Here is a 186527-nt window from a genome sequence, read left to right as displayed (position 1 = left end):
TAATCCTCGACGGTCATGGTGTCCATGGGGCAAGAATGGGCGAACCGGTCCCGACCACTGCCCGGACGCCGTGATCACATCACCCGTTCAGCTCCACCCGCCCGGCCACCGTCAGGACAGCCGGACCCGGCAACGTCTCCCCCACTGGGGTTCCCGAACCCGTCATAAGGCCAACCCCACCGCCCCGGCCGCCCCTCCACACGAAGACCGGCAAACCCAACACAGCCGGACCGCGATCTGCTAGCCGCACCGTGACAGCCACCTGGTCACCCCATGACAGCAGCTGGTCTGCACGTCGTTGCCGATCCCAGACCGGAGCAGCTGCGCTGTCGGGCAGGATGGGCCGATGCCCGGTGAGCGCTTCTTCAACGATGACCCCATCGACGGGAGCGCCAGCGCTCCTGACCTGCTGGGGCGCCAGCAGTACGCCCGGCATGCCGTCGGACTTCTCCACCAGGTGCGCGAGCAGAGCGAGTCCGGAGTCCTCGCGCTCATCGGTCCCTGGGGTTCCGGCAAGTCATCCGTCCTGCAGATGGCGATCCAGCACCTCAAAAACACGGTCGCCGGCGCCGACACCAGCGTGTGGTCGGTCGCCGAGCTGAACCCGTGGATGTACTCGGACCTCGAATCACTGACGCTGGCGCTGTTCAGCGAGATCCGCGCCGCCCTCCCCAACGATGGCCAGTGGTCCGAACTACGCAGGAAGGTCGGAGCGTTCGGGCAGGCGGTCAGTCCGCTGGGAAAGCTCACAGGACTGCTCGGCCTGGACTCCTCGGAGCTGATCAAGCTCGTCGCCGAACGCGTAGCGGGGGACACCAGCGCCTCGGCCGCCAAACGCACCGCCGAGACGGCCCTGCGACAGGCGGGCCTGCCGGTTCTGGTGGTCATGGACGACCTTGACCGACTCGCCCCCGAGGAACTGCTGGTCGTCTTCAAGCTCATCCGACTGGTCGGCCACCTGCCGAACGTGTACTACCTGATCAGCTTCGACGAGCAGACTCTTCTGGACGTCCTGCGGCGAACCGACCTCGTCGGCTCGAACGACCAGCGCGCCCAGGAATTCCTGGAAAAGCTCATCCAGGTCCGGCTCGACCTACCGGCCTTCCGTGACCGCGACATCGCCGCCATGACCACGCGTCTCCTCAACGCACTGCTGGACTCCCACGGGATAACCATGACTCCGGACCAGGAGCGGCGCTTCTCCGAGGCGTATTTCCGCCACCTCCAGGACCGGCTGAGGACCCCGCGGGCCATCAAACGCTACTTCGGACAGGCCGGCGCGACGCTCGGCTCACTGGCCGGGGAGGTCGACATCGTCGACTTCCTGGTCGTCACCTTTCTGCGGACCAGCGAGCCAGGCGTCTACCGGATGCTGGGACAGCACCGCGCCGAACTGACCGGCACCAGCATCAACCCGGCGCTGCACCGCGACTCCAGACCCAGTGAACACGCCGAGCGATGGAAGGAACGCCTGCGCCAGGCCGGCGTTGCCCAGGAGAACCTCGACGGGGTGCTCGGGCTGCTTGGCCTGCTGTTCCCCGCAGTCCGGCAGGCCGTCGGCAACGGCGGCGACCCCCGCGCCGCGGCGCGCCGACGCGGGATCGGCAGCCAGGACTACTTTGACCGGTACGTCGTCTTCACCGTCCCCGCCGACGACCTCCCAGAAGCCGTCTTCGAGCAGGCTCTGGCCCAGCTCGCAGCAGGGACTGACGGCGATGAGGCCACACAGCTGCTGCTCCGGCTCAGAGACGACACCCACCGCATCGTCCGGCGCATCGACCAACTACGCGCCGACAACATCCCCGTACCCTCGGCCGCACTGCTCCGGGCCATGGCCGACAACTACGGCCAGCTGACCGCCGACCGGGAAGCCATGGGACTGCTGGGCGCCGACAGCAGAGTGCGCACCTTGGCCCCGAGCCTCCTCCTCGACCTGCCTCCCGACCAGCGTCCCGCCGTTGTGGCCGCCATGGCAGCCACACCCGATGGAGCAGTCCTGGCCGCCCGAACCCTCCACAGCGCTACCAACCCCGACGGCACCGCCTCCGAACACGTCACGACCACTGAACCGTGGGCCGCCCAGGCCCGCGACGCCCTCACCGGCCGCCTAGCCGAACACCTCACACCAGCCGCCGGGGGACCCTCCACAGACCTCACCGACCAGGACGACACCCTGATCTGGATGTGGCGCCACACCGACCCCGCCAGCCTCCGCACCTGGCTACGCGCCCGCCTCGACCAGGGATGGGAACTCCTGCCGCTCCTGGCCGCACTCATCACGCCCCAGCAGTTCCCGTTCCCCCTCCTCGACAACGACACCTGGGCCGGCCTCGACGCCATGTTCACCCACGACGACCTCTACAACCGCCTCACACCCCACCTCAACCACTCCCCCGACACCCCACCCCCACCGACCCACACCAGACCAACATCCTCCAAGCACTCCGCGACCGCCGACCCGCCCCACACCCAACAACCCCCGACACCCCATAGGAACAGCCACCCCCACAACAGCCGACCCACCCCACACAGATCAGAAAACAGCAGCCGCTTGGTCATCTCATGACAGCGAACCCATCCCCACACAAAACCCCGGACCAGGCACTCAGCGCCCCCACCCCGCTGACACCCACCCAATGCCACCCACACACCCACTCACAGTGCCGGACGGGGCGGTGCTCGTCGTGAGCTGCACGGCGTGGGCGGAGTTCATCGGCGCTGTGGGGAGCGCCAGGTGGGCCCGGCGCTCAATGCGGTCGGTATGCTGACCTCCTCCTGAAGCGTGGCCCGCCCATACGTCCGCTCCGCAGCGTAGCGGTTTGCCCGGCAGGAGGGACGAAGACCGGGAAAGCAGCGCACTCCCGCAGCGGTGCCGCCACACTGCTACCGTGACATCACGTTTACGCCGGGCAGGCGTCCTCTATCTCTTCGCCCAGGTGGCCTGCACGGCAGCGGCCTTCTGGCTGTCCAAACACTTCAACGTCGCGCGCATGGCCGCCACTGCCGTCGCCCTCCTGCCCACCGTGCCCGGCGCCTACCTGGCCTGGGTCGCCTACCGGGACGACCGGGCAGGTTCCGCCGCGGAGATCGCCGCGAAGGCGGCAGACCTGGCGGGCATGGTGCTCGCAACCGAGACGCAACAGATGAGCAGGTTGGCCGGTGAGGGCGGCAAGCGCATCGACCTGACCTTTCGCTACGTGCCGGAGCCCGCGAACAACGCCGCCGGCGCCGACCCCGACGGCCGCCTCTCCGACATCCTCCGCTACTACGAGAAGCTGCGTCCGACCCGACTCGTCATCACTGGTGACCCCGGCGCAGGAAAGACCGTACTCGCCCTGGAACTCCTGCTGGCGAACCTCGACCTCGACGCGACCGGCCCGGTGCCCGTGCGGTTCTCCCTGGCCGGCTGGGACGCCGTCTCTCCCTTGGAGGACTGGCTCGCCCAGCAGATCACCGCCCGTTTCGGCTTCACCGCGAGCCACGCCCGGGCCCTGGTGGGGCAGCGCCGGGTGCTCCCCGTCCTCGACGGCCTGGACGAGATGGACGCCCCCGGCACTCCCGTCGCGCGCCGCCGGGCCTCCCTCGCCGTGAAGCAGCTCAACAAGTACCAGGAGTACAAGGTCGCCAAAAACAGCGCTCCTGTGATCCTGACCTGCCGCACTGACCAGTACAAGGAACTGGCGCGCGCCGAAGTGCGAATGCGCGACGCGGCCCGCGTGGAGATCAGCCCCGTCGGCCAGGACCAGGCCATCGCCTATCTGACCGCCCGCATCACCAATCCGGACCGCTGGCGGCCAGTGCTCGACGCCCTGGCCGATCCCCGCAGTGGCCTGTCGCGCGCCCTGACCACTCCCTGGCGCCTCAACCTGGCCGCCACCGTGTACGAACCGGGCTCCCGCGTCCTCGAGGGCCCCGTCCCGGATCCGGGCGACTTGCTCACCCTGGCGTCGCCCACAGATGTCCAGGAGCATCTCCTCGCCCGCTATGTTCCCGCCGTACTCCGTCAGCATCCCGAAGGCGATCGGTACAGCCCACAGCAGACGCATCGCTGGCTCGCCGAAATAGCCACCCACCTCGCCTCTCCGGGAACCAGGGTCAGCGGTGGGACGGACATCGCGTTGCACGAGTTGTGGCCCCTGTCAGACCCCCGCCGCGTCCGCCTCATAGACGGGATCTTCGCCGCTTTCCTCTGGCTGGGCGCCCTGTGGACGATGCAGGGCATGCTCACTGCTTTCCCGCGGCCAGGAGTGATCACTCCTCCCCCTATCGAACTGTTCGGAGTACCGACCGTCTGGAAAGCCTTGGCCCCTTCCGTCCCAGCGCCGAGAGCAGCACAGCTGCACCGGTTACGCTGGCGGCGACAGCGCCGGAAGTTGTTGCGGGCCGTCTCACTCTTCCTAGTCGCCGGACTTGTTGCCGGTGTCGCCGGAGCTTTCGCAGTACGGCTCGCGTTCTCCTGTTCCTTGCAGCTCGCCCTTGGCTACGGCCTTGCGGGAGGGTTCGTGATCGGGCTCGCCCTGGGTCTTGCGGACGGGCTGACCGCTCCCCTGGCAGAACGGACGCCGACAAGGAACTACGTACCGTCCACAGATCCCCGTCATCCGGTCAGGGACGACCTGGTGTTCGGCTTGGCCGTCGCGATCATTTTCGGCGCCGCCCTGGGGCTGGCCCTCGCGCCCGCAGTCGGGCCCGCGGTGGGGTGTTCCTTCGGTGTCGCAGCAGGGCTGATGCTCGGGTGGTACTGGCTGGGAGGCGCGAGTCGCCGCTACCTGGTCTTCCTCGTCTGCTGCCGCGGCAGACTGCCCTGGAAGCTGGGCGCGTTCCTCCAGTGGGCCTACGAAGGAGGCCTTCTGCGGATGTCCGGCACGGCATACCAGTTCCGGCACCGAGAACTGCAGGACTGGCTCGTCAGTCATCCCGCACCGCACGGATACCCGGCAGACGAGGACTGATTCCCAGGTGCGGCGACGCGCGTGAGGCTGCCCGGTTGGCAGGGCTGTCGGCGCACTACATGTCGGTCCTCTTTCAGGAGGGGACGATCTGCCACTGCTGCTGGTCACACCGTCCTGACCTGCAATAACAGTCCGATCAGTCGCACGTCCCGCCACACGGGAGCAGGGCCCCAACAGTTTTCTCAGGTGCCCGCCAGGCGGGAAGCGGCTACGGCCGGCGAGCTGGTGTCATCGCTCTCCGGCAGCACCCAACAACCACCCGAACGACACCAACGAGGATCACACACCGTTCTGCACGGACGAGTTGACCCCTGACCGAAGGCCATCTTGCGGGGCAAGAGCGACGTCACGCTCAGGCTCGGCGCCGCGCTGGCGAAGCGGGGGAGGCGGGTCGGCCTCGTCGACTTCGACCCGCAGGGGAACCTGTCGCGCAGGGCAGGCTGGATCTACAACGAGGACCAGCCGCAGATCACGGTCAGCGAGGCGGTGCAGGCCGACTGAGTCGGCACCCTGCGCCAGGTATGGGCGCCGGTCGTATGGAACGTCGACTACGCGGAGCGCATGCGGCTGGCCCCGGCCTGGCTGGAGCTGGAGAACCGCTACGCCGAAGCCGGGTTGGCCGGCGCCCACCTCCGGCTGGCCATGGCCATGCAGGGAGCGGACGACGACCTGGACGACGTCCTCATCGACTGCCCACCGTCGCTGTTCCACCTGACCCAGATGGCGATGGCGGCGGGGGACGGCGTGCTGCTGGTGACCTGTGCGGAGATCGATTCCATCCTCGGCGCTCGGCGCGTGCGGGACTTCATCGTGGAGAAGCGCTCCGCCCTGCACGCGGACGACCTGACCATCGACGGCGTGGTGGTGAACGACTACGAGCAAGGCAAGCCCCGCCAGCGCCAGCAACTGGAGAGCATCCGCCGGATCTTCGGGAACCTGGTGTGGGACCCGATCATCGGCCGCCGCGAGGTCATCGCCAACGCCTCGAACGACCATGTCCCGCTGGAGCACGCCAAGGGCTCACAGCTCACCCAGGCCGTCGCGGGCTTTGAGCTCCTGGCCGACACGTACGAGAAGAGGATCGCCGCCTGATGGCCCGCCACACCTTCGAGACCCCCGAGACCGTCGCCGAGCCGCCGCTGACGCCGAACACCGGAGGCGTCAACGTCGGGGCCGACCTCGGCCGGCGCCCGAGGAAGCAGGGGGACGGCATCGCCTGGCGGTCGTTCTCCAGCTACCTGCCCGAGGACATCCAGCGGGCCTTCCGAGCCCAGTGCATACTCGCCGGGATCGAGGTCCGGCAGTACATCATGACCATTACTGCATCGGGATCGCTGCCCCCGTCGGCACCCGTCAGCGTCCAGATCCTCGACCTCCTGATGGGAGGCTGGCGCGCCGGTGTCGTCAGCACGTTCGCGGAACTCGGCGTGGCCGACGGCCTGGCTTCCGGGGGATTGACGCCGGCGCAACTGGCGGTTCGACTCGGACTGGAGCGAGACACCGCGGAGCGCTTCTTCCGCGCCGGGCGCCTCTGTGGGGCTGCTACGGAAGGGCGAGCACGACACGCTGGAGCTGACTCCCCTGGGCCGTTCCCTGGCCTCCGACGACGGTTCCATGCGCAACTTCGCGCGGTGGACGGGGTCAACCGCCGAGCGCGCGACCTGGGCCCACCTGGCCACCGCGGTGGGCACCGGCCGCTCTCCCTTCGCCGCGATGCACGGTGCGGGCGTGTGGGAGTTCATGGAGTCGGACCCGGACACCGCGGCCGTCTTCAACTCGGCCATGACCGAACTGTCCAAGAGAATCATCCAGCCCGTGATCGAGGCGTTCGACTTCTCCCGGTTCGGCAGTGTCACCGACGTGGGCGGGGGGGGAGAGGGGCACTGCTCTCCGCCGTGCTCCGCAAGTACCCCGACGTGACCGGCGTTCTCTTCGATCAGCCGGACGTGGTGTCGCGAGCCCTGCCGGAGCTGTCGGACGGGGCGGTCGCCAGCCGCGTGACGGTGAAGTCCGGCTCCTTCTTCGACGGCGTCCCGTCAGGGAGCGACCTGTACATGATCTCCAACGTTCTCCATGACTGGGACGACGGCCGTTCCCGTCTCATCCTCAGGAACCTCGCGTCAGCCATGCACGAGGGAGCGCACATCGCCGTCGTGGAGGCTGTGGCGGGCCTGGACGACACGGCCGACAAGGCGATCTCCCTCATGGACATGGACATGCTCCTCCTGTGCGAAGGCAAACAGCGCACCGTGGAGGAGTTCCAGTCCTTGATGTCCGAGGTCGGAATCGAGCTGGTCGGGGTCAGCCGCGCCGGGCTCCAGTCCGTCGTCGAAGGAAGGAAGGTCTCGCAGGAGGCCGATACGCCGGGCTCTTCTCGCAACCGGTGACCCCGGCCATCGGGCGGGGTGTGAGGCGCGCGTCCACATCGGCAGGCCGGTGCCCCCATGAGCCGGGCGGCCCCACGTCCTCGACGTCACCGAGTCACAACCCAGCAGACAGCCGGCCCTCCAGGGCCGTCCGACACTTTTGGAAGGGCCTCATGCCGATCATTGAGCCCGAGAACGGCTCCCTGACCGTGTTCAACCTGTTCAACACCACCGACTCGGAGAAACAGGCGACCCTCCTGGACGCCATGCGCGGCATCATCGCCAAGGCAAACTACCCGGGATGGCGGTCGTCCACCCTGCACGCGGGAGTGGCGAGGCCCTGTGCCGCCAACTACATACAGTGGCGGTCAATCGACGACCTGAGGGAGCGCTACGAGGGGGAGAACTTCAAGCACAACACGGTTCCCTACTTCACCGAACTCACCACGTCGGTGCACCTGCTGAAGACCGAGGTGGTGTCCGTCCAGACCAAGGACGGTGATACCCGCACGGAGATCGGCCCTGCTGGAGAAGCCGGACGACTGGATGCGGCAGGTGCCCGGGTACCGGTCCCACAGCATCCTCAGGGCGCTCGACGGCGACATGGTCATCAACTACGCCCAGTGCGACGACGTGGCCTCCTACGAGGCGTTCCACAACATGCCGGAGGAAGAGCGCCCCGCGGACGACCGGCACATGACTCCAACACCTACGAGACCGTGTTCACCCGGTCGGTCGAGGGATACGCGTCGTGACGGCGTCCGTGCCGCCGTTCACGGTGGGCCGCGAGGACCCGCGGTATATCGAGCTGTCGCACTCGGACAACCACCGGTTCCTCGTCGAGCCCGAAGAATTCTTCCTTCCCGCCACGCCGGACGAGGACCTCGGGCCTCGCCGCCATCGACTTCGAGACCGTGGGCCTGAAAGAGGCCTATTTCGCTGAACGCGACGATGGTCGACCCGCGCACCTTCGAGGTGGACGCCCCCACCGACAACCTTGCCGAGCAGATGGTCGACGAGGCCGGGAACGTCGCCGTTGGTTGCGCAGGTACACGGCCCACGGCCCGGGGAGGCTCCCTCGCGAAGCGCGCACCATGCGGAGACGGCGGGCGCCCGCATGGTGCGGTGTCGCTCAGTTCTGGGAGTGTTGCCGCAACCGCGAGGCAACCCTTTCGATGTCACCGCGGGCTGTCATCAGCAGCAGTTCGACAATGGCGTCCCAGGACGGAAGGGCCGCGTCCAGCGGTTCCGGCGAGGTGGACTCCACGTTCTGCCAGCGGACGAACCTGTCGGGGAAGACACTCAGCGACCAACCGGATTCATGCTGGAGGGACACGTCCGGGTGTTCTTCGTCGTCATTGCTCAACTCGGCCAGAATCTCGCGGATTCGCGCCTCGTCAGGCTCGTCGACTTCCTCGCCCATGGTGTCGTACATGAAGTAGGTCACGGTCATGCTCTCCGGTTAGGCGGTGCACCGTTGGGGATTGCCCATTCAGCATAGCCTCCGGAATTTCCGGGATGGAGGACGTCCCACCACGGACTGCCCGGGGTGTGCTGGTAACGGGGGACGAGGCGCATTACGCCCTGTCGGCCCTGGGCGTTGGATGACGGTTCGTGTTGCCAGGTGAAGCCCACCGGCGTTCTACGGCCGCCGGTGGAACTCACCCGCGCGGCGATGCCCGGCGAGAACTGGTCCAGCCACTGCCCCAGTTGGGGGTCCCTCTGGATGGCGGCATCGAGAGCGGCATTGGCCCGGTTGAAGTGGACGGCCCGGCTCTGCCCGAAGTCCGCTCGGTCGAGCTGCATTTCGAAGATGGCCGTGTACCCGCGAGGGTCGATGGACGCGCCTGTCCGCGGGCACGTGCCGGGTTTCAGTCCCTCCGGGTCGATCCAGGTGTGCGGGTTGTGGACGTAGGTGACCGGGTTGGGCGCCGGTTCCAGACCGAGGGGGTCGGGGCTGACATAACGCGCGGACTCGGGATCGTAGTGGCGGAAGACGTTGTAGTGGAGTCCGGTCTCGGCGTCGGCGTACTGGCCTGGGAAGCGCAAGGGTGTGTATGCCGTGGCACCGGGATGGACCGCCGTGGTGCCCCACACGGTCGTACGGGAGCGCCAGGCGATGACACCCGTCTCGTCCACGAGCTCGGTCGGGGTGCCGACAAGATCGGTGACGATGGCGAAGAAGCGGGAGTCGGCTTCCTCCTCGGAGAGGAACTTCCGCTCGAACTGGGTGAGCGGTTCGTACCCGTCGTGGTCCCAGGTGAGGGTGGTGCCGGTGGCGCTGTCGTACTGTTCGGCCAGCTGGGTGCCGTCCCAGGTGAAGCGGGTCTCCGCGACGACGGCACCGTCATCGTCCAGACGGAGCTTGGCAGTGCGGCGGCCGAGCGGGTCGTAGCGGTACTGCCAGGTCGTGCCGTCGGGCGTGACGCAGGAAGTGAGGCGGTCCTCGGCGTCCCAGGAGTAACGCCACACGTCGGGCTTACGCGACAGCCGTTTCTTGACGCGCTCCACGAGGCGACCGGCGGCGTCGTAGCGGTAGTGGGTGTCCCCGGCGCGAGTGAGGAGTGTTCCCGCGTAGGCCCGTGCACCGCGAGCGGCGGCATCGGCGCTTCGGTCGGGCCACTGCGCGTCGCTCTGGTTGCCGGCCGGGTCGTAGGCGTACTGCTCCTCGCCGGCAGGCCCGTGTGCCGCCAGTGGGCGGCCCACGGGATCGAGGGTGTAACGCGAGGAGCTGCCGGTGGCGCGATCGGCAACGGCCAGGAGGTGGTGATCGGCGCGGTAGCTGTAGGCACGGGCCCGCAGGGTGCGATGACGGCCCGGGACCCGGCGGGTCAACGTCTGCTCGATCCGGCGCCCGGTCTCATCCCACGCGGAGGCCAGCAGCACGGCCGTGCCGAGCGCGCGGTGGGTCTCGCGGCCGGCCGCGTCGTGGGCGAAGGACAGGGTGTGCCGTCCGGCCACCGTGAGGGTGGTTCGGTGTCCGGCGGCGTCCCACTGCCAGGTGCTCGTCGCTCCGGTGGGCGTGGTGCGTGAGACCCGTCGCCCGGCTGTGTCGTAGCCGAAGCGGAGGGTGACACCGTCCACGCTCTGGGCGACGAGGCGGCCGGCCGCGTCATACGCGTTTTCCAGGGAGGAGCCAGGGGAGGTGGCTGAGGTGAGACGGGAGAGCGCGTCGTAGCGGAAGTGGGTGTGCGCCCCGCCCGTGCTCTTGGTGATCAGGCGCCCAGCGGCGTCGAAGGTGTAGTCGATGGTGTCACCAGCGGGCGTGCTGCGCGTGGTGGGCTGGCCTGCCGCGTCGTAGGTGTAACGCGTCGTGCGGCTGTCGAAATCGGTCTCGGCGACCGGGCGGCCGAGCGCGTCGTAGTGGTACGTCCACGCCAGGCCCTGCGAGTTGACGACGCGTACGGGCCGCATCTCGGTGTCGTACGCGAAACTCGCTGTCGCGCCGTCCGGGGTGGTGCGCAGGGACAGCAGGTCGAAGGGGCCGTAGGAGAAATGCGTGACGCCGCCGTGCGGGTCGGTGTGGCTGGTGCAGTTGCCCTCTCCGTCCCAGGTCCAGGACTGGGTGAGCCCGTCGGGCGTGGTGTGGTGCAGCCGGCGGCCCTCGGGGTCCCAGCCGAGGACGGTGGTGTGGCCGAGGGCGTCGGTGAGTTCCACGGGGCGGCCGAAGACGTCGCGGCGGCAGCTGCTCGTAGCGCCGAGGGGGTCGGTGATCGCAGTGGGCAGGCCAGCCGCGTCGGCCTCGACGGTGGTGGTCGCCCCGAGGGGGTCGGTGACGGTGGCGACGGCGCCGGTGGGGTGGTGGGTGTACGCGTGGACCGCTCCGTCGGCGCCGATAAGGCGTACCAGGTTGCCGCGGGTGTCGAACTCCTGACGGATCCGGGCGCCATCCGGACGGACGAGTTCCGTCGGCTGATTCTTGTCGTCGTAGGCGATGCGGGTGGTGGCGCCGTCGGGCGCGACGACGCAGACGAGGTTGCCGGTCTCGTCCCAGTCCCAGCGGGTCGTACGACCCAGTGGGTCGGTGCGGGACAGCAGGTGATCACGGCTGTCCCAGCTCTGGGTGACGGTGTGCCCCAGTGGGTCCGTGATCGCGACGATCTGCCCATGGCGATTGGCGCGGTAGACCGTGGCATGGCCGAGGGAGTCGGTGTAGGTGACGGTGCTGGTAGCGTCCTGCTCCTGAGGTCCGTAGGTGATGCTGGCGTTGAGAATGCCGTCTGTGCCCTGTGTGGCGACGACCCGCCCGCCTCCGTCGTAGGTATAGCGGAGTTCGGTGCCGTTGGAGTCCCGCCATCCGGTGATGCGGTGGGCGTCGTCATAGGTGAAGTGCGTCGATGCGTCGACGGCGTTGCGCACTTCGACCAGGTCGCCGGCGGTGTCGTAACGGAAGTCCCGGAGCCGGACCTCACCCTCGTCCGTGAGTGCGAAAAGGGCGGTGACCCGGGCCAGTTCGCGGTCGGAGTCGACGCGGAGCCGGTAGCCGCCACTGTGGGTGACGGTGAGTGGGACGTCGTGCTCGTCGCGTTCCACGGTGACGGTGTTGCCGTTGCGGTCCTCAACACCGACGAGCCACCATGTGCCCTCGCGTGACACACTGGGCTCGAAGTGGCGCGTGAGGCCGCTGAACGGATCCATGGCCGTCATCACGTAGCCGCCGCCACGGGTGACATAGGTGAGGGGGATCCGCTCGCCCGCCGCCGGCAGCACTCGGTCTCCGGGGAGATCGGGCAGGCGGGGATAGGCGAGGGCGGACCCGTCCTCGCGGTACCACCAGTAGCCGCCCAGCGTGTCGTCCTTCTCGACGCGTTCGTCGAGGGTGCAGGCCCAGGAGGGGCCGAACGAGTGGCCGACGGCGTAACCGGAAAGGTGTGTGCGGCGCAGCGTCAGCGGGAGGACGCCGGGCAGCTCGGCATCGGTCTGGTCGAGCAGCATCTGGCCCGTGGCCATGTCGATCGGGTCGCCGCACGTCTCCTTGGCCTCCAGGGCACGGGCCCGCTGCGCGAGCTTGGCGGCGTCGATCTTGAGATCGTGGTCGGCTTTGCGGGCGGACGCCGGGAAACCACCGCTGCCCGCACCACCGTCCGCGCCACCCTTGCCAACGTGAATGCCGTGGAGCCGGTCCCCGATGTCCAGGTCGTTGTGCTTGTGCAGCCGGGAAGCAGCCCGGACCCGGTCCGGCACCGTCTCCGTGACATGCTTGGCGATCTTGCCGAGGGCCTTCTCGGAGCCGTGCAGCGCGCCTTCCAGGACCGAGTCGAAGGCCTGGGTGAAGGGGTCCTTGCCCTTGGTACGGCCGAAGGCGCCCCTGGCCCGGGTGAGCGGACCCTCGCTGTTCAGGTGCAGTTCGCTGCCGTGCGAGGAGACCCGGCCGGCACCGCTCTCGAACGCTTCGTGGTCGATGAACAGGTCCCCGCCGCCCCCGCCACCGCCGCCCGCGGAGGCGAGCGCGAAGCCGCCGCCCGCGCCGCCCGCAGAGGCCAGCTGCATGCCTCCGTGACCGTGGCCGTGCCCGCCGGTGCCGGTCCCGGATCCACCGCCCGCGCTGCCGCCACCTCCTCCCGCGCCGGTGCCGGACGGGTCGGGTGGCAGGGAGAAGGCGTCGTTCGCCAGGTTCAGGACCGCATCCTCGACCATCGCCTCCAGCTTGGCGTTGACCGGCGCGGTGACCCGGGCGATGAGCTCGTCCACGCACCGGTCGGCAGCCTCGTCGATGATGCGTTTCACCAGCTGCCGCATGGCGGTGACCTCCGCCGCGCCGAGAACGGCGGAAAGGCCTCCGGTGACAAACGCCATCCCGAGCGAGAGCCCCACCGAACCCGCCATCACGGCGAGTTCCGCCTCGGCCTTCGTCTTCATCGCGAAGATGATGTCCGCGACGACGTCACACGCCTCGGCGAACAGGCGGGCCAGCTCCGGGATCTTGTCCAGGTGGCCGGTCTTGACCTGGGCCCAGTGCGTCTGCATCGAGTGGACGGCCCAGCCCCGTGAGGAAGCGAGGATCTGCTCGACCGCCTTGTGGGCGTCGGCCCCGTGGCCCTCGAACTTGTCGGCGAACTCCCGCATGGCGTCTGCCATCTCGCGGTAGTCGTCCTCATCGACATTCGGGAACTTGATGCCTATGTAATCCAGGATCTCGTCGAGCCATCCCGGCAGGACGTAACCCATCCCCCGTCAACCGCCTTCCCCGTACCAGCCAGGCAACGCATCACACGTGCGAATGAATGGTAAGGGGATCGCTTGACGTGGCATCAAGTTCACGCCATGGCCTGTGACAAGGCTGCGACGTCATGCCTCCGGCGTCGGCGTCGGCTCCCGGCGAGTCCCGCCCCGCCCACCTGAGTCCGCACTGCGCCGATGCTCGCTGCGATGACCAGGGCGATGGCGGCGGCCTGGGGCAGTGACAGGGACTGGCCGAGGATCAGGAAGCCGGCCGCCCCGGCCAGCGCCGGTTCCAGGCTCATCAGGATGGCGAGGGTGGAGGCGGGCAGGCGGCGCAAGGCCCGGCCAGGCAACTGGTCGGGGCGGTGGAACTCGCCGCAGGCTTCTTCGACCTTGAGGCGCTTGACGGCTTCGCGCAGGATGCGCGTGTAGGGGATGCGTGGGCAGTGCTTGGGGCGGCGGGCGAAGTTGATGTCGAGGTCGAGGGCCTGGCGCATCCAGTGGTCGGCGTCACGAAGGTCGCCACTACGCATGTGGAACAGGTGGAGGCAGTAGGCGGCGGTGGCATTGCCGGCACCGGCGGCGTACTGCCACCACCACAGTGCTCCCTCGGGTTTCATTGGCCAGGTTGAGCAGGCAGCCGAAGTGCAGGGCGCCGTCGATGTCGACGGGGTCGTCGACGATGCCAGCCAGGTGCCGCACGGCATCAGCCAGGACCACCCAGGCGTCGAGCTGACCCTCGTCAGGCTCTGAGCGCCCCGCCCCACACAAGCGATCCCCTGCTCCGTGTTCCTCCCGGTACGGGGGGTCTTCCCTTTCCCCGAAAGGCTCTAGTTGAACCGCAGCACTTATAAATGCAGATTACTTACGAAATCAATCATTCCGCCTCAAGTGTCCCTCAATTCACTTGAAGAGCCCGGCGTACGACTACTAGGGTCTCCTGCGTTCACCAACACGGGAACTTCAGCTTGCTGCACCCCTGCACTACCCAGCCGACCACTGGGCTCCTGCAAAGGAAGGTGAGCATTGAAGTACTACCGCAAGGCGCTGACAGTGACCGCCGCAGCGGCAGTCATGGCCGTAGCATTTTCCGGCCAAGCCAACGCAGATTCCTCCAAGACTGACGACCACGTAGAGCTGGCCATCTACGGAAAGAAGCTGCACGTCGACCGCGTGTACATCTGGGCAGGTTCCCCCTCCATGCATTACTGCCTGGACGGTTACCTCACTTTCTCACCCCCACACGCGCACCCTGAAGGCTACATCGCGTACCACCCAAAGCACACGCCCTGCGGGGAAAGCGACGGCGCGTATGCCCTGGCCCATGAACACATGGTGGCCGGACCAAACCAAAGTATGCGTCGTTTTCTACAAGGAGAATGACGGAAAGCGCTGGGGCGGCCAGCCCTGCCTCCTGCAGACTCTATTGTTCCCTCCATGATGGATAGCTCAATCAAGCAGAAACTCCTCACCGCCGCCATCGAGACGGACAAAGTCCAGCTCTCATATGGGGAAGCAGTCCGGGCAGCGCTCTTAATCGGCGTGTACGAGGGCGCTTGGGACGAAGAATCCGTCCTCGCGGTTGTCGAATGGTGGAGCGCGCTCGCTCCCGTCCTTGCCAATCGTCCGGGGTGGCAGTTCACCCTGCGGGACTATGAACCGGCATGGATCCTGGAGAGTGAAGGCGGTGACTTCATGGCCGTCACTGTCAGTACTGACGAGGCAGGCCGCCCGAGGTATGAGATCGACATTAACCAGGGCGGTGAAGAGTCTGCTGTGATGTGTCCGGCGCTGTCCGAGTTGCAAACCGTGCTCGACAACACTCCCTCCTGAGGGTTCCTCTCCATACTTCCGCGCACCCCGTACGGCGTCCACCGTCCGTTGGGGCTCCCCTCGTAGGGTCCGGCGTACCGGTCGGTGGCGGCCTGCGGGGCGGCGGAGGGCGTACCAGGGAGGTCAGGATGCGCTGTGCGATGGACCGCTGCTCGGAGGGCAGTCGCTCGAGAGCGGTGTCACACCAGGTGGTCAGGCTGCCGGTGACACCGCCGATGCGCCGGTAGGCGTCGTGGGTGAGGTATCCGTCGTCGCGTCGCTGCCACAGCTGGCTGAGTGCCAGCTCCAGCAGCGGCAGCACGGTAACCGGTGCCCGTCAGGTGGTGGCCACATCCGGCGTGATGGCCAGCACGTCGGTGATGATCTGTTCGGCCAGTCCGTGTTCCAGGCAGGCGCCCGCCCTTTCGGCGGGCCGGGTGATGATGTCGTACAGGTCGCGCTCGTTCAGCGTGGCGGGGTTGTTGAGGAGGCCGGGCACCGCGGCTTCCAGCAGCTTGGGGGCGAGGGCCGCCTGCTGCGGGTAGAAGTCGTCGCGCATGATGAGGATTACGCTGAGCTTGGCGTGCGACTTGACCGCGGTGGTGATCTGGTCCGTGGCGGCCAGGCGCCGTTCCATGGCGCCGCTGGTGGAGGTCTGGGTGAGGAGTTCCTCGAACTGGTCGATGACCAAGACGATGCGTTCCACAGCGGGTTCGGCCGCCAGTTTGTGGGTGACGGCCTGCGCGATTCCTTCGTCGGCGGCCCCCGGCAGTCCCGCACGTTCGAGTTCGGCCAGTAGGTCCTGTCGCGGACGGGTGACGACCGCCAGCCACCTGTCGCTGCCCGGGAGCGCGCCTGCTGCCAGCTGGGGCAGCACACCTGCCTGGACGAGCGAGGACTTGCCCGAGCCGGAGGGGCCAAGGAGCAGGGTCACGCGGTGCTGCGTGAGGTTCGTCAGTACTTGGCGCACCGCGTCCTTACGGCCCTCGTACCACTGGGCGTGCTCGGCGGTGAACGGCTCCAGACCTCGGTAGGGACACACGTCCCGCACGGTCAGCTCGGGCCAGATCTCGCGTAGTGTCCGCGTCGGGGTGACGTAGGCGATGCCCTGTCCCCGCTCGTAGGCGTCGGGGGCGGTGATCTCGGTGAGCATGCCGACCACCAGGTCGGTGATCTCATCCACAACCGGACTGCCGCTGAAGCCAGTCGTCAAGTCGTTGGCCCCGGTCAGCTGGAGATGCCCGCCCCGGCCCTGGGCGGCAGGCAGCAGATCGCCGACCGTGCCGTAGCCGAAGTGCCCGCCCGCCGGCGCCTGGGCGGGGAAGCCGAACGAGCGCACCCGGTGGCCTCGGCAGCCGCCTGCGGAGCCCAGGGGGAGAGGCTGCACGCCGGTCGAGGGACCACTCAGGCGGATCACGGCGACATCTTCATCTTCTGGCGCCCGCCACCCGCCGTCCAGGACCAGGCCCTCGACACGTCGAGCGCCGTCCACGTGAGGGAAACTCAGCGATATGCGCTTCCCGGGGCCGACTCCGGCAGCCTCCACCACGTGTGCGCAGGTGAGCACTAGATCCTCGGCGACCAAGAAACCGGCCCCGGCGACCTGATCGTCGGATCCCAGGATCTGGGCCACGGCGCTCCACAGTCCGGAGAACGGGGCACGGCCCTCGCCCCTGGTGTCAGGGTCCATGGGATCAACTCGGGTAGTCACTCCCGACGCCATGGCCGGGATCGTTCCTCCAGGTCATAGTGACCTTCAGATGACTGTTGGCACCGCTCTTGGTGATCACAGCTCCGGCCTCGACCGAGAGGTCGAGACCGAATTCCACCACGACCTCATCAGGGCCCGCCTTGCGCAGCTGGTCAAGTGCAGCGCGCGACGCCCGGGTCACCGAGGTCAGTGCCGCTTGCAGACTCTCCGGCAACTCATGTACTGCATCACCGATCCGGCCCGCTTTGACCGGACCGTCCCCGGTGGCGGGGGCCTCGACCAGGATGGAGCCACCGTCCTCCAGGAGAACGTGGGCCAGATGAGCCAAAACTCCTCCAGTCGTCAGCGCATCCAAAAGAGAGAATCCACAGCCGACCTTTTCATCATTCCACTCCCTTTGCCCCTCAATTGCAAACCGTGAAGAAAAGAGCCACTTTCACCGCAAAGAAGTTGACGCTGAAATTACCCAAAGTCCTGCTGGAACGGAGTGCGATGCAGGCGCCGCTCCTGCGTAGGTACCGGGCCTCCGGTGGCCCCTCGCACGGCGTCAGGCACCGGCCTCCTCGCACGGACAGTCGGCAGGTCACCCCAGCGCCACCCGTGGCCGAAGCCCAGTTGTCTCCCGCCCTCGCCTCGGCTTCCAAGGCCCGCGCCGCAGCCGGCATCGGCTCAGGCAAGCACCCGCAATCGGCACGGGCGCCACCGCAGTGACGTCGATCGTGTCGCCCCCCCGACCGCTGGTGCTGGCTGGAGCTCGTCCAGATCGCCCTCGACCTGCTTGCCTGGATGCCCCTTCTCGCCCGGACCGGCAAAGCTCGGCTGTGGGAGCCCCTCCGTCTGCGGCTGCGACTGTTCTTCACCGCGGTCCAGCTCGTCACCATCGGACGCCGCCGCATCCTCCGCGTCGCGGCGCACTGGCCGTGGACCCATGTGATCACAGGCGCCCTCAACCGGCTGTACGCACTGCCGAACCCCGGTGCCGTGAAACCCGGCGCCCATCCGGCGCGACAGCCGGGTCATCAGCCTGCCCACGTGACAGAAATCCCCGCCTTGAACAGGCAGAAAGGGTCCGTCAGCACGCTGACGGACCTCATGCAAGATCGAGGTTAGCGCTTCTTCATGATTTTGAAGTAGTTTGCGCCCAGGTTGAGCTGGAACACCATGCCGTACTGTTTGCGGATGGCGGCCACCGCAGCGGAAGACGGTTCACGCAGACACCGTTTGACCGGTGGATCATTTTCGCACGGGCCTGTCGGTTCGCTGATGAAGTTGGGTTTCCGTTGACGGTCGCGTATCGGATCCCACTTCAGACTCTGGGTGACGGCGTCACGCGAAGGTATTTCAGGATTGTGTTTGTCATACGGCTTCCGGTAGTAGTCGATGAGCGCTCCGTCTGCTGCGTGGTTGAAATCAATACCGGGTACGTTCCGGTCGCCGGCTGTGAGGATCCCGTCGAGGACGGGCACGATGTGTTTCGGGTCGGCGCCGAAGTAGGCGGTGACATTCAGACCGCAGCTGATCTTGTACAGGTCACTGTCCCTGGTCTCCAGCCATCCCCTGGCTGTTCCGCCCCAGCAGCTGTCGCTGACGACGACCAGGCCGAGCTTCAAGGGCGTGTGCTCGACGTACGCCTGAACCACTTCTCTGAGCCTGGCTTCCGACTTCTGCCTGGCGTTGATCGCTTCCGGGCTGCCGGCAAGTTTGCGGACAGTCTTCTCCGGTACAGCCCGGTCCTCTGCCGAGCACGCGGACACCGCCAGCGCCAGAAGCATCAATGCCGCTGTCTTGACCTGCTTGACCCGCTTCATGAACGTGGCCTCCTCCCGTCTGCCCCCAGCATGCAGCCCACGTACGGCCGACAGCATGAGCATGTGTACTCAAAAGGCTTGTGGGGAAGCCCTGTTGGGCTTCCCCACACGGTCTGGCTGGTTTACTTTTTAGGCCAGGCGCCCAGCGCGGCCTCCAGGGTGTCCGCGTACAGTCGCGCCCCGGCGATCTTCGGATGGAACGACTGCGCAGAGATACTGAACTGGAAGAACGGCCAGTCGATCTTCGGTTCGTCGCTGTCTGTCAGATCGGTGACAATGGGGTGAATGCTTTCGGGGTCACCGCAGACGGCCTTGCCGTGGAAGAACGCCTGCGGGTTGGCATAGCCAACGTCCACTCCGTGCTTCCTGACGAGGTCAGCGGTCTCGAACATCGTCTGTGCCAGGTAGTCGGCCACGCCGTTGAGCCACTCCGATTCCTCCGGTGAGATCCCGACGAGAGGGATCTTGTTGAGGCAGGAGGCGTCGTTGGACAGCAGCGGCGGGTAACCCATGAGGACGATCCGGGCATGCGGGGCATCGTGGTTGATTGCCTCGATCGTTTTCTGGATGCTGGGTGCGACGACATCGCTGATGAGGTCCGGGACGGCTTCCGCGAGCGGCTTGCCCTGGTAGGGGCCGTCAGGTACGCCCTTGCCTTCGACGTTGTCGAACTTCTTCGTCTGGCACGGATTCCCTGGCGCCATGCACTGGCTGATCACGTAGGCGAACCGGGAGTCGTTGCCGCCGATGGAGATGGTGACCAGGTCGGTGTTCTGGTCCAGGTATCCCTGCTTGATCTGCGGCAACTCTCCGGTGTTGTCGTATCTCCTGTCTTTGGGGTCGGCCGGAGCGATCACGTTGTAGGTGCGGGATCCGGAGCAGGCGATGAGGTGGTAGTCCATCCGCGCGCTCCAGTGGTCGTCCAGCTCGCCGATGGAAAGCTGTTCGCCGGGGAGCTTTGCCTGCCGGGACCACGCGTAGGTGGAACGGTGGCAGCCGTCGCGGTCTCCGCTGACCTTGTTGCGCCAGTTCGTCTCCGGGTAGTAGTCCCTGTTGCCCTCGGAGGCTCCCTCACCACTGGAGAGGAGTCGCCCATCGCGACGACCGTGTGGTTCGGTTTACCGGGTAGGCCCTGGAAAGCGACCGCGCCCCAGGCAACATCCTCGTCGCCGGTCCCGTCGGCGGTGGTGTTGGTCAACGTCACGGACGGGGTTCCGGTGAAGTGGAAGACGCCGAGGCTGACCCATCGGCCGGCTCGCTGCTCCACGATCCGCGTACGGCTGCTCGTGTCAGAACCGTTGATCGTGTAGGCAGCCTGCCTGGTCTGTGCACCGGTGTCGGGAAGGTGGACCAGGACACGCGCCCAGTTGAGGCTCTGGCCGAGGGTCCAAGTGCCGTTGATGGTCATGTAGCCGCCGTCATCGCCGAAGTGGTCGGCGTTGCGGGTGTGGGTGTACCAATAGTGGCCGCCGTACCCGCCGCCCACCGAGTGCAGGTCGGCCTTCGCTTCGTACCGGCCTTTGGTACCCGGGTTAAACGAGAACTGGAATTTCCCCGCGGAGTGGATCGTCGCGCAGTCGCGCTGGTCGCTCCAGGACGGTGTTCCGTCCGGCACCGAGGCGACGACCTTGGATCCGGCCGGGGCGGGGGAGCACACCGGCGTACCGGTCTGGAGCCGAGTGCCGCGTCCCGGTTCCTTCACTAGGCTCTGGTACTTGATGTTCTCGAAGCCGCACGTAGTGGCACAGTCGGGCTTCCAGGCCGTATTGGGCTGGTTCCACCAGTACTGTGCGTAGCACTCGGCGTCCGGGCACTTCGGCGGCGTGCTGGTGTTGCAGTTGTTCTTGGAGTTGCAGAACACGTCGGGCTCCGGCGACGCGCGCCCGGTTGTATTTCGCGCTGCCTTGCTCTGTGGCGGGCGCGGCCGTTCCGTTCCAGTAGGCGGGGCGGAAGCCGGCGGAGGAGAAGCCGGACTCTCCGGGCCAGTCCTGCCGCCCGGAGGTCGCGTAGGAGTAGCCGGTGTCGATGGACCAGGCGGCCCAGCCCATCACCTTCAACTCGTAGGGCCAGTCCTGCGGATGAGCCGCGTCCTTATTTGCCTCCGGCCCGTCCACGTCGGTGTTCATGAACGGATGGCCCCAGCCCTTGGCATAGATCGGGTTGGCCGGGTTGTTGTACCAGCCCAGGCCCCAGTGCCCCGAGTGGTTCCCGGCATCCGACGGAGGGTTGAAGCCGAGGTTGTAGTTCCACACGGCGGTGAACCAGTTCTCCACCTTCGACGGATCATCGTTGTTGACGGTGATCTTCTGGCCGTTCTGATGGACCTCGTTCCACTTGTCGGCGAGGATCTTCAGGGAGGCGGCGACGTTCGTCGCGTAGTCGATCGCGACGAGTTTCTGCAGGGCCGGTGTCAGGCTGGTCTCGCCCGGCTTCTCGTGACCGGCCAGGCGCATGCCGTCGGTCACCTGGCCGACGCCGTAGCCGCAGTCGGACTTGTCCCAGTTGATCTGCCAGTAGGCGGATGGGTTGTTAAGGTCGGCCTTGTGGCCGTAGTAGCCGTCGACAGCGGCCAGGGGGTTGCCCATCTGTCCCGGGATCGACCCGCCTTCGGCCTGCCACAAGTTGGACTCCTGGGCCATGATGCCGAGGAGCACGTTCACCGGGATCCGGCCGCCACCCGTCAGTTTCGGCAAGGGGAACAGAGCCTGTGGGTCGACGGTGCCGAGGCCAGCCTGGTCACGGTAGCCGCCCTGAGTGATGTAGCTGGCGCTCAGGTCGCCGCGCACGGCCATGTCGACTGCCCACTCGACCTGGTTCGAAGTCGGCTGCAGCGCCTGTACCTTGAGGTCATTACGGGAAACCGCGCACCAACGATCGTCGTCGGTCGGAGGACTCACCGTTAGGCCCGCCTTCGAGCCGGTGCCCTTCGGCCGGTGTGCCGCGCCGGCCGTGACGAGGACCGGGGAAGGATTGTTCCCCGAGCCATCGGAGGCGTCGCTGTACACGCTCTGAGTCAGCTCGGCACCCGTGGCGGTGGCGGTGCTGGTGACCGTCACGGCCTTTTCGCCGTCGTCAGCGGGCGTCGCCGTACGCGAGGTGGGTTCCCCGGTCTTTGCGAAGCCCTTGCCCGCACCCTTGATGTGCGTCAGACCGGCGCGCACACCAGGAGTGAGCACCGGCTCGATCGCGAGACGGCCGTGTGAGGATACATCGGTGCCGGCCGGGGCGTTGAGGCGGGTGACGCCAGTTCCCGTGGTGGCGGTGGATTCCTTGGGGTGGCCGGTGAGGAAGACCCTGCCCGCCTCTCCCTGCATGAGGTCGAGGTCGCCGAGCTTGGCCGAGGCGATGCGCTTCGGCTTGGCACTGCCGGTGAACAGCTTGGCCTGCGCCGTTGAGTCGCCCTTGCGGTCGATGAAGGCGATCCTGCCGTCGGCGGAGGGCCGGATGTCGAACGGGGTGCTGTCCGCGTCCGCAAGGTTCGTCACGCTGCCCGAGTGGTCGAGGTGGACCAGGCGGCTGCCGAGCGCGGCGACCGTGCCGTCCCGCACCGGAACGGCGCTCGTTAGCTCACCCTTGGCAGCCACCGTGCCCGTGGTCTTCCCGGACACGTCCACGGTGATCACACGGGTCCGGGTGCGCGCGGCGTCGTTCATGTCCCTGAAGCCGGTGAAGGCGGCTTGGTGCGTGATCGTGTTGCAGGACGGATCGAATGAGGCCAGCGACGCTGTGAAGGACAGCTTCGTCACCTTGCCGGTCGTCAGGTTGACGATGGCGGCGAAGGCGCCGCCCTGCATCAGAACCGGCTTGTTCGTGAAACTGCGCGGCGCGTAGACGACAGCCGCGTGCGTGTGGTCCATCAGGCACTGGTTGCCGATCCAGGAGTCTGCCGGCAGGCCCGGCTCGGCCAGGACAGCGGCGGTCTTCCACGCGTACGCCTTGTCGCTGTCGGCGACGAGGATACGCAAGCCGTCCGCGTCGGCGGCGGCGGTGACCACACGGTCGGAACTGTTCTGCCAGTCCCTGCCGAGCTTTCTGTCCGGATCCGTCACGCGGCCGGGAGGGACCGGCGTGGCCTGTGCGTTGTTGCCGTGGCCGGGGCTGGGCGTCGGTGCGGCAGCAGCGGGTGCTGCCTGCAGCAGGCCGCCGGTCAAGGCCGCGCAGGCTGCCAGGGCAGCTATAGGCAGGTGCGCTCTTTTTCTGCGTCTCAAGAGAGAGCTTCCCCGTTTCTGGTTGAGAGGATCCCCTGCTTGGTCGGGGCAGGGCTCGGCCGCCCACCCCCGGCGAGAGGACCGGAGGGTGGGCGCGAGTGTGAAGAGAGTTGGCCGACGATGAGAGCGGCAACGGCGCGGACGGCGGACCCGGGCTTCTCCAGCCGGGTCCGCTTGGCCCGGGGAGCGTGGCAGCGATGGCCACGTGTGCGTCCATGCCAGAGCCGGTGAATCAGCCGACCTTGGCCGCGGGGAGTCGCCGAATTTTGGCGGGCGACTCCCCCGAGCGGCGCCATTGGTGCCAGCTCAATGGGCGTAGGCGCACATCAGCGTGTGCGTCCCGTATGGCAGCCGGACGGCAGGTCCGGCCCCGGACCGGCTCGCCAAACAGCTCGCGCGAACAGGACGCCAGGATGGTGGCTGAGAGGGGAGCCGAGGGGGGATTCCTCTAGGCCTTATGTTCGTTCCGCTCGATGCTCTCGATGGTGATGTGCGGATGCGCGGGAGGCATGTGACCGGGATCCCTTACCGTCAGCTCAGCCGGCCACGAGGTCCCCGGATACAGGCCGACGACATCCGCCGATTCGCTGGCCGTTGCGTCGAAACCTCCCGGCCCTGTAATCCGAAGGCGGAATCGATAGAAAGCACGCTTGGTACCGCTGTTGACCACCTCGACAGGGACCGTCAGCGCATCTCCGTCCCGCCTAGCCGTGTACACGGTCAGGTCTCCTTGTCGGATGACCGGAGTTCCGAAGTGCTCACTGCCCTTGGCGATACCTGTCACCGGGGATGGCGTGATGGTCACCCCGGGCGGGGCCGCCTGCCTGCGCTCTCTTTCCGCCTTCTGCCTGGCCGCCTCCACCCTGTCAGGGCTTGGCGTGGCAGCGGCCGAAGGCTTGGCGGTAACCGGCGATGAGGGCCGGACGGCTGAGGTGTCCGGGCCATGGCTCGCCGGTTCGTGCCCGCACGCAGCGGTCATCGCTCCAGCAGCGACGAGCAGAACGAGGAGCCGACGGGACACTGGCGTACGTACGGGCATGAAGTGCACCTCCGGGACGGAGAGGGATGGGTGACGGTCAGTCGCAGCCACTGACGTCCTGCTGCCGGTCGATGATCGCAACATCGCCTTCCCACATCAGGGCGTTCACCACGGCGCAGCCGGGATCGAAGTCGCCCTCGATCTTGACCGGACCCGCGTAGTCAAGGAACCAGCCATCATCGGCCTTGCATGTGACCCGGTGGCCGCCGGCGCACACCTTCAGCTTCATGTGCTTCTTGACCCCGAGGTTGTTGTCGAACACGGCGCATGCCCCGTTCCCTGCGCCCGGCCCAAACTTGTCGTACGCGAAGAGGGTTCCGAACCGGCGGTGAGTCCGGAAGGCGCTGTGCCAAAGTCAGCTCGTATCCGCTCCGACACAACGCGCCGCCGGCTTGCACCGCCGCAGGATCGGCCGCCGCGAGAGCACGCGTCTGCGGATCACGCGCCGCGCTCGGTGAAAACTTGACGCTGGTGCCGGGCACCTTCTCGGGAACCGGCTTCGAGTCCTGGGCTAAGGCCTGCGGAGCTGCCAGAACCGAAGAGACGAAAGCTGTGGTCAGGGCAAGAGCAGGCAGCCATTTACGCATGGCGAAGTTCCCCCATGTTGAAGGCACAAGGAGACCAGCCTGTTGGAGCAGTGCGTGTGTGGTCCCCGTTGCGCTGAGTGTGTTGGTCGTCCGCTCCCGTCCCGCCCGAACGTTGCGGGCAGGCAGTTCCCCAACTGACCGGGAGCAGGTCGTCACCCTATGCCCACAGGCAGCAGCAGCCACAAGAGCGTTGGACTCGAAATGGCGAGGAGACGGTCCCTGCCAACAAGCAAGCGGAACCAGGAGGAGACAGTGCTCCGCATACGATCTGCAGCGGAAGCGGAACGTACAGGGTGCGCGCAGAGCATGGCGGAAAGGCGCGCACCGCTTGCCACGCCGGATGAGGGAAAATTGCTGTAACACACCCCACTACCGTGCGGTGCGTACCCTTGCGGGCCATACGACACAACCGCAGTCGTCCTACGGCCCGCTACGCGCGTGGACCTGATGCAACAACACCCCCACGCCGTCTTCACCCACACCTCACGGCTCCAGGCGGACAGCGAGCACAGTGGTGCGGGACGCGAAGGGGGTAAATCCCTGGTCAGGGGCTGGCCGGCGGGTGTAGCCGGCGCGTCTGGTGGTGCGTTGCGCCCTGCATGGACGAACTTCTTGATTCCGCATTCGGTATGGCGGAGTTGTACGAGCCGCGCCTGCCTCTGTTAACACTCGCGGAGGCGCACCAGCTGCTGGACGTCTTGCAGTACTTCGGCACGGTAGACCACGACTGGGGTGCCCAGGCTCGCCACTTCGCCGCTGAACTCGCAGCCCGTGTGCCCTCGCACGACGCCTGACGTTCGGCCCGCCGTGCGCTGCGAGGAGACGAGTTGCAACAGCTCCGGCGGGCATCGTATCCGCTCCGCAGCCCACCGCTGCATCCAAGATTCCAAAACAGCATGTAGCTGCTGAAACCCGTATAGAGCTCCCCGCACTTGCTCGAACTCAAAGGGGGGATCCTTTGCGTACTCGCCTTGCCGTCTCAGCGGTGGCTGTCGCCGTAGCCGGTGTCTTCTTCAGCGCACCGGCCGCGTCCGCGGCGACACTGCCGTCGACCAACACCGCTCACCACTGCATCTCGCATACCACTGGAGTACGTGGCTGGACGCACCACCAAAAGCCCAAGGACAAGTACGAGACCACGAAGTGCGTAGACGCCTCACTGTCTTACTCGCGGCACTCGCAGGGCACCTGCTCCCACCACCACGGCGTCCGCTACTGGTTCAAGTAGACCGCTAACACCGCAGGTCGCCTCCTCCACACCCGGAGAAGGCGACCTCCGCGCTGCCGCCCGGCTATGAGCCTGCGCCACCTGCCGTCGAGTCAGTGCCCGTGCCCGCCACCGTGGTCACGGTCGCTGCCCCAGGAGACGGCGTCGACAAAGCGGCAGTGATCGTTGCGCAGGGTCGCGGTGTCACCGTTGTCGTCCCACACCACAGAATCCGTAGACGGCTGATCCAGCCATGGGCATGATCGCTACTCATGGATGATACACCCGCCCCCCATCAGCAGAGCCCTCACGAAACGTCCCGCGAAGCACAGCGCCGTGGGCCGCTGTCTATCGGATGCGCCACGTCCGTGGCGATCACCATCGGGCTCGGCGCCGTCCTCTCATTACTTTGGCTGACAGGTGTTGTAAGCGAGCACACCGCTACGAAGTTTCTGGGACTTCTTGCGGCTCTCTTGGTCGCCCTATTGCTGACGGCGCTCGCGCTGGCGGCGACGAGTGCCGAGGACCACCGCGTCTCAGAGGGACGAGCGCGGGTGCGAGAAGCGGAGCATGGGCTGGAGCGTGCTCTCAGGCCACCTTCACAGGTAGCGGCTGGCGGAACGCTGATCGCTCACGAGGATCTCGGGATACCGCAGCCGGATGAAAGGTCACCCGGGCAACGGACTGAGCCATTCCCCAGCGGTCAGCCTGCTCTTGACGATGCGATCACCCACGCTGCCCGTGCCCTGCGTGGTAGTGCGAGACTGACCTTGTCCGAGCTGTGGGCCGTGACGCACAGACGACTGGATCTGTACCACGAGATCGCTCTGGGCCAAGCGTCTCGTTCCTTTCGTAACGCTCAGCTAGCCATGGCCCTTGGATTCGTGCTGCTGGTCGGATGCGTGCTCGTTGCCTTGCAAGCCAGCACGACAGCAGGAAGCGTGGTCGCTGGCGGGTTGGGGACTGTGGCTGCGGGTCTGGCCGGCTACGTGAGTCGCACCTTCATCCGTTCACAGGAGGCATCCGCAGCACGCCTGCGTGCCTACTTCGATCAACCTCTTGAATTCTCCCGCTACTTGGCTGCGGAACGCCTCATCGCCGACGCCGGGTTGAGTGACGAACGTCGGACCGAGGTGCTGAGCACGCTTGTTGAAGCCATAGTCACTGGAGGGAGTCAGGGCAAGGGCGACGGAAATGATGCTCCCAACGGCGGTACGCCGACCTGAGCCATCCCTGATAGCGGTTGGTGCGGGTATCGCGGTATGTACACGGCGCCGTGGCCCGGCAATACCGGACCGTGCTCGGCCGCAGGCTGGCTATCTGCCGGCCGGGCGGAAGGTAACGCCGTACTCACGGCCGAACCGGTTGGCCTCCGCGGCCGAACCGCCCACCGAGCGCAGGTAGAAGGCATAGGCCACCGACTCGATCTGCTCCTCGTTCAGGTGCACCACCCACAGGTTGCCGAGCTGGCGCGCCGTACGCACCCGCTCCGCCAGGCCGTCGGCCGGCGGCCGACGCAATCGCGCACCGAGGTGGATGTCGCAGTGCGTCCATCTCCGAACGCCGCAGTTCGACCGGCTGCTCGCCGTCTGCCGGCCCGTCGGGCCGGGAGTCGGGAGCGGGGCTGGCCTCGGTGTAGGTCAGGACGTCCTGGCCAGGCGCGGCGAGCCGGGCCGCCCACACAACGGGGCCGCCCTCTTACACGGACAACTCCGCGCGCATCTCCCGGTCGGCCAGCTCGACCAGGCCCTTCCCGGCCGCCGTCTCCACCGCCTGGTGGTGGTCAGGGCGCAGCATGCCGAGCAGCACCCAGCCGTGCTCAGCCGCCTCCTGGTGGTCGCGCAGGACCCGCAGCGCCTCGACGAGCAAGCCCTTCCCGCCACGCATCTACTCTCCCCGCCCCTCGTGCCGCTGAACGCCGCAGACGACAGTAGGAGCCGCCCACCAGGTCCGTGGCCGAACGCTGGAAACATCACCAGCCCGTGTGGTCCACGCAGAGCGGGCGCGCACCCGGCTGCGCCGGATACTGGGACAGGAGCGGCCAGGCGGGACGTCAGCGGGCCAGGGTGACCGTTATGGGAACGTCTGGGTAACTGTCGTGCACGTCCGCGAGCGCGGCCTGTTCCGCGGCGTCGATGCTCAGGCCCCAGCGGGTCTTGTCCGCCACCCAGTCGGTGACGTACGTGCAGCGGTAGCCCTCGGCCGGCAGCAGCCACGTGGACGGGTCCTGGTCGGCCTTGGACCGGTTCGATGCGGCCGAGACCGCGATCAGCGCCCGGTCGTCACCCAGGTCATTGGCGTAGGCCTCCCGCTCCCTCGCCGTCCACGCATACGCGCCCGAGTCCCAGGCCTCGGCCAGCGGGACCAGGTGGTCGATGTCCAGACCCTTGGGACCGTCGATGTACCGGTCGTCGTAGGGCGAATACCACTCACCCTCGCTCAGCGTGCACTTCGGCCCCTGCACCGGCGCGATCACGGCCTCGGCCTTCAGCACCTCCGCGCGGGTATTGCAGCCGTCCTTGTCCGCATCGATCCAGTGCTGGAACTTCGTGCGCTCATAACCGGTGCGGTCCTCGGCGCGCACCGGGAGCTGAGCCAGGAGATCGCGAACGGGAGCGGTGACGGTATCCCAGGATGCTGCGGCAGCTGGGGCTGCATGCGCGGCGGTCGTTGGGATCAGGAACGCGGCGAAGACAGTGGCGGCTGCAGCAGTCCGGGCGCAGCGCCCGAGACAGGGGTCCTCTCGGAGGTCACCAACACTTCGTGATCTTCGTACCGGCACCTGTCGATGCCCCGCCGCGAAACCCGGAAGGGCTCTACCCGATCAAGGGATAAGTCCGATCACCGGTCCGCCGCGGAGGGGCACCGTTGATGTGATCACTCGGCTGGTACTGGAAATCGCGCTCCCGGCACCCGCCCCCAACGACCTCGTGCACGGTTGGCCATGGCACGTCGAGGAGTGTGGTGTCGTTCGACCTTCTCAGCGGCACGGAGTGATGATTTCCCAGTCCTTTACAGGATCCCCGGTCAGAAGGTACTCGCTCAGATACATGTCTGTGTCCTCGTGTAGGTCGTCCTCGAGGTCCCAGACGGACTCGCACTCGGGGCAGAGGAAGAACCTCTGACCCGTGTCCTTGCGCTCGTAACAGCGAACCCAGTCCTGGCCGCAGTGCGCGCAGGCGACCTTGTTCATCAGTTCCAGCTCCTCGGGAAGGCCGTGATCACTTCGTTGCCGCGTTCGACGGTGATCGAAATATATTCCTCTCCAGGGTTGTAACCCACCTGCCGGGCCATCGGGATGATGTAGGTGGTGCGGTCGCCCTGTTGGTTGACCGACACCGCCATGGCGCGCCGGCTCCATGCCTCGTCGACCGTCTCCAGCACGCCCTGGTTGCCCGTGTCGAAAACTCCGTGAGCGGGCTTCGCAGGGTTCTCACGGGTGTGCTGCATGACGTGAGTGATGCGGTGGCCCTCGGCTGAGCCCGGACCGTAGTCCAGTCCTTCGGGCGAGCGGTACCAGCCGTCCCCGAGGTCCTTCAATTCACAGCCGTACAGGCCCAGTGGGTCGGACCAGGTGCCGGGATGGCGGATGTACGCTGAGGGGTTGGGGGCCGGCTTTAGGCCCAGGGGGTCCTGGCTGAGGTAGCAGGCTATCTCGGGGTCGTAGTAGCGGAAGTAGTTGTAGTGCAGGCCGGTTTCGGCGTCGGCGTATTGGCCCGGGAACCGCAGGGGGCAGTCGGCGGCGGAGTTGTCGGCCGGGCCGGTGAGGGCGGTGCCCCACAGAGTGGTCCGGCTCTGCCACGTCGTCTCGCCCTCGGCGGTGACCAGCTCGGTGGGCGTGCCGACGGCATCTGTCATGATTACTTGGAACACGGCCGCGTTGCCGGGTGTCGACTCCTCTGCCAGCCGGGCGAGGAATGAGGCGTTGCGTCCGGCGGCTGATCGGTGATCGGTCTGGGCAATCGGTCGGTGGGTTCCGGGCTCGTAGTTCCAGGTGGTCACCTTGCCGTCCGGGCCAGTCTGTTCGGCCAGCCTGGTGTCGTCCCAGGAGAAGTCGGTGCGGTCGGCCTTCGTTTGGTTTTCTGTCAGGCGGTACTTACACAAGCGGCGCCCGAGTGGGTCGTACGTGTACTTCCATCGTTCGCCGTCTGGCGTAGTGACCTCGACGAGGCGGTCTTCGGTAGTCCAGACGTACGTCCAGGTCCGGGTCTGTCCGTTGAGCAGCTTGCGGGTTTTGCGGACCAGGCGTCCCTGGGCGTCGTGCTGGTAGGTGTTGCTTCCCGCGCGGTGGACGAGGGTGCCGTCGAAGTCACGCTCGTCGGCGCAGTCGTGGCCGGGTGCCGTTTTTTGCACCAGATTGCCGACTTGATCGTAGGCGTATGTCTCGGTCCAGCCGTGGGCGCGTACGCCCGTGACGCGGCCCGTCGCGTCCAGGTCGAAGCGGCGGGTGCCGGCGGTGAGCTCGCGGATCTCCGTCAGATAGCCGTCGCTGCGGTAGGCGTAGACGCGGTGCTGAAGCAGGTTCTGCGCATCGTCGGAACCTGCGGTGAGGGACTGGAGGGTCAGGCGGCCCGCAGCGTCCCATCTTTGGGTCAGTAGGACGTCGGGGCCGAGACGGCGCTCTGTCTCGTGTCCGGCGGCATCATGGGTGAAGGCGAGGGTTCCCGCATCCGAACGAAGCTCCAAGGGCCGCCCTGCGGCGTCGTACGTCCACTGCGAGACCAGTCCGGAGGGGGTCTCGCGGCGGACGCAGCGGCCCAAGGGATCGTAGGCGTAGGCCATGACGCGGTCGTCGACGGTTTCGCTGAGAGTGCGCCCGAGAGCGTCCCTGGCGAGGATCACCTCGGCGTCTCGGTTGGCCGCCCGGGCAAGCAGTCCGTCCGGTCCGTACTCGAATGTCGTCGTCTCACCGGTGGCGGTGCGCTGCTCCACGACGCGGCCCGCTGCGTCCCGGGCGAAGCTCAACGTCTCCTGGGCTCCATTAGTACGCGAGATCAGTTGGCCTGCCGCGTCGTGCGTATACGTCAGCGTACGACCATTGAAGTCCGTCTCGGCCACGAGACGGCCGGCGTCATCGTAGGTGTACGACCAAGTCCGGCCCTGCGGGTTGGTGACTCCTGTCAGGCGCAATTCCGTGTCATACGAGAAGGCGTAGTGCGCGCCGTCCGGGTCAGTCCGGGTGGCGGGGACGTCGAAATGAGTCGCCGTGTGGTGGGTCGTGTTGCCGGCCGCATCTGTGTAGCTGAGCAGGTTGCCCTCGGCATCCCAGGTCCACGACTCGCGGCCGCCGCTGGGCTGCTCACGCCAGGACGGCTTGCCCTCCGTCGTCCACCCCAGGCGCGTGGTGTGGCCCAGAGGATCGGCTACCTCAATCACCCGCCCGAACGCATTGCGGCGGATTGTTGTCGTGTGACCCAGTTCATCTGTTAGGGAGATTGGCAGACCAGCCGCGTCGTAGACCACCGTACGGGTATGGCCGAGGGCATTGGTGATGGCGGTTGGGCGGCCCGCCTCGTCGTTCGTGTACCGCGTCTCGGCGCCGGTCGGATCCACGGTCCTGACCAGGTTGCCCCGCTCATCGTACATGTGGTGCCAGGTCGCGCCTCCCGGCTCGATAACCTCGGTGGGCAGGCCGAGCGCGTTGTAGGAAGCCTGGGCCAGCGAGCCGTCGGCGAGGGTGAGGCCGGTGAGATTGCCCGAGTCGCCGTAGGTATACCGCGTGGTGTGTCCCAGTGGGTCCGTCACGGCGACCGGTCGGGCTCCGAATTCATCCCACTCGGTGTACGTGACGTGGCCCAGCGGGTCCCTCTCCTCCACCACCAGCCCCTCGGCGTTGTACCGGTGGACTGACACATGACCTTGGGAGTCGGTGTATGTCGTGGTGCGGGCGGTGTCGTCATAGACCAGGGTGCCGGAGAGGATGCCGTCGATGCCCTCGGTGCGGACCACCCGGCCGCTCTCGTCGTAGACGTAGGAAAACCAGGTGCCGTTGCGGTCGGCCCAGCGGGTGACGCGGCCCTCGGAGTCGTAGGTGAAGCGCAGGGGCTCGCCGCTGGAGTTGATGACCTCGGTGAGGTTGCCGGATGCGTCGTAGCCGTAGCGCATGACGACCGTGCCCTCATCGGGCGCGGTGCCCGGGCGGTAGGGGGACGGCGGCTCGTCCAGCAAGCGCAGGGCTGTGATGCGGGGACCCTGGGTGTCGACGGCGACGTAGTAGCCACCCGAGTGGCGGATACCGAAGGGGATGCCCTCATCGTTGCGCTCGACGTCGATGCGGTTGCCGTTGCGGTCGCTCCAGGAATCCACAGACAGGTGGAACACGCCAAAGGAGGGTGAGGGTACGGGGGCGGCGAAGGTCCGGGTCACGCCCGTCGACGGGTCGGTGACCGTCATCGCGCCGTCCGGCTTTCCGTCCCACTCCAGCGGCCAGCGCGCGCCCTTCACCGGCATCGTGGGAACGCCCGGTTCCGGCACCGGGTACACCAGACGCATGCCGTCGGCCGCGGCGAAGACGACACCCTCGCCGTCGATCTGGAGGCACTCGTCCAGGGTGGAGATCCAGGTCGGGCCGAAGCAGACGCCACCCCGATACGAGGAGAGGTGTGTGCGGGTGAATCCGAAGGGGAGCGCAGCCGGCAGGGTGAGGTCTGTCTGCGTCATCAGCATGGCGCCGGTCGCCACGTCGATCGGCTCGCCCACGCACGGGATGTCCTTGGCGTTGCGCGCTGCCGGGCCCAACTCGACCAGGTTGGGGCGCAGTGACGGCGGGCGCAGCAGCAGGGGGGTGGTGTCGGCGAGGCCGCCTTCCATGCTCGCCTTCAGCAGATCGCCGCCCGCGCCCAGGGCTCCACCGAAGATCATGCCGTCCTTGGCGGCCTGGTTGACCTCGTCCAGGTTGAAGCCGTGCTGCAGACCGGTCATCATCTGCAGCGGCTGGGCCACCGCGAGGTCGACGGTGACCGACTCGACCCCGCCGAACGCGACGCCGGCAAAAGCACCTCCGATGGCATCGGCCACCAAGGCGGAGACCCCGACGCCTACTGTGGCGCCGAACTCGATGACCGCTTCCGCCGCTGCTGCGGCCGCGCCGGAGGCGATGCCCGCGGTGAGCACGGCCAGCGTGATGCCGCCCGCGATCACGACCGCGTCGATGCCTATCCGCGTCCAGAGCTTGTCGATCGCGTCATCGATGCCGTCGGCGAACTTGTCGAGCAGGTTGGCCATCTCCCGCGAGGACTTCGCGAGGTCGCTTAGCCAGCCGCCGTCCTGGCCCTTGGCGTAGCGGTCCCAGAACTTGTGGAACGCCTCGATCGACTCGCCCGTATTGTTGTGGATGATCGAGGATGCGCTGCGGTGAACCGGGGAGCGGACGTCGTCCACGGAGTCGGCGAACGCACGCCATGCTTTGGCCGCGTCGCGCAGCTTGTCGGGGTCGGCCTCCGGCCACCACAGGCCCATCTTGAGAAGGATGTGGCGGGCTTTGTCCTCAACGCTCACCGGCACCGTCGCTCTGCTTGTTCGTCTTCACTTTGGTGAACATGCCCGCGACGAGCTCGTCGTGGTCCACATGCCCGTCCGACATATCGACCATGGCCTCGTTAATGCTCGTCAGACCGAGCACCAGGATGCCCGCCGCGCTCTCGATCGACTTCTGGTGCGGCTTGTAGATGCTGCCGAACTGGTTGCCCTGCTCGTCATGCCCCCACGGTTCCCCGAGGCCGTCCAGAGTCGTGATGAGGGTCGTCAGCGCCTTGCTCAGATCCATGGCCCCTTGATGGAAGGTGGGTGCTGCCGCCTTGATGTCGGCAGTCTTGATGTCCAGCACCTTGCCGGGGACCTTGCCGTCACCCATCTATGAACCCCGTTTCAGTCGCGGCTTCCGACCCTAGGATGACCAGGTCAAGCAGGCCCCATGTCGAGGTAATGCAGACGCTATGTTCGCTGGATATGGCCTGAAGCGGTGCCTACACGCCGGTCGGATCGCGCCGAACGGACCACCGTTCTGCCAGGCAACGACTTCTGGCCGATCGACGGCCAGTTGAACCGCTGGAACCACTTCACCGGCGCCAGCGCGTCAACCCTCAGGGACATCAGCGAGGGATCCCGCCGCTGCCGTCCGGTAACCGAAGGCACCCGAGAGCATGACAGACGCGAACAGCGCACTCAGGGACATACGGCAGCTGCTCCCACCGTAACGAGGCATCGTCGTCCAATTCCTCGGGACGGCCGTCGATACTCGCTATTCCTCAGCCAGTTACTCGCCCATCTCCCGGCCCCGTCTTCCTGGACCCGGTCGCGAAGAGCAACGCTCTGGGCGATCCAGCGCACCGCGCCCACCCACCGTTCCACCGAACCAGCGACGTGACCCGGGTCGGGGAGCGCATTCGCGTCCTTTGGCCTTGTGGGCGGTGGAGATGGTGATCTGGGCGTGTGACTCGGGGACGAGCTGGGCGACGGCTGCGAGGATGGCGTCGGTGCCGTGGGCGTCGACGAGGTTTACCAGCGGCTGCAGGTCACGTCCAGCTGGGTCGTGGGCAGCGTAGTCCTGCAGGTCGCCCCAGCAGGGGAAGAGGATCAGCTCGGGATGATGGGTGTATCGGCCCTCTTTGAGGTCACGGGCTGCCTGCGCCAGGGCACGCAGGCCGTCTCCTCCCCCAGCCAGAGCGACGCGAAGTCCGACGTTCATGAACGTCATGACCTGGGCCATGGCCCCGACATTGGTGCGGCACAGCACAGCGTCGGGACTGGTGACGGGGCCGATTTCAGTGGACACGTTGGGGGTGCCTGTGAGTCGGATGGGGGGCGTCGGCCAGGTGGAGCCAGCGGTTGGCTTCCTCAGCGAGGTAGGGGCCGAAGCGGAAGGACTGCGACAGGGTCAGCCTGGCGCCGTGGAAGCCGGTCATGACGTCCTTGGCTCCGCGCCATTGGTAGATGGCCTGGGGCGGAGTCGCCGTCCATGACAAGCTGGGTGTGGTCGCGTTGGGCGAGGAAGACCTGTTCCACGACCGGGTTGGTGTCCTGGGCTTCGTCCAGAAGCAGGTAGTCAGCGCCGAGTTTCGGCCGGGTGAGGGCCCAGATCTTCAGGTAGTGGTCGTGATCGAAGCGGACGCAGCCCTCGACGGGGTTTTGCAGGTCCGCCCAGGCCTTGTGAGCGATGGGGACGATGTGAGTGGCGAGTTCGCGGTGCAGGTCTGTGTCTTCCAGGCCGCGTAGTTTCGGTACGTGGTGGCGGGTGATCACGTCGTCGGCGGTGTGACAGAAGCGACTCACAGTGCGGACGAGTGCGTTGGACAGGGCACGTTGGGAGATATCGCGTTCGCCGATGCGGATGGCTTTGGTCAGGCCGAGGGCATGTCCGGTGTGCCAGGCGGGCCGACAGGGGGCGTTCAGGCGGCTCGTGTAGCGGTGACCGACGGCGGCGTAGGCGAGTGCGTGGGCGGTCTTGCACTGGACGGTGGGTGGGAAGCGGGCGGTAGCGTCCTGGGCGATGGCTCGGTTGTAGGCGAGGTAGCGGCCGCGTCGCGGGGTTGAGCGGGCGAGCATTTCCAGCAGGGTGGTGTTGCCGGTCCCAGCTCCGGCTTGCAGGGCAAGGTGGTCGCCCGCACGGAAGGCGTCCACAGCGGCGGTCTGTTCGTCGGTGGGCTTCACGGAAGGGGTTCCTTGGAGAGTTGGGTAAGGGCGTGCCCGACGGCGATGAGCAGATGTGCGGGGCCGGCATGGGCGAGTAGCTGGTGGATGGTGCGGCCGAGGTGGTCGATCTCCTGCTCGGCATAGTCGGCCAGGGCCACGCGCACCGCGTGTTCCATGAAGCGCTCGGGGATCAGGCCTTCGCGCCGGGCTGCGGTCGTGAGGATGGCCTGAGCCGCGGGTGGGAGGACGACGTTGAGGATCACCTTGTGTTGGGCGTCGGGGTAGTGGGTGGTTATCACATCGATGGGCAACCGGTCGCTGAGTCGTCGGCGTAGTCGGCGGGCTGCTTGATCGGGGGTGTCGGCTTTTACGAGTGCCATCAAGCGGGTGGCGTCATGGTTGGTGGCCACCGGCATCCTGCAGCGCGCTGTGTCGATTTCGGCCTGGCCCAGGGCGCGGGTGCGGGTGATCTCTAGGGCGTGGTGTGGCATCGGTCACCGTCGGCGGGTCTGGTGCGGCTTAGACCGTGTCCTACATGGCGGTTGGTCGTTGGGCTGCGTATGGGGCGGGGAACGTGGAGTTGGATTGTTCCGGACGGCTTGTGGGAGATCGCCAAGCCGTTGATTCCGGAGGACCGGGTGCGGCCGCAGGGCGGCGGTAAGCAGAACACACCTGATGAGACGCTGTTCGCAGCGATTATCTACGTGCTGCTCAGCGGCTGCGCATGGCGGGCCTTACCGCCGTGCTTCGGGATATCGAAGTCGACCGCGCACCGCCGGTTCATGACCTGGTCGCGAGCCGGCGTCTGGGGCCGTCTACACGAAGCGGTCCTGCACCAACTCGACGATGCGGGCCTTGTCGACGTCTCCCGTGTGGTCCTCAACTCGGCTCATGTGCGCGCTAAAAAAGGGGCGAACACACAGGTCCGAGCCCCGTGGACCGGGGCAAGCCGGGTTCCAAGATGCACGTCCTGTCGGACGCGAACGGACTACCCCTGGTCGTCGGTGTCTCGGCCGCCAACGTCCACGACAGCGAAGGCCTGACGCCCATGATCGCGGGTATCCAAACGCAACACGACCCGCATCGAGGCCGTCACTTCAAACCCAAGCGGCTTCACGCCGACAAGGCCTACGACATCCCTCACCTGCGGAAATGGCTATGGGGCAAGCACATCGGCGTCCGCATCGCACGCAAGGGAACCGAGTCCAGCGAACGCTTAGGGCGACGCCGGTGGGTGATCGAACGTACCATCTCCTGGCTGTCCGGCTACCGCAGACTCAGCCCCCGCTACGAGCGCCATCCCCGTAACTACCTGGCCTTTCTCGGACTTGCCGCAGCCCTGTGCTGCTACAAGCGACTCATCCGCCTCACCACATAGGACACGGTCTAAACAGGCGCCCGGATCGCCATGCCTGGGCTGGTGCGGGGTGTGCGCGGAGTCCGGGTGGTCGCGGCTCCTACGGCCGGAAGGTGAAACACCCGGGAGGAGGCGTGAGGGTGTCCTTGGAGATCTTGAACGACGAGATGTCGTTATCCATAGTGATGTAGTAGCGGTATCCCTGGTTGACCGCGGGAATCAGGGTGAGACGGTTCAGCGTCCACCCTTTGGGGATGTAGAGGCACGTGCCTCCGTAGTTGACGTCCCTGAAAACGAGCAGGTCCACCGGGGACTGCCCGCCGCCGTCCGTCCTCAGATAACATGACGAAGACGCATCGGCAGCCCTCCAGGCTTCTCGGAATCGCTCCCCGAGTGCGGGCCTTCGAATTTCGCACGCCGTGGACGACTGCAGGAGGGGGCGCTCGGCATCACTGGGAGCTTTCTCCCTGGCGGTACGCGCCCTTCAACGTCTTGCGTGCCTGGCTCCCATGACCGGGGACTCGCTACAGATCTCTCGTAAGCAGTCGTGACCGAGTCAGCATCGGCCGCGTGCCCAGTCAAGTGGTGCTTGGAGCCTGCCCGGCCCTGGTCGACCGGCGACGGGCCCGTGTGGAGCCCCCCTTTTAGGGCCCTGACGTGGGAAGTGTCGACAACGCAGCGGGACCAGTCCAGCCTGGCGGCCGCGTTCAGCTCGGCCAGCAGCACTTCGAGCAGCCGCTGCCAGACGCCAGCCTCGTTCCAGTCCCGCAGCCGGCGCCAGCACGTCATCCTGGAGCCGAAGCCGAGCTCCTTGGGGAGGTGTTCCCACTGGATGCCGGTGTGCAGCACGTACAGGACCCCGCACAGCACCTGGCGGTCCGGGACCGGCAGACGACCTGGGTACCGGAAGCGCCGCTCCTTCTTGGGCAGCAGCGGCTCGATCCGCTCCCACAAGTCATCCGGCATGATCCACGGCGAAGTCCCCACAGCCCGAACACCGCCCAACTCGGCAGTCGGGCACGGCCGCCAGCGGCGATACACCTCATTGTGTTAGCTGTTCTAAATCGACGGGTGAGAAACGACGAAGTCTGCTCGCTCTTCAGACGACCACTTGAACGGAATCTGGCTTAGGGAAAGGCATCATTTCCCAGCCTGAGGGCCAGCCTCGCTCACAGGGGTCTCCAGCTTCAGCCTCAAGTAGTCGAGGGATGCGCCACTTCCACCAATGTCCCTCGTCATCGCCTCGGCCGGGCCACTGGATCGTTGCCGCACGGAACCTCTCGTCGAGCTCATGGAGCCTTGGTTGCCAGACGGACTGGACGCGTGGGGGCAAGAGGGGCCAGATACACGCCAGCGCGCTGCGACACCAGATGTCGTTGGCCAGCTCTGGCGCGCACCACGAATACCCCTCTTCCACCCCTGCCACTTCGCCGGCCCAACGCGCCAGCAGTGAGTGGAACGTGCACGGCTGCCCGCCAGCCCAACGATCGGCGCCAGCAGAGACCAGAGCAGCGTGTACCGCCTTCTGCTCCTCTGTTGTCAGGAACATCCCGTCGACGGGTCCATGCGTTCGATCCATGCCTTGACTATCGCAGCGCAGGCAGCTCTTGCGCTGGCCTATTCAATCGGGGGTTTCTGATGAGGAACGGCAGGCAGTCCCGGGGCGACGGGCCCAGTCCGCTGGAACTGTCGGGCCTGCTCGCGCTTGCTGCGCAGGAAGGTGAGGGTGAGGCCGAGGCCGTCGGTTTCACCTCGCCAGTCCTCGGCGACGGCGCATGCGCGGCAGGCGAGGAGGTCCTCCTGCAAGCGAAGTGAGCCGATGCCGCCGCCTCCGGCGCCAGGCTACAACAACCCAGCGTCGCTGGACGTCCTGTTCGGGAGGACATCGTGACCGCCGTCGTCAAGCACGCGACGCGCCGGCTGCTGGAGGTCCCGAACACTAGCGCTGACCAGCAGAACCCGGTCCTGCAGCGGCAGGCCACCCTGATCCCCACCCGTCGTGGTGCCCTCTATAACTCCTCTCTCAATCGCGCCCAGGTGTGAGTGTCCAGGCTGTCATGGGGGCCGATCCGGGAGAGTTCGGCGCCGTCGCGTCCCAGGGCCACAATCACGGGACGGACTCCGCGGCTGATACGGGGAGACGTCCAAACAGCGATGAGACTGCGCTGCTCGGGAACCTCGATCCGGCGGACACCGAGGAGAACGTGCCTCACATCCCGCCCGAGGCGCACTTTGACGCAACTGATCCATGGGGCCGCGGTGATCGAGTGCGGAGCCTCAAGGCTGCGGGTGAGACTGAGCACGCCTGCTCCGTTGCGAACGTCGAGCACATCGACGTCGACAGGATCGTCTCCGGAGCCACTGCCGCCTCCGACCTCCCGCCACTGCTCGCCGAACCACTCCAGAAGCGCAATGTGCTCACGCATCTGCGACGACTTCGGACGCCACAGGAGCCAGACCGCCCCAACACCGGCAGTGCCGTCGACATCGGCCGACACCACGGCCTCAGCACGCACCGCGGTATCCACCACGGTTGCGGCTCATCTCCCGCCAGCGCCCGTTTCACCATTCCCCGCCGAAAACTCTCCCACCGGGATCCCGCCCACACGGCCTCTCCCCAAGCCTGCATGCGCCTGCGATACCCGGCACGGGAGGGCATCAAGCCCGATGCCGCTGAGGGGACGCCTCACACCCCCGACCAAAAGATCATTACGGGACAGCCCTTAGCCGGCCTGTTCTAGGCCCAGGTCGAAGCACTGTCACCCGGAATCGACTCCCTGCGGCTGCCGCCAAGGCCGGCCCGTGCCTGGAAGGAGACCTGAAGGCCAAGAAACGCACCACCAGCGGCCCCAACAAGACACGCATCGAAGTCTCCAGCCCGCGGCTCAACGCCAAGGACGAGGTCATCCGGGTTCGGGCCTTCTACCTCGACATCGCCCAGTGGGCGGCCGAGGAACCAGCCCGCTGGGGGCCATGGGCCGTCCCCTGCCGAACTCCTACCGACGAAGAACGGGACGCCTTTCTCGCCCACTTCGAGAAACGGAAGGTTTCCATCGGCACTTGCGCACGTGCCTTCGGAACACCGCGCATTCATGAGCACGCTTGGGTCAGGTGCTCACTCCTCCGACATGATCCGGCTCAGCGGGCACAGCTCGTTGACATTCGTGACAACCTCCACGCGCGCATTTGCCGAAGCCGAGCGCGAAGGCTGGCTCGGCGAGGTCGAGGGACTCCAGGTCAGCCTCGCCGGCGCAGAGGAGAAGCTTGTCCAGCTCGACCGGCGTCCGACCGGCAGCAGTGTCGTGGACCTCGGCATTCCCACCATCACCAACCCGATCTCAAGGCCCAGCAACACGGCGCCGACGGGGAAGCCCAAGCTCGGAGCTGAACCCACGCACGAAAAGCGAAAGCGATCTGCGGGTGATGTTGGATAGGTCAGGCTGACTGGCGAATCATGCGCGCCAGCGGTGTGCGAAACCTTCTCGCAGTGGTCCTCCAAGCAGGTCGAGCACCTGCTCGGCCGCGGCCGCCAACAGGGTGGGGTCGGCGTGTTCGGCCACAGCCTGATGGCCGTCCAGCAGGGCCTTGCCTCGTGCTGGGTCCGCGCTCAATAGTCTGCGGGGCAGCCACTTGCCGATGCCTGTCCAGGCGTTGTGGTGGGCGGTGAAAAGGTGTGTTGCCTCACACAGAGTGAAGTCGGCGAGGGAGAGCTGCTCGTAGCGATTGGTCGGCGGGGTGTCGATCAAGTCGTCCATGAAGCAGGTGAGGCCGCTGACGTATCAGCTCACGACGGCTGGTGTCCGAGTCCGGCAGGAGGACGGCCACGTCCAGATCACTCGTCGGAGCGGCACGACCCTGGGCGGCCGAGCCCCCCAGCATGGCACCCAGGGCGTGTGGGAAGAGGGTTGTGACCAAGTGCAGAGCTTGGGCGGCAGGAATTTCTTGATCATTCATGGAGACTCATCGTGCCAGCCCAGGGATGCACTCTCCGGAGGTCGAGGCCCACACCCCGTTCTCCAGTTCAGAGAAGCAGGCGTGTTCGTGCCGGCAGGGTGTCTGGGTCGGCACCTACCACGGACGCCACGACGGCACCCAGGTCGCGGTTACCGCCACCCGCGACGACACGCGTACCGAGCCTTACGCCTGGACGTGCACCTGCGGCGCCGCCCAAAGCTTCCCCACGCTGTACGGCCTGGACCGCAGTGCCTGGCGGCACACGCACCCCACCAGATGGGACCAACTGCGGCAGTCAGTGGGCCGCCCGGCGCCTCCGCATCCGCATCCGCATCCGCAGCAGCTGACCACCTGACCCGACGCCCGCGATGGCGACGCTTCCTGCCAGGTGTGTGAGGCCGCCGCGCTCATCACCGGCAATGCCACCCGGCGCCGGAGTGCAAACCCGGGCTATTGGGAGTTGCGGAATGGTCGGCCTTCCTCGGTCTGGCGCGAGCTGCTTGTGTGCGACTCCTGGGGTGGACGTCGACCCGCTCGGGCTAGTCGGCTTCCCCCAGGTAGCTCAGGGCTTGGCGGAAGTCGTCGAGGGCGGGCCTGAACTCGCAGGCGGCGGTGTGGAAGGTCGATCGGTCGATCAGGATCCTGGCCAGTGTTCGCGTTCCCTCTGCCGGGTTGTGCTGATACAGCCGGCGGGCCAAGCCCACTCCGTCGTCGAACAGGGAGCGCACTCGCTCCGCGAACCGATGGGTGCGGTTCTCCCAGTAGACGGCGGAGCGGATGGTGAGAAGCCGGTGCAGGCGGACCAGTTCGGCCAGATGCTGGTCCGGGTCCTGGGTGGCTCGCGAAGCGAGGGCGTCCACTTCCTCCCGGAGGGCATGGCGGCTGTCGAAGAGCCGCTGCTTGGCATCGGGCGACCACTGCGTGGGCGCCGTCCCCGAAGGCGGACGCGGTCCATCGGCGGCAGGCCGATCGCTTTCGGCGCTGGAGAAGGTCAGCAGCACCGCCCAGAACGACGTTTGATAGCCACTCCAGGACTTCCGCTCACCGGTATCGGCCAACTCCGTCAGCAAGACGAGTGCCTCTTGGCGCACGAGCGCCGCCTGCTCATCTCGGTCGTGAGTTTCGAGCATCTGTGCGTACCCGATGAGCGAGTAGAGATGGCAGGCCATCGGGCCGTGGTCGTTCGCGGCTTCGGCCGCTTCCATGCTGACGAGTGTCTCGAACGCGGCGAGTGCTTCGCTGGACCGGCCGGCGTCGTGGAGAGCGGCGATCCAGTCCAGCAGTGACCAGGCGAGACCCCCACTGCTGGGCCCGTCGGGCAGGATCGCTGCTACCAACTCGGTCATGGCATCGGCAGCCTCGGCATAACGGCCTTCCTCGGAAAGACCGGCAGCCCACTCGCGCAGCCCTTTGACCACGGGCTTTCCCGACAATTGGGCCTGCGCACGGCTGATGGCGAGCATCTCGGCGCGCATGGCGAGTCCTTCGGTGCGTCGGCCCACGGTGTACAGCTCTCTCTGACACGTGTCGAGGGCCCGGTACAGAACATCCGCGCGGGCGGGTTCGGTCGGATCGATGGACCGCGCCACGGCCACCGCTTCCTCGCACAGCGCGAGAGAGAGGGCATGCCTTTTACCGGAATCACTGTCGTAGCTCAGGCGTTGCAGCGCCCTGGCCAAGAGCGGCAGGTACGAGGCAGGGCTGACCTGAGCGAGCACCCGGTAGGCATCGACTTCCTCGCGCGGCGTGCGGCGTCCCGACGCGAGCAGCACATTCCGCGCCCGCACGATGTCGTCCTGATCGACCTTCCCCGAGTGATTCATAACCGAGATTCTCGGTGTCCCGGAGAGGGCCGAACAAGGCTGGTCGCTTGTGCCGTTCCTCCTACGAAAGTACCGCCTGACCTGTCATGATGGAGGTGACATCACTTCCCCGGGGCTACTGGCAACTGCGGCCGTTCGGAATTGCGGAAATCCCGACGTGCGAAGTCCGCTGCTCCAGCCGAGCCTTGTGTTGCCGGCGTCGTGGGACCAGGCCACCGCGCAGGTGACACAGATGCCCAGTACGTCGCTCGACACCGACGCCGGAATCTGAGCTGCAAGATCCAGCAGGGCTGTGTTCCGGCTGGCACGAGCACGGATGCCGAGCCGGTTGAGCCGCACTGTCAGGTGGCTTGCGGTCATGGCCTGTCCAGCGCGCCCCCCGGGAAGAGCCACGGACCTTGCTCGTTCTGTCCCACGACAGCGAAAGCCTGTCGACCGCGGGCGAGTTCGAGGAGCAATGATCCCAGCGGCTCGGGAATCTCCACTGGACGGGGATCACAGCTGGAGCTGAACGCCACCAGTTCCAGCAAGGATCTTGTCTGTCGTGAGCTGGGCGATGCGGGACACCGGCTGGCCGCAGAGCGCGACGAGGCAGCCAGCCAGTGTGTCGGTGAGGGCGAGATCTGCGTCGTGGAGAAGGCGTTTGCTGATCTGCCAGCGCTCGTCCCCTTCAACGAGGCGCTCTGTGCCGCGCGACGTACCCCGCGGGGGAACGTGCACCGCGGGTATGTGGCCTCGTGCAGCGGACCACGTCAGGAAGCTCCTGGCCTGTGTGTGCTTCCGGCCCGTCTGAGCCAGCCATTCGTCGGTCTGGGCCTGATCGCAAGTCGTCCAGACTGCCTCCGCGCTGACGCAGCCAGCGTTGCAGAGCAACCGCCGCGTAGATGTCGTGCCGCACGGTCTGGCACTGCCCGTGCGTGACAGGGCGACGCCGTGCGCGGGACTGAAGACGCCTGGGCTGCAGCGACGTGGCGAGGCGTCTGAAGAGCGCTCGCTCCTGCCGGTCCTCCACCCGTTGGAGAAAGGCGCTCAGCCGGCGCTCCAGCGACGCTAGTTGCTCATCTCGGGCCGGCAACACGTCGGTGGCGACGAGAGCGGCTCGCAAGTACGTCACAGCCCTCGATTCCGGCATCTCGTCCAAGGTGGCGTGTGTGACGGGTCCTGTCCCCTCGGCCAAGGCACGCAGGATCTGCTTGGGCCGCCGGTGGGAGAGCCAGAGCAGCAGCAAGGACGCCTTGTAGTCGGTCAGCGCCGAGGAGACAGGTTCGAGCTCCGGGCGCAGGTCTCCGCTGTGGTTCGTCAAGGCGGTGTGCAGCTGCCGCGGGGCTGCACAGGCGGCGCAGAGTCCGAAGTGGTGCAGGCGTTCGCGTGTTCCACATTGAGCGCAGTGGCGTCTCGACGAGGGATGCTTGCGGGAGCAGACCGTGCACAGGGACCCTGCGTCGATGCGGCCGTAGACCCGCATGGTTCGTCCGCAGTCGACACACGGTTCCCGGCGGCGGGCGCAGGCTTCGCACAGCCCGTCGCCGTTGCCCAGGCGGACGAACACGGCTGCACCCTGAGCAGGGGGCATGTGCGCTGCGGGCCCCGCAGGTCGCACAGCGAGGAGCCTCGGACTTGGAGTAGTGGCACGGCTTCTCTCGTACGCATACCGAGCAGGTCGTGACCGGTGGACGCCAGCAGATCCGCAGATGGCGTGGCCGTCGGCGTCTTTGACAGTCCGAGGCCACAGGCGACCGCAGAGGAAGCAGGTGCTCATATTGATGGGATCGCAAGGCATGCACGGGTAGCACAGTGGCTCGCCTTCGTGGGTGCGGGTGGGGACGTGCTGGGTCTGACCGCAGCGGCTGCATGGCTCGAGGCGGCCGGCCTCGTAGCACGCCGGGCAGCATCGACCGTCCTTGCTGCGGAACTTCAGGGGCTTTGCCAGCCCGCAGACGGCGCACGGAGGGCGGACAACCTGGGCACCGGCATGGAGCAAGCCGTCGATCAGCGAGATCACTGCCGGGGAGCCTTGGGCACCGCCAGCGGTGAGCAAGCCTGGACGGTGGCGGAGTTGCGCGGCGGTCTTCCGTCGCTGGTGGGCGTGGGACAGCGATTCCTTGATGGTGGCTGTGGCGGTCTGTCCATCGAGGCCGGTGTCGAGCTGCTTCAGGACCCTGAGGATGACGTCGGTGCCGTCCTCGGCAGGTGGGTGCTTTTGGCATCTTGGCAGGCCGTCCTGGTCGTGGCAGAAGACCTTGAGGGGCCTTCCGCAGGTCGCACACGGCTGCCGGGGCTCACCTCCTGTCGTCTTGCGCCTGCAGTGGGAACAGAGCCGGCGTGCCGCGTCCCGGTGTTCCAGCGGCGTTGTCCGGCCGCACCCGGCGCATCGAGGTAACACCAGGCGCCGTGTTCCGTAAGGAAGCAATGCGCGGATCAGCAGCTCCACATGGCGTGGGCCTTCACCTCGGCCACTCGTCAATGGATCGGGATCCGTGGCCAAGGCCTGAGCCAGCCGGCGCAGTTGCATACGAGCCGGGTCACTTGAGCGGCGGCCTGATCGGTGATCGCGACAGGGAGATCAGGCTCCGCTCCGCGACAGCGTCGACGACGACCGCTATCGGCTTGAGAACGAATGCGGGGGTGCCGGCCGAGTCGGAGGCACTTCGGATCACGGGTGACGCGGGCACGACCCCGCCGGGTCCGAGATCACCGTCGTCTACACCATCCCCGGCACCAGCAAGTACGGCACCCTCTTCGGCCAGTACGACCCCGCCAGGGGAAACGCCACCTTCAACTACACGATCGACTACCCACCCGCGGACTCGACGCTGAGCATCGGGTTCGAGATCGCCTGGACCGACGGCACCTACTACAGCAACACGCAGCCGTATCGAGATCCAGCAGCCGCGCAACCAGCACCGGCCTGGACACCCACAACGCCTCCGTGACCTCATCCCACTCGTCCGGTTCCCCCACGCCACACCCTTCCGCTCGCGGAGGCCGACACCGGCCATCGTGCCGCCGCGCCGCTACCACAGGATCAAGAAGTGCCGTTCTCAAAACAGTAGAGCGGAGTGGGGTATACGGCCCCATGACAGCCGTGCCCACTGCAGATACCGCTCTACGACAGTGACACTGTCCAACACCAAGGCGCGTCCGCGCAGGTGACAGCGGAGAGCACTTGTCGGTGGATTTGGACGGCTCTGCGGTAGCCTCCCGCAGAGCCTCGCCCGTAAGGCATGATCGCGAACATGAGCGAATCAGAAGTGGACCTGCTCTCACGGATGTGGGAAGAGCAAATGCGCGCGCCATTCCCACCACACATGCGTGGTCGAGAGATCGAAGGCGAAGACATGGTGTTGCTCGACACGGGCATCGCCGGCTGTGTCGTCTCGTCGCTGTCAGGGCCTCTTGACGAGAAGCGTCGCAAGGTCCTGCTCCTCTGCCTTGCGGCCGTTGAGAAGGTCCTGCCGTCGATCGATGATGAGGACGGCGCGTCCGAGTACTACAGGCACCTGCGGGACATGGCTGCGCTGGCTGTCGAACTCGGGAACGCCAACGCTCGGTAGCGTCGAGTGTTGCGGGCAGTGGATCAGCCGGCGGCCTGCTGTTCGGCGCGGGTCGTGGTAGTGGTGAGGCTGTAGACACCTCACTGTGCCAGGCGGTCAAGCCGGTGTCGTGAGAGGCCGGTGTAGCCTTCTGCCTGTTCTATTGCGGGCAGGGGGTGGGGATGCGTTGGACGTGGCGCGGGTCATGGAGTCGTTGGCAGAGCAGGGTGTGACGGTGTTGTTCAAGGTCGACGCCGAGCGCATGCGCGACGGGGCGAAGCCCTGGACCTTGGTCGCGAGCGGAGCTCCGTTTCGGGATGATCTCTTGGTTCGCACGGACGCCGTCTCTCTGGAGGCGTGCCTGGATGTCTGCCTTCCACGACTGCATGAGCTTGGCTTGGTGATTCCCGATTGACGGCGCGGCCCAGAGCGGGCAACGAGCCGTGCTCGAGCTGCCCGAAGGGTCATGGTGGGACTGGGACATCGTCGCCTGGGACCCTGGTCGGTTGCGTCTGGGCGCCGGGCACGACATCTCGTATGCCCACGGCCTGGAGCTGGTGTTCAGCGACCCGGTCCTCGTCACGTGCCCGGCCGCCTTCCAGGACCCGATGTTTCGTGCGCCAACGGCTGACGAGGTCCGACTCGTTGCCCGGCAGGTCGGCGAGACGCCGCCCGTACTGATTGCCTTCGAGGCCGATGCGGGCGGGCCGAGTCTCGCCTCGGGCCTGGTCGCGGCCAGGCAGCTCGACATCGTCCACGGAACCGTCTTCCGGTACTGGCGCGAGCATCTGGCAGTCGGGGAACGGCTGGCTCCCTGGGTGGAACCTCCGGTTTGATCGGCCCTCGGCTTATGCGGCCGCCGCACCAAAGGCTTCACCTGAGGTGGGAAGGCGGCGACTTCGTCGAACAGCCGGCGGTTCTTGAGGCAGTGACAGAGCTGGCCGAGCAGCCGGTTGAAGTGATTGCGCTGGGCGGCGGCGTGCCAGTCGGAGTGCTCGTCGCGGCGGCGCCGGCGGTGGGCTTTGGCTCCGATGGAGGCCGGCAGGGAGGCGAAGGCCCAGAGGTGTCCCGCATGGTTGAGACGGTCGTTCTTCACCCCCGTCGGGTGATGCTCGACTTCTTCCCGGAGGCCCGGGTGATGGGTGAGGCGCCGGCGTAGGCCTTGAGGCCACGGGCGTCGGCGAACCGGGCGCGAGCGTTTCCGATCTCGGCAAGCCCAGGGCGCCGAGCTGGGTGCCGAGGCCAGGAAAGCTGAGGATGATCTCCGCGTCAGGAGGCTGCGGGAAGGTCTCCTCCACCGCCTGTGCGAGTCCGTCCGCGGCGGCGCAGGCGGCCGTGAGCTGGCCCGGGAGAGCGAGCATTTGCCTGACCAGCGCGTCCTCGACCAGAGGCGGCTGGTGGGCCAAGTCCTGGCCGAATGCCGCGCGGAGCCGCTCGGCTTCGGCCTCGACACCGCGCTTACGGCCCGGACGGCAGCCGGCAGCTGGGTGGTGCTGCTCCGGTTCCCTGCTGGTAGCGGGCTGGGCCCGCCGGCGGCGTACGCGGCGCGGTCGGACAGGACCGCGACCGGATGCCGTCCAGTGGCCGCGGCGAGGGCGACCATCTTGCGGTGCATGTTGATGCGGGCCCGGGAGATGAAGGTGGCGCGGATGTTCGGCCGCCACGTCGGCCGGGCGCGAGCAGGTCGGGCCGCCCTACTGGGGGAGATGAGCTCGTAGCTCCCACATTGCGGTTCTTGTGGTGGACGCATCGGCCTGATACCACGGCCGCGCTCGAAGAAGCCCGGCCGCAGCAGCACCTCGAACGCGGCCGCGAGCACCTGGCCGGCGATCCGCGGCCCTGCCGAAGTCACCGAGCGGGAAGCGTATCGCCCAGCTGCTCGTCACCACCGGCGACGTCTACCATCCGGATGCCGACGCCGTCGTCGGGGTCGAGCTCGCCGGCGCCGAAGACAACGTGTGCAGCAACTGCAGGGCGGGCCGCCGATGACGACGTGGCCTTGCGGTCGCCTCGCAGAAGCTGCCGGGCAAGCCGAAGCACATGGTGGTGGCCGCCACAGGCGAGTCCTCCAGCTGTGGCAAAGGTGCGGGCAGCTACTCGCCGAGTCCGAACTCATCAGTGGCGCGGTGAGCACATGCCTCGGATACGCGTGCGCCGCAGAGCGCGGCACAGCTTCAGTTCTCGCCTGGCCGGGGCGCGCCGCTGCCGGGGCCCATGTCGCGGCCCGCCTGGCGTTGACTTGCTTCTCATTGGTCGTGGCGATGAGGGCCCGGCAGCCGGTTGGCCATCTTCTGCGGGAGTGAGGCCGGCTTGAGGTTGCGTTCGATGGACAGCAGATTAGCCGCCGGGGACGAGGCGAGGAGGGTGACGTTGTCGGGCTGCCGCGCGACGCCGGCCAGCGATGGCCAGGCGGCACCTAGTGCAGAGCTTGAGATGTGCCGCGCTGGAGGCGGTCTCGATGCCCACTCCTTTCATGGCCCTCCGCAGGTCTGTCAGCGGACCGGCAAAGCGGCGGTCCTCCTTTGGCCGGATGGACTCGGTCCGGGCCTCCGGCAAGGGTGACGTCGGCAAGTTCAGCCTGGAGATACGAGACCGCTTCGGTACTGCGGTGGCGCAGGTGTCGAACTCCGAGCGACGCCGGTGGCGTAGCTTCACGATCTTCCGGACGGGTACGTCCCTGATATTGGCCGGAAACACAGTCCGGACAGCTAACATGCCGACCGCTGTCCCGCCGCTCGGTCACCTGACTGGTAAAGGAAGCTGAAGTTGTGCTCGACCTGCCGGCACCGGCACCGCGCTCGGGCCTGCCCTACGGGGAGTTCGTCACCGGGCGGGCGTGGAGCACGGAGAACTGCGCGGTGGCCGGCTGCGGACGGCCCCGGATCGACAACGGCAAGCAGCAGGTCGGCCGCGCCCGCTGGTATCAGTGCCAGGCCCGCGGCGTCACCCTGGAGAGACTCCTCGCCGGCCCGTCCGTCGAGTCCTCGGCCAGCCTGGGCGACTGCGGCGTGCTGGCCTGCACCCGGGAGGCGGCCGGCCCGGTGGGCCTGCGGCTGTGTGAGACACACGCACGGCGGCCGGTCCGGCTGCACCGGGACGGCGTGGAAGTCGACAAGCAGGAGTGGCTGCGAACCTGCGATGCCGCCTCGTGGGCTACCGAGGTGAGCTTCCGCGGCGCCTGCCGGACCTGGTCGTCGCCCAGCTGATGTTCGGGGTCTACCAGCGCAGCCGGAGGCGCGCGAAGACGGAGACGGGTTCGGTGCGCGCGCTGATCGTCCGGACCGTGCGGTCCTGCGGCGCGGCTCGGCCGCAGGGACGTGCCGCGCCCGCAGGCCAACGAGACGGCCGTGGTTCTGCTGAACCGGACGGGCGCCTTCGCGTCCAGGGTCTTGAAGACACCGGAGCCCGAGCACGCCAAGGACGTGTGGGACCTGGCGCCGTTCGGTCACCGCGGCTCGCTGGTCTTCACCGAGCCGTCCCAGCGGTGGCTGCGGGAGGCCGCGAAGCGGTGCGCCCGGACTGCCTCAACCGGGTCCGCTCCAAAAGCAGCGCGTCCCACGCCCAGCAGCACCTGCATGGCTCGGCCAGGCTCTCGCAGTGCCTGCGGGCCCGCCGGACAAGGGCGTTGACCGGAGCGTGCCAGCCCGCGCGGACATTCGAGAACTTCCTGAACCGGATCGTTCCTGCAGGCCAACGAACACTTCACGCTGAGCCGCCCGCGCCGCAGATCGGGAGCTCATGGCCCAGCTGAGGAAAAGAGCATCACTGTTTGCGGCGAAGTGAGTTTCGCCATGCCTTCCCTCGATGCAATATCGGAGCCCCCGACCTCTTAGGCGACAGGGACAGCTGTGACCGCAACTCTCGAATCGGTGTTACGACGTGCCCTGCGGGACCGGCCCGGGGAACTGCTCGCCGCCTCCCGTCCGGACCTCCCTCCCGAGCCGAGTGGTGAGGAGGTACCCCACGTCATGGCCGCACTCGCGGCGATCATCGCAGGCGAGCCGCGGCGCGCGTCATCCATCTTGGAAAGGGCCGATCCGGGCACGCGCGCGAGCCCGGAGGGGGCGGCCCTAGGCCACGCAGCGGTCATGCTCGACCTCAACTGGTGGCCCGGCGACACCGGCGCCCAACTGGCCACTGCGATGCCGGAGCTTCGGGAGCCGGCGGCCCCGGACACCGGAAACATCCGGGCGGACCTGCTGCTGACGATCATCAGCAAGGTACAACCGGAGCTGCTCAGTCTGCGCTCGATCATTCGGTCGATGATGCGCCTCCGGCCCGGGCAGAGCCCGGAGATCCTCCAAGACCTGTCCGGTTCCTTGCAGGGTGCGCTTCGGGTTGCGGCTGAGCAGGACGTGGTAGTGGCGGCGACTCTGGCCGCGGAGCTCGCCGATCTCCACCGCCTCGCGGGCTCCTGGAGCGAGGCCGAGCGCAGCTTGGCGTGGGCTCAAGAGGTCTTCGCCCAGTTGGATGATCTCGCCGGGAGGGCGCGGTGCCGGCTTCTTGAGGCGGAGTGGCTGACCGCACCCGTGACGTTCACCGACACACTCGCGTTCGACCTCGCCGACCTCGACACGGAGCGCACGGTTCCCACGGCCGAGTCGGCCGCCGAAGCCCGCCGACTGTACGGGGAGGCACGGCAGTTGTTCCGTCGTGCGCACGCCGATCGCGGTGTCGCCGCGACCTATCTCGGGGAGGGATGCCTGGCCCTTCTGTGCGGCAGTGCTGAGCGGGCCGAGCGCCTCGCACGGCTGGCGGGGCTGTTCTCCCGACGGGCGGGTGACACTGCTGCGATGCACCTGGCCAATGTCCACGCCGCGATGGCAGCGATCGCCGCCGGCCGCCTGAGTGCCGCGACCGCGGATGTCGCCGAGTCCATCGAGCACTGGGCCTGCGGTCCGGGCAGCGCCAGCTTCGGCAGCGGTCTGGCCCGCCTCGTCCACGCCTGCGGTCACGCATGGTGGCGGGCGGACGACACGGAACGGGCCCGCTGTGCCCTGACGCTGGCCGTGGACATGTCGAGCAGGCTCTCGAATGCGTTGGCTCTCCGCATGGTGCTGAGCGACGCGGGTGAGCTGTACGGAGGCCTGAACAGCAACGGACCGGCGATCGCCAGTTATCAGACGGCGCTGGCCGAGCGCCTCCGTCAGGCCGCCGGAAGCTCCGCGGACGAGGTGATGGAGCCGCTGGCCTGGTTGGAGGTCTCGTCCCTGGCGGCCGCCCTGTTCAATGTGCAGCTCAGTGAGCGCGACCCGGACGGGCTGGAACGGGCGCTGGACGTCGTGCGGCTGCTGACCGACCACGCACCGGCTGGTCTCACCGTCTGCGCCACCGACGAGGACCTGCTGCAACGTCTGGGACCTCGGCAGCGAGCACTCACCACGCTCGGTGAACACCGGTTCGTCCCGGTACCGGGCGCCGCCCAGGACCCGGGTTTCGAGCCGGAGGCGGTGGCGCTGACGCTGGACGCGCTGACGGATTTCCTGACCATGGGTGACGTACTGGTACCGCTGTTCCGGGCTCGGCAGCACCAACACGCCGGCGAGGACGCCGAAGCGGACCGTCTGATGGGCGTCGCCCTGGAGCGTGCCCGGGCCCAGGGAGCCGCCGGCCGGTCGCTCCTCGTGGTGGTCCTGCAGGCCGCCGAACGGTACGACGAGGCGCGGGCCGTGGTCAGGGAGCTCTTGGCGGACACCCCGGACGCCGACCCCGCGCACCAGCTGAACCTGTGGACGCAGGCACGGAGCTACGAGGACGCCGCCCCCGTCGTCGCGTCACTGCGTACGACGAGGCCGGCCGCGGGATGGCGGGACCTCACCGACTGGGGAAGGGTTCTCGCCGCCGTCGACGACATCGACGGTGCTGCGGAGGTCCTGGAGCGAGCGCGGGCCGCCTTCGAGGAGCGGGTGGCCCGCTTCACCCGTGACGCGTTCCGTGTCTCGATCACGGACGATGCGCAAGCCCGGGAGCTCTACACGCTGGGTGCCGATGTCGCCCGGCGGGCGGGGCGGACCGAGGACGCCTTCATGCTGACCGACCGGCTGCGGTCACTCGCCCTGGACGCTCTCCTGGAAGACCTCATTGCACGCACGCGGCACACGCCCGAGCAATCGGCGGCCTTGCGGCGCTGGAGCCGCGCCGGCGCTGCCTGGACCGGGGCATACGACCTGCTGGCCGCAGCGGGCCACGAAGGAGTGCCGGGCCGCGTGGAGCCGGCACGCCGGCGGCTCGATCGGGCCCAGTCCGCCCTGGAATCGGCCGAACGCGACCTCGAACAGCTGGTTCCCGGGCATCTGCTGCGGCATCGGCGCCCGAGAGCGCCGCTGCGGCTGGCCGACGTGCAACCGCTGCTGCCCGATGACACCGTGCTCGTCGAGTACCTGGTCGGCTGGGATCGGATCCTGATCTGGGCGGTGACGCGGCGTCATGCCCTCGTGCGCGAACTGCGTGTCGAGACCCCCGACATCAGCGGGGTGGTCCGGCGCTTCCACAGCGGGTGCGCCCGGCTTCGTCCGACCGCCGGCACACAGGACGCCGACCGGCTGAGCGAGCTGCTGCTCGACCCGGTGTCCGCCGTTCTGAAGGACCATGGGCGGATCATCGTCGTCCCGTCAGGGCCGCTGCACCTGGTGCCCTTCCACTGCCTTCCCTTCGGGCCTGACCTGCTCGGCAGCCGCCATGTCGTCTCGACGCTCCCCGCGGCGTCCGTGCTCCGGCATGTCACCGGTCACTCCCGGCCGGACCTCGCACGCGGAGCACTCGTGGTCGGCGACCCGTCCTACGACCCGGACCGCGGTTTGAGGCACCTTCCCGGGACACGGGTCGAGGCGACACGGGTGGCTGCTCGGTACGGGGCCTCGGCCCTGCTTGACAACGACCCGACGGAGGAGCGGGTGAGCCGCGCAGTTGCCGGTGCGGGAGTGATCCACCTGGCCACGCACGGCCAGGTTTCCGCCGAGGCACCGACTCTGTCGTCCGTGGCCCTCGCCGGTGCCGACGAGCTGACCGTGGCCCACCTCATGGGCCTTGAGATCGACGCAGATCTCGTCGTCCTGAGCGCGTGCGATACCGGTCGCGGCGACACAACCCTTGGGGGAGACCTTGTTGGGCTGGTCCGCGGCCTGCTGGCTGCCGGAGCACGGAACGCCGTGGTCTCGCTGTGGCCGGTGGACGACACGTCCACGTGCGTGTTCATGGACCGTTTCGCGGCGCGTATCGCCGCCCACGACACTGTGGCGGAGGCGCTGGCGCTTGCCCAACGCGATCTGCGCGCCATGGACGGCGCCGCACGCAGCGCCGCCTTCGCAGACCTGAGCGTGCCGACGGGCACCCCTGCAGCATGCGGCAGGCGGCGCACGACCCGCGACGTCCCGCCCAACCCTGCTTTGGAGAACATCGCTGATGACCACCCGTACTGGTGGGCTCCCTTTATTCATGTCGGCATTTGAGTCCCACCAGGAGCGCACTCCTGGGCGGCGAGGGGAGCGTGCTGTGCCACCCGCCGACGGCCTCTCAACGTTCATCGTAGGCATTCGTCCGGGCAGGTCGGTCGGCCCGCGACTCACGGTCAGAGGGAAGACTTCGATAACCGTACGAAGGGCAACGGGGATTCGACGGCACGCGGATCGCCGGGGGCGCGCGGGTGTGTACGTCGCGCGCTCATCGTGCGCCCCGAAGCTCCGGTTCCAGGGGCCGAGGGGGCTACGGCCCGTGCCGTCGCCCTCCGCTGGCGGCCTTGTCCGTGGTAGGACGTTCCTCCAGGTAGCAATCCGGTACTCGGGGGTCCCGTCATGAGGCGAGCACTGCTGATCGGAAGTGAGACGGGTGGGTTGAGCGGCGTCCACGCCGATGTCGAGGTGATGGGCGAGGCCCTGGCCGGGCTCGGCTTCACCGTGATGCCCGCCACCGGCAAGGACGCCACCGCACAGGGGATCGCCGCGGGTTACCGGGAGCTGGTGGAGGACAGCGGTCCGGACGACGCGGTGGTCGTCTACTACTCCGGGCACGGCGGCCGCCAGCGCAACCCCTTGGCGGCACAGGACCCGACGCTGCCGACTTGGCTGCAGTACATCGTGCCGACCGACTTCGACAACCGCTCCGACAACCGCAGCCGTTGCCTCCTCGCCGAGGAACTGACACGCCTTCAACTGGAGCTCACCGACCGAACCCGCAACGTCACCGTGATCCTGGACTGCTGTCACGCCGCGCGCATGTCCCGTTCCGGCTCGGCCGTTCCCAAGGCCCTGGAGCACCTCCACCTTCCCGAAGAGGACCTGGTCCAGCGCTGGCGCGAAGCGCGCGCCGGCCGGCCCCTGGGTGCCGACGCCAACCCGCACGCGGTGCGCCTGGTGGCCTGTGCCCCGCATCAGAGCGCCTACGAGCTCCACGACGCACGGCTCGGCCGCAGCCATGGAGTGCTCACCGCGGCGTTGGTGCGGCTGCTCACCGGATCCGACCCGGGTGCGCTCACCTGGCTGGACATTCTTGAGTCAGTGCGCGGCGCCGTTCCGGCCGCCGCTGCCCCGCAGCGGCCGGACGTGGAAGGGCCTGCGGACCGGCTGCTCTTCTCGTTGCGGACACGTGGCGGTCAGGGCGTCCTGCCGGTCCGTATCAAGGATGGAGTGGCAGTCCTGCCCGACGCCGCGGTCTTCGACGTCGCCGTGGGCGACCGATACGAACTTGTGGCTGCGGGTGACGAAACCCGGCTGGCGGGTGCAGTCGTCGCGCGGATCAGCAGGGGTGACGCCGTGCTGGCTCTGGAAGGAGTGTCCGACGCCGCAGGTCTGCCGCCAGGCGTGTCCGCCTGGCCGGTCGGTGCAGTGCTGGGCCAACGTCCAGTACTCGTACTGCCCGCCGGCCACCCGGGCCGTGACCGGATCGCCCGGGAACTCGCGTCCTCCGCACGGGTCCGGATCGTCGAGGAGACCGACGACGCGCTGGCGACCGTAAGTCTGGAGGGTGAGCGCGGTTACGACCAGGCGGTTCACGTGGCAGACGGCATGGGGCAGCCGCTGTCCGGGGAGGCCATGCCACTGGACAAGGCGGTGGAGGCTGTGCGGACGCTGGCGCTCGGGTCATACGTCCGCCGACTGCCGTCCGGCACGGGCAGGTCTGCGTTGCCACCCGACGTTGAGGTGAAATACCTGCGCCTGCTGTCCGGAGGCGGTGAGGAAGAGCTCACCCATGGTGCTCACCTGTTCGTCGGCGACCGGCTGTTGCTGCGGATCACCAACCGAAGCGCTGAGCGCCGCTTCGTCTCCGTGTTCGACGTCGGTCTGGCCGGTGCCCTGACCTGGCTGACCTCGTCGGAGCAGGGCGGCGTGACGCTCGAACCGGGCGAGCAGTACGAGTTGGACTACGGGTGGGATGGCGGGATTCCGCTGCAGTGGCCGGAGAAACTGCCTGCCGGACCGGCCCGGGAAGAGAGTTTCGTGGCCATCGTCACCGACCGGCCGGTGGACCGGCTCGGCCTGCTCGGGCGGGCCGGTAAAACGCGTGGTATTCCTTCAGCTTCCAACAGCCTGGAGTGGCTGGTCGACCGCCTCGACACCGGTCGCCGGGACGTTCCCGCGCCCCCTGGACGGGACGGGGGCGTGCGCTGGGAGGTCAGGCCCTTCGACTTCCTGCTCCACCCGGCGCGCAGGGCCGGCGCGGACGAGCCGACGTTCGAGATCGACGAGCGCCCGGACGAGTCCTTCCGGCTGGTCACTCCCCGCGGCCAGGACATGCCTGGCAGAGTGGCGGTGCGGCTGAAGGAACTCACCGTGCACAGCAACCGCGCCTTTCTGCGCTCGCGGGTACGTATCGATGCCCTGGTCGTTACTGCCGCGCCGGACGAGGCGGGCGGCCCCTACCGGGCCGCTACCCTGCGCTTCGACCGGATCAAGGACGGTGACCGACTGCCCTTCGACGACGTGCTGGTGTACGAGGGGCCGGTGAACCGATTCCTGGACATCGCGGTGTGGGTGGCCAGGGATGACTCACCCGATGTGGATCTCGCCGAGGGAATGGCGGCTGAGACGGGGAGCGAGGAGGTGTCCACTGCGCTGTCCACGCTGACCGCGTTGGCGGCCGCTGAGCCCACCGCCGCCGTCGTCGCCGGTTCCGCCGCGGCCGTGGCGATCCTCATCCGCATGGCGGCCCGCCTGATCGACCAGTCGCGCGGTACGAGCATCGGGGTGTACCGCACGACCCTTCTCCCCCATCAAAAGTTCGGGGTGGGTGACGGGGTGGGGCGGCATCCGGCTCAGGGTCTGCTCAGGGCACAGGACATGTCGCTGGTCTTCGAGGTGGTGGACCTGAGCCACGCCTGATCAGTCGCCGTCTGCGTCGTTGGTCGCACGGAGATAACAGACGAAGGCGCCCCAGTTGAGTACGGGGTCACCTGCGGCATGCCGTTCGCGCTGCGCGGCGCGCAAGGCTTCGGCCGGTCCGTGGCCTTGGTTGAGCAGCCGGTAGAAGCTGATCATGAGATCGCGGGTCGGCCCGTCGGGGACCTTCCACAGGCTGGCGACGACGGCTCGTGCACCGGCCCGCAGGAACGCCGCTCGCAGGCTCACGTGGCCGTCGGGAGCGGTGATTTCGCCGACCCCCGTGTCGCAGGCGGACAGCACCACCAGCTCCGTCGCGGCCAGGTCAATACCGGTGACGTCGGCCACCGTGAGCAGTCCTGTCTCCGCCGCCGGTCCCGGGTCACCGTGCTCCAGCCAGGTGTTGGCGCCAGCCAGCGCGAGGCCGCTGCGCAGATCGGGCTCGCGGCGCAGGTTGTCGTACCGGCCCGCCAAGCTGCTGTCGCTTCCGCGTAGCCGTCGGTTCATGAACTTGGGGTCGCTCGGCGGAGCGCCTGCGAGCGTGTAGCCATGCGTGGCGAGGTGCAGCACGCGGGGTGAACGGAGTTCCCGCAGCCTGGCCTTGGTCGCGTCGCGGCCCGTGAGCACCAACGCTTCCGGCCGTAGCTCGGCGATGCCGCGGGCTTCCTCGGCCGTGCCCTCCAGCGGCTGGAACAGGGAGTCTGGGTTGGCGGACCCCACGCGGCCCAGCTCGTAATCGGGGGCAGCCAGCACGACGTCGGGCCCCGCCTCGGCGTCCGCCCGGTTCGGTCCGGCAAGCTCGTCGAGGGCCGTCACGTAGTCGACGTCGAACGACGAGAGCAACGGCGCGGGGCCGGCGGGGAGCACGCCGAGCGGCACGTGCAGCAACGGCCCGTCCAGCGCCACCTTCAGTCGCCGGCACCCCGCCAGGTGCGGCAGTAGCGGCTCGATCAGCAGCCGCGCCAGTACGTGGGGGGCGTCCCCGTCGTCAGTGCCGATGGGGCGAGGCGCCACGTCCCGGAACGCCGCCGCCCGCCCCGGCCCCTCCAGCGCTGCCCGCGCGCGCCACACAGCCTCGTCGACGACGGCCGTCTGCCCCAGCGCCACGGCGGCTGTCTGCTCCTCGGCGGGTCCCACCACGAGCGCCACATACGCGTCGGCCACTCGGACGATGTTGATGAACCGGTCATCACTGCCGAGAAAACGGCGCGCGGTATCGAGAACCTCGCCGGCCAGCGGCTCCGCCCGTCGGCCGGAGCGAGCCTCGCGGCGCAGCCCCGCCTCCAGCTCCCTGCGGCGGGCGCGCAGCCACCGCAGTTCTGTCCCATGGCGCAGCCATCCCTCCCCGGCCGCTCCGGGTCGGTTGTCGGTGTCCGCTGTCTGATACCGCGCCTGGTGGCGGGTCGCCATCCGGGCCACTACGGTGCTCAGTTCACGCTCGGCAGGATGGGGAGTCGGGCTGAGTCGCCACGGGCGCGACAGCAGGTCAGGCAGCCGCATACGCCATGCGGACACCGCAGCCATCTCATCGCCTCCGCACTTCATGGTGAGCAGGCCGAGCAGATGCCGGTCGGCGTAGGCAGCGAAGGCACGGATGACCTCCTCGCGTCGGCGGTCGTCGAGTGCGGCGGCCGTGCCGGTCTGCAACCATGCGCCGGCCGAGCGCAGAGCCTCCCGGGACGCCTGCAGTGCACGGCTCCCGTCCGTGCTCAAGGAGATCGAGAACCATGTCGCCGCGACGTCCAGGGCGGCGTCCCCGGACAAGGCACGTTGCACCTCCAGCGCCTTCTCGTACCAGGATGCGGCACTGCCCCGGTCCCCCCTCCGCGATGCGACCCGGGCAGCCCCCAGCAGCCGTACAGCAAGATCGGTGCTTGGCTCCTGAGTCAGGGCCTTCGTGATTTCCACGGCCCGGCGGTAGGCCAGATCGGCCGTCTCCCAGTCTCCCGTGGCCTCGGCCAGCTCGGCCCGTCCGGACCAGGCGGCAGCCGTCGACGGGTGCGGCGGCAGCGTCGCGAAGACGTCGAGACAGGCCTGGTACTGCCGTGCCGCCTCCTTGCTCAGCAACAAACTGGCTTGGGCCTGGACCTGGGCCAGGAGGCAGGCGGCTTCTCCGACATCCGCGTCCAACGGCTTGCGCAGGTTCCGCAGGAGGGTGAGCCGCTCCTGCAGTGGTGCGATCGCAGCGAGCGGGTCGCGGGGCCGCAGGCAATCCGCGTACAACGCCAGCGTGATGGCGACGACTTCGCTACGCGGTCCGAACGCGGTGCGTTGGAGTGCCAATGCCTCCTCGAAGAGAAGCACGAAGCGGTACGCGACCCGGCCGCTGACCTCCGCCGTCTCTCCGGTACGAGATGCGGCGACTGCCTGCCGCACCAGCGCCTGAGCCAGTTCGGGATCATCGGGTGAGAGATGTTCCCGGCACCACCGAACGACGTCAGCCGCCGCCTGCGCCGCATCGCCGCTGCCCGTCGCCAAGGCGGCATCGGCCCGCTCCCTCAGCCGCGCGTACTCCTCGTCCGCAACCACCCTCGTTTGTTGGCCAGTCCGCAAGATCATGAAACGTCCCCAGTTGCTCCACCGCTCTATGGCGGCATCGACAACGCCACTGGACACCCGGTCCGCGGACGTCGGCTGCCCCCTCCCGGGCCGCCGGCCAGCCGAAGGGCAGAGGGGCGCCCCCCGCCGGCCGGGGGTTCGCCCGCCGCTACGGCTTCGGCTTCGACCGACCCGTGCAGTGGGAAGGTGAGGCACTGGGTGCGTCAGGAACGCTGGAGGAGGTCTTCACGAGCTGTTCCGCGATCGACACTTCGGGTCGGCTGGGCCAGGCTCAAAAGGCTTGCGAGGTGGCGGCCCGATCCGCTGCTGCCTGGACGGCGGGGATCAGGTCTGCAGCCCGTTCGAGCTGGTCGCGCTGAGAGCGAAGGCCCAGGGCGCCGAGACGTACGACGATGTGCTGTACGCCGGCGGCGACGTACCGTCCAAGGCTCTGGAGCACCTGGTCGGTGGAACCGGTGACAACTGCCTGGATCCTCTCCAGCTCCTGCAGCGGCATGCCGTAGGTGGCCCGTGCGTAGGCGTCCAGTGCCAGACGGCCGCTCTCCGTGTCGTCGTCGATCCGTACCGAGACGAACAGTGCGGGGGTGATGTCCTCGGCGGCACGTCCGGCGTCGGCGGCAGCTTTGCGGACACTGCGGAGTCCGGATGCGTAGTCGGCGGGGTCAGGCGGGTAGGGCAGCCATCCGTCGTACATCCGGCCGGCGCGGGCCAGCGCCGCGGGGGTCGCGCCGCCGAGCCAGATGGGCGGGCCGCCGACTCGGAATGGCCTGGTGGTGGGCGGGATGTCATCGAACCGGAGGATCTCGCCGTGGAAGGCGTCAGCGCCGTCCCACAGGGCCCGCCACATTGCGACAGTCTCGTCCAGGCGCGCGAAGCGCCTTTCCCACGGCAGCTCGGACAGCGCGTAGAGGGGCCGCCCGAAGCGGCCGGGGAAGCCTGCGCCGACGGTCACGGTGAGCCGGCCACCGGACAGCAGGTCGATCGAGGCAAGTGACTGCGCGGTCTGGATCGGCCGACGCAGAAACGGCATCAGTGCAGCTGTGCCCAGCGTGACGGTCTCGGTCACCGGGGCCAGCGCGGCCAGCATGGTGAGCGCCTCGATGCGCGGGCTGATCAGAGAATCGTTGACGAAGAGCGAGGAGAAACCCGAGCGTTCGGCGTGGCGGCCGAAGGCAACCAGCTCGCGAGGGTCGTCGGCCGCGTCCCACTGGGCGGTTCCGGTTGGAAGCAGTACACCAATGTCCATGTCGGCGATGTTCCCGACCGGGCCTGGCGGCGGCAATTCCCTACGGGGAATGGCCTGGGACCCTCCGCCACCATTACAACAGGCTTGTGAACTTCCCCCGTGCGCTTCGCGAATGTCGTACCCGCCGTCATCTCAGCCAGCTCGATCTGGCACTGCGGGCAGGCACCACCCAGCGGTACCTCAGTTTCATCGAATCCGGCAGGTCGGTCCCCGGCCGGAACATGGTCGTGCGCCTGGCCGAGTCGCTGGAACTGCCGCTGCGGGAGCGCAACGAACTGCTGCTGGCTGCCGGGTATGCGCCGGCCTACCCGGAGAGCTCACTCGACGATCCGGTGCTGGCCCCCGTGCGCACGGCAATCGACCACATCCTGCGCGGGCATCTTCCTTATCCGGCGTTGGTTGTGGACCGGTGCGGTGACCTGATCGCTGCGAACACCGCATTCGACCTGATCACCGAGGGTGCGGCCCCCGAGCTGGTGGGCCCGGGCACGAACATCTACCGCCTTGCGCTGCATCCCGACGGCCTGGCTCCCCGCATCCGCAACCTCGCAGAATGGGCGCGACACATCCTGGCACGCCTCGGCCATCTGGAGGAGTTGCGCGCTGAGCTCACCGAATACGTTCCCGAGCTGGAGCCGTCCGCCGGACTACTGGGCTTTGCAGTTCCGCTCTGCCTGCAGTCCTCCTACGGTGAGCTACGCCTGATGACGACCGTGACGACCTTCGCCACCGCCGTGGACGTGACGCTTGCCGAGCTCAAGCTGGAGGCGTTCCTGCCGACAGATCCGGCGACAGCCGAGGCACTCTCGGCCGCCGCCAGACCAATGGCTTGTGCTGCCGTGCGTCAGGCCCCCGGGAACATGTAGTCGGCCTTGATCCGGCCGTCGTCGTCGAGTACGAGAATTTCCAAGCCCCCACCCACAACGTCGCCGGTTTCGGTGGACACCGCCTCCCAGCCGAACTTGACCACGCCCTGGAGGTGTACCGCATCGGCGCGTGCCCGGAAGGTGAATCCCTCTTTCTCGACGAACCGCTCGTAGCTTCGCGCCACTCGGGTCTCGATGGCGTCGTACCCCTGAGCCTCCAGAGTCGTGTGGCCGAAGCCAAGTTCCGCAGCGATCTCCCGAATCTCCGCGGGTGGCTGCAGGATATGGGTGGCGTCCTCGGTCCACAGCCGCTCGATGGCCGCGCGGCGTTGGGCGGCGTCCGGCACTGTCCACTGAGCCATGTAGCGGTCAGCCAGGTGCTGCGGGTCGATCTCGATCATGTGCATCTCCTTGCCAGGCAGGTCGCTTCGGACCAGATCCTGCGGCGCGTGGCCGAGACCGGCAATTCCCCATGGGGAATGGGCTTTCAAGTTCAAAAAACCACTGCGGTCGTGGCAGCCACCTTTTTGATTGCAAGCCTGGCTTTGTCGAGTAGTAGTGGGCTCTGGCACAGGTCTCGGGGGTCCCTTACGGCGAGTGATATTGCCGTTCGATTCGGAGGAGTGGCAGAGCGGCCGGCGGGAGTCAGGGGTGCCCCGGTGTGGGGTGCGACCGGCTCCTGCTGCCGCACGTGGCAGCCGGGCCTGGCGCTCGCCGCCGTGCCCGCGCCCCGGGCCGATCCGGTTCCGCCCAGCCCATCAGGGCGGTGACATAGGCATCCAGCCGCTCCTCGACGGCTCGCGTCGTCAGCTCTGTCCGCCCTGCCTCCCGCCATGACTGCGCCACCTGCCGCACTACTTGTGAGCACGCCGGCCCGTCCCGCACTGCGATCCACTCCCCGTGGCGGTGGCGGTCGCTGTCCGGGGGCCGGATGGCGGCGTTCGTGCTTGGCGATGCTGCGCGACGACCAGCCCCTCCTCGACCTCGCCGGCGGCGACGGCGTGCCCGAGTCGCCCTGACCGACCAGAACGGCAAGCTGATCCGGATCTCCGCCGCCCGGCCCGGACGGCCCCACGACGCCACCGCCCGCCGTGACAAGATCGTCGAACACCTGAAGGCGGCCGGCTTCAGCGCGCTCGCCGACCTCGGCTTCCTCTGCGTCGACAAACCCGAGAACCCCGACGACCAGGTCACCGTCACCCGCTACGAGGCCACCCGGACCCGCACGTTCACTGCGGGCCAGAAGCAGGCCAACCACGTCCCGGCCGCCGGACGCACGCCCGCCGGACACGGCTTCGCCCATCTGAAGAGCCGGCGGTTCCTCACCAAGCTCCGCACCGGCCCCCGCCGCGCCACACAGCTCCCGCACGCCCTGCCCGTCCCGACCAACCTCGAATGCACCCGACAGCTGACGATCAAGACGAAGTACCCTCGTCACAGGCACAGTGGCGAGATTCATCGGGCCGATAGGGTGACTTGATCATTCCGAGTGAAAGGCCACGACGTCACAGTGACCGAGTCCCGCCCCCACGCCCTGTTCTCCTTCGGCACGCTGCTGGACCCGCGAGTTCAGACTGCTCTCTTCGGTCGCATTGTGCCCACGACCGCGGCATCACTGGCCGGTCATACGACCAGACCCCTGGCGATCACCGACGAGTCCGTGATTGCCACCAGCGGCCACGACGTGCACCTCACCCTGGAACGCAAGCTCGGCGGCACGGTCGAGGGCGCCATCCTGCGCCTGACCGACCAGGAGCTGGCCGCAGCCGACGACTACGAGGTGGACGACTACGCCCGGCGGCGGGTGCTCCTCACCTCGGGAGAGACGGCCTGGGCTTACCTGGACGCGAGGCCGCTGCGCTCTGCGGCGCGAATCGTGATCGTCGGCGACAGCATTCCCTACGGACGCTGCGACCCCCAGGGAGGCTGGGCCGCACACTTGGCGGCAACACACATCGCGGCGAACGAGACCGAGCACCGAGTCTTCAACCTTGCCATCCCCGGCAGCACCCTGGCGGATGTCGCCGAGCAGACACCGCCGCTCCTGCCTCCCCGCCACCCCGACACGCTCATCGTGGCCGCCGGGATCAACGACTCCGCCGTGCCGCTTGCCGCGTCGGACACCGCCCGTGACAGCCTGCCACACATCACCGACCACCTCGACTCGCTGGCCGCGACCGCCCACCGACACAACGCCCGCATGGTCATCGTCGGACCGGCCTGGCTCGACCAGACACAGCTCGGCGATTTCGAAGGCTTGCGCTTCACCACAGCACGGGCACTCAAGCTGCGTGCCACACTGCTGACCTGGTGCGAGGACAACCACATCGACTACCTCGACATGTGGGAGCCGCTCCGCGACCAACCCCACCTGCTCGTTGACGGCCTGCACCCCAACCCGGAAGGGCACAAGGAACTCTTCCGGCATCTCAGCGCCCTCAACTGCTGACCACGGAGCCTGGTGAACCGTAACGCGGGGGAACTGGTGAAGTCGCCCCCCGTCAGCGGGATGGCGTCGTACCCCGTGGTGCCGATGGCGTGCTACGGGCCGTGAGCGCCTCGGGCGTGACCATCCAGCGGTCGGCCACACCGCGCTCTGCCTAACAACGGTGCGCTCCCGTACTGGAATAGCGACGCCCGGGCCCTGCCCGAAACCACCCAGCACACCGTCCTCCTGGCCCGGGCCGCCTACGCGGTGTACGACTCGCTCGGCCTCCAGCGCGCCGGGGTCCGCTGCATCGCGCTGCGCGCCGACGCCCTTCGACCAGGCCGCCCGGCAGCTCACCCTCGACGCCGGCGACGACAAACCCCTCACGATCGAAGCCGCCGCCGATCGCGCCCGCGCCCGCTACGGGCGCCAGGTGCTCTACCCCGCCGCCCTCGCCATAGCTCCCGATCCTCGTCAGCCCGCCATGTGGACCCGAGCGATCGCCCAGAGGGCTCCCGTGAACGTCGTGCGACATAAGCGCGACAGCGGCAGGCGAGTGGCCCCTGCCCTGGAACGACGATGGTTTAGGACGGATATCGGGATCTGCTCGTCCCGGACGACAGCGGACGGCCGGCACGAGAGCAAATCGCCGGCTGATCCATGTCTTCCACGCAATCGCGGACGAGCACCGCACTCGCGAGGACTACCTCCAGGTCGCCGACAGCGTGCTCGAGGTCCTCACCCGGCGCAGGCTGCTCAGGCCAGCGGCAGCTGACCGAGCGCTCGACCGCGATCGGCCTGCACCCTTCAGAACAGCGGCCACGTCCGGCCCCCTCGTGAAGACAGGGCCGTCAGGCAGTGGGCGGCGGTGGAAGTGTCCGCGCCGGCGGCGAACTGCCACCAGAACTGTGCGGCCTCATGCCGGTCGGCGAGGTACAGCAGACAGGAAAATGCCAGAGCGCCGCCGAGTTCGATGGTGGCCCGGTCGTCGACCAGCAGGGCCATCGCAGCGATCGCAGCCGGATCGCGGACGACATGCGAGCACGGGGCCTGCAGTTCGTGTGCGGCCCGCTCATGCAGGGCTGCCGGCACCGCACAGCGAATGCCGTCCGAGGCACGGCCGGCCGCGCCGTTGGCCGTACGGATCCATCGGGCACGGTCTTCCAGGTCGTTGGCGCTGCCCCACACCACGCGACGGGCGACCCGCTTCAGCACAGCGCGCTCGTCGAAGTCCGCGTACTCATCCGCCAACACCTCGGCGTCGGCCAGCACCTCATCAATACGCGCGCCTGGTACTCCCCCGGCTCATCCTTCCCCTCTTCCATCTCTTCCGCTGCCCAGTGGATCCCCAGATCGAGGGACAGACGCCGCCGCGCTCCGCGCAGGAGACTTCGGACCGTCCCGTAGAGATGCCCATCAGCTCCGCCACCCGCCGCATCGGGTGACCATGCATGAAACGCAGCAGAGTTGCGTCGCACTGACGCTCCGGCAGCCGGCCGATCGCCGCGTACAGTCCCAACTTGGACTCTGCCCAGTCCGGTTCCCGGCGCCCCAGAAGAACGGGCCAGCTGTCGGCGTGACTGTGATGTCCCAGCCGAGCTCGCGGAGCCGTCTTTCCAGCTCTGCCGGCTCATACGGAACTTTCACGATTCGGTAGGCCGTCCCATCGGGGATGCGCCGCTGGATGGTGGACGATGCCGGGCCCTCGACGAGCTCCTCTGGCGTTCGGTAGTGGTCATCGACGAAGAACACCCGGCCCTGCGGTGCGAGGGCAGTCGTCACCAGAGACCAGAAGGACTCGAACCGGCTGGCCGGCACGTGCGAGAGCCAGCACCCCATGAAGACGACGTCATAACGGCGGTCAGGTTCCCAGGCGAACAGGTCAGCCTCGACGAATCTCACCTGGGCACCGTCAGAGACGCGGTTCGCGGCGATCGCGAGCATTTCCTGGGACGCATCGACGGCAGTGACGTCGCTGGCGTGGCGGAGCAGCTGAGGGGTCCAGGTGCCGGGACCACAGGCCAGTTCCAGCACACTGCCCGCCGGCCGGAACGCGTCGAGCGCCTCGGCCAGCTCACCGCCGCCGGGAAGATCGAGGAGCTGGTCAAGGTAGTCCGGGGCAAGGGCACTGTAGTAGGCACGCTGTTGGGACAGGAGCCGTTCCTGAGCTGATCCGGTGTTCATAGCGCCACTGTGGGACATGCCCCAGAGGCACGGTCAACCTCAGAGGGAGTGGCTAGGTGTACGTGGCGATGACGTTGCCGACGCCGTCGAGGAGTCGAGCCGCTGGTGGGAGATTCCCCGCGGGTCGCGTGCGGTGGCTGCATGCGTCAGGACGGAAGGTGCTTGAGGGTGAACTCGGGCTCAGCGTAGGGGCCGGCCTGGGGTGCGGTCGGGTCGGCTGGTAGGTCCTCGGAGACGTCCACAGCGTGGGCTTCGGCGTTGTCGACGGGGACGTAGGCAAGTTCCGTAACGTCGGGGAGCTTCCAGAAGCGGCGGGTGTTGGCGGAGACGGCGTACGCCGTGGCGAAGCGGGTGCAGGACGGTGCAGCCAGCGCGGCCCGGATGTAGCCGACGGCGTCGCGCGGGCTCAGCCAGGTCGCCAGGTGCCGGGGTTCGGTAGGTGTGGGCTCGAAGCTGCCAATGCGCAGGCAGATCACCGAGAGACCGAACTTGTCGGCGTACAACTGCCCGAGGGCCTCGACGGCCACCTTGCTCACCCCGTAGAGGCCGTCCGGGCGTGCCGGCTCCTGTGGTCCGGTGAGATGTCCGGCGGGGTAGAAGCCTGTGACACGGTTGCTGCTCGCCAGCACTACTCGCTCGATTCCCGTACGCCGCGCTGCCTCCAGAACGTGGTGCGTGCCCAGCACGTTGGCTTCGAGCAGGTCCGGGAGAGGGGCCTCGTCAGGCACGCCGCCCAAGTGGAGCACGCGGTCGGCTCCCGCGAGGGCCGACTCCACGGCGGCGGCGTCCCTCAGGTCCACGATGTGCACGTCTTCGTTCTCGGCCTGCGGGCGGAGCGGTACGCGGTCGAGCAGGATCAGTCGGGTCGCCTCGTGCCTCAGTGCCTCCCTCACCACAGAACCGATGGTGCCGGCCGCCCCTGTTACCGCCACTGCTCCCAGACTCACAGCACTCCCCCTGGTTTCGATGCCCCTCGCATTTTCGCGCACGTTGATCCACTCATCAAGGCGGTGGGGAACTGAGCGAGCGAGGCTGGGGATCTCCTGAGCGAGAAGTGGGGATTTTCCATTCCCAGGAACGTCAACAAGCTCATTCCGCTGCTCAGCGCGCGGTACCGCCGCTAGGCGCTTGCTCCCGGGCGTGTGGCGGAGGCGGCTGCAACGGCCGTAACCAGCGGGTCGCGGGCCGGGCGGCCAAGAAGATCCGTGAGGTCGGGAGCGGTGCCGTCCAGGAAGCCGTGCCGGATGCCCGTGGCGATCGAGGCAAGCATGGGCGGCTGGAACGCCAGGAGGCCCGGCGTTGCGTCGAGGAGCCTGCGCCGGTATTCGCCCAGACCGATGGCGCGGTGCGGGACCCCGAGCCGGTCGGCCACCTGACCCGCCGTGATCGGCGTGCCGACGAGGTCATAGATGTGCCCGCTGCGTCCTGCCGGACTCGCCGCAACGATCGCCGCGGCATCGGCGAGATCCTCCCGCGCGACCGCCGCCAGGGCGCCGTCCCCGAACGCGGACTCGATGCCATCGTCGGCCCACATCAGCAGGCCGCCGAAGAGTTCGGCGTACAGACCGTTGCGCAGGATCGTCCACGGCAAACCGCTCGCCCGCACCAGGTGCTCGGTGGCACGGTGCGCAAGCGCGAAACCGAGATGGTCGCCGGCCGTGGTCAGGCTCGTGTAGACGACATGGCGGACGCCATCGCGGACGGCAGCGTCCAGGACCGCCGCATGCCGCCCAACGACCTGGTCATCCTCGGCATAACCGGCGGAGATCAGCAGCAGGGTCGACACCCCGGCGAGATCGAGGCTCACGTGGTCGTCGAAGTCGAGATGCCGCATCCCCTCGCCCGGCGTGCGGCTGCCGCCCGTCGCAGCGACGCCGCGGGCGCGCAGCGCCGCCAGAGTCGCCGAGCCGAGATTCCCGTTTGCTCCGGTCACCAAGATCATGTCAATCGCAGTCTTCCGTCGTGGTTCTCGTCGATAACTACGCTTGATCCTTGATCGCACGCCCACCAGCCACAAGAAGGCAGTTTGATGTCACTCACGCACACCGGGGTAACCGCCCCCGCCGACCTCGACCCCTGCGGACGAGAGGACCACCCCGACTGCGGCATCCGCGACGTCCTGGACCGCATCGGCGACAAGTGGTCGGTGCTTGTGATCGTTGAACTTGCGAGCGGGCCGCGTCGGTTCCGTGAACTGCAGCGCGCCATCGCCGGCATCTCCCAGCGCATGCTCACCCTCACCGTCCGCAGGCTTGAACGGGACGGTCTCGTGCTGCGCACCGTGTACCCGACCGTCCCGGCCCAGGTCGACTACCGTCTGACCGAGACCGGGGCCGGCCTGACCCACCTCGTCAAGGCACTCGCCGACTGGTCGCTCGCCCACCGTGCCGTAATCGCCGAGGCGCGGCGCACATACGACCAGACTCACCCTGACCATGACATCCGGTGACGAGGACCGCTGTCACCACCGACGACGGCCTCGTCCTCTCGCGAGCACGATCCGCTCCAGATTCCAGCCACATGCCACGCCTGTTGCTTGTCGTGCTTGCCATGTCTGTCCCAGGCAGCCACGATGCCCATGACCCGGGTATTTGGCTGGGGCCCGTATTGGGTGTCGCCGTCGGCGCCTGCTGCGGCAGTTGGAGCAAGACCGCCAGGCTCTGCGCGATCACCTGGTAGAGGTGATCCTGCAAGCGACTCTCGTCAGCTCACTGATCGGAGTCTTGACCAGTGTCGCTCGCCTTGGGGGGCCTTGGGTCGACGGTGTCTCACTGTCGGCCCAAGGCCTTCTACTGGTCCCGTTCGGTCTTCTCGTCCGGTTCGACCAGCTCGCGCTCGCGCATGCGACGCTCGGTGAACTCGCGCATGCTCTCGCCTGCGGATGGTTCACCCGCGCGCGGCTGCTGCCGCCCTGAGGCCCCCGCCTTCATCCTCTCGATCTGCTCACGCAGCCGGGCCGCGCGAGCTCTTCTCTCCTTTTCGTCTGCTTCGCCCATGGCAGACCTCCCGTTCCAGGGATGGCGTACTACCCATTTTCCTCCTCGCCCCCCTCCCACATAGCCTCGACGATCTTGCCTGCCTTCAGGGCCTCGATCTGGTCCCGCCAGCCCTGCGCCCGCGAGGCGGTGGTCTCCTTGATCTGCGCGGTCAGTGTCCGGGCGTCGGCGAACTTGAGGGACTGCGGTCCAGCCTGGGCGATGCGGCGAGCCGTCTCCGTTTTGGCATCGATGGCGGACCGGATACTCCCGCTTCGGTTCGTCATGCGCCCCAGCTTGCGGAATACGGGCTTGGACGTGCCGAACCAGACCTGCTGCCACCAGAGATTGGTCGTGCGGTCGAGCCAGCTGATATACCCGCCCTCGCGGATCGAACGAGGCTCCTTGATATTACCCCCGAAGCTGTACCGGACACCGTCGGCCGTCACCGGATCGTAGAAGTGCGGCGTGATGAAGTCAGAGACGAGGAATCCGTTCACGGTGTACCCGAACTGCGGGTCCTCCGGGGGATCGGCCACCTCGACCAGAAATTCGACCACTCCTTGGTCCGGCTTGGGAGAGTGGCCCGCCATCAGTCTGTTGCCGGCCGGATCGGCCAGCATTTCGAGAATCTCGTGACTCGCCGTGAGCGACCAGCTGTCGCTGTACTGGACCAGGGCGAACGGTTGTCCGTGCTCATCGAGGTGGATCCCGTCGACACCGGCTGGCTCATGGATGTCGTCGGCAACAATGACCGGCCAGTACCCGACGGGGACGTCCTCCAGCCGCTCGAACGCGTCCACGGTCGCGGAGACGTTCCAGAGTGGGCCGAAGTCACGGGTGACCTGCTTCTGCAGCGCGGCCGTCACACGGCTGAGCTGCGCGGCGGTGATCTGGTTGGTTTCGGATACAAGAGCGACCTGGGCCAGCAACATCGAACTCGCCTCTTTCCTTTCCGTACCGATGCGATGGTCCGCTCGCATGGGAGAGCGGTCCGCAAGCGGGCGACCGGCACTTTCTGCTCGCCGAAGGCGCCGAGCAAGTAAGACCGTATGTTTGATGTGTGGCATATGCCCGCTGATTCGCCTTTGTGGGTGATATGTTCAGCACTCAACTTGAGTGATACTGCCGGTCGGGCGTTGGACTCAGCTGAGACGGCGGTTCAGAGAGCGGTCGAAGGACATGGGGGCGAGGCGGTACCGCCTGATGCTCGACGAACTTGGTTCCCGCGGTGAGCGGGGCTGGTCCCGCTGCGCCATCGACTGTGTGAAGGCGCGAGCCCGGGAGAGGGGAACTGGCGAGATCGACTCTCGCAAGGTCAGCCGCCTGGATGCGTAAGGCGTCGCGCTCCTCATTGAACATGCGAGCCCACACGAGCTGTCCGGCCGGATGCTTCAGAAGAACTAGGATTGCCAGGGTGACGGCACGAACCAGTGACATCGGGAAGGCGGCCGGTGTGCTGCGCGCCGGGGGCCTGGTGGCCTTCCCGACCGAGACCGTCTACGGTCTGGGCGCCAACGCCGAGGACTCCGCCGCTGTCTCGCGCATCTTCCAGGTCAAAGGGCGTCCGCCTTCCCACCCGCTGATCGTCCACATCGGCGGCGCGGAGCACCTGGATGACTGGGTCGAGGACGTGTCGGCGACGGCGCGCCTGCTGGCCGAACGCTTCTGGCCGGGGCCGCTCACGCTGGTCCTGCGGCGCGGGCCCCGGGTTCCTCTCGAAGCGACGGGTGGACTGGAGACGGTGGCTGTGCGCGTGCCCGACCACCCCGTCGCCCTTGCGCTGCTCTCGGCCTTCGGGGGTGGTGTCACGGCCCCGTCCGCCAACCGCTTCGGCTCGGTCAGCCCGACGACGGCGGAGCACGTCTGCGCGGAGCTCAGTGATGCCGTCGACTTCGTGCTGGACGGCGGTCCCTGCGAGGTCGGGGTCGAGTCGACGATCGTCGACGCCACGGGCGAGATCCCGAGCATCCTGCGGCCCGGCGGTGTGACGCGCGAGGACCTCGAAGCGGTGCTGGGGCGCCCGCTCGCGGTCCCCTCGACGAGCCGCATTCGGGTGCCGGGCCAGCATCCGTCCCACTACGCGCCGCGGGCACGGGTCGTTCTGGTCGAGCCGGAGAAGGTCGTCGCCGAAGCGAAGCTCGCGCAGGAGCTGGGGCACCGGGTAGGCGTCTTTCTTCCCCCCTCCTTCGCCGAGGCTGCGGTGAAGGCGCACGCCGTGGTGGCAGTCCCGCCTTTGATGGCCGCCTACGCACGCGGGCTGTACGGGTTCCTGCGCGAATTCGACCAGCAGGGGTGCGATCTCATCATCGCGTCCTTGCCGGAGGAGGAAGGCCTGGGACTGGCGATCGCCAACCGGCTCCGCCGCGCCGCAGGACCCCGGATCTCCGGGTGACCGGCACCGACGCCGTTACGTGTCTCGCCCGGCCGCTCACCGGATGCGGCGCCCCGGTGAGCGACCGCCTGCCTGATCCACAGGACCCCTGCCTTTGATCCCTACAGGGCCGAGGCGATGGGCATGTCCAGGCCACGTGCCGCGACGAGGCGCGCGGTCCCGTCGGCCAGGCTGTAGCACAGGCCCACCACAGCGGCCTGCCCGGCGGCGACCCGCTCGGCCAGGAGACGGGAGCGGTCCAGCAGCAGGTCGACGGTGTGCCCTATGTGCTCCGTGAGGATCTCGTCGGCACTCACGCGTCCGGCGGCCCTCGCCGCCAGCACGCTGGGGGTGACGCGCTCGACGACGTCCCGGATGTAGCCGGCCGGTGTCATGCCGTCCTCCAGCGCGGCACACGCCGCGCCGACCGCCCCGCACGAGTCGTGGCCGAGAACCACGACCAGGGGGCAGTCCAGCACGTCGACGCCGAACTCGATACTGCCGATCACTTCCGGGCCCATGACGTGGCCGGCGGTGCGCACCACGAAGAGATCCCCCAGACCGCGATCGAAGATGATCTCGGCGGCCAGGCGGGAGTCGGAGCACCCGAACAGCACCGCGAACGGGCGCTGGGAGGGAGCGACCTCGGTGCGGCGGGTGGCGTCCTGGTTCGGGTGCTCCGGCGCACCAGTGACGAACCGCTGGTTACCTGCCAGCAGCAGCTCGAAGGCTTCACGGGGAGTTGCGGCCTGGATCTCTGTCATGGCCGCAGGGTACGGCCAGCCCACCAGACACGCGCGCCCGGGTCCACGATCGATGGCTTCTGTGCCTCCGTGGCCGACACACCGAGACGCCGGGCGATGTCCCCCTCGGTGCGCCTCCTCAGTGCGCTACGCAACTGTCCGTCACACAACAGCCCGCCCGCACCGACTGGCCATGCGTAAGCCTCTTCCCACGCCCCTGTCACACACCGCCAACGACACCGCTGCAGGGCAGGGGTGTACGCCACAGGAGTGGATCTCCCGAGCGACGGGTGCATACACACGGCGCCGAACCCAGCCGGGCAGGGGCAGGCCACCACACAACCAGGCGGGTCCGATCACGGCGTACGCCCGATGGGCGCACTCCGCGCGCGCCGCCCTTCCGCGCCCGTGCCTGGTGCTCGGCACGGACCTGGTGATCGCTGACGCCAACCCGGCCTTCTGCGAGGTGACCGGACGGAGCCGGGCCGAGCTGCTCGGGCAGTACCTCTTCGGCGCCTTCCCGGACAACCCCGCCGACCCGGAGGCCGACGGGGTGGAGACGCTGAAGGCCTCACTGCACCGTGTCCTGTCCTCCGGCCTGACCGATCACATGGCGTTGCAGAAGTACGACATCCCGGTCCCCGGCAACCCCGAGGTCTTCAAGGAGCGGTGGTGGACCGCGATCAACGTGACCGACGTCGTCCGCTCCCGCCGTACGGCGCACCTGCCGTCGGTCAGTCCCGGGCGGGAAGCGGCCATGGAAGCCGAGCTGCAGTTCCTCGTTCAGATGCTGCAGTTGCCGCGCCCGCCGCCCGTCCTGCTGCACCCGGACGGCTCCTGCGATCTGCTCGGCCAGGCCACCGACCCACCGCTGGGGGCCCGCCCCGAACACGTCCCCCGCCCCAGGCCAACGCGACCTACACGCCCGGCGACACTCTCATCCTCTACACCGACGGCCTGATCGAACGCCGCGATGAGGACATGGACGCCGGCCTCACCCGCCTGACCTCCACGCTCACCACCTGCACCGAGTTCGGCGCGGAGCACCTCGCCGACGCCCTCCTCACCCGCTTCGGCGTCGCCAGCGGCGCAGGCGACGACATCGCCATCGTCGTCGTCCGCCTGGACCGAACGACCCGACCGTACTGATCAGGCCCGGTTCGGCCATGGAGGAAGGCGGCTGGCTTGGTGCGGTCGCATGGCGGCTCTGCCAGTCCGCCCCGTCAACACAGCCGAGAGCGGCAGGGCTTTGTCACGATGCCCGTTATGCAGCAGTTGCCGATCCCTTGCCCCGCTCATCTCATTCCGGACGCCACCGGCACCGATGCTTTCCACGCCGCGTACCGGCAGGCCATGGCGCAGCACGCCGTATTCGTCGTCATCGAATCCGAAAGACGTCAGGTGTGGACGGTCAAAGCGGACACGCTCGCCGTCGGCTCCGGCCACGCCCTCGACGACGCGGTGAACGAGGCGGTCCGGGCCGCGATCACCCGCCTGGTCCAGAACCGTGAGGCCGAATGGGACGCCTTCACGGGCCCGGTGTACTTCATGATGCACGGCGTGCGCAGCGAAGAACGGGCCCGCGAACTCGCCGCCGCCTTGCACGCCGCCCTGTACGGAAACCTTCAGCCGTTGACCCGCACGGTGCCCGGTGCTGACGTGTACGAGTAGCTGATTCGATCCGCCCTCCTGCTCGCTGCGGACTGCTGCCAGTCCGGGAATGAACCCGATCTTTGGTGTCCGAGCTGGTCAGCGAAGCGGTGCGGTATGGCGGTGGCGTGACGGGTTTCGGGATGTGGGCCGGAGCGGGCACGGGGACCGTCACGGTGGAGGATGAGAACGACCGGGACTACGGCATCTGCCGCTCCCGGTGCTGGCGGGAGTGAGCGGCCCGCCCGTCGCCTCGGACGGGCCCCCGAAACCGGGTGGTGGAGTCGGGGGTCGTCAGACACAAGTGCCGCGGGGGACGTGCGCATGCCCCCCGGTACAACGCGCCCGCCGTCGCGGGGTCACGCAGCTGCGCCCACCGGCAACCGCCGGGCCTGGAAGTATGCGACGGGCGTTGCCGGATAGGCTCGACGGCAACTCTTTGAGGTCCCCGGGCGAAACAGTTGGGCGGGCGCTGTGGAAGATCTTCCCTCGGTCGAGACGGCCGTCTCGGTCCACTGCCTGGTGGCGAAGGTGCGCGGGGTCATGGACCACGTCTCGCAGCTTGAACTGCGCGGGCAGCTGACGCAGGTTATAGATCGTGCGGAACGGGCCGTCGTGCTGGACCTGTCGGATGTGTCGTTCTGCGACTCGGCGGGGCTGAACGTGCTGCTGGGAGCTCGTCGTGAGGCGGAGAGAGCTGCGGTGATGCTGGTTCTGGCCTGCGTGCCGATCAAGCTGCGCCGGGTCCTGGAAATGACCGGAGCCGATCAGGTCCTACGGGTCTTTGCCACCATCGATGACGCTGAGGCCGCCCTGAGCAGCTAATGGCTCCGTCGCTCTGGCAGCGCATGATGCCGTCCTGGCTGCCCCACGCGCTCCCGACCGGCGCGCGTCAGTGCGTGATCATCGCCCTGTTCACCCCGGCGGTCCTGATCACACTCACCGCGGCGGTGCCGGCGCTGCTGGTCCTGCCGTTCCTGCCGGACGGGACAGGCCGCACCGTACAACTCCTCACGGCGCACTCGGCAGCGTGCCGCATACGACGTTGTCCAGCAGAGCGGTGGACAACGCCACCTCGTCGCGCCGCTGGGACAGCCGCAAGCCGAACACCTCCCGTGTCTCGCACTGTGGGGGTGTGAACGCCTGGTCCGCTTCCATGACCAGGAAGCGGCCGTTCTTCTTCTTGCTGAGCGTCGCAACGGTGCCGGGAGCGTAACCGGGGGCGATGACGCCGTCGCAGACCACGCGGGACAACAGCTCGGCGAGTTCGGTGTCGACCGGGTGCGACACGGCGGCGAAGTCGCCGTAGGAGGAATTCGGATCGGCGTCGCGGGCACGCAGGTATGCGCTGGTGAGCGCACCGACACTGTCGCGGTCGATGCCGTAGAGCTCGGCGGTGACGTCATCGACGGGGCCGGCCACGGCCGCTCCGGCGGGCGAGACGTGTTTGAAGGAGACAGCGGCCGGCCGGTTCAGGACCCTGCTTGCCTCCAGCACCAGCTGCCAACTGTTGAGTGCGTCCAGCATGTTGATGTAGGACGGGTTGCCCTGCAACAGCCGGACCGGCCATCGGCCGAGCTGCACCGGCGCGGTAGTCGCCGCCGCCTGCTGCGGGTTGATCCCATAGCGCAGATCCACGTCATAGCCTCCTGTGTCAGCGGGACATCACTGACGCAGGCGCCCAGGCGGTCGACGCTCACGCGGGAAAACGGCCGCTCCCCGGTGGTTCTCCACCTTCGCCAGTCGCGACCGGACACGATGCTATCTGCACGAGCGAGTACATAGTTTCGCCGGTCATGCCGTCAGTGCCAGCGGACGCCCGCCCCACCAGATGCCCTTCTCGCTACGGATGCGGACGCGCTCCTTACGTTGGGCGGCAAGGACGTCGGGATGGTGGGCGTTGGCGTTGCGCCAGCGCAGGTATCGGTGCAGTTCACGGGTCTGGACGGTGTGGTTGGGATGGTTCGAGTTGGCCAGGATGCGTTGGTCGGGGTGAAGCACAGCTCCACCTTGTTCTTCCGGGCCCCACTGGCGGATCTTGGCGCCCTTGTGGACACGCGGTCAAGGAAGCGGTCCAGGACGCGCTCGATCCGGTCCAGCTTGGCGTCGCGGTCGGGGTCAGTGGACTCCTTCCAGGTCTTGGTCCGCTGGAAGGTGACGCCGCATCGGGCGAGCAGGCAGCGCAGGGCCTCGCGACCGATGCGGATCACCCGACAGGAGATGCAGCTTCCCGATCACAAAGAAGTCGCCGTCGTCCAGCTCCAGGACGTCCGGGCAGTTGTTCGCTTCGACGGACCCGCGCTCGGCGGGCGTCGATCCGATGCGGCGCATGAGGCTCTTTACGGTGACACAATCGGTGTTATGAACACCAATACGGACTGGGCCTACCGGGTGTTCGAGCCGCACGGGTCCGAGGGCTGGCGCCCCTACGGCAGCGACCCCGAACAGTGGCACGGCGTGATCACCGCCGCCGACACGGACGAGGGCGCCAAGCACGCCATCGGCCGCATCATCGCCGACCTCATGACCGAGTGGGAGAGGACCGGTCTCCACCACGCGATGCACGTGCGCGTCTTCCTCTGGCACGACGAGGCGAGCGAGATGGAGGATGCGGACTTCGTCGTGGAGGTCCGGCCCCGGTCGGACTTCGGCACAGCGTGACGGATCAGGACGCTCGGCGACCGAAATCCGCGTCGGCGGCAACCCGCCCATGGGCACCGAGACCCTGGATCAAGGGAACCGCAGATACGACCTCTCTGTAACGGAGGTCAGGCGCGCAGTCTTCCGGCAGGGGCACCGGGCATGTCCCGCCGTACTGGCCGGCCCAGGCCCGGAACTTGCCGCGGGCCACTTCTTCGCCTCTCCACCAGCCGTGCTGCACCGGCCGCTCGGAGGTAGTGAGCAGCAGGTGGTAGCGGCCCGGGCTGGTCATGCGAGCCGGATCGCTCTCGCCAGGCCCGGCGGTCGGCGGACGTCGGGGCGGTGGCCGCTACGCCGTGGTATGGCGGCGCCTGCGGACGACGTACACACCGAGCGCGGTGAGGATCAGCAGGCCACCGGACGCGCCGAGCCAGCCGGTGCCGGGGCCCGCGATGACGCTGCGCTTGGCGACCGGACGGCCAGTGACGATCAGCTGGCCGGTCCTCTTCACCCGGCCGTGGTGCGCGACCACGGTGACCGGGCACGTGCCGGGCGTGAGACCGGTGCGAACGGTGACCATGGCGTAGTAGCGCGGGTCGTCGCCGTCCGGGGGCTTGGCGTCACGCCGGGTCCGGGTACGTGTCCTTCCACAGCACGCAGACCCTTCCTCCGGCGCGGATCCGGTAGCCGTGCTCGCGGGCGGTGTCGAGGTCGAACGGCGGGGAGAAGACCGGACCGCGGGCCTTGCCCAGGTAGTCACTGTCACCCGGCCGTGCCGCCCGTACCGTGAGGGATTTCTCGGCGACCCGGCGGCCATCCGGTCCGTACAGGTCGAAGGCGTACATACCGTCCTTCACGTCCGGGCGGAGGCAACCGGGTTGACCGCGCGAGCCGAGGTGGCGCCGATCTCCTCGGCGATCTCCGCCAGCACCGGCTGTGGAATGGAGTCGTCCACGGTCAGTGCGACCAGTGCGTCGCCGCCCTCGGTGATACGGGCCACCTGCATGCCGACGATGTTGATCCCCGCGTCACCAAAAATCCGGCCGATGATGCCCACGATGCCGGGGCCTGATCCCGCCCCGCACATCACTCACACCGGGAACAGCGGAGCGGGGCTTCGGCCACCCGCTGGCGCTGCAGAAGGGTGGTCGCGACGCCGTCGCCACCCGCGCGGACGGGTTCGCCTGCGAGCGGGTTGAGGAGCAGGCGTCGCTACGGGCCACTGACGGCGCCAGATCCCGGGCTGAGTGCGGGGGTGGTGCCGTCCCGTCCAAACGGTGCCCTGTCGGCTGGCATGTTCACCGCTGTGCGGGCTCTTGGTCCCGGGCGGCGGAGCGGGCAGGGAGGGTGTCGGAGACGTCCGGCCTGTTCGCGGCCACTCATGGACGGCGACGACATCGGACGATGGCTCCCGCAGCAGAAACAGCCGGCCATCTGGCCGCGGCTCCTTCCGAGCAGCAGGAGCGACTGTCCACGCTGGGCGTCAAGCCGCTGGAGGAACCGTCTCCCGCGGCGGGGACGGGCGCCGCATCGCCCGGTCCGACCGCGTCCCCCGAGCAGCCTTGTGCTGATGCTGCCGATGGCGGTGCGCAGTTCGCCGAAGCGGGCGGGCCGGGTGGCCAGGGTGTGGAGGATGAGGCCGTTCCACCTCTGGCCGAGGATGTCGAACGCGGCGGCGAGCCCCGCGTTCGCCGCGAGCGGTGCGGGTGTGGTGCTGCTGGCGAGTCCCTTCGCGTCCGCCCTTCGCGTCGTACCGGTTGAGCCTGTTGGGGTTTCGGCGTGGGGCCGCAGCCGGCTGAGGTGCGGCGCCGGCTGCGGCCCCGGGAGCCGCCTCACCCGTTCCGGCGACACGAGGCGGCGCTAGTGGGTCAGGGCAGCAGGACGGCCTTGCCCTGGTTGCGGTGGGCTTCCAGGTCGGCGTGGGCCTGAGCGGCCTGCGCGAGGGGGTAGGTGCGCCAGACCGGCACGGTGAGCTTGCCGGCGGCGGCAAGCTGCACCAGCTCCGGCAGCACCTGGCCGCTCTGGTCGGCGCTGCCCGCGCTGAAGCGCACGCCGTGCTGCTGGGCGGACATGTCGGCGATAGTGATCACCTTGCCCGCATCCCCGGTCAGGGCGACGGAGTCGGCGAGGACGCCGGCGCCGGAGGCATCGAAGACGAAGTCCACCCCGCCCGGAGCGGCGGCCTTCACCCGCTCCGCCCAGCCGTCGCCGTAGCGGACCCCGGTGGCGCCGAGCGGGGTGACACGCTCGATGTCCTTCTCGCCGACCGTGCCGATGACGGTGATGCCGCGGGCGACGGCCAGCTGCACCGCGAGGAAGCCCACGCTGCCGGCCGCGCCGTGGACGAGCAGGGTCTGGCCCGCCTCGACCCCCAGCTGGCCGAGGACCCGGTGCGCGGTCAGGCCGACCGTGACCAGCGAGGCGGCGACCTCCCACGACAACCCTTCGGGCTTGGCCACCGGCCGCTCCAGCAGGGCGTACTCGGCGTAGCTGCCGCCGACGGTGGCGCCGAGGACCTCATCGCCCACGGCCGCATCGGCTCCCTCGCCGACGGCGTCGACGACACCGGCCGCGTCCAGGCCCGGGGTCACCGGGAAGCGCACGGGGACGGCCTTGGCCATCAGGCCCGAGCGGATCTTCATATCGAGCGGGTTCACTGAGGCGGCCCGCACCTTGATCCGGACCTGGCCCGGGCCCGGCTCTGGCGGGGCGACCTCGGTCGGTCGCAGCACCTCGGGCGCGCCGTACTCGGAGAAGGTGATCGCAATGGACATCGGGAACTCCCAGGTGGATACGGGTGCGGAAGATATATCGGACGGGCTGACTCTGAACTCACTGTGCGGTCACGGCAGCGGTCACACCGGTGACCACGCCGGTCAGGCGTCGAGAGTGGGGTAGTCGGTGTAGCCGCGGTGGTCGCCGCCGTAGAAGGTGGCCGGATCCGGGGTGTTGAACGGACCGCCGGCGGCCAGGCGGGCCGGCAGGTCGGGGTTGGCCAGGAACAGCGCCCCGTAGGCGACCATGTCCGCAGCTCCGTCCTCGACCAGGGCCAGTGCCTCGGGCCCGGTGACCTCCGGGTAGGTGAACGGGTTGAGGACGAACGTGCCCGGCCAGGCCTTGCGCAGCCGGGCGGTCAGGTCGCGGTCCGGGCCCTCCATCAGGTGCAGGTAGGCCAGGTCCAGGCCGGTGAGCCGCTGCAGCAGCGCCTCGTACGTCTCGTACGTCGTGGCCGGATCGGTCTCGGCGATGTCGCTGTACCGGTTGCCGGGCGAGATCCGCAGCCCCGTCCGGTGACCGCCGATCGCCTCGGCCACCGCGGTGACCACCTCGACGGCGAAGCGGATCCGGCCCTCGACATCGCCGCCCCAGGCGTCGGTGCGCAGGTTGGTGTTCGGCGCGAGGAACTGATGGACCAGGTAGCCGTTGGCGCCGTGGATCTCCACGCCGTCGAACCCGGCCTCGATCGCGTGATGGGCCGCGTTGACGAAGTCCGCGATGGTCTGGCGGATCTCCGCCTCGCTCAGCTCCTTCGGCGTCACGTAGTCCTTCGGCCCGTCGTGGGTGAAGACCTGGCCCTGGGCGGCCACCGCCGACGGCGCCACGGGCACCAGCCCGTCGGGCAGCAGGCTGGGGTGGCCGATGCGGCCGGTGTGCATCAGCTGCGCGAAGATCACGCCGCCCTCCCGGTGTACGGCGTCGGTCACGTTCCGCCAGGCCGCGACCTGCCCGGGCGTGTGCAGGCCCGGGGTGTCCGGGTAGCCCTGGCCGACCGGCGAGGGCTGGATGCCCTCGGTGACGATCAGCCCGGCGCCGGCGCGCTGCGCGTAGTAGGTCGCCATCAGCTCGGTCGGCTCCGCGCCGGGCCCGTAGGCGCGGCTGCGGGTCATCGGCGCCATGGCGATGCGGTTGGCCAAGCGCTTGCCGCCCAGGTTGATCGGATCGAACGCAGTGGTCATGTGCTCAAGCCCTTCGAACGGTGGGTTGAGGCGCGAAGGTGCCCCTGGTCGGGCGGGATCCGCCGGAACCTCAACCGAATTACCTGTTCGAACAGTAAGTGGGGGGTGAGTATTTCAGCAAACAGCCGTGACGCCCGCCACATACCCCGCTGAGACGGCCTCTACGGCCTGGAAGTCACTCGCTCAGGAGCGGTCAAGGGAGCGCGGATCGCGCAGGGCAAGGAGAGGTATCCTGTTCGAGCAACATTCGCGGAGGGCAGGGAGAGTCAAACCATGGCGGAGTCCGCAGCCAGCGCCGAAGGCCGCAGCCCGGCCCCGGTGGACGGGGCCATCCCCCTGCCCTCGGCCGCCAGTGGAGGGCCGATCAGCCACGCGATCTTCCGGGTGGCCCGCATCCACCGCATGATCGCCGGACAGCTACTGCGCCGCGTGGGCCTGCACCCCGGCCAGGAACTGGTGATGATGCAGCTGTGGGAACTCGGCCCGCAGCGACAGGTCGACCTCGTGCGCCTGCTCGACTCCGACGCCGCCACCATGACCCGCACCATCCGGCGCCTGGAGCACGCCGGCTTCGTGCGCCGCTCGCCCTGCCCCGACGACAAACGCGCCTCCCTCATCGAGGCCACCACCGCCAGCCACGCGCTGCGCAAAGAAGTCGAGCAGCTGTGGCGCCGGCTCGAGGACGCCACCGTCGGCAACAGCACCGACGACCAGAAGGCCACCGCCCTGCGCGCCCTGGAGGACATCGAGGAACGACTCACCCGCGCCGCTGCCCAGCTCGGCACCTGACGATGCTCAGCACCGCCGAGATGATCGGCCCGCATACCGCATGCTCCCAGTCGCCCATTGCGCGAACCGTGGACCGGCGAGGGGCTCACACCGTCCAGCAACTGCCGCGGACCGCATGGCGGCCGAGCCGGTGTGCTGGAGAACGGGTTCGTCCGACAGCTGACGCCCGTGGCGTTCAGGCGACCGGTGCGGCCAGGCGCTGCTCGGCCCAGATGGTCTCGCCACGCCAGCCGTAGCGGCTGCCCCAGCAGGAGGTGAGCCGGGCGATGAGGTACAGGCCGCAGGTCGGCCTGCCGTGCTTACCGTGCCTTCGACAGCACCTTCGACGGCCGCCTCTCAGCGGCCCGCCAGTAACCCAACCACCCCTGTTGCACCGCTCGTTTGACAGACCCGATCCGCTCGCCGTTCTGCTCGGGAAGGTCTCGGCGAGCAGACCGGCGCTGTCCTGCGGCTGGTCCAGAGGAGGGCGCCGCCGGGAGCGCTTGCCACGGCGGATGCCGCCTGTTTCACCCAAGCGTCTCCGGCGCGAACTCGGCGTCTGAGAGCGGGCGGTGGACTGCGGCGCCGCTCCTGCTACCGCTGTCCGGGAGACAGCCCAGTTCGGCACAAGCTCGCCGCAGCGGCCCGTACCCTGCCCGGATCAACGGCGAGCCGGCAACGCGCCGCCGATCAGGCCGGTTTCAGGCCGCGGGCACCACCACGGCACACCCCCGCAACATCACCGGCAGAGTCACGGCATGGAGGGCTGGGCCGGCTCCGTCCCGGTCGTCCCGCCCCCGGTCGTTTCCGGGACTCCGGCCTCCGGCATGTCCAGGGCTTTGCGGACCACGTCGTTGTGGAAGCCGCGGACGTGCCGTTCCACCAGATCGCCGGCGCGCTCCACGTCGCCCGCCGCGATGGCCTCGTAGATCGCGTGATGGTCCGCCCGTAGCCGGGCTGCGATCGGCTCCCAGTCGCCGATCTTGTGGAACGCGGTGAGCAGCGTGCCCCGTACGGCGTTGCGCACGGCGACGGTCATGTCCGCCATCAGCCGGTTGCCTCCGGCCTCGGCGATGGCGACATGGAACGCGGTGTCGTAGTCGTTGAACTGCTCGCGGGCCAGGGTCTTGTCATCCATGTGGACGAGCGGTTCCCGGATCCGGGTCAGTTCCTCGTCACTCGCGTGGCCTGCGGCGAGGCGGGCGCTCGCGCGTTCCAGCGTGGCCCGTGCCTCGACCACGTCCTGGAGGGGGAAGTTCGCCAGCGCCAGGTGCAGCCGCAGCAACTGGGTGAGACCGTTGCTGGGCATGGCGGTGATCACGCTGCCCGATCCCGGACCGGTGCCCACGCGGGAGCGCAGTACCCCCTGAGCCTCCAGGACCCGCAGGGCCTCCCGGACGGCGGCCCGGCTCACCCCCAGCAGCTCGACCAGCTCGCGCTCCGGCGGCAGCCGGTCACCCACGCGCAGGTTGCCCGCCAGAATCTGCTCCTCGATCCGGGCCAGCACGAGCTCGAAGGTACGGGAACGCGGAACCGGCTCCCAGGCCGCGCTCGACTCCGCCATGGAAAGCCCTTTCATCCCGGAACGACGCCTCGTCTCCCCTCTGATCATATCTTGAGGCGCCCACTCCTTGGTCAGACCAAAGCAATTTTCTCGCTTCAGCCCTCTTGGAAGCGGCCCCACGGAGGTGTAAACGTGGAGAAGCCAAACCATGGTCTGACCAAGACCTGATGTGAGGGTTGCATGTACCAGCCAGATCTCTCCCCCCTGGCGGACAGCCTGGCGCTCTCCGCTCTCGTCGCCTCCCTGCCCCTGCTCACCTTGTTCGCGCTCCTCGGCGGGCTGCGGCTGAAGGCCCACTGGGCCGGGCTCGCCGCTCTCGCCGTGGCGATCGCCGTCGCCCTGGCGTGCTACGGCATGCCCGCCAAGCTCGCCCTGCTGTCGGCGAGTGAAGGGGCCTCCTTCGGCCTCTTCCCGATCATGTGGATCGTGGTCACCGCGATCTGGCTCTACCAGCTCACCGTCGTGACCGGCCGCTTCGAGGACCTCCGCCGCGCCTTCGGCCTGATCAGCGATGACCCACGGATCCAGGCCGTCATCATCGCGTTCTGCTTCGGCGCCCTGCTGGAGGCCCTGGCCGGTTTCGGCGCCCCCGTCGCGATCACCGGCGTCATGCTCATGGCTCTGGGCTTCGCGCCCGTACGCGCGGCGGTCACCGTGCTGGTCGCCAACACGGCACCTGTCGCCTTCGGTGCCATCGCCATTCCGATCATCACGGCGGGCAATCTCACCAAGATCCCCTACACGGACATCGGCGCCTACGTGGGCCGCCAGACGCCACTGATCGCCCTCTTCGTACCGCTGCTGCTCGTCGTGCTCGTCGACGGTCGCCGCGGAATTCGTCAGACCTGGCCGGTGGCACTGGTCTGCGGTGCGGTGTTCGCACTTGCCCAGTTCGTCAGCTCCAACTTCATCTCGGTGGAGCTCACGGACATCATCGCCTCACTTGCGGCCCTGGTGGCGGTCGTGCTCTTCCTCCGCGTCTGGCAGCCCAGCGGCGGGGAGCAGGCCAGGGCAGACCTGCTGCGAGAGCGCGAGGCGGAGGGCGGCAGTGGCCCCGGCGCCGGCTCGCCCGGCGGCCCGTCGTCGGGCGAGCCGGGGGAGCGCGGCGGCGCGGCCACCGGCACCCGCCGGACATCCGGCGGCACGGCGACCGCCGAGAGGCCGGACAACGGACCCCGGCTGGTCATGGCCTTCCTGCCCTACCTGATCGTGATCGCGGTCTTCTCCCTGGCGAAGCTGTGGACACCCGTCAAGGACTTCCTCGCCGGCACCGATCTCAAGATCGGCTGGCCGGGTCTGGACGGACACGTCCTCACGGCCGCCGGGAAGCCGTCCACTGCCGCTGTCTACACCTTCCCGTGGCTGTCCTCCCCGGGCACTTTGCTGCTGCTGTCCGGTGTGCTGGTCGCGGCCGTCTACCGGATCAGCCCGCTCGCCGCGGTCCGGGAGTTCGGCGCCACCGTGGGCAGACTCCGCTGGGCTCTGCTCACCGTAGCGTCGGTGCTGGCGCTCGCCTATGTGATGAACCTGTCGGGCCAGACCATCACGATCGGCACCTGGATCGCCGGTGCGGGCGCGGCCTTCGCCTTCCTCTCGCCGATCCTGGGCTGGCTGGGCACCGCGGTCACCGGCTCGGACACCTCGGCCAACGCGCTGTTCGCCACCCTCCAGCAGGCCGCCGGGCACAAGGCCGGGCTCAATCCGACCCTGCTCGTCGCGGCCAACACCTCGGGCGGCGTCGTCGGAAAGATGATCAGCCCGCAGAACCTCACGATCGCGGCCACCGCGGTCGGCCTCGTGGGCCGGGAGTCGGTGCTGTTCCGGCATGCGATCAAGTGGAGCCTGCTGCTCCTGCTGGCTCTCTGCGTCCTGGTCCTGCTGCAGTCGACCCTGCTCGCCCGGATGCTCCCATGAGCGGCGACGCGCCCTCATCGACCGGAGGAATCATGCGGATCGCACTGTTCGTCACGTGCCTGACCGACACGCTCTACCCGGAGACCGGCCGGGCGGTCGTGAGGCTGCTGGAGCGCCTGGGCTGTGCCGTGGACTTCCCCGTCGCCCAGACCTGTTGCGGCCAGATGCACTTCAACACCGGCTACCAGCGGGAGTGCGTACCGCTCGTGCGCCGCTTCGCCGAGGCCTTCGCCGGCTACGACGCGGTCGTCACCCCATCGGGCTCCTGCGCCGCCATGGTGCGCGAGTACCACGGGCGAGTGGCCGACGTAGCGGGAGACGCACGGCTTTCGGAGGCGGTGCGGGCCACGCCGAACGTCTACGAGCTGTCGGAATTCGTCGTCGACGTGCTGGGCGTCACCGACGTCGGCGCCTACTTCCCGCACCGGGTCACCTACCACCCGACGTGCCACTCGCAGCGCATGCTCGGCGTGGGCGACAAGCCGCTCAGCCTGCTGCGGGCCGTACGCGGCATCGACCTGGTCGAACTGCCCGCCGCCGACCAGTGCTGCGGCTTCGGCGGCACCTTCGCGCTGAAGAACGCCGACACCTCGGTAGCGATGTGCGCGGACAAGACACGGCATGTGCTGGACACCGGGGCGGAGGTGCTGTGCGCGGTCGACAACTCCTGTCTGATGCACATCGGCGGCGTCCTTTCCCGGCTGCGCACCGGAGTGCGCACACTGCACCTGGCCGAGATCCTCGCCGCCACCGAGGAGGACCGGACACCGGCCGCCCCGTCGCTGCCGCGGCGTCTCCCGCCGCCCAGGAAGCAGCCTGACATCACGGAAAGGACGAGCATCCAATGAGCGGCCCCACCTTCCTGGGCGTTCCCACGTTCCCGGCTGCGGCACGCACCGCCCTCGCCGACACCCGGTTGCGGCACAACCTCGCCCACGCCACCACGACCATCCGTCACAAGCGTGCGGAGGCGGTGGCCGAGGTGGGCGACTGGGAGGCGCTGCGCGAGGCCGGACGGGCCGTCAAGGAGCGCACGCTGCGCCACCTGGACCACTACCTGCGGCAGTTCGAGGAGCGGGTCACCGCAGCGGGCGGCCAGGTGCACTGGGCGCGCGACGGGCAGGAGGCGGCACGGATCGTCGTCGACCTCGTCCGGGCCACGGGCGAGCGCGAGGTGGTCAAGGTCAAGTCGATGGCCACTCAGGAGATCGGCCTGAATGAGGCGCTGGCCGACGCGGGCATCGCCGCGTACGAGACCGACCTGGCCGAACTGGTCGTCCAGCTCGGCGAGGACCAGCCCTCGCACATCCTCGTACCGGCCATCCACCGCAACCGGGCGGAGATCAGGGAGATCTTCCTGCGCAGCATGGGCGACCACGGCAGTCCGGCGCCGGGCGATCTGAGCGACGATCCGCGGCACTTGGCCGAGGCGGCCCGCCGGCATCTGCGAGAGAAGTTCCTACGGGCCAAGGTCGGGATCTCCGGAGCGAACTTCCTGGTGGCGGAGACCGGCACCGCGGTCGTCGCGGAGTCGGAGGGCAACGGGCGGATGTGCCTCACCCTGCCCGAGACCCTCATCTCCGTCGTCGGCATCGAGAAAGTCGTCCCCACCTGGCAGGACCTGGAGATCTTCCTCCAACTGCTGCCCCGCTCCTCCACCGGCGAGCGGATGAACCCCTACACCTCGACCTGGACCGGCACCACCGCCGACGACGGGCCGCACACCTTCCATCTGGTGCTGCTGGACGGCGGCCGTACCGACACGCTCGCCGACCCCGTCGGACGCCAGGCCCTCAACTGCATCCGCTGCTCAGCCTGTCTGAACGTCTGCCCGGTCTACGAGCGCGTCGGCGGACACGCCTACGGCTCGGTCTACCCCGGCCCGATCGGCGCCATCCTCACCCCGCAACTGCGCGGCACGGCAGCCAAGGCCGACCGCTCCCTGCCGTACGCCTCGACGCTGTGCGGAGCCTGCTACGAAGTCTGCCCGGTCAAGATCAACATTCCGGAGGTCCTGGTCCATCTGCGGGCGAGGGTGGTCGACGAGGCCCGCACCCGCCGGGTGCCGAGCCCCGAGCGGCTGGCCATGGCGGCGGCACGCTCGGTGCTCTCCAGTCCGTCCCGGCTGGCCGCGGCGCAGCGCGCGGCGGCCGCGGCCGGGCGGCTGGCCGCCCGCGGCGGCCGCATCAGCCGGCTGCCCGGCCCGCCCTCGGCATGGACCGAGGCACGTGACGTACCGGCGCCCGCCCGGGAGAGCTTCCGGGCCTGGTGGAGGAGGACACATCAGTGAACGCGCGGACAGAGGTGCTCAGCCGCATCCGGCGGGCGCTCGCGGACGTCCCCGAAGACGAGCGCCCCGAGGACGTGCCGGTCACCCGGAACTACTCGCCGGACGGTATGCCGGCTGCCGGTTCCCCGGAGGCGGTGGAACTGCTCGCCAGGAGGCTTGCCGACTACGGTGCCTCGGTACGGCTGGTGGCCGACGGGACGGTGCCCACGGCCGTCACGCGGATCCTGGCCGCCCGCGATGCCGCCTGCGTCGTGGTGCCGCGGGGTTTCCCGCCTGCCTGGCAGGCGGAACTGGACCCGGTCCGGGTGCTCGACGACCATCCGCAGCTGCCCGTTCGCGACCTGGACCGGGTCGACAGCGTCCTCACCACCGTCGCGGTCGCGATCGCCGAGACCGGCACCCTCGTCCTGGACGGCGGTCCGGGACAGGGACGACGCGCTCTGACCCTGGTGCCCGACCACCATGTGTGCGTGCTCCGGGCAGAACAGGTCGTGGCCTGTGTCCCCGACGCACTGGCACGCCTGGAGCCCGCCCGGCCTCTGACGTTCGTCTCCGGGCCCTCGGCGACCAGCGACATCGAACTCGACCGGGTGGAAGGCGTGCACGGCCCGCGCACGCTCCATGTCCTCATCGTCGTATGACCTTACGTCTCTCATGACAGGAGTCGCCATGCCTGCCCCAGACCGAGACATGTGCCGCCCCGGGGCAGCGGTGTCCGACGACCCGGAGCCGCGCCCCCAGAACCCCAGCGCCCTCGCGGTCTGCGCACTGCCGGCCGAAGAGCGGGCGGTGCCGCAGGCCAGAGCCTTCGCCCGGGCACAGCTGACGGCATGGCGGATCGGCGAGGAGGTGGCCGACGCGGTGCGCGTCGTGGTCTCCGAATTCGTCACCAACACGGTCCGGCACAGCGGCTCCGCCGACGTGAGCCTCCGGCTCACGCGTTCCCCGACGGACGTGTGGATCGAGGTCTTCGACAGCGGCATGCGGCACGGGCCCGTCGCCTCCACCCCGCACGGCGACCTCGCGGAGGGCGGCCGGGGGCTTCTGCTGGTGGAGGCGCTGAGCCGGCAGTGCGGTGTGCACCGTACGCCGTACGGCACATGCGCCTGGGCGACCTTGCAGGAGGGTTCACCCGGCGCGCGTCCTGCGGAGACCGCCCGGGTGGATCGCAACGCCCCGACACCGCGCCAGCTACGGCCCTCGGCGCCAAGAAGGTCGACGGCCTCCTCGGGGTCGTCCCGCCGAACGACGGCACGACCAGAGACTGCTCACCGAATACGGCCCTCCGAACAAGACCCCGCCCGCGAGCAGACAGCGGGACGGGCGGATGCGGGAGTTGGTGTTGACCGCCTATGAATACCGGTGCGTCTTCTGCGGTTACGCCGGCGTCGGCGCGGTGCCGGTTGGGCTGGAGGCCGCCCCGTACGCTGGTGGGCCATCGGCGGCCCCGACGACATCGAGAACGGACTGTGCTCGACCCCCAGTCCGGCGCGCGTCCTGTTGCGGCCGCTCACCGCGGCTGGCACACCCGTCAGGTCTTCCACGGCGGCCACGCCCTGCCACGGCGGCCTGACACCGTCCCGACCCCGTCGGCATCGCTGCGCAGGCGAATCCCCGGTGCTCGGCGTCGCGGTCACGCGTCAGTTCGTCGTGACAGTGGTGTGGTGCGGTCGGTTGTGCACCAGCAGGGCCGAGGCGAGGGCCGCGCACAGGAATACGGCGGCGATGACGGTCATGCCGGCGTGGACGCCGGAGGTGAAGGCGTCGCCGATCGCGGCGGTCACGTTCGGCGGGGCCGCTCGGTGGCTACCGCTCCCGGTGGAGACGGCGTGCTCGACAGCGGGCCAGGCCGCTCGGGGAACGTGGTGGACGTCGAGCCGGGTCGGCAGTCGGGACTGGAGCCGGCCGGCGAGGAGTGCACCGAGGAGGGAGGAGCCGGTGACGGATCCGATCTGGCGGAAGGCGTTGACGGCTCCGGAGGCCATGCCGGCGCGTTCGTGGGAGACGCTGACCAGGGCCGCCGCGGTGCTCGGCGCGGCCACCATCCCGCTTGCGGCCCCGAAGAGCGCGAACAGCCACCACACCCGGGCGTAAGGGGTGGTCGGATCCAGCGTGGTGAGTCCGGCCGTGGCGGCGGCTCCGATGAGGAAGCCCACGGTCAGCGGGAGCTTGAAGCCGGTACGGCGGATCACGCGTCCGGTCGCGTAGCTGACGATGACGTAGACGCCGAAGAAGGCCAGCAGCCGCCATCCCACGTCCAGGGCGGACAGATGCTGGACGCGCTCGTAGAAGAGCACCGACAGGATGGCCAGGCCGGTGAAGCCGAACAGGGAGACGGCCGCGACGAACATGACGGCGCTGAAGGATGCCGACCGGAACAGGGTGATGTCCAGCATGGGTGTGCGGCCGGCACGCTCGACGAGGACGAACCCGGTCAGGGCCGCGGCCGCGATGATCCAGGCGATGAGGATGCGGGGACTGGTGTAGCCGTCGTGTCCGCCTTCGATGAGGGCGTAGACGAGGGCGGCGACGCCCAGGACGGCCAGGACCTGCCCGGGGATGTCCAGCTTGCCCTTGGGGCCACGCGATTCGGCGACGAATACCGCGGCGGCCATGGTGACCACGGCGAGGACGGCGGTCGACAGGAAGACCGTATTCCAGTGGAAGTGGTCCAGCACTGCGCCCGCGATCAGGGGGCCGACGGCGAGCCCGATGCCGGAGGAGGCCGCCCAGATGGTGACGACTTCTGTGCGCCGGTGCGGGTCGGGGAACGTGGCTCCCAGGACGGCCAGACTGTTGGGGAGGATGAGAGCACCGCCGAGGCCGGAAACGAGCTGGCCGGCGATGACACCGTCCACCGAACCCGCCGCGTAGACGATGAGGGAGCCGATGATCATGATCGCGGCGCCGGTGACGAAGGCGCGTTTACGGCCGTAGAGGTTGCCCATGGTGCCCGCGGACATCACCAGACTGGCCACGAGCAGGGTGTACGCGGAGGGGATCCAGACCAGGCCGGTCGGGGAGACGTGCAGGTCGTCCTGGATGGCCGACAGCGCCGACACCGATGCGGTGATCAGCAGAAAGGTCGTCATGGCGCCCAGGCACATCGCGATGAGCGTGACGGCGGCGGCGAGCCGGGAGGGCTGGTTCGGGGAGGGCAGGAGACCGGTTTGCCGGTCGGTCGGCCTGAGCCGGCCCGGGGCGGGGGAAGGAAGGGAAGTCACGGGGTCCTCGTCTCAGCCGAGCTGCGGGTACAGGGCGCCGACGCCACCGGAGAGGTCGGCCTGGACCTGGCGGCTGCGGTCGTCGACGACGATCTCGGCAGCCCCGGAGGCGATGCCGTCGACGGCCGCACGGGCGACGTCCGCCGGGTCGGTCTTGGGCCCGTTGACATGGCGGGCCATGTCGGTGTCCATGTAGCCGACGTGGAGTCCGGACACGGTGATTCCCCGGGGTGCGAGCTGCTGGCGCACCGCGTTGGTCATGCTCCACTCCGCGGACTTGGCGGCGGCGTAGGCGCCGACGGCGGGAAAGCTGATCCACGACAGCGCGGACAGGATGTTCAGGACGGCGCCTCCGCCCTGGGACTCGATCACGGGAGCGAAGGCCCGGATCATGCCGAGGGTGCCCAAATAGTGGGTCTCCATCTCCAGGCGGACGGCGTCCCAGCTGCCGGTCAGCAGATCGGCGCCCGTGGAACTGCCCGCGTTGTTGATCAGCACCGTGATGTCACGGGCCTCCTCGGCAGCCGCGGCGACCGAGGCGGGGTCGGTCACGTCGAGCCGTATCGCCTTCACGCCGGGCAGATCGATCTGGTCCGGTCGGCGGGCCGCCGCGTACACAGTGGCGCCACGCGCAACCAGTTCCTGGGCGAGGGCCCTGCCGAGCCCGCGGTTGGCCCCGGTGACCAGGACGGTTGCAGTGTTGATGTCCATGATTCCTCCCTCGGGGCGCACTCACCCGAGCTGACTTACGATTACAGAAGCCAGCTACGACGGTATAGGCTGGCTTTGCATGAGGCAAGCCAGGTGGAGGGTTGAGAGATGAAGGATCTGCTGGAGGAACGGGACGCCTGGTCCATGGCCAACTGCTCCATCGCCAGGACTCTGGAGATCGTCGGCAACAGGACGGCGCTGCTGATCATGCGCGAGGCGTTCTTCGGCACACGCCGGTTCGACGACTTCGCCAAACGTGTGGGCATCGGTGAACCCGCCGCTGCAGCGCGCCTGAAAGAACTGACCGCCGCCGGTCTCCTGGAGCGCGTCCCTTACCAGGAGCCCGGCCAGCGGACCCGGTACGCCTATCAACTGACGCAGAAAGGGCGGGACTTCCGGGCCGTCATCGTGGCGCTGCGGCAGTGGGGCGACACCTGGGCCGCCGACGAACAAGGGCCCCCCGTGGTCGTACGCCACGAGAACTGCGGCGCCCCGGTGCACGCGGTGCTCCGCTGCGACGACGGCCACGACGTGCCGATCGGGGACTCATTCGTCGACGCCGGCCCGGGTCTCATTCGCGTCCGCCCGAGCAGTCCCTGAACCCCGCCGCGGCTGACACACCCGGCGGGACGATTCCACCGCAGAAGTGACCCGCCCCGCCATCGCCGACCGGCACGCTCCCCCGGTCGCGATCGTGGCAGCCCCACCACCGGCCTGTCCGAGCAACTCGGCGGGGCCGGAACTGGGACTACCGCTACGCATGGAAACGGGATTCCGCGTTCGCTGTCCATGCGCTGCTCAGGCTCGGCTTCGCCGAGGAAGCCGAGGCGTTCATCGACTCCCTCACCCACCACATCGACCAGCGCCCGGACCCTTCCGGCCGGCTGCAGATGATGTACGGCATCGACGGCCGAGCCGAGCTGCCCGAGCGTGAGCTCTCCCACCTGGAGGGCTACCGCGGCTCGGCCCCTGTGCGGATCGGCAACGACGCCGCCACTCAGCTGCAGCTCGACTTCTGCGGCGTCCTGCTCTGCTCCGCTTACCTGTACGACATGTGGTGCCAGCCCCTGACCAGCGGCCAGTGGTGCGCGGCGTGCGAGCTGGTGGACTGGGTCTGAGCACTGGGACGAGCCGGACGAGGGCGTGTGGAAGACCCGCGGCGGACGCAAGAAGTTCCTCTTCTCCCGTCTCATGTGCTGGGTGGCCGTCGACCGCGCCATGCACATAGCAGGTCATGACAGTTCCCGTGCACCTATGTGTGGGGCCCCCAGGAGATGATGGCCGCGAACAGCGTGTCATCCGGAGTGATGCGCGCTGATTCACCTCGCGACCGGCGGTGCCGGGGGCCTCGGGGAGAGTGTCGCCGGCGCGATGAAACGCGTCGCCCACGACGTGCGGAGCGTAGTCCCGGCACCGGCCACTGGGTGGCCGAGGAAGCACCGCAGGAAAATGCTCACGGCGCCGGCCACCTTTCCGGCCCAGTACCGCGATCACGCCCGGAGCACACAACCGCGGGCCACCGCGATGCCCGGCAAATGACCGCCACCGACGCGTGGGTCAGCCGACGAGCTGCTGGCCCCCGTCGACGTCGTACGTCGCACCTGTGAGTGCGCTGTTGGTCATCATGTGCACGGCGAGCGCCGCCACGTCCTCGGGTACGACCACACGCCCGATCGGCAGCGTGGTGCGCAGCTCCTCGCGACGGGCGTCGAGCGTGTCGCCGAGCAGCCGGGCCGACAATGGGGTGTCCACGAAGCCCGGGGCGATCAGGTTCACCCGGACCGGCGCGAGCTCGAGTGCCAGACTGGCCGTGAACGCGGGCATCGCGGCGGTGACCGTGGGGGCGACACCGAGAGCGGCCCGGACCCGGCGGGCTCCCGTGCCGCCCAGAAGCAGCAGCGTGCCGCCGGGCCGTACGGTGCCGGCGCAGTGGCGCGCGACCTCGAGTGCGAGCACCATGTGGTCGCTGATCGCCCGGCGTGCCTGCTCGGCGTCCATGTCCAGAAGGCGGCCGTAGGACGGGCCGCCCGCGGTGACCAGCACGTGGTCGATCGGCCCCGGCAGTTGCTGGAAGAACCGCTCCAGCTGCACGGGGTCGTGCGCGTCGAAAGCCGCGGTGCTGAGTGCGTCGGCTTCCTTGGCCGCGGTGCGCAGCCGTTCCGGGTCCCTGCCGGTGAGGACCACCGACGCGCCCTGGTTGCGGGCGAGCCGTGCGGTCGCCAGCCCGATACCCGCGCTCCCGCCGAGGACGACGAGGGTCTGTCCGTGCAGGGCCTGGTCGCGGGAGCCGTATCCCGCAGGCGGCTCAACGTTCATGAATCCTCCTGCGCTGCGATCTTGCCGAGCTCGTGCCGAGGACCGGGGCGCAGGCACGCGACACGGCCCAGGTGCCGAAGTGGTTGATCTCCACCGCCTGGCGCGCGCCGTCGAAGGATCCCGTCAGCAGCTTGGTGGTGAAGCCTCCGACGCCGACGTTGTTGATCACAATGGTGGCGTCGCCGGCTGCGGCGGCGACCTCCTCCGGCACGGTGACGTCCAGACGCAGCGGAGTCAGGTCCTCGCCGCTCACGCTCGCCGGATCGCGGACACCGGCGTAGACCGTGGCCGCTCCCCGCGCGATCAGTGCGCGGGCGAACACGTAGCCGATGCCACGGTTGGCTCCCGTGACCAGGGCAGTCGATTCTTTGATCTCCATCGCGCTTCCTTCCCGCTTCCGCACCTGATTTCGTACCGTGCCGGGACGGCCGGGTCGTCACGCACGCAGGTTGTCCACGCAAGAGGCCCTCTCCCCCACCAGCGTGCATCGAACGCCGCAGCGACGCATGTGAGACGGCGCCCGGCTGCAGGGCCCTGATGTCCACCGCCTGGCCGTCTTAGAAGACGAACAGTGGCTTGGTGCCGTGTGCGGGTGCTTCGGCGAGCGCGACGGCTTCTGTGAAGCGTTCGAGCGGGAACGGCTGGCCTTGGGGGATGCTCAGCACCTCGTCGGTGACGAGGCTGCGCACCTGGGACAGCGCGTGCAGCGCGTCCTCGGGTGAGGCGGTGCCGAACCATCGGTTCAGCCAGAAGCCACGGACTGCTTTGGTCTCGTAGATGACCGAGCGTGCCTGCAGCGGGATCGTCAGCGCGGCGGGGTCGGTCTGCCGGTGGGTGGAGAGTGCGCCGTAGACCACCAGCTGTCCTCCCGGAGCGAGTGCCTGGGACACCTGGGCGCCCACGGGGCCTGCCACGCAGTCGACGGCCTTGCGCACGCCGGCCGGCCCCGCTGTCTCGGCGACACGCTGCAGTAGGTCCTCGTCCTCGGTGCAGATGACCTCATCCCCGCCGAGTGCCTTGATCTCCTCCACGGCGGTGCGTCGCCGCACGACGTTGATCGTGCGGATACCCAGGTGCCGGGACAGCTGGATGACGAGCCGGCCGACGGTGGAGCCCGCGGCCGTCTGCAGAAGCCATTCACCCGGCTGTACGTCGAGTTCGCGCGTTACGAGGAGCAGCGCGGTCAACGGATTGACGGCGAGTTGGCAGGCGCTGGAGTCGCTCAGATGGTCGGGCACCGGCAGAAGCCTGTGTGTATCGGCCACGAGGTATTCCTGCCAGGTGCCGGCCACAGGGGGTCCGGGTACCGCGGGGACCGCAGCGGCCACCACGCGCTCACCGACCTGCAGCCCCTCGGTGTCCGGGCCCAGAGCCTCGATACGACCCACGCACTCCATGTTGCCCCCGACAGCGGGAAACGTCGGGGAGAAGCCGTAGCGGCCGCGCAGCACGTGCAGATCACTCGCGTGAACCGGGGTCGCCTTCACACGGATCAACGCCTGACCGGCTTTCGGCACGGGAATGGGCCGGGATTCCAGCCGCAGCACATCAGTGGGCTCGCCGGCCTCCACAGCTACGAGCGCGCGCATGGATCGAGGCATGAGTGGTCTTCCATCTCTCATCTGGGCCCGAGGCCCGCCCAGGGCCTTTCGCCGCAGCACGAGTTCAGCTGGGTGTCCGTCACTTCACGCTACCCCCGGCCTCAGGAAGGTTCTCGGCGGCGGACCCGCTCCGTTCCGCGAGGAGGACATGGGACGTGGCGCATTCGTCGATGAGGGTGGCGACGCAGTCGAGCAGCGTCGCATTCAGCACTTGGTCGCAGGGAAGCCCGTCTGGTCCGGACGGCAACAGCAGGAGGGTGCACAGGGGCTCTTCACGGCGGCCGGTTGATCCCGGCAGTGGAGCGGGGGCGAGAGGCTTCAGCGGAGCGGCGGCAAGGTGCCGCCGGGCCACGCTGCGCGAACTGGCCCTCGACTCACGGGAACTGTCGCACCGGCATCCAAACTGATGGCACCTGTTCACGCGGCTGCTGTACGGCGCAGTGACCGGAGCACTGCAACGGTGGAGCGCCCTCTCTTCAGCGTCGGCAGACCCTGACGGACGCTGCGATCGGCGGCGTGGAAAGCCACGTCGCACGGTCGGAGCCGCCCGCCCGGTGTCTCCCGATCGCTGATCACGGCCTCATCGGCGATCTGCGCACGGCTGCCTTGGTGGGCACCGACGGGACCCACGATCTACTGGCGGATCCTGGACCATGGCTGGTCGTCGATCCGGCATGCCTTCGTCCAGTACCAGGGCGGCGACGTGCTGGACGCTGTACTTCTGACGATGCCGCTGACCAGGTTCTCACCTACGCCAACCATGTCGGCCTGTACGCCGAGGAGATCAGCCACACCGGCGAGCAACTGGGCAACTTCCCTCAGGCGTTTACGCACCTTGTCCTGATCAGTGCTGCATTCAACCTCCACTGCGCCCTGAGCTGACGGCGGACGGGGGGCACCCCTCGGCAGTCACCGTGCGAGCCCCCTCATCTCCACCCATGCTGGAGATGAGGGGGGTGAGACAGCGGAGGAAGTGGTGACGATGCGGACCGTTGTCGATCTCACTCGCTGCCAGGGCTACGCCCAGTGCGTGTTCCTCGCCCCGGACGTGTTCGAGCTGCACGGCGAGGAAGGCCTGCTGTATGCCACGGCCGTGCCCGACGATCAGGTAGAACGCGTGCGCCAGGCCGCCGCGGCATGTCCCGTCCAGGCCATCCTCCTCGGTGAAGAGGTGAGTACCGGTGCCCGATGACCTCAAGGACGGCCGTATCGTCATCGTCGGCGCGTCGCTGGCCGGGCTGCGGGCCGCGGAGGCCCTGCGTGAGGAAGGCTTCACCGGCTCACTGACCGTAGTCGGCGACGAGCCCCATGCGCCCTACGACCGGCCGCCACTGTCCAAGCAGGTGCTGCTCGGGCAGGCGACGGCGGACACCACCGAGCTGCCGCAGCGCCGCGACCCCGAGGCCGAGTGGCGGCTCGGCGTCCGCGCCACCGGTGTGGACCTGCTGCCCAAACGGGTGCTGTTGGAAGACGGCGAGTCGCTGCCGTACGACCGGCTCCTGATCGCAACCGGCACCCGGGCGCGGCCCTGGCCCAACCCTGGGGAAGCCGCCCTGGACGGGGTGTTCACCCTCCGCACGCGCGAGGACGGGAAGGGGCTGGCTGAGCGGCTGGCCGCCGGGCCGGAGCGGGTACTGGTGATCGGCGCCGGCTTCACCGGCTCGGAGATCGCTTCCGCCTGCCGTGAACTGGAGCTGCAGGTCACAGTCGCCGAACGCGGCCCCGCACCCCTGGTGGGCGCGCTCGGCGGCACGCTGTCGAAGCTCGCGGCCGTCATGCAGCGCAACCACGGCGTGGACCTGCGCACCGGGGTGACGGTCACCGCCCTGAACGGGAACGGCGCCTTCACCGGTGCGCAGCTGTCCGACGGCAGCCGTGTCGAGGCGGACGTGTGCGTCGTGGCGCTCGGGGCGGTCCGCAATGTGGAGTGGCTGGCGGACTCCGGACTGGCGGCGGGCCCGCGCGGGATCGCCTGCGACGCAGGCTGCCGCGCCTTCAACATGTACGGGATCGTCACCGACGACGTCTTCGTGGCCGGCGACGTCTCCCGCTTTCCCCATCCGCTGTTCGGCTACCAGATGCTGTCCCTGGAGCACTGGGGGAACGCGGTGGAGCAGGCCGAGGTGGCGGCGCACAACATGGTCAACCCTGGACCGCTGCAGCGCCCGCACCTGTCCATCCCCGTGTTCTGGTCGACGCAGTTCGGGCTCAACATCAAGTCGGTGGGCGTGCCCACCTACTCCGATCACGTCGTCATCGCGCAGGGTTCCCTGGAGGCGCGCCGGCTCGCCATGGTCTACGGCTACAGGGGCCGGGTCACCGCCGCCGTCACCGTCGACATGGCCAAGTCGCTCAACTACTACCGGCACCTGATCGAAACGGCCGCCCCCTTCCCGCCCCCGCCCGGCGCGGCCGACCGGGCGATCGCGGCCGACGTTCCGATTCCGTCCGACGTACCGGATCCGTCGGTGCTGTCCCACGGCCCGACCGTCGCGCTCACCGGTCACCTTCCCGACCGCCGGCTGACCGTGGTGTAGCCCACGTACCGCTCAACTACGAGGAGCCCTGATGGCCTCCGAGACCTTGCTGGAACGCATCACCGACTATGCCAGCCGCCCCAACCCCTACCCGCTGTACGCGGAACTCCGCGAGGCAGGTCCCGTGGTTCAGCAGGTTGACGGCACCTATCTGACCGGCACCTACCACGAGATCGCCGCCCTGCTCCACGACCCTCGGATGAGTGTCGATCCCCGTACCGGCGGCCGGGAAGCACAGCAACTGCCGTTCCTGCGGCTCGACGACCCTGAACACCACAGACTGCGCACCCTGGCCATGCGGCCCTTCGGCCCGCCACACAGCCCCCGGCGCGTCGACGGCATGCGTGGCGAGATCGACCGGATCACCAAGGAACTGCTGGCGTCCTTCCAGGCGGGCGAGCAGATCGATCTCGTCGACGACTTCGCCTACCCGCTTCCCGTCACGGTCATCTGCCGCCTGCTCGGCGTGCCGCGCGAGGACGAGCCGCTGTTCCGGGCCTGGTCCGACGCCCTCGTCGCCGCCGCTGACGTCCGGCCCGGCGCGGACACCACAGAGACGGACAAGGCCGGCGACCAGGCCCGCATGGAGATGGGCGGGTACCTGCTGAACCTGGCCGAACAGCGCTGCGGCAAGCCGACCGACGACATGCTCTCGGCGTTCGTCAACGAGCCGGATCCTGCGCTGCGGCTCACCCAGCAGGAACTCGCCGAGACGGCCGTGCTCCTGCTCATCGCGGGTCATGAGACCACGGTCAACCTGATCACCAATGGGGTGCTCACCTTCCTGCGCCAGCCCGAACAGCTGGACCACCTGCGCCGTGAACCCGAGCTGCTGCCACGAGCCGTGGAGGAGCTGCTGCGCTATGAACCCCCGGTCCACATGCGCGAACGCATCCCGCGCGCCGACATGGACATCGCCGGCACCCCCGTCCCCCGAGGGGCGTCCGTCATCCTGGCGCTGGCGTCAGGCAACCGCGACCCCAAGCGGTTCCACGATCCCGACCGGTTCGACCCCACCCGGGCCGACAACCAGCACCTCGGCTTCGGCAGCGGCATCCACATCTGCTACGGCGGACCCCTCGCCCGTCTGGAAGCGCAGGCCGCACTCGGCGCACTGCTCCCCCACCTCGGCACGGCACGCCTCGTGGAGGACCCGCCCCCGTATCGGCAGAACGCCATGCTCCGCGGCCCCCGCCACCTCCCGATCCACCTGTGAGGTCCGGCCAGCAACAAGGGCACCAGAGACTGCGGCACCTGGCACTGCGTTCGCGCGGCCATGTGCCGAGTGCCTTGGCCCTGCGGCCAGCTGAAATGTCGACATGGCACCTGCCCCGAGTGGTCGACGACTCTCTGCCCACGTAATCTCAAGGAAGGGCACCCTATGAAGATCGCAGTCATCGGCGGTACCGGGCTGATCGGATCGCAGGTCGTCACTGATCTGATCGCCGCCGGCCACGAGGCAGTACCCCACTCGAAGTCCACCGGGGTCGACGTCATCAGCGGCCAGGGACTGGATCAGGCGGTGGCGGGAGCCGACGTCGTCGTCAATCTGACGAACTCCCCGACCTTCGACGAAGCCTCCCCGGCCTTCTTCCGGGCCTCGATGGACAACCTCCTGGCCGCGGCCCACAAGAGCGGCGTCGGTCACTTCGTCATCCTCTCGATCGTCGGGGCGGACCAGGTGCCGGAGCTGGACTACTACAAGGCGAAGGTGCTCCAGGAGCAGATCCTCGCGGCCGGGCCAGTCCCCTACTCGATCGTCCGGGCGACACAGTTCATGGAGTTCATGGACGCCGTCATGTCCTGGACCGCCGACGGCGAGACTGTCCGGTTGCCCGCCACGCCAATCCAGCCGATCGCCGCCAAGGACGTGGCCAACGCGGTGGCGCAGGTCGCCGCAGGCGCCCCGCTGAACGGCATTCGCAACATCGCCGGCCCCGAGATCTTCCCCCTGGACGAGCTGGGCCGCATCACCCTGTCCCACAAGGGCGACAACCGCGCGGTCGTCACCGACCCCACCGCCGGCATGTTCGCCGCCGTCAAGGGCGACGTCCTCACCGACGAGCACGCCCACCTCGCCCCCACCCGCTACACCGACTGGCTCTCCTGACCCGCTCGCCCCCTCCTGAGGTGCGCAGACCGCAAAGAGCCACCCTGTCGCCCACCTAGCCAACTGCCCGCCTCCCGCGCGCACAGCGTTGGACGCACCGGCGGTCACGAGCCGGCGAGCGGTTCGGGGATTCACCAGCCGGCAAGTACCGAGGGCAGTGCTGGAGCGCGTGCTCTCCGCCGCGGCCTGGGCGCCGTCCGGGTCAAACCTCCAGCCGTGGCGTACTTATGTGCGGCCATGAGCGCTACAGCGCACTCGGCATTGCGCGTGAGGACTGGGAGGCGCGCCAGCGGGCCGCTTCCGCGAACTGGGACTGTTTCGGCGCGCCCGCCGCCCTGTTCTGCTACATCGACCGCGACATGGGCCGACCCCAATGGTCCGACGTGGGAATGTATCTGCAGACCGTCATGCTGCTACTCCGCTCCGAAGGTCTGCACAGCTGCCCGCAGATGGCGTGGTCGGTGTATCGCAAGACCGTCGCGGAGATCCTGTCACCCCCGGACGAGCTCATTTTCTTCTGTGGCATGTCGATCGGGTTCAAGGACGTCACGGTGGAGTACAGGCGTACGGGCCGGGCACCGCTCGACGAGACCGTCACATTCGTCGAAGGTGAGGATCAGTACGCTCCGTCCCTCGTCCCGCTGCACTCCCCTTGGCGCCGACGGCAACAGCCGGGTCTGATCGGGCTGCGTTGCGGCAAGGACGAGTCAGCGAGGCCGAGCCGTGTCAGGACCACACGGTGAGGCCGAGCGACCTCTTGGCCGAGGACGAGGTACAGCCGTTGCGACGATCTCTCCTCGATTGGGGCGGCCCTGCACGGTACAGCGACCAACTCGCAGTCGGTGTGGAGTTCGCGAGCGCTCAGCATCGTCTCGGTCAGAGCCGTTTCCTTCGTCAGCGACCTCGCTGGTTCATCGGAGCCGTAGCGCGTGGCCCAGCAGGTGGCGTCCGCAGACGTTGCCTTGTGGGCGCCGGCAGGTGCCGCGGCAGCGGCCGGCGACATGGGTGCCGCAACAACGCCGGCAAAGGCCGCCGCCGCGGCGAACGCACCGGCAAGTAGGCGCCGTGCACGCAGAGATCGGGTGTTCGCAGGATCCTTCCGAGCATGTGGGAGACGTCGGTGAGCGAGGGCGCTGCTTCACCATGGAGGCGGTCGCAGAGCCGAGCCGGGGGTGGCGGCCGGAAACCCCTGTTCCTGGCAGGTCGTGGTTCCGGCCGTCCGCTGCCGGGCTAGCAGGTGAGATTGGCGCCGGGGTCGACGCCGAGGAGCTGGGAGCAGCGCCGGTAGAGGTTGACGCAGTTTGGCATCTGGGCGGGGTTTGGCCGTCGCACTCACGCCTGCCGTTGATGCTGCGGATGGTCTGGCCGAAGCCGGCCCTGCTGACCATGGCGTTGTGAGGGACGCTCGTGCCTGCTCCGGTCTGGGTGTTCCAACCGCCACGGCGATCGCCATACCGCGGCGCTTCACGACGGTGGAGCTGGAGTGGTTCAGAAGTGTCACCTTTCTGCGAGGGATCTGTACCCCGGCGAACCCTTGATCCGCCGATGCACCCACCATGGCCTGCCGATGCTGAGTCCTCGCTGAAGCGGCTGAACGCCCGCTGAAAGCCACAGGAAGACAACCGGAGAGCCACCCGACTGCCGCCGGGCGTCAGGGCCATCGCATCGACGACGAGCCCCACGGCGGCGGCCGTGGCCTTGGCGGGAAGGTTCGCCGGGTTGGCGGTGGGAACGGTCACATCGCCGTGTCCTGGCATGCCCTGGAAAAAGTGGGGGCTGCTGTCGATCCGGAGACATCCCGTTCGACGTCATGGTGTGCGGCGCCCAGCCACACGATGCCGGGACCTGAGGAGGAAACACATGGATCAACTGCTGAGAGTCATGAACTTCAACGTCTCGAGTGACGGAATCGGTGCCGGTGAGCACCAGAGTCTCGAGCGACCGTTCGGCCACGACCATCCCGAGAGGTTGTTCGCCTGGGCCGGAGCCACGGCGAGCTGGCCCATGCGCACGGATCCTGGGGGGAACCGGGGCCTCGACGACTACTTCACGCGAGACTTCGCCCGCAACATCGGTGCCGAGATCATGGGCCGCAACAAGTTCGGGCCTCAGCGCGGGCCCTGGCAGGACCACGAGTGGCGCGGCTGGTGGGGGGAAGAGCCTCCGTTCCGCACGCCGGTGTTCGTCATGACCCACCACAAGCGCCCGTCGTTCACGCTCTCCGACACCACGTTCCACTTCGTCGACGGCGACCCGGCCACGGTCCTCGAACAGGCGCGGGAAGCGGCACGGGGCAAGGACGTCCGGCTCGGCGGCGGGGTCACCACCATCCGGCAGTTCCTTGCTGCTGACCTCGTCGACACCATGCATGTGGCGGTCTCGCCGGTGGAGCTCGGGTCCGGACTACCGCTGTGGGACTCCCCCGACGAGCTGCTCGACCGGTTCTGCCTGGAGGTCGTGCCCAGCCGGAGCGGCGTGATGCACCACCTGTTCTGGCGAAGGTGACGCGGGGGCCCACTCGGGTTCAGGCTGCGACTGCAAGGTGGCGTCCGCCCCGGCGGATGCCCTTCTCGATGATGTAGGTCGGTGCGCCGTCGGGTTCGTGCGGCCGGGATTGAGTTCAGCGCGGCCAGGGTGTTGGCGGTGCCCTTGTGGCGGTGGTCGACGCCCACAGCCGGTCGTCACCGACGGGGTATCCGCCGTGGACGTAAGTGACGCCGTGGGTGCGGTGGTAGGTCGCGGGCAGGCGGTCGGGCTTGCCCTGCTTCGCCCAGCAGGATCTGGCGGTGGCCGGATCCCCAGCGGCCCGTACTTGTCGAACACTTGCTCGCGGTACTGCCATGGCGCACGATCTGCTGCAACTTCTGCCCCTCCTGATCGGTCAGTCTGGGCGCAGGGACAGGCTCAGCCGACAGAGCCGCCGCGGTCACCCCTGCGGCGAAGGTGGTGCGTATGCGGCGCTGTCGAGGCGGCGACTCAGCCCACAACGTCGTAGCTTCAGATGAGCGAATGGGGTCGCCCATTCAGGTTGTCCCGGTGGATATGTGGTTCGGCAGACGGGTGCCCCCTGCGGTCAGCTGCTTCCGCAGGACCGCTCAGTACCGCCCGCCGCAGGTTCCTCACCGCTCGCGCCCGCGAACGTTCTCCTCGTGCGCGCCCGTCCTGGCCGCCGGATACTCGATGCGGGCTTGATGCCCCCCAACCGCAGTCCGGGCGCTGAAGAACAACGACCTTCCTTCCCGGCCCCGATCGATGAGGAGATTGCGTCATGCGCTCCCAGAGGAATCCGCCGACTCCCCTCACGGCGGTGGCGGCCGGCCTGCTGGCCGGGGTGGCGGGGACGGTGTGCCTGGATGCCGTCCATTACCTGAAGTACCGTCGCGCAGGGGGGACGGACAGCCCGCTCGCCTGGGAATTCGCGCCGGTCGAGAGCTGGGAGAAGGCCCCCGCTCCGGGGCAGGTGGCGAAGCGGGTGATCGAGGGCTTCACCCAGCGCCGGCTTCCTGATGGCTCTGCCTGGCTCACCAGCACCGCCGCGCACTGGGCCTACGGATCAGCGGCCGGCGCGGCCTACGGCCTCCTGGCCGGATCACTGCCCAGGCCCTCCCCCGTGTATGGCGTGGCTTTCGGTGCCGCAGTGTTCGCCGGTGACTACGTCACCTTGCCGATCGCAGGGCTCTACAAGCCGATCTGGCAGTACGACGCCAAGATCGTGGCCTGGGATCTGGGCGCGCACGTCGCCTACGGCACCGGTACCGCAATCACCTTCTGGCTGCTCAGCCGACTCGGCATCGGCACCGTCGGCCAGAGACCGTAAGCCGCCTGCCGGCGACGGCCGATGCCCCTGCGCGCCACGGCTCCCTGCTGATGGGTGTGTGGTTTGCTTCCGGACCGCCGCCCGAGCATCGTGAGCCCAGGATCACGCCTGTCGGTGCGGAGCCCCGAAGGTGTTCGGCCAGGCCAGCCCGCCGAGCGCCTGCGCCCGAATCCCCGCCCGGGCCATCCTGGCCGTCGCCTCCCTCCGACAACTGGCCCCGGCGTGGACCGGGCCACCGTCTGCCGGATTCCCGGGCGCGGCCCGCGTCCGGCCGTGCGAGTCTCGTCATAGCGGCATCTTGTTACGAGCGCAGGAAGTGTCGGTCATGGACATGAAACTCGAAGTCGTGGTGGTGCCGGTGTCCGACGTCGACCGGGCCAGGAGCTTTTACACGCGATTGGGCTGGAGGCTGGACGCGGACATCGCCCCTGACGAGAACTTCCGGGTGGTGCAGGTGACGCCGCCGGGCTCGTCGGCGTCGGTCATCTTCGGCACCTCGGTCACGTCCCAGACGCCGGGCTCGGCTCAGGGCATGCACCTGATCGTGGACGACATCAACGCCGCATACGATGAGTTGAAACGGGTCGGCGCCGAGCCGAGCGAGGTGTTCCACGACGCCGGCGGCGTCTTCCACCACGCCGGGACAGAGGCCCGGCTGCCGGGGCCGGATCCGCAGCGCACGAGCTACAGCTCGTTCCTGTCCTTCAGCGACCCGGACGGCAACGGCTGGCTTCTCCAGGAGGTCACGACCCGGCTCCCGGGACGCCTCGATCCCGCGACCACGACGTTCGCCTCGGCCGAGGACTTGGCGAGCGCGCTGCGCCGCGCCGCGGCCGCGCACGGGGAGCATGAGGCAAGCATCGGTGCGGAGGACCCGAACTGGCCGGACTGGTACGCCCAGTACATGGTGAGTGAGCAGGCCGGGACCGAACTGCCGTCGTGACCGCATCGCCCTTGGGCAGTGAATTACCGCGGTGCTCCTGCCGATGGGGGACTCGACCTGGGGCTGATGCGCGTCACCTGCTTCGGTACGGGCTCCCAGCGATGCCCGGCGGCCACAAGCTGCACATTGGCCCTCGTCTGTTAAGGGCGCCTCAGGGAGATTGCAGGGAGCGCGGACTCCGTACTTGAGGGAGTTGCGTGCAGGTAGCAATGGTCACCTTCAACGAACTCGACAGCTGCATAGCTTCCGCGCTGATCAATCGGTGCCGCGGGGACGGCTGGGAGGCTCTTGTCACGACGCCGACGCCGGTCGTCATGTCGATGAACGGCGTCGAGGTGACAGGGCAGCGCCGGCTGATCGGCGCCCAGTGCTCCGGCGCGCTGGTGCTCGCCCGCCCAGGCCGTCGCACTCTCCTGACGGCCACGTCATCAGCCTCGTCGCGGCGCCTTGAAGGGGGCCGGCGTGAGCCAGCCAGGTTCCGCATACTGGCGAGCTCCGCGATGACGCGAACCGCGAGGTCTTACACAGTGAGGGCGTCAGCCTGGAGCGTCCGGAGCGCTCGCCCTGCTCGTCCGTGCGAGGCGCGCTGACGGAGCCCGGTCGTAGCGTGATGCGAGTTCGTCGAAGTCCTGTCGGAGGTCACTGGCCGCGGTCGTATAGGCATGGGCTCGGTCCTGGGACGGGGTACCACGGATCGTTCGTCGGCCTTGGGGTCGGCCCGGGCCCAGGTGACGGGCCGTCCGGCCGGAGTGCACACCAGGTGCAGTTTCAGGCCCCGGTAGAAGCGGGAGTGGTAGCGGCAGTAGCCGTAGTTCGCCCAGCCGGCCAGGTCGGAGCCAGCGGCTGCCGTGCTCCCCCTGTCAAGCATCGGCGGTCGCAGTCGTAAGTCCGCCGCTCGGGTGAGGAGGACACGACCACAGACCGACGTATGACGGCGCACTCGCGCGGCAGTGTGGATCACATGCTGAGAGTGAATTCGCTGCCGAACATACCGCGTTGGGCGCAACGTGCCGCTGTGGGCGCAGCATTGAGCAATGTGCCCTCGGGGTTGTGGCGCCTGGCCATCGCAGTGGGCCTTCCGGTCGGGCTGGCCCAGTCCGAGTACGACCGGTTGCATGCCCCCGGCTGGGGATCGTTCTACCTTGTCGTGCTCAGCCTGGTCTCCGAGCTCTTGGCCCTCCTGACCCTCGGGCTCGTGCAGAGCTGGGGCGAGACCTGGCCGCGCTGGATCCCGTATCTGCGCGGGCGACGAGTCCCGGTCGTGCCGGCCACCATCCTGGCGGGTCTCGGCGCGCTGGCGACGTCGGTCTACGGTGTGCTGTTCGTCTACACCTCGCTCAATGCGGACATGGACGCATCCACCTGGGGCACCTGGCTGCTCAACATCGTCTACGCCCCACTGCTGCTATGGGGTCCGCTGCTGGGCGCCGTCACGGTGCACTACTACCGTCGCCGGACCGCATTCTCGCCCGTACCGGAGTGAGTGCCCGGTGCCAACGTGACGACCGATTTGGATTCGCGCGCACTGGTCCGATCCGCGGATGCGGCTGCCAAAGGAGATCAACAACGAGCACGGCGGACGAGGGGTGTACTTCAAAGACCCTGCTGGTCAGTTGATTGAGCTGATCATCCGCCCGTACCGGTAACCGAGGCAGCGCCTGGCCGGGCACCCCGAACGCGGCGCCCGACCAGGCAGCCGGCTGGCGAGATCTCCTGTTGTCCCAGGACGCCGCGGTCATAGTCCGTGCCGCTCCCATCTCCCGCGCCACCGAAGTGAGGTTGCACGTCGAATATCCGGGACTGGAGTAGGGGGCCAGTCAAGGAGCGTCTGGTGCCGATCTACGGCCGTGCCAGCCAGGTCACGGTCTCGTCCACCACTGCTGGCTTGACGTGTCCCGCTCGTGTGTATTCCGCCGGAGTAGTGGGGCCGCTGCCGGAGAAGAAGAGGTGGTTGGCGTCCTGGTGGCGCGGATCACCGTTTCGGAACGGTCTGCCAGTGCGGCCTGCCAGCGCGTCAGGTCGTCGGCGACGGTGACCTGGTAGTCCGGCCCGCCGTGCAGGAGCAGTATCGGGCAGGCAAGTCCGACTGCCGTGACCACCGGGTCGCAGGCGCGCAGATCGAGCCAGCAGGCGGCGGAGAGCCCGAGCGGCCGCACCGTTCCGCATCGACTGCCCTTGCCGTTTCGTCCGGCACGCCGAGGCCTCGCAGCCGAGGAGACGCAGCACCTCGAGGACCGGTTGGAACCCCCAAATGACCCAACGCTCCGAACGCCGGACCATCCAGCGGCGACGGCAGGGAATCACCGGGATGGGCCGTGCGGGCCTAGCCGCCCCACGGGTGGCATTCGGTTCGCCGTGGAGGCCGTGGCCGCGACGGTGGACGCGATCGGCGCGGCCAGGAGGGGCATCCGCCTCTCCCAGGGGGCGGCTTCTGGGGCGTCGAGGAGACCGACGCGCTCGCCCTCAACACCGCGCTGAGCGGAAGCCGACCGCCGGCTGGGCCTCGGTGCCGACCTGGTCAGTTTCGGCTGCTGCTTCCTGGCCAACCCCGACCTCGTCGAACGCCTCCGCACCGGGCTGCCGATCGTCCCCGTCGACGAGACCACGTACTACCAGGGCGGCGACACCGGCTACCTCACCTGTCCGGCCTACCAGCACACGGCATGACGCCCGCACGTGCGGGTCTATAGAGACGGCCCGGCCAGCCATGCGCCCCCCACTGCGGACGGCGGAACAAGTCAGCGCCGCGCCCACGCCCTAACCACCCCCGGGACCGCGGCCCTGGGCTCAACGGGGCCGGCGCAAGCCGGATGGAGTACGCAGCAGCGCCGAGTACCGGCCGCGTTCGGCGAGCCGAGCGGGCCCGGGTGAAGATCGTCTCTTCCTACGGGGCTTTCGGGACTGCGCGTCTGCCCGGGGCTCGGCGGCGCACCAGTTCGACGGTCTCCCACGACGCGGTGGCGACGGCCACCAGCGACAACAGCAGGTAGAAGACGAAGAGCTTGTGCAGGTCGTCGAGGAAGTACCAGATCGATGCGGTGGCACTGAACCAGGAGGCGACCAGTGTGCCGGCGCCGTGCTTCTTGCTGCGTGCCCCGCTGACGAGGCAGCAGGCGGCGGCCAGTGCGAGCAGAACAGCAATGGCTACGTACGAGTGGGTCCACCCTACGTAGGCGCGCCGCAGTTCGGAGTTGACCGCCACGGCCTCGGCCACCGGCCCCCAGCTCACCGCGCACGACAGGCGTGTCGACCATGGCAGCGTCATCAGACCCAGCACACCGGCTGCCATGGCGATCCAGCCGAAGTGAGCGGTGTCCACCAGCCGGCCACGTCCGCACAGCAGCGCAAGCAGGCATCCGAGCAGAGCCAGAGCGCTGTCGGCGGACGGACGCAGTGAGATGCGGAATTTGTCCCGGTGAGCGGTTCGGCCGCCGGGCCGCGTCGCGGGGGGCCCGGGCGTGCCGGCCTGTACCGTCGGCATGGAGGTCTGTGTCAGGGCGTCGGCGAGGGCTGCACGCATCTCCCCGGCATCGACGAACCGTTCTTTCGGGTCTTTGCCGAGGGCGCGAAGGATCACCGCCTCCACCGCCGGTGGTATCTGCGGTCTCAGCCGGGAGACCGGCTCGGGTGCGGCGAACAGGTGCTGATGCATGACGGCGAAGGGCGATTCGCCACGGAACGGGGGCTGCCCGGTCAGCAGTTCGTGCAGCAGACACCCCATCGCGTACAGATCGGCCCGATGGTCGATCTCCGACCCGTTGATCTGCTCAGGGGAAAGGTAGGCGGGAGTGCCGATCGCCGCACCGCTCCCGGTGATGCGGGTGGCGGTTTCGGTGAAAGCCTTGGCGATGCCGAAGTCGAGGACCTTCACGGTGTCGGGCCCGGTGAGCATGATGTTCGAGGGCTTGATGTCCCTGTGCACGATCCCGCACTCGTGGCTGTGCCGCAGCGCGTCCAGCACCGCGCATGCCGCGTTGACGGCGTCGGCGACAGGCAGTGGACCGTCTCGCAGGACCTCGGCGAGGGTGGCGCCTTGCACGTACTCCATGACCAGGTAGGGCCGTGGGCCATCCGGGTGCGGCTCCTCGCCGACGTCATGGATGGTGGCCACCGCTGGATGGTTCAGCGCGGCGACCGCGTGCGCCTCGCGCCGGAAACGGGCTCGCGACTGCGGATCATGGGCCAGCGCCGAGGAGAGCAGCTTCACCGCGACAGTGCGGCGCAGCCGCTGGTCCACCCCGCGATGGACCGTTCCCATGCCACCTTGACCGAGCTTCTCGACCAGCTCGTACCGGCCGCCGAGGATCATGTCCCGCCCCACCCACGCCTCCCGTGAATCAAAAACCCGACGCAGCTTACGGCGCGACCTCGACGGGCCCAACGCCACCGCTGTAGCCCCGCGGGTCGCAGAGCAGGAGCGCGAGCGCACTGGCGAACTCACGTGAGCAGTCGGCCAGGGCCGAGAACCAGCCCGTTGCGAGCCATGGTGAGGCGGACGAGCAGGGCTGCGGTATCCCTGCTGTCCGGCAGGATGGGATTCCTCGGCGCCGACGTAACGAGGGGCCCGGCCTCTTCGGGGGCTTCCTTCAGTGATCGACAGACACAGCCTGTCTTCGGCGAGAGCGTAGTCGTAGGTGTTACCGCCGATGTTGTCGGGCCGGGACCAGACTCTTCCCATCTCTGCCCGCAGCCACGTGTGTGCCGTACGAACCCGCGACACCCGCTTCAGCAGCCAGGACGGCGAGTGCCGCTGTGACCTGTGGACTGCCCGACCGAGACACAGCCGCCCGTGTGTGCATTCCGTCCGTGCTCTGCACCGACGCACCTGCTCGGAGCGGTTGGATGCAAGGCCTTGAGGAGCGATGGGGGCCGAGGCGCAATGCGCCTGGGACTTGAGCCGGTTCAGTTCTGGGCCGTCGGCCGGACGACGATCTCGTTCACGTCGACGGTCGCCGGCTGCCCGATGGCAAACGCAATGGCTTGGGCGATCGCCTCAGGCGGGATCGCGATCCGCTCCCGCACCTTCGTGATCTCCGCTCCAACCTGCGGATTCGTTGATGCTTCGGCGAAGTCGGTCCCAATGACGCCGGGCGAGACGGTGGTCACCCGCAAGGAGTCACCGGCTTCCTGGCGCAGGCCTACGCAGATGGCGCGGACCGCGAAGTTCGTACCGGCGTAGACGGCCATGGTCGGCCGATGCGAAATGCGGCCGTGGAGGTGATGGTGATGAACTGGTCCGTGCCCTGGGCCCGGAAGACCGGCAGCGCGGAGCCGATCCCGTGCAACACGCCCTTGATGTTGACATCGACCATCTGGTCGCACTTGTCGACCCGCAGATCGTCGAGAAGCGAGATGGTGCCGGCCCCGGCGTTGCTGACCAGCACGTCGAGCCGCCGAAGCGCTCGCAGGCCAGTGCGACCAGGGTGTGCAGGTCGTCCCGTCGGGTCACGTCCGTGCGGGTCTGCACGGCCGCACCGCCCGACTTCTCGATCCGCGCCACCAGCTCCGTGAGGCGCTCGGACCGGCGCGCACCCAACACGAGCCGCGCGCCTCGCTCGGCGAGCAGCAGTGCGGTCGCCTCGCCGATGCCGCTGCTGGCTGAGAGCGCTTCGTCTGCCGCAGGGCACATCAGCGCGAAACGGCAGGTAGGCGCCGTGAGCACGGCAAAAGACCAGGCCCCGGCACCCCGGGCACAAGGCCGTGAGCCACTGGCAGTCCCGGCCACGAGGCATTCGAAGGCGTCGATGCCGTCGCCCGCGCCGAATGTGCGTGGCGACGGGATGCGTGCAGGCCTTCGCGCGTGCATGGTGGATTCGTCCGCTGATGGGACCGTGCCTGTGGCCCGGCAGCGGCGCAAGGTTGCGTGCCTCGACGACGACATACTCCGCGAGGGTGCCGTTGCGCGTCCAGTCCGTGAGGCCGAACACCCGCTGTCGGGGCGTACCCAGGCTGAGCCCGTGACGGAGGCAGATCCGGTGGAGGGGGCCGCCTGGCAAAAGGTGGCCGAAGACTCGCATCCGATGATCTGCCCGAGATCGCGACCGAGGCGCCTGACCGCCCGCAGCCAGCCCTCCACCTGCTTCGGCCCCGGCTCGGGCAGCAACAGCGCAGTGGCGGTACGGGCCGTGGTGTGCGACTGCACGGATGCGATCATGCCTCGGAGGGACGAGGCTTTTGCTTGTGGCAATGCTGCGCTGCCTGCCCAGTGGCGAGGCGCATTGACGCTCCGCGGTCAGGACGTGCAGGAGTCCTCAGCATCTCTCAGCCCCAGACCTCACGGAGCTCGTCATGACCGCTCCCTCCGGCTCCATCGTTCTGGAGCCCGCAGCCCAGCAGTTCGCAGATGCCACGTCCCAACCGCCGTTCTTGTACGAACTGGGGCCCGAGAAGGCCCGCAGGGTGCTGGACGACCTTCAAGCCGAACCGATCGAGAAACTCGATGTCGACTCGGAGTGGATCACCGTGCCTGCCGATGTCGGCGATGTACGTGCCCGCATCGTCCGGCCGCGCGGCGCCGCACCACCCCTCCCCGTGGTTCTCTATATGCACGGCGGTGGCTGGATTCTGGGCAACGCCGACACCCATGATCGACTGGTGCGCGAGCTCGCGGACGGGGCGCAGGCCGCGGTCGTGTTCATCGAGTACACCCGCTCTCCCGAGGCGCACTACCCGGTGGCGATCGAGCAGGGCTACGCCACCGCTCAGTGGATCGTCCGAGAAGGCGCTGCCCATGGCCTCGATCCGGACCGCATGGCGGTGGCAGGCGACTCGGTCGGCGGAAACATGACGGCTGCTCTCGCCCTGATGGCCAAGGAGCGCGGCGACGTCCGCTTCGTGCATCAGTCCATGTACTACCCGGTCACCGACGCCGAAATGAACACCCAGTCCTACGCCGATCTCGCCACCGGCTACTTCCTCACCGCCCAGGCCATGGAATGGTTTTGGAACGCCTACATTCCCGACCGCGCGCAGCGCAGCGAGAGTACCGCCTCCCCCCTGAAGGCCACCCTCGATCAGCTCGCCGGTCTCCCACCAGCCTTCCTCCTCGTCGACGAGGCAGACGTCCTACGCGACGAGGGCGAGGCATACGCGGCCAAGCTCCGCGCCGCGGGCGTCGACATCACCACCGTCCGTTACGACGGCATCACCCACGACTTCATGATGCTCAACCCTCTCAGCGACACCCATGCCACCCGTGCGGCCGTTGCCCAGGCCGTCTCAGTGCTGCGCGACGCGCTGAGAAGTGGTGTCGCTCCGCCTTGATCTGTCACGTTCCGTGACTCGGTCGGTCTACACAGGCCGACGGTCGTTCTCCAGGGGCCAACTGCCCACTTTGGGAGGCTCGGCATGGCATCCGATTCCACCTGGCGATCCGCAGCGCGACAGTTGCCGCTCAGGTTCCCCGTCGGCACGTTCTTCCTCAACTCCGCGCTGTCGAAACGCGGCGCGGACCAGGCCACCGCTGAGGGACTGCAGCAGTTCGCCACCACCGCCTACCCCTTCTTGGGCAAGCTCGATGCCCAGCAGTTCGTCAGATTGCTCTCTGCCGGGGAGGCCGCCGTTGCCGCCGCGCTGCTCCTGCCGTTGGTCCCTGCCGCTGTTGCCGGAGCCGCGCTGACCGCGTTCTCTGCCGGCACGCTCGGGCTGTACCTGCGCGCGCCGGGCATGCGCAAGGAGGGCAGCCTGCGACCCACTGAGCCCGGAACCGCTCTGGCCAAGGATGTCTGGCTGCTGGGCATCGGCATCTCCCTCATGGTCGAGGGCGTCAGCGATCACCGTTGGTGATAAGGCGGCTACGGTGTCGGCCAGGGCTCTGACCGCATAAGTCCGCCAGGTTGTTCACGATCGGGTTCGCCCACGAGGCGTAGGTCGGGGTGAAGCGCAGCCCGACCTTGTGCTTATTCGCCCAGCGGCGGAGGGCGGCGCCCTTGTGGGCGGACAGGTTGGCATGCGTGGAGGCGAAGGGGGTAAATCCCTGGTCAGGGGCTGACCAGCGGGCGTAACCGGCGGAGGGTGGTGTGCGTTGCTCCCTACTTGGACGAACTCCTTGATCCCACCTTCGGTATGCCGGAGTTGTACGAGCCGCGCCTGCCGCTGTTCACACTCACCGAGGCGCACCAGCTGCTGGACGTCCTGCAGCACTTCGGCACGACCGATCACGACTGGGGCGCCCAGGCCCGCCACTTCGCCGCCGAACTCACAGCCCGTGTCCCCTTGGGCGACGTCTAGTTGATCGGCCCCAGGGGTTGCTGATCTCTGGTCGTGACATTTCAACTGAGTAGGCTCAGAATCGGCTCGTGAAGTGGATGGACAACGCACGCAAGAGGCGGCAGGAGGCCGGAGAGCTTCGTGAAAGGGCACTGGCAACCGTTAGAGCTAGCACACTCTGCCATGACTCGCGCCCGTTCACACAGGTCAAAGTCATTTGGGGCACCGCGCGCTCCTCGATGGACGCCGCCTACGAAGCCCTCCTGATCGAGGCGTACAACCTTGGCTATGACGCTGTACTGGGCGTTGGCTTCACCTCCCCCGCTCATCCACCGGGCGGTGGTGGTGGGTACAGCAGCGTGAACTTCATCGCCTACGGGACTGGTGTCACGTGGACGAGCGACAGTTCGGCTTGATGAAGCTACGTCAGGGACCTCGTCACCGCCCAGCCGGCCAGACTCTGATCTACGGCAAGAACTACTACGGCTGCGACTTGGAAAGCCGAATCGGTCCCGCCTCTTCGCTCAGCAGGCCTTCTGTTCGCCAGGATTCCGCTCCGCGACGGCAGCCCTGCCCGCGCTTCCACAGCGCAACAATGGCCAACTCCCGGCACTGCCCCATCAAACACACCGAGGCAAGGCAATACGAACCGGCCAGGACTTCGAAGTGCACCGGGAGCCGGTCGGCAAGCGCACGGTCGCGTCGGTGATGCTGGCCGACGACCCCGGCGGAGTCGTAGCGGGCCGCCACCGCTGAGGCCGTCTGCGGCCTCGGCTGACCAACGGAACCGTGGTTGGCGCTGAGATTGACCATGACCGTCGCCGGTCCCTTGTGCTCCTAGGATGGCGAGGGTGATGGCAAGGACTAGTGATATCGAGAAGGCAGCCGAGGTGCTGCGCGCCGGCGGCCTGGTCGCCCTCCCGACCGAGACCGTCTACGGTCTGGGCGCCAACGCCGAGGATCCCGCCGCCGTCGCGCGCATCTTCCAGGTCAAGGGACGTCCGCCCTCCCACCCGCTGATCGTCCACATCGGCGGCGCGGAGCACCTGGACGACTGGGTGAAGGACGTGCCCCAGGCGGCGCGCCTGCTGGCCGAGCACTTTTGGCCGGGGCCGCTCACGCTGGTCCTGCGGCGCGGTCGCCGGGTACCCCTGGAAGTGACCGGTGGCTTGGAGACGGTGGCGGTGCGCGTGCCCGGTCACCCCGTCGCACTGGCGCTGCTGGCGGCCTTCGGTGGCGGTGTCACGGCCCCCTCCGCCAACCGCTTCGGCCGGGTCAGCCCGACCACGGCGGACCACGTCCGTGCCGAGCTCGGTGACGCGGTCGACTTCGTGCTGGACGGCGGCCCCTGCGAGGTTGGTGTCGAGTCGACCATCATCGACGTCACCGGCGAGATCCCGAGCATCCTGCGGCCCGGCGGTGTGACGCGCGAGGACCTCGAAGCGGCGCTCGGGCGCCCGCTCACGGTCCCCGCCACCAGCCGCGTCCGTGTGCCGGGCCAGCATCCGTCGCACTACGCGCCGCGTGCACGGGTCGTCCTCGTCGAGCCCGAGAAGGTCGTCGCCGAGGCGGAGCTGGCGCAGGAGCTGGGCCACCGGGTGGGCGTCTTTCTGCCTGCCTCCTTCGCCGGCACCGCGGTGAAGGCGCACGCCGTGGTGATGGTCCCGTCTTCGATGGGCGCCTACGCGCGCGGGCTGTACGGGTTCCTGCGCGAGCTGGACCAGCGGGGGTGCGACCTCATCGTGGCCTCATTGCCGGTGGAGGAGGGCCTGGGACTGGCGATCGCCAACCGGCTGCGCCGCGCCGCCGGGCCCCGGCCCACCGTGTGACCGGCACCGACGCCGTGCCTTTCCTGCTCCCGGAGACGGGAGCAGGGCGGATGCGTGACGGGTTCGGCCGGGCGCTCACCGCTCTGGCAGTCCGGGCACAGCTCGTGCCGCCCCTCGTCGGTGACGACCGTTCCCCATCCCCGGCACACCTCGCAGCCCGCGGCCCGCGCCAGGTCGGCGCGGGGGACGGTGCTGGGCGCGTATTCGGCTCCGCGAGCCATCGGGGTGCCCTCCCGTGAATGATCAAGCGGTGAACCCGATGGATTCCTCATCCACGTATACAGGCGTGTCCTGCGGCCGCGGCAAATCACGCTGAGCAGCCACGGCCGGGGCGGTCAGGACGCTGCGGGGACTGTGGCGTCGAGGCCGCGGGCGGCGACGAGTTGTGCGCTGCCGTCGGCCAGGCGGTAGCGCAGGCCCACCACGGCGGCCTGCCCGGCGGCGACCTTGTCGGCCAGGACCCGGGAGCGGTCCAGGAGCAGGTCGGCGGTGTGCCTTATGTGCTCTGCGAGGATCTGATCGGGCTCGACCTGTCCGGCGGCCCGCGCGGCAAGCACGCTGGGGGTCACCCGTTCCACGACGTCCCGGACGTACCCGGCCGGTGTCATGCCGTTCTCCAGGGCGGCGCAGGCGGCACCGACCGCGCCGCACGAGTCGTGGCCGAGGACCACGACCAGCGGGCAGCCCAGCACGTCCACGCCGAACTCGATGCTGCCCAGCACCTCCGGGCCCATGACGTGGCCCGCGGTGCGCACCACGAACAGGTCACCCAGGCCGCGGTCGAAGATGATCTCGGCGGCCAGCCGGGAGTCGGAGCACCCGAACAGCACGGCGAAGGGCTGCTGGGACGGGGCGGTCTCGGTGCGGCGGACGGCGTCCTGATTGGGGTGCTCAGGGGTACCGGCGACGAAGCGCCGGTTGCCGGCCAGCAGCAGCTCGAAGGCGTCGAAGGGCGTGGGAGTGTGGATGTCGGTCATGGCCGCAGCCTACGAGCCGGACCGTTCGTTGGCAGTGCGTGGATGCTCACAACGGCGATGCGCAGCGCTTTACGGCCTCGCTGAGGGTGTACTGGCTCCCGCCCTGGTCGGACAGTCACACCTACGCCGGCGTGCATGAACGCGCGACGAGGCGGCCGGCGTCGTGGCACGGACGGGCGGTGGTGGTCGCCATCGCGGTGACCACCGTGATCCTCGCGGTGGTGTCCGTCGTGGTGCGTGACCTGCCCAGGTGAGCGTCTATGAGCTGTTCGGGGAACCGATGGTGCGCAGTTGGCGTGCCGCGGTCGGCCGGCCACCGGATGAGCCACAGGATGACCACCCGGACGGGCGGTGCGGCGGGCCCGAATTCCCGGCGGCACCTGCGCATCCCGCCGGCGGAGGCCGAGCGGCGGCTGCGGGCCGCGCACGACCCGGAGATCGACGCCGCGATGGAGGCGGCGATGGCCGCGGACCCCACCCTCGAGTGGGCTGTCGGACAGGGCATGTTCGTGCTCGGTGCGGACAGCCCGCGGGCGTTCGCCGCCGCCTACCTCGACCATCACCTGCGCGACGGCGTCGCTGAGCGGATCGCCTGCCCGGTGCTGGTCTGCGCCGGGGAGGCGGACGGCTTGTTCCGCGGTCAGCCGGAGAAGCTGCAACGACCACCTGCGGTGCGAGAAGGCACTCCTCACCTTCACCGACGAGGAGGGGGCCGGCGCGCCCTGCCAGTCCGGGGCACAGCGACTTGCCCTGGCACGGATCCACGACTGGCTGGAGGAGGTGCTGGTACGGCGGCCCGCGACGGTGCGGCGGATCGGCTCGGCCCTCGCCATGACCGGAGCGCTGGTGGAGGCGCTCGGCGACGGCACCTGGTCCGCCCGCACCCCCTGCCCCGAGTGGGACGTCCGCGCGACGCTCAATCACCTGGTTGGCGGTATGCGGATCTTCGTCGCGGAACTGACCGGCACCGACCCGGCGGCGAGCACCACGACGACTGGCTCGGCGCGGACCCGGCCGCGGCGTACCGGGCCGCCGCCGAGGCCGACGGCGCCGCCCGGCACGCGGCGGCGCCCACGGACGCCGCGCTCGCCGGGCGGACGGTCCGCCTCGGGTTCGGAGCGCTTCCCGAACCGATGGCCGCGCTGGTGCACCTCACCGAGGTACTGGTGCACGGCGTGGACCTGGCGATCGCGGTCGGCCGGACCGATCTGGTCGACCAGCGGCTGTGCGAGGACGTGCTCGCGCAGATGCGGCGCCTGGGCATCGAGGCGTTCCGGCGGCCGGACATGTTCGGGCCGGAACGGGCGGCCCCGGAGGGCACTGCGGCCCATCTGCGCCTGGCGGCCCTCCTCGGCCGAGCGGTCCAGGGTGTGGGGGCCGCCGCCTGACGTGCGGTCAGTCCTGTGGCGGCACGTCGGGCGACAGCAGGTGACGGGCCAGGACGTCGAGTGCCGCGGTGAGTTCTGCGAGGTGTGCGGGGTCGGGCTCACCACCGAGCGCGGCGACGAGCGCGTCGTGTACGTCGGTGGAGCGGACCTCCGCCACCCGGGCCGAGGGCCGGCCGGCCGGGCGGATCAGGGTGCGCCGCCGGTCGGCCGGGTCCAAGGCGGTGGTCACCGCGCCCGCCTCTTTCAGCCGTGCCACCGCCGTGGAGATCTGACTCTGCGGCAGGCCGGTGCGCGCGGCGATCTCGCCCACGGTGGTGCCTGGATGGAAGGCGATGTCGCCGGCGGCGATCAACACGTTCCGGGCGCTGCCGGGGTAGCGGCCGCTGCCGCCGGGCGGCTCGGGCAGGGCGTCCTCGCCGATCTTCATCAGGGTGCGGCCCAGCAGGAACAGTTCGACTCCGTTCACGGAACCGATGTTACATCGAATTGGATACATCCATATTGATGCATCTAATTCGATGGATTATGGTGGTGTGGATCAGCGGCGGACCGACCGCCGCGGAGGGGGAATTCCGATGTCGACCACCGGCACGCTCGCCGTTCCCGGCGCCGTCCTGCACCACCACATCGAGGGCACCGGCCCGCTGCTGCTGATCTCGCAGAGCGGAGAGGGCGACGCCGACCGCACCGTCGACCTCGTCCCGCTCCTCACCGACACCTACACGGTGCTCACCTACGACCGGCGCGGCCTGTCCCGCAGCCGCCTCGACCACCCCGAGCGCGGGGCCACCCTCGCCGAGCACGCCGACGACGTCCGCCGGCTGCTGGAGGCCTTCGCCGACGGCCCGGCGCTGATGCTCGGTTGCAGCTTCGGTGCCGTGATCGGCCTGCACGTCGCCGCCCAGCACCCCGGACTGCTGCGCACCCTGATCGCCCACGAGCCGGTCGCGCCCGGACTGCTGGAGCCCGCCGAGGCCACCCGTCACCGGCGCGAACTAGTGGAGTTCCAGGAGCTGTACGAGCGGGACGGCCTCAGCGTGGCGCTGCCCGAGATCGCCCGGGTGCTGGGCATCGACCCGAGCGGCGCGGGCGCCGAACCCGACCTCACCCCGCAGCCGATCGACGCCCGCCGGGCCGCGAACTTCGACCGCTTCATCCGGCACGACTTCACCGCCGTGGTCGAGGACGCCCTCGACCACGACGCCGTCCGCGCCGCCACCACCCGGATCGTGCCCGCCGCCGGCCGCACCACCCCGCCCGACGTCTTCGACCGCCGCTGCGCGCAGGCCCTCGGCGACCTGCGCGGAACCCCCGTCGAGGAACTGCCCGGGGGCCACAACGGCAACACGAGTCACCCGCGGGCGTGGGCCGCTCGGCTGAAGGAGATTTTCGGCCCAGTGCAGTGACAGACAGTCAGACCTCCTCTGGACTGCATGGTGGCCTGATTGTGGCTGACGGTTTCCGAACCGATCCATCCGGCTGCACGGCCGATCTGAGTTCCCACCGCTGATCTCGTTGGCTACGTCTGGTCGGTGACTGGCTGGTGACTCGGATGCTGGGCCGGCGTCAGCCGCCGTAGCGGGTGGGCAGATCGACCAGCAGGAGGTCGTCACGGCGGTCGGTCAGGTCTACCAGATCGGGGAAGAAGCCGTGCAGAAAGTACAGGGCCAGAGTGGTGCCGGTGGTACTCCCGACAGAAGCGGGGGCGGACGGACGGGACCCGCCCGCGCGGGCCGGCGGCCCGGACCACCACGCCGGGCACACGCCGGGCTCCCCTGGGCTGACGCCACCGGACGTCAGGGGAGCGCGAGCACCGCGGCGATGGCGGCGCGCAGCTCCTGGTCGTCGAGGACGGCCCGGTAGTCCCGGTGGTTGGACAGCCGCGGGTCGCGGGCCTCGACGAGGCGCAGTGCTCGCCGTGCGGCCGGCGTGACCGTGCCGATGCGCAGGAACCCGCGGAGCGCCTCGGCCAGGTCGCCGTAGCGGTCGTCGTCCCCAGCGAAGCGCACGACGACCTGCTCCAGCACCGACAGGGTGGGCCCCGGGTCGCCGGTGATCCTCCACAGGGCGACCGCCGCCGTCGCCTTCCCGTACTCGGCGTTCTCCATGACCTCACGCACCCGTCCGGCGTGCGCCGCGGCGGCGGGACCGAAGTCGGACAGGAGGAGGACCGGTCCGTACGGCGACGCCTGCGCGTCGTGCACCGCCTCGCCCAGGAGCCGCAGCGCGGTACCGTCGTCACCCCCCGCGATGCGCCACGCGGCCCAGGCGATCCTGTCGTGATTGCCCGGATGGTCGAGGACGACCGCGTCACGCACGGCGGGCGCCGTCGAAGCCGCACCGGGCCCCATCGCCAGCAGCACGTCGACCACCCGGAACGAGTACCGAGTGTCCTTCAGGAGCGGCAGGATGACCGGGAGCACGGAGAGCGCGTCCGGCCCCCACTCCTCGGCAACGTGCAGCAAGGCGCCCATGATCTCGCCGTGATCGCCGTGCCGCTCGTGGTCCTGCCGCACCTCCTCCAGCAGCGCGGGCAGCAGGACGTCCGCGTGCTCGCGCAGCGGCGCCAGGACTTCGTGTATCTCCGGCCGACGCGGATCGCCCGCCACCCAGCTGCGCCCGAACTGCTCCCGGTACGGCGCCCAGAGCGACTCGACCAGACCGGGGAGGCCACGGGGGTCGCCCAGCCGGACCAGGGCCCAGCGTGCGAAGTCGCCGACGGTCCCCTCGATCCAGGAGATTTCGTCGGTCCCGGGATCGTCGAGGAGTGCCGCCAGGCGGTCGGCGCAGGGACCGGAGTCGGGGGCGAGCATTGCGAGGAGGTGCGCGGCCTTGAGCCGCACGCAGTCGTCGGCACACTCCAGCAGGCGTGCCGCGAGGGGCAGCACCGTCGGTGCCGCGGAACGCCGCAGCACCAGGTGCCGCCACGCCTCGTCCAGGACGACGCGGCGCAGCCCGTCGTCCGCGGTGCGTTCCGCCGCCTCAGCCAGCCGGGACACGAACGACAGGGCGTCCTGGGGGACGTGGTCGAGGAGACCGGACACCCATGCGGCGACGTCGTCCCGGGTGAAGGGGATCTCGACATCCGGTAGCCACCAGATCCGCTCGAACCGGGGCCGTACGGCCGGATCGGCGAGGACGTCCAGCAGCAGGTCGGCATGCCGGAGTGGGGCGTCGCGGTCGAGGGACGCCCGGGCGATCACGGCCGCCACCTTCATCACCGGCTCGTCGTCGCGCAGCACCCGGCTCAGCACCGCCTCCACCGCGCCGGCGAACCGGTGCCGGCCGCCGGGAGACCTGGGTCTCGGGTGCGTCGGCGGTCGTCGCGGCGCGGGTGCCCAGCGCCAGCAGGAGGGGCAGGCGTACGGCCGGGTCCGTCTCGGCGTGCCACCGTTCCAGCAGCGCGTCGTCGTCCGCGATGAGGAGGGCGGCCCGCCGGACGCTCGGCGCGGGGTCCGCGATGAGCGCCGTGATCCTCTCGCCCTGACGCCGCCACTCCTCCCGCCACGCTCCGTGCGTGCCCTGTTCACCGGCCTCGCGCGCCGCACCGTTGAGGGCGCCGAGCAGTTCGACGAGAGTGACTCGTGCGCCGTTGGCGGGGTCGGATGCGAGCGCCGTGAGAAACGGCAGGGCCGCGGCCGCGGCCGACGGCAGCCCGCCTCCCGGGACGAACAGGCAGGCGTACAGCGGGTGGCAGTCCTCCTCCGTCGCCGCCGGGCCTCGCCTGACCAGGCGGCGCAGCGCCCGCGGGACCTCCTTGACCGGATGGTGCTCCGGCACGCCCGTCCGGAACCGGCCCCAGTCCACCGCGTCCACCGCATCGACCGAAGTCCCCGCCACTGCCACCCCGTAAGTCCGTTGTACGTCGACCGACTGACATCCTGGCATCGACCCGACGGAATGACGGCAGGCCCGACGGGCGCAATCGGCGTTCGGCGGCGGCCCGACCGCGGTCGTCGGCCGGATTCGACCCCGAGCCAATCCACGGGCCCGGTTCCTTCGGTCCGCGGGTCCGAGGTTCGGCGGCCCCGGTGTACAGCCCTGGCCTCTACTGCCTCGGGCCCACCTGCGCGTCCGGGCCGGCAGCGTATCCCGTAGCTCCAACCCCATTCAGCTTCTGCAGCGCCCCCGCAGCCGCCGCGCCGCCCTGCACCCGGACACCCGGCCTCGCGGCCCCCCGAACATCATCGACTCAGGGGTGCTGCGGTGGAGGAGTCCAGGAGAAGGATCGGCCGAGGTGGAGCAGGATGCGGGACAGAGGGTCCCGGACGACGGGCTGGCGGAGGGGCGTGGCAAACGCGGCTCCCGGTCGTAGGCGGTGAGCGCCGTCCGGGACGGCGAGCGCGATGGGGAGGGCAGCGTCCAGGAGGTCGGGGGCCGGGGTGAAGGGGACACCGAGAGCACGGGCCGCATCCCAGGCGTGCACCACGTAGTCAAGGAAATGGAAGCCGATGGCCCGGACCGCGGGGAAGACGCATCCAGTGCCGAATTCCGGCAGGGTGAAGTCCTGGTCCCCGGAACGCACTTCGGCAAAGGCCTCGATGACCGCTTCCGCAGCGGTCGTGTACCGCCTGATGGTCCCCGGCCCCGGATGCTCGGCCTTCCACTGCGCGAGGTCGGCGCCTTCCCCTCGTGCCGCTGCCGCGAAACCACGGTGCTGGACCGTCATGTGCTCGACCAGTTCGCCCAGGTTCCACGCCGCGCAAGGGGTGGGGCGCGTGAGGTCGTCCACGGTCGCGTGACGGACCACGACGACACTGTCGCGTACCGCGCGGGCGTCCAGGGCTCTGACAGAGGTTAAATTAGTAAGCATTCGCTTACGATAAGCAGCTGTTTATGATGTGTCAACGAGTATGGTCTCCTCATGGCTGGGAACACCGGATCGGAAAGACGCCCCGACCTCGCGGCCATGGTCGTTCCGCTGGGTCGCGCGCTGGTGGCCGCGGAACTGCCGGTACTGCGCGAGCACGGGCTGGCGATGTGGGCTTACGGGGTGCTGCTGCGGCTCGACGACGAACCCGTACGCACCCAGGCCGCGTTGGCCCGGGACATCGGTGCCGACAAGACACGGATCATCGGCGTCCTCGACGACCTGGAGGAGCGCGGGCTCATCCATCGACAGCCCGATCCCAGCGACCGGCGCGCTCGTCTGCTCTCGCTCACCGCGGACGGCCGCCGGATGCGCGACGCGGTGCAGTCGGCGATCCAGGAGCGGGAAGAGCGGCTGCTGGCGCGGCTTCCGGAGGAGGACCGACGCGGCTTTCTGCGCGCTCTGCAGGCACTGGCCGCCATGCCCCCCGCCGAGATCACCGGAAAGTCCACCTCGCCTTGAGGGCCGGGCATCGGCGTCCGGCGGGCTGACGCCGCGGCACCAGGCCGCCCGTGCCTCCTGTCACCAGTGGCGCCGGAAGCCGCTGCTCCAGCGGCTCGTTCTGCACGGCCCAGGGGATCATGCAGAGCCAAGGCTCTGAGCCACCCCAGCAGCCTCGTACAACGCATGCGCCGTCCACAGCACCAGTCGCGATGGCGGGCGGCGATGAGCTGCATGCCTACGGACAACCCGGCCTCGTCCGTGCCCACCGGGACCGTCGCCGCGGGCTGTCGGGTCAGGTTGAACGGGTACGTGAACGGCGTCCAGCCCGTCCAGCGCCGGTGAGGAGAGCCGAACGGCACTCCCCAACCCACCTCGAACGCCGTCTGGGGCAGTGCCGGTGTCGCCAGCAGGTCGTAGCGTTCGTGGAAGCCGCCCATGCGGCGGCCGAGGTCCATGCGGACGTCCACCGCGGCCAGATGGTCGAGGGCGCTGTAGCGGGCGGTCCTGGGCGCAGATCTCGCGCAGGCCGGGGTCCGGGAGCCGGCGGCGGCGCGGGGAGAAGCACGGGGCTGATGGTCGGGGTGTCCTCGCTGCACGGCGATTCGGGGATGGGCTGCAGACGGGCGCCGGGGGGTGCGGAGCTCCCGACGAGCAGGGACCGGGCAGCGGCGGTCTGGTAGCTGTCTGCCGCAACCGGCAGGGAGCGATGCACCAGGTGGGCGACGACGCTGCCGCGGCGCTTGCCGGCCCGGGTGGAGGTGTTGATGCCGGCCGATTCAGGTCGGCATAGACGTTCTTGGCAGCGGCGCTACTGCGGCTGAGGCCCATACCGCCATGAGGGCCGGGTACTCCAGCTTCATGCCGGCGGGGCGCTCGGACGGCATGTTCATGTACTTGACATTCCGGACCCGTGGACGACGACCTGGTCGCCTCCCGTGACCGCCTTCCCTCTGGTTGTGGCTGGTCACGGCAATTCACCTGGACGGCGAAAGACCCCGGCCCGGCCATACGGCCGGGCCGGGGTTGAGAGCGGAACTGTCCCGCCCAAACGATCTTCAGCGCGCAGAGGGGTAGTTGACGAATCAGACAATGGTGAGCGGCCGAAGCACGTTGGCCGAGCCTGTTGTCTGTTCGCACTCCGGTTGCCCGCCAACTCGAGTGAGCCGGCCTCCGACACGCGCCTGTTCCTGCTGACGGCAGTGGGCGACCTGGTTGTTCGCGGCTGCGATCCGTTTCGGGGACTGGATCACCGTTCGTCTGTCGGCCCGTTGTCGGACCGTGGCACTCGTCGCGGTAGTCGACGGTGCCCCATCGCATCGACGATCAACCTGAAGCCCGGCCTCAATGTGCCTTGGCGAGCCTTGTGCCGGTGTGACGCACGAGCGGTCGTCAGTCGGCGTAGACCATACCCTTCCAGAGGCTGCCCGACTTGACGCACTTGTAGTCGTAGACGTTGGACGCCGCCAGATAGTAGTCCGCGTCGGCCTTGCATCGGGACCAGGTGGAGTAGTACTGCCCCGTGGGCTGCCAGGTAGCGGTAGCAGTCGCCTGAGCGCTGGTAGAAACGGTGACGGCTGTTGCGGCACCCAGCACGATCGACGCTGCGGCCAGGCCGAGCCTGCGCTTCATAGGTCATACCTCCAGTGGTTGATTCTGTTGCCAGTGGAGCCCCAGACCGCCCAGCACTCCACACCGAGCGGCTGCCAACGGCTCACATGACCGAGTTCAGCGGCGGTCGCATTGTTCGGCAGGGGGGATCTGGCAGCCAAACAATGGCCGGGCGGACCCACCGGCACTGCGACCGCCTCCTGACCGCCGACGTCCGCAGGCCGGGACCCTGGTCCGCCCCGACACCACCCGCTGACAGGCGGGAGTTGAGGCCCACATACGCGACCACCGCTTCGCCGCCGCGCCCGGTCCGGGCGGATGCGGAGCGGTCACCCGGCACGCGGCGAGGCGGCACAGCGCGCGGAGCGTGCCGCACCGCCGACCGGCACGCGTCCGGGTGGGGCCGGCCCACCCGCGAAGAGGAAAGGCAGGTGCTGCGCCCTGCCGCGCCCGTCCGCCGGTCCAGGCGCGTCAAGGGTTCCGTGGCGGGACCCGGCCGGACAGCGCCCGGACTCCCAGTCGGCGCCCCAGTGTTGGGGCTTCGGCTGCCTCGGCACCGTAGACGGCATAGGAAGCGTTGACGAACGGCAACAGGCCCTGGCGCTGGCCGCGTTGGCCCGCGACGTGGCATGGGCTGCGGACGGCACGCCCCGGCAGCGGGTCCTACGTGCGATCAGCGGCGGCGGATGGGGCCGGCAGCCCACCGGCTGGACCGTGGTCAGGCTGGATGCACCCTGGCAGGACACCCCCCTCCGCGGAGCGACCCGGCTGGAGGGAACGCGCCACGGACCTCGTCGGCGACGTCGCCTTCGCCGTCGACTACACCGTCTGCACCCACTGCCGGCTCGGGTGGGTAGAGCAGCCCTACACCATGGAGAAGTATCAGCGGTGCGGGCCGGCCACCGCGGGCCTGGACGCGCTGCGCCACGAGCACCCCGGCCTGTCCTGGCACACCCTGGGCGACCACTTCCAGGACTGCCGGGCCGTCCGGGCGGCTCTGTGGGCTCCGGTGTGCCGGGCAGCTATCAGCAGCGCGACACCTGCCCACACGCACCCGAGGGATGAGCCCGGCCAAGCTGCGCACGCCGCGGCGCCTGCACCTTGGCATCCCGCCGATCCGGTCCCCCTTTTGACCCTCGGCGTAGCCGCCCGGCCCAGCTGCACTTCCTCTGCATCGCCTGCATGCTCATCTGCTACCTCCGATGCAGTACAGGCGCCCTGAAGGTGGTTGGCTAAGCTCCGGATCATGTGGAGACAGGCAGCGACAGCGGTCTTTCCCGGCGTGGGCTTCCGGGAACCGGCCCAGGCATCCGATCTCGTCGCGGCGGAGACGCGACTCAGGCGAACGCTGCCGGCAGAGCTTCGGCAATTGCTCCTCGAAAGCAACGGGGTAATCGGACACACTCACGTGGACACTGTCTGGCCCATCGATCAGATCGTCGAGAGGAACCTGCTTTTCTGGTCCGACCAGACGTTCGCGCAGCTCTACATGACGTTCGACGCCCTTCTCTTCTTCGGGGACAATGGAGGCGGCGACCAGTTCGCCTTCGTACAGAAGCCTGAGCGTCCCGACATCTTCGTCTGGGAGCACGAGAGCGACAGTCGTCGATGGGTCGCCAACAACCTCCAGGACTACCTGGGCCGTTCGCTCCAAGCCGACGGGGACGACTGGTATCAGCTGTAACACGGCAGGCCTCCGACCATGAGCCGACAGCAGGCAAAGCATCAGCCACTCACGCGCTGACAACCCCTGGGCGGGGTCGGCGCCGAGCTGATTGGTGAAGAAGGCCCGCAGATCGTTGACGTGTACCCAGTGCCGGGGTGGTGTGTTGTCGGGAAAGGGAAACCGGACCTGGTAGCCGTGAAACTGCGTCGGCAGCTGCCGGTCCAGATCCGCCTCCAGTTGCTGCGCGAGGGCCTGGAAGTCTTCGTCGGCGAGGAAGATCTGTACGCGCGGTCCCCAGGCGTGGTCGGTGGAGCGGACGGTGTCAAAACCCTGAACCTCCGAGCCGTAGCCAATCAGCGCCGCCGAGTACGGCACGTCCCGCAGCGCGGTGTCCAGGATCGTCTGCGCTCGCGCGGCGAATGAAGCAACTACCTCCGGCTGGCCGGCGGAGCAGCACAGCGGTTGCCGAGGACCGGTACGCCGCACCTCGCGCTGCCGGCATCGACGCGCGGCTAGGTAGCCGGCTGCTCCTTGGCGCAGCAGGCCGGGCAGACGAGCTGGGCGTTGTTGCCGTACCGAACCGTGAGTCCCTGGCACCGTGTGCATGGGCCGAACTGCTCGGGCCTGGAGCCGAGTTGATCGCTGTCGATGCAGGGTCAGTCGAAGGATCGATGCGTCTGACCGAGTCGTTCATACATCCGAACCCACTTCGGGCGATCCAGAGAGCCCCGTCACCGCGGCCGTCGGCCGGTGGCGGAGCACTCGGTGGGCAAGCCGCCCCCTGAGCCTGGGCAAGCTCTGCAGCTCGGGGGTGGGCAGGCCTGTCCCGGTGGCCTCGGCCGAGGCCACCGACCAGGTCGGTCAGTGGCGGGTGACGGTGAAGCCGATGCTGCTCAGTGAGTCTTCGCCATCTTCGAACATGCAGGTCGTAGGCTCTGGCATGGCGCTCGTTCGGGACACTCATCCTGATTTCGGGCGGGAGTCTGCGGGCTTGATCATCCGTCATGTCATCGGTCGGGGCCGTCACATTTGGATCATTGAACCCAACCCAGCCAGCCGGGTTGTTAATGTCAGACAGCCGCTCGCGGCGGCGCGGCCCGAAGGGCACATCAGCCCCCAGCGTCATCTCCCGGTGCGGTACGCTCTCGCGGCCCACGGCCGGCGACGGCGTCCGCGAGGGGCGCAGCCAGGTCCCCGGTGTATGTACTGTGCGGAAATGACAAGAAGCGAGCGGCTCGCGGAGCAGCTGGACTGGTACTGGCACAAAAACCTGCGGCCGCGGCTGGACGGTCTTACCGATGAGGAGTACTTCTGGGAGCCGGTGCGCGGCTGCTGGAGCATCCGCCCACGTGGCACGTCGGCCGCACCGATGTCGGCAGGTTCGGGGGAATGGACGATGGACTCCGCGTCCCCTGACCCGGTGCCGGCACCGGTGACCACGATTGCCTGGCGGCTGGCACACATCATCGTCTCCTGCCTGGGCTATCGGGTCGGATGGTACTTCGGCGGCCAGGACGTCGACTCCCGGACATTCGCCTACGCGGGGACCGCTGACGAGGCGCTGAAACAGCTTGATGAGATGTACGGGAAATGGAACGCGGGGGTCCGGGAACTCTCGGACGCTGACCTGGACGACCCTCCCACGGTGGGTCCCGAGCGGTTTCCCATGGAGAACAGGGTCCTGCACGTCAACAGGGAGCTGATCCATCACGGCGCCGAGATTTCCCTGCTACGCGACCTCTACCGCTGGCAGGACGGAGCCGTACCGCGCCGAATATGACTTTCCGGTAATCGGCGATCGAGCTTCGGAAGGAAGTACCGAGGAAGGCGGAGAAGACGGGGAACACAGTTCGGCGCGCGCCCACCGGTGCCCGCTCGACCCGGCCGGGGGACGGTCCGCGGCCGCCGGGTCCGCCGCTACGCGGAGGGCGCAGCCTTCCGTGAGCGGCGGCGCCGCACCGCGAACGCGCCGCCGGAGGCGAGGGCCAGCCCCGTGGCCGCGACGCCACCGGTGACCGCCCAGGACGGGTCGCCTCCGTCCGCGACGGGCTGACCGGCGATCGTGACGTGCTGCTTCGTGGTCTGCTGCCCGTGGTGGCTGACCGCGGTCACGGTGTAGCGGCCGTTGGGTACGTCGCCCCGCAATTCTCCGTGGCCCGCGTAGACCGTGCCGCCGTCGTCGCATTTGCAGCCGGGATTGTCCGGGCTGTCCGTCTTGATGGTCAACGGGCCCTGGAAGATGGGCGACGTGGCGGTGAGGGAGTCCTCTCCTGGTGCGGCCCGCAGGTCGGTGAGGACCACCCGGACGTCACTGCCCGGGTGGAGGGAGGCGGGTGTGTCGCTGCCGGGGGACGCGTTCCTGGGACCGATGACGAAGCGGTAGATCTGCGCAGTGTTCTCGGCTAGGACCTTGAGTTGTGCGGTGGCGACGGTACGGCCGTGGCTCGTCGCGGTGACCGGATAGGTGCCCGCGCGCAGGCCCGAGCGGACGCGGTGGTCTGTGCCTGGCGCGTCCACCTGGACCGACTGCGTCGACCCCTTCTTCAGGGGAGTCAGGGTGATCGGCTCCTGCAGGGCCGGCGAGGTGATCTCGACCTTGTCCCATCCTGGTGGCATTCCCTCGAGGCTGAACGCGATGTCGTCACCCGCCTCCAGTGCGAGGTTCTGAGCCACGTAGTACTCCAGGCGGACCGCCGGAGACGGGCTGCCGCCCGGAGCCGGGCTCGCGCCCTCGGCAGCCGACACCCCCGCCGCCCCTCCCAGCAAGGGCATCACGGCAAGACCGGCGACGCCCACGGCCCGAACTGCGTTGCGCAACAATGATTCCCCTTCGATACAGGACGGTTGAGCCGGGAAGGCCGCATCGATCCGCCCTTCAGGAAGAGGGCAAAGACGCGCATCAGGTTGGGCAGGACCCCCTTCACGATGTACGGCCCCCGCCGAGGACGAACAGGCCCTATGCGCCGCACGCAGTCCGACAGGTACGCGCTGAACTAGGCCGCCGCCGAGCGTGGTCGCCGGAGTCACCAGCTGGTCACGGCGTCCGTCAGCAGCTGACGGACCATCACGCAAGATCGAGGTTAGCTCCCAGGTGGTTGGGTCACGAAGATCTGCCAGATCACCGAATTGTCGGCTGAGAACTTCCACGCGAGCTCGTGGATATTGGCGTGCGGGATCTTGGCGCCAAATACGCCGGTCCCGTCACCGCACTGAGATCCGGCAAGGGTATGTCCGGGGGCGGTGATGTTGAACTTGGAGGGGCCAGCACATGTCCACATCACCGTGATGGATGGGCTTTCCCCGCTGACGCGGGAAGCGTGAAACCGCGCGCACCGTGCCCCGATCCCGTGTACAGCGTTTTCGACCCGACAGGAAGCGGAGCCTGGACTGGATTGGGAAGGCGGTCCGGTTTCATCGGGGTCTGCACCGGAGAGGGCATCGAGCCAGTTCCAGTCGTCGCTTTCGCCGGAGGCGGCGTCGTCCCGGGGTGGCGGTCGCCCGGGGGTGAGCCCCACCGGAACAGGCGGACACAAGCACCAAGGCGGACAGGCCGACGGCTAGCAGGGAAGGCTTCATCAGATCGTCCTCAACTCACGAGTGGGCGATGTAGGGCGAGAGCACCGGGGGCTTGGAGCTCCCATGGTTGGAGACGATCCACTTGCAGCCACCGTTCGTGGAACCTCGTTCCCAGTTGAAGGGGTATCCCTTCGAACCGAGTGCGAGCCATCCCTGCCTCTGGTTCTTCGGGACCACCCATGACCCGCCAAGGGTGACCGTGGTGGTCTTGGCATAGGAGATCGACCCGCTGATGCTCTCCCCGGCGGCAGCGACCAGGACTGACTCGCTCGGCTTGGCCGAATACGTAAAGGTGCCGGTCCAGGTGTGGCCCTCGGCTACCGAGACCGACAACGAGGTGCCGGGGTCTCGGTGGCGAGCGTGCAGCGGACGCGGTAGCCCTTCATCGCGGCCTCGGTGCCCAGGGCAGCGTGCGCTGTATGGGGCCAGTCCTGAAAAGGGTGTGAGATGCATGGGCCTCGGCGGAGGCTGGGGTGGGCTGTGTCGGCAAGCGCGGTGGTGCGAGCCGGCCGACGCCGGCCTCGGTCGTGCAGGTCAGGACTTCCGCGGGTTTCCGCCCGACGATCCGGGCCCGTAGCTGAGCAGGTCTCCTGGCTGACACGGCAAAATTTCGCAGATCCGGGTGAGGGGACACCGGGTTGCCTTGGCCGGTCCGATCTTGAGCACGGACAGATGGGCGTTGGTCACGCCCACGCAGTTGGCCAGTTCGGTGAGGGTCATGCCGCGCTCGATAGGGAGCCTTCGCCCCCGCTACCAGTTCGCGCTGGCACCGAAGGCGATCGTCCGAGGGCGCAGCGGACGGTGCCTCTCAGCCGTGTCCGCCACAGCTCCGGCTGGGACCGGGTCCCAGCTCCGAGTTGGCGATCTTGGCCTTGATGCGCGGATCGTGTGCGATCTCCGGCGGTAGGACCGTCCGGGAGTCCAACCTCGCGTCGATCAGCTGAGCAACCGTCACCTGGGTGGTCTTTCGGAAAGTCCAGCCGGTCATCCGCGTCAGGGCCTGGACGAACGGCGCGTGCTGATGAAGTCGCCTGACGGGTTGTCCCTCCGTCTCCGCGCAGAGCTCACGGAAGACGACCTGGTGCAGTACCTGCGCCGACACGGCTACTACCCCGTAGAGAACAAGCCCCGTTCTCCGCCTTTTTCCCCAAGGCCGTGTACGACGCCCTGCCTCTCCTCTATACCTTCAGTCCGAACTGACCCGCGCAGGGCCGCCCCGGCGGCAGTACACCCCCGGCGAACTCGCGTAACCACGAGTCTTCCGGGGCTGACCCGGCGGGACGCGACCCGTGCCTCAGAGATCAGCGCAGGGTGGTGGGGCCAGGCGGATCACCACCTGGCGATCACCCGGAAGGCCGTCACCGCCCTCGCCGACCGGACCCCCGCCCAGGCCACCTCGCCCAACCTGCCCGAGCACCCGGACTACCCCTGCATGGTCACCCTTTTCCACGAAGCCACCGGCCCACTGCGGGCCCGCGACATCTGCGAAGCCCTCGACCACAAACCGCTGCCGAAGAACATCGAAGGCACCCGCGCCAAGCCGAAGGGCTTGGTCAAACTCGGCATCCTCACCAAGGCCGGTGCCGGCGGCTTCACCAGAAGGCAGTAACCGACCGAAGCCCCTCGGCCAGCAGCCTTACCCCAGCGTCGCCGGGAAAAGGCTGCTCCCACCGTCTGAATTGTCAGGCGGTCTTGAGGGTGCCGCCGTCGATGACATGGTCCGCGCCGTGGATGTTGGCGGCGCGCTCGGACAGCAGGAAGGCGACCAGATCTGCTACCTCGTCAGGGTGGGTGAGGCGTCCGGAGGCGATGCCGAACTGCCCGGGGATGTTCGCGAGAAGATCATCGTGGCTGACGCCGAAGACGTCGGCCACCTTGCCGCCGAAACCATTCGGGTCGGTCCACAACGGGCTCGCAACGACGCCCGGAGAGACGGTGTTGACGCGGACGCCGCGCGGTGCGAGCTCCTCGCTGAGCCGCTTGCTGAGCTGGGTCAGCGCCGCCTTGGCCTCGGCATAGCCGACGGGGGATCCTGTGGACATACGGGCGGTGATCGACGAGATGTTGACGATCGCCCCCTTGCGCTCGAGGATGCTCGGCAGTGCTGCCCTGGTCGTCCAGACCGCGCTGAACAGGTTGAGGTCGAAGACGGCTTGCCATTGCGCGTCGTCGGTGTCGAGGAAGCTGCCCAGGGACAACTTGTCCGGGTCGCCTGCGCCGACGTTGTTGACCAGGAAGTCGATTCCGCCGACCGCGGCGATCGCCTGTTCGACCGCCGTCGTCGCCCCGTCACGGGTACTCAGATCGGCGGACACGGTTGCGGCGGCGGTCTTCTCCAACTCGGGGGTGAGGGTGCGGGAAACGCCTACCACCCTGACGCCTTCTGCGGCCAGTGCCTGGGTGATGGCCAGGCCGATGCCGCGGCTCGCGCCGGTGACGAGGGCGGTCTTTCCGTTGATGCCGAGGTCCATGATTCCCTTTCTTGAACTATGGGTCAAAAATTTGGGCACAAAAAGGCCCCGTCGAGGCGTCCTGGGTTACAGGCCCGCCAGCGCCGTGTCGATGATCTGGTACAGGGTCGGCCCGTCGAACGTCTTGGCCATGACACGCAGGCCCACGATGGTGTTCATGAGGAAGTGCGCCTGCACCTTGGCGTCGACCTCGGGGGCGACATCCCCGTCGCGCTGACCTTGTTCGATGCGGGCGGCGAACAACTGGATGGTGCGCTCTTCGATGCGGCGCACCGCTCGGGTGGCCTCCTCGTCCCGTCCGCCGAGCTCCAGTGCGGTGTTCGCGGCGAGACAGCCGCGCCTGACCGGTCCGTTCAGGTCCATGTCCACGAGGAGCACCAGGTAGGCGCGGATGCGTTCCTTGGCGGTGCCCGGCCGCGACAGGAACTCCTCGGTCATCTCTGAGCCGGCGCGGTCATAGAGCTCAAGCGCCTTGCCGAACAGCTCGCGCTTCGAGCCGAAGGCGTGGTACAGGCTGCCCTTGGCCACTCCGGTGGCCTCGGCGAGGTCGGCGGGGGAGGTGCCCGCGTAGCCGTTGGTCCAGAACGCCTCCATCGCCTGCGCGATCACTGCACCCGGTTCGAAGCTCTTCGGCCTGCCCACAGCGCCACCGTATCGATTACTTGACTTGCAAGTCAAGAATTGCTGTGTGCCGCCGGAGCCGGCTCGGGCTCACCTCGCCGAGCAGACGGCACGGTGACCGGGAGGCCTGGCCATCGCGCTGGGTATATCGGCAGTCAACACCCACGACAGCCGAGCCCTGCAGGCTCTACGACTACCCCTACCTGCGGTGATGGTTACGCACGCGCGGCATCATCCCTCGCATTGCTCGCCGTGGCATCGAGAGTTCCGCACACCTGGGCCGACACCGCTGGGTCGTCGAACGCATCATCGCCTGGCTCACCGGCTGCCGACGCCTGCACCGTCGCTACGAACGCAAGCCCGACCACTTCCTGGCGTTCAATGCGCTGGCAGCTGTCCTCATCTGGCACCGGGTGCGCACCGGGTGCAGTGGCGGGATCGCTCGCCCGGCTGGTGGACGTGGTGCAGAAGGTGAGGGACTAGGCCGCTCGCGGGGCGGGTTCACCGGCAAACCCCGCCTGGGCGCCGACGGCCCTTGTCGCCCGCTGTCCTTGGTCATCACGCCGGGGCAGCGGGCGGAGTGCACCCAGTTTCCAGACACTCCCGAGCGGTGGCCACGCGGTACGACAAGCGCGGTTGCGTCTTCCTCGGCACCGTCACCGCAGCGTCACTTGCAATATGGCTCCGGTCCTGACAAATGCGAGGCAGGTCAGAACCCTCTCGGGCCGGTCTGGGAGTGCCGTCTTATGGTTCCGGGATGAGTAACTCTGCTGCGGCTGCCGTCCTCACGACCACCGACCTGTCTGAGGCGATACGTGCGGTGCGTACCTTGCTGGGCATGGCAGACATCGATCAGGGAGAGGTCGACTTCGAAGCCGTGATCAGATCGCCGGATGTCCTGGCGCAAGTACGTTACGTACTGCCCGACCTCCAATGGTGGGCATTGGCCGGCGAGGAGCACGGTTCGTCGAAGGCCGGCGACAACCCTGCAGACTGCCTGCCGATCCGAGTATTCGACTGGAGTCGTCCGCTGGATCGCGCCGAGCCCTTCATCGCCGCTCTGGGGACAGATCCCGCGGCTGTTCGGTGGGATCTGGACTCATGGCCTGCGGTTCCCGAAGCGGGACTGGAGGCGATCTCGCAGAAGTACGCGTACCTCACGCTGACAGTGAATGCCCGGGATCTCTACCAGGACGAGCCGTCGCAAGACCACACCGTCCACGTGCACGTGCGGAACCGGAACGGCGACCAGATCGACCGAATCCATTGGCTCGCCGATCAAGTGGGTGGCCGATTCACAGGCAGGGTGGAGCTGGCGCCTTTGTAACCCCTCGGACGCGAGCCGGTCGTTGCCGCCGCGGATCTGGCGCTCAATCGCTTGAAGACGCTCCGCGACGTCGTCGGCCCCGGGGTCAGCCCCGACTCCCCGGAACTGGCCGAGGTACAGACAGGTGAGTGACCGTCCGCGCCCGCCCAAGGAGTGGTCCGTCACGACGAAGTCGAGAACCGGCCGCTACCTTGTCGTTTCCCTCGGGGCACACCGCGGCCGCGGTGGCCTTTACGGCTGCGGTTGCCCCCTCGCGGCCGCTTGCCGGGGCAGTCTGCCCGGTGCCAGCCGCCCTGGTGGCCGTGGAGCGGGTGCAGTCAGGCTCCCACTACGCCCGTGACGTCACCGCGGGTGCCGCCATCGGGCTCGTCAGTGCCTGGCTGGTCAGGTGTTTTCCGCAGCCGATGCTGTGCGTTTGGCGGTGACAGGCGTGGGGAGGGAGGCCGTGCGGGCGTGGCAGGGTGGCCGTGGCAGGGTGGCTGCTGCTGCGCGTCAGCCGGTCGTCGTTGCAGTCCATGCCGTACAGCAGTACGGCCACGACTGGCAGCAGCAGGCAACAGGCAACGATGACCGCACTGTCGGGCTCCGTCACGGCAGACAGCCATTGACGGGTGCCCGTGCCGCACCTGGCCGAACGCCCCATGGTTACAGGGACTGGCATCCGCGATCGCCCCGCCTGAGTCGTTCAGCAGGGAGATGCGGGCGGTGATGCGTTTGCCGACCGGCTCCCGCTGCGCTACCAAGCCGGACGGCCATGACCGTCTCGGCTCGGCGCCTGACCGCGCCGCCGGACGTGGGCTTCGGGTCGCCTTTCGGTCAGGTGACCATGGTGGCCAGTCCGGCGATGCCGATGAGGTAGATGGCGACCGCTGCGATGAAAGTCCACGCGTGCTGCCGACACGAGGGGCTCGCCCACCCGGTGACGCTCTATCCGCATTGCCCTGCGCTCTGATCGGATCTCTGCGACAGCCCAGGAACGGGATCTGACAGGCTGGCGGCTGCCGTGCGCAGGGCAATAGTCAGGCCCGGTCGAGAGAGTCCCGATGGTGCAGGCGGACAATGATGATGTGGAGCTCGACGGCTTCGGCCTGGTCAAGCTGGACGTCCTCGGGGTACGCCTGCAGTCGGCTGACGCCCACCCGGCACATCGAAGCTTCAGCACGCAAGGCGGCGAAGCCGCGCTCCGTGCCGAGGCACCGGGCCCATCGGATCGGCCACCGCGCGGACCTTTCCGCTCCTGAGGCTGAGCAGTCCGCTTGCGCTTGTCTGCCGCCGCCTTGCGGAAGCCGGCCCGCAGCCGGCATGCGGCTGCCCGGGGGCTGACCGCGCGTACCGATCGCGCCCCGCGCGCCTTTGCCAATCCTTTGCAACCTGTGCTGATCCTGTCTCGTCTCTCCGCTCGATCCATCACGCAGCCCGCTCGGCCACCAGCCGGGTCGGCCGACGAAAGAGAGCGATTCATGCGCCGTACAGTCCTCAGCGCCACGGCAGCCGCGTGCGTCGCCGTGCTGGCAAGCGCGGTACCCGCGTTCGCCCACGGAGCGAGCTCGTCCCCTACCTCCCGTCCCTCCGCCACCTCAGAACCGTCGGCCCGGCCGAGCGCGCCGGCCAGCGCGGAGCCGAGCGCGGTCCCCACCCGGGAGCCGAGTCGGGCGGCCACCCCCGTGCCGACCGTCGCGCCGAGCGAGGGACGCGGCCAGGTCGGCGTCGTACCGAGTGGCGCTCCCAACACCGGCGTGACCACTGGCTCAAACGACTCCAGCTCGGACGGCATGCTTATCGGCGGTGGTGCCGCCGGCGCCCTCGCGGTGGGCGGCGCGGCGGTCTTCCTCGTACGCCGCCGACGGGCGACCGGGGCATGACTCACCTCTCCAGGCGCGTATTCGTCACCGCGGCGCTGGCCTCGCTGCTCGTGAGCTGCGCGGGCCGCGGCGGTGACGGGGCATCTGCCACGCGCTCCCGTGGCACGCACGTGACCGCCCGGTCCTCTGCGGACCCGGCGAAAGCGACGGACACGCCGGGCCGTTCGGTTCCGTCGCGGCTGCGGATTCCTGAGATCGGTGTCGACACCCCGGTCATGCGACTCGGGCTGGCGCAGGACGGCAGCGTGCAGGTACCCCCTATCACGGCGCACGACCGGGCGGGCTGGTACCAGAACTCCCCGGCGCCGGGCCAGACGGGCCCTTCGGTGATCCTCGGCCATGTCACGGTCGGCGCCTACGGGGACGGCGTCTTCCGCCACCTCGACCGGCTGCGCCGGGGCGACGGGATCACTGTGCGCCTGGAGAACGGCAGATCGGCCGAGTTCACCGTCACCTCCGTACGGACCGTCGCAAAGGCCGACTTTCCGACGAAGGCGGTCTACGGCGACGTCGCCCGGCCAGAGTTGCGGCTCATCACGTGCGGCGGGCCCCGTACCGGCGACGGCTACCTCGACAACGTGATCGTCTTCGCCGCGTTGAGCACCGCGAGCCCCTGACCGGTTGCTGCCCGCCCCGATCCCGGGCCGATGGAACCTATGCCGTCGGCCCGGGGTCTTTCCCGCGGGTGCCCCCGCGCCCCCGGGCGCGAAAAGTGTCCCCATCCTCCCATGGAGAGCGTTGAAACGGTCCCGTGAGAAGGCGGCAGCAGAGCTGTTCGCCGCTCTCTACCCCCGCCTGGCCGGCTGGTGCCGCCGTCTGGTCGACGACGACGAGACCGCGCACGAGATCGCCTCGGAGGCGTTCACCCGACTCTGGGCTCGCTGGACGTCCGTGTCAGAGCCCCGGGGTTTCCTCTACGTCACGGCCGCCAACATCGTCCGGGACCATTGGCGCCGCCTGGAGCGCGAGCGCAACGCCATGCGTCGCGCCACTGTGGAGGCGTGTGTCCGCCCGCCCACCGAGCAGACCGACCCCTCGGTCCGCCTGCTCGTCCAGGCGCTCCCCGAACGACTGCGCATACCGACCCTCCTGCACTACTACGCTGACTTGCCGATCCGGGAGGTGGCCGAGCTGACCGGGCGCAAGGAAGGAACCGTCAAGGCCGATCTGCACGCGGCCCGCGAACTGCTCCGCGCCCACCTGAGGAGAAGCCTTGATCACATACGATGACGACGGTCCCGACTTCGAACCCGACGACCCCCTGGCCGTCATCATGCGGCCGTCCTCCGAGCACCTTGCCCCTCCCCCAGGCCGGTACGAAGAGATCCGCCGTGGCGCGGCCCGCCGCCGCATTCTGCGCGCTGCTGTCGCAGCCGGCGCGACCTGCACGGTCGCTGCCCTCCTCGCCATACCATTGCTGCGCACTGCCCACCAGGAGCCCACCCCCACGACGGTCCCCCTCGCTCCGCCCCCCGCGAGCAGCCCCACGGCGCCACCGACCCCGGCCGAGTCGGCTCCCGTGAGTGTCACCCCCCGCCCCAGCTCCCGCCCGTCGACACATACAACACCCATTCCCACCCGCCCCCCGGCCGCCACCGCCTCACCCTCCGCCGTCCCCCCGGCCACCACCGCCTCATCCTCCGCGGTCCCCTCAGCCACTCCGACACAACGCCGTCCCTCGGCCTCCACCCCGCACTCGCGCATGGCGGTGCCGACGACGGCCCCAGCGCGCACCGAGGCTGCCGCAGACTCTGGAGCGAAGTGACAAGCCCCGCCAGCGCAGAACTGCGCACCCACAACGAGGCATCCCAACGCACTGGGGTCCACAGCTGCGCCGTGAGGGGGCAGATACCGTCCGACGCGGCCGGCCTTGGAGCCTGCCGCTGGAGGACCAGGTCCTACTGGTCGCAGCGTACTGGCGTACCAACCTCACGTTGCGCCGGCTCGGGCCGCTGTTCGGGATCTCGAAGTCCGCGGCCGACCGCATCATCGTCCGCCTTGGGCCCCTCCTCGCGATCCGGCCGCGCCGGCGGTTCCGCCCGGACACCGTCGCCCGACTCATCGTCGTGGTCGGCCGCCCCTTCCCGGCAACCGGAACGACTGCAAGGCATGGGAACTCTCGGACGCAAAAGCCACCGTCGGCCATACAGCTGTCCTTGCCGACGACGGCTACCGCGGCACCGGCCTGGTCATCCCACACCGCCGAGAACGCAGCCAGACCGAACGTCCTGCCTGGGAGGGGGAACACAACATCTCCCACCGCAAGGTTCGCCCGCCTCCACACCCTCACCCTTGCCGGATAGATCGAGGAGGCCACGCCAGAGCCGTCTGACTCAGCCATTCGATCATTACGGGACAAGCCTCAGATAATTCCCGGCGCTCGCGGGTCGGCGGCCCGTACGCCGCGCCGCCCACGGCCGCGGCGGAGGCCCCCCATCTGTTCGCCCGGTGCGCGGAGGGCATCGCCCTGCTCGCAGACTGCCCCTCCAACCCGGCGCAACGGGCCCGGGTAGTGCTGGCGTGTTCACGCATGGGCTGGGCATACCGGCGCCGCGAGTCGCGGAGCACCGGACTCGGCCGGTCGCGGCTCCCACTCCCCCGCAGTTCTTCAACGCAGCCCGTGCCACGGCCAACAGCGGGACGTCCCGCACCAGCTGAGATGTGCCGATCGTCATCAAGGTGAGCCTCAACCGGCGAGTATCAGTGCCAAAACAACAGTCAGAGCGGCGAGGGCGGTCCAAAAAGCGTGCGAGGTGGGTGAAGTGGTGCGCATGAGGCCGTGTTCTCCTGGCGGCGCGCTGGCCGGACATGCCCCGGTAGCTGTAGCGCGCAGCGCATTTTAACCAGGTGCCGCCCCAAGCCTTGGTTGTGTCCACATGAGTCCGGTCAATCGAAGACCACAACCAGCGGCGGCGGTCGGTCTGCTCCGACCTCCCCAGCGGTTTTGTGAGCGCCTCATGCGCCGGGACGCCCCTCGCCAACAGTTCCCGCCGCTCACATCGGTGCCGTAGGAGGGACCGAGGTTCGCGATCATGGGGGCGCCACCGCCCAGATGGTCCGGCAGCCCCGGACCTCCATGGAGCAGAACCACAGCCGACTGCCGAGTCGTGTCCCCCAGCGCCGTCCAGCGCACCTGCGCCTCGTCGGTCATCGTCACGAGACCGTGCGTCTCGATCAAAGTCACCGCGCAGAACGTACCGGCGTCACCGAGGCTCTGCCAAAGGTTGAAGAACGGCGCGCTGGGCGACGGCCGCGCCGGGCAGACGCCCAGCGGCGCACGGAACGGGCTCGCGTGTACCCACCGTCACTTGATCACCGGCGTTCCCGTCGGGGTCACGCCTACCGGCTCACCGGCGGTCCGCCATGGCCTCGGACCGGCCGTGCTCCGCGGCCATATCGTCGAGGACCACATCGATCGGGGTGGGGGCGATGTCAAGGACCGCCGCGGTGAACGACGCATCGAGGATGTTGGGACGGTCGTACAGGTACAGCATCTCCGGGAACTCCGCCATCACCGAATTGGTGCGTCCGATCTCCTCGAGTTCGGCCGTCGTCATCCGGCTCAGCCTTGGGGCAGGTGCAGCGGCCGCTGAAGCCAGGCGCGCGGCCAGTTCGCGGACCGGGGCCTGAGAGGTGGAGGGCACGTGCCAGGCCCGACCCCAGGACTCCTCGTGCCGCGCTGCGGCGATCAGCGTGCGCGCCGCGTCGGTGGTGTACGTCCAGCTGTGCGGGGCGTCGAGGTCGCCCGGGTAGGAGACGGGCGAGCCAGCCAGCACCTGTGCCCCCACCATGAGCGTGAACGGCGAGTACGCGCCCGCGCCAAGGTAGTCGTTGGCCCGGACCTCGGTCACCCGCACCCGGCCGGCCTCGTGGGCGGCGCGTGCGTCGTGCCACATCCGGGCGCGGACACGGCCCTTGACGCTGGTGGGTGCCAGAGGAAGGTCTTCGGTGACGCGCCCGTCGACGGGGCCGTAGCCGTAGGTGTTGCCGAGCATGACGTAGTCCGCGCCGGTGCGCTCCGCCGCGGACAGCAACGCGGCGGCCAGAGGCGGGAACTCGGACGGCCAGCGGTCGTATGGCGGCATGGCGCAGTTGAACAAAGTCACTGCCCCGGTGGTCAACTCTATGAGCCCGACTGCGTCGGTGGCGTCGGCGGCGATCCGCTCGATCCGCTCGTGCGCAGGCCCGCTGCCTCGGCGGGTGACTAGCCGAACCTGCTCACCGGCGTCGGCCAGCAGACGCGCGGTGGCCGATCCAGTGGCTCCGGCTCCAACGATGACGCGCAAGGACACGTGTGCACTCCCTGATCGAGAAAGTGGGATCAGCCGCCCCGACGGCCGGGGCGACAGCTCTACCCTCTGTCCCTGGTGATCCGTAAGGTAGTGGCCCGAATGCCAAACATCCGGAGGTTCGGGCCATGCATCGGGTCGCCGTCATCGCCGTCCCCCCTGTCACCACCTTCGACCTGTCCATCCCGGAGCTGGTGCTCGGAGAGACCACCATCGACGGACGACCCGGCTACCAGGTGCGCATCTGCACCGCCCGTCCCGGGCCAGTCGCGAGCAGCAGTCTGGAAATCACCGTCCCCCATGGGCTGGAGGCCATCGACGACGCCGACACCGTCATCGTCACCGGAACCGGCGCCCGCGAAGACATCGACCCGCGCGTCCTTTCAGCACTCCGCCGCGCATCAGCCGCAGGCAGACGTGTCGCCTCGATCTGCACAGGTGCCTTCGTCCTGGCCCAGGCCGGACTGCTCGACGGACGCAGCGCCACCACCTACTGGGCCAAGTCCGAGGAGTTCTCGCGCCGCTTCCCCTCCGTCAAGCTGCGCCCCGACGTGCTGTACGTCGAGGATGGCAACCTCCTGACCTCCGCCGGACTGTCCGCCGGCATCGACCTGTGCCTGCACCTGGTACGGACCGACTACGGCGCCGTGACGGCCAACGCCGTCGCCCGTCTGGTGGTAGCGGCACCCGTGCGACCCGGCGGGCAGGCCCAGTTCATCGAGACGCCACTGCCGCCCGAGACCGGAACCTCGCTCGCCGCAACCCGCGCCTGGGCGCTCGACCACCTGCACGAACCGCTCACCCGTGCCGACCTCGCTGCCCACGCGCGGACCAGCGTCCGCACCCTGACCCGCAGGTTCCAGGCAGAGACTGGCCTCAGCCCTCTCCAGTGGCTCCTCCACCAGCGCGTGATCCGGGCGCAGGAACTTCTGGAGGCAACCGACCTGCCGATGGACCACGTGGCCCGGCTCAGCGGTCTCGCCACCACCGACTCCCTACGCCAGCACCTGTCGAGACGGACCGGGCTCACTCCCAGCGCCTACCGCGCCGCGTTCACCCAGCACCCGGGCCCAGTGAATGGAGACACCACAACGGGTCGACCGCCGCGGTTGACGTAACTTGGCGCCCTGAGCCGTTCTCGCCGGACGCAGCCGCGGTGGTGAGGGCAGCAGGCCTGGGCCGTCACCGCAGGGCCCGGCTCGCACAGCCCGGCCCGGCCCGCACGACCCGGCCCGCACAGCCCCCGCCTCCGCCGCACGCGTCCCATGGTGGGACGGATGGCGGTCAGGCGTTCTGCAGGGCTGCGAGGACCTTCTGCGCCGCCTCGCTCACGCTGCATCCTCCGGGTGAGGAAGCGCGTCGGGTCGAAATTCGCGGAGCACTGTCATCCTGCTCGGCAGGGGTCAGAGCAAGTCGTACCCGCCCCAGCGGGTGCCTTTCTCGACTCAGTTCGAATTTCACTCGTAACGCAGGCGCAGTGACTCCCGTTCGGCCTCCTCGATCTGGTCGACGGTCATGCCCGGCAGATTCAGCTGGGCCAGTGTCACCTCGGCGCTGGTCGGCTGGGCGTCAGCAGGCACCCACCGCTCCGGTTGCCAGGCGTTGGCGCGCATCAGCGACTTCGGGCAGTGGGGATAGACCTGCTCGACATGCACCACAATCGCCGTGACCGGCGGTTTTCCAACGGGAGTGAGTTGGGCGAGCAGCTCCGGGCGCGCGGAGACGCAGGCGCGGCCATTGACGCGCAGCGTGGTCGGGCGGCCGGGGATGAGGAAGAGCAGTCCGACGCGTCCGGTCTCCAGCACATTGTGCATGGTGTCGAGCCGCTTGTTGCCGGTCGCGTCGGGGATCACCAAGGTGCGCTCGTCCAGCACCGAGACGAACCCGGCCGGGCCGCCACGCGGCGTCACGTCCGCCCGGCCCTCGACGTCCGCACTGCCGATGAACACCAGCGAGGAACAGCCGATCAGCGCCCGGGTCTCCTCGGTCAGGCGGTCGATCTCCTTGCGGAGCGAGTTCGGGTTCGGCTGCGGGTAGAGCTCGCGCAGCTGCTCCGGGCTGGTGAGTGCGTCCGCCCGGAGGGATTCGAAGAGCAAGCCGGCGACCCCAGTGTCGATCATCATACGGACGACCCTAGAAGACGACCGAGGCAGTGCGCAGGTCAGCGCTGGATATCCTGCACCGTTGCGCGCACATAACCGGCCAGCGCCGCCGGGTCTTCGTTGCGGCGGGATCCCACGTGTTGAGTGCCTGCTGGCGCTGGCCGACGGAGTGGCTTCCACCGCCCAAGTCCGCAAGCTTCTGCGCCGAGCTCGGAGCGCTGTGGCTGTCGTTCGAACTTGAGCAGCCGACAAGCGAGACGCTGATGGCGAACAGGACGGCGGCGGCGATGCGGCGGCGCATGTGTGTCCCCCTGATGTGGAATGCCGGCCGCATGATGGGCCCACCGCTCGCGAGCGGGAGTCCACTCTCGCCGGACTGTGATCCGAGGAAATCCATGGTGCTGGCCCACTGCCGGAGGGGTCGCAGCGTCATGGATCCGTCACACACTTCACTTCTACTCCATGAGTGCCCTGGCATGCTCCGCCTGCATTGGCACCACCAGGGCGTGTGCATGGATGCACAGTGGGCGGTGCTGGAGCCGTTTTTGCCGAAGGGGAGGAAGGCAGGGCGGCCGCCCATCTGGTCTTTGGCGGCAGCTCATCAACGGCGTACGGTCCGGAACCGCCGAGAAGCCGGAACCGGTCGACCAGCTCGCCCGCATCATCCGGCGCCTGGACAAGCTGCGTTCCTCGGCGAAATGGAGCGCCGCCTACGAGGCCGGCAGCGCCCATGTCACGGACGACGACGAAGCTTGGGATGAAGACCGCCGCAGACCACGGCGGGCCCCGAGGCCGTGATCAGGGGCCGCCCACCACGCCGAGCTCACGCCCGGTGCGCTGACCGTCATGGCGGGATGCGCCCGGCTGGACTGCACCAAGTCCGAACTCGGTGCCCTCCAGCACTCCCTGACGCCAACGCTGTTCGGCGTTGGTGTCTGATCCACCACGGCGAGCAGCCGACGCCTAATTCAGGCCCCATTTCGGCGGGAACCAGGCCCGCAGCGGTGCGCCGTCCTGCCGGTATGACTGCTTGATGCGGCTGCGACCACTGATGCCTGCAATATCCGGGTGGGCCACCCTGGCGTACTTGTCGACCTCGCAGAACAGGTTCTGGCAGTCGATCAACTGCAGGGGCCGTCGTCCCTTCAACCCGGCGAAGGGCAGCTGCAGGCGGGTGAAATGCTCCTGCTGGGAGTCGGCCATGTAGCGGATGACGTCCGCCTCGATGCCGTCGGCTGCAGGACCGAAGCACTTACGGATGCCATCACGCGCACCAGGGCCTGGCACAACGAAGTCCATCTCAGAAAACCCAAGATGAGGCGCATAGTTGAGATCAATGACGAACTGATAGGCGAGGAACGGGCCGAGCGCCGGGTAGCCGAGGAGCACCTCGTATGCCTCACGCATCGTGGCCGCCCCAACGACGCGCTCGGGCGCTCTGGAGGTCATCATCATCTCCAGCAGCCGCAGGTGGTTGCGGTGCTTGCGCCCCTCCCCCAGCTGTGGAGGGGGACGGTCTCCAGGCCATCGGGCAGCAGGTCCTTCTCTCGGTACCAGTCGCGCAGGTGGTCTTCGGTGACGTGCTCGAGGTATTCGGCATCGGGTTTCGTCGCGTGCCGGAGCACCGTCTCCGTGTAGGGCACGTCGAGGTAGTAGCAGCGTGAGACACCTCGGTGGGCGCGCACCAGGTCCTGGAGCATCGTGCCGTAGCGGTCGGCGTACAGGATGCCCTCCACGACGACATGGAAGCCGTTGTCCAGGGCATAGCGGCTGGTCAGGTCGATCAGGCCGATGTTGGCGCCGCCGGGCCGGTCGCGTTCGCGCAGCACGATGCGGCGCAGGTTGTCCTGGCCGACGATCGCGAGGTTGCGGCCGAACTTCTCGCGCAGGCCCGCCGCGACGGACGACTTCCCCGAGGCACTGTTGCCCCGGACCACGATCAGGCGCGTGTCTTCCGTTCCCACCGTGCCCGGCACGCTCTGCGTCACGCGTCGTCACCCTTGATAGTCGGCTGTACTCGGTTCTCGCGGAAGTGATCCCCGTTCATGACCGGGCGGAAGCGCTGGTGCGCCTCCAGGCGTTCCGCGTCGGCCGGCTCCGGGCCACGCTGCACTTGGGCGTCCCCCGACTCCACCAGCTCGGCGAGGGCGATGCGGACGTCGTCGGCATCCTGGCGGGTGGCGGCCGCCAGTCGGTCCAGGGAAGTGAGGATCTCCTGCGGTTCGCCCGGATCGTCGACCAAGTGGTTGATGAGCCCGTCGACGAGCGGGCCGGTGCGAGCTCGGCGGCATCCTGGCCTGGTACTCCACCCACCACACGCCCCCGCGGTGGCTGCCGGCGGTGTTTGCCGAGGTCCACCGCACGCTCGCGCCCGGCGGCTATCTGCTCTGGGGAGACTATGTCGGCAATGAGCGGCTGCAGCCGACCCAGGGCTATGGCCATCCGGTGTCCTACGAGTCGGATCTCCTGCCTCTGAACCGCATGATCGGCCTGCTGGAGCAGGCCGGACTCGTCGTCACCGCGAGGCTGGAGCAGGAGCCTGGCGGACTGGCGAGCAGACCGCACGCCTGCCTGCTGGCCCGCAACGCCCTGGGGGGCCTCGTTCCTGCGGCGAGGCCGCTGGTGTCAGATCGCCGACGGTCACGGCGCGGCGGTCAGGCCGCGGGATTGAGAGGGCGGCCGCCCCAGCGGATGCCTATCTCGCTGCGGATACGGGCGCGTTCGCGCCGCTGGGCGGCCAGGAAGTCGGGGTGGCGGGCGTGCGGCCTGAGACACACCAGTGACATCGTCGCGCCAGTGTCACCGGTCCCGGAGTGAAGCAGCGGTAGTACGACACCGTGCACGTGTAATGGTGCCGACGGGCCGGCAGTACCGAGGTCCATTAGTAGCGCCGTCCTGGCCGTTGGCGGTGTCGGCGGCGGTGATCTCGATCAGCGCCCAGTCGTAGTCGCGGACGCCCTTCTGGGCCCGTGCCGGTCCGCATCCGCGTTGAGGCTTGGTCGCAAAGCTCAGCTCGTCGGGCGAGGACTTCGCGTCCCCCGTCTCGTCCGCGATCAGGACCCCGTCCTCGTCGTCGAGCAGGTTCCACGGCCCAGGCCGCCGTCCGTCCCAGCACCGCTTCTTCATCCCACACCGCACGGGACAGCAGGTGGTGCAGGCGATGCGGGCCCCGCTCACCCATCGCTTCGGCCAGGTCCCGCAGTTACGTCCTCAAGTTCCATCAGCATGCCCCGGCTCATCCGCGCGAACGTCTCCCGGGTCTCGGAACGGGCGAAGCGACCGGACAACGAGACCAACAGGCCCCCGAACGCGAAGTCGTGGCCTTCGGGTCTACCGTTGCCACAGCGGCCGTCTCTACCTGATGTCGAGTCACATAACGTCATGATCGAGGCGGCCGAAGCTGCAGCAGCTCGTCGTGACCGTCGCTGACACCGCCACCGCCACCGCCACCGAGTAGCGCTCCGGCCGCTGCGCCTGCGTCCCGTACCGCATTCCTCGTGGTACGGGACGCCTTCATGTCCGAGGCAGGCGACCGCCCTTGATGCAGCTCTGCACAAGAATCGCGCGCGAAACGAACGCGAATCGTCGACGAATCGGACCCGGATCGATCGCGATTCTCAGACGCCATTGCAGGTCAACGCGATCTGCCCCCAGGGGACGACTGATGGGCATCCTCACGGAGGGCGAGGAGAACCCGTACGCGACGGGAATTCCGGATCCGGGAGACCGAGACTGATATCGACGGCGGGGTTGCCCGCTCCCCTGTCCCTGGTCCGGAAGCGGGTCCCTGGTTCCTACTGGACGTCGACGAAGTCGCTGGCCGACGTCGCGGCGCCGGTGGCCGTGGTGCCCGCGTAGGAGAAGCGGTAGTACCCGTCGCTCGTCGCGGTCGTAGTGGCCGTCACCGCTCCGCCCGAGCCGCTGGTGACGGTCTTGAGGGTCGTGTACGTGCTGGTGCCCGACTTGCGGTACTGGAGCTTCACCGACACGTTGCTCAGGCCCGCGTACGCGTGCGTCTCCCAGTTGGCGCGGGTGAGCGTGCCCTTGACCGTGATGGTCCGGCCATGCACCACCGGCTCGGGCGAGGCATTCGCGGTCAGCGTGGTGTTGCGCTTGATGTGCACGGAGCCGGCGTATCCGTCGCTGACGGAACCGCTCGGGAGGCCGTACGCGATGGCGTACGCGTGCCAGGTGCCCGCATAGGAGTTCGTGGTCATGTCAACCTTCGGGTCCACGGTGAAGTGGACCGTGCACGTCGACGTGCGGACATCGGCCGCCGCGCACGAGCCCGATCCCTCCTCGGCGGGGAACAGAGCACCGTCCCTGCCCTGGTCATCAAAGGAGGTGCCGTGCCACAGGGCGACCCAGCCGCCGGTGATGCCGTCCGGGTCGGTCGCGGTCACCGTGGCGGTGAACGTCTTCTTGGCGGAGGTGCCGAGGACGATGTCCTTGCCGCCGTTGACGACGACCTTCGTGATCGTCGTGTCGTCACTGGTCATGGGCCCCGCGTGCGCCTGCGCGGCGGCGGGAAACACCAGAGCCGAAGAGAGAACCAGGGCGCCGGACAGAGCGGCGACCGAAGCGCGTCTGCGCATATGCATCCCCACGGTGAGAAGAAGGGCCCTCGCGGGACGTGTCCCGACAAGAGCCCATGGGCGCACGCATCGTACAGATTCTTTCGAGCTACGACGAGATGCGGGGATCCCTCGATGCCTTCCCGGAGATTCGCGCGCGTTCCCCTCCCCAACACTGCGCGCGCCTCCGCCACCGCCGTTGGCAAGCCTACGCCGACACATCACAACATGATCAGAAAGCGCAGAAGCAGCCATCTGCAGCTGCCGTAGGAGAGCAACTGCGCGTCGGAGGGCTACGAATCCGGAACGGGAGCGAAACAGGCAGCGGCGACCTCAAGGGCCGTGCTCAGCGAGGACACCTCACGCCAGAACTCACCCGGACACATGGTGACTCGATAGCGGCCTTCCCCCAGAGGCCAGATCTTCACAAGGCCCGATTCCAAGTCGAATGGCGTCCGGCACAGCGTCAGACTCCTGTGGCTGATGTCGGGCCAGAACCTCCGCAGTTGAGGGTGTGCGTGGGCCGCCTTCAGGAACGGTCGATCAGGCAAATGCCACTCACTGAAAAGCAGCTCACGCCACTTCGCGGGAGCAGGGTCACCATCCTCGAACGCTTGCGCCAGCTCGCTCCAGCTCATGAAGGGAAAGCGGTCGCGCAGCTCCCGCAGACTGTCGCCCTGGTGCCACAGATTCGCGACCTCCACCGCAGCGACAAGGTCGTTCGTCCACCCCTCCGAGGACGTGAAGCCACGGTGGCGGAGGATCCGTATACAGAAGGAATCCTCCTCGCACGGGGAAACAACGACTATTCCTCGATCGGTGCTCACCTCGGCGCCGGCGGCCCATCCCGAGCGGGTCCGCACCTCGCCGAAGTCGAAACCTTGAGCCAGTGCGATCTGCTCGATGCGCCGCACCAGATCCGCAGGCGACGCTGGATCGGGATCGACCGCGCCCCGCATCTCCGCCTCCTGGCCGCCTGTTGTCATGTCCGCCCCCGTGGTTGAGATGCCTTGCCTGGACACGATATGCCGCTCGGCATCGGCATCGCCGGGTCCCCTGCCGGGCGTACTCATCACGGAAGGCCGGCCAGAACCCCTAGGTGGCCCGTTGGGCCAACGCCGACGCTCAGCAGCGCAGGGTGACGACCTACGGTGCCGACAGGGCTGTGTGCTCGGCCTTCTCCAGCCAGTCGGTGTACCAGCGGGCGAACCTCACCGGCATACCGTCGTCGTCGAGGAGCGGGGCGAGGTCGACGTCGTCTACCCGGCAGTCCAACCAGATCGTTCCGCGGTGGCTGCCGCTGATGATCAGCCACTCTCTTTGGGCGCAGCCCAGGTGGGAGATCACGATCGCGCCAGCGGTGCGCTCCGGGGCGAACATGACGGCTTCCCACCGCTCGTCCCACGCCTCGATGGCGTCGTCGAAGTCCTCGATGTCGTCGAAGTCCTCTTCCTCGGGACGCTGGGTAAGAACATCGTTGACCAGCTCCGGGTCCGGACCTTGGTCAGGAAACGGCTCGGCAAGCCTCGACAGGTCAGCCAGGTCCGCGCCGTCACCCTCCCAACGCCAACGGCCCTGCACGCGCCGAACCGGGAATAGGCCGTACGCGGGGCCGGCGCCGCCGGCGCCCACGTCGAGCAGGAAGGCCCGGTACTCCTCCGGCAGCCGCACGCCTATCTGGGCCTCGAGTTCGGCAACCTCGGCCTGGGTGAGCGGGTCCTCCAGGACCCACTTGTGTCCCAATGCCCCGAAAACCCTGCTGCTCGCAGGCCCTGCACCAGCCGCCTCAACCCGCTGACGTACGTCCACCCACCACTGATCAGTCATGCGCAGACCCTACGTGCCGCCACCGACGCCACTCGCTGGTGGCCCTCGGCGACATCCTGACCCCCGTCCCGGATGGCTGCACCTCACCGCCGCGAAGGCCCGGCTCGCCGCCGTGCCGGCCTTCGACCGCCAGTGTTGGCGATTCGCACCGAAATCAAGGAAATCGGGCAACGCAACCGAACGAAAAAACTGCGGAAGTAGAAAAGCTACTTACAGCGCCTAACACAATGAAGATGAACGGGCGCAGCACCCGCCAAGCGAACTGGTCGGTCTCCTGACTGGTGGGTCCGGCGGTTGGTTGCGAGGGGTCCCTGTCTCTGCGCTGTACCGTCTTCGGAGACGATCACCGGGAGGGGCGGGATGACCAATGATCTTCAGTTCAGTTGGGAACTGAGTGGCAGCGGCTGGGCGACGTGCCTCATCAAGGATGGTTCTTCGGAGCGGAAGGACGTCGTCAGCTACTGCACGGATGCTCTTGCCGACTTGCTTCACGGTGTGGCGGGTCTGTATGGCCCCATACCTGTCCAGCGTTTCTCCTTCGACCTTGAACCGGCTGAAGTGAGGTGGGTCCTGCGAGGCAGGGGTTCGGAGGTTGATGTGGCGATCTACCGCTTCCCTGACATGTCCACGAGCTTCGATGCGCCCGACCAGAAGGGCACACTCGTCTGGGCCTCTACGCAGCCGCGAGACCTGCTGGGGCACGTCATCCTGGAAGCCGCTCAGTCAGTACTGCAGGTTCATGGCGAGGACGGCTATCGGGCGAAGTGGGTTCAGCACTCCTTTCCCGTCGCTGCACTGCAGGACCTCTACCGGCTGCACCTCCAGCACGACAGGTGTGAACTGCAGCATGATGTCGCCATCTCATAGGCCGCTGGATGCTTCCCCGAATAGATCTGCATCGCCGCAGCGCCCAGCCGCGTGATGACTTCTACTGACGGCAGCGCAAAACGCCGAGCTGCCGGTGAGTGATCAGGCAGCAGGCGAGTTTGAGGAAGGCTTCGTGGATGTCCGCCCTGCGTTCCCATCGGATGCGCAGACGTCGGAAGCCGTGCAGGCAGGCAAAACTTCTCTCCACGACCCAGCGGTAGGTGCCCAGCCCCGTGCCGTGCAGGGTGCCGCGGCGGGCGATCGCGGGCACGATGCCGCGGGCGCGGACCTGGTCGCGGTAGATGTCGTGGTCGTGGCCGCGGTCAGCGAAGAGACAGTCCGGTTTGCGGTGAGGGCGCCCGACCCGGCCGCGGACCGGCGGGATCGCGTCGAGCAGCGGCAGCAGTTGGGTGACGTCGTTGCGGTTGCCGCCGGTCAGCAGGACTGCGAGCGGGGTGCCATGTCCGTCGGTGATGAGGTGGTGTTTCGAGCCGGCCCGGCCCCGGTCGACTGGCGACGGGCCCGTCTGGCTCCCCCTTTTAGCGCCCTGACGTGGGAGGAGTCGACCACGCGGCGGGACCAGTCCAGGCGTGAGGCCGCGTTGGGTTCGGCGAGCAGGACCTCGTGGAGCCGCTGCCAGACGCCGGCGTCGTTGCAGTCGCGCAGTCGGCGCCAGCAGGTCGTACCCGAGCCGAACCGAGGTCCTGCGGCAGGTACTCCCACTGGATCCCGGTGTGCAGCACGTACAAGATCCCGCACAGCACATCTCGGTCCGGCAACGGCCTGCGGCCCGGATAGCGGAAGCGCCGCTCCCGCTGCGGCAGCAGCGGCCGCGGCCGGGTCATGACGGTGCCCGCGCGCGTATGTGTGGGCCCCGAGCGGTGTTGCTCGGGGCCGTGTCGTGTTGCGTGGGTGGCCGGTCAGGGTCCGTCGGTCGGCTGCTCAGCGAGCCAGGCTTGTTCCAGCGGGAATTGCGGGGCGCACCCGTTGGGGCAGGTGCCGTCCTCGGGGTCGTCGTCGGTCACGCCGAAGACGTGCAGGCAGTCCCAGCACATGCTGACATGGACGTCGTTGCAGCCGTTGAAGCAGGCCGGCTCCTGGCAGGTCGCATGGCCGGGGCAGTCGTCGGGGATGCGGGGTGTGGCCGCCCAAGCCCGGTACTCGGGGGTCTCGTGGACGTTGTCCCGGTGGGGGCAGTCGTCCGGACAGTCCCAGGGACTCAGATGGACCGCGCACAGCGGCGGCGTAGAGCAGGCACAGATGAAGTCGATGGCGCGAGCCGCTTTGCGGTAGGGCTCGCCCGTCCTGGCCATCCGCTGGCGGATGGCGGTCTTGCGGGCATGGTCGACAGGCATGGAGGGCTCCGAGGCATGAGAACGGACTCAAGCGCGCGGCGCGCAGCACCTGGTGAACCGGCGGAGCCGTTGTCACTGAGCCAGCGCGATAGCTCGGGCGAGAGCCTAGCAGCAGTGGTGGGGGCCACGAAGGTGGTTGGGTCGCTGCCCGGTCGAGTGGCAGCACCTCAGCTGGTGGGGTGGGGGCTGACTACGCGCCCTCCTTGCGGCGGACGATGCGGCATCGTGTCCGGGACCCCCATCCGGTGGTGAACTGGACGCCCTCCAGGGGTGCCTCGGCGCGCCCGCGGTGAGCTGTGCAGCAAGGTGGCGGGGCCGCCTCGGGGTGCAGCGGGGCGCTGCATGCGACATCCCGCAAGGCACCGTCCTGGTCGTACCGCCCGCGCAGGAGGGTCTGCGGGCGACGCAGGCTACCGGTGATCGCGTTGGGTCGGCACTTCATGCGAACGCTGATGGACGCTGAGCCCTCCGGTTGGCGAACAGTTGCCAACCGGAGGGCTCAGTCACGCAAAAGTAAGTAGGCCGATTTGAGCGCTTCGGTCGCGGCCTCCGCGGTCATGCAGGAGGCCTTCAGCTCCCCGCAGATGGGGCCAGCTGACGTCACCCCCAAACTCCTGGGCGATAGCGCTGGGTCTGCGCTCCTCCGGCGCGCCTTCGGATCCTGTGCCTCGAACGCTGTCAGCTGCGAGTGCGATGATCCGGCGCATGAATCGTGATCCGCACTGCCTCGAACCGGTCGACGGATGGCTCGACTCCACCGACACCGCCCGGTACGCGCTGGTCCCGGAGGGCGCTCTGGCCGGGTGGGACGGGTGGGAGCAGGCTCTGCACCACACCTCGGAATACGCGGACGCCCTCCCGCTGCCGGGCCATGGGGACGTGCTGACGCTCGGCGGCGAGCCGCAGGCCGTCACCTGGCTGCCCGACCACCTGGTCTTCGCGCGATGGTGCTATGCGGACGACGACACGGCTCTCGCCGCCGCCGTCGCGCAGGCGGTCGTCGGTGACGAGAGCTGGGAGGACGAGGTCACTGTCGAGCTGACCGGCGGGCGGTACCTGCTGACCGACGCCTCGTACGAGGGCCAGGAGGTCGTCTCCAGCGGCGAGTACCTCCCCGTGGACCTGGCACCCGGACGCTACCGGGCCCAGTCCATGACCGTGCGGCCGGACAAGAATGCCGCCTTCCTGCTGGTGCGGCTGCTCCCCGCCTAGGAGCTCCCGGCCAAGAGGGTGAGCAGCTCGTCGAGCTCGGCGCGGGTGACGCCTCTGGCCTGCGCCTCGGCGTCCAGCGCGGCGTCGACGAGCTTGCGCGTAGGTCTGTCCACTGCACCGGCCGACCGGACCAGCCGGCGAAGCGCCTCGGCATCGCCCGACTGCGCCAGCGCGTACACGGCCGCGTTGGACACCCTTGTCGGCGCGTCGGTGACCAGGCCGGTCAGCACGTCCGCGCGCCGCGAAGCGTCCCCCGGTGCGGGCGGTACCAGCGCCAGCAGCCAGCACAGGCCGCGCAACGCGTTCTCGTTGAACCGGTCGTACCCGTCGACCTGGGTGTCCTCGCACATCAGTGGGAGGGTGCGCCGCCTGCCGACCCGGGCAAGCCAGCCCACCACGGCCTCCGCTGCCTCCTGCTCGCCGATCGCGGTCAGCAGCGTGCGGGCCTTGCGCTCCCAGGCGCGGCTCGGCTTGGCGGAGCGCGCGCGGGCGGCGTGGGCCAGCAGCTCCCACCAGGGCGCGCCACCCTTTTCGGCCTGGGCCAGAGCACGGTCGGCCCAGGCCTCGCCGGGGTTCACCGGAGGGTCGGTCAGCCGGGCGGCCAGCTCGGCGTACTCGGCCCCGGTGAACGTCTCCTCCGCCGTTCTCCGGACCGCCGCGACCAGGGTCGCGGGGACCGGCCGCCCGGCGGCCAGCTCGTACTCGATGACGAGCCGGACCTCGGGCATCTGCGAGAGTTCGACCTGGTGCTGGGCCACCGCGATCCACTGCTCGCGGTAGTACACCCGGTCGGCCGGGTCCAAGGAATCACCACCGTCTGCGAGGTCGGCTATCGCCCGCAGGGCGGCGGTGAACCGCGCCTGGTCCCCGGAGAGCCAGGGACCGAACGAGAGCATCCGTACCAGCTCGTCCAGCACTGGCCGACGCTGCTCCTCGTCCATCCCGGCAACCAGCCGGAAGGCGTTGCGTTTGGTGACGTCCCACGTACGCCGATCGCGGTCGGCAGCCGCGATCAGCGCCTCGGCGAGCCCCCGGTGGTAGTTCTGGGCGGCCAGGGCGTCCAGTGCACGCGGGTCGTCGAACCATTCGTAGACCGTCACCATCGGTGTCCGCCCCGCGGTCGCATGCCTGAAACCGTCCCGTCGACGATCATCGCTTTCACCATGCCCGAGAACCTATCCCCCGGCACTGACATCGAGGCAGCGGCCATTTTCTCGCCGCCACGGTTCTGGGCAGTCTGCGGGAGCATACGACGGGTTCCAATACGCCCGAGTACCACCTAGGCGGACCGGCCTTGAGCTCGTCGACGTGCCCGGATCGGCGACGGGGATGTGTGACCCACACATGTCGCAGGGTGGTGCCGGGCGCCTGGCGGACCGCCCCTTGATGAGATCCAACACCCGTGTCATCAGCGCCCGACATGACCAGTGTCGCGTACGAATGTCCTTACGGGCGCTGTGCCTCGTTCACCGTCGGCGTTGATGCGGGCCACCTCGCCCGTCCTACACGCCCCCCGCCAAGGCAGTGCCGTTGACGTCGGCCACACCCACACGCTGCGCCTGGAGCAGGGAAACCCCGTGGCCGGGTGAGACCCTACGATCAGCGGCTGAAGCACAGCATTCGCTCTGGTCCCTGATCGACACCATGAGGGAGTCCATGCGCAGTGATCTCGGCGTAACCGACGGCCCACACTCGGTCATCCCGAATCGCGAGCAGCTTGAGGCTATGCGTCGTGATTTTGGCGTGCCTGAGGAGCCACGAAGGTGATCTCGCTTCGTCCTGTTCAGGCTTGAGTGAGTGCGAGGTTGTGCATGTGGACCACACCGCTCGTGGCCCGAAGACCCCGTCGTCCTTCAGCCGGGAGTTCGGCCCGACCGCGCTCACGGCGGTGGGGGATGACGAGGCCGGTGCCCCGGCATCCACCGTCCGCCATGACCGTGGCGTTGCCGACGGCGTCTTTCGCGCCGGACGGCTCCCATGCCTTGCAGTCGTTGCGGTTGCCGGGCACAGGCCGGCCGACGGCCACGACGCGCCGGACGTCGGCGTCGATGACGACCTGGTGGTTGGCGGCGAACCGGTAATTCTTCGACTGCTCGGCGACGGTGTGGTCGCGGGTGGGGACCAAGGTACCGTCCACGATCAGCACGGTGTCCTTGCGGAAAAAGCAGGGCGGGTTGCCGCAGTGTCAGGTTCGTCCGCCAGTACGCGGCCACCAGCAGGAGCCCTCCTCCAGCGGCAGGCTCCACGGTCGTCCTCTGCGTGAACGGGGCTATCCAGGACGCTTGAGCGCCGTGATCACACCTGCCACTTCAAGATCGCCTCAAAGATTGACGCTATGGAACGATGATCGTCATGACAGGTCAGGTCTGGGTGTCACTCATATCGTTGGGCGGCGTTGTCCTCGGCGGCGTGTTGTCCTACCTCGTCCAGCACAGGACTCAGCAATCAGCGGAACGTGCCGAACAGCAACGGCAGCGGATCGCGTTGACGGAGACCCGGCGTGCGGAACGGCTTGCGCTGCTGGAGCGGTTCATCGAGGTGTCGGCCGAGGCCGAACGCTGCGCCTACACCCGGCCGTCCGAGTGGGACGACACCGATGCGTGGTACCTCACAACCCGGGACGTCATGTACAGGCTATGGGTCGCGGATCGGCTCCTCCGCATCCAGTTCCCCCTGCCTGTGCATGACGCCGCACACGCGCACTTCCTCGACCTCAACAAGACCGTGTGGCACGGCTTGCCCGACGGTGAGAGCGTGCGGGACTACCTTGAGGACAACCGGTCGGCGTTTCTCGACGCGGCCCGCGAAGTCATGGGGTAGCCCACCGCCGAGCTGCCGGTGATCTTTTGCGGGACAGCCCTTAGGTCGGGAGAACCTTCTGCCCGGGGTCACCCTTCGTAGCGGGCGGCCAGGGCTCGGGCCGTCTCGGCGATGCGGTTGCGTAGTTCGGCCGGTGCCACGACCTCGACATCGGCGCCCAGCCGCAGGAATTCTCGGTGGGCGTGGTCGATCGACTCGATGGGCACGCGGGCCTCCGTCCATCCGTCGCCCGTGGCTGTCACGCCGAGGCGGCGGGCGCCCTCCGGGGTGAGCCGCACCAGGGCCTCCCCGGTGTGCAGTCGCGCTCGGAAGTCGGCCAGATAGCCGTTCCAGTATCCGGCCAGGTCGAACCCGTCCGGAATGACGAACCCTTCTTCCGTCGGCCGGACTTCGAGGACCTGGTCGACTCGGTAGGTGCGGATCCCGGACGTCCCGCCGGCGACCAGGTACCAGCGGCCGGCCTTGAGGACGAGCCCATACGGCTCCACCCGTCGCTCGATCTCCTCCGGCGCCCGCCAGCGCCGGTACCGCAGTACCACCGCCCGCCGCGCCCACACTGCGGCGGCGACCGCGGCCAGGTGAGGCACCCGGTCGACGTCGCCGTACCAGCCGGGGGCGTCGAGCAGGAAGCGTTCCTGGATCCGCTCGGCGTGCTTGCGCAGCTCCGTCGGAAGGGCGGCCCGCAGCTTGAGCTGGGCGGTGGCGAGCGCCTCGCCGAGGCCGAGTTCGGCGGCGACGCCGGGGAGTGCGGTGAGGAACGCGGCCTGCGCCTCGTCCGCGGTCAGTCCGGTGAGCCGGGTCCGGTAGCCGTCGACCAGCCGGTAGCCGCCGGCGTGGCCGGCGGCACCGTACAGCGGGATACCGGCGGCACCGAGCGCCTCGACGTCCCGGTAGACCGTCCGGACGGAGACCTCCAGTTCGTCGGCCAGCTGCCGGGCCGTCATCCGGCCCCGGTTCTGGACCAGCAGAAGCAGGGTGACCAGCCGGCTCGCACGCATGCTGCTCAGTATCCACTGACAGTAGATGTCAGCAGACCGGCCCTAACCTGCGGCGCATGGACGACAACTGGACCATGGACCTCACGCGCACCGGGCAGGCCACCGCATGAGCATCGTCGAACTCCGGCAGTACACCCTGCATCCCGGCGCCCGGGAAACGCTGATCGAGCTGTTCGAGCGCGAGTTCGTGACCGGTCAGCAGGCGGTCGGAATCACCGTCGGCGGCCGGTTCCGCGACCTGGACGACCCGGACCGCTTCGTCTGGCTGCGCGCGTTCCCCGACATGGCGCACCGCCGGCACGCGCTGGAGGCGTTCTACACCGGCCCGGTCTGGCGGGAGCACCGCGACGCGGCCAACGCCACCATGGTCGACAGCGACGACGTCCTGCTGCTGCGCGGCCCGGGCTTCACACCGGAGCCTGGCACGAGTGGGGTGCTCGCGACCGTGTGCCACCCCACCGACGCGGCCGACTTCGACGCGTACGCCGCCCGGCACCTGGGTCCGGGCAACGCGCTGCACCGCACCGAGCACGCCGAGAACGACTTTCCCCGCTTGCCCGTCCGCACCGGAGAGGATGTCCGGGTCTGGTTCGGCCCGGCCAAGCCGGCACCCTGGCCGACCCGGCTGCTGCGGCTGGAGCCCGTGGAGCCATGGAACACCTGACGTCGGGCTTTCATGAGCGGCTTATCCGACAGGTGATCAGATAAGCGAAAAGCAGACAGCCTGTCGGACAGGGCCGGCGGACGCGCTGTCGTCGGCGCTCGCGCCGTGGCGCAAGCCTCGGGCGGTGCACGATCCGGGCAGGATCCTGCTGGATGTCGCGCTCGCCCTGGCCCTGCGCGGGGACTGCCTGGCCGATGTCGCGATGCTGCGGGCCGAGCCCGCCGTGTTCGGCCGGTGGCGTCCGATCCGACCGTCTCCCGCCTGGTTGACACCCTGGCAGCCGCCGGTCCCCGTGCCCTTGCGGCGATCCGCCAGGCGCGGGCCGAAGTCCGCGAGCGGGTCCGGAAATTGGCCGGTACGGCGGCCCCGGACGCCCACGGCGGGATGGTCGTCGATATCGACGGGGTGCTGGTCCTGTCGCACTCCGAGAAGGAGCACGCCGCCAGGACCTGGAAGAAGACCTTCGGCCACCACCCGCTGTTCGCGTTCGTCGACCACGGCCGCGAAGGGTCCGGAGAGCCGGTCGCCGGCCTGCTGCGGCCGGGCAACGCGGGCAGCAACACCGTAACTCCGGCGGGGGCACCCGCACGTTCCTCAACTGGCTCACCGCACGTGGCCGATGGCTGTCCTACTCGGTCGGGATGACCATCACCGACGCCATCCACCAAGCCGTGCTTCTGGTCCCGGCCTCGGTCTGGACCCCGGCCATTGAACCGGACGGCAAGGTCAGCGACGGCGCCTGGGTCGCCGAGCTCGCCGGCGACGTCCTCAAGAGCCGGCCGAAGGGAATGCGGCTGATCGTCCGCAACGTCCCCCTCCACGGCGCCTACCAGAACCAGGTCTGGCTGGAGATCGTCCAGCTCGCACTCGACCTGCTCGCCTGGATGCCCATGCTCGCCCTGACCGGCCAAGACCGCCGCTGGGAGCCCAAACGCCTGCCCGGCTGACCAGCAGCGATTCCCTCTCCCAACGAGCAGGCTTCAAGCCCGGAGCCATGGAACCCGGCGCCCACCCGGCGCGACAGCCGGGCCACCAGCGTGCCTACACCACCTGACTAGCCGAAAAGGTCCGCTGGATGAATCGATGGACCGTCGTGAAAGATCGAGGTTAGGGCCCGCGCAGACCGGTGGGCGGGTGGTGAGACCACCGCACGGTAGGTTCAAGAAGAACGCCCCAGCCTGGTACGAGGAAATGCACGAACGACAGCACAAGCCGCATTCCCAGCCGTCGCTGGCCTGCTGTGTCATCAGGAGATCACCGGCCTGGCATCGGCACGGCACATACGAACACCGAGTCCCACCGAAGTCTCCGACGTCTCACCGCCTACTGTGCACGAACTCGTCAGCGCTCTGTTTGCACGATCCCTGACCTTGCCATATGGTGGCAATAAGTGATCTTTCACGCCTCACAAATCAGGGGAAGCTCGCAGCGGGATTTCATTGCTAACCCGCAGGCACAGTTATCATATTTCGACAATATCTCCTCCCGAATCGGGAATTACGGTCAATTCCCGGTTCTGGATCCGACACCGTGATGCGCCATGTGGGCATGGCTTCTGATCAACAAGTTGGAGGGGCGTCGGAAAATGAGAATGAGCCTGACCGAGCTGCGCGCCCTCGCCACACGGGCAGGGTTCGCCGGCGATGACATCAAAATCGCGGCGGCCGTCGCCATGGCGGAATCCAAAGGCGACCCAGGCATCATCGGAGACCAGGGTCTGGTCGACGACAAGTGGGGGCCGTCCATTGGCCTCTTCCAGATACGCTCCCTCAAGCATCCAAAGCAGTCCTCCCCACCGGACACACTCAGGGTTGAGGGCAAGCTCAGGGACCCGCTCTACAACGCCAAGACGGCAAAGGCCATCAAGGACGCACACGACTGGAACCAATGGTCCACGTTCGTGAGCGGGGCCTACAAGCAGTACATGATTGACGGGCCCGCCGGCCCCACCAAATTCGAGCCGTTCCCTGGTGCGTCGTTCTTCCATACCGGACGGAAATCTCCGGTCATCACCGCAATGCACCATCGGCTCGTCGCCGAAGGCTGCAACCAGTACCAGTCGAGCGCCAACGCCGATGTATGGGGCCCGGGCGATGTGAAGTCCTACGCCGCCTGGCAGCGGAAGCTCGGCTTGAAAGGTGACGATGCCAACGGTATCCCCGGCAAGACCAGTTGGGACGCACTGAAGGTGCCCAACGTCTGAAGGCCGAGGCCCTAGCGCCGCAGAAGCGAGTGGAGGAGCTGTACACCTCCGCGCTCAACGCTATGCGGGCAGAACTGAAAGGACGGCGTCATGCCCGAGAAGAACTTCGACGACGAGGACGTGAAGGCGGCCCTAGAAAGGACCGACACCGGCGACGGACCCGGCACCGACAACCTCGATGACCTTCCGGAGAGCGACTTCGTCGCCTTCGCCGAGGACGGCGTCGAGAACGACGCGGAGGACTCCAAGTGACCGCCACCATCGCTTACGACCGTACCGTCTCGAACCTCATCGACGAGCTCAGCGCGACGGGCCACGTCACCCACAAGCCCTACAGGAAGACGTCGGTCACGCTGCACCACAACGGCGGCCGGCTTTCGCACCAGGGTGTGCTCAACGTCTGGAGGACACGTCCGGCTTCGGCTCACTTCGACGTGGACGCCGCCGGTGCCGTCGCTCAGTACGTCAAGGTGAACGAGTACGCCTGGGCCGTCGGCGACATGGCCGGCAACCAGAGCTCGATCAGCATCGAAATGGCGAACGAAACGCTCGCGCCCGGCTGGACGGTCGCCGAGGCCACCTGGAAGAGCGCCGCACGTCTCGCCGGCTGGCACTTCGCCAAGGTGATCGGCGAACGCCCCAGCAAGAGCAACCTCTTCTACCACCACCACTGGTCCTCGACCGCCTGCGCCGGCCCGTACATGGACACGATCTACGACAAGGTCCTCGCGGCGGCTCAGGAGGCGTACGACCACTTCAAGGATTCACACCCCGCACCCGGGCCTGCTACCGAGCCGTTCCCTGGTGCATCGTTCTTCCACACCGGACGTAGATCGCCGATCATCACCGCAATGCACCATCGGCTCGTCGCCGAAGGCTGCAACCAGTACCAGTCGAGCGCCAACGCCGATGTATGGGGCCCGGGCGATGTGAAGTCCTACGCCGCCTGGCAGCGGAAGCTCGGTTTCGCAGGTGACGATGCCAACGGCACCCCCGGCAAGGCCAGTTGGGACGCACTGAAGGTCCCCAACGTCTGACCGTCCCCGCTGATGGCTTTAGGGAGTAGGGGTTTGGAGGCATCGGGTCTCTTGCCGGATGGTCGAGCGTTCGGCCAGGAGCCGGTCGACGAACACCAGCCGGTGTTTCGCACCGGCGCCCACGCTCCCGCCCCAGCTTCGTCAGCCGGCCAGGATCACTGAGGCGACCGTTCGCCATCCCGCGTCCGTCCGGGCGGCGAGGTAGCGTACGCGGACCTGCCTGAACTCCCGCCCCTGGCCGTCCTGGCGCGCCCAGGTCACCTCGATCTCCGTGGCCCGCTCGTTGAGCGCGCGCACCTCCGGGTCGAGAGCCTTGCTGCCTCCGAAGTCGGCGTCGCGCAGTGCCCGCAGTTCGTGTGCGGGTCCCTGGGAGAGTGCCTCGGTGGAGGTGAGCACGGTGTGGGCCGTCCCGGTGGTCATGCTGATCGGCACGTGTCGTTTCCCGCCGTGTCACCGGCTCGCGAACGCATTGGTGCCGGTCAGCTGTGCGGACAGGGTCCACAGGCGTGCGGCTTGTTCGGGGTCGACCGCGTAGGGCCGTACTCCGGGTGCGTCGTCCAGGGAGAGCGGGGCGATGTCGCAGTCGCTCAGGTAGACGCCGCCCTGGTGGGCCAGCTGCGGGGAGGTGGCCGCCCAGACCTGGGTGGCGGCGCCCTGTTCGGAGCCGATGGGCTGCTGTGCTGTCAGGATTGCCATTCCTTGCCTCCGGAGTGGTGCGGCGGCGTCGGCGGAGCGAGCCACTGGGGCACCGCACGGTGGGGGGCGTCCGGGCGGCCTTTCCCGGCATGCCCTGCGCTCAGCCGTTGAGGTTCTGCATCAGCTCGGGGGCGTACCGGTCGCCGGAGACGATGCCGCGCGGGGCGACGGCTTCGATGGCGGCCACGTCCTCCTCGGTGATCGTCACGGTGGTGGCGGCGACGTTCTCCTCCAGGTAGCGGCGGCGCTTGGTGCCGGGGATGGCGACCGCGCCCTGGTGCAGCACCCAGGCGAGAGCCAGCTGGGAGGGCGAGACCTGCTTGGCGGCGGCGATGCGGCGGACCTCGTCGACCACGGCCAGGTTGCGGGCGAAGTTCTCGCCCTGGAAGCGCGGGTCGGTGCGGCGGAAGTCGTCGGCGGCGAAGTCGTCCGGGCTGGTGATCGCACCGGACAGGAAGCCGCGTCCGAGCGGTGAGTAGGCGACCAGGCCGATCCCGAGCTCGTTCAGGGTGGCCGTGACCCCGTCGTCCTCGATGCCCCGCTCGAAGAGCGAGTACTCGGTCTGGACCGCCGTGACCGGGTGGACGGCGTGGGCGCGGCGGATGGTCTGCGGGGCGACCTCGGACAGGCCGATGTAGCGGACCTTGCCGGCGGCCACCAGCTCGCCCATGGCGCCGACGGTCTCCTCGATCGGCACCTGCGGGTCGACCCGGTGCAGGTAGTACAGGTCGACGTGGTCGGTGCCCAGGTGGCGCAGGGAGCGGTCCAGGGAGCGACGGATGTATTCGGGGCGCCCGTTGTGGCCGACGAGCGTGCCGTCGTCGGTGAACTCGATGCCGGTCTTGGTGGCGACGACGGCCTGCTCGCGGCGGCCGGCGAGGGCCTTGCCCAGGAGCTGCTCGTTGATGAACGGGCCGTAGCTCTCGGCGGTGTCCAGCAGGGTCACGCCCAGTTCCAGGGCGCGGTCGATGGTGGCGAGGGACTCGGCCTCGTCGGTGCTGCCGTAGAAGGCGCTCATGCCCATGCAGCCGAGTCCTTCGGCGGAGACGGTCAGGCCCTGGCTGCCGAGGGTGCGGAGTTCCATGGTGATCTTCCTTGCTGTTGCGGGTCGTCCCGCGCTGTGTGGCTGGTTGGTTGTGGGTCCGGTGTGCTGCGGCCCTCGCCCCGGACCGGGTGCGGCGGGGGCGGTCAGCGCACCCAGGTACCGGTGAGAGTCTGGACGGCGGAGCCGTCGAGGTCGGCGAGGGTGGTGGCGACGAAGTCGCGGGCCCACTGCGAGGTCTGGATACGGAAGGGCGGGCGGGCGACGGTCAGGGCGTCGACGATCGGGGCGGCTGCCTCGGCGGGGGTCTGGGCGTTCCCGAACGCCTGCCGGGTCCGGGTGATGTAGGCCTCGAGCGCGGGGCCGTAGGGCCCGGCGGAGGCGAGCAGCGTCGGGACGTCCAGGCCGAGATTGGCGACGAACTCGCTTGCCACCGCGCCCGGCTCGACCACGGTGACATCGACGCCGACGGTGGCGGCGACCGGCGCGAGAGACTGCATGAAGCCCTCGACGGCGAACTTGGCCGCGCAGTACGCCTCGTTGAAGGGCTGGCCGACGACGCCGCCGACGCTGGTGACGGTGATCACCCGGCCCTTCGACGCCCGCAGGTGCGGCAGGGCGGCCCGGGTCACCGCCACCACGCCGAAGAAGTTGACCTCCATGGCCGCGCGGACGTCGTCGACGCTGCTCTGCTCGATGGTGCCGACCTGGGCGGCGCCGGCGTTGTTGACCAGCGCGTCCAGGCGGCCGTGCTCGGCGACGACCTCGTCCAGGCAGGCGGTGATGCCGGCGGAGTCGGTCACGTCCAGGCGCTTGACCTGGATCCGGTCCGCGATGCCCGCCTCCGCGGCGGCCTGGAGCAGGGCCCCGGCCTTGCCGGTGTCGCGCATGGTGGCGATGGTCGTCCAGCCCGCCCGGGCGGTGCCGATGGCGGCGGCCAGGCCGATGCCGGAGGACGTACCGGTGATCAGAACGGTCTTCGGGGAGGTCATGAGGGTCTTCCTTGCCTGGGGGCACAACGGGCCGATACCCGTAACCGGGGAGTTCCCCGGTTATCTGCAACGGTAAGCGGGGAACTCCCCGGTTGTCCAGTTAGACTGGTCCTCCGATGAAGGGAGCAGCCTTGACCACCAAGCCGAGCGTGTTGCGCGCCGATGCCCGCCGTAACCGGGAGCGCATCCTCGAAGCGGCCGTGCGCGCCTTTTCCGAGAAGGGCCCGGACGTCGCGATCGACACGATCGCCAAGGCCGCGGGCGTCGGCTCGGCCACGCTCTACCGCCACTTCCCCACGCGCGAGGCGCTCGTCGAGGCGGCCTACCGCAACGAGCTGGCCCGTGTCTGCGACAGCGCCGCGAAGCTGCTCGCCGACAACCCGCCCGACCGGGCGATCCGCCTGTGGATGGACGACTTCATCGACTACCTGGCTGCCAAGCAGGGCATGGCGGACGCACTGCGGGCCGCGGTCGCATCCGGTGCGGACCCCTTCGCCGAGACCCTCGACAAGCTCGGCACCGCGCTCGGGACCCTGCTGCACGCCGGCGCCGACGCCGGTCTCCTGCGCCCGGACATCGACCCCTTCGATGTCGGCTTCAGCCTGGCCGGCGTCGCGCTGATCACCAGCGCTCCCGACCAACGCGAACGGGCCGGACGCCTCCTCGACCTGCTCCTCGACGGCCTCCGCTACGGAGCGGAGGGGCCGGCGTCCAGCTCGTGACCCGGCTCCGGCCGCGTTGCGCAGCATCTGATGGAGGCTTCTCCGAAGCAGAGTCCCTGCCGTCCGCGGACCTGGCCGACGCGGTGCGGGGCCCCAGTGCCGCCCTCGCCTGAAAGAGCCAGTAGGGGCTTACGGTGCGGACCAGCTCCTAGAAGGGTTCAGCGGCCTGCAGGAGACTCTGCGGAAGGTAGGGGGATTCGACGCGGATGGCCCAGCCGCGGCGGCGAGCGTGGCAAGCGAGGGCGAGGATGTCGAGGTTGACGGATGCATCCGGATCGTTGGCGCGGTCGGCGACCTGGTAGTAGTCGCGGTGGGCTTCGAGCGCGTCGGCCAGGGCCAGGTTGAAGCTCTCCTCGTCGCCCTCCACGAGCTGCGACAGCAGCACGGCCGGCGGCATGGCGAAGCCCCCGTCCTTGGCCTTCTCGGCCTGCTGCAACGCCCGCTGCGCGGCCGGCTCGGGGTCGGTGCCCTTGAGGTAGGCGTGGAGGGCTTCGCGGTACGCGCTGAAGGCGGAGCCGTCCGGGCGGGCGAAGGCGGGGCCGGTGAGGACCAGCGGGGCGAGGTCCTCGCGTGCGCCGGTGATGAGGGCGAGGGCAGTGGCCGTCTGCCAGTTCCCGGCGCCGGCTTCCTCGCCCCGCTCGGCCGGGTAGCGCAGCGTGCGGCCGTCGATGGTCACCTCGGCCTCGGTGCCCGGTTCAGCTAGGGCGATACGGAACAGGGCCGCCCCCGCCTGGGAGGCCAGCCGAAGGTTCGCGAGCTGCGCATCCGTGACGCCGCCGGCGCTCCCCGCACGCCACTTGAACAGGCGCTCCTGATCGCCCATGACACTGCCCAGCAGCCGGACGTCCAGGGGTTCTTCACCGACGGGCGTGAACGCCTCCCGGATGTGTTCGTCGTACATGGCCTCGATCCGCGGGTTCACCGTCCGCTCGCAGGCCGGCCGCTCGACCACCAGCGGGCCCGCGGCGAGCGCGGCCACTGCGTCCGGCCGCCGGTCCCGGCCGAACCCCGCGACCCGAGGGCCTCGGGTCTCGAAGCCGGTGACCAGCGCGTGCGGGAGGTAGTCGGTACGGACTGCAGGCGCCCAGCCCAGGGTCCGGTACGCGAGCGCGGCGAGGGCGATGGGGACAAGCGGGAGAAGGCTGCTCGGGGAGGCCGCCGGGCCGTGCAGGGTGGTGTGCCTGGTCAGGAGGTCGGCCAGCGCGGCATCGAAGGCCTCCCTGTCCTCGGCGGCCAGGGCTCGCAGCGTGTACAGCGCCGCGCTGCCCGGCCTGTCAAGGAGGGGCTCGCCGGTCTCCTGGGCGCGGGTGCGGACGCGGTCCAGGGCCGCGTCGACGGCGGCGAGCTTGGCCTGTGCGCTCGGCGGGTACTCCTCGTCGTCGCCGGTGTCGTCCAGGACCACGGCCATCAGTCCGGTGGCGAGCTCACCGACGGGCGTTCCCTGCGCCTGCTCGGCGAACTTCTGCCGTGCGAAATGGAAGGCCTCCCCATGCCACTTGGCCTTGTCCCTGAGGATCGTCAGGCAGAGCGCGTCAATCCACTCCCCGGGCGTGACGCTCTCCTCCGGGGCATCCTCACCGGGGTCGTAGCTCATGCCGAAGTTCACGTACTCCAGGAAGACCTGGAAGCTGCAGTGCGGGTGGTAGGCGGCGTAGGCGACGGCGCCGACCGCGGCTTCGGAGGCGTCCTTGAGGGCGGCCTTGGCCTCCGGGGTGTCGAGGCCGGGTGTCTCGACGGAGAGGGCGCCCAGGTAGTCGAGGAACTCGTCTGCGATCGACTGCCATTCGTAGGTGGCCATCCGGCCACCCCGCGACATGGACCGCACCTGGCCCCCGATGCGGTTTGTGAAGTCCTCGCGTGCTGCCGACACGACGGCCTCGCCCACCTGGTGACGCTCTATTCGCACTGCCCCGCTCCTTGATCGAACTCTGCGACAGCATAGGCACGGGATCTGACAGGCCGGCAGCTGCCGTGCACGGGGCACGAGCCAGGCCCGGTCGAGAGTGGTGGCGGGTGCGGAAGCGGCGGTGCAGTAGTGCGGCCTGCCCGAGTGCCATGGAGGGCGGTGGGTCTGCCTTGCCGAGCCGGGCTGGGGCCGGCGAGCCCAGGGCGACAGCGACCCGAGCGCCCACCCCGGCCGAGGCGGGGAGCCTCGAACACCTCCTTGCGGGAGTGCGGCGCTGCTGGTCCTCTTGCGCGGCGCCGCGGGCAGGCCCACCGATATGGTGCCCTTCGCCGTGGAGGATGCGACGAGCGTCGACGGCCTCGCGGTGCCCATCCAGGTCTGCGCCGGCCGATGGGGTGGTGACCCGACACTGTGGGCCTTCGTGAAGGCGTCCTGCTGAAGTGGTGCACCGTCGACATGCTCGACCGGCTCCGCCTGAGGCCCGGACTCGGGGACTGACCCGCCGCCGCGCGGCCGAGCACCCCGCAGCGACGGGATCGCCGTACGGTGGCCGTTCGCTGCACAGCGAGGCCCCGGCGGGGACTGGGCTGCACATCGTCGGGGTCCCTCTCCACATCCAGGACGAGCACGGCCGGATCCTCCTCGGCCCGCGTCACCCCGACTGCGCCTTCGCGCCGAACACCTGGCACTTCCTGGCCGGCCACTGCGAGCGGGAAGCCGCGATCGCCTGCCTGGTGCGGGAAGCGCCGGGCTGCGATGACGGGGCGGGGGCGGTCCCAGGGCTCAGGGCATCGACCGGGACCGCCCCCGCCGGCTCACTTCGTCAGCGGGCCGAACTCCTTGCGGGTGTCCACCGGCTTGCCGAACAGCTGCCACCGCTCGCCCTTGAACCGCATCAGCTGCATCGTCTCGATCGGGAAGGCATCGCCGGGGCCCGTGGACAGGGTGACACCGGGCAGCAGCAGGCCCACCTTCACGTCCTTCAGGTGGCGCACCGCGTCCCGCAGCCCTTCTCTGGTCGGGCACTTCATCGCGTCCAGGGCCTTGTGCAGGCTGGAGGCGACGGCCCAGCCGTAGGCGTTGAACTGGTTGGCCGGGTCGGTGTCGGGGGCGTACTTGTGCAGGGCATTCATGTACGTCTTCATGTCGGGGTCGTTCGCCCACTGCGGGTCGGCGGGATCCTTGAAGTAGGTCGCCGAGACCACGCCCTGCACGTTCTTGAACCCGACGGGCCGGAGCACGGCTGCGGACGCGGACACGTTGTTCACGATGTGCAGCGGGTTCCACTTGGTGTTCTTGGCGTCGGCGGCGAGGGCCTGGCTGCCGAACTTGGGGGTGGTGACATCCAGCAGCACATCGGCCTTGGAGCGGGCGAGGCTCGCCATCTGGGCCGACACGGACGGGTCGGTGACCTCGTAGCTCTCCTCGGCGACCACCTTGATGCCGCTGCCGGCGACCGCCTTCTTGAACCCGCCGAGCAGGTCCTTGCCGAAGTCGTCGTTCTGGTAGAGGACCGCCACCTCGGCGTGCGGCTTCGTGTCCTTGAGGTACTTGGCGTACACCCGGGCCTCGGCGACATAGTTGGGCTGCCACCCGATGGTCCAGGGGTGCTTGTCGTCCGTGCCCCAGACGGAGGCACCCGTGGCGACGAAGGGCTGCGGCACCTTCTGCTTGTCGAGGTAGTCCCACACGGCCGCCGTGGAGGGAGTGCCCAGGGTCTGGAACACGGCGAAGACCTTCTCCTGCTCGACGAGTCTGCGGGCCTCCTCGACCGCCTTGGGCGGCTGGTAGCCGTCGTCGCGGACGATGAACTCGACCTTGCGGCCGTCTATGCCGCCGTTGTCGTTGACGTACTTGAAGTAGGCGGCCACGCCCTTGCTGATCGTGCCGTACGCGGAGGCGGGTCCCGACAGCGGATAGATCCCGCCCAGCTTGATGGTGCTGTCGGTGATGCCGGTGGTCTGCTGGCCCTTGCACGCACCGCTCGCGGCGGTGTCCTGGGCGGTGTCCTGCCCTCGCCGGCTGTTGCAGGCGGTTGCGGTGAGCAGGACGGCGGCAGCTGCTGCGGCCGCCCGCAGAGCGGTGGTCTTGCGCATGTGCTTCATTCCTTTTCCGTACGGGGCGGTGCGCCCACGGGTTCGGCGTCGACAACTGCGGGGTCCGCAGGGGTGGGTGGCGGGGCGGTTCCGGATCCGGCCCGGGACTCGGGTTCCCCATCGGACGCGGCCCCGGGCGGCCGGTCGGGGGTGGCGGTGGTGCGGGGCGGGCGAGCGGCGACAGCGGCCAGGACCCGGCCGGGCAGACCGGCCAGCCCCGTGGGAGCCACGAACATCACCGTGATGATCAGCAAGCCGAACACCACGCCCGGTGCCGCCTCACTCAGGTCCTGGGACACACTCGGCACGTACATCACGAACGCCGCGCCCAGCAGGGGTCCGTACAGCGACCCGAGCCCCCCGACGACCAGGCCGGCCAGCAGGGTGATGGACAGGACGAAGCTGAAGGAGTCGGGCGAGACGAAGCCGATCACCCAGGTGTACAGGCACCCGGCGACGCCCGCGAACATCGCGCTCCACGCGAAGGCGAGCGTCTTGTGCAGCGCCAGCCGCACGCCCATCACCTCGGCGGCGCTCTCGTTGTCGCGCACGGCGCGCAGGGCACGGCCGACCCTGGACCGCAGCAGATTGCGGGCGAGCAGCAGCGCCACCGCGGTGACGGCGAGGACGACGAAGTACATCCACTGGTCCTCGGCCAGCCCGCTCCACGCGGGCGGCTGCAGCTTGTCCACGGTCAGGCCCATGGAGCCGCCCGTCACCGGTTCCAGCCGCTTGAGCAAGGGCGGCAGGAAGACCGCGAACGAGAGGGTGACCAGGGCCAGGTACAGCCCGCGCAGCCGCAGCGCGGGCACCCCGAACCCGAGGCCCAGCAGGAAGCATCCGGCGGCCGCGACCGGCAGCGTGGCCAGGTGGCCGGTGTCGTACCGGTCGAGCATGACCGCCGCCGTGTAGGCCCCCGCCGCGAAGAACGCCCCGTGCCCCAGCGAGATCTGCCCGCCGAAGCCGACCAGCAGGTTCAGACCGGCCAGCGCCACGGCGTACAGGAGCACCATGGTCAGCTGGAAGACCTGGAAGGGGGCGAAGTAGAACGGTGCGTAGACGACGACCGCCGCCATGACCGGTACGGTGAGCGCGGCGCGCAGCCGCCGGGCCCGGGAGGTGCCGAGTGCCGCTGTGAGGGTGTTCATGCGCGCTCCACCGCCGCCCGTCCGAACAGGCCCTGGGGCCGCACCAGCAGCACCGCCAGGATGATCACCAGCGGTACGCCCACCTTCAGGTCCTCACCGATCACGTCCACGTACGCGCCGGTCAGCGTCTCGGCGACGCCCACGAACAGGCCGCCGAGGACCGCGCCGACCGGGCTGTCGAAGCCGCCGAGGGTGGCCGCGGCGAACGCGTAGATCAGCACCCCGCCCATCATGTTGGGCTCCAGGAACAGCACCGGGGCGACGAGCACGCCCGACACCGCGCCGACCGTCGCCGCCAGCCCCCAGCCGAGCATCAGCACCCGCCCCACCCGGATGCCCGACAGCCGCGCGGAGGCCGGATTGCAGGCGACCGCCCGCATCACCAGGCCGATGGAGGTGTGCTGGAACAGCAGGTAGAGCAGGCCCATCACGACGGCCACCACGCCGAGGATTCCGAGCGTCGACCAGTCCACGCGCACTCCGGCCAGGTCGAGCCCGCCGTCGGGGAACGGTTGCGGGAAGTCCTTCACGGTGAACGACCAGATCAGGCCGGCCAGCGCGTTGACGAAGATGAACAGGCCGACCGTGACGATGACCACCGTCAGCTCGGGGGCGCCCTGCACGGGGCGGATGACGATCCGCTCGACCAGCATGCCGCCGGCGAAGGACACCCCGAGGGTGACCGGCAGTGCCAGCCAGAACGGCATCCCGGACGCCACCAGCTGCCAGGCGACGTACGTGGAGAGCATGGCCAGCTCGCCCTGCGCGAAGTTGACGATCCCCGTGAACCGGTGGATGAGCACCAGGGCCAGCGCCAGGCTGGCGTACACCGCGCCGGAGCCCAGTCCTTCCACCACTTGCTGGAGAAGATCGGTCACGGCGCTCACCCGGCCTTGCCCGAGCGGACGGAGACACCGAGGTACACCTCGGCGACCTGCCCGTCCTCACGGATCTGCGCGGCCGGTCCGGACAGCACCAGGCGGCCGGCCTCCAGTACGTGCGCCCGGTGCGCGATGTCCAGCGCGAGCTGGGCGTTCTGCTCGACGACGACCACGGTGGTGCGTTCCTCCTCGTTGACGGCACGGACGATCTCGAACAGCTCACGGGTGACCAGCGGGGCGAGCCCCAGGGACGGCTCGTCCAGCAGTAGCAGGGAGGGCCGCAGCATCAGCGCCCTGCCGATGGCGAGCATCTGCTGCTCCCCGCCGCTGAGGCTGCCGGCGGCCTGCCGTGACCGCTCACGCAGTTTGGGGAAGTATTCGTAGATCCGTTCCAGGTCGGCTGCCACGGCCGCGCGCCCGGCGCTGCCTCGGCGCCGGGTGTGGGCGCCGATGCGCAGGTTCTCCTCGACGGTCAGGTCGTTGAAGGTGCCCCGGCCCTCGGGGACGTGCGCCACGCCGAGCCGGGCGGCCTGCTCGGGCGAACGCCCCAGCAGCCCGGTGCCGTTCAGGGTGACCGAGCCGCGGCCGCGAACCATGCCGCACAGCGCCCGCAGCGTCGTGGTCTTGCCCGCGCCGTTCGGTCCGAGGATCGCGCACACCTCGCCACGGGCGACGGAGAAGTCGAGACCCTGCAGCACGCGGGCCTGGCCGTATCCGGCGTGCAGGCCGGAGACCTTCAGGAAGTCCGGCTCCGCACTCGCCTCGGCCTGGGTGCGGTCGGTGGTGGGCGCGCTCATGCGGCCGCTCCCAGGTACGCCTCGACGACCGCCGGGTCGTGCTGGATCTCCTCCGGCGCACCTTCGGCGATCTTACGGCCGAAGTCCAGGCAGACCACCTTGTCGCACAGGCCCATCACGAACCCCATGTGGTGTTCGACCACCACGAGCGTGAGGTCGAACTCCTCGCGCACCGACCGGACCAGATCCGCGAATTCGCCGACCTCTCCGTGGCTGAGCCCGTTGACGGGTTCGTCGAGCAACAGCAGCCGGGGCCGGACCGCGAGCGCCCGCGCGAGTTCGACGCGTTTGAGCGTGCCGAACGGCAGCCCTGAGGCGGGGTGGTCGGCGACGCCCGCCAGGCCGAGCCGTCGTAGCAAGTCGTCCGCCTGGTCACGCAGCTCTCTCTCCTCCCGCCGGACGCGGGGCAGCCGGAGCGCCGCGGCGAGGTGTCCGGTGCGCCCCCGGCTGTGGGCGCCGACCATGACGTTCTCCCGGACCGTGAGGCGCGGGAACAGGCCGAGGTTCTGGAAGGTGCGGGCGATACCGCGCCCGGCCACGGCGTGCGGAGGGAGGGCCAGCAGGTCCTCGTCCTCGAACCGCACGCCTCCCCCGTCCGGGGTGCAGCGCCTGGTGAGGCAGTTGAACAAGGTGGTCTTGCCGGCTCCGTTCGGCCCGATGAGCCCCACGGCGGTGCCCGGCTCGACGGTGAACGCGACACCGTCGAGTGCCGTGATCCCGCCGAAGCGCACGGTGATACCGTCGACCGCGAGCATGAATGACGCCCCTTCCGACGTGCTGGGGGGTGGGCGAGCAGCACAGTAGGTGGGGGCGTTCCCGGCGCACATTGGGTGTGAGCACCCAACTTGCCGGTCACGGAACTGTGCGCGGCGCACAGGTGGCGGCAGATGTCTCACGCCGAGCCTGTTGACGGAGCACGAGACGGACGGCGACGATCGGCGCCATGCCTCGCGGTCCCGCCTTGGGCACTCCCGATCTCTCCGAACCGCTCCGCCGGGAGCGGCGGCGGATCCTGCATGCCGTCCACGACCGGGTCGAGGAGGTGGCGGAGACCGCCGTCGAGGTGATGCGTGCGGAGATCCCGTCGTACGCGCTGCAGGACGACCGGTTCTTCGACGAGGTGCGGGAGCAGGTGCTCGAGCACTACCGGATGCAGCTGGCGGCGCTCGCCGGCGACCGCGACATCGCTGCCGAGGACCTGGTCTTCAGCCGGGCGGCAGCCATGCGCCGAGCCCGCGCCGGGTTCGCCCTGGAGGACTGGATCAGTGCCTTCCGGGTCGGCCGGCAGGTGATGTGGGACGCGATGCTGGACTGCGCGGGCACGTCCGCCGAGGCCCAGCAGGCTGCGCTGTCCCTCGTGACCCCGCTGATGCGGTACGTCGACTACGCCAGCACCCATGCCGCGCAGGCCTACGTCGAGTACCAGCAGCACGTGGTGGCGGACGCGGACCGGGAGCGCCGGGATCTCCTGGACCAGCTCCTGGCCGGCATGGCACCGACACGCGGTCCGCTGTTCGCCGCGGCACAGGCGTACGGCATCGGACCCCGCTCGCCGATGATGGCGGTCGTGGCCGTCTGCGTCGGTGACACGCACTCGGGCGACCACACCTCGGCCGAGAACGGGTATGCCACCAGCGCGTCGATCAGCGTCGCCGGGCCCTGGGCCGGCAGGACCCTGGTCGTCGTGCGCCACGGCGAGGTGGTGGCCGTGCCCGTGCTCAGGGCCGGCATGGACGCGGACGACATATGCGCCCACTTCGAGGCCGTGCAGGAGCGGCTCGCGCGGAAGGGCACCCGGCTCTGCATGGGCATCAGCACGGTCGCCCGGGGGGCTTCCGAACTGCCGCGCGCCTACGAGGAGGCGCGGGCCGCCCTCGACCTGGTGCCGAGCGGGGGCGGAGTGGCGGCGCTGCCGCGGCTGTCCCCGTTCGACTACCTGGCGCTGCGCGCCGACGACCTCGCCCGCCAGCTGGTCGATCCCCGGGTGCGGGTGCTGCTGGAGGAGGACCGCAGACGTGGCGACACGCTGGCCGCCACCATCCGGGCCTTCGCGGAGGCGGACCTCAATCTGCGGCTGGCCGCCGACCGGCTGCGGGTGCACCACAACACGGCGCACTACCGGTTGCGCCGGATCGAGGAACGCACCGGCCGCAATCCGCGCCGGATCGCCGACCTCCTGGAACTACTGGTCGCCCTCGCCATCCGCGACGGCTCCAGGGAAGGTGAGGACTGCCAGTGAGCGGCATCGTGGAGTCCGCCGGAACCGAGGCGGCATGCCGGCTGCCGGGCGGCAAGGGGGAGTCGGGCCTGCCGGAGGAGCTCGCCGGGCAGCGCGGAACGGTCCGGCGTGCGCTGCTGGACGCCGCGTTGGAGGTGTTCACCGAGCGCGGGTACACCGACGCCGGCCTCACCGAGATCGCGGCGCGCTCCGGCATCCCGGTGGGCAGCCTCTTCCAGCACTACGGCGGAAAGCGAGGGCTGTACCTCGCCCTGTGGGAGGAGTTCCGGGAGGAGCAGGAGCGCCGGACCGCGGCCACGCTGGCTTCCGAACGCGGCCGTGGTGTGCACGACCCCATCGCCCTCTTCGTGGCGGGAGCCAGGGCATATCTGGAGGGTGCCTGGGACAACCGGAGGTTCGGCAGACTCCTCGTGGAGGACGACGGTCCTTCCGGGTTCGACGCGCTGCGCCGCCAGTGGGACCGCGCATGGGTACGGCGCAACGCCCGGCTGCTGGAGGTGGACGAGCGGCGACGTGCCGGCCGGGTCCGGGTGAGCGTGCTGACGACCGTCATCGGAGGGGCGGCGCGCGAGCTGGGCGACTGCGGGGACGAGACGGAGGCCCGGGAGATCGTGGACGAGGTGTGCGGCATCCTGATCCACCTGTCGGCACCGCCCGGCTGAGGCGTCCCGGCCACGACGGCGCAGAAATCCCAGAATGCGGTCGCAGCTGTCCTCCAGTTCGTGGCCACGGGACGTGGTGAGAGCGTCGAGGGGGGTGTCCGGGCGAGCGCCGATGGGTTCGCTCCGGGTTTCGGCCGGGCCGTCGGTGTGGAGGGCCGGCGTGGTTCGTTCACCAGTGAGCCGAGGTGACCATGGGGACAGCGGCGGAGCCTGCGGGGTACGTGCCAGCCGGAGCTTCCCCGGCCGGTTGAGGTGCCGGTCCTTCGGCCCGTCCGGAGGTGAGAGCCGTGGGATCGGTGGGCAGTGTGCCGTGCTGCCCCGGAGGAGGTCGCGGCCATCCGGGATCTGGTGACGCGCCTGCGCGGCCAGGAGCTTTCCGCCGCGCAACTTGAGCTCCTGGAACGGCGGACGGAGAAGATCCTCGCCTGCCCCGTCCGGCGCGCCCGCTTCAGTCGGGAGAAGACGTCAAGAGCCTCGCCAGCCACGGACAGTCACCGATCAAGGGTTCTGGCACAGGCACTCACCTCGTCTTTTAACCTCTGAGGCTGTCGCGCTCGATGATGCTCTCGGGTCGTCTGGTCGTTTTCCCGACGTCGTAGTGGGTCGTGGGGCGGCGGTTCTTCGAACCAAGTGGCCTTCCTGGTCCGGGTGTGGAGGGTTTCGGTGCACGGGCCGGACAGTGCGGGTGCGGGCGGAGGTTCCGAAACCCTCGGCGGACCCGGGCGGGAGTGAGCCGTGCGGGCTCGGCCGGCCTCTCCCAGGGGCGGCGGAGGTCCGCGGCAGCTTCGCGGGTGAGCCGGAGCTGGGTGTGGGCGGCGATGATCAGCCACGTCCAGCGGTCTCCGGCCTCGGGGGTGCGGAGTTTCGGGCGGGTACAGCCGAGGGTCTGCTTCATCAGCCGGAAGGTGTGCTCGATGTCGAACCTGCGCAGGAACGACTGCCAGCGGACGTCGACGTCCTCGCCACTCGGACCGGTGGCGGAGGACCACAGCCAGAGGGGCAGTGGGTCGCCGCCGCCGGGCAGGCGGTCGACCTGGAGGCGGATCAGAGTGCCCTCGATGATGGGGAGTTCGCCGGTGTGGTCGATCCACGCGGAGCGGGTGGTCAGGCGGGGGTGGATGCGGTCCCAGGCCATCGCCCTGGCGGTGCCGTACCTGTCGGTGACCTGCACTGTCGCCGCGTCCGGCTCGCTCCAGGTCTCCGGCTTGGCGAAGCGGAACTCCTTGCCGTGCTTGGGCGGGTGGCCGCCGCAGGGGTTGGCCAGGTAGAACTCCTTGCGGGAGGGCGCAGGACGGCGCATGACCCGGTCCGTGCGCATCCGGCCGAGGACCTCGACCGGCAGTCCGCGCAGGAGGTGGGCCATGCGCGGGGCGTCGTAGCCAGCGTCGAAGACGACCAGGATGTCGCGGTCGCCGACGTGCCAGCGGCCCATCTCGATCAGATCCACGACCACCCGGCGGACCTGGGCGGCGGTGACCTCGGCGACGTCGTCGTCCGGCCCGAGACGGACGGCGTCCAGGAGCTGCACCCAGGACGTCCGGCCCGATTCCAGGGCGGCGACGAACGAGTACGGCCAGCCGGGTATGAACTGGTCCGAGGACCGTCCGCTACGGCCGTGACGTGGCAGAACAGACGCTCTGCGCTGGTCGGGGCGTCGGGGCGGAGCCAGTTGCTGATGTCAACGGCGAGGACCAGACGCCCGTCGGCGGCCTGCGGCACGGGCAGGCCGGCCAGTACCCGCCGCAGCCGGGGAACGTCCACGTTCCCGCTGTTCAGGGCGTCGTACATGGCACCGTGCCCGCGTCGGTGCTCGGCAACCAGCGTCAGGTCCACCGGCGCCCTCACCGGCCCGTCCGCACACAGCAACGCGTCCACCAACTCGAACAGTTCGTCCCCGCGTGCGGTCAGGCAGTCGAATAAGTCGTCCCGGAAGCGTGACGCTTTCGCGAACGCGTCCCCGGGACCGGTGTCAGGCAGCAGACTCACCCTCACGGCCTTCGTCTTGATCGGTGCACCTTGGTCGGAGCACATGATCGGACGAAGGCCGTGTTCACGTCCCGGGAATCCCCATACGGGCGAGCACGTTCGGGACCTTGTTCGAGGCCAGAGCCCACCTCAGCCGACGCAACGTCACGCCTTCAAGGCTACGAGCCGGTACAGCGGATCAGGTCGGGCCGTGTCCTGTTTTGGAAGCTCAGCGAGCCGTCTGCATACGTCGTTCACCTGGCCCGCGGTCGCGCGCGAGCACCAGGGGATGCGGCCCGCCTCGATCACCTCCCGCCACCTGCGCGGGCTGCGGCCCTGCCCCGTTCCGGGGAACACGGTCTGCCCGGCAAGGCCCAGCCCCCGCTCTCCCGCCCAACCAAGCACCCGGGCGAAACCGTCGGGCACTCGGGGCGCATACTGACGCCGCAACTCCGCCGTGACTTGGGCGATGTCACTGTCCTCGACGAAGTACGCGTCATCCTTGTCGACGGTCGTGATCAGAACCCCGCCCGGCCGCAATACCCTGGCCGCCTCCGCCAGCACCGATCCGGGGTCCGGCAGCAGATGCAGCAACCACACGATCACGACGACGTCCACCCCGTCCGACGCGAAGGGCAGCCGCATGGCGTCGCCGCGCACGACACCTCCCGGCACCCGCCGCCCGGCAAGGCCCAGCATGCCGGGCGAACGGTCGACACCCACCACCACCCGCTCCGAACGCAGCAGTCTTCTGGTCACGATGCCCGTGCCGCACGCGATGTCCAGGATCGAGCAAGGCCCTTGCGGCAGCAGCAGTTCCACCGCGTCTGCCGCGGCCAGGGCTCTCGGCTCACCGCCACGGGACGCGTCGTAGTCTCGGGCCTCGTCGTCGTAGTCAATCACCCGTCCATCCTGTCCGAACGTCTTCCGCGTGGCGCACCTTCTACAGGCATCGTCAGAGCATCGTTCGAGGCCAGACCTTAAAGAACAAGCTCACCGAGAGCCCGAGTATTGACTCGGAAGGCGGCACTGGCGATCCTCATGGCGCACGGTTTGCATAGGCATGACAAACCGGTATGCGCGAGGTCGTCGGGCCCTGACCTCCTTGTCGGTCGACCGCGCATCCCGCCGACCGAGGGACGTGTGCCGTGGCCATGACCAGACGCCCGTACCGCCGACGCAAAGACGTCACCGTGGTGTCGCTGCTCCTCCTCGTACTGGCCGCCGTGCTCGGGCCCGCCCCGAGTTCGGCGGCCGGCAACGAGTGGTGGGTGCCGAGCGCACGGCCGACGCCGGACTCCCAGATCAACGTCACCGGGGAGCCGTTCACGGGTACCGACGCCAAGGGCGAGGTGCGCGGCTTCGTCGACGCCCACGACCATCTGTTCGCGAACGAGGCCTTCGGCGGCCGGCTCATCTGCGGGAAGGTCTTCTCCGAGGCCGGGATCGCCGACGCGCTCAAGGACTGTCCCGAGCACTACCCCGACGGCTCGCTGGCCGTCTTCGACTTCATCACCAAGGGCGGTGACGGCAGACACGACCCGGTCGGCTGGCCCACGTTCAAGGACTGGCCCGCCCACGACTCGCTGACCCACCAGCAGAACTACTACGCGTGGGTGGAACGGGCCTGGCGCGGCGGCCAGCGAGTGCTCGTGAACGACCTCGTCACCAACGGTGTGATCTGCTCGGTGTACTTCTTCAAGGACCGCAGCTGCGACGAGATGACGTCCATCCGGCTGCAGGCGAAGCTGACGTACGACCTTCAGGCCTATGTCGACAAGATGTACGGCGGCCCGGGCAAGGGCTGGTTCCGGATCGTCACCGACAGCGCACAGGCCCGCGACGTCATCAAGCAGGGCAAACTCGCGGTCGTCCTCGGAGTGGAGACCTCCGAGCCGTTCGGCTGCAAGCAGATCCTGGACATCCCGCAGTGCGACAGGAAGGACATCGATGCCGGCCTGGACGAGCTGTACGCGCTGGGCGTGCGCAGCATGTTCCTGTGCCACAAGTTCGACAACGCGCTGTGCGGCGTCCGCTTCGACTCGGGCTCACTGGGAACGGCCATCAACGTCGGACAGTTCCTGTCCACCGGCACCTTCTGGAAGACGGAGAAGTGCGCGGGTCCACAGCACGACAACCCCATCGGCTCGGCCGCGGCGGCCGGGGCCGAGGCGAAACTCCCGGCGGGTGTGCAGGTCCCCTCGTACGACTCGGACGCGCAGTGCAACGCCCGGGGGCTGACCGACCTCGGCGAGTATGCCGTGCGCGGCATGATGAAACGCAAGATGATGCTGGAGATCGACCACATGAGCGTCAAGGCCGTCGGCCGCGCGCTGGACATCCTCGAGGCAGACTCCTACCCCGGGGTGATCTCCTCGCACAGCTGGATGGACCTGAACTGGACCGAACGGGTCTACGGCCTCGGCGGTTTCATCGCCCAGTACATGCACGGCTCCGAGGGTTTCGTGGCCGAGGCGAACCGCACCAAGGCGCTGCGGGACAAGTACGGCGTCGGCTACGGGTACGGCACGGACATGAACGGTGTCGGCGGCTGGCCGGGACCCCGCGGCGCTGATGCCCCGCACAAGGTCACGTACCCCTTCCGCAGTGTCGACGGCGGCTCGGTCATCGACCGGCAGACCACCGGTGAGCGCACCTGGGACCTGAACACCGACGGCGCCGCGCACTACGGCCTCGTTCCCGACTGGATCGAGGACATCCGCCTCGTCGGTGGCCAGGACGTGGTGCAGGACCTCTTCCGGGGTGCCGAGTCCTACCTCGACACGTGGGGAGCGACGGAGCAGCACCAGGCGGGAGTCGACCTCGCCAAGGGGGCCTCGGCCACGGCCGGTTCGACCGAGTGGAACCCGTTCGTGAGCTACGCTCCGAGCCGCGCCGTCGACGGCACCCGGGACACCCGCTGGGCCAGCGGCTGGAGCGACGACCAGTGGCTGCAGATCGACCTGGGGTCCACCCACCGGGTCGGGCGGGTCACGCTCGACTGGGAGCGCGCGTACGGGAAGTCCTACGGCATCCAGCTCTCGACGGACGGCGCGAACTGGCAGACGGTCTGGTCCACCACCACGGGAGACGGCGGCCTCGACACCGCCCGTTTCACCGGCACACCGGCGCGCTACGTCCGCATCACGGGCACGGAGCGTGGCACCAGGTGGGGATATTCGCTGTACGAGGTCGGCGTCCACAGCAGCTGACGACGGAGCCCGGCGGTCCCCCCGTACATCCGGGGGGACCGCCGGGCCACAGGGTCCTCGTGAACCTACTCGGTCACCTTCAGCAGCTTGTTGGGCGTTCCGCTGCTCGGGTTGGTGATCTTGTCACCGGTTGCCGCGCCGGTGAGCGCGGTGGCGACCTGAGCGGGAGTGGCGTCCGGGTGTGCGGCCAGGTAGACGGCGGCGGCTCCGGTGACGTGGGGGGTGGCCATGGAGGTGCCGGAGATCGTCTTGGTTCCCTGGTCGCTGTCGTTCCAGTCGGAGGTGATGTCCGAGCCCGGCGCGTACAGGTCCACGACCTTGCCGAAGTTGGAGAAGTCCGACTGGGCGTCGTCCTTCGTGCTGGACGCGACCGTGATGGCCTCGGGGACCCGGGCCGGCGAACCCTGCCCCGCGTCCGCCGACTCGTTGCCGGCGGCGACCGCGAAGGTGACTCCCGAGGCGATGGCCTTCTTGACCGCCTCGTCGAGAGCGGGATCGGCGCCTCCGCCGAGGCTCATGTTGGCCACCGAGGGCCCCTTGTGGTTCTTGGTCACCCAGTCGATGCCGGCGACGACCTGCTCCGTGGTGCCGGAACCGTTGTTGTCGAGGACTCTGACCGCGACGATCTTGGCCTTCTTGGCCACACCGTGGGCGGTACCGGCGATGGTTCCCGCCACGTGGGTTCCGTGGCCGTTGCCGTCGTCGGCCTTGTCGTCGTTGTCGACCGCGTCGAACCCGTAGCCGGCGCGGCCCTCGAAGTCCTTGTGGCTGATGCGTACGCCGGTGTCGATGACGTACGCGGTCACCCCCTCCCCCGCCTTGTCGGGGTAGGTGTACTTGCCGTCGCCGGCCGTGTCCTTCTGGTCGATACGGTCCAGGCCCCAGGACGGCGGGTTGTCCTGGGTGGCGTCGATGTGGAACTTCTTGTTCTGGACGACCGTGGCCACCGCGGGGTCGGCCGCGAGACGCTTGGCCTCCGTCTCGGTGAGGTTGTCGGCGGAGAAGCCGTTGACCGCCGAGCCGAAGGTCCGGCTGACCTTGCCGCCGTACTCGGTGGCCAGGTCCTGCTTCTCGGCCGCGGATGCCTTCTGGTCCATGAGGACGATGTAGCTGCCGGCCACGGCTCCTTCGGCGTGCAGACCGTAGACCGTGCCCTCCGCGGGCTGTCCCGCCTGCGCGACGGGGGACACGTAGAAGGCGGTACCGACGACGGTTGCGGCGGCCGCGACCGCGGTGACGGTCTTGGCCTTGCCCATGCGTTTGTGATGCGCCGTCAAGAGGGATCTCCTCGTGAAGTGGGGGGATGTGCGTTCGAACGGCAGCGCTGCGCGTGCTCAGGAGAGTGCCTACTTGTCACGAGCAGGTCAATCTCTTGATGCGCCCCCGACGCCGGGGGAATGATCGATCTCCACAAGATTCACGCACATCTGAGGCAACCGACATGCAAACGTGCAGCCCTGCACGCTGGTTGAATCACCAAGGAGTGATCCGGGATTACCCGTGCCGATTTCTTCACCGTCTGCTCACACGGGTCAGGATGGAGCGGCACCTCCATCGGGCCGGGGGAGCCGCTCGGGGCACCTTGTGGCACAACCGTGCACGAGCGGCAGCCGCAGGCTTCCCGCGGGCAGGGGGAGGAGGACATGGACCGCAACGTCGAGGTCCTGGCGTCCCTGGCGTCCTACCGGGAGGCAGCCCTGCTGCTCACGACCGCCGTGCTCCGCGACGGCAGAGCGGAGGCGAGCGAGCGGCCGGCCCAGGCGTACGGCCACCAGGCGGCGTTGGTCCGCAATCACAAGGATCCTCTGCGCGCCCTGGCACCGGCACGGCGGGCGATCGCGATCCGGGACCGTCTGGTGCTGCTGGAGGTCCTCGCCGGATGGGGCACGTTGCCGGTCGAGGGCTGCGCAAGCTGGCGGAGACGTTCCGGGAGACCGACCGGCTGGTCGAAGCCCAGGAGACCCTCGGCTGCTCGGTAACGCGGAATGGGCGGCGGAGTCGGCGCGCGTCGCGGTGGACGCGTACGGCCGGCTCGCCGCGGCCGGCCGGGCGGATGTCACGGGCCTCACCGTCAGGATGTGGCGCGTGCTGGGCCGGCCCTGCTCGGCGCCGGCGACGGCGCGGGCGCGGGCGCGCTCGCGGCGTTGGAGGAGGTGCTCGGCACGGCCGGGGCGGGAAACGATCCTGACGCCGAGTCGGCGCGGATCGCCGATGTCGCCGCGGAGCTGCGGGCGACGCTGGGCGCCCGGCCGGAGGAGGTCCCGCAACGACTGGCCGCGGCCAAGAGGGCACTGAAAGACGCTGTGGAGGTGCTCCAGCCCGGCGATTCCTTCGAGGCGTTGGAAATGCTCGAGTGCACCGCAGCGACACTCGGCCTGCTGGCGGACGCCCATCCGCACCGGGAGGTCGCCGAGGTCAGTGCCTCGGCCAGTGCGCTGCTGGCCTTCGCGGCGAGGGCGTTCCGCCGCCTCGTCCTGGTGGAGCGGGCCCTACGGCAGTCCGGGGCGGCTCACGGCCCGCTCGTCCACGGTCACTCCAGCCACGAGGCGTTCGAGGGCTGGCTCCGCAGCAGCCTGCTGCGGGCCTCGATCCTTCGCGTGTGGGGCCAGGAGCAGGCCGCGCGCGACCTGCTCGACCAGATGGTGGAGAACGCAGGGCGGGTGGGCGGTGAGCGGGCCGCCCGGCAGTGGCGCGCGGAAGCCGACCGGTTGCTGCGAGAGAGGCCGGATACACAGGGGGTTCCCAGGAACACCGGCGACGGGCCGAGATGATCGATGAGGCGATCCGCAGCGGACTTCGAGACGCCGGGCTTCGGTGCGATCTGCCGCAGCGTCGTGCTGCGCGACCTGTACCGCGCCCGAACAAGCTGCTTGGTCAGCGGTGGCCGGGGAACCTCAGGGCGTTCGCCCAGAGCCGGGTGACCGTGGACACGAGGTCGTCGAAATCCACTCGTGGGCCGTCCTCCTGCCGTTCGCCGAGCACGAAGGCGTGGTAGGCCATGACGCTGACCATGCCCGACAGCGCGCGGGAGGCCGTCATCGGGTCGACTTCACGGTCGGCGACCCCCCGCGCCTGCAGGTCGGCGATGCCGCGGGCGTTGCGGCGGATGAAGGCGTCGGCGCGCCGGCTGCGGAACTCCCGGAATTCGGGCTCCACTTGTGCGACCTGCTCAAGCAGCGCCATCAGTTTCGCATTCCGTTTGTACGCCTCGAGATACGCGCGATTGCTCGCCTCAAGCACCGCATAGGGGTCGTCGGTGCCCTGTACCCGGCCCATGCCGGGGTGCAGCATGTCCTCCTGCGCCTCCAGGAGGACGGCGGCAAGGACCTCTTCCTTGTTGGCGAAGTAGGTGTAAAAGGATCCCGCCGCGCACTGAGCCTCTTTGGTGATGTCGGTCAGGCGGGTGTCGAGGTAGCCATCCCGTTCGAACACCTGGCGAGCGGCCTTCACCAGAGCGGCCCGGGTACGCGCTCCGCGCTGCGTCGTGGGCGGCTCGCGAAGGTGCGAGAGGGGCGCCATCGGCGGTGCCTTCTCGTCGTCGATCTCCTCGGGAGACGTGCTGTCCATCCTGGGAACTGTACTTCTATCCGACGCCATGGTCAGACATCCGCAAGGCAGGTCAGGGAGTGATCCCGAAGCGTTCGGCAAGTTGTCGGCGGGTGTCGGCGGCACTGGTGTGCAATACGCCCCCGATGCCGATCCGGGCCGCTCCGTCGAGGTTCTGCTGCAGATCGTCGATCATGACCGCCTCCCCGGGATCGACACCGAGGCGTTCGCAGGCGAGCGCGTAGATCCGCCGGGACGGCTTGCGGATCCCGACCTCGGCGGAGATGACGACCACATCGGCGACAGCGGCGAGGTCCACGCCGTCGTAGGTTCCGGTGCCGAATGAATTGGACACCAGAGCAACCGGATGGCCGGCGGCCCGGAGCTCACCGAGCAGGGCGAGCATGTCCTGGTCGATCGACAGTCCCGCCTGCATCCGGGCCGTGAGACCCTCGGCCGGTACGTCGGCGCCGTGGACGCGGAGACGTTCGGCGAATCCTCGCTCGAAGGCTTCCGTGTCGATACGGCCGCACTCGTGGTCGGCCAGTAGCGTGCGTGAGGGCTGGTCCCGGCCGAGGAGGTCCAACGGCAGGCGCGGGTCGCCCCCGAGGGAGGCGCCGAAGTCGGTGAAGGCCCGCAACACGCTGGAGGTGATGACCCCGCCGAAGTCCACCAGGACCGCGGTTCGGGTCTTTTCCACCAGGTTCGACACGATGTCCACGCCTCTCTTGTAGTTGGCTTGCGTCCGGCAGGGCTGCACGCGTTCAGACGACCTCGAACAGTCCGGCGGCGCCCATTCCGCCGCCGATGCACATCGAGATCACCACGTACCGGACACCTCGGCGCTTGCCCTCGATCAGGGCATGCCCCACCAGCCGGGCTCCGGTCATTCCGTACGGATGACCGACCGAGATCGCGCCGCCGTCGACGTTGAACCGCTCCGGGTCGATGTGCAGTTCGTCGCGGCAGTACAGCGCCTGGGAGGCGAACGCCTCGTTGAGTTCCCACAGGCCGATGTCGTCGATGGTCAGGTTGTGCTGCTTGAGCAGTTTCGGGATGGCGAACACCGGACCGATGCCCATCTCGTCCGGGCCGCAACCGGCAACAGCCATACCCCGGTAGACGCCCAGCGGTTCCACTCCGCGGCGTTCGGCCTCCCTCGACTCCATCAACACCGACGCCGAAGCCCCGTCCGAGAGCTGCGAGGAGTTGCCCGCCGTCACGCTGGACTGCGCGCTCACCTGACCGTCGGGCAGCACCGGCGCCAAGGCGGCCAGGCCTTCGAGCGTCGTCGACGCGCGGCTGCCCTCGTCCCGGGTCAGGGTGACCTCCTCGTCGCGCACCTCCCCGGAGTGCTTGTCGAGGACCTTCTTGACGCTGCTGAGTGCGACGATCTCCCGGTCGAACCGGCCGGCCTCCTGCGCTGCGGCGGTGCGCTGCTGCGACAGCAGCGCGAACTCGTCCTGGCGTTCCCGGCTCACGCCGTAGCGCTCGGCGACGATCTCCGCCGTCTGCAGCATCGGCATGTAGATGGCCGGCTTGTGCTCGACCAGCCAGGGGTCCGCCATGCGGTGGGTGTTCATGTGGTCGTTCTGCACCAGGGAGATCGACTCGACACCGCCGCCGACGGCGATCTGCATGCCGTCCGTGACGATCTGCTTGGCGGCCGTCGCCAGGGCCATCAGGCCCGACGAGCACTGCCGGTCGATCGTCATTCCCGGCACGGTGTCCGGAAGTCCGGCACGGAGAGCGGCCTGACGGGCGACATTGAAGCCCGCAGAGCCCTGCTGCGCGGCGCAGCCGAAGATCACGTCCTCGACCTCGCCTCCTTCGAGCCCGGCGCGCTGCACCGCGTGAGAAAGGGCATGGGCGGCGAGTGCCTGTGCCTGGGTGTCGTTGAACGCACCGCGGTAGGCCTTTCCGATCGGCGTCCGTGCGGTCGAAACGATGACTGCTTCCCTCATGTCGCCTCGCTGTTTCCTGTCGGTCCGGTTCGCCCGGGAGTGTCGGGCGGGGATTCGCGTGCTCCGCGCGCCGGGAATCGATGCCGGCGGGCGGTGTCGAGCGCCAACTGCGGCGCGACGAGGGCTCGTCGGCCGTCTCCTGTGGTGGCCTTTGACATGAGCCGTGACCGCGGGATGACGGGAGTCGACCTCCGGACCGGTTATAGTTGAATCCGACGTCAAGTTCAATTAGATCCATGCCACGCGCTCGTGCCCTTGACAGGCCGTCCCGCCCCCTGAAGGCTACCGACCAGTCGGTATGAGGAGGCGAGGGTGGCCGCGCTGAGCATCTCCACCATCACGGGCGTGTTTGACGCGATCGTGGCGGGTCCGCCCGAGGGCCGCCCCGTGCTGCTGCTGCACGGCTTCCCTCAGACGGGGCTGGTGTGGCAACGGCAGATCGCGGCGCTGGCCGCGCACGGCTACCGGGTGGTGGCGCCCGACCAGCGTGGATACTCCCCGGGAGCCCGCCCTCAGCGGCCCGAGGACTATCGCATCGACCTCCTCGTGGACGACGTCGTCGCGATCTCCGAGGAACTGGGCTGGACGGCGTTCGACTTGGTCGGCCATGACTGGGGAGGCGCGGTGGCCTGGTGGACCGCTCACACCCACCCCGGCCGGGTGCGCACCCTGACCGCGGTCTCGACCCCTCACCCCGGCGCTCTGGCCACCGCCCTGCGCACCGACCGGGATCAGCGCGAACGCTCCCACTACATGATCGACTGGCGCGCGACACCCGCGACCGAAGAGCGCATGCTCGCCCACGACGCCCGGGAGCTTCGCGCGTTCTACGCCGGGAAGGTCCCCCAAGACAGTGCCGAGGCCTACGTACGGCACCTGTCCCGGCCCGGTGCTCTCACCGCGGCGCTGAACTGGTACCGGGCCGGCCGCCCCGACGCTGCGATCGGCGTCGTCGACGTGCCCACGCTGTACGTCTGGAGCACCGAGGACAGCGCGTTCGGCCCGGCGGCCGCGCAGCAGACCGGGCAGTGGGTCAGCGGTCCCTACCGGTTCGAGACCCTTCAGGGCGTCAGCCACTGGGTCCCCGAGGAGGCGCCCGAGACGCTGAGCCGCCTGCTCCTCGAACACCTGCGCACGCAGGGCGAGTACGGGACCGCGACGCACACCCCGCTCGTCGACTCTCCGAAGAGGTGACCCATGAACACGGCACATGCGGCCTGGCGCCGGCTGGAGCCGGTACACGGCATGATCTACTTCGTCCCCGAGGCAAGACGCCGGTACGCGGACCTGGGACTGGGCGGACGCGCCGGGTACTTCACCTCCCGGAGCGCCGCGTTCGGCCGGGCATCCGCCGAGCTGGTCATCTCGACCTTCTACAACTTCCATCCCGATCTGGTGCGCCAGGCGGTCGACGGGGCCTGGGACACCACGACGCCGCAGCAGGTGCTGGACGCACGGTACGCCGCGGCGGGGGAAGCCCTGCGACGGGCGGGAATCCACGAGCTGCCGCACGTGGAGGAGGTCCGGACGCTGACCCGCCGGGCGGCCGAGGCGGCCTGCGAACACGCGCAAGGCCGCCCGCTGTTCGCCGCACATGCCGCGCTGCCTTGGCCGACGGAGCCGGTCCTGCAGCTGTGGCACGCCCAGACGTTGCTCCGGGAGTTCCGAGGCGACGGCCATGTCGCGTGCCTGCTGAGCGAGGGCATCGGGGGTTTGGAGGCCCTGGTTCTGCACGCCGCCACCGGTGAGATTCCCGTCGACTTCCTCAAGGCGAGCCGCGGTTGGCCCGAGGACGAGTGGGCCGCCACAACGGAGCGCCTGCGCGAGCGAGGTCTTCTCGACGGCGACTCGCTCAGCCCGGAAGGCGTACTCCTGCGCCGGCACATCGAGGACCGCACCGACCGCCTGGCCCTTCCGGCCTACGCCGCCCTGGGCGACGCCGACTGTGAGCGTCTCGCCGAGCTCGCGAGCCCCTTCGGCCGCGCCGTGATCGAAGCCGGCCTCCTCAAACTCGGCTGACCCCGGGCAGCTTGGATCATCTCAATCGGGGTTCATCGATGCAGGTGAGCCAGGATCCCTTCATCCACGGCAGGGCCGCTCCTCGGGCAGGAGCGGCCCTGCGGTGTCCAGGTCTCCGCCCTCCGTTCGGGATCCCATTGCACCCGCCTGGTGCGAAGCCGCTGACCCTGTACAGCGGTTGAGGGTGGCGGGCCATGCCGACGAAGGCGAAGAAGTGCGCGGCTTTGCGCGAGGGGCCAAGCGGGCCTCACCGGTGGCTTTCTGTGAACTGCCTCACCCATCGCTGCCCGCTCGGTGCGTGAAGTGCCTGACCAGCGCGGTTCCTCCCCGTCCTGCGCCACATGCTGGCCGGATGCGTCAGTAATCTGTCATTGCAGCCAGTGCGACATCCGATACAGGCTGTGACCGTGTTGGAGCGACGTGTTGTTGTGGTGGTGTACGCGGGCGCGATGGCCCTGGACATCACCGGACCGATTGAAGTGTTCGATACGGCGAACCGGCTCCTGGGTCCCTCGGGCACCCCCTACCGGACCGAGTTCGTCTCCGCCGACGCACCACTGGTGCGCATGAGTTCGGGGGTGGTGGTGGAGGCCTCGCCACTGGAGGCGGGGCAGGGCCCGATCGACACGCTCCTCGTGCCGGGCGGATGGAGTCTCAACAGCGCGCTCGGCAACCAGGCGCTCGTGTCCTGGATCGGCAGCGCAGCGACCCGGTCGCGCAGAGTCGCCTCGGTCTGCGGCGGATCCTTTCTGCTGGCCGAGGCGGGCCTCCTCGACGGCAGACGCGCCACCACGCACTGGGCGTACAGCGAGGCGATGGCATGCCGCTACCCGGATGTGACGGTGGACGCCGAGCCGATCTTCGTCTGGGACGGCCCCTTCGTGACCTCCGCAGGTGTGTCGACGGGCATCGACATGGCGCTGGCTCTGGTGGAGGCAGATCATGGATCGGCGCTCGCGCTGGAGACGGCACGGTTCCTGGTGCTGTTCCTCAAGCGGCACGGAGGGCAGTCCCAGTACAGCGCCGTCCTCGACGCCCAGTTGGCCGACCATCCGCCGATCCGGGCCGCGCAGGAGTGGATCCTGGAGAACCTGGAGAACCCGCTGCCCGTGGCCGAGATCGCGCGGCAGGCCAACATGAGTCAGCGCAACTTCGCCCGGGTCTTCCGGCGCGAGGTGGGCACGACACCGGGCCAGTACGTCGAACGGACGCGTATCGCCCGCGCACGCGAACTGCTGGAGACCACCGACCTGACGATCAGCCAGATAGCGGGCCGCTGCGGCTTTGCCGCCACCGAGACGTTCTTCCGCTCCTTCGGACGAACCCTGGGACTCACACCCAAGGAATACCGGCACCGCTTTCAGGTCATCTCGCCATCCGGCCTCATCGACCGGCACCACGAGAGGGAGGGGAGCCTCGCATGACCACCAGGGTCGCGGAATTACGCCAGGCGGAAACGGCACGCCTGGTCGACCATCTGACCGGGGAACTCGCCCGGGCCGGCGTCACCCACATGTTCGGCGTGGGCGGCGCGAACATCGAGGACCTCTACGACGCGGTGCACCGCGGCGGTGCCATCCGCGGCGTCGTCGCCAAACACGAGTTCTCCGCCGTCACCATGGCCGACGGATACGCCCGCACCACCGGGCGCCTCGGCGTCGTCGCCGCCACCTCGGGCGGTGGGGCGATGAATCTCGTACCGGGTCTGGCGGAGGCGTACGCCTCCCGGGTGCCCGTGCTGGCCCTGGTGGGCCAGCCGCCGACCGGCCAGGAAGGACACGGGGCGTTCCAGGACTCCAGCGGCAAGGCGGGCTCCTTCGACGCACGGGACGTCTTCGCACCCGTCTCCCGGTTCTGCGCCCGGGTCGATGACCCGGACTCGCTCACCGAGTTGCTGCCCCGGGCGGTCGCGGCCGCACAGGCCGATCCCCGCGGGCCGGCCGTACTGTTGCTGCCCAAGGACGTGCAGC

At 68.8% G+C, this 186527-nt stretch carries 161 protein-coding genes, 32 pseudogenes and 1 riboswitch (1 of these 194 only partly in view); of the genes and pseudogenes, 96 read left to right on the top strand and 97 right to left on the bottom strand.

Annotated elements, in window-relative coordinates; genetic code table 11:
• Positions 1 to 346: 346 nt before the first annotated feature.
• The 6 genes and pseudogenes from ACZ41I_RS16140 (at position 347) to ACZ41I_RS16115 (ending at position 8073) form a co-directional block, all read left to right on the top strand.
• Positions 347 to 2566: a KAP family P-loop NTPase fold protein gene (locus ACZ41I_RS16140; RefSeq protein ID WP_468514402.1), complete on the top strand. Its 2220-nt coding sequence runs from the start codon at positions 347 to 349 to the stop codon at positions 2564 to 2566.
• Between the two features lie 322 nt (positions 2567 to 2888).
• Complete coding sequence (locus ACZ41I_RS16135; protein ID WP_468514401.1) at positions 2889 to 4952, top strand: NACHT domain-containing protein; 2064 nt, start codon at positions 2889 to 2891, stop codon at positions 4950 to 4952.
• Positions 4953 to 5276: 324 nt separating this feature from the next.
• Positions 5277 to 6044: pseudogene (locus tag ACZ41I_RS16130) on the top strand (ParA family protein).
• A 441-nt stretch (positions 6045 to 6485) separates the two neighbouring features.
• Positions 6486 to 6872 carry a methyltransferase gene (locus ACZ41I_RS16125; RefSeq protein ID WP_468514400.1) on the top strand — a complete coding sequence of 129 codons (387 nt, stop codon included), beginning with the start codon at positions 6486 to 6488 and terminating at the stop codon, positions 6870 to 6872.
• Positions 6848 to 7339: a methyltransferase gene (locus tag ACZ41I_RS16120; RefSeq protein ID WP_468514399.1), complete on the top strand. Its 492-nt coding sequence runs from the start codon at positions 6848 to 6850 to the stop codon at positions 7337 to 7339. Before ACZ41I_RS16125 ends, ACZ41I_RS16120 begins: the two co-directional genes overlap by 25 nt.
• Positions 7340 to 7491: 152 nt before the next feature.
• The gene (locus ACZ41I_RS16115; RefSeq protein WP_468514398.1) at positions 7492 to 8073 is read left to right on the top strand and encodes a hypothetical protein; all 582 of its coding nucleotides are present in this window, start codon (positions 7492 to 7494) and stop codon (positions 8071 to 8073) included.
• A 377-nt stretch (positions 8074 to 8450) separates the two neighbouring features.
• Here ACZ41I_RS16115 and ACZ41I_RS16110 read toward each other — a convergent pair whose 3' ends face one another.
• The 3 genes and pseudogenes from ACZ41I_RS16110 to ACZ41I_RS16100 all read right to left on the bottom strand — a co-directional run.
• Positions 8451 to 8771, bottom strand: a complete 321-nt coding sequence (locus ACZ41I_RS16110; protein WP_468514397.1) for a hypothetical protein — start codon at positions 8769 to 8771, stop codon at positions 8451 to 8453.
• The gene (locus tag ACZ41I_RS16105) at positions 8768 to 13486 is read right to left on the bottom strand and encodes an RHS repeat-associated core domain-containing protein (RefSeq protein ID WP_468514396.1); all 4719 of its coding nucleotides are present in this window, start codon (positions 13484 to 13486) and stop codon (positions 8768 to 8770) included. The genes ACZ41I_RS16110 and ACZ41I_RS16105 overlap by 4 nt, the downstream gene beginning before the upstream one ends.
• Before the next feature lie 89 nt (positions 13487 to 13575).
• A pseudogene (locus ACZ41I_RS16100) lies at positions 13576 to 13821 on the bottom strand (EamA family transporter); the annotation flags it as partial.
• Positions 13822 to 14041: 220 nt separating this feature from the next.
• Between ACZ41I_RS16100 and ACZ41I_RS16095 the strand changes: the two are divergent.
• The 3 genes from ACZ41I_RS16095 to ACZ41I_RS16085 all read left to right on the top strand — a co-directional run bounded on the left by ACZ41I_RS16095 (position 14042) and on the right by ACZ41I_RS16085 (position 15313).
• A complete protein-coding gene (locus ACZ41I_RS16095) occupies positions 14042 to 14233 on the top strand; it encodes a hypothetical protein (RefSeq protein ID WP_468514395.1) in 192 nt (63 codons plus the stop codon).
• A gap of 273 nt (positions 14234 to 14506) precedes the next feature.
• Positions 14507 to 14863, top strand: coding sequence for a hypothetical protein (locus tag ACZ41I_RS16090; RefSeq protein ID WP_468514394.1), 357 nt, complete (start codon positions 14507 to 14509; stop codon positions 14861 to 14863).
• Between the two features lie 54 nt (positions 14864 to 14917).
• Positions 14918 to 15313, top strand: coding sequence for a hypothetical protein (locus tag ACZ41I_RS16085; protein WP_468514393.1), 396 nt, complete (start codon positions 14918 to 14920; stop codon positions 15311 to 15313).
• On the opposite strand, the pseudogene ACZ41I_RS16080 reads toward ACZ41I_RS16085, so the two are convergent.
• Together ACZ41I_RS16080 and ACZ41I_RS16075 are read right to left on the bottom strand one after the other, a co-directional pair.
• Positions 15231 to 16982: pseudogene (locus ACZ41I_RS16080) on the bottom strand (nSTAND1 domain-containing NTPase). The gene ACZ41I_RS16085 and the pseudogene ACZ41I_RS16080 overlap by 83 nt on opposite strands.
• Before the next feature lie 4 nt (positions 16983 to 16986).
• Positions 16987 to 17331 (bottom strand): CU044_2847 family protein, encoded by a 345-nt coding sequence (locus tag ACZ41I_RS16075; RefSeq protein ID WP_468514392.1) that lies wholly within the window; start codon positions 17329 to 17331, stop codon positions 16987 to 16989.
• A gap of 416 nt (positions 17332 to 17747) precedes the next feature.
• On the opposite strand from ACZ41I_RS16075, the pseudogene ACZ41I_RS16070 reads away from it, so the two are divergent.
• A pseudogene (locus ACZ41I_RS16070) lies at positions 17748 to 17981 on the top strand (transposase); the annotation flags it as partial.
• A gap of 128 nt (positions 17982 to 18109) precedes the next feature.
• On the opposite strand, the gene ACZ41I_RS16065 reads toward ACZ41I_RS16070, so the two are convergent.
• The 4 genes from ACZ41I_RS16065 to ACZ41I_RS16050 all read right to left on the bottom strand — a co-directional run bounded on the left by ACZ41I_RS16065 (position 18110) and on the right by ACZ41I_RS16050 (position 24320).
• On the bottom strand, positions 18110 to 18811 hold the full coding sequence (locus tag ACZ41I_RS16065) for a hypothetical protein (RefSeq protein WP_468514391.1): 702 nt from the start codon (positions 18809 to 18811) through the stop codon (positions 18110 to 18112).
• A gap of 122 nt (positions 18812 to 18933) precedes the next feature.
• Entirely contained in the window at positions 18934 to 19737 is an 804-nt protein-coding gene (locus ACZ41I_RS16060) for an SGNH/GDSL hydrolase family protein (protein ID WP_468514422.1), read from the bottom strand.
• Positions 19738 to 20343: 606 nt separating this feature from the next.
• Positions 20344 to 22962, bottom strand: a complete 2619-nt coding sequence (locus ACZ41I_RS16055) for a hypothetical protein (RefSeq protein ID WP_468514390.1) — start codon at positions 22960 to 22962, stop codon at positions 20344 to 20346.
• Positions 22963 to 24095: 1133 nt separating this feature from the next.
• A complete protein-coding gene (locus tag ACZ41I_RS16050; protein WP_468514389.1) occupies positions 24096 to 24320 on the bottom strand; it encodes a hypothetical protein in 225 nt (74 codons plus the stop codon).
• A gap of 924 nt (positions 24321 to 25244) precedes the next feature.
• Between ACZ41I_RS16050 and ACZ41I_RS16045 the strand changes: the two genes are divergently transcribed.
• From ACZ41I_RS16045 to ACZ41I_RS16035, 3 genes are all read left to right on the top strand, one after another.
• Entirely contained in the window at positions 25245 to 25439 is a 195-nt protein-coding gene (locus tag ACZ41I_RS16045) for a hypothetical protein (RefSeq protein ID WP_468514388.1), read from the top strand.
• A 191-nt stretch (positions 25440 to 25630) separates the two neighbouring features.
• Positions 25631 to 25873 carry a DUF3761 domain-containing protein gene (locus ACZ41I_RS16040; RefSeq protein ID WP_468514387.1) on the top strand — a complete coding sequence of 81 codons (243 nt, stop codon included), beginning with the start codon at positions 25631 to 25633 and terminating at the stop codon, positions 25871 to 25873.
• Between the two features lie 347 nt (positions 25874 to 26220).
• Positions 26221 to 27078 (top strand): hypothetical protein, encoded by an 858-nt coding sequence (locus ACZ41I_RS16035; protein WP_468514386.1) that lies wholly within the window; start codon positions 26221 to 26223, stop codon positions 27076 to 27078.
• A gap of 90 nt (positions 27079 to 27168) precedes the next feature.
• Here ACZ41I_RS16035 and ACZ41I_RS16030 read toward each other — a convergent pair whose 3' ends face one another.
• The 8 genes and pseudogenes from ACZ41I_RS16030 to ACZ41I_RS15995 form a co-directional block, all read right to left on the bottom strand.
• On the bottom strand, positions 27169 to 27372 hold the full coding sequence (locus tag ACZ41I_RS16030; protein ID WP_468514385.1) for a DUF6417 family protein: 204 nt from the start codon (positions 27370 to 27372) through the stop codon (positions 27169 to 27171).
• Positions 27373 to 27550: 178 nt separating this feature from the next.
• Complete coding sequence (locus tag ACZ41I_RS16025; RefSeq protein ID WP_468514384.1) at positions 27551 to 27739, bottom strand: hypothetical protein; 189 nt, start codon at positions 27737 to 27739, stop codon at positions 27551 to 27553.
• Between the two features lie 166 nt (positions 27740 to 27905).
• Positions 27906 to 28532 (bottom strand): HNH endonuclease family protein, encoded by a 627-nt coding sequence (locus tag ACZ41I_RS16020; RefSeq protein WP_468514421.1) that lies wholly within the window; start codon positions 28530 to 28532, stop codon positions 27906 to 27908.
• 300 nt (positions 28533 to 28832) lie between these two features.
• Positions 28833 to 29045 (bottom strand): hypothetical protein, encoded by a 213-nt coding sequence (locus tag ACZ41I_RS16015; protein WP_468514383.1) that lies wholly within the window; start codon positions 29043 to 29045, stop codon positions 28833 to 28835.
• Positions 29045 to 33349, bottom strand: a complete 4305-nt coding sequence (locus ACZ41I_RS16010; protein ID WP_468514382.1) for a DUF6531 domain-containing protein — start codon at positions 33347 to 33349, stop codon at positions 29045 to 29047. The genes ACZ41I_RS16015 and ACZ41I_RS16010 overlap by 1 nt, the downstream gene beginning before the upstream one ends.
• On the bottom strand, positions 33339 to 33704 hold the full coding sequence (locus ACZ41I_RS16005) for a hypothetical protein (RefSeq protein WP_468514381.1): 366 nt from the start codon (positions 33702 to 33704) through the stop codon (positions 33339 to 33341). Before ACZ41I_RS16005 ends, ACZ41I_RS16010 begins: the two co-directional genes overlap by 11 nt.
• Positions 33705 to 34235: 531 nt before the next feature.
• Positions 34236 to 35500 (bottom strand): annotated as a pseudogene (locus tag ACZ41I_RS16000) (UvrD-helicase domain-containing protein); the annotation flags it as partial.
• Positions 35497 to 35973, bottom strand: a complete 477-nt coding sequence (locus ACZ41I_RS15995; protein WP_468514380.1) for a hypothetical protein — start codon at positions 35971 to 35973, stop codon at positions 35497 to 35499. The gene ACZ41I_RS15995 and the pseudogene ACZ41I_RS16000, both read right to left, overlap by 4 nt.
• A gap of 69 nt (positions 35974 to 36042) precedes the next feature.
• Between ACZ41I_RS15995 and ACZ41I_RS15990 the strand changes: the two genes are divergently transcribed.
• Positions 36043 to 36860, top strand: a protein-coding gene (locus tag ACZ41I_RS15990; RefSeq protein WP_468514379.1) for an IS5 family transposase whose coding sequence is annotated in 2 segments (ribosomal slippage) — positions 36043 to 36391 and positions 36391 to 36860 — 819 coding nt in all. Because the reading frame shifts where the segments join, the coding sequence is not laid out codon by codon here.
• 546 nt (positions 36861 to 37406) lie between these two features.
• Here ACZ41I_RS15990 and ACZ41I_RS15985 read toward each other — a convergent pair.
• Both ACZ41I_RS15985 and ACZ41I_RS15980 read right to left on the bottom strand, forming a co-directional pair.
• A pseudogene (locus ACZ41I_RS15985) lies at positions 37407 to 37805 on the bottom strand (IS5 family transposase); the annotation flags it as partial.
• 1043 nt (positions 37806 to 38848) lie between these two features.
• A complete protein-coding gene (locus ACZ41I_RS15980; protein ID WP_468514378.1) occupies positions 38849 to 39370 on the bottom strand; it encodes a hypothetical protein in 522 nt (173 codons plus the stop codon).
• 597 nt (positions 39371 to 39967) lie between these two features.
• Here ACZ41I_RS15980 and ACZ41I_RS15975 point away from each other — a divergent pair.
• Positions 39968 to 40273 carry a hypothetical protein gene (locus ACZ41I_RS15975; RefSeq protein ID WP_468514377.1) on the top strand — a complete coding sequence of 102 codons (306 nt, stop codon included), beginning with the start codon at positions 39968 to 39970 and terminating at the stop codon, positions 40271 to 40273.
• Positions 40274 to 40291: 18 nt separating this feature from the next.
• Here the strand turns inward: ACZ41I_RS15975 and ACZ41I_RS15970 are convergent, their stop codons facing one another.
• Together ACZ41I_RS15970 and ACZ41I_RS15965 are read right to left on the bottom strand one after the other, a co-directional pair.
• Positions 40292 to 40594, bottom strand: coding sequence for a hypothetical protein (locus ACZ41I_RS15970; RefSeq protein WP_468514376.1), 303 nt, complete (start codon positions 40592 to 40594; stop codon positions 40292 to 40294).
• Positions 40521 to 40718: a nucleotidyltransferase domain-containing protein gene (locus tag ACZ41I_RS15965; RefSeq protein WP_468514420.1), complete on the bottom strand. Its 198-nt coding sequence runs from the start codon at positions 40716 to 40718 to the stop codon at positions 40521 to 40523. Before ACZ41I_RS15965 ends, ACZ41I_RS15970 begins: the two co-directional genes overlap by 74 nt.
• 100 nt (positions 40719 to 40818) lie before the next feature.
• Here ACZ41I_RS15965 and ACZ41I_RS15960 point away from each other — a divergent pair, with 100 nt between their 5' ends.
• The gene (locus ACZ41I_RS15960; protein ID WP_468514375.1) at positions 40819 to 41148 is read left to right on the top strand and encodes a hypothetical protein; all 330 of its coding nucleotides are present in this window, start codon (positions 40819 to 40821) and stop codon (positions 41146 to 41148) included.
• A 184-nt stretch (positions 41149 to 41332) separates the two neighbouring features.
• On the opposite strand, the gene ACZ41I_RS15955 is transcribed toward ACZ41I_RS15960, so the two are convergent.
• The gene (locus ACZ41I_RS15955; protein WP_468514374.1) at positions 41333 to 42616 is read right to left on the bottom strand and encodes a hypothetical protein; all 1284 of its coding nucleotides are present in this window, start codon (positions 42614 to 42616) and stop codon (positions 41333 to 41335) included.
• A 3236-nt stretch (positions 42617 to 45852) separates the two neighbouring features.
• Here ACZ41I_RS15955 and ACZ41I_RS15950 point away from each other — a divergent pair.
• From ACZ41I_RS15950 to ACZ41I_RS15940, 3 genes are all read left to right on the top strand, one after another.
• Positions 45853 to 46170 carry a hypothetical protein gene (locus ACZ41I_RS15950; RefSeq protein ID WP_468514373.1) on the top strand — a complete coding sequence of 106 codons (318 nt, stop codon included), beginning with the start codon at positions 45853 to 45855 and terminating at the stop codon, positions 46168 to 46170.
• 172 nt (positions 46171 to 46342) lie between these two features.
• Entirely contained in the window at positions 46343 to 46564 is a 222-nt protein-coding gene (locus ACZ41I_RS15945) for a hypothetical protein (protein WP_363220806.1), read from the top strand.
• 28 nt (positions 46565 to 46592) lie between these two features.
• Positions 46593 to 46985, top strand: a complete 393-nt coding sequence (locus ACZ41I_RS15940; RefSeq protein ID WP_468514372.1) for a hypothetical protein — start codon at positions 46593 to 46595, stop codon at positions 46983 to 46985.
• A 44-nt stretch (positions 46986 to 47029) separates the two neighbouring features.
• On the opposite strand, the pseudogene ACZ41I_RS15935 reads toward ACZ41I_RS15940, so the two are convergent.
• Both ACZ41I_RS15935 and ACZ41I_RS15930 read right to left on the bottom strand, forming a co-directional pair.
• A pseudogene (locus ACZ41I_RS15935) lies at positions 47030 to 47621 on the bottom strand (transposase); the annotation flags it as partial.
• Between the two features lie 865 nt (positions 47622 to 48486).
• Complete coding sequence (locus tag ACZ41I_RS15930; RefSeq protein ID WP_468514371.1) at positions 48487 to 48864, bottom strand: DUF6236 family protein; 378 nt, start codon at positions 48862 to 48864, stop codon at positions 48487 to 48489.
• 53 nt (positions 48865 to 48917) lie between these two features.
• Between ACZ41I_RS15930 and ACZ41I_RS15925 the strand changes: the two genes are divergently transcribed.
• The 3 genes from ACZ41I_RS15925 to ACZ41I_RS15915 all read left to right on the top strand — a co-directional run bounded on the left by ACZ41I_RS15925 (position 48918) and on the right by ACZ41I_RS15915 (position 56462).
• Entirely contained in the window at positions 48918 to 49355 is a 438-nt protein-coding gene (locus tag ACZ41I_RS15925; RefSeq protein ID WP_468514370.1) for a hypothetical protein, read from the top strand.
• 882 nt (positions 49356 to 50237) lie between these two features.
• Positions 50238 to 53597, top strand: coding sequence for a CHAT domain-containing protein (locus ACZ41I_RS15920; protein ID WP_468514369.1), 3360 nt, complete (start codon positions 50238 to 50240; stop codon positions 53595 to 53597).
• Between the two features lie 342 nt (positions 53598 to 53939).
• A complete protein-coding gene (locus ACZ41I_RS15915; RefSeq protein ID WP_468514368.1) occupies positions 53940 to 56462 on the top strand; it encodes a caspase family protein in 2523 nt (840 codons plus the stop codon).
• Here ACZ41I_RS15915 and ACZ41I_RS15910 read toward each other — a convergent pair whose 3' ends face one another.
• Positions 56463 to 58988, bottom strand: a complete 2526-nt coding sequence (locus ACZ41I_RS15910) for a CHAT domain-containing protein (RefSeq protein WP_468514367.1) — start codon at positions 58986 to 58988, stop codon at positions 56463 to 56465. It abuts the gene before it with no gap.
• Positions 58989 to 59289: 301 nt separating this feature from the next.
• Entirely contained in the window at positions 59290 to 60264 is a 975-nt protein-coding gene (locus ACZ41I_RS15905; RefSeq protein ID WP_468514366.1) for an LLM class flavin-dependent oxidoreductase, read from the bottom strand.
• 86 nt (positions 60265 to 60350) lie between these two features.
• Between ACZ41I_RS15905 and ACZ41I_RS15900 the strand changes: the two genes are divergently transcribed.
• On the top strand, positions 60351 to 61130 hold the full coding sequence (locus ACZ41I_RS15900) for a helix-turn-helix domain-containing protein (RefSeq protein ID WP_468514365.1): 780 nt from the start codon (positions 60351 to 60353) through the stop codon (positions 61128 to 61130).
• Here the strand turns inward: ACZ41I_RS15900 and ACZ41I_RS15895 are convergent.
• A complete protein-coding gene (locus ACZ41I_RS15895) occupies positions 61109 to 61531 on the bottom strand; it encodes a hypothetical protein (RefSeq protein WP_468514364.1) in 423 nt (140 codons plus the stop codon). The two genes, ACZ41I_RS15900 and ACZ41I_RS15895, sit on opposite strands and share 22 nt — an antisense overlap.
• A 355-nt stretch (positions 61532 to 61886) precedes the next feature.
• A pseudogene (locus ACZ41I_RS15890) lies at positions 61887 to 62015 on the bottom strand (aminoglycoside phosphotransferase family protein); the annotation flags it as partial.
• Between the two features lie 58 nt (positions 62016 to 62073).
• Here ACZ41I_RS15890 and ACZ41I_RS15885 point away from each other — a divergent pair.
• Together ACZ41I_RS15885 and ACZ41I_RS15880 are read left to right on the top strand one after the other, a co-directional pair.
• The gene (locus ACZ41I_RS15885) at positions 62074 to 62610 is read left to right on the top strand and encodes a hypothetical protein (RefSeq protein WP_468514363.1); all 537 of its coding nucleotides are present in this window, start codon (positions 62074 to 62076) and stop codon (positions 62608 to 62610) included.
• 30 nt (positions 62611 to 62640) lie between these two features.
• Positions 62641 to 63579 carry a GDSL-type esterase/lipase family protein gene (locus ACZ41I_RS15880; RefSeq protein ID WP_468514362.1) on the top strand — a complete coding sequence of 313 codons (939 nt, stop codon included), beginning with the start codon at positions 62641 to 62643 and terminating at the stop codon, positions 63577 to 63579.
• Positions 63580 to 64365: 786 nt separating this feature from the next.
• Here ACZ41I_RS15880 and ACZ41I_RS15875 read toward each other — a convergent pair.
• The 4 genes from ACZ41I_RS15875 to ACZ41I_RS15860 all read right to left on the bottom strand — a co-directional run bounded on the left by ACZ41I_RS15875 (position 64366) and on the right by ACZ41I_RS15860 (position 67684).
• Positions 64366 to 64830 (bottom strand): hypothetical protein, encoded by a 465-nt coding sequence (locus tag ACZ41I_RS15875; protein WP_468514361.1) that lies wholly within the window; start codon positions 64828 to 64830, stop codon positions 64366 to 64368.
• Between the two features lie 144 nt (positions 64831 to 64974).
• Positions 64975 to 65742, bottom strand: a complete 768-nt coding sequence (locus ACZ41I_RS15870) for a class I SAM-dependent methyltransferase (RefSeq protein WP_468514360.1) — start codon at positions 65740 to 65742, stop codon at positions 64975 to 64977.
• 146 nt (positions 65743 to 65888) lie between these two features.
• Positions 65889 to 66638: an NAD-dependent epimerase/dehydratase family protein gene (locus ACZ41I_RS15865; RefSeq protein ID WP_468514359.1), complete on the bottom strand. Its 750-nt coding sequence runs from the start codon at positions 66636 to 66638 to the stop codon at positions 65889 to 65891.
• 224 nt (positions 66639 to 66862) lie between these two features.
• On the bottom strand, positions 66863 to 67684 hold the full coding sequence (locus tag ACZ41I_RS15860) for an NAD(P)H-binding protein (protein ID WP_468323014.1): 822 nt from the start codon (positions 67682 to 67684) through the stop codon (positions 66863 to 66865).
• Positions 67685 to 67771: 87 nt separating this feature from the next.
• On the opposite strand from ACZ41I_RS15860, the gene ACZ41I_RS15855 reads away from it, so the two are divergent.
• Positions 67772 to 68191, top strand: coding sequence for a winged helix-turn-helix transcriptional regulator (locus ACZ41I_RS15855; RefSeq protein ID WP_399768304.1), 420 nt, complete (start codon positions 67772 to 67774; stop codon positions 68189 to 68191).
• Positions 68192 to 68531: 340 nt separating this feature from the next.
• Here the strand turns inward: ACZ41I_RS15855 and ACZ41I_RS15850 are convergent, their stop codons facing one another.
• Both ACZ41I_RS15850 and ACZ41I_RS15845 read right to left on the bottom strand, forming a co-directional pair.
• Complete coding sequence (locus ACZ41I_RS15850) at positions 68532 to 68738, bottom strand: hypothetical protein (RefSeq protein WP_468514358.1); 207 nt, start codon at positions 68736 to 68738, stop codon at positions 68532 to 68534.
• Between the two features lie 29 nt (positions 68739 to 68767).
• Complete coding sequence (locus tag ACZ41I_RS15845) at positions 68768 to 69652, bottom strand: hypothetical protein (RefSeq protein WP_399768299.1); 885 nt, start codon at positions 69650 to 69652, stop codon at positions 68768 to 68770.
• A 482-nt stretch (positions 69653 to 70134) separates the two neighbouring features.
• Between ACZ41I_RS15845 and ACZ41I_RS15840 the strand changes: the two genes are divergently transcribed.
• Positions 70135 to 71112, top strand: a complete 978-nt coding sequence (locus tag ACZ41I_RS15840; RefSeq protein WP_468514357.1) for an L-threonylcarbamoyladenylate synthase — start codon at positions 70135 to 70137, stop codon at positions 71110 to 71112.
• 101 nt (positions 71113 to 71213) lie between these two features.
• On the opposite strand, the gene ACZ41I_RS15835 is transcribed toward ACZ41I_RS15840, so the two are convergent.
• Positions 71214 to 71855 (bottom strand): carbonic anhydrase, encoded by a 642-nt coding sequence (locus ACZ41I_RS15835; protein ID WP_399768291.1) that lies wholly within the window; start codon positions 71853 to 71855, stop codon positions 71214 to 71216.
• 412 nt (positions 71856 to 72267) lie between these two features.
• On the opposite strand from ACZ41I_RS15835, the gene ACZ41I_RS15830 reads away from it, so the two are divergent.
• The 5 genes from ACZ41I_RS15830 to ACZ41I_RS15810 all read left to right on the top strand — a co-directional run bounded on the left by ACZ41I_RS15830 (position 72268) and on the right by ACZ41I_RS15810 (position 74309).
• Positions 72268 to 72795: a hypothetical protein gene (locus ACZ41I_RS15830; protein WP_468514356.1), complete on the top strand. Its 528-nt coding sequence runs from the start codon at positions 72268 to 72270 to the stop codon at positions 72793 to 72795.
• Positions 72774 to 72983, top strand: coding sequence for a SpoIIE family protein phosphatase (locus ACZ41I_RS15825; protein WP_468514419.1), 210 nt, complete (start codon positions 72774 to 72776; stop codon positions 72981 to 72983). The genes ACZ41I_RS15830 and ACZ41I_RS15825 overlap by 22 nt, the downstream gene beginning before the upstream one ends.
• Before the next feature lie 117 nt (positions 72984 to 73100).
• Positions 73101 to 73505, top strand: a complete 405-nt coding sequence (locus tag ACZ41I_RS15820; protein ID WP_468514355.1) for a hypothetical protein — start codon at positions 73101 to 73103, stop codon at positions 73503 to 73505.
• A gap of 65 nt (positions 73506 to 73570) precedes the next feature.
• Positions 73571 to 73720, top strand: coding sequence for a hypothetical protein (locus tag ACZ41I_RS15815; protein WP_468514354.1), 150 nt, complete (start codon positions 73571 to 73573; stop codon positions 73718 to 73720).
• A gap of 238 nt (positions 73721 to 73958) precedes the next feature.
• Positions 73959 to 74309, top strand: a complete 351-nt coding sequence (locus tag ACZ41I_RS15810; protein WP_399768282.1) for an STAS domain-containing protein — start codon at positions 73959 to 73961, stop codon at positions 74307 to 74309.
• Positions 74310 to 74495: 186 nt separating this feature from the next.
• Here the strand turns inward: ACZ41I_RS15810 and ACZ41I_RS15805 are convergent, their stop codons facing one another.
• Both ACZ41I_RS15805 and ACZ41I_RS15800 read right to left on the bottom strand, forming a co-directional pair.
• Positions 74496 to 75122 (bottom strand): hypothetical protein, encoded by a 627-nt coding sequence (locus ACZ41I_RS15805; protein ID WP_468514353.1) that lies wholly within the window; start codon positions 75120 to 75122, stop codon positions 74496 to 74498.
• Between the two features lie 34 nt (positions 75123 to 75156).
• Positions 75157 to 75241, bottom strand: a riboswitch (ZMP/ZTP riboswitch).
• Between the two features lie 37 nt (positions 75242 to 75278).
• Positions 75279 to 75697: pseudogene (locus ACZ41I_RS15800) on the bottom strand (IS630 family transposase); the annotation flags it as partial.
• A 148-nt stretch (positions 75698 to 75845) separates the two neighbouring features.
• On the opposite strand from ACZ41I_RS15800, the gene ACZ41I_RS15795 reads away from it, so the two are divergent.
• Complete coding sequence (locus ACZ41I_RS15795; RefSeq protein WP_399768273.1) at positions 75846 to 76145, top strand: hypothetical protein; 300 nt, start codon at positions 75846 to 75848, stop codon at positions 76143 to 76145.
• Between the two features lie 328 nt (positions 76146 to 76473).
• Here ACZ41I_RS15795 and ACZ41I_RS15790 read toward each other — a convergent pair whose 3' ends face one another.
• The 6 genes and pseudogenes from ACZ41I_RS15790 to ACZ41I_RS15765 form a co-directional block, all read right to left on the bottom strand.
• Positions 76474 to 76704: an LPXTG cell wall anchor domain-containing protein gene (locus ACZ41I_RS15790; RefSeq protein WP_468514352.1), complete on the bottom strand. Its 231-nt coding sequence runs from the start codon at positions 76702 to 76704 to the stop codon at positions 76474 to 76476.
• Positions 76705 to 76744: 40 nt separating this feature from the next.
• On the bottom strand, positions 76745 to 76981 hold the full coding sequence (locus ACZ41I_RS15785; RefSeq protein WP_468514351.1) for a hypothetical protein: 237 nt from the start codon (positions 76979 to 76981) through the stop codon (positions 76745 to 76747).
• Positions 76978 to 77190, bottom strand: a pseudogene (locus ACZ41I_RS15780) (ACT domain-containing protein); the annotation flags it as partial. The gene ACZ41I_RS15785 and the pseudogene ACZ41I_RS15780, both read right to left, overlap by 4 nt.
• 146 nt (positions 77191 to 77336) lie before the next feature.
• Positions 77337 to 77960: a winged helix-turn-helix transcriptional regulator gene (locus ACZ41I_RS15775; protein WP_468514418.1), complete on the bottom strand. Its 624-nt coding sequence runs from the start codon at positions 77958 to 77960 to the stop codon at positions 77337 to 77339.
• Positions 77961 to 77992: 32 nt separating this feature from the next.
• On the bottom strand, positions 77993 to 78898 hold the full coding sequence (locus ACZ41I_RS15770) for an NADP-dependent oxidoreductase (RefSeq protein ID WP_468514350.1): 906 nt from the start codon (positions 78896 to 78898) through the stop codon (positions 77993 to 77995).
• 102 nt (positions 78899 to 79000) lie between these two features.
• Positions 79001 to 80080, bottom strand: a complete 1080-nt coding sequence (locus ACZ41I_RS15765; protein WP_468514349.1) for an alkene reductase — start codon at positions 80078 to 80080, stop codon at positions 79001 to 79003.
• 273 nt (positions 80081 to 80353) lie between these two features.
• Here ACZ41I_RS15765 and ACZ41I_RS15760 point away from each other — a divergent pair, with 273 nt between their 5' ends.
• The gene (locus tag ACZ41I_RS15760; RefSeq protein ID WP_468514348.1) at positions 80354 to 80869 is read left to right on the top strand and encodes a MarR family winged helix-turn-helix transcriptional regulator; all 516 of its coding nucleotides are present in this window, start codon (positions 80354 to 80356) and stop codon (positions 80867 to 80869) included.
• Positions 80870 to 81599: 730 nt separating this feature from the next.
• On the opposite strand, the gene ACZ41I_RS15755 is transcribed toward ACZ41I_RS15760, so the two are convergent.
• A complete protein-coding gene (locus ACZ41I_RS15755; RefSeq protein WP_468514347.1) occupies positions 81600 to 82412 on the bottom strand; it encodes a FadR/GntR family transcriptional regulator in 813 nt (270 codons plus the stop codon).
• Between the two features lie 180 nt (positions 82413 to 82592).
• Between ACZ41I_RS15755 and ACZ41I_RS15750 the strand changes: the two genes are divergently transcribed.
• From ACZ41I_RS15750 to ACZ41I_RS15725, 6 genes and pseudogenes are all read left to right on the top strand, one after another.
• Entirely contained in the window at positions 82593 to 84326 is a 1734-nt protein-coding gene (locus ACZ41I_RS15750) for an L-lactate permease (RefSeq protein ID WP_468514346.1), read from the top strand.
• Positions 84327 to 84358: 32 nt separating this feature from the next.
• Positions 84359 to 85174, top strand: a complete 816-nt coding sequence (locus ACZ41I_RS15745) for a (Fe-S)-binding protein (protein ID WP_468514345.1) — start codon at positions 84359 to 84361, stop codon at positions 85172 to 85174.
• Entirely contained in the window at positions 85171 to 86616 is a 1446-nt protein-coding gene (locus ACZ41I_RS15740; protein WP_468514344.1) for a LutB/LldF family L-lactate oxidation iron-sulfur protein, read from the top strand. Before ACZ41I_RS15745 ends, ACZ41I_RS15740 begins: the two co-directional genes overlap by 4 nt.
• Positions 86613 to 87257, top strand: coding sequence for a lactate utilization protein C (locus tag ACZ41I_RS15735; RefSeq protein WP_399768246.1), 645 nt, complete (start codon positions 86613 to 86615; stop codon positions 87255 to 87257). The genes ACZ41I_RS15740 and ACZ41I_RS15735 overlap by 4 nt, the downstream gene beginning before the upstream one ends.
• The gene (locus tag ACZ41I_RS15730; RefSeq protein WP_468514343.1) at positions 87238 to 87972 is read left to right on the top strand and encodes an ATP-binding protein; all 735 of its coding nucleotides are present in this window, start codon (positions 87238 to 87240) and stop codon (positions 87970 to 87972) included. The genes ACZ41I_RS15735 and ACZ41I_RS15730 overlap by 20 nt, the downstream gene beginning before the upstream one ends.
• A pseudogene (locus ACZ41I_RS15725) lies at positions 87920 to 88189 on the top strand (phosphorothioated DNA-binding restriction endonuclease); the annotation flags it as partial. The gene ACZ41I_RS15730 and the pseudogene ACZ41I_RS15725, both read left to right, overlap by 53 nt.
• A gap of 67 nt (positions 88190 to 88256) precedes the next feature.
• On the opposite strand, the gene ACZ41I_RS15720 reads toward ACZ41I_RS15725, so the two are convergent.
• Both ACZ41I_RS15720 and ACZ41I_RS15715 read right to left on the bottom strand, forming a co-directional pair.
• A complete protein-coding gene (locus ACZ41I_RS15720) occupies positions 88257 to 89840 on the bottom strand; it encodes an MFS transporter (RefSeq protein ID WP_468514342.1) in 1584 nt (527 codons plus the stop codon).
• A gap of 12 nt (positions 89841 to 89852) precedes the next feature.
• Entirely contained in the window at positions 89853 to 90551 is a 699-nt protein-coding gene (locus ACZ41I_RS15715) for an SDR family oxidoreductase (RefSeq protein WP_363221191.1), read from the bottom strand.
• A 108-nt stretch (positions 90552 to 90659) separates the two neighbouring features.
• On the opposite strand from ACZ41I_RS15715, the gene ACZ41I_RS15710 reads away from it, so the two are divergent.
• From ACZ41I_RS15710 to ACZ41I_RS15700, 3 genes and pseudogenes are all read left to right on the top strand, one after another.
• The gene (locus ACZ41I_RS15710; protein WP_399768238.1) at positions 90660 to 91151 is read left to right on the top strand and encodes a winged helix-turn-helix transcriptional regulator; all 492 of its coding nucleotides are present in this window, start codon (positions 90660 to 90662) and stop codon (positions 91149 to 91151) included.
• A 122-nt stretch (positions 91152 to 91273) separates the two neighbouring features.
• A pseudogene (locus tag ACZ41I_RS15705) lies at positions 91274 to 91669 on the top strand (glycoside hydrolase family 15 protein); the annotation flags it as partial.
• A gap of 25 nt (positions 91670 to 91694) precedes the next feature.
• A complete protein-coding gene (locus tag ACZ41I_RS15700; RefSeq protein ID WP_399768234.1) occupies positions 91695 to 91829 on the top strand; it encodes a hypothetical protein in 135 nt (44 codons plus the stop codon).
• A gap of 279 nt (positions 91830 to 92108) precedes the next feature.
• Here the strand turns inward: ACZ41I_RS15700 and ACZ41I_RS15695 are convergent, their stop codons facing one another.
• From ACZ41I_RS15695 to ACZ41I_RS15685, 3 genes are all read right to left on the bottom strand, one after another.
• A complete protein-coding gene (locus tag ACZ41I_RS15695; RefSeq protein WP_468514341.1) occupies positions 92109 to 92867 on the bottom strand; it encodes an SDR family oxidoreductase in 759 nt (252 codons plus the stop codon).
• Positions 92857 to 93246, bottom strand: coding sequence for an SDR family NAD(P)-dependent oxidoreductase (locus tag ACZ41I_RS15690; RefSeq protein WP_468514340.1), 390 nt, complete (start codon positions 93244 to 93246; stop codon positions 92857 to 92859). Before ACZ41I_RS15690 ends, ACZ41I_RS15695 begins: the two co-directional genes overlap by 11 nt.
• A 178-nt stretch (positions 93247 to 93424) precedes the next feature.
• The gene (locus tag ACZ41I_RS15685) at positions 93425 to 94468 is read right to left on the bottom strand and encodes a zinc-dependent alcohol dehydrogenase family protein (RefSeq protein ID WP_468514339.1); all 1044 of its coding nucleotides are present in this window, start codon (positions 94466 to 94468) and stop codon (positions 93425 to 93427) included.
• A 729-nt stretch (positions 94469 to 95197) separates the two neighbouring features.
• On the opposite strand from ACZ41I_RS15685, the pseudogene ACZ41I_RS15680 reads away from it, so the two are divergent.
• The 6 genes and pseudogenes from ACZ41I_RS15680 to ACZ41I_RS15655 all read left to right on the top strand — a co-directional run.
• Positions 95198 to 95350 (top strand): annotated as a pseudogene (locus tag ACZ41I_RS15680) (glycoside hydrolase family 15 protein); the annotation flags it as partial.
• A 100-nt stretch (positions 95351 to 95450) separates the two neighbouring features.
• On the top strand, positions 95451 to 95660 hold the full coding sequence (locus ACZ41I_RS15675; protein WP_399768432.1) for a ferredoxin: 210 nt from the start codon (positions 95451 to 95453) through the stop codon (positions 95658 to 95660).
• Positions 95650 to 97005, top strand: a complete 1356-nt coding sequence (locus ACZ41I_RS15670) for an NAD(P)/FAD-dependent oxidoreductase (RefSeq protein WP_468514338.1) — start codon at positions 95650 to 95652, stop codon at positions 97003 to 97005. Before ACZ41I_RS15675 ends, ACZ41I_RS15670 begins: the two co-directional genes overlap by 11 nt.
• Positions 97006 to 97036: 31 nt before the next feature.
• Positions 97037 to 98221, top strand: a complete 1185-nt coding sequence (locus ACZ41I_RS15665) for a cytochrome P450 (protein WP_468514337.1) — start codon at positions 97037 to 97039, stop codon at positions 98219 to 98221.
• A 165-nt stretch (positions 98222 to 98386) separates the two neighbouring features.
• Positions 98387 to 99115 carry an SDR family oxidoreductase gene (locus ACZ41I_RS15660; RefSeq protein ID WP_468514336.1) on the top strand — a complete coding sequence of 243 codons (729 nt, stop codon included), beginning with the start codon at positions 98387 to 98389 and terminating at the stop codon, positions 99113 to 99115.
• 88 nt (positions 99116 to 99203) lie between these two features.
• Positions 99204 to 99726 (top strand): annotated as a pseudogene (locus ACZ41I_RS15655) (nitroreductase); the annotation flags it as partial.
• Between the two features lie 619 nt (positions 99727 to 100345).
• Here the strand turns inward: ACZ41I_RS15655 and ACZ41I_RS15650 are convergent.
• Positions 100346 to 100548 (bottom strand): annotated as a pseudogene (locus ACZ41I_RS15650) (glycoside hydrolase family 19 protein); the annotation flags it as partial.
• A 427-nt stretch (positions 100549 to 100975) separates the two neighbouring features.
• On the opposite strand from ACZ41I_RS15650, the gene ACZ41I_RS15645 reads away from it, so the two are divergent.
• On the top strand, positions 100976 to 101620 hold the full coding sequence (locus ACZ41I_RS15645; protein ID WP_468514335.1) for a dihydrofolate reductase family protein: 645 nt from the start codon (positions 100976 to 100978) through the stop codon (positions 101618 to 101620).
• 67 nt (positions 101621 to 101687) lie between these two features.
• On the opposite strand, the pseudogene ACZ41I_RS15640 reads toward ACZ41I_RS15645, so the two are convergent.
• Positions 101688 to 101980: pseudogene (locus ACZ41I_RS15640) on the bottom strand (IS630 family transposase); the annotation flags it as partial.
• Positions 101981 to 102383: 403 nt separating this feature from the next.
• On the opposite strand from ACZ41I_RS15640, the gene ACZ41I_RS15635 reads away from it, so the two are divergent.
• The 3 genes and pseudogenes from ACZ41I_RS15635 to ACZ41I_RS15625 form a co-directional block, all read left to right on the top strand.
• Positions 102384 to 102932 carry a hypothetical protein gene (locus tag ACZ41I_RS15635; RefSeq protein WP_468514334.1) on the top strand — a complete coding sequence of 183 codons (549 nt, stop codon included), beginning with the start codon at positions 102384 to 102386 and terminating at the stop codon, positions 102930 to 102932.
• Positions 102933 to 103257: 325 nt separating this feature from the next.
• Positions 103258 to 103875: a VOC family protein gene (locus ACZ41I_RS15630; protein WP_399768208.1), complete on the top strand. Its 618-nt coding sequence runs from the start codon at positions 103258 to 103260 to the stop codon at positions 103873 to 103875.
• A gap of 197 nt (positions 103876 to 104072) precedes the next feature.
• A pseudogene (locus ACZ41I_RS15625) lies at positions 104073 to 104318 on the top strand (AraC family transcriptional regulator); the annotation flags it as partial.
• 242 nt (positions 104319 to 104560) lie between these two features.
• Here the strand turns inward: ACZ41I_RS15625 and ACZ41I_RS15620 are convergent.
• Positions 104561 to 104713: pseudogene (locus tag ACZ41I_RS15620) on the bottom strand (IS982 family transposase); the annotation flags it as partial.
• A gap of 177 nt (positions 104714 to 104890) precedes the next feature.
• Here ACZ41I_RS15620 and ACZ41I_RS15615 point away from each other — a divergent pair.
• From ACZ41I_RS15615 to ACZ41I_RS15605, 3 genes and pseudogenes are all read left to right on the top strand, one after another.
• A complete protein-coding gene (locus ACZ41I_RS15615) occupies positions 104891 to 105358 on the top strand; it encodes a hypothetical protein (protein WP_468514333.1) in 468 nt (155 codons plus the stop codon).
• 40 nt (positions 105359 to 105398) lie between these two features.
• A pseudogene (locus tag ACZ41I_RS15610) lies at positions 105399 to 105521 on the top strand (VOC family protein); the annotation flags it as partial.
• Positions 105522 to 106218: 697 nt separating this feature from the next.
• A pseudogene (locus ACZ41I_RS15605) lies at positions 106219 to 106542 on the top strand (alkene reductase); the annotation flags it as partial.
• A 217-nt stretch (positions 106543 to 106759) separates the two neighbouring features.
• On the opposite strand, the gene ACZ41I_RS15600 reads toward ACZ41I_RS15605, so the two are convergent.
• Both ACZ41I_RS15600 and ACZ41I_RS15595 read right to left on the bottom strand, forming a co-directional pair.
• The gene (locus tag ACZ41I_RS15600; protein ID WP_468514332.1) at positions 106760 to 108196 is read right to left on the bottom strand and encodes a protein kinase domain-containing protein; all 1437 of its coding nucleotides are present in this window, start codon (positions 108194 to 108196) and stop codon (positions 106760 to 106762) included.
• A 581-nt stretch (positions 108197 to 108777) separates the two neighbouring features.
• Positions 108778 to 109504, bottom strand: a pseudogene (locus ACZ41I_RS15595) (SDR family oxidoreductase).
• Positions 109505 to 110163: 659 nt separating this feature from the next.
• Between ACZ41I_RS15595 and ACZ41I_RS15590 the strand changes: the two are divergent.
• The 4 genes from ACZ41I_RS15590 to ACZ41I_RS15575 all read left to right on the top strand — a co-directional run bounded on the left by ACZ41I_RS15590 (position 110164) and on the right by ACZ41I_RS15575 (position 112499).
• Entirely contained in the window at positions 110164 to 111138 is a 975-nt protein-coding gene (locus ACZ41I_RS15590) for an alpha/beta hydrolase (protein ID WP_468514331.1), read from the top strand.
• Positions 111139 to 111222: 84 nt separating this feature from the next.
• Positions 111223 to 111660, top strand: a complete 438-nt coding sequence (locus ACZ41I_RS15585; RefSeq protein WP_468514330.1) for a hypothetical protein — start codon at positions 111223 to 111225, stop codon at positions 111658 to 111660.
• 249 nt (positions 111661 to 111909) lie between these two features.
• On the top strand, positions 111910 to 112104 hold the full coding sequence (locus ACZ41I_RS15580; RefSeq protein WP_468514329.1) for a hypothetical protein: 195 nt from the start codon (positions 111910 to 111912) through the stop codon (positions 112102 to 112104).
• Between the two features lie 68 nt (positions 112105 to 112172).
• Positions 112173 to 112499 (top strand): hypothetical protein, encoded by a 327-nt coding sequence (locus ACZ41I_RS15575; protein ID WP_363220849.1) that lies wholly within the window; start codon positions 112173 to 112175, stop codon positions 112497 to 112499.
• A gap of 64 nt (positions 112500 to 112563) precedes the next feature.
• On the opposite strand, the gene ACZ41I_RS15570 is transcribed toward ACZ41I_RS15575, so the two are convergent.
• Positions 112564 to 112896, bottom strand: coding sequence for a hypothetical protein (locus ACZ41I_RS15570; protein ID WP_468514328.1), 333 nt, complete (start codon positions 112894 to 112896; stop codon positions 112564 to 112566).
• Between the two features lie 41 nt (positions 112897 to 112937).
• On the opposite strand from ACZ41I_RS15570, the gene ACZ41I_RS15565 reads away from it, so the two are divergent.
• Positions 112938 to 113912: an L-threonylcarbamoyladenylate synthase gene (locus ACZ41I_RS15565; protein WP_468514327.1), complete on the top strand. Its 975-nt coding sequence runs from the start codon at positions 112938 to 112940 to the stop codon at positions 113910 to 113912.
• A gap of 335 nt (positions 113913 to 114247) precedes the next feature.
• Here ACZ41I_RS15565 and ACZ41I_RS15560 read toward each other — a convergent pair whose 3' ends face one another.
• A complete protein-coding gene (locus ACZ41I_RS15560; RefSeq protein ID WP_399768188.1) occupies positions 114248 to 114889 on the bottom strand; it encodes a carbonic anhydrase in 642 nt (213 codons plus the stop codon).
• A gap of 38 nt (positions 114890 to 114927) precedes the next feature.
• On the opposite strand from ACZ41I_RS15560, the gene ACZ41I_RS15555 reads away from it, so the two are divergent.
• Both ACZ41I_RS15555 and ACZ41I_RS15550 read left to right on the top strand, forming a co-directional pair.
• Positions 114928 to 115143 (top strand): hypothetical protein, encoded by a 216-nt coding sequence (locus ACZ41I_RS15555; protein WP_468514326.1) that lies wholly within the window; start codon positions 114928 to 114930, stop codon positions 115141 to 115143.
• Positions 115144 to 115720: 577 nt separating this feature from the next.
• A pseudogene (locus ACZ41I_RS15550) lies at positions 115721 to 115972 on the top strand (maleylpyruvate isomerase N-terminal domain-containing protein); the annotation flags it as partial.
• 312 nt (positions 115973 to 116284) lie between these two features.
• Here the strand turns inward: ACZ41I_RS15550 and ACZ41I_RS15545 are convergent.
• Positions 116285 to 116743, bottom strand: coding sequence for a MarR family winged helix-turn-helix transcriptional regulator (locus ACZ41I_RS15545; protein ID WP_468323099.1), 459 nt, complete (start codon positions 116741 to 116743; stop codon positions 116285 to 116287).
• A gap of 109 nt (positions 116744 to 116852) precedes the next feature.
• Between ACZ41I_RS15545 and ACZ41I_RS15540 the strand changes: the two genes are divergently transcribed.
• Complete coding sequence (locus ACZ41I_RS15540) at positions 116853 to 117683, top strand: alpha/beta fold hydrolase (protein ID WP_468514325.1); 831 nt, start codon at positions 116853 to 116855, stop codon at positions 117681 to 117683.
• 160 nt (positions 117684 to 117843) lie between these two features.
• Here the strand turns inward: ACZ41I_RS15540 and ACZ41I_RS15535 are convergent, their stop codons facing one another.
• The 3 genes from ACZ41I_RS15535 to ACZ41I_RS15525 all read right to left on the bottom strand — a co-directional run bounded on the left by ACZ41I_RS15535 (position 117844) and on the right by ACZ41I_RS15525 (position 121090).
• Positions 117844 to 118041: a hypothetical protein gene (locus ACZ41I_RS15535; protein ID WP_468514425.1), complete on the bottom strand. Its 198-nt coding sequence runs from the start codon at positions 118039 to 118041 to the stop codon at positions 117844 to 117846.
• A 32-nt stretch (positions 118042 to 118073) separates the two neighbouring features.
• Positions 118074 to 119540 carry a hypothetical protein gene (locus tag ACZ41I_RS15530; protein WP_468514324.1) on the bottom strand — a complete coding sequence of 489 codons (1467 nt, stop codon included), beginning with the start codon at positions 119538 to 119540 and terminating at the stop codon, positions 118074 to 118076.
• 929 nt (positions 119541 to 120469) lie between these two features.
• The gene (locus ACZ41I_RS15525; protein WP_468514323.1) at positions 120470 to 121090 is read right to left on the bottom strand and encodes a TIGR03086 family metal-binding protein; all 621 of its coding nucleotides are present in this window, start codon (positions 121088 to 121090) and stop codon (positions 120470 to 120472) included.
• A gap of 51 nt (positions 121091 to 121141) precedes the next feature.
• On the opposite strand from ACZ41I_RS15525, the gene ACZ41I_RS15520 reads away from it, so the two are divergent.
• A complete protein-coding gene (locus tag ACZ41I_RS15520) occupies positions 121142 to 121609 on the top strand; it encodes a MarR family winged helix-turn-helix transcriptional regulator (RefSeq protein WP_399768174.1) in 468 nt (155 codons plus the stop codon).
• A gap of 117 nt (positions 121610 to 121726) precedes the next feature.
• Here the strand turns inward: ACZ41I_RS15520 and ACZ41I_RS15515 are convergent.
• Both ACZ41I_RS15515 and ACZ41I_RS15510 read right to left on the bottom strand, forming a co-directional pair.
• Positions 121727 to 122140 (bottom strand): annotated as a pseudogene (locus tag ACZ41I_RS15515) (amidase family protein); the annotation flags it as partial.
• 840 nt (positions 122141 to 122980) lie between these two features.
• Positions 122981 to 123220 carry a hypothetical protein gene (locus ACZ41I_RS15510; RefSeq protein ID WP_363221244.1) on the bottom strand — a complete coding sequence of 80 codons (240 nt, stop codon included), beginning with the start codon at positions 123218 to 123220 and terminating at the stop codon, positions 122981 to 122983.
• A gap of 1225 nt (positions 123221 to 124445) precedes the next feature.
• Between ACZ41I_RS15510 and ACZ41I_RS15505 the strand changes: the two genes are divergently transcribed.
• Both ACZ41I_RS15505 and ACZ41I_RS15500 read left to right on the top strand, forming a co-directional pair.
• Entirely contained in the window at positions 124446 to 124883 is a 438-nt protein-coding gene (locus ACZ41I_RS15505) for an SMI1/KNR4 family protein (protein WP_468514322.1), read from the top strand.
• A gap of 1198 nt (positions 124884 to 126081) precedes the next feature.
• The gene (locus ACZ41I_RS15500) at positions 126082 to 126645 is read left to right on the top strand and encodes a DinB family protein (protein ID WP_468323456.1); all 564 of its coding nucleotides are present in this window, start codon (positions 126082 to 126084) and stop codon (positions 126643 to 126645) included.
• Positions 126646 to 126782: 137 nt separating this feature from the next.
• Here the strand turns inward: ACZ41I_RS15500 and ACZ41I_RS15495 are convergent, their stop codons facing one another.
• Both ACZ41I_RS15495 and ACZ41I_RS15490 read right to left on the bottom strand, forming a co-directional pair.
• The gene (locus ACZ41I_RS15495) at positions 126783 to 127682 is read right to left on the bottom strand and encodes a hypothetical protein (protein WP_468514321.1); all 900 of its coding nucleotides are present in this window, start codon (positions 127680 to 127682) and stop codon (positions 126783 to 126785) included.
• A gap of 1293 nt (positions 127683 to 128975) precedes the next feature.
• On the bottom strand, positions 128976 to 129173 hold the full coding sequence (locus ACZ41I_RS15490) for a helix-turn-helix domain-containing protein (RefSeq protein ID WP_468514417.1): 198 nt from the start codon (positions 129171 to 129173) through the stop codon (positions 128976 to 128978).
• Between the two features lie 700 nt (positions 129174 to 129873).
• Between ACZ41I_RS15490 and ACZ41I_RS15485 the strand changes: the two genes are divergently transcribed.
• Positions 129874 to 130050 (top strand): hypothetical protein, encoded by a 177-nt coding sequence (locus ACZ41I_RS15485; RefSeq protein ID WP_468514320.1) that lies wholly within the window; start codon positions 129874 to 129876, stop codon positions 130048 to 130050.
• A 73-nt stretch (positions 130051 to 130123) separates the two neighbouring features.
• Here ACZ41I_RS15485 and ACZ41I_RS15480 read toward each other — a convergent pair whose 3' ends face one another.
• Both ACZ41I_RS15480 and ACZ41I_RS15475 read right to left on the bottom strand, forming a co-directional pair.
• Positions 130124 to 130912 carry an SDR family NAD(P)-dependent oxidoreductase gene (locus ACZ41I_RS15480; protein WP_468514319.1) on the bottom strand — a complete coding sequence of 263 codons (789 nt, stop codon included), beginning with the start codon at positions 130910 to 130912 and terminating at the stop codon, positions 130124 to 130126.
• Positions 130913 to 130978: 66 nt separating this feature from the next.
• Complete coding sequence (locus ACZ41I_RS15475; RefSeq protein ID WP_399768166.1) at positions 130979 to 131554, bottom strand: TetR/AcrR family transcriptional regulator; 576 nt, start codon at positions 131552 to 131554, stop codon at positions 130979 to 130981.
• A gap of 197 nt (positions 131555 to 131751) precedes the next feature.
• Here ACZ41I_RS15475 and ACZ41I_RS15470 point away from each other — a divergent pair.
• The 8 genes and pseudogenes from ACZ41I_RS15470 to ACZ41I_RS15435 form a co-directional block, all read left to right on the top strand.
• Positions 131752 to 131937: pseudogene (locus ACZ41I_RS15470) on the top strand (transposase); the annotation flags it as partial.
• Positions 131938 to 132006: 69 nt separating this feature from the next.
• Positions 132007 to 132227, top strand: a pseudogene (locus tag ACZ41I_RS15465) (hypothetical protein); the annotation flags it as partial.
• A gap of 63 nt (positions 132228 to 132290) precedes the next feature.
• Positions 132291 to 132860 (top strand): hypothetical protein, encoded by a 570-nt coding sequence (locus ACZ41I_RS15460; RefSeq protein WP_468514318.1) that lies wholly within the window; start codon positions 132291 to 132293, stop codon positions 132858 to 132860.
• 128 nt (positions 132861 to 132988) lie between these two features.
• Positions 132989 to 133285: a phosphatase PAP2 family protein gene (locus ACZ41I_RS15455; protein ID WP_468514317.1), complete on the top strand. Its 297-nt coding sequence runs from the start codon at positions 132989 to 132991 to the stop codon at positions 133283 to 133285.
• Between the two features lie 1035 nt (positions 133286 to 134320).
• Positions 134321 to 134722, top strand: a complete 402-nt coding sequence (locus ACZ41I_RS15450; protein WP_399768153.1) for a sortase-dependent protein — start codon at positions 134321 to 134323, stop codon at positions 134720 to 134722.
• The gene (locus ACZ41I_RS15445; protein WP_468514316.1) at positions 134719 to 135339 is read left to right on the top strand and encodes a class F sortase; all 621 of its coding nucleotides are present in this window, start codon (positions 134719 to 134721) and stop codon (positions 135337 to 135339) included. Before ACZ41I_RS15450 ends, ACZ41I_RS15445 begins: the two co-directional genes overlap by 4 nt.
• Before the next feature lie 121 nt (positions 135340 to 135460).
• A complete protein-coding gene (locus ACZ41I_RS15440) occupies positions 135461 to 135952 on the top strand; it encodes an RNA polymerase sigma factor (protein ID WP_363220978.1) in 492 nt (163 codons plus the stop codon).
• 599 nt (positions 135953 to 136551) lie between these two features.
• Positions 136552 to 136994: pseudogene (locus ACZ41I_RS15435) on the top strand (helix-turn-helix domain-containing protein); the annotation flags it as partial.
• A gap of 1075 nt (positions 136995 to 138069) precedes the next feature.
• Here ACZ41I_RS15435 and ACZ41I_RS15430 read toward each other — a convergent pair.
• Positions 138070 to 139014: an NAD-dependent epimerase/dehydratase family protein gene (locus ACZ41I_RS15430; RefSeq protein WP_468514315.1), complete on the bottom strand. Its 945-nt coding sequence runs from the start codon at positions 139012 to 139014 to the stop codon at positions 138070 to 138072.
• Positions 139015 to 139139: 125 nt separating this feature from the next.
• Between ACZ41I_RS15430 and ACZ41I_RS15425 the strand changes: the two genes are divergently transcribed.
• A complete protein-coding gene (locus ACZ41I_RS15425; protein ID WP_363220555.1) occupies positions 139140 to 140129 on the top strand; it encodes a GlxA family transcriptional regulator in 990 nt (329 codons plus the stop codon).
• A 339-nt stretch (positions 140130 to 140468) separates the two neighbouring features.
• Here the strand turns inward: ACZ41I_RS15425 and ACZ41I_RS15420 are convergent, their stop codons facing one another.
• The 4 genes from ACZ41I_RS15420 to ACZ41I_RS15405 all read right to left on the bottom strand — a co-directional run bounded on the left by ACZ41I_RS15420 (position 140469) and on the right by ACZ41I_RS15405 (position 143355).
• Complete coding sequence (locus tag ACZ41I_RS15420; RefSeq protein ID WP_399768143.1) at positions 140469 to 141134, bottom strand: MSMEG_1061 family FMN-dependent PPOX-type flavoprotein; 666 nt, start codon at positions 141132 to 141134, stop codon at positions 140469 to 140471.
• Positions 141135 to 142076: 942 nt separating this feature from the next.
• Complete coding sequence (locus tag ACZ41I_RS15415; protein WP_468514416.1) at positions 142077 to 142565, bottom strand: nucleotide kinase domain-containing protein; 489 nt, start codon at positions 142563 to 142565, stop codon at positions 142077 to 142079.
• On the bottom strand, positions 142565 to 143101 hold the full coding sequence (locus tag ACZ41I_RS15410; protein WP_468514314.1) for a P-loop NTPase family protein: 537 nt from the start codon (positions 143099 to 143101) through the stop codon (positions 142565 to 142567). The genes ACZ41I_RS15415 and ACZ41I_RS15410 overlap by 1 nt, the downstream gene beginning before the upstream one ends.
• A complete protein-coding gene (locus ACZ41I_RS15405) occupies positions 143098 to 143355 on the bottom strand; it encodes a DUF6042 family protein (protein WP_468514313.1) in 258 nt (85 codons plus the stop codon). Before ACZ41I_RS15405 ends, ACZ41I_RS15410 begins: the two co-directional genes overlap by 4 nt.
• 35 nt (positions 143356 to 143390) lie before the next feature.
• On the opposite strand from ACZ41I_RS15405, the pseudogene ACZ41I_RS15400 reads away from it, so the two are divergent.
• A pseudogene (locus ACZ41I_RS15400) lies at positions 143391 to 143696 on the top strand (class I SAM-dependent methyltransferase); the annotation flags it as partial.
• Between the two features lie 71 nt (positions 143697 to 143767).
• Here the strand turns inward: ACZ41I_RS15400 and ACZ41I_RS15395 are convergent.
• The 5 genes from ACZ41I_RS15395 to ACZ41I_RS15375 all read right to left on the bottom strand — a co-directional run bounded on the left by ACZ41I_RS15395 (position 143768) and on the right by ACZ41I_RS15375 (position 147514).
• Positions 143768 to 143899 (bottom strand): hypothetical protein, encoded by a 132-nt coding sequence (locus ACZ41I_RS15395; protein ID WP_468514424.1) that lies wholly within the window; start codon positions 143897 to 143899, stop codon positions 143768 to 143770.
• Between the two features lie 13 nt (positions 143900 to 143912).
• Positions 143913 to 144239 (bottom strand): hypothetical protein, encoded by a 327-nt coding sequence (locus tag ACZ41I_RS15390; RefSeq protein ID WP_468514312.1) that lies wholly within the window; start codon positions 144237 to 144239, stop codon positions 143913 to 143915.
• Between the two features lie 668 nt (positions 144240 to 144907).
• The gene (locus ACZ41I_RS15385) at positions 144908 to 145612 is read right to left on the bottom strand and encodes a calcium-binding protein (protein ID WP_399768130.1); all 705 of its coding nucleotides are present in this window, start codon (positions 145610 to 145612) and stop codon (positions 144908 to 144910) included.
• Between the two features lie 368 nt (positions 145613 to 145980).
• Positions 145981 to 146760, bottom strand: a complete 780-nt coding sequence (locus tag ACZ41I_RS15380) for a DUF6193 family natural product biosynthesis protein (RefSeq protein WP_468514311.1) — start codon at positions 146758 to 146760, stop codon at positions 145981 to 145983.
• A 73-nt stretch (positions 146761 to 146833) separates the two neighbouring features.
• Complete coding sequence (locus ACZ41I_RS15375) at positions 146834 to 147514, bottom strand: SMI1/KNR4 family protein (protein ID WP_468514310.1); 681 nt, start codon at positions 147512 to 147514, stop codon at positions 146834 to 146836.
• A gap of 360 nt (positions 147515 to 147874) precedes the next feature.
• Between ACZ41I_RS15375 and ACZ41I_RS15370 the strand changes: the two genes are divergently transcribed.
• Positions 147875 to 148381: a hypothetical protein gene (locus tag ACZ41I_RS15370; RefSeq protein ID WP_399768122.1), complete on the top strand. Its 507-nt coding sequence runs from the start codon at positions 147875 to 147877 to the stop codon at positions 148379 to 148381.
• 61 nt (positions 148382 to 148442) lie between these two features.
• Here the strand turns inward: ACZ41I_RS15370 and ACZ41I_RS15365 are convergent.
• Together ACZ41I_RS15365 and ACZ41I_RS15360 are read right to left on the bottom strand one after the other, a co-directional pair.
• A pseudogene (locus tag ACZ41I_RS15365) lies at positions 148443 to 149226 on the bottom strand (IS5 family transposase).
• Positions 149227 to 149301: 75 nt separating this feature from the next.
• The gene (locus ACZ41I_RS15360) at positions 149302 to 149736 is read right to left on the bottom strand and encodes a hypothetical protein (protein WP_468514309.1); all 435 of its coding nucleotides are present in this window, start codon (positions 149734 to 149736) and stop codon (positions 149302 to 149304) included.
• Positions 149737 to 150441: 705 nt separating this feature from the next.
• Between ACZ41I_RS15360 and ACZ41I_RS15355 the strand changes: the two genes are divergently transcribed.
• Positions 150442 to 150948 (top strand): Imm21 family immunity protein, encoded by a 507-nt coding sequence (locus ACZ41I_RS15355; RefSeq protein ID WP_468514308.1) that lies wholly within the window; start codon positions 150442 to 150444, stop codon positions 150946 to 150948.
• On the opposite strand, the gene ACZ41I_RS15350 is transcribed toward ACZ41I_RS15355, so the two are convergent.
• Together ACZ41I_RS15350 and ACZ41I_RS15345 are read right to left on the bottom strand one after the other, a co-directional pair.
• On the bottom strand, positions 150945 to 152051 hold the full coding sequence (locus ACZ41I_RS15350) for a hypothetical protein (RefSeq protein ID WP_468514307.1): 1107 nt from the start codon (positions 152049 to 152051) through the stop codon (positions 150945 to 150947). The genes ACZ41I_RS15355 and ACZ41I_RS15350 overlap by 4 nt on opposite strands.
• Positions 152052 to 152806: 755 nt before the next feature.
• A pseudogene (locus ACZ41I_RS15345) lies at positions 152807 to 153208 on the bottom strand (transposase); the annotation flags it as partial.
• Between the two features lie 83 nt (positions 153209 to 153291).
• On the opposite strand from ACZ41I_RS15345, the gene ACZ41I_RS15340 reads away from it, so the two are divergent.
• Positions 153292 to 153768, top strand: coding sequence for a hypothetical protein (locus ACZ41I_RS15340; protein WP_468514306.1), 477 nt, complete (start codon positions 153292 to 153294; stop codon positions 153766 to 153768).
• 68 nt (positions 153769 to 153836) lie between these two features.
• Here ACZ41I_RS15340 and ACZ41I_RS15335 read toward each other — a convergent pair whose 3' ends face one another.
• Positions 153837 to 154766, bottom strand: coding sequence for a helix-turn-helix transcriptional regulator (locus tag ACZ41I_RS15335; protein WP_468514305.1), 930 nt, complete (start codon positions 154764 to 154766; stop codon positions 153837 to 153839).
• Between the two features lie 106 nt (positions 154767 to 154872).
• Between ACZ41I_RS15335 and ACZ41I_RS15330 the strand changes: the two genes are divergently transcribed.
• From ACZ41I_RS15330 to ACZ41I_RS15310, 5 genes and pseudogenes are all read left to right on the top strand, one after another.
• Positions 154873 to 155430, top strand: a complete 558-nt coding sequence (locus tag ACZ41I_RS15330) for an NIPSNAP family protein (RefSeq protein WP_399768101.1) — start codon at positions 154873 to 154875, stop codon at positions 155428 to 155430.
• A 52-nt stretch (positions 155431 to 155482) separates the two neighbouring features.
• Positions 155483 to 156368, top strand: a pseudogene (locus ACZ41I_RS15325) (transposase); the annotation flags it as partial.
• Positions 156369 to 157021: 653 nt separating this feature from the next.
• Positions 157022 to 157633 (top strand): peptidoglycan-binding protein, encoded by a 612-nt coding sequence (locus ACZ41I_RS15320; protein ID WP_468514304.1) that lies wholly within the window; start codon positions 157022 to 157024, stop codon positions 157631 to 157633.
• Between the two features lie 90 nt (positions 157634 to 157723).
• Positions 157724 to 157885 (top strand): hypothetical protein, encoded by a 162-nt coding sequence (locus tag ACZ41I_RS15315; protein ID WP_363218328.1) that lies wholly within the window; start codon positions 157724 to 157726, stop codon positions 157883 to 157885.
• Complete coding sequence (locus tag ACZ41I_RS15310) at positions 157882 to 158670, top strand: peptidoglycan-binding protein (RefSeq protein WP_468514303.1); 789 nt, start codon at positions 157882 to 157884, stop codon at positions 158668 to 158670. Before ACZ41I_RS15315 ends, ACZ41I_RS15310 begins: the two co-directional genes overlap by 4 nt.
• A 141-nt stretch (positions 158671 to 158811) precedes the next feature.
• Here ACZ41I_RS15310 and ACZ41I_RS15305 read toward each other — a convergent pair whose 3' ends face one another.
• From ACZ41I_RS15305 to ACZ41I_RS15290, 4 genes and pseudogenes are all read right to left on the bottom strand, one after another.
• Positions 158812 to 159102, bottom strand: coding sequence for a DUF6841 family protein (locus tag ACZ41I_RS15305; RefSeq protein WP_468514302.1), 291 nt, complete (start codon positions 159100 to 159102; stop codon positions 158812 to 158814).
• 18 nt (positions 159103 to 159120) lie between these two features.
• Positions 159121 to 159330: pseudogene (locus tag ACZ41I_RS15300) on the bottom strand (oxidoreductase); the annotation flags it as partial.
• A 136-nt stretch (positions 159331 to 159466) separates the two neighbouring features.
• Positions 159467 to 160450: an aldo/keto reductase gene (locus tag ACZ41I_RS15295; RefSeq protein WP_399768086.1), complete on the bottom strand. Its 984-nt coding sequence runs from the start codon at positions 160448 to 160450 to the stop codon at positions 159467 to 159469.
• 104 nt (positions 160451 to 160554) lie between these two features.
• Positions 160555 to 161400, bottom strand: a complete 846-nt coding sequence (locus tag ACZ41I_RS15290; protein WP_468514301.1) for an SDR family oxidoreductase — start codon at positions 161398 to 161400, stop codon at positions 160555 to 160557.
• A gap of 131 nt (positions 161401 to 161531) precedes the next feature.
• On the opposite strand from ACZ41I_RS15290, the gene ACZ41I_RS15285 reads away from it, so the two are divergent.
• Positions 161532 to 162122 carry a TetR/AcrR family transcriptional regulator gene (locus ACZ41I_RS15285; protein ID WP_468514300.1) on the top strand — a complete coding sequence of 197 codons (591 nt, stop codon included), beginning with the start codon at positions 161532 to 161534 and terminating at the stop codon, positions 162120 to 162122.
• A gap of 148 nt (positions 162123 to 162270) precedes the next feature.
• Here ACZ41I_RS15285 and ACZ41I_RS15280 read toward each other — a convergent pair whose 3' ends face one another.
• The 6 genes from ACZ41I_RS15280 to ACZ41I_RS15255 all read right to left on the bottom strand — a co-directional run bounded on the left by ACZ41I_RS15280 (position 162271) and on the right by ACZ41I_RS15255 (position 169705).
• On the bottom strand, positions 162271 to 164007 hold the full coding sequence (locus ACZ41I_RS15280) for an immunity 49 family protein (protein WP_468514415.1): 1737 nt from the start codon (positions 164005 to 164007) through the stop codon (positions 162271 to 162273).
• An 836-nt stretch (positions 164008 to 164843) separates the two neighbouring features.
• A complete protein-coding gene (locus ACZ41I_RS15275) occupies positions 164844 to 166124 on the bottom strand; it encodes an ABC transporter substrate-binding protein (protein WP_468514299.1) in 1281 nt (426 codons plus the stop codon).
• A gap of 5 nt (positions 166125 to 166129) precedes the next feature.
• A complete protein-coding gene (locus ACZ41I_RS15270; RefSeq protein ID WP_399768075.1) occupies positions 166130 to 167272 on the bottom strand; it encodes a branched-chain amino acid ABC transporter permease in 1143 nt (380 codons plus the stop codon).
• Positions 167269 to 168150 carry a branched-chain amino acid ABC transporter permease gene (locus ACZ41I_RS15265; protein WP_399768071.1) on the bottom strand — a complete coding sequence of 294 codons (882 nt, stop codon included), beginning with the start codon at positions 168148 to 168150 and terminating at the stop codon, positions 167269 to 167271. Before ACZ41I_RS15265 ends, ACZ41I_RS15270 begins: the two co-directional genes overlap by 4 nt.
• Positions 168151 to 168155: 5 nt before the next feature.
• The gene (locus ACZ41I_RS15260) at positions 168156 to 168950 is read right to left on the bottom strand and encodes an ABC transporter ATP-binding protein (RefSeq protein ID WP_399768069.1); all 795 of its coding nucleotides are present in this window, start codon (positions 168948 to 168950) and stop codon (positions 168156 to 168158) included.
• Positions 168947 to 169705, bottom strand: a complete 759-nt coding sequence (locus tag ACZ41I_RS15255; RefSeq protein ID WP_399768066.1) for an ABC transporter ATP-binding protein — start codon at positions 169703 to 169705, stop codon at positions 168947 to 168949. The genes ACZ41I_RS15260 and ACZ41I_RS15255 overlap by 4 nt, the downstream gene beginning before the upstream one ends.
• A gap of 188 nt (positions 169706 to 169893) precedes the next feature.
• Here ACZ41I_RS15255 and ACZ41I_RS15250 point away from each other — a divergent pair, with 188 nt between their 5' ends.
• Both ACZ41I_RS15250 and ACZ41I_RS15245 read left to right on the top strand, forming a co-directional pair.
• On the top strand, positions 169894 to 171189 hold the full coding sequence (locus ACZ41I_RS15250) for a PucR family transcriptional regulator (RefSeq protein WP_468323197.1): 1296 nt from the start codon (positions 169894 to 169896) through the stop codon (positions 171187 to 171189).
• Positions 171186 to 171851 carry a TetR/AcrR family transcriptional regulator gene (locus tag ACZ41I_RS15245; protein ID WP_363220946.1) on the top strand — a complete coding sequence of 222 codons (666 nt, stop codon included), beginning with the start codon at positions 171186 to 171188 and terminating at the stop codon, positions 171849 to 171851. The genes ACZ41I_RS15250 and ACZ41I_RS15245 overlap by 4 nt, the downstream gene beginning before the upstream one ends.
• A gap of 532 nt (positions 171852 to 172383) precedes the next feature.
• Here ACZ41I_RS15245 and ACZ41I_RS15240 read toward each other — a convergent pair.
• Positions 172384 to 173837: pseudogene (locus tag ACZ41I_RS15240) on the bottom strand (NF041680 family putative transposase).
• 144 nt (positions 173838 to 173981) lie between these two features.
• Entirely contained in the window at positions 173982 to 174719 is a 738-nt protein-coding gene (locus ACZ41I_RS15235; RefSeq protein ID WP_468325347.1) for a class I SAM-dependent methyltransferase, read from the bottom strand.
• A 251-nt stretch (positions 174720 to 174970) separates the two neighbouring features.
• Between ACZ41I_RS15235 and ACZ41I_RS15230 the strand changes: the two genes are divergently transcribed.
• Positions 174971 to 177028: a galactose-binding domain-containing protein gene (locus tag ACZ41I_RS15230; protein ID WP_468323465.1), complete on the top strand. Its 2058-nt coding sequence runs from the start codon at positions 174971 to 174973 to the stop codon at positions 177026 to 177028.
• A 65-nt stretch (positions 177029 to 177093) separates the two neighbouring features.
• Here ACZ41I_RS15230 and ACZ41I_RS15225 read toward each other — a convergent pair whose 3' ends face one another.
• Positions 177094 to 178284 carry a S8 family peptidase gene (locus tag ACZ41I_RS15225; protein ID WP_468514414.1) on the bottom strand — a complete coding sequence of 397 codons (1191 nt, stop codon included), beginning with the start codon at positions 178282 to 178284 and terminating at the stop codon, positions 177094 to 177096.
• A 387-nt stretch (positions 178285 to 178671) separates the two neighbouring features.
• Between ACZ41I_RS15225 and ACZ41I_RS15220 the strand changes: the two genes are divergently transcribed.
• Both ACZ41I_RS15220 and ACZ41I_RS15215 read left to right on the top strand, forming a co-directional pair.
• Complete coding sequence (locus ACZ41I_RS15220) at positions 178672 to 179007, top strand: hypothetical protein (RefSeq protein ID WP_468514298.1); 336 nt, start codon at positions 178672 to 178674, stop codon at positions 179005 to 179007.
• 99 nt (positions 179008 to 179106) lie between these two features.
• On the top strand, positions 179107 to 179799 hold the full coding sequence (locus tag ACZ41I_RS15215) for a hypothetical protein (RefSeq protein WP_468514297.1): 693 nt from the start codon (positions 179107 to 179109) through the stop codon (positions 179797 to 179799).
• Positions 179800 to 179902: 103 nt separating this feature from the next.
• On the opposite strand, the gene ACZ41I_RS15210 is transcribed toward ACZ41I_RS15215, so the two are convergent.
• From ACZ41I_RS15210 to ACZ41I_RS15200, 3 genes are read right to left on the bottom strand one after another with little or no spacing between them, the layout of a single operon-like run.
• On the bottom strand, positions 179903 to 180595 hold the full coding sequence (locus ACZ41I_RS15210; RefSeq protein ID WP_399768053.1) for a TetR/AcrR family transcriptional regulator: 693 nt from the start codon (positions 180593 to 180595) through the stop codon (positions 179903 to 179905).
• Between the two features lie 52 nt (positions 180596 to 180647).
• Positions 180648 to 181295 carry an HAD family hydrolase gene (locus tag ACZ41I_RS15205; protein WP_468323207.1) on the bottom strand — a complete coding sequence of 216 codons (648 nt, stop codon included), beginning with the start codon at positions 181293 to 181295 and terminating at the stop codon, positions 180648 to 180650.
• A 43-nt stretch (positions 181296 to 181338) separates the two neighbouring features.
• The gene (locus ACZ41I_RS15200; RefSeq protein WP_399768048.1) at positions 181339 to 182538 is read right to left on the bottom strand and encodes an acetyl-CoA C-acyltransferase; all 1200 of its coding nucleotides are present in this window, start codon (positions 182536 to 182538) and stop codon (positions 181339 to 181341) included.
• Between the two features lie 312 nt (positions 182539 to 182850).
• Here ACZ41I_RS15200 and ACZ41I_RS15195 point away from each other — a divergent pair, with 312 nt between their 5' ends.
• The 4 genes from ACZ41I_RS15195 to ACZ41I_RS15180 form a co-directional block, all read left to right on the top strand.
• Positions 182851 to 183732: an alpha/beta fold hydrolase gene (locus tag ACZ41I_RS15195; RefSeq protein ID WP_468514296.1), complete on the top strand. Its 882-nt coding sequence runs from the start codon at positions 182851 to 182853 to the stop codon at positions 183730 to 183732.
• 3 nt (positions 183733 to 183735) lie between these two features.
• Complete coding sequence (locus ACZ41I_RS15190; protein WP_399768042.1) at positions 183736 to 184557, top strand: SCO6745 family protein; 822 nt, start codon at positions 183736 to 183738, stop codon at positions 184555 to 184557.
• 407 nt (positions 184558 to 184964) lie between these two features.
• On the top strand, positions 184965 to 185981 hold the full coding sequence (locus tag ACZ41I_RS15185) for a GlxA family transcriptional regulator (protein WP_399768039.1): 1017 nt from the start codon (positions 184965 to 184967) through the stop codon (positions 185979 to 185981).
• Positions 185978 to 186527, top strand: the 5' end (the start) of a protein-coding gene (locus ACZ41I_RS15180; protein ID WP_468514295.1) for a thiamine pyrophosphate-binding protein. 1235 nt of this gene lie beyond the right edge of the window; only the first 550 of its 1785 coding nucleotides appear in the window; it begins with the start codon at positions 185978 to 185980; the stop codon falls past the right edge of the window. Before ACZ41I_RS15185 ends, ACZ41I_RS15180 begins: the two co-directional genes overlap by 4 nt.

The organism is Streptomyces sp. NPDC030799, assembly GCF_055572255.1.
This window is presented reverse-complemented; position numbering and strand designations above follow the sequence as displayed.

Bases quoted from the DNA above. Each gene is read 5' to 3' on its own strand.
- ACZ41I_RS15850 (WP_468514358.1), bottom strand. From the start codon at position 68,738: ATGGGCGAAGCAGACGAAAAGGAGAGAAGAGCTCGCGCGGCCCGGCTG.
- ACZ41I_RS15570 (WP_468514328.1), bottom strand. From the start codon at position 112,896: ATGGTCAATCTCAGCGCCAACCACGGTTCCGTTGGTCAGCCGAGGCCG.
- ACZ41I_RS15895 (WP_468514364.1), bottom strand. From the start codon at position 61,531: ATGATCGAGATCGACCCGCAGCACCTGGCTGACCGCTACATGGCTCAG.
- ACZ41I_RS15540 (WP_468514325.1), top strand. From the start codon at position 116,853: ATGTCGACCACCGGCACGCTCGCCGTTCCCGGCGCCGTCCTGCACCAC.
- ACZ41I_RS15835 (WP_399768291.1), bottom strand. From the start codon at position 71,855: ATGACAGAGATCCAGGCCGCAACTCCCCGTGAAGCCTTCGAGCTGCTG.
- ACZ41I_RS15295 (WP_399768086.1), bottom strand. From the start codon at position 160,450: ATGGAACTCCGCACCCTCGGCAGCCAGGGCCTGACCGTCTCCGCCGAA.
- ACZ41I_RS15485 (WP_468514320.1), top strand. From the start codon at position 129,874: ATGGTCACCCTTTTCCACGAAGCCACCGGCCCACTGCGGGCCCGCGAC.
- ACZ41I_RS16140 (WP_468514402.1), top strand. From the start codon at position 347: ATGCCCGGTGAGCGCTTCTTCAACGATGACCCCATCGACGGGAGCGCC.
- ACZ41I_RS15260 (WP_399768069.1), bottom strand. From the start codon at position 168,950: ATGAGCGCGCCCACCACCGACCGCACCCAGGCCGAGGCGAGTGCGGAG.
- ACZ41I_RS15730 (WP_468514343.1), top strand. From the start codon at position 87,238: ATGTCCTCATCGTCGTATGACCTTACGTCTCTCATGACAGGAGTCGCC.
- ACZ41I_RS15790 (WP_468514352.1), bottom strand. From the start codon at position 76,704: ATGGTCACCGTTCGCACCGGTCTCACGCCCGGCACGTGCCCGGTCACC.
- ACZ41I_RS15355 (WP_468514308.1), top strand. From the start codon at position 150,442: ATGAATCGTGATCCGCACTGCCTCGAACCGGTCGACGGATGGCTCGAC.
- ACZ41I_RS15975 (WP_468514377.1), top strand. From the start codon at position 39,968: ATGATCCGGCTCAGCGGGCACAGCTCGTTGACATTCGTGACAACCTCC.
- ACZ41I_RS16015 (WP_468514383.1), bottom strand. From the start codon at position 29,045: ATGAACAAGGTCGCCTGCGCGCACTGCGGCCAGGACTGGGTTCGCTGT.
- ACZ41I_RS15375 (WP_468514310.1), bottom strand. From the start codon at position 147,514: ATGACTGATCAGTGGTGGGTGGACGTACGTCAGCGGGTTGAGGCGGCT.
- ACZ41I_RS15315 (WP_363218328.1), top strand. From the start codon at position 157,724: ATGCCCGAGAAGAACTTCGACGACGAGGACGTGAAGGCGGCCCTAGAA.
- ACZ41I_RS15750 (WP_468514346.1), top strand. From the start codon at position 82,593: ATGTACCAGCCAGATCTCTCCCCCCTGGCGGACAGCCTGGCGCTCTCC.
- ACZ41I_RS15385 (WP_399768130.1), bottom strand. From the start codon at position 145,612: ATGACCAGTGACGACACGACGATCACGAAGGTCGTCGTCAACGGCGGC.
- ACZ41I_RS15675 (WP_399768432.1), top strand. From the start codon at position 95,451: ATGCGGACCGTTGTCGATCTCACTCGCTGCCAGGGCTACGCCCAGTGC.
- ACZ41I_RS15425 (WP_363220555.1), top strand. From the start codon at position 139,140: ATGCATCGGGTCGCCGTCATCGCCGTCCCCCCTGTCACCACCTTCGAC.
- ACZ41I_RS15635 (WP_468514334.1), top strand. From the start codon at position 102,384: ATGCGCTCCCAGAGGAATCCGCCGACTCCCCTCACGGCGGTGGCGGCC.
- ACZ41I_RS15590 (WP_468514331.1), top strand. From the start codon at position 110,164: ATGACCGCTCCCTCCGGCTCCATCGTTCTGGAGCCCGCAGCCCAGCAG.
- ACZ41I_RS16065 (WP_468514391.1), bottom strand. From the start codon at position 18,811: ATGAAGCGGGTCAAGCAGGTCAAGACAGCGGCATTGATGCTTCTGGCG.
- ACZ41I_RS15660 (WP_468514336.1), top strand. From the start codon at position 98,387: ATGAAGATCGCAGTCATCGGCGGTACCGGGCTGATCGGATCGCAGGTC.
- ACZ41I_RS15745 (WP_468514345.1), top strand. From the start codon at position 84,359: ATGCGGATCGCACTGTTCGTCACGTGCCTGACCGACACGCTCTACCCG.
- ACZ41I_RS16005 (WP_468514381.1), bottom strand. From the start codon at position 33,704: ATGGGTGACGGCAAGGTCCCCGGCAAGGTGCTGGACATCAAGACTGCC.
- ACZ41I_RS15445 (WP_468514316.1), top strand. From the start codon at position 134,719: ATGACTCACCTCTCCAGGCGCGTATTCGTCACCGCGGCGCTGGCCTCG.
- ACZ41I_RS15415 (WP_468514416.1), bottom strand. From the start codon at position 142,565: ATGATGACCTCCAGAGCGCCCGAGCGCGTCGTTGGGGCGGCCACGATG.
- ACZ41I_RS15710 (WP_399768238.1), top strand. From the start codon at position 90,660: ATGAAGGATCTGCTGGAGGAACGGGACGCCTGGTCCATGGCCAACTGC.
- ACZ41I_RS15320 (WP_468514304.1), top strand. From the start codon at position 157,022: ATGAGCCTGACCGAGCTGCGCGCCCTCGCCACACGGGCAGGGTTCGCC.
- ACZ41I_RS15870 (WP_468514360.1), bottom strand. From the start codon at position 65,742: ATGAACACCGGATCAGCTCAGGAACGGCTCCTGTCCCAACAGCGTGCC.
- ACZ41I_RS15760 (WP_468514348.1), top strand. From the start codon at position 80,354: ATGGCGGAGTCCGCAGCCAGCGCCGAAGGCCGCAGCCCGGCCCCGGTG.
- ACZ41I_RS15350 (WP_468514307.1), bottom strand. From the start codon at position 152,051: ATGGTGACGGTCTACGAATGGTTCGACGACCCGCGTGCACTGGACGCC.
- ACZ41I_RS15970 (WP_468514376.1), bottom strand. From the start codon at position 40,594: ATGGACGACTTGATCGACACCCCGCCGACCAATCGCTACGAGCAGCTC.
- ACZ41I_RS15565 (WP_468514327.1), top strand. From the start codon at position 112,938: ATGGCAAGGACTAGTGATATCGAGAAGGCAGCCGAGGTGCTGCGCGCC.
- ACZ41I_RS15450 (WP_399768153.1), top strand. From the start codon at position 134,321: ATGCGCCGTACAGTCCTCAGCGCCACGGCAGCCGCGTGCGTCGCCGTG.
- ACZ41I_RS15630 (WP_399768208.1), top strand. From the start codon at position 103,258: ATGGACATGAAACTCGAAGTCGTGGTGGTGCCGGTGTCCGACGTCGAC.
- ACZ41I_RS15995 (WP_468514380.1), bottom strand. From the start codon at position 35,973: ATGCCACACCACGCCCTAGAGATCACCCGCACCCGCGCCCTGGGCCAG.
- ACZ41I_RS15340 (WP_468514306.1), top strand. From the start codon at position 153,292: ATGATCGTCATGACAGGTCAGGTCTGGGTGTCACTCATATCGTTGGGC.
- ACZ41I_RS15360 (WP_468514309.1), bottom strand. From the start codon at position 149,736: ATGCCTGTCGACCATGCCCGCAAGACCGCCATCCGCCAGCGGATGGCC.
- ACZ41I_RS15370 (WP_399768122.1), top strand. From the start codon at position 147,875: ATGACCAATGATCTTCAGTTCAGTTGGGAACTGAGTGGCAGCGGCTGG.
- ACZ41I_RS15755 (WP_468514347.1), bottom strand. From the start codon at position 82,412: ATGGCGGAGTCGAGCGCGGCCTGGGAGCCGGTTCCGCGTTCCCGTACC.
- ACZ41I_RS15420 (WP_399768143.1), bottom strand. From the start codon at position 141,134: ATGATGATCGACACTGGGGTCGCCGGCTTGCTCTTCGAATCCCTCCGG.
- ACZ41I_RS15695 (WP_468514341.1), bottom strand. From the start codon at position 92,867: ATGAACGTTGAGCCGCCTGCGGGATACGGCTCCCGCGACCAGGCCCTG.
- ACZ41I_RS15855 (WP_399768304.1), top strand. From the start codon at position 67,772: ATGTCACTCACGCACACCGGGGTAACCGCCCCCGCCGACCTCGACCCC.
- ACZ41I_RS15390 (WP_468514312.1), bottom strand. From the start codon at position 144,239: ATGAAGAAGCGGTGCTGGGACGGACGGCGGCCTGGGCCGTGGAACCTG.
- ACZ41I_RS15770 (WP_468514350.1), bottom strand. From the start codon at position 78,898: ATGTCCATTGCGATCACCTTCTCCGAGTACGGCGCGCCCGAGGTGCTG.
- ACZ41I_RS15930 (WP_468514371.1), bottom strand. From the start codon at position 48,864: ATGTTAGCTGTCCGGACTGTGTTTCCGGCCAATATCAGGGACGTACCC.
- ACZ41I_RS15200 (WP_399768048.1), bottom strand. From the start codon at position 182,538: ATGAGGGAAGCAGTCATCGTTTCGACCGCACGGACGCCGATCGGAAAG.
- ACZ41I_RS16115 (WP_468514398.1), top strand. From the start codon at position 7,492: ATGCCGATCATTGAGCCCGAGAACGGCTCCCTGACCGTGTTCAACCTG.
- ACZ41I_RS15290 (WP_468514301.1), bottom strand. From the start codon at position 161,400: ATGACCTCCCCGAAGACCGTTCTGATCACCGGTACGTCCTCCGGCATC.
- ACZ41I_RS15860 (WP_468323014.1), bottom strand. From the start codon at position 67,684: ATGATCTTGGTGACCGGAGCAAACGGGAATCTCGGCTCGGCGACTCTG.
- ACZ41I_RS15525 (WP_468514323.1), bottom strand. From the start codon at position 121,090: ATGCTTACTAATTTAACCTCTGTCAGAGCCCTGGACGCCCGCGCGGTA.
- ACZ41I_RS15460 (WP_468514318.1), top strand. From the start codon at position 132,291: ATGAGTAACTCTGCTGCGGCTGCCGTCCTCACGACCACCGACCTGTCT.
- ACZ41I_RS15685 (WP_468514339.1), bottom strand. From the start codon at position 94,468: ATGCCTCGATCCATGCGCGCGCTCGTAGCTGTGGAGGCCGGCGAGCCC.
- ACZ41I_RS15220 (WP_468514298.1), top strand. From the start codon at position 178,672: ATGGACCGCAACGTCGAGGTCCTGGCGTCCCTGGCGTCCTACCGGGAG.
- ACZ41I_RS15505 (WP_468514322.1), top strand. From the start codon at position 124,446: ATGTGGAGACAGGCAGCGACAGCGGTCTTTCCCGGCGTGGGCTTCCGG.
- ACZ41I_RS16025 (WP_468514384.1), bottom strand. From the start codon at position 27,739: ATGCGTGGCGGGAAGGGCTTGCTCGTCGAGGCGCTGCGGGTCCTGCGC.
- ACZ41I_RS15585 (WP_468514330.1), top strand. From the start codon at position 111,223: ATGGCATCCGATTCCACCTGGCGATCCGCAGCGCGACAGTTGCCGCTC.
- ACZ41I_RS15950 (WP_468514373.1), top strand. From the start codon at position 45,853: ATGAGCGAATCAGAAGTGGACCTGCTCTCACGGATGTGGGAAGAGCAA.
- ACZ41I_RS15960 (WP_468514375.1), top strand. From the start codon at position 40,819: ATGCACTCTCCGGAGGTCGAGGCCCACACCCCGTTCTCCAGTTCAGAG.
- ACZ41I_RS15380 (WP_468514311.1), bottom strand. From the start codon at position 146,760: ATGAGTACGCCCGGCAGGGGACCCGGCGATGCCGATGCCGAGCGGCAT.
- ACZ41I_RS16110 (WP_468514397.1), bottom strand. From the start codon at position 8,771: ATGACCGTGACCTACTTCATGTACGACACCATGGGCGAGGAAGTCGAC.
- ACZ41I_RS15740 (WP_468514344.1), top strand. From the start codon at position 85,171: ATGAGCGGCCCCACCTTCCTGGGCGTTCCCACGTTCCCGGCTGCGGCA.
- ACZ41I_RS15395 (WP_468514424.1), bottom strand. From the start codon at position 143,899: ATGTCACTGGTGTGTCTCAGGCCGCACGCCCGCCACCCCGACTTCCTG.
- ACZ41I_RS15905 (WP_468514366.1), bottom strand. From the start codon at position 60,264: ATGGACATTGGTGTACTGCTTCCAACCGGAACCGCCCAGTGGGACGCG.
- ACZ41I_RS15250 (WP_468323197.1), top strand. From the start codon at position 169,894: ATGCCTCGCGGTCCCGCCTTGGGCACTCCCGATCTCTCCGAACCGCTC.
- ACZ41I_RS15335 (WP_468514305.1), bottom strand. From the start codon at position 154,766: ATGCGTGCGAGCCGGCTGGTCACCCTGCTTCTGCTGGTCCAGAACCGG.
- ACZ41I_RS15795 (WP_399768273.1), top strand. From the start codon at position 75,846: ATGAACACCAATACGGACTGGGCCTACCGGGTGTTCGAGCCGCACGGG.
- ACZ41I_RS15955 (WP_468514374.1), bottom strand. From the start codon at position 42,616: ATGAATCACTCGGGGAAGGTCGATCAGGACGACATCGTGCGGGCGCGG.
- ACZ41I_RS15915 (WP_468514368.1), top strand. From the start codon at position 53,940: ATGAGGCGAGCACTGCTGATCGGAAGTGAGACGGGTGGGTTGAGCGGC.
- ACZ41I_RS15845 (WP_399768299.1), bottom strand. From the start codon at position 69,652: ATGTTGCTGGCCCAGGTCGCTCTTGTATCCGAAACCAACCAGATCACC.
- ACZ41I_RS15690 (WP_468514340.1), bottom strand. From the start codon at position 93,246: ATGGAGATCAAAGAATCGACTGCCCTGGTCACGGGAGCCAACCGTGGC.
- ACZ41I_RS15225 (WP_468514414.1), bottom strand. From the start codon at position 178,284: ATGGGCAAGGCCAAGACCGTCACCGCGGTCGCGGCCGCCGCAACCGTC.
- ACZ41I_RS15765 (WP_468514349.1), bottom strand. From the start codon at position 80,080: ATGACCACTGCGTTCGATCCGATCAACCTGGGCGGCAAGCGCTTGGCC.
- ACZ41I_RS15275 (WP_468514299.1), bottom strand. From the start codon at position 166,124: ATGCGCAAGACCACCGCTCTGCGGGCGGCCGCAGCAGCTGCCGCCGTC.
- ACZ41I_RS15255 (WP_399768066.1), bottom strand. From the start codon at position 169,705: ATGCTCGCGGTCGACGGTATCACCGTGCGCTTCGGCGGGATCACGGCA.
- ACZ41I_RS15965 (WP_468514420.1), bottom strand. From the start codon at position 40,718: ATGCTGGGGGGCTCGGCCGCCCAGGGTCGTGCCGCTCCGACGAGTGAT.
- ACZ41I_RS15230 (WP_468323465.1), top strand. From the start codon at position 174,971: ATGACCAGACGCCCGTACCGCCGACGCAAAGACGTCACCGTGGTGTCG.
- ACZ41I_RS15665 (WP_468514337.1), top strand. From the start codon at position 97,037: ATGGCCTCCGAGACCTTGCTGGAACGCATCACCGACTATGCCAGCCGC.
- ACZ41I_RS16085 (WP_468514393.1), top strand. From the start codon at position 14,918: ATGATGGATAGCTCAATCAAGCAGAAACTCCTCACCGCCGCCATCGAG.
- ACZ41I_RS15645 (WP_468514335.1), top strand. From the start codon at position 100,976: ATGGATCAACTGCTGAGAGTCATGAACTTCAACGTCTCGAGTGACGGA.
- ACZ41I_RS15820 (WP_468514355.1), top strand. From the start codon at position 73,101: ATGCAGCAGTTGCCGATCCCTTGCCCCGCTCATCTCATTCCGGACGCC.
- ACZ41I_RS15560 (WP_399768188.1), bottom strand. From the start codon at position 114,889: ATGACCGACATCCACACTCCCACGCCCTTCGACGCCTTCGAGCTGCTG.
- ACZ41I_RS15270 (WP_399768075.1), bottom strand. From the start codon at position 167,272: ATGAACACCCTCACAGCGGCACTCGGCACCTCCCGGGCCCGGCGGCTG.
- ACZ41I_RS15480 (WP_468514319.1), bottom strand. From the start codon at position 130,912: ATGGACCTCGGCATCAACGGAAAGACCGCCCTCGTCACCGGCGCGAGC.
- ACZ41I_RS15330 (WP_399768101.1), top strand. From the start codon at position 154,873: ATGAGCATCGTCGAACTCCGGCAGTACACCCTGCATCCCGGCGCCCGG.
- ACZ41I_RS15190 (WP_399768042.1), top strand. From the start codon at position 183,736: ATGAACACGGCACATGCGGCCTGGCGCCGGCTGGAGCCGGTACACGGC.
- ACZ41I_RS15715 (WP_363221191.1), bottom strand. From the start codon at position 90,551: ATGGACATCAACACTGCAACCGTCCTGGTCACCGGGGCCAACCGCGGG.
- ACZ41I_RS15210 (WP_399768053.1), bottom strand. From the start codon at position 180,595: ATGGACAGCACGTCTCCCGAGGAGATCGACGACGAGAAGGCACCGCCG.
- ACZ41I_RS15500 (WP_468323456.1), top strand. From the start codon at position 126,082: ATGACAAGAAGCGAGCGGCTCGCGGAGCAGCTGGACTGGTACTGGCAC.
- ACZ41I_RS16045 (WP_468514388.1), top strand. From the start codon at position 25,245: ATGGACGAACTTCTTGATTCCGCATTCGGTATGGCGGAGTTGTACGAG.
- ACZ41I_RS15520 (WP_399768174.1), top strand. From the start codon at position 121,142: ATGGCTGGGAACACCGGATCGGAAAGACGCCCCGACCTCGCGGCCATG.
- ACZ41I_RS16105 (WP_468514396.1), bottom strand. From the start codon at position 13,486: ATGGGTTACGTCCTGCCGGGATGGCTCGACGAGATCCTGGATTACATA.
- ACZ41I_RS15920 (WP_468514369.1), top strand. From the start codon at position 50,238: ATGCTCGACCTCAACTGGTGGCCCGGCGACACCGGCGCCCAACTGGCC.
- ACZ41I_RS15510 (WP_363221244.1), bottom strand. From the start codon at position 123,220: ATGAAGCGCAGGCTCGGCCTGGCCGCAGCGTCGATCGTGCTGGGTGCC.